Origin of the sequence: Burkholderia sp. MSMB1072, from assembly GCF_001524725.1 — a bacterium.
Classification (GTDB): Bacteria; Pseudomonadota; Gammaproteobacteria; order Burkholderiales; family Burkholderiaceae; genus Burkholderia.
In genome coordinates this window covers 57,083-232,595 of sequence record NZ_LOYC01000047.1, presented here as the reverse complement: position 1 = coordinate 232,595, position 175,513 = coordinate 57,083, and the positions used below count along the sequence as shown (strand labels likewise).

Here is a 175,513-nt window from a genome sequence, read left to right as displayed (position 1 = left end):
GCCCTCAGGAAATTTGAACAATAACGCGTGGAAAACCCGAACACCAATCCCGATTGACAGCGGGAGTCATATCAGCCGTTCGGATATTCGCGATTGATCAGATCGAGCCGCAGCATCGCGAGCTGCATGCCGGCATTGCTCATCAGGTAAAGATCGCGCCGCCGCATCGCCGCCTGCTGCGCCGATGCGTCGTAGACGCCCGGCAGCGACAGTCCCGCCGGCACCGCCGCCTGCATCCCCGCCGCGTTCGATACGCGCACGGCAATCGACGCCTGATCGCGATGGGTGACCACGCCGACCTTGCCGAGCGCCGCGGCCGACCCGGCCCGCCTGACGATCGCGGCGGCCACGCCATCGGGCGTCGGTATCGGGCTGCCCGCGACCGCGGCGGGCGTCGCGATCGACGTCACGCCGGCCGTCAGTCCGTATTTCGACGCGAGCACGCTCGCGACTTCCTGCTGCGCGAAAATCGGCGCCGCGACTTTCTGCCGAAGCTGGAACACGGCATCGGCGATCGCCTCGTTCACGGGCCCCGGCACCGGCGCGGCGGCCGATGCCCCGGCGCGATTCCCGAAGGCGAACGCGACGATCGTGTCGATCGCGGCGGCGTCGACGGTCGGCGGCGTCCACGAGAAAAACGTGTCGAGCAGGTAACCGGTTTCGTCGGCGGCGGTCGCGCGATCGTTCAGTTCGTCGGTCAGCTTGCCGAGCATCTGGTGCTGCAGTTCCGCATCGGAAACAGGGGCGTCGCTCGCGAAAGCGGGTGCGGCGGCGGCACACGATGCGGCGAGCAATGAGGTAGAGGCCAGGAAATGGCGGCGGTTCGTCATGGTCACGGGTTCGAATGAAAAACAACGGGGAGCATCAGCCCTTCGGGAAAGCCTGCATCGTCGCGGTCATCGCGTGCGTCAGCATCTGCGCATACATGTCGTGTACGAGATAGAGGCTGCGGTTGCGCGTCCACGGCTGGCCCGACTGCGGGTCGTACGTCGTCGGCAGCGGCACCTCGGCAACCGCCGCCGCCTGCATGCCCGCCTGCTGCGAGGTCTGGATGCAGCGCTTCGCATGATCGCGATGGCCGACCACCGCGACCGTGCCCATCGCCGCCGCACCGCCCGCGCGCGATACGGCCACGGCCGCGACACCCGCGGTGCTCAGGTACACGATCGAACCGTCGCTCGCGATCACCGGCTCGATCGACGACAGCACGTCGGCGCCCAGCCCGTATTTCGATACGAGAAAGCGCGCGATTTCCCACTGCGCGTAGACCTTGACGGGTTTCAACTGGCGGATGCGGTACACGGCGTCCGCGAGCGCTTCGTTCACCGGCCCCGGATCGGGCAGCGCCGACTGGTTGCCGCCGGTGCTCGATGTATTGCCGCTCGCCGCGTTCGGACGATTGCCGAAGCTGTACGCGACGATCGCGCCGATCCGTGCGGCCGGCACCGTCGGCAGCGCCCACGTGAAGCCGACATCGGTGATCGCCGGCACGATCGCATCGACCGTCGCCGCATCGCCGAGCTGGGCGTTCAGTTTCGCCGACATCTGCGCGGCGAGTGCGCTATCGGTCACGGGTGCCGACGTGACGTCGTCGCCGCCGCATGCGCTCAGCAACGGAGCTGCCGCAACGGCGGGTGCGGCAGCAAGAAATTTTCTTCGTGAAGAAACCGACGCATTCAGATTCATAAGAGACAGGAAACGATGCGAACGACGCCGGCAGCAAGTCGCGGCGTTGCAAATCGCGGGTTCAGGGAAATGACCATCGGGCACGTCGCCCGGCTGGAAAACGGGCGACAGGATCGACGCGCGGAGCGGATCGCGGCACCCCGTCGATCGACGATGCTGGATCGTAGTGGGCGTTTATTAAATGGCGGTGAACCTGTCGATCGAAGGCTGACGATCGTCATGCCGTTTCATCGACGGACGCGTGCGTTTCATCCGTGGCGAGCGAACGCAGCCGCCGTTTCACCGGTGGCAAGCACGCGATGCGCGGGCATCGTCGCGCACGGCACGGCCCTCTCCGGATTTCGCGATACGACGGCGCAACGCACGTTCCCACGATCCGATCCGGAGCACACGACGATGGCGTTCGGGCTGAACGAATCGCTTGTTCGGCTCGACGAAGCACGCTGTTCACGACGCCGTTTCGGCATGGCACGCGCGACGTCGGGCGGTACGAGCCGCGCATCGAGGGCGAGCAGAAACCGCATGCGCGCGACGAGGTCGACGTGATCACCGCCGGCACGTCGCGCTTCGTCGTCGACGGACGCGCATGCGGCGTCGTGATCGGCGACGCGCTGTTCGTGCCCGCGCACGCCGAGCATCGCTTCACCGGCTTCTCCGACGATTTCTCGACATGGGTGTTGTTCTACGGCCCCGAAGACGGCGAACGCGGCGCGTGACGCACGACGCGCACGGCACTTTTCCGGCGATCTCCTAGACTGTCTATTCGCAGCGGGCGCCGCATGGCCGCCCCACCGTCAAGCAGCCGGCAGCATCCGGTGCAACGAACAGGAGAACAGCATGCGATACGAACTCTATTACTGGCCCGAGATCCAGGGACGCGGCGAATACGTGCGGCTCGCGCTCGAGGCGGCCGAAGCCGACTATGTCGACGTCGCGCGCGAATCGGGGCGCGGCATGGGCGTGTCGGCGATGATGCGCATGATGGACAGCACGAAAGCGGAATGCGTGCCGTTCGCGCCGCCGTTCCTGAAGGCGGGCGACGTGGTCGTCGGGCAGACCGCGAACATCCTGCTGTTTCTCGGCACGCGGCTCGGGCTCGCGCCCGACGACGAAGCCGGCCGGCTGTGGGTCCACCAGATCCAGCTGACCGCCGCCGATTTCATCACCGAGATCCACGACACGCACCATCCGATCGGCAGCGGCCTGTACTACGAGGACCAGAAAGCGGAAGCGGCCGAGCGCGCGGCCGATTTCCTCGAGAACCGGCTGCCGAAATTCCTCGGCTACTTCGATCGCGTGCTCGAACAGAATCCGCACAAGAACGGCTATATCGCGGGTAACGCGCTCAGCTATGCGGATCTGACGATGTTCCAGTTGATCGAGGGCCTGCGCTATGCGTTTCCGAAAGCGATGAAGCGCGCGGAGCGCAAGATCGCGGCGCTCGTCGCGCTGCACGATCGCGTCGCGCAGCACCCGCCCGTCGCGCGCTACCTGGAATCGGAGCGCCGCATTCCGTTCAACGACATGGGGATCTTCCGGCACTATCCCGAGCTCGACAAGTAACGGCCCCGCGGGCGCGCAGCTCGCCGTCTACGCGGCGACCGGCGTCTCGTGCAGGTGGCGCCATACGATCACGCCGTCCGCTTCGCGCCGGAACAACGCCGTCGAGCGGCGCACCGTGCGCCGCCCTTCCATGTCGGTCTGCGTCTCGCGATAGCCGATCACCGCGCCGTCGGACCACACCGCAAGGGCGCGCAATTCGTCGATGCCGATCACGAGCCCGGGCCGCGCACCGTGCCCGCGTGAAAACAGCGCATCGACGCCCGCGTAATCGAGCACCGTGCCGGACGTCGTGATCATCGAAAATCCCGGCGAAAAGCGCGCCATCAGCATCGCGAGCCGCCCGGGCTCCGCGCGGCCCGACAGCCAGCGTTCGATATCGACGTGCGTGTCGACGACCTCATTGAAAAACGGATTCGGCAGATTCATGGGGTTCTCAGGTTCTTGGGTTCTCGGGTTCTCAGGGGCGGGATGAAACAGCTTGCACGGCCGGCGTGCGATGCGCGGGAAGCCGCACGACGCAGCCGAGCGGCAGCAACGTCAGCAGCACCGCCAGCCCGAAGCACCAGCGGTACGGGGCCGGCGACGGCGGGCCTGCATCGAGCGCCAGCAACGCATTCAGCGCACTGCCGAGCACGGCCACACCGACACAAAAGCTCAATTGGCGGTTGATGTTCCAGAGCGCGCTCGCATCGCCCATCCGATCGGGCGACACATCGGCGAATGCCGCGCTTTGCGACGCGCTCGTGCACAGGCTGGCGCCGAATCCCATCGCGACGAACGCCGCGACGCGCATGGCTTCGACGCGCGCCCACGGCGTCGCGAGCAACGCGATGCCGACACAATCGATCGCGATTCCACACGCGAACAATGGCTTCGCGCCATGGCGCGGAAAACAGCGGCGTGTCGTCGCGATCGCGAAGAACGCCGCGATCGCCCACGGCAGCATCAGCGCGCCGACATGCGCGGCGCTCAATGCGAGGGCGTTCTGCAGATACAGCGACGCGACGAGATTGACGCCGGTAAAGACGCCCGGCACGCAGAGATAAACCACCACGCCGGTCCGCAACCACGGTTGCGCAAGCAGACGCAGGTCGAGCAGCGGGGAGGTCGCACGGCGCGCGTGTCGCACATAACCGATGCCGGCTGCCGCCGCGGCCGCCAGCATCGCGCACGGAAATGCCGTCCCGCCGGGCTGCCCCGCCGCGGTAAGCCCCAGCAGCAGCGCGACCAGCGCCGCCGCGCTCAGGCCGAGCCCGCGCCAGTCGAGCCGCGGAGGCCGCTCGCGTGCGCCGTCGCGCGGCAGCCATGCCAGCGCGAGCGCCCCGGTCGCAGCCGCAATCGGCACCATGGCGAAGAAGATCGCACGCCACGATCCGCGATCGACGATCGCGCCGCCGATCGCGGGCGACAATGCCGGCACGAGCAATGCGACCATCATCACGATCGACGTGAGGCGCGCGTGTGCGTGCGGTGGATACGCGCGATAGGCGATCGTCTGGCCGACCGGAATCAGCAGCCCGCCGCCCAGCCCCTGGACCAGCCGCCACACGAGCAGCGCGTCGATCGACGGCGCCGCACCGACGCCCGCGCAGCCGACCCCGACCAGCAGCAACGATGCGCCGAACACGCGCCGCTCGCCGCAGCGACGCGCCAGCCACGTGCCGAACGGAATCACGACGGTCAGCCCGAGCACGTACATGTTGCCGACCCACGCAAGCTGCGCGACCGATGCGTGCAGCTCGCGCTGCAGCGCCGGATATGCGGCGTTCAGCATGAACATGTTCGCGAGATCGATCGCGAATCCGAGCAGATAGACGGCGGCGATTCTGGAGCGGTCTGGCATGGCGGCGGCCGGGGCATCACGAAACGCCGCAGTGTAGAGGCCGGCGGCCGGGCCGGTAAGCGGCCGGATTCGACCGGTCCGGTCGAAAAATTTTGACAATCGGATCATGTGCGGCCACGCTGCAATGCTCGACGCATCGCACGCGACCGCACATTCGGGTACCCTTCGGGCGATTCCATGCACCGACAGGACCGTGCCCCGACCATGGTGAGCCTCGATCGTTTCGTCGTCTTCCGCGCCGTGGTCGAGGCGGGCTCGTTCACGGCCGCCGCGATCACGCTGAACCAGGCACGCGCGGCCGTCAGCTTCAACATCAAGCAGCTCGAAGCCGAGCTGGGCGTGACGCTGCTCACGCGCACCACGCGGCGCGTCGAGCTGACCGATGCCGGCGAGCGGTTCTACCGGCGCTGCCTGCGCGTGCTCGACGAAGCCGAAGGCGCGATCGACGAGGTGCGCGGCGAACATGGCGGGATGGAGGGCATCCTGCGCGTGACGTCGACGGTCGAATATGCGGCACGCATCCTCGCACCGGCGCTGCATACATTTACCGCGCGGCATCCGGCGTTGCGCGTCCGGCTCGAAACGCATACAACACAGGCGGACCTCGTGCGCGACCGCTTCGACGTCGCGATCCGGCTCGGCCGCCACGAGCACTTTCGCGAGCTGCCGTATCGCGGCGTCTGCCTCGGCACGTACGACGTGCTGCCCGTGATGGCGCCCGACCTGCCGGCACGCGCCGGCGTTCCGCAACCGGCGTCGCCGGACGCTTTGGCGCGCCTGCCGCAGCTCGGCCACAGCCGGCTCGAACGAATCGCGGAATGGACGCTCACCGATCGCGCGGGCAACGAACATGCGTTCCGGCCGCACGCGAAACCGCGCATCGTCGTCGACAACGCGTCGGTGCTGTGCGAACTGGCGCGCCAGGGCAGCGGCGTCGCGCTGCTGCCCGAATGGCTCGTGCGCGACGATCTCGCAAGCGGTGCGCTGGTCGACGCGCTGCCCGCATACCGCTTTCCGCGGCAAAACGTCTACGCGTTGTACGTCGCGGCGCGGCACGTGCCGCAGAAAGTGCGCGCGTGGGTGGATTTCATGAAGGCGCAGTTGCAGCAGACGCGCTGAACGCGCGGGGCGGCGCGACGCGTTTCAACGGCAGCCGGCCATCCGATTCGGCCGGCTCCATCGCCGCGCCGCGCAGCGGGCGATCAGTGCGGCTGCCCATGCTGCGCGGCCGTCGCGTCGACGGCCTCGACCGAGCGCGTGAGCCACGGCCCGATGTCCATCTCCTCGTAGCGCACGAGCCGGCTCTTGCGCGCGCGGCGATACGCCCACCAGATCGCGACGAACAGCGGAATCCACACATAGATCGACACCACCTCCATCCAGTCGATGCGCGCCGCGAAGAACGCCTGGTAATCCTGACCGAGCGAAATCACGATGCAGACCGCGATCGCGAACAGCGGCCCGAACGGAAACCACTTCGCGCGATATGGCAGTTGATCGAGCCGATAGCCCTGCTTCAGGAAGCCCTTGCGAAACCGGTAATGGCAGACCGCTATGCCGAGCCACGCGATGAAACCGGTGATGCCGACCGTATTCAGCAACCACAGATAGATGCGCTGGTTGTTGGTCAACGACGTGAGGAAACACAGCCCGCCGACGGCCATCGTCGCGTACAGCGCGTTGCGCGGCACGCCGCCCGGCGACAGCGTCGCGAACATGGCCGGCGCGCGCCCTTCCGATGCGAGGTTGTACAGCATCCGCGTCGCCGCGTAGGTGCCGGAATTGCCGGCCGACAGCACGGCCGTCAGGATCACCAGATTCATCGCGCCGGCGGCGAGCGGGAACCCCGCGTGGCTGAACACCAGCGTAAACGGGCTCACGCCGATGTCGGTCACGTCGCTCTTCAGCAGGTTCGGATCGGTGTACGGTACGAGCAGGCCGATCACGAAGATCGCGAGCACGTAGAACAGCATGATCCGCCAGAAGATCTGCTTCACCGCGCGCGGAATCGTCGTGCGCGGGTTTTCCGATTCGCCGGCCGTGATGCCGACCAGCTCGGTGCCGAGGAACGAAAAACCCGCGATCAGCGCGACGCTCATCATCGCGTGCACGCCGCCGACGAACGGCGCGTCGCCGGTCGTGAAGTTGCGCCAGCCGACCGGATGGCCGGCGCCGGTATGCCCGCTGCCGGTATGCCCGCTACCGAGCACGCCGGCCGCGATCGACAGCCCGGCCGCGATGAACGCGATCACGGTGACGACCTTGATCAGCGAGAACCAGTATTCCGATTCGCCGAAGCCGCGCACCGACAGCGTATTGAGCAGGAAGATCAGCACGAGGAACCCCGCACCCCACCACACGCCCGGCACCGCCGGAAACCAGTAGCGCATCACGATCTGCGCGGCGACCAGCTCGATCGCGATCGTCACCGCCCAGCTGTACCAGTAAGTCCAGCCGAGCGCGACGCCGAACCCTTCGTCGACGTACTTCTCGCCGTAGATCGCGAACGAGCCCGATACCGGCATCAGCGCGGCCATCTCGCCAAGCCCCGTGACGACGAAGTAGACCATGATCCCGATCGCGAGATACGCGGCGATCGCGCCGCCCGGCCCCGCCTGCGCGACGGACGCGCCCGATGCGACGAACAGCCCCGTGCCGATCGAGCCGCCGATCACGATCATCGCGATGTGGCGGCCCTGCAGACGGCGTTTCAGCGTCGCCCCGGACGGCTCGGCCGTCTCCGCTGCCGCTTGCATAGCATCCATAGTGTTCATCCTGATGGTGACCCGGCCAACCGATTTGATTTGGAATGCAAATTGATCGACTCGGTCATTCGCGTTGAAAACGGCCCTGCCGGGCCGGTCGCCTCACACGACGCTGCGCTTGATCGCCTGCAGTTCGGCCGTCGTCACGATCTTCTCGATCCGGAATCGCGAGCTTTCCAGCCACGCGTTCGCGATTCGCCGGTATTCGTCGAGATCCTCGCACGCGAGCCGCACGAGAAAATCGAACGTGCCGCTGACGAGCCAGCAATCGAGCACGGCCGGATTCGCGCGCATTTCCTCCTCGAACGGCGCCTGCGAACGTCCGTGGTCAGCCAGTACGATCTGCGCGATCACGACGATCGGCTTGGTCGCGCGCGGCGCGTTGATCACCGCGCGGTACCCTTCGATCACGCCGAGCGCCTCGAGCCGCTCCACGCGCGCCTGGCAGGGGCGCGGCGTGAGGTTCACGAGTTCCGACAGCTTGCGGTAGGAAATTCGCCCGTCGGTCCGCAGGATGTCGAGGATCCGGAGATCGATCTTGTCGAGCTGCATCTTCTTGTCGGTCATCCGCGTTGGCTCCGGTCGGGTCCTGGCTCATGCGCGGAACGTCTGCCGTTCCGCGCGGGGCCACATTATCCGGCCGAAGCGGTCGCGCGCCAATCGGCTAGAACCGCAGCGACAGGCAGGTCAGGCCGCCGTCCATCTTGCAGAACTCGCTCGTGTCGATCACGTGCAGCGGCATGCCGAGCGACGCGATCGCGTCATGCACGCGCGGATAACCGGCAGGCGTGATCAGCGTGCCGTTCACGCGCAGCGTGTTGCCGGCATATTCGTCCGCCGCGGAAATCGCGATACGCCGATAGCCGGCGAACGCCGGATGCGCGGCGAGCGCTTCCGTGACGAGCAGCGTGTCGTCGCCGAGCGCGTTGACGACCGATTTCAGGTGCAGGCCGGCGCCGACCGGCACCGCGACGACCGCGTAGCCATGGCGCGACACCAGCGTGTCGAACGCGGCGATGCCTTCCGCGTCGGTGCGGCTCGTCAGGCCGATGAAGAAGCGCTTGCCGACCAGCATCACGTCGCCGCCGTCGAGGCGGCCGGACTGCATCGGCAGCAGGTCGCGATGGGCGGCGAGCGCCGCTTCGATATGAACCGTCTCGCCGCGCCGGGCGGGCGCGCCGGGGCGCGTGATCACCGCGAATTCCGGCGTGACGACGGCGACGTCCTCGACGAAATGCGAATCGGGAAACGCATCCAGCGGCGGCAGTTCGGTCAGCTCGACGCCGAGCCCGCGCAGCGCGTCGCAGTATGCGTCGAACTGCATGAGCGTCTTGTCGTAGTCGGGCGCGCCGAGTGCGGCGGTGGTGAGACCCGCGCCGCAGGACGGCGCGGGACGGCGAACGATCGCTTGCGTGAATTGCATCGACTCCTCCATGGTCTGCACCGCATCCGTGCGGCGCACGGGCGGGCGGCGTGGTGTCCGGACCATTATCGGAAGCCAAATTGTGCAATTCGCGTCGATTTCGGCGGCACCGGCAGCCGATTGCGTCGAATTGCGCGCACCACGCAGCGGATTCGGCAGACGGGCCGCTCGCCGTGTCGGGCACGGCCGTTTCGCCTGCCGCACGCGCGTTACGCGCCGGGCTCGAATCCCATCTGCGCACGGCCGAGCGCCGTCAACTCGCCCTCCCCCGCGCGCCCGTCGAATTCGACCTCGAAATGATCGGCCGGGAAATCGGGCGGACTGTCGCCACGCAGGAACGCGGAGCGCTGGCGTTGCAGGTACGCATCGTTTTTCGCGCAGCCGGGCGCGGCGGCGATGTACATCACGTTGCTGTCGCCGCTGCCGCGATGCGCATCCTCGACCGCATGCACGACATCGCCGTGCCAGAACACCGCGTCGCCCGGCGCCATGTGCGGGATCGGCACCAGCGCGTCGAGCAGCAGCGCATGCCATTCGGGCCGAATCGACAGCGCGCGGCCGGGACGTGCGCCGCACAGGTCGTCGTCGGCGACGTCGTCCTGCAGCGCACGCAGCACGACATAGGCCATCGCGTTCGCGATCGGGATCAGCTGCAGCGTGCCGTCGCCGGGCCCCTGCGGCGTCAGCGCGGTCCAGCCCTGGAACGTGCGGAACATCGAGCACACGGCCGGCGACGGAATCTCCTCGACGTCGGGACGGAACGCCGCATCGAACGGATCGTAATCGCGCCAGCGGCCGGCCAGCACGTGGCGATAGACCTGGCGAAAATTCGCGCCGAGCCAGCGCTCGACGGAGCCGCCGTCGACATGCGGCGACAGCCCGAGCGACGTCGAGCCGGGCGGCCGGCGGCGAATCCGGTCCGCATAGGCGGGCACCTGGTCGGGATCGAAATGCGTACGTGCGCCGTCCGCATGCCGCCACAGGCGATTCAGGAACACTCGCGCCTGCGTGAGTGCCGGCGACTGGCGCGCGGCGATCTGCGGCTTCGACCAATAAACGCCGTAGATCTGCGGCTTGCCCGACGCGAGGTTGCCGAAATAGCGGTCTTCCGCGCGCGCGTGCAACCGGTCGGCGAAACGGTTCGCGTCCAGATACGCGCCGATTTCATCGTTCCAGTCGCGCGCCTGCCGGGCATCGAACACGCCGCGGATCACGACCGCGCCATGCGTGCGAATCGCGGCAATCGCCTGCGGATCCACCTTTCCGTCCGCGATATCCGCGAACGGCACGGCCGGAATCACGTCGCGGCCATGTGCGTGCGCGCGGCGGATCGCGTCGACCTGCCGTGCGATATCGCCCTCCAGCTCGCGGAACGTGGCCGCATAACCGGGCAAATCGGCGCGCAGCGCCCGTTTGGCCGCGCGGATCGCGGCCGGCAGATCGTCAATCGTCAGTTGCATCGTCGTCTCCTCGCTGAAGCGTGTCGTGATGTGCTGTCAGCGTACGGTCGGCGCAGGGTCGCCATCACCACTATCCGGCCAATGATCGATACAATCCTGACAATCGTGCGTCACTCGCGACGATGGCAGACCACGCAGAGCTTGTTGCCGTCCGGGTCGCGGAAATAGGCGCCGTAGTAGTCGCGGTGATAGTGCGGCCGCAGGCCCGGCGGCCCTTCGCAGACACCGCCCTGTCGCAGCGCGAGCGCGTGACAGCGATCGACGTGGGCACGGGTCGGCGCATCGAACGCGATCGTGTGGCCATTGCCCGGTTCGGGCGGCCGGCCATCGAGCGGCTTGCCGAAGAAGAACAGCGGCCGCTCGGCGTCGGCGGGCATCCAGCCCGACCAGCCGTCCGGTTCGCGGAATTTCAGGCGCAGGCCGAGTTCAGCGAACAGCGGCGCGTAGAAGTCGTAGGCGCGCGCCGTATCGCCGACGCCCACGCAAACATGTGAAAACATGGCATCGCTCCGTGGTGACGATCGCTCACGATCATGCCACGATGCGCTGCCTGCCCCTGCCGGAGGCCGCGATGAAACCGCAATACGAACACGTGACGTTCGCGCCCGGCTGTTCGATCCGCGTCTATCACCGTCAGCTCGCGCGCATTCCGTTCGAGTGGCATCGCCACCCCGAATACGAGCTGACGCTGACGCTCAACAGCCGCGGCCGGCGCTTCATCGGCGATCATGTCGCGCGCTACGCGGACGACGATCTCGTGCTCGTGCCGCCCAACCTGCCGCATACGTGGTCGTCGAACGCGCGCATCGATCGCGACGCGCCCGAGGTCGCGCTCGTCGTCTGGTTCGACGGCGACTGGGTGCGGCGGCTGGCCGACTGCTGCGCCGAATACGCGCCGCTGCGCTCGCTGCTGCGGCGCGCGGCGCCGGGCCTGCGCTTCGACGTGGAGACGGCCCGCGCGATGCGCGCGCGCCTGCCGCTGTTGCTCGATCCGTCGCCGCGCGCGAGGCTCGCGGCCACGCTCGACACGCTTGCCGATCTCGCGGAAGCCGGCGGCGAACCGCTCGCCACCGCGCACGCGTACGGCCAGCGCGACGGTGCGCCATCGCCGGCCGATCCGGCCGCGCCCGAAGCCGAACGCCTCGATCGCGTGCTCGACGCGATCGACCGGCATTTCCACGAACCGCTGCGCATCGACGCACTCGCCGCTGTCGCGCACCTGTCCGAACGCACGCTGCAACGGCTGTTCGTCCGGCACCTCGGCGAAAGTGTCGGCCGCTACGTGCAACGGCTGCGGCTCGCGCATGCCTGTCGCCATCTCGTCGGCACCGACTGGCCGATCGCGACGGTGGCCACGCGCTGCGGCATTCCGAACGCCGCGAACTTCAATCGCCAGTTCCTCGCCGCGCGCGGCACGACGCCCGGCGCGTACCGGCAGTTCTTCAAGCAGCACGGCCACGCACCCGACGACGATGCGCCCGCACTCGACACACGGCCGCCGTCGCTGGAGCGCCGCGCCGGATCGGGCCAACGTCGGCCGCGCAAATGAAAACACCCCGACGGGCTGACCCGTCGGGGTGTCGTGGCGTTGCGATTGCCCGACGCGAGCGGCCTGCCGGCCGTTCGCGTCGCACACGGTTTAACGTGCGTTGAGCGGCTTCGCTTCGCGCGGCGTGTCGCCGATGAACAACTGGCGCGGACGGCCGATCTTCTGTTCCGGATCGGCAATCATTTCGTTCCACTGTGCGATCCAGCCGACCGTGCGTGCCATCGCGAAGATACACGTGAACATCGACGTCGGGATACCCAGCGCGCGCTGGACGATGCCCGAGTAGAAGTCGACGTTCGGGTACAGCTTGCGCGACACGAAGTATTCGTCTTCCAGCGCGATCTTCTCGAGCTGCATCGCGAGCTTGAACAGCGGGTCGTCGTGCAGGCCCAGTTCGTTCAGCACTTCGTAGCACGTTTCGCGCATCAGCTTCGCACGCGGGTCGTAGTTCTTGTACACGCGGTGACCGAAGCCCATCAGCTTCACGCCCGAATTCTTGTCCTTCACCTGCTTGATGAATTCGGGGATGTTGTCCGGCGAACCGATCTGCTCGAGCATGTTCAGCGCGGCTTCGTTCGCACCGCCGTGCGCCGGGCCCCACAGACAGGCGATACCGGCCGCGATACACGCGAACGGGTTCGCGCCCGACGAACCGGCCAGGCGGACCGTCGACGTCGATGCGTTCTGCTCGTGATCGGCGTGCAGAATCAGGATACGGTCGAGCGCGCGGACCAGCACGTCGTTGACCTTGTACTCTTCGCACGGGTTCGAGAACATCATGTGCATGAAGTTCGCGCTGTACGACAGTTCGTTCTTCGGATAGACGAACGGCTGGCCGATGCTGAACTTGTACGCCATCGCGACGAGCGTCGGCAGCTTCGCGATCATGCGGATTGCCGACACTTCGCGGTGACGCGGATCGTTGATGTCGAGCGAGTCGTGATAGAACGCCGACAGCGCGCCGACGGCCGCCACCAGCACCGCCATCGGGTGCGCGTCGCGACGGAAGCCGCGGAAGAAGAAGTGCATCTGCTCGTGCACCATCGTGTGCTTCGTGACGGTGTCGACGAATTCCTTCTTCTGCGCGGCGTTCGGCAGTTCGCCCTTCAGCAGCAGGTAGCAGCTTTCGAGGAAGTCGGCGTTCTGCGCGAGGTTGTCGATCGGGTAGCCGCGGTACAGCAGTTCGCCCTTGTCGCCGTCGATGTACGTGATCGCCGAATTGCACGAAGCCGTCGACATGAAGCCCGGGTCGTACGTGAACTTGCCGGTCTGGCCGTACAGCTTGCGGATGTCGATCACGTCCGGGCCCATCGTGCCCTTGTAGATCGGCAGTTCGACGCTCGGCGAGTTGTCGCTGAACGATAGCGTGGCTTTAACATCAGACGGAGTCATGGCACATCCTCAATCGAAATAAAGAAACGGGATTCGATAACGGGCGGAACGTGATTACACGTTGCGCAGCATCTCCAACAGCCGGTGAACATCCGGGCTGTCTAGGTCGCCTTCTGGTTCCTTGCGCGCGAGGAGCAAGTCCATCAGGTCGTTGTCGCTCAGATCGAGCAGGCGCGACAACGCGCCTACGTCTGCATCGGTGAGGTCATGCTCGTATCTGCCGAAGAAACGCTCGAACACGATGTCGTTCTCCAGCAGACCCCGCCGCGCGCGCCAGCGAAGGCGCGCACGGCGGTGCGGGTCGGATTGATGCGAATCGTCGCTCATCTCAACCTTAAACCGCGCGGCGAACCATCAGTTCCTTGATCTTGCCGATCGCCTTCGTCGGGTTCAGGCCCTTCGGGCAGACGTCGACGCAGTTCATGATCGTGTGGCAACGGAACAGACGGTACGGGTCTTCCAGATTGTCGAGACGCTCGCCGGTGGCCGTGTCGCGGCTGTCCGCGATGAAGCGGTAAGCCTGCAGCAGGCCGGCCGGGCCGACGAACTTGTCCGGGTTCCACCAGAAGCTCGGGCACGACGTCGAGCAGCTCGCGCACAGAATGCACTCGTACACGCCGTCGAGCTCGTCGCGCTCTTCCGGCGACTGCAGGCGTTCCTTCTCCGGCGGCGGTGCGTCGTTGATCAGGTACGGCTTGATCGAGTGGTACTGGTTGAAGAAGTGCGTCATGTCGACGATCAGGTCGCGCACGACGGGCAGGCCCGGCAGCGGGCGCAGCACGATCTTCTGCGGCAGGTCGTTCAGGTTCGTCAGGCACGCGAGACCGTTCTTGCCGTTGATGTTCATCGCGTCCGAGCCGCACACGCCTTCGCGGCAGGAACGGCGGAACGACAGCGTCTCGTCCAGGGCCTTCAGCTTGACCAGTGCGTCGAGCAGCATGCGTTCATGCTGGATCTCGAGCTCGTACGTCTGCATGCGCGGCGCCGCGTCCTTGTCCGGATCGTAGCGGTAGACTTCAAAAATGCGTTTTGCCATTTCGGATTCCTTTGACTCGGCTTAGAACGTGCGCGGCTTCGGCGGCACGGATTCGACCGTCAGCGGCTTCATTTGTACCGGCTTGTAGTCGAGGCGATCGCCTTCGCTGTACCACAGCGTGTGGCGCAGCCAGTTCTCGTCGTCGCGGTGTTCGTAGTCGCTGTGCGCGTGCGCGCCGCGGCTTTCCTTGCGCGCTTCCGCCGACACCATCGTCGCGCGGGCGACTTCGATCAGGTTCTCCAGCTCGAGCGCTTCGACGCGCGCGGTGTTGAACACCTTCGACTTGTCCTTCAGGTGGATGTTTTCCACGCGCGCCTTCAGGCCGGCCATCTGGTCGACGCCTTCCTTCAGCAGTTCCGACGTTCGGAACACGCCTGCGTGCTTCTGCATCGTCGAGCGGATATCGTTCGCGACGTCCTGCGTGTATTCGCCCGACGTCGACTTGTCGAGCTTCGCCAGGCGCGCCAGCGAGAATTCGCCTGCGTCGGCCGGCAGCGGCTTGTGTTCCTTCTGGTTCTTCACGTGCTCGACGATGTGGTTGCCGGCCGCACGGCCGAACACCACGAGGTCCAGCAGCGAGTTCGTGCCGAGGCGGTTCGCGCCGTGCACGGACACGCACGAGCATTCGCCCACTGCGTAGAAGCCGTTGACCGGTTCCTTGTGATCGCGCGACGTGCCGACGACCTGACCGTGGATGTTGGTCGGGATGCCGCCCATCTGGTAGTGGATCGTCGGGACGACCGGGATCGGTTCCTTGATGCAGTCGACGTTCGCGAACTTCAGCGCGATTTCGCGGATCGACGGCAGACGCTTCATGATCGTCTCGGCGCCGATGTGCGACAGGTCGAGCAGCACGTGATCCTTGTTCGGACCGACGCCGCGGCCTTCCTTGATTTCCTGGTCCATCGAACGCGACACGAAGTCACGCGGCGCCAGATCCTTCAGCGTCGGCGCATAGCGCTCCATGAAGCGCTCGCCGTTCGAGTTGCGCAGGATGCCGCCCTCGCCGCGCACGCCTTCGGTGATCAGCACGCCCGCGCCGGCCACGCCGGTCGGGTGGAACTGCCAGAACTCCATGTCCTGCAGCGCGATGCCCGAGCGCGCGGCCATGCCGAGGCCGTCGCCGGTGTTGATGAACGCGTTCGTCGATGCCGCGAAGATCCGGCCTGCGCCGCCCGTCGCGAACAGCGTCGTCTTGCCTTCCATGATGTAGACGTCGCCCGTCTCCATTTCGAGCGCCGTCACGCCGAGCACGTCGCCGTCCGCGTCGCGGATCAGGTCGAGTGCCATCCATTCGACGAAGAACTGCGTCTTCGCCTCGACGTTCTGCTGGTACAGCGTGTGCAGCAGCGCGTGACCGGTACGGTCGGCGGCCGCGCAAGCGCGCTGGACCGGCTTCTCGCCGTAGTTCGCGGTGTGGCCGCCGAACGGGCGCTGGTAGATCGTGCCGTCCGCGTTGCGGTCGAACGGCATGCCGAAGTGCTCGAGCTCGTACACGACGTTCGGCGCTTCACGGCACATGAATTCGATCGCGTCCTGGTCGCCGAGCCAGTCGGAGCCCTTGATCGTGTCGTAGAAGTGGAAGTGCCAGTTGTCTTCGCTCATGTTGCCGAGCGACGCACCGATGCCGCCTTGCGCGGCGACCGTGTGCGAACGCGTCGGGAACACCTTCGACAGCACGCCGACCGACAGGCCCGCGCGCGACAGTTGCAGCGCTGCGCGCAAGCCGGAGCCGCCTGCGCCGACGATCACGACGTCGAACTTGCGGCGCGGGAGGGAAGTTTTGATTGCAGCCATTCTTTACACTCTCCAGAGAATCTGCGCGGCATAGCCCGCACATGCGAGCAGCCAGACGATGGTCAGCGATTGCAGCAGCAGGCGCACACCGACGGGCTTCACGTAGTCCATCCAGATGTCGCGCACGCCGACCCATGCGTGGTAGAAGAGGGAGAGCAGCATCACGAAGGTCGCGAGCTTCATCCATTGCGCGGCGAAGATCGATGCCCAGCCTTCGTACGAGAAATCGTGCGCGCCGAAGAAGAGGACGAGCAGAATGACCGTGTAGACCGCCATGATCGTGGCGGTGACGCGCTGCGCGAGCCAGTCGCGCAGGCCGTAGTGTGCGCCGACGACGAGGCGCTTCGAGCCGATTCGGTTATTGGCTGCCATTTTCTTAGAATGCTCCGAACAGTTTGAGTGCCATGGCGATCGTCAGCGCGATCGAGACGACAAAGACGACGACGGCCGTCCGCTTGCCGCCTTCCTTCGAGACGGCGTCGTGGTTGACGTCCATCAGCAGGTGGCGAATGCCGGCGCAGAAATGGTGGAAGAAGGCCCACGACAACGCGAGGACGATCAGCTTGACGACGATGTTGGAGAGGAAAGCCTTGAAGACTTCGAAGCTGAGCTCGGAGGTGAGGCTCTGGTCGAAGAGGAACAGCAGGAACGGCAGGAACAGGAACAGCAGCGCGCCGCTGATACGATGGAGAATCGACAATGTCGCCGCCAGCGGCATGCGATATTTCAACGTGATGTCGCCGATTCCGATGTTCCGGTATTCCGGCCTCGGCTTTCTTACTGCGTCAGTCATGCTAGACCCCTACTATGTTGTCACACTAATCCGCGATTTTAGCGCCTTTTTATATCGCGCTGCAGCGAAAGTCTGCTCTGGATAATTGCGCGAACAAGAACAAAGGCGGCCCGAAACGTGCTTCGCGAGCGTGGGAAACGCGAATGCACGCGGCTGAGCCGAACGTCGTCAGCTCAAGTCATTTTGATAGTAGTACCCGGTTGTGACATACCAGCCGCGACGCACCTCCACCGGCCGGTCCCCGTACGTATAGGACACGCGCTCGACCGACAGCAGCGGGAAGCCCGCCGGCACGTGCAGCAGGTCGGCCACCGCCGGATCCGCCGCCACCGCGCGGATCTTCTCCGTCGCGCGGATCATCCGCGTACCGAACTCCGTCTCGAACATCGCGTAGAGCGGCCCCTTGTACTCGCTCAACCGCTCGAACGTGAGCCCGCGGAACATCGCGCCCGGCAGCCAGATCTCGTCGAGCACCGTCACTTCGCCGTCGAATTCCAGCAGGCGGCGCACCTGTACGACCGGATCGGCAGGCTTCAGGTCGAGCTGCCGCGCGATCTCGGCCGGCGCGCGCAGGCGCCGGCATTCGAGCAGACGGCTCACGTGCGGGTGCTCGGCGCCGTCGTCGGCCAGCAGACGCAGGAAGCGGAATTGCGCGCGATCCTCGTTGTGCGTTGCAACAAAAGTGCCCTTGCCCTGCCGCCGGACCACGAGGTTCTCGGCGGCCAGCTCGTCGATCGCCTTGCGCACGGTGCCCTGGCTGACCTTGTAGCGGGCCGCGAGCTCCACTTCGCTGGGGATGATCTCACCGGGCTTCCATTCGCCGGATTCGAGACTTTGCGTGATCAGTGACTTGATCTGCTGGTATAACGGGCTGAACGTCGGCGACGCGGACGCCGCGGGCGAGGCTGCGGGATCGCCCGCGCCCGGCTGCCCTGGGCCGCCTGCGCCGGTCTGATTCGCGGTGTTCGCCTGGTTCGATGTCATGGCGCGCATTTCATCACAAACCGCACTTTTTCGTCCACTCAATTTCCGCAAAACATCTGTCTTATATAAGACATATGATACCGTTTGACTTTGCGCGTGACGGCTCCTACACTCCCGGTCGAGCAAGGGTTCGCGGGTGCAACAGCGCGTCCCCGGCTACGTGCCTCGGCCGTCTCCAGGTTCACCGCGTCCGCTATCGCGAGTCCTCCGCCCTGCTTCAATGCAACGCTACGCACAACGCGCATAGAATGGCGTTTTCGCTCGCGTCCAACGCTTCACCCGTCCTGGAGATTTTCAATGGCTAAGCCCGCAAAGCGCGTTGCCGTCACCGGCGCCGCAGGTCAAATCGCTTACTCCCTGCTGTTCCGCATCGCGAACGGCGACCTGCTCGGCAAGGATCAGCCGGTGATCCTGCAACTGCTCGACCTCCCGCAAGCCCAAGCCGCCGTCAAAGGCGTCGTGATGGAACTCGACGACTGCGCGTTCCCGCTGCTCGCGGGCGTCGTGATCACCGACGATCCGAAGGTGGCATTCAAGGATGCAGACGTCGCGCTGCTGGTCGGTGCGCGTCCGCGCTCGAAGGGCATGGAGCGCAAGGACCTGCTGTCGGCGAACGCCGAGATCTTCACGGTTCAGGGCGCTGCGCTGAACGAAGTCGCCAGCCGCGACGTGAAGGTGCTGGTCGTCGGCAACCCGGCGAACACGAACGCGTACATCGCGATGAAGTCGGCGCCGGATCTGCCGAAGAAGAACTTCACGGCCATGCTGCGCCTCGACCACAACCGCGCGCTGTCGCAGCTCGCCGCCAAGTCGGGCAAGCCGGTCGCGTCGATCGAGAAGCTCGCCGTGTGGGGCAACCACTCGCCGACGATGTACCCCGACTTCCGCTTCGCGACCGCCGAAGGCGAATCGCTGCTGAAGCTGATCAACGACGACGTGTGGAACCGCGACACGTTCATCCCGACCGTCGGCAAGCGCGGCGCGGCGATCATCGAAGCGCGCGGCCTGTCGTCGGCCGCGTCGGCAGCCAACGCGGCGATCGACCACGTCCGTGACTGGGTGCTCGGCACGAACGGCAAGTGGGTCACGATGGGCATCCCGTCGGACGGCTCGTACGGCATCCCCGAAGACATCATCTACGGCGTGCCGGTCACCTGCGAAAACGGCGAGTACAAGCGTGTCGAAGGCCTGGAAATCGACGCGTTCTCGCGCGAGAAGATGGACGGCACGCTGGCCGAGCTGCTCGAAGAGCGCGACGGCGTCGCCCACCTGCTGAAGAACTAAGCCTCACGCATCGCGCCGGGCGGCCTTCGGGGCGCCCGGCTTCGGCACGGGCCGGCGCGCCGCCGGCCCTGCCGATCGATCCGATCCGCGCACGTTTTGCCGCCCGCGCCCGCCGCGCGCCGGCCCAGAACCTGCCCGAATCCGATTTTCTCCACGTTGACCCGCTTCCCTGACGTAGACGAGATGGCCGCGCTCACTCCTGCACAAGTGCTGTACGACGGGGCGTCACCGCCCGCGATCCTGCCCTGCTGCGATCACTACGCGGGCAGCGAGAAGCTGATGCGCAAGTCGCTCGCACTACAGGCCGAACTGGGCCCCGTGTTCGACGTCACGTTCGACTGCGAGGATGGCGCGGCCGTCGGCCAGGAAGCCGCGCACGCGGCGCTCGTCGCCGATCTGCTCGGCAGCGCCGAGAACCGCTTCGGCCGCGTCGGCGTCCGCATCCACGACTTTTCCCACCCGCACTGGCGCGACGACGTGCGCATCGTGCTGCGCGCATCCCGCGTACCCGCCTACATCACGCTGCCGAAGGTCGCGAACGCCGCCGACGCGGCCGAAATGACCGCGTTCATCGAAGGCACGCGCCGCGAGCTCGGCATCGCGCAGCCGATCGCGGTCGACGTGCTGGTCGAGACGCACGGCGCGCTCGCGCAGGCGGCCGCCCTCGCCGCGCTGCCGACGGTCGGCACGCTGAGCTTCGGGCTGATGGATTTCGTCTCCGCGCACCACGGCGCGATCCCCGACTCCGCGATGCGCTCGCCCGGCCAGTTCGACCATCCGCTCGTACGCCGCGCGAAGCTGGAAATCGCCTCGGCCTGTCACGCGCACGGCAAGACGCCGTCGCACAACGTGACGACCGAGGTGCGCGACATGGGCGTCGTCGCCGGCGACGCACGCCGCGCGCGCGACGAATTCGCATTCACGCGGATGTGGAGCATCCACCCCGCGCAGATCCGCCCGATCGTCGACGCGTTCGCACCGCGCACCGACGAAGTCACGCTGGCCGCCGAGATCCTGCTGGCCGCGCAGGCCGCCGACTGGGGCCCGACGCGCCACGGTGATACGCTGCACGATCGCGCGAGTTATCGTTATTACTGGTCGGTGCTGCGCCGCGCGCGGGCCACCGGCCAGCCCGTACCGGACGAGGCCGCGCCGCTGTTCGGGCCGGCCGCCGCAGGCGCCGCGCGTTGAGTGTGCGCCGCCGGCCGATACACGAGTTTCATGCATTCGCGGTTTCGCGAACCGGATAGACGTTTGCGAAACGACAAAAAACGTAACGGAGCCCGAAAACCTGATGTATGCGCGGCCAAATAGGTGAAAATAGCGGCCGCTGCGCGCTTTCGGGGCGCGTGCAGTTTCAAACCGGCCGGCGGTTTCGATTGCCGGCCCTTGTCAACTGATTATCGAAAGGTTCTGACTCCATGAAGAAACTCCTGATCGCTACCGCCATCGGCGCCTTGTCCGCCACGATGCTGGTGTCGGCTCCGAGCGCGTTTGCCCAGGGTACGGCCACCACGACCGCGAAGAAGGCCACGGCCAAGCGCCCGGCGCCGGCCAAGCGCATCATCCCGCGCAGCAAGAAGGCGCAGGCACGCGCGGCCGCCAAGGTCGATCCGGTACCGGACGGCGCGGTCAAGTGGTCCTGCAAGGAAGGTCTGTCGTTCGACCTCGCCGGCGACATGAAGCGCGACCAGGTCGTCACGGTTCACTGGGCGAAGAAGAACTACAAGCTGCCGCGTCAGGCCACGACGACGGGCGCCGATACGTTCTACGATCCGGCAGCCGGCTTCAAGCTGGTCGTGATCCCGAGCAAGGCGATGCTGTTCTCCGACGCAAATGGCGGCGAGCGCCTCGCTGACGAATGCGTCACGCCGGAAATGGCACAAGGCGGCGCAGCGCCGACGCAGGCGAACGAACTGAAGCCGGCAACGAACTAAGTACGTTCCTCCCGGCCCCTCGATGTCCGCCCCGGTCTCCAACGCCCGCCCTGCTCCGGATACGGTACTCGTCGACATCGTCGACTACGTGCTGAACCCCGGCATCGACAGCGCGCTCGCGCTGGAGACGGCGCGTCATTGCCTGATCGACACGCTCGGATGCGGACTCGAGGCGCTGTCCTACCCTGCCTGCACCAAGCTGCTCGGCCCGGTCGTGCCCGGCACGATCGTACCGAACGGCGCGAAGGTGCCCGGCACGTCCTTCCAGCTCGATCCCGTCCAGGCCGCGTTCGGCATCGGCGCGATGATCCGCTGGCTGGACTTCAACGACACCTGGCTCGCCGCCGAATGGGGTCATCCGTCCGACAACCTCGGCGGGATCCTGGCGACGGCCGACTGGCTCTCCCGCACGGCCCGCGCGGCCGGCCGGAAGCCGCTCACGATGCGCGACGTGCTGGTCGCAATGATCCAGGCCCACGAGATCCAGGGCTGCCTCGCGCTCGAGAACGCGTTCAACGCGGTCGGGCTCGACCACGTGCTGCTCGTGAAGGTCGCGTCGACGGCCGTCGTCGGCCGGCTGCTCGGGCTCACGCGCGACGAGCTGATCAACGCGGTCTCCCATGCGTTCGTCGACGGGCACGCGCTGCGTACCTACCGCCATGCGCCGAACACCGGTTCGCGCAAATCCTGGGCGGCCGGCGACGCCACGTCCCGCGCGGTGCGCCTCGCGCTGATCGCGAAAACGGGTGAAATGGGCTATCCGTCGGCGCTCACCGCCAAGACCTGGGGCTTCTACGACGTGCTGTTCGACGGCAAGCCGTTCCGCTTCCAGCGCCCGTACGGCACGTACGTGATGGAAAACGTGCTGTTCAAGATTGCGTTCCCCGCCGAATTCCATGCGCAGACGGCCGCCGAGGCCGCGCTGCAACTGCACGCGCAGCTCGCCGCGGCGGGCCGCACGACCGAGGACATCGCGCGGATCACGATCCGCACGCATGCGGCCGCCATCCGCATCATCGACAAGCAGGGCCCGCTCGCCAATCCGGCCGACCGCGACCACTGCATCCAGTACATGGTCGCCGTGCCGCTGCTGTTCGGCCGGCTGACCGCGGCCGACTACGAAGACGCGGCCGCGGCCGACCCGCGCATCGATGCGCTGCGTGCGAAGACCGTGTGCGTCGAGGATCCGCAGTTCACGAAGGATTATCACGATCCGGACAAGCGATCGATCGCGAATGCGCTGACGATCGAGTTCACGGACGGATCGAAGCTTGCCGAAGTGGCGGTCGAGTACCCGCTCGGCCATCGGCGGCGCCGTGCGGACGGCATCCCGCTGCTGGTCGACAAATTCCGCACCAACCTCGCCCGCCGCTTCCCGGCCAAGCAGCAACAAGCGATTCTCGACGTGTCGCTGGACCAGGCAAAGCTCGACGCGATGCCGGTCGATGAGTACGTCGACTTGTATGTGATATAGCCCCCACAGGACACGTTGTTTCCTAGCCTCAAACCCAGGAAAATCACCATGGCCCACAATCTCCACAAGACCCTCAAGGAATTCGACAGCGGTTCCGGCAAAGGCAAGTTCTACTCGCTGCCGCAACTCGGCAAGGAACTGAAGACGAAGATCGAGCGCCTGCCGGTGTCGATCCGCATCGTGCTCGAGTCCGTGCTGCGCAACTACGACGGCAAGAAGATCACCGAAGAGCACATCGAGCAGCTCGCGAACTGGAAGCCGACCGCGAAACGCGTCGACGAGATTCCGTTCGTCGTGTCGCGCGTCGTGCTGCAGGACTTCACGGGCGTGCCGCTGCTGGCCGACATCGCGGCCATGCGCGGCGTCGCCGAGCGCACGGGCAAGAACCCGAAGAAGATCGAGCCGCTGGTGCCGGTCGATCTCGTCGTCGATCACTCGGTCCAGATCGACTACTTCCGCCAGAAGGACGCGCTCGACCTGAACATGAAGCTGGAATTCCAGCGCAACAACGAGCGCTACCAGTTCATGAAGTGGGGCATGCAGGCGTTCGACACGTTCAAGGTCGTGCCGCCGGGCGTCGGCATCGTGCACCAGGTGAACCTCGAATATCTCGCGCGCGGCGTCCACAAGAAGACCGACGGCGCCGATACCGTGTACTACCCGGACACCCTCGTCGGCACGGACAGCCACACGACGATGATCAACGGCATCGGCGTGGTCGGCTGGGGCGTGGGCGGCATCGAGGCGGAAGCCGGCATGCTCGGCCAGCCGGTGTATTTCCTGACGCCGGACGTGGTCGGCGTCGAGCTCAAGGGCAGGCTGCGCGAAGGCGTGACGGCCACCGACCTGGTGCTGACGATCACCGAAATGCTGCGCAAGGAGAAGGTCGTCGGCAAGTTCGTCGAATTCTTCGGCGAAGGCACGCAGTCGCTGTCGCTGCCGGACCGCGCGACGATCGGCAACATGGCGCCGGAATACGGCGCGACGATGGGCTTCTTCCCGGTCGACGAAAAGACGATCGAGTACTTCGAAGGCACGGGCCGCACGAAGGCCGAGATCGCCGCGTTCGAAAACTACTTCAAGGCGCAGAACCTGTTCGGCATCCCGAAGGCCGGCGACATCGACTACACGAAGACGGTGACGCTCGACCTGGCGACGGTCGCCCCGTCGCTGGCCGGCCCGAAGCGCCCGCAGGACCGCATCGAGATCGGCAACGTCAAGTCGACGTTCACCGACCTGTTCTCGAAGCCGGTCGCGGAGAACGGCTTCGCGAAGAAGGCGGAAGACCTGAACACGCAGTACACGACGAGCAACGGCGTCGACGTGAAGAACGGCGACGTGCTGATCGCCGCGATCACGTCGTGCACGAACACGTCGAACCCGAGCGTGCTGCTGGCTGCCGGCCTGCTCGCGAAAAAGGCGGTCGAGGCCGGCCTCACGGTCGATCCGAAGATCAAGACCTCGCTCGCGCCGGGATCGCGCATCGTCACCGAATACCTGACGAAGACGGGCCTGCTGCCCTACCTGTCGAAGCTCGGCTTCGAAGTCGCGGCCTATGGCTGCACGACCTGTATCGGCAACGCGGGCGACCTGACGCCGGAACTGAACGAAGCGATCACGAAGAACGACATCGTCGCGGCGGCCGTGCTGTCGGGCAACCGTAACTTCGAAGCGCGCATTCACCCGAACATCCGCGCGAACTTCCTCGCGTCGCCGCCGCTCGTCGTCGCGTACGCGATCGCCGGCAACATCACGCGCGACCTGATGACCGAGCCGGTCGGCAAGGGCAAGGGCGGCCGCGACATCTACCTCGGCGACATCTGGCCGACGAGCGATGAAATCCACGCGCTGCTCAAGTTCGCGCTCGATCCGAAGAAGTTCGAGGACAACTACTCGAAGCTGACCAAGAAGGGCGACCTCTGGAGCAAGATCGAGGGCGAATCGGGCGAAGTCTACGACTGGCCGAAGTCGACCTACATCGCCGAGCCGCCGTTCTTCGGCAACGACTTCTCGATGGAGCCGGCTGCGTCGATCCCGACGGTCAAGGGCGCGCGTGCGCTCGGCATCTTCGGCGACTCGGTCACGACCGACCACATCAGCCCGGCAGGCTCGATCAAGGAAGATTCGCCGGCCGGCAAGTGGCTGAAGGAAAACGGCGTGCAGAAGGCCGACTTCAACAGCTACGGCTCGCGCCGCGGCAACCACGACGTAATGATGCGCGGCACGTTCGCGAACGTCCGGATCAAGAACCTGATGATCCCGGCGAAGGCCGACGGCACGCGCGTCGAGGGCGGCCTGACGATCCACCAGCCGAGCGGCGAACAGCTGTCGATCTACGACGCAGCGATGAAGTACGTCGACGCCGGCACGCCGACCGTCGTGTTCGCGGGCGAGGAGTACGGCACGGGTTCGTCGCGCGACTGGGCCGCGAAGGGCACGCAGTTGCTCGGCGTGAAGGCCGTGATCGCGCGCAGCTTCGAGCGCATCCACCGCTCGAACCTGGTCGGCATGGGCGTGCTGCCGCTGCAGTTCAAGGGTGCGGACAGCGTCCAGTCGCTCGGCATCACCGGCGAAGAGACGTACGACATCGAAGGCCTCGGCGACGACTTCAAGCCGCAGCAGGACGTCACGCTCGTGATCCATCGCAAGAACGGCGAAACCCAGCGCGTGCCGGTGCTGCTGCGCATCGATACGCCGATCGAAGTCGACTACTACAAGCACGGCGGGATCCTGCCGTTCGTGCTGCGCTCGCTGCTCGCAGCGTAAGCGCGCAGCCGTTGCAGGCGCCGCAGCCGCCTCGCGGGCGATTGCGGCCGATTTGGATGCCCGACCTCGTGTCGGGCTTTTTTTCGCCCGTGCTTTACGTGGCTGTACGCGGCTTTACGCGCCCTTAAGTGCCTTAAGCCGCCTTGTCTGCGCGCGCCTTCGCGCCCGAGCGTCGCGCGTTCTTCTTCAGGTGCGTACGGTTGTATTCGATCGCCGCGCGCACGAGATTCTTCAACGCCCGCTTGTCGAGCTTGTCGCCTTCGAACAGATCGATCGCGCGTCGCGCATTGCCGTCGAGGCCGTCGTTGAACAGCTTGTCCGGATCGGGGAGCTGCGCGCCGTGCATGAACGTCACTTTCACCTTGCCCTTGTGCGCGTTCGCGACCGCGATCGTCCCGTCGCACGACCAGACGGGGCTGCCCATCCATTTCCATTCCTCGACGATGCCCGCTTGCGCCGCGAGGATCGTCTGGCGCACGTCGGCCAAGGTCTTGCCGCGCCAGTCGGCGATGCCCGCGATCAGCGCATCGATGCGCGCCGACGGTGTGAGCTCCGGTGCACTCATGCGCGGGCCTCCGTGCCTTCGTCGGGACGCGACAGCACCTGTGCGAGCGAGTCGAAGAACCGTACCCAGCCGTACTGCGCGCCGCGGTACGCCTGCTCCTGGTCGGGGCGGAAGCCAACCTGTTCCATGCGCAGGTGCGTGCCGGCCGGCGTCGGCGTGAGCGTCCACGTCACGATGCTGTCGAGCCCGTGCGCCGCCCACGTATAGGACAGCGTGCGATGCGGCTCGATCGTGAGGACCGTGCAGTCGACCGAGCCCCAGTCCGCGCGGAAATGGAAGGCATGGCCCGCGACGGGCGCGAAGTCGCTCTTCATGAGCCACACCTCGATCAGGTGCGGTTGCGTGAGCGCGCGCCAGATTTTCTCCGGCGGATGGGGCAGCTCCCGGTCGACGACGACGGAGCGCGTTTCGGTAGTGGCTTGGTTCATTACTGGTCCATCCTTTTGAGCAGATCTTCGAGGGCATCGAACCGGCTCTGCCAGAAGCCTGCCATCTGGCTCGTCCAGTCGATCAACGGGGCCAGCGCTTTCGGCTGCGCGCTGTAGTGCGTCTGCCGGCCTTCGTGACGGTCGTTCACGAGCCCGGCCTGCTTCAGTACGCCAAGGTGTTTCGACACGGCCGGCTGCGAGACGCCCGCATGGGCCGTCAGCGCGGCAACCGTCAGTTCCCCCTCCGCGCACAGCCGCTCGAAAAGCGCGCGGCGCGTGGGATCGGCAAGCGTTCTGAAAAGCGTGTCCTGAGCAGTTTGCATGTCGTCCTTCGATTCATAACCGATCGGTTATGAATCGAAGGATATCCGCTGATCGGCGTACGTCAAGGCGCAATTTCGCGCACCACGCGGATCGATCTCTGCACGACCGCCACGTGCGCCGCATCGGCTCGCGCCGACGCCCGATTCGAGTCTTTCCTCTAATTCACGATTACGACGTGCGATCCGAAAGCCGCCTGCAAGACTGGCCGATGCGCCGTTCCACAGTTCGGGAAACGTTCGGGGTCGGCCGGCTCCGTTCACATCCCTGCGCGAATCGGTTCCTGACGAGTCGCTTCCAATGACCACATAGTGCGATCCGACGTGCAGCCATTGACACGCAAACGCCATGCATCCGCGCGGCGCGCCCGTCCGCGACCGCGCACATTCCGATGCTGCAACGAGCGACGCGTGCGCGGGAGCGACGCGCGTTGCCACGCCTTCGCACCGCGAACCGGTTCCGCTCACCGGCGCCGCCACTCCCGGCGCGCACGGCGCCGCGCATGCACTCATGCGCCCCCGTTGTCAGAACTGACAGCTATGGAAACTGGCAGCTACCCGAACGGCACCGACGCCCTACGCTCGTCACCGCTCGCGGCCCCACAAGGGCCGGGGGTTCCAGTAACGTCGCCTCTCCTAAAAAAGGACTCCCGATGAAAAGGAACGCCTGGTTTGCCCTTCCCCTTCCGTCGCCCCGCCGCCTTGCGTGCGTGGCACCGCTCGTGTTCGCCGCCGCGGCGGCGCACGCGGCGACGGATTGGGTCGATACCCATACGAAGGCCTTTCTGACCGGCCCGCAGTTGATGGCGCGCAGTGCGGCGCCGTCGCTCGAACTCGCGGCCGGCGAGACGACCGACATCGTCGTCAGCCTGAAGCTGCGCAACGCCGCCCAGCTCAAGCAACTGGCGCGCGACGTGAACCGGCCCGGCAGCGCGCATTACCGCCAGTACCTGACGCACGAGCAGTTCCTCGCGAACTACGCGCCGACCGACGCGCAGGTGAAGTCGGTCGTCGACTATCTGCACAAGAGCGGCTTCGTGAACGTCGAAGTCGCGCCGAACCGGCTGCTGGTTTCCGCGCACGGTACGGCTGGCACGGTGAAGACCGCGTTCAACACGTCGCTCGTGCACTTCCAGTACGCGGGCCGCTCGGGCTTCGCCAACACGTCGACCGCGCAGGTGCCGCGTGCACTCGGCGACGTCGTCGGCTCGGTGCTCGGGCTGCAAAGTGTCGCGCGTGCGCGGCCGATGCTGCGCGTCGGCAACGTGGCGAAGCCGCAGGCGCTCGCGGCCGGCACGGCGACGGGCCACTACCCGAAGGAATTCCCGGGCCTCTACAACGCGACCGGCGTGCCGACCGCGGCCGGCGTGACCGTCGGCATCATCACGATCGGCGGCGTATCGCAGACGCTGCAGGACCTGAAGCAGTTCACGTCGAGCAACGGCTACGGCACGGTCGCGACACAGACCGTCAAGACCAACGGCACGGGCGGCAGCTACACCGACGACCAGGACGGCCAGGGCGAATGGGATCTCGACAGCCAGTCGATCGTCGGCTCGGCCGGCGGCCAGGTCGGCAAGCTGGTGTTCTACATGGCGGACCTCAACGCCGCCGGCAACACGGGCCTCACGCAGGCGTTCAACCGCGCGGTGTCGGACAACACCGCGAAGGTGATCAACGTCTCGCTCGGCTGGTGCGAAACCGATGCGAACGCGGACGGCACGCTCGACGCCGAGGAACAGATCTTCACGACGGCGGCCGCGCAGGGCCAGACGTTCTCGGTATCGTCCGGCGACGAAGGCGTGTACGAGTGCAACAACCGCGGCTACCCGGACGGCGCGAACTACACGGTGTCGTGGCCGGCTTCGTCGCCGCACGTGCTCGCGATCGGCGGCACGACGCTCTACACGACGTCGGCCGGCGCGTTCTCGAAGGAGACGGTGTGGAACGAAGGGCTCGATTCGAACGGCAAGCTGTGGGCGACGGGCGGGGGCGTCAGCACGATCCTGCCGGCGCCGGCGTGGCAGTCGGGCAGCAACCGTCAACTGCCGGACGTGTCGTTCGACGCCGCGCAGAGCACGGGCGCGTACATCTACAACTACGGCCAGTTGCAGCAGATCGGCGGCACGAGCCTCGCCGCGCCGATCTTCACGGGCTTCTGGGCGCGGCTGCTCGCGGCGAACGGCACGGGCCTCGGCTTCCCTGCCGGCAACTTCTACGCGGACATTCCGGCGAACCCGTCGCTCGTGCGCTATGACGTCGTGTCGGGAAACAACGGCTATCAGGGGTACGGCTACAACGCAGGCACCGGCTGGGATCCGACGACCGGCTTCGGCAGCCTGAACATCGCGAACCTCAACCAGCTGATCAAGTCCGGCGGGTTCTGAGCGATGCATGAAGACCGGCGCGCGGCGATGGTTGCCGTGCGCCGGCTTGGATCGTGCCGTGCCCTACTCCGTCGCCGGTTCCTTTACGCGCTCCGACACGACCGGTGCGCCGGCCCGATGCGACGGCGCGAACAGCCGCAGCCCGCTCGCGACGCTCGCCGCGCCCGCAAAGCCCGCCCCGAGCATCAACGCAAGCGTCGGCCCGTGGCGCCCCGCGATCCCGAACGACAGTGCAACCAGCGCCGCGCCCGTCGCCTGCCCGATCAGCCGCGCGGTCGCGATGATCCCGCTCGCGCCGCCGCTGCGCTCGGGCGGCGCGCTCGACATCAGCGCTTTCAGGTTCGGCGACTGGAAGAAGCCGAAGCCCGCGCCGCACAGCATCATCCGCCAGCCGATATCGACGACGCCCGGCGACACCGGCAGCGCGGCGAGCGACACCATGCCCGCACTCAGCAACGCCAGGCCGATCGCACCGAGCAGCCCGGGCGGATAACGATCCGACAGCCGCCCCGCGACCGGTGCGGCAAGCGCGACGATCGCCGACCACGGCGTCATCAGGAACCCCGTTTCGACCGCGTTGCGATGCAGGACGGTTTCGAAATAGAACGGCAGCGACACGAATGCGAGCCCCTGCGCGGCGAACGCGCACACGGCGGTCAGCGCGGACAGCGTGAACACGGGCCGACGGAACAGGTCGACCGGCAGCATCGGCGCCGGATGCCCGGCCTGGCGGCGGATCAGCAGCCAGCCGAACGAGAAGGCTATTGCAGCCGCCGCGAACACGACCGTCAGCGGCCCGCGCTGCGCGAATTCGCCGAGCGCGAAGATCAGCGACGCGAACGTGATCACGTTGAACAGCGCCGCAACCGGATCGAACGCATGCTTGCCGCGCGCCGTCTGCGGCAGCGACGGAATCGCCACGGCGAGCGCGCACACGCCGAGCGGCACGTTCACCGCGAACAGCCATGGCCACGCGGCCACCGACAGGATCAGCGACGCGATCGTCGGCCCCACCGCGAACGACACGCCGACGACGAGCGCGTTGAAACCGACGCCGCGCCCGAGCCGGTGCGCGGGAAACAGGCCGCGGATCAGCGCGACGTTGACGCTCATGATCGCGCTCGCGCCGAAGCCCTGCACGATGCGCGCGGCCGTCAGCGTCGGCAGCGTCGACGCGAGCGAACACCCGAGCGACGCCAGCGTGAACACCGCCAGCCCGGCGACATACACGCGCTTGTGGCCGACGATGTCGCCGAGCGACGCGAACGGCAGCAGCGTCGCGACCATCGCGAGCTGGTAGGCGTTGATGATCCACACGGACGCGGCCGGCGACGCATGCAGGTCGGCCGCGATGGCGGGCAGCGCGGTGTTCGCGATCGCGGTGTCGAGCGTCGCGAGCGCGACGGCCAGCAGCACGGCGGACATCGCGCGCCAGTTGACGGCCGGCTCGTGCGCGCCGGCGGGGGAAGCGAATTCGGACAAGATGGGCTCGGCTGACGAGCGACGCGCAGCGTCGCGGATTGAGCGGCGCGGCACCGCATCCTCCGTGCAACGGCAACGGAGCGCGCGGCGCCGCGAGCCGTATTGTTGCAGAGCCGCATCGAACGTGCAGGCGGCCGCCTCGTCAGTCGGCAAAATGAAAGCTTCGCCACGCCGCGCCGGGTGCGCGGCATCGTCGAAGACGCAACGATCGGCGGCCTTACGGCCCGCCGAACGGGGCGGCCGGCGCCGCTATTTACGACACCGCACGCCGCGCATTGCGGCCGCGCAGCCATTCGAGCGCGAGCAGCAGGCTCGTCGAGAAGACGATCAGGATCGTCGCGAGCGCGGCGATCGTCGGGCTGATGTTCTCGCGAATGCCCGTAAACATCTGGCGCGGCAGCGTCGTCTGGTCCGCGCCCGCGAGGAACAGCGTGACGACCACTTCGTCGAACGACGTCGCGAATGCGAACAGCGCGCCCGACATCACGCCCGGCGCGATCACCGGCAGCGTCACGCGGAAGAACGTCGTGACCGGATTCGCGCCGAGCGACAGGCTCGCGCGCACGAGATTCTGGTTGAAGCCCTGCAGCGTCGCGGCCACCGTCGTCACGACGAACGGCACGCCGAGCGCCGCGTGCGCGGCGATCAGCCCCGTGTACGTATTCGCGAGCCCGAGCGGCGCGAAGAACAGGTACATGCCGACACCGACCACGACGACCGGCACGATCATCGGCGACAGCAGCACGGCCATCAGCAGCCCCTTGCCGCGGAAGTCGGCCTTCGTCAGGCCGATGGCCGCGAGCGTGCCGAGCACGGTCGCGACGACGGTCGCCGACGGCGCGACGATGAAGCTGTTCTTCGCGGCCATCCGCCACTCGTCCGATGCGATCAGGTTCTCGTACCAGCGTGTGGAGAAACCCGGAATCGGATAGACGAGGAACGTGCTCGACGAGAACGACAGCGGCACGATCGCGAGCACCGGCAGGATCAGGTACAGCAGCGTCAGCACGACGAGCACGCGCAACGCGACGTACCACGCGCGCTCGACGAACGACATGTGCGGCGCGAACAGCGGCCTGGCGAGTTTCATGGTGGGCATCCCCTTCCCGTTTCCCTGTGCCCGGCGCTCAGCCGAGGCTCACGTTGGTGCGCGTGAAGCGCCCGTACACCGCGTACAGCACGAGCGTCGCCGCGAGCAGCAGCCCGCCGAGCGCGCACGCCATGCCCCAATTGATCGTCACGTTGGTGAAGTACGCGACGTAGTAGCTGACCATCTGGTCGTTCGGCCCGCCGAGCAGCGCGGGCGTGATGTAGTAGCCGATCGCGAGGATGAAGACGAGCAGCGCGCCCGCGCCGACGCCCGGATAGGTCTGCGGCACGTACACGCGCCAGAACGCGGCAAACGGGTGGCTGCCGAGCGACACGGCCGCGCGCTGGTAGGTCGGCGGAATCGACTTCATCACGCTGTAGAGCGGCAGGATCATGAACGGCAGCAGGATGTGCGTCATCGAGATGTACACGCCGACGCGGTTGAACAGCAGCGTCAGCGGATGCGAGATCAGCCCGCTGCCGAGCAGCGCCTTGTTGACGAGCCCTTCGCTCTGCAGCAGCACGATCCATGCGGCGACGCGCACGAGCACCGAGGTCCAGAACGGAATCAGCACGAGAATCATCGCGAGGTTCGCGCGCCGCTCCGACAGCGTCGAGATCCAGTATGCGAGCGGATAGCCGAGCAGCAGCGCGAACAGCGTGACGGCGATGCCGATCACGAACGTGCGGCCGAAGATCGCGAGGTAGATCGACTGGTCGGGATCGGCCTGCACGATGCGGCCGAAGCCATCCTGCTTGTGATCGAGCGCCGCGAGCAGGTAGAACGGCGACACCTGGCTGCCGTTCTTCGCGATCGCCTGCCAGTACGCAAGCTCGCCCCAGCGCGCATCGAGGTCGATCAGCTTGGCGCGCGTCTGCACAGGCGTCGACGCCGCGTCGCCGTCGCCCTTCAGCGGCATCGCACGCGCCGTCTTCGCGACGAGCGAGCGATAGCCGGGAATCTCGGTGTTCAGCCGCCGTGCGAGCGCGCCCATCGCCTCGCTGTCGGCCACCTTGGTCATGTCGGCCGCGAGCGCGACATACGCGGCGTCCGCCGGCGGCGTCTTGCGGTCCCAGCCCGACAACGCGGCGACCGTGTTCGGCAAGGCGGTCGCGATCTCCGGGTTCTGCACCGCGCGCGTGAGCAGCGTGCCGATCGGCACGACGAAAATCAGCAGCAGGAAAATCGCGAGCGGCGCCACCAGCAGCAGCGCCATCGTGCGCTTGCGGGCCTCGGCGGCCTTCAGCTCGCGCTTGAGCGCGGCGGTCGACGGCGAGGAAGGCGCGATCGTCATCGTATTCAACGGTTCTCTCCGGCCGGGCACGTTCCGGCGGAATGCCGCGCGACGCGATCGACGCGTCGCGCGGCCGGTTGCATCACGACACCCGTGAGGATGCCTGACCGGTTACTTCGTTGCCCACGCGGCGAAGCGCTGTTCGAGCTCGTCGCTGTGGTCGGTCCAGAAGCCGATGTCCTCCAGCACCGCGTTCTTGCCGTTGGCCGGCGAGTTCGGCAGGTTCGCGAGCGTCTTCGCGTCGAGCGACTTGATCGCGGCGATGTTCGCCGGGCCGTACGCGATGTGCTGCGCATACGCCTGCTGCGGCTTCGGCGTCAGCGTGTACGCGATGTACTGCTCGGCGAGCGCCTTGTTCGGCGAGCCCTTCGGAATCGCCCAGTAGTCGAGGTCGTAGATGCTGCCGTTCCACACGACCTTCAGGTTCTTGCCTTCCTTCTGCGCGGCGTCGATGCGGCCGTTGTACGCGGTCGACATCACGACGTCGCCGGCGACGAGGAACTGCGGCGGCTGCGCACCCGCTTCCCACCACTGGATGTACGGCTTCAGCTCGTCGAGCTTCTTGAACGCGCGATCCTGGCCGGCCTTCGTGCCGAGCACCTTGTAGACGTCCTTCGTCGCGACGCCGTCGGCCATCAGCGCGAATTCGAGGTTGTAGCGCGCGCCCTTGCGCATCCCGCGCTTGCCGGGGAATTTCTTCACGTTCCAGAAATCGGCCCAGCCGGTCGGCGCCGACTTCAGCTTGTCCGCGTTGTACGACAGCGCCGTCGACCACACGAAGAAGCCGACGCCGCACACCTGCGGCGATTCCGGGATCAGGTCGGATTTCTTCGCGATCTTCGACCAGTCGAGCTTCTCGTACAGCCCTTCGTCGCAGCCGCGGTTCAGGTCGCCCGATTCGACTTCGACCACGTCCCAGTTGACGTGCTTCGCCTCGACCATCGCCTTCACCTTCGCCTGCTCGCCGTTGTATTCGACGGCCGTGACCTTGTTGCCGGTCGCCTTCTCGAACGGCTGGTTGAATGCGACCTTCTGCGCGTCGCCGTTCGCGCCGCCGAAGTTGACGACCGTGAGCTCGGCAGCCGTGGCCGATGCGCCGAACGCGGCCAGTGCCAGCGCGAGCGCCGTGCGGCGCGCGGTGAAGCTTGCTCGTTTCATGATGGTTCCTCTCCTCTCGTGGTGGAAGTGGGCTTTGTTGTTGACGACGTGCTGCGGAAAACTAGGTAAACCGTGCTCACGCGAATACGCGCAAATGTTCGGGCGAGAACGCAAGCGAGACGGGCGCGCCGGGCGAAAACGCGTCGAGCGCGCCGGTGCCGAGCGGCACCTTCACGAAACATTCGTCCTGGCCGGGCAGCGCGCAGCGCATGCGCACGTGATCGCCGAAATAGATGAGGCTGCGCGCCTCGCCGCTCACGCAATTGGCGGTGCCGTTCGCACCATTCGCGCCGTGCGCCGCGAGGCTCATGCGCTCGGGGCGGATGCACGCGACGGCCGCTGCGCCCTCGGCGGCTCCGCCGATATGGCGGCCGACGAGCTTCGTGCCGTCGTCGAGCCGGAATTCGCAGAATTCGCCGTCGACGCGCGCGATGGTGCCGCGCAGCCGGTTGCTGTCGCCGATGAAGTTCGCGACGAATTCGTTGCACGGCGATTCGTACAGGCGGTCGACGGTGTCGAGCTGCTGCACGATGCCCTTGTCGAACACGGCAACGCGGTCGGACATCGTCAACGCCTCGCCCTGGTCGTGCGTCACGTACACGAAGGTCACGCCGAGCTTTTCGTGCAGCGCCTTCAGTTCGTACTGCATGTGTTCGCGCAACTGCTTGTCGAGCGCGCCGAGCGGCTCGTCCATCAGCACCAGCTTCGGCTCGAACACGAGCGCGCGCGCCAGCGCGATGCGCTGCTGCTGGCCGCCCGACAGTTGCGCCGGATAGCGTTTCGCGAAGCGCTCCATCTGCACCATCCTCAGCGCATGCGCGACGCGCTCCGCGCGCTCGGCGGCAGGCAGCTTGCGTACCGTCAACGGATACGCGACGTTCTGCTCGACCGTCAGGTGCGGAAACAGCGCGTAGTTCTGGAACACCATGCCGATGTTGCGCTTGTGCGGCGGCACGTTGTTCAGCAGCTCGCCGTCGAGGCGGATCTCGCCGCCCGTCGGGAATTCGAAGCCGGCGAGCATCATCAGGCAGGTCGTCTTGCCCGAGCCGGAGGGCCCGAGCAGCGTCAGGAATTCCCCGCGGCGGATGTCGAGGTCGAGCGATTTGACGACGAGCGTCTCGCCGTCGTAGGTCTTCCGCACGCCGCGAAAGCTGACGATCACATCATCGGACTTCATCGTGCTGTCCCCCTGGCTCCGCGCAATTGATTTTGAGATGCGAGTCACTATACGGCGCGCACGGTTCTACAATAGGGAACCATTTCAATATTCCAAGTAGGACCACTTTGGATACCGTGATCGTCGCCGACTGGCTCTCCGCCCGCATCGACCGCAGCTCGCCCGAACCGATGTACCGGCAACTGCTGCAACTGATGCAGCAGGCCATCCTGACCGGAGAATTGGGGCCGGGAACAAAGCTGCCGAGTTCTCGCACGCTCGCGGGCGACCTGTCGATCGCGCGCAATACGGTCCTGCACGTGTACGACCAGTTGACGGCCGAAGGCTATGTGCTGACGACGACCGGCAGCGGCACCTACGTGGCCGACACGCGGCCGGACGCCGCCGCGATCCGCGTGCCGGGCGCCGCGCCGTCGTCGGTCGCGGACGAACCGCCGCCGCCCGATGCGCAGGGCAGCCTGTCGATGCGCGGGCGGCAACTGATCGAGCATGCAGGCGTCTCGCGGCGCCAGTGGGGCGCGTTCATGCCAGGGGTGCCGGACGTGTCGGAATTCCCGAGCCGCACGTGGAGCCGCCTGCAGGCGCGGCTGTGGAAGGAGGCCAATCCGGAGCTGCTGACCTATGCGCCGGGCGGCGGCTACCGGCCGCTGCGACGCGCGCTCGCCGATTACCTGCGCGTCGCGCGCTCGGTCAAATGCTCGCCGGACCAGGTGATCATCACGACGGGCATCCATCAATCGATCGATCTCGCGGTGCGGCTGCTGTCCGACATCGGCGATCGCGCGTGGGTCGAGGAACCCTGCTACTGGGGCGTGCGCAGCGTCCTGCAGGCGGCCGGCCTCACGCTCGCGCCGGTGCCGGTCGACCAGGAAGGGCTCGACCCGCGCGCGAGCGACATGCAGCGTCCGCCGCGGCTCGTGCTCGTCACGCCGTCGCATCAGTACCCGCTCGGGATGGTGATGAGTCTCGCGCGGCGCCGCATGCTGCTCGAATATGCGCGCCAGCACCGCTGCTGGATCATCGAGGACGACTACGACAGCGAATTCCGCTACGGCAGCCGCCCGCTCGCGTCGCTGCAGGGGCTCGACGATGGCGGCCGCGTGATCTACGTCGGCAGTCTCGGCAAGATGCTGTTCCCGGGGCTGCGGATGGGCTACATGGTCGTGCCCGAGTATCTGGTCGACACCTTCCGCACCGGGCTGTCGGAGCTGTATCGCGAAGGCCAGTTGATGCAGCAGGCCGTGCTCGCCGAATTCATCATGGACGGCCATCTCACTTCGCACGTCAGACGAATGCGCGCGCTGTACGGCGAGCGCCGGCAACTGATGATCGACGCGATCCGCGCGCGCTTCGGCGACGCGCTGCCGGTGATGGGCGACGAAGCCGGCCTGCATCTGGTGCTCGGCCTGCCCGACGCGTGCGACGATCGCGCCGTCACGCAGAGCGCATTCGACGCGGGCGTGATCGTGCGCCCGCTCACCAGCTACTACAGCAACCTCGACACCGCGCGACAGGGCCTGCTGCTCGGCTATGCATGCGTCGCGCACGAAGGCATCCGCCCCGCGTTCGACACGCTCGCCGATACCATCGAGCACCATCTGCCGCGGGACATCACGCGCGCGGCATGAAGCCCGCCGCATACGGCGACACCCGATTCGTCAATGCGCGCTGCCCGCTCCACGATCGAGCGATGCCGCGCGCACGGCTTCGCCGGGCTTCGTGAACACGCGCTGCCGCAGCGCGGCAATCTGCGCGTCGCGATCCTGCGGCGACAGACCGGCCGATTCGATCTGCGCACGCTGCGCCGCATAATCCGCGTAACGGCTCTGCCACGACGCATCGTCCTGCTGCATCTGCGCGACGCGTGCCGCCGCCTCGGGGCCGAGCGTCTGCGTCAGTTGCGCGCGCATCGCATCGGGCGTCGCGCCGCTCTTCTGCAATTGCGCGATCTGGTCGATCGCGGCGCGCTGCCGGTCCACCCGCTGCTGCGCCGCGCGTTCGTCGGCCGGCATCTGCTGTTCGAGCGCCGCGAGCCGCTCGGCCTTCTGCGCATCCGTCAGTGAGCGGTCCTGAACGATCTTCAACCGTGCCAGGTCGTAGCGCTGCCGCCACTGCTCCGCACCGAAGAACGGCTGGCTCCAGTCGCCGAGCGTGCGGTACGCGATCGACGCGCGCTGATCCAGCGCAAGCTGCAACGCGCCCAGGTCCGACTTGTCGGCCGCTCCGGCATCGCGCAACGTCGCGAGTGCATCGAGATACGCGCGATACCGGTGCCATACGTCGAGCGCCTCGGCCTGCGCGACCGTGCCGTCGAGCTGCGCGGCGATCTCGCGTACGACGAACGCATCGAGCGCGGACGTGCTCAGGTCGCTCTGCGCGCTCAGGCAATAGTCGAAGAAATCGCGCACCGCGCGCGACTTCGCGAGATGCCCGCCCGCATCGAGCGGCAACCGTGGTGCGCTGGAACCGGCGAGCGACGGCGGCAGGCCCGCATTCGACTGCACGGCGGGCGGCGGTGCGGCAGCCGCCCCGCCGCCCACCGCTGCCGCCTCCGGCGCATCGCCCGCGGCGCCCGTGCCGCGATGCGATCCCGCACCGCTCCACATCGCGACGCCGGCAACCGCCGCCAGCCCCGCGACACCATAGATCGCCACGCGCCGCGCCAGCGGCGCGCGCCCTTCACGTGCCGCCATCGATCACACGCCCGCGAGCTTCAACCGGTTCGCATGCGTGCGGATCACCGCGACCGGATCTTCCGCATACGCGCCGCGCACGCCGAGCAACTGGTTGATCTCGTCGAGATGGTTCCACTTGTAGCTCGTGCTCAGCACCTTGCCGTACAGCGCGCTGCACTTCGACACGAGCCCGTCGTTCTGGCCCGAGCCGCGATTGATCATCACCGCGCCCGTGCCATACAGCGCGAGCGTCGACAGGTCGAGCGCGTTCGCCGGATCGACGACCGGAAGGGTGCTCGTGTCCGTCGCCCCCGTCACGCCGAGCACGGAAAGCGTCGGCTGGATCGCCGTGCCGGCCCACGAATACAGCAGATGCGTGTTGCCGCCGACGGTTTCCGTCGACGCACCGGTCTGGCAGCTTCCGGGCGCGCCGAGGCCCGCGCTCGGATAGTTCTGGTTGTAGGTGGCGGCTTGCGCGGTGGTCAGCGTCTTCAACGACGCGAGCGCGTCCTGGTTCGTGTTGTGATTGCTGCTCGTCAGAATGCCGAACACATTGACGAATGCAGCGATCACCGTGGACGACAACCCGGTCGGATCGTACGCGAGCACGCCCTGCACGAAATCGGCAAACTCGGAGCCGCGATGCGGCGTGCCGATCGTCGTCACCGACGCGACGAGATCGGGCGCGACGGCCGCGACATAGCGCGACGTCAACCCGCCCTGGCTGTGACCGACGAGATTGACCTTGGTCGCGCCGGTCGCGGCGAGCACCGTCTTCACGTACGCCAGCAACTGTTCGCCGCGCCCGTTCGGGCCGTCGTCGCTCTGGAAGCCCGACAGGTTCGCGACGTAGACGGTCGCGCCATGCTGCTGCAGGTCTTCCTGGATGCCGTACCAGTACTCGAGTACGCCCGCATACTTGTCGGTGCCGGTCAGCCCGTGCACGAGAATGATCGGATAGCGCGTCGTCGCATAGTCGTCGACGGGCGCGGTTGCCGCCATCGCCGTGCGCGTCGTCGCGAGCGTCATCAGCGCGGCCGTCCCCGCGAACGGCGCGACGCTCATCGCGCATGCCACTGCCCCTGCCATTACCCTGGAACGCATCGATCTGGCCATGCATGTTCTCCTGATTATTGTGCTGCCGGTGCGAATGACACCGGATCGACACGCATGCCGCATCGCGCGCACCGTGTGTGTCGACTGCGGGAGTGAAGCACGACTCGCGAACGTTTGCGCCCCGACTAGATACGGTTCTCTAATCGGTTGACGCGCACCGCCCGTTCGGGCGGTGCGGCGTTCCGGCAGACGCATGCTGCGATGCACATGCGCGATGCGCGCTAGAGCTTCGCGCTCACGCGCACCCACGCGGTACGCCCCGGCTCCATCACCGGCGCGTTCGCCGGGTAGCCGAAGCCCGCGTTGCCGGCGAGGTTCAGATGCTCGGTGTAGGCCTTGTCGAGCACGTTGTCGACGCCCACCGAGATCTGCACGGTCTTGCTCACGTTGTACTGCGTATGCAGCGACAGCACGCCGAATCCGGCGCTCGGGCCGAAGTCCTTGCCGACCACGTTGCCCTCGTTCGGCGCGTAGCGATGCTGCGGCGCAACGATGCGCCACAGGCCGCCCGCCGACCATGCGCCGCGCGTGTATTCGACCCCGATGCGCGCCTCGAGCGGCGGCATCTGCGGCAGCGGATCGCCGCTCGCCACGTTGCGCCCCCATGCATACGCAAGCGACGTCTCGACGCGCAGCGGCGCGACGGGTCGCCACGACACGCCGGCTTCGCCGCCCATGATCTGCGCGTTGACGTTGGTTGCCTGCGTGGTCGGCCCCATCATGCCGGCCGCATAGTTGAACAGGATGAAGTCCTGTACGTAGCCCGCGTACGCCGACACCCATGCATCGAACCGGTCGCTCCTGTATTGCGCGCCGATATCGAGCTGGGTGGTCTTCTCCGGCTGCACCGCCGAGAACGCGTTGACCGAGCCGGCCGGCCCGCGCGTCGCGGAGAACAGTTCCCAGTAGTCCGGATAACGCTCCGCGTGGCCGATCCCCGCGTACCACGTGACGGGCAGCGACGCGAGATCGCGCTCGTAACGCACGAAGCCGCTCGGCAGCACCTTCGTCCGATCGTCGTCGAAGGTCGGGTTCGGCTTGCTCGTCATCATGCCGCGCTGCATCGCACGCTTGTCGCGTGCGCTCGCATAGTCGACGCGCGCGCCGCCGATCACGCGCGATACGTCGCTCGCATACCACGTCAACTCGCCGAACACGCCCGCGTTCCACATCGTCGCCTGCGCACCCCACGGCTGGTCGCGGTAGTTCTGCTGCCCCATCGACGCGCGAGAATCGAGCCGGTTCGATTGCGCATCGGCGCCCGTTTCGAGCTTGAAGTCGTCGCCGAAGCGAAACGTCGCGGCCGCACGCGCGCCGACCGTGCGGCGTCGCACTTCCGAGGCCATTCGCATCGGCATGCTGCTCGTCGGGTCGGGTTGCCGCAACGTATAGTTGTCCATCACGTGATCGGCTTCGTTGTAATACACGCGCGCCTCGATCCGGTCGAGCACGTCGCCGAGATGCCGCTTGTCGAACGACAGGCCGAACGTCTCGCGGCGGAAATGCGCGCCGTCCATCCCGCGGCCTGCATAGCGCGCATAGCCGTCGCCGGTGCCGGCGGTCAGCTCGACGCGCGTATGGTCGTCGGGGGTCCAGCCGAGCGCCGCATCGGCGTTCCACTTGTCCCACTGCGACGGCACGGTATTGCCGTTGCCGTCCTCGTAGTCCTGCGAATGGGCGTGGTTCGCGGTCACGCGGCCATAGACGTCCGGCGTGCCGGCGCTCAGGTCGAGATTCTGGTCGTTGCGGCCGAACGACCCGCCGACGAGACTGCCGTCGAAGCGCATGCCGGGGCGCTCGAAACGCGGCGTCACGCGCTCGAACAGCACGGTGCCGGCCGACGCGCCCGGACCGTACAACACGGTCTGCGGCCCCTTCACGACGGTGACCTTGTCGTAGCTTTCCGGCGCGATATACGACGTCGGCGCGTCCATCCGGTTCGGGCACGCGCCGAGCGTCGGCATCCCGTTCGCCAGGATGTTCAGCCGCGACCCGAACATCCCGCGCAGCACGGGGTCGCCGTTCGTGCCGCCGCTGCGGATCGACGTGAAGCCGGGAATCGTCTTCAGGTAATCGGCGCCGTCGCTCGCGGGCAGCGGCTGGCGCGGCGCCTTCGGATCCGTGACGACGACGAGCGGCGTCGACAGCGGCGACGCGACGACTTCGACGGGCGGCAACAGCACGGCGGCGGCGTCCGCCGTCGCGCCGGCCGCATGCGGGGTGTCGGCCGCGGCGGCGCTCGCGGCCAGCGCACTGGCGGCCAGCGCGGGAACGGTAAGTTTCAGCATGCGCGGCAGCGGTCGCACACCGGCATTGCGTGACGCACACGGCGCACGCAACTGGAAATTGGTCATGATCGAAAGCCCGAGTGACGCCCTCCACGCGGCCTCGACGGGCCGCACGGATATCGGCGGAAGTAGGAACGGCGGGAAACGCGTCAGGCGCGCTCGGGCGGTGCGCGTGGATAGGCGCGCGGATAGCGGTCGCTGCGCGCCGCGACGGCAGGCGACGCGACGGCGGAAGCGGAAACGACGGGAATGGAGTCGACCGATGCGGCGGCAGGCGCGCCGATGGCCGGGCTATGCGCGAAGAAGCCGCAGTAGCCGCACGCGTCGAGATGCAGTGCATGACCGTGCATGCCGCCCGTATCGGACGAACGATGCGCACCATGCTCGGTACTGCAGACGATCGCATCGGGGGTAGCCGCCTGCGCGATACGCCACTGCGACACCAGCGGCGCCGCGATCGCGATCCAGATCGCGAGCAGGCCAAGCCAGGCAGTCAGGTGACGATGTCGGTGCAGCATGCGCGGCGACGAGTAAGCGGAATGTAAAGGCAGCCGAGATGTTACAGAATGTTCAACGCGGTGAACAGTGCTGGCGAAAGTAAACGAACCGGGGGCGCATGGTTGTCAACGCAACCATGCGCCCCCGTGTGCTGCATGCTCCGGAAACGGGACGATCAGGGCGCCATGCGCCGCAGCACGTCGTCGCGCCGGATGAAGTGATGGTAGAGCGCGGCCAGCGCATGCAGGCCGATCACGAAATAGAACGCGTTGCCGATCAGCTCGTGCGCTTCCTTGATCGTCGGCCGCAGCGCCTTGTCGGGGCCGAACAGCGTGAACGACACGCCGAGCCAGTCGAGCGACACCGGCTTGCCGCCCATGTTGACCGTCATGATGCCGAGCAGCGGCTGCGCGATGATGAACACGTAGAGCGCGACATGCGCGAGCTTCGACAGCCAGCGCAGCAGCGCCGCCTGCGGGATCGCTTCCGGCACGCGGCTGACGACTCGCCACAGCACGCGCAGCACCGACAGCACGAGGACCAACGTACCGGCCGTCAGATGCACGTTCATCCAGAACGCACGGCTGTCGCTGCCTTTCGGTCCGCGAATCTCGATGGCCAGGTAGGCCAGCGCGACCAGCACGAAGATGGCCCAGTGGAAGAAGATCGCGGGCGAGCTGTAGCGCGTCTGTTTCGCGAGGATGTTTTTCATGCTTCGTCTCGTGTTGTATTCGGGGAGGGCGCCAGCTGCAACCGGCCGACGCCTGGCAACGCTGTGGCGATTGTAGCCGCATGGGCGTCCGGTTTTGCACGGCGCGATCAAATATCCGACGAATCGTCGACGCGCGCCGCGCAAGGCCGCCCTATGGAAAATCCGCATCGCGCACGCAGGCGGCTGTGGCACGATGAAGCTTTGGTGCGACGGCGCGCGGGCATCATGAGCAAAGCGTTCTTCGTTGCGGCCTACCGGCTGATCGCCGCGTTGCTCGCGGTGTCCACCACGCTGCACAGCGTCGCCGACTACTGGCGCCTGCCGAATTTCCATCTCGGCAACTATCTCAGCTACTTCACGCAATTGAGCAGCCTCTACGCGGCCGCGATGCTGGCCGCGGGGCTGTGGCGCATCGCGCGCCCCGGCTCGGCCCGCTACGAATCGATGCGCGGCGCGGCGGTGCTGTACGTGCTGATCACCGCGATCGTCTACGAGCTCCTGCTCGCACGGCTCGATGCGCTGCGCCACGTCACGCCGGCGTTCAACAACTGGGTACTGCACCGGATCGTGCCGCTCGTGATGCTGTGCGACTGGCTGTATGTCGAACCGCGCTCGCCGATTCCGCGCCGCAGCGCATTCGCATGGCTCGGCTTCCCGGTCGTCTATCTCGGCTATACGCTCGTGCGCGGCGCGGTGGAGAACTGGTATCCCTACCCGTTCGTCGATCCGCGGCCGCACGGCTACCTGCCCGTCGCGATCCAGTGTTCGCTGATCGCGTTCGGCGCGGCGGCGCTCGCATTGGGCATTTGCTGGCTCGGCAATCGTGCGACACAGTCTGCCAGCGCGACGCTCGAGGAAGGATGAAGGGGAACGGGTGAAAGAGGTAGGAACGTGTGCGCCACCCGGCGCACACGTGGCGATGCCGGCGATCAGCCGCCGTTGCGCGGCAGGAAGCTCATCGGATCGACGACCTTGCCGTTCTGACGGACCTCGAACTCGAACGTCGAACGACCGCTCGCGTCGGTGCCCATTTCGGCGACCGGCTGCCCCTGGCGCACCGCGTCGCCTTCGTTGACGAGCAGCTTGCCGTTGTGCCCGTAAGCCGTGATGAGCCCGTTGTCGTGCTTCAGGATCACGAGCGGACCGTACGCCTTGACGCCGGAGCCGGCGTACACCACGCGCCCGTTTGCCGCGGCCCGCACCGAATGGTCGGGCCCGGATGCGGCGATCACGACGCCGCGCGTCTTGCCGGCCGAGAACGGCGTCGCGACGATGCCCGTGGCCGGCCATGCGAGCGAGCCCGGCTGGGCGGCCGCCGCGGGAGGCTGCCCGTACGAGGCCGCGGCCGGCGGCGGCGCGACCCGCAGCACCTGGCCCGGCGACACGGCGTCGGTGGGCGCCATGTGGTTCCAGCTGGCCACGTCCTGCACGCGCTGCCCGTAGGCGTTCGCGATGCCCGCCAGCGTATCGCCCGGGTTCACGCGGTAATAGCCGGCAATCACGCCCGGCGTCGCAGCCGACGTGGGCGCCGGTTGACGCGTGGGTTGCCAACTGTCGGTCCACGGCGTCATCGTGCAGCCCGCAAGCGCGATGGCCGCGGCAACGAGCGCCGCCTGCGGCAGCCAGCGCGTGAGCGCGTCGTGGATGGGAATAGTTTCTCTCAAGGGTCCTCCCGGATTTGCCGTCGTTGCGCCGCCCACCGCCCCCCGGCACGCGACGCACGATGTCCGGCCGAACGGCCGGATCAACCAGTATCCGACCGCTGTCGCGGCCGTCAGTTTCCACAGCGGGACGTCGGCGCGAATGAGCTCACCGGCCCCTTTTTCGCGCGTCCCGATCGGCAAAGATACCATTTGTCGCGGTCGAGGCCCCGACAGTTGGCGGATCCGGAAACAATCTTGCGGCGTCGCGCGGGCGCGCCGGCGGGCCGCGAGCCGTGCCAGGCGGGCCGCTCGGCCGGGGCTTCGAAGGTTTCCCTGCGGGGTGCCGTCATCCTCGCCGACCGTATCGGCCCCGTCATATTCTCCGCTTCGATCGCCGCCTATACTCGACGATGCGCAGCGCGATCCAACGACAACGAGGAGCATGACAATGAATAACGCGACGTTTCTCTCCGTGCAGCTCGACGCCGACGATTTCGCCGGTTCCAGCGGTCTGGTCGAATTGCTCAATCGGCACCTGCTGTTCGCGACCGACGTCGCCGAAGCGGCCGACGCGCTCGTCCAGCTGGCGAGCGTCACGCACCTGACGGGCGCCACGCGCCACAGCGTCGAGTTGCCGGTCCTCGCGATCGAACGGCTGCGCGACGCACTCGATACGCTGAGCGGTTACGACGAAACGTGGCTGCAGGTACTGGAACCCGCCGAAGCGCTGTTTCGCGATATCGGGCGCGGCAGACGCCGGCTGCACTGAACGGCGGCGCATCGCGCGCCGCCAATGAAAACGGCCCGTCGTACCGCTATGCGGTACGTCGGGCCGTTGTACTACAGGGGGTCGGATGCGGTCGCCAGCGCGGCCGTACCATTAACGACCCTTGTAGACCGGTGCGCCGTCCGAGATGCGCTTGACTTGCCAGCCGGTCTTGGCCGCAGCCGGTGCGCCCGACTCCTGGCCGGCGGCCGGTTGTGCACCGTAGCCGGTCGTGTCGGCCGCAGCGACGTTCTGTTGCGGGTTCACACGGGCTTCGGCAGCCTGGATGCCTTCCGGATAGTTGGTCCGGTCGCTGCCCAGCTTGTAGCCGGCCTGTTGCAGCTGGACCAGCTCGGCCTTCACCTGTGCACGGGTGACGGGCGCGTTCTGTTGGGCGAACGAGACGGCGGGGACGGCGAGGACAGCAGCAGCAGCGAACGTTGCGATCAGCGATTTCATGATTACCTCCGGGATTTTTTTGCTCCGCCGCACACACCATGTCTGCAGCGATGGAACAGAGTTTAGTCCCGTCAGCACCTAGGGAAAACCATGAAAGAGCGAAAACACTGTTTCCCCGGAGCCAACAATGTCGGCATCCGGGATAGAAAAACCCTATTCAAAGAATAGATTTTCGCAACAATGCCGCCGCCGCACGCCGGTTACGACCAGTTCGCGTGGAAGCTGCCCGGCTTGTCGGTGCGCTCGAACGTATGCGCGCCGAAGAAGTCTCGCTGCGCCTGCACAAGGTTCGCCGGCAGCCGCTCGGAACGGTAGCTGTCGAAGTACGCGACCGCCGACGCGAACGCCGGGACCGGCACGCCGGCCTTCACCGCGGCCACCACGACGTCGCGCAGCGACGCCTGGTAGTTCGCGGCGATGTCCTTGAAGTACGGGTCGAGCAGCAGGTTCGCGAGCGCCGGATCCTTCGCGTACGCGTCGGTGATCTTCTGCAGGAAGCGCGCGCGGATGATGCAGCCCGCGCGGAAGATCTTCGCGATCGTCCCGAGATCGAGGTTCCAGCCGTACTCTTCCGACGCCGTGCGCAGTTGCGCGAAGCCCTGCGCGTACGAGATCACCTTGCTCAGGTACAGCGCGCGGCGCACCGCTTCGACGAACGCGGCACGATCGCCGTCGAACGGCGCGGCAGCCGGGCCCGACAGGATCTTGCTGGCCGCGACGCGCTCGGTCTTCAGCGACGACAGCACGCGCGCGAACACCGACTCCGTGATGAGCGGCAGCGGCACGCCGAGATCCAGCGCATTCTGGCTCGTCCACTTGCCGGTGCCCTTCTGCGCGGCGCGATCGAGGATCACGTCGACGAGATGCTTGCCGGTCTCCTCGTCCTTCTTGCCGAAGATCTTCGACGTGATCTCGATCAGGTAGCTGTCGAGCTCGCCCTGGTTCCATTCGGTGTACACCGCGCCGAGTTCGTCGTTGGTCAGGCCCGCGACGTCCTTCAGCACCGAGTAGCTTTCGGCGATCAGCTGCATGTCGCCGTATTCGATGCCGTTGTGAACCATCTTCACGTAGTGGCCCGCGCCGTCCGGGCCCATGTACGCGACGCACGGCTCGCCGTCCGACGGCGCCTTCGCGGCGATCTGCTTGAGGATCGGCTCGACGAGGTCGTACGCGTCGCGCTGGCCGCCGGGCATGATCGACGGGCCGCGCAGCGCGCCCTCTTCGCCGCCCGACACGCCGGTGCCGATGAAATGCAGGCCCGACTGCGCGAGTTCCTGGTTGCGGCGGATCGTGTCGGTGAAGTGCGTGTTGCCGCCGTCGATCAGCACATCGCCCTTCTCGAGCAGCGGCTTGAGCGATGCGATCGTCGCATCGGTCGCTTCCCCGGCCTTCACCATCATCAGGATCCGGCGCGGCGTTTCGAGCGACGCGACGAACTCCTCGAGCGTATAGGTCGGCACCAGATTGCGGCCGGGGAATTCGGCGATCAGTTCGTCGGTTTTCTCGCGGCTGCGGTTGTACACCGACACCGCGTAACCGCGGCTCTCGATATTGAGTGCGAGATTGCGGCCCATCACCGCGAGCCCGATCACACCGATTGCTTGTTTGCCCATTAGTCAATTCTCCGGAAAAAACGGGGCGCGACCCGAGCCGGGCCGCGCGCACAGGCGAAAGGATAGTGGAAACCCGGCGGCGCTGCCCGCTTGCGTGTCATTGCTCCGCGTGCGGCAGGCGCCGGAACACGACGCTCAGGTTGTTCGCCGGCATCTCGACGACCTCGATGCAGTCGAGCCCGCGATCGAGGCCGAGCGCGACCACGGTCTCGAGATCGCGCACGCCCCACGACGGGTCGCGGCTGCGCAACTGCCGGTCGAAGGCTTCGTTCGACGGCGCCGTATGCCGGCCTTCGCGACGGTACGGACCGTACAGGAACAGCACGCCGCCCGGCCGCAGCACGCGCGACGCACCCGCGAACAGCGCGTCGGTGCAGGCCCACGGCGAGATATGGACCATGTTGATGCAGACGATCGCGTCGAGCGCCGCGACCGGCCACGGCGTGTCGCGTACGTCGAACGCCAGCGGCCCGGCGACGTTCTCGAGGGCCGCATGCGCGACCCACGCGGCGATCGAACGCCGCGCGTGCGCATCGGGATCGCTCGGCTGCCAGTGCAGGCCCGGCAACGCCTGCGCGAAGTGCACGACGTGCTGCCCCGTGCCGCTCGCGATTTCGAGCACGCTGCCGCTCGCGGGCAGCACACGGCGCAGCACGTCGAGGATCGGGCCGCGATTGCGTTCGGCCGCCGGCGCCGACAGCCGTGCGGACGGATCGGGCGAAGTAGCGGCGCCGGTCACGATGCATGCTCCTTCGTGTCGCTGTTGCGCCCGAGCCCCAGCCGCGCCACGAGTGCGTCGAGCGCGGGGGCGCAGCGCGCCTCGACCTTCAGCGTCAGCATCGGGTCGGCGCGCGTACGGCCGAGATTGAGTGCGGCGACCGGCTTGTGCTGCGCCTGCGCCCACACGCAGAAGCGGTAGCCGGAATACACCATCAGCGACGAGCCGACGACGAGCAACGCGTCGGCGGCCTCGAGCGCCTGCGACGCCAGCGCCACGCGCTCGCGCGGCACGTTCTCGCCGAAGAACACGACCGCCGGCTTCAGCAGGCCGCCGCACGCGGGGCACGCCGGGATGCGGAACGTATCGAGCGCGGCCCATTCGAGATGCGCGTCGCCGTCCGCGGCCGGCTCGGCCTGCGCGCCCAGCAGCTCGGGATTGTCGGCTTCGAGCACGGTCTGAATCGCGGCCCGCGCATGATGTGCGCCGCATTCGAGGCAGGTGACGCCGTCGATGCCGCCGTGCAGCTCGATCACGTCGCCGCTGCCCGCGCGCTGATGCAGGCCGTCGACGTTCTGCGTGACGAGGCGCTCGATCCGGCCCGCGCCGCCGAGCCGCGCCAGCGCGACATGCGACCCGTTCGGCCGCGCGCGGCCGACGACCGGCCAGCCGATCATGCTGCGCGCCCAGTAGCGGCGCCGCGCGGCGTCGGAGCCGAGGAATTCGTGAAGCTGAATCGGCGGCGAGCGCATCCATTGGCCATTGCGGTCGCGGTAACCGGGAATGCCGGAATCGGTGCTGATGCCCGCGCCGGTCAGCACGAGCAGGCGAGGATGACGCTCGACGAACGTCTGCAGCGCATCGAGCGCGGCCGGATCGGCGTCGACGATGGAAGAATCGGGCAAGGCGTTATCGTTCATGTTGGCAACGTGATCGGTCGCGCCGGCAGGCCGTGCGCCCGCACGGGCCGCCACGCACGCCAGCACATGATACAGAACGCCGTGCGATCGGGCTGGCCGCCGCCATGGCACGCGGGCACGCAAAAAGACGCCCGCCGCCGCTCGGCGACGGGCGCTTCAACAATTGATCCATCGGGGTAGTGGATCAACTGACAGCACAATGTTGCGACGTCCGTCATGCCGCATTCGACGGACGTTCCCCCTGACTCCGCGTGTTCCGCCCGGCCGCGCACGTCGGCGCGTCGCCGGCTTTCCCGACCCGATCCCGTTCCGTGCGCTCGTCGTGCCCGCGCAATGCGCGACGTGCAAACGCATGCGCCGCGCGACGACGTCGTTGCGCCAAGGTATGACGATTCCGGGATCCGGCCGGGACCATCCGCCTGCACGCGGTTCGCCGCCGACGGCCGACCGGCAACGGTCGGACTCGTGCGTCACGCCTGCACGCCATCGTTCGGAACGAAACCGATTACCCGGATGGAACGGAAAGCCGCTCGCTCACGTCGCCGCAATCAACGGCGAAGCGAATACCCTGGCAGGTCGGCGATTCATGTTTGCAACACGATGCGTTGCGTTTCGGTCTTTTTTCATTCTCTTGTCCCCGTGTTCGATATGTCCGACCCACTGAAGCGATTGCCGAGCCGACTGCACCCGCGATCGCACTCACGGCCCATACAACCATGCAAGGAGCGCACCATGCTTCATGCGGCAAGGCCTCGCGGGCCGCGGGCAGGCATCGCGCGCCGTCGGAAAGCGCGAACGTTTCGAAACTGAAACGCACCGCCGGCATCGTCGCGTCGTCGCCGTGCGGCGTGGCCGATCACCTTATGCCCCACATCCGACGTCGCGCCGCGATCGGACGCGACCGGCCGGCCTCACCCGTTCCCGCGATTCGCCACCGCCCGGCCGGAACCCGCACGCGCCGCATGTCCGACACGAAGCACCGGCTGGATATCGGCTCCCGCACGCCGGTCTATCGCACCGGTCGCGACCGCGCATCGCAGTGCATGGCGTCACGACCGGACTCGCGCCGCACGGCGCGACGCTGCGGGTCAGGCAGCGCGAGGCTTGGCCGTCCCGCTCGTGCATCGCGCAAACACGCTAGCATTCGGACACTGAACGCCGCGCGTTCCCGCTGCCTCGCCGCCAAGGATTCGCCATGACCATCCCCACTCCCACCCGCCCCGACGTCGCGCATCGTGTCTTCTCGGCGGGACGGCTGTCGATCGGCCTCACGCTTCCGCTGCTTCGCAGCGGCCGCATCGTCGCGGACTTCAACGAACAGCTCGAACTCGCGGCGCTGGCCGATTCGCTCGGCTTTCGCGCGCTGTGGATTCGCGACGTGCCGCTGAACAGCGCCGACTATCCCGACCCGGTCGGCCACCTCGACCCGTGGGTACTGCTCGGCGCGCTGGCGTCGCGCACCCGCGGGATCGCGCTCGCCAGCGGCGCGATCGTGCTGCCGCTGCGTCATCCGCTGCATATCGCGAAAGGCGCGCTGTCGGTCGCGACGCTGTCGGGTGGGCGCTTCATCCTCGGGCTCGGCTCGGGCGACCGGCCGTCCGAATATGCGGCGTTCGGCGTCGACGCGGAAACCCGGCGCGACCGCTATCGCGCGCACTGGGACGTCGTCGCGGCCGCGCTCGGCGTGCCGTCGCGCGTGCTGCCCGACCACGCGCCGCCCGATGCGCCCGAATTCACGCTGCTGCCGCGCGGCGGCGATGCGGTGCCGATGCTCGCGGTCGGCTCGGGCGGACAGAGCGTCGACTGGATCGCCCGGCATTCGATCGGCTGGATGACGTATCACCGCGATCCGGATACGCAGCGTGCCCGCTATTCGATGTGGCGCGCGGCGGTCGACCGGCTCGCGTCGCCGGAATTTCGTGCATTCGGCGTATCGATGCGGCTCGATCTCGCCACGCATCCCGATACGCCGGCCACCGCGCTGCCGCTCGGTTATGCAACCGGGCGGCGCGCGTTGGTCGACATCCTGCACGAGATGCGCGCGGCGGGCACGCACCACGTCACGCTGAACCCTGGATCGGACCGGCCCGTGCGCGACGTCATCGAAGAAATCGCCGAGCATGTCTTGCCGGTATTTCATGACGAGCGAGCGTGATTCGTCAGGAATCCCGATCCATACGATGCGGTGCAAGCGTCGGTCGTGGCCGGACGAACGCTCGCGCCGCGGCGCCTCGCCAATCGGCACCGGCGTACACGCGTTACAGACGCCTTACGACCAGGCAAGCAGGACGTTCCCGCCGATATCGGACGATCGGCAGCCTGCATCCGGCACACGGCTTGCGCGCATACCTCGCCAACGCCCGCGCCGCCTCGCTTACGCCCGATCGAACAGCCGGCGACGGAACTATTCGGTTCCGATCGCGATCATGTTAACTTCCGTCCATCATTCAGCCTCGCGGGCCGCGTGACGAGACGCACCCGCATGCCCACGCCATGCGACATATCCTCCTCGGCTGGCTGCTCGCCGCCGTCGTCTCGGCCGCCCACGCGGCCACGCCTGTGCCGGCCGCCGCGTCGGCCGCCTCCGACGCCGCGCCCGCGCTGACGCCGCAAGAGGCGCGACAGGCACTGAATGTGCTGGAAAACCCGCGCGAGCGCGCGCAGGTCGAAACGACGCTGCGCGCCATCGCGGCCGTCGGCGCGCTGAGCGCGCCCGCCGTGCCGGCAAGCGCGGCGTCTGCGGCCAGCGGCGCATCGGCTGCGGCGGCGCCGGCCGCGCTCACGTCGAACGGGCTCGCATCGATGCTCGTCCGCCAGGGATCGCGCTGGGCCGCCCAGATCGGCAACGCGCTGCAGGAATCGCTGCGCTCGCTGCTCGACATCGGTTCGGTGGGAAGCTGGTGGCACGACAAGCTCGCGCGCGCCGACCAGCGTGCGGATCTGACTCGCACGCTCGGGATCCTCCTCGCGGTGCTGCTGCCTGCGCTCATCGTCGAATGGCTCGCGAAGCGGCTGCTGCGACGCGCGCTGGCGACGGTGGCCGCGCGCCGCGCCGATGCATCGCGCAGCCCCGCGCCCGATTCCGACGCATCGGACGAGGATCACGCGCCGCCGCCCGACACGTCCACCCCGCCCGACACCGCAGCCGCCAATGCTGCGGACACCGCGCCCTCCCCAAGCCGAGGCCACGCGCGCCGGCACACCACGCTGCTGCACCGGATGCCGCGCGCGCTCGTCAGTCTCGCGCTGCGCGTGGTGCCGCTGCTCGTGTTCGTCGGTGTCGCGAGCCTGACGATGTCGTTGCTCGTCGAAGCAGGCACGCCGATCGAATCCGCGCTCGAAGCATTGATCGACACCTACGTGATTTGCCGGCTCGTCACGATCGTCAGCCGGCTGTTCTTCCAGCCCGACGCACGGCAATTGCGGCTGCTGCATATCAGCGATGCATGGGCCGAGTTCGCGCAACGCTCGATCGCGCGGATCGCGATCGTGGTCGGCGCGTGCACGGCGGCCGTCGAGATCGCCGCGAACTTCGGCCTGACCGAAGCAGGCCATGTCGCGCTGCTGAAGGCCGTCGCGCTCGTCGGGCACGTGATGATCTCGGTGCTGATCCTCCAGTGCCGCCGGCCGGTCGCGGCCCGGATCCGTGCCGCCGGCGCGGATCGTCCGACCTTCACGGTCGTCGGCAACGCACTCGCGGACGCGTGGGCGCCCGTCTCGGTCTTCATCGTGATGGCACTGTGGTTCGTGTGGGCGCTCGACGTCCACAACGGCTACCGCGTGCTGATCACGCTCGGCGGCCGCTCGATCGCCGCGATGATCGCGATGCGGATGGTGTCGATCGTCGTGTTCGGCGCGCTCGCGCGGCTGTTCCAGCGCCGCGAGGACGAGCGCACGCTCGTTCATCTGCACGCGTACCGCTACTACCCGCTGCTGCGCCGGATCGTGTCGGGCGCGCTCGGCGTCGTGACCGTCCTGTTGCTGCTGCAGATCTGGGGCGTGCCGATCTTCCGCGCGTTCGAGACGGGTACGATCGGCCACCGGCTCGCCTCCGCGCTGGTGACGATCGCGATCGCGGCGATCGTCGCACTCGTCGTGTGGGAAGCGGCCAACATCGCGATCGAGCGCCGCCTGCAACGCTGGACGCGCGAAGGCAACCTGGTGCGGGCCGCGCGGCTGCGCACGTTGCTGCCGATGCTGCGCTCGCTGCTGTTCGTGATGATCGCGCTCGTCGTCGTGCTGACGGGCCTCAGCGAACTCGGCGTGAACGTCGGTCCGCTGCTGGCCGGCGCCAGCATCTTCGGCGTCGCGCTCGGTTTCGGCTCGCAGAAGCTCGTGCAGGATTTCATCACCGGGATCTTCCTGCTGATGGAAAACGCGATGCAGGTCGGCGACTGGGTCACGCTCGCCGGCGTATCGGGGACGGTCGAATACCTGTCGATCCGCACCGTGCGGCTGCGCGCCGGCGACGGGTCGCTGTACACGATCCCGTTCAGCTCGGTGACGACCGTCAACAATACGAATCGAGGGCTCGGCAACGCGGCGGTCAAGGTCAGCATCGCGTACGACGAGGACATCGACCGCGCGATCGCGACGCTGAAGGAAATCGGCGCCGCGTTGCGCGACGACCCGAAGTACCACGACGGCATTCTGTCGGACTTCAGCTACTGGGGCATCGACCAGGTCGACGGCGCGGCGCTCGCGCTGGCCGGACAGATGCAATGCACGGACTCGGCGCGCTGGAGCGTGCAGCGCGAATTCAACCGGCGGATCGCGGAGACGTTCCGCGAACGCGGAATCCGGATCGCCAATCCGCAGCGCAGCGTCGTGGCCTATGCGGACGGATCGCGGCCGGTCGGCCACGATGAAAACGACCTGCGCGCCGACACGCGGAATGCCGCCGATACGGCAGCCCGGCCGCCGTCGCCCGACGCAGCGGAGCGCAAGCCGGGTTGATCGTCGGGAGCAAGTAATCCGTCGCGCTCAACGCGCGGCAGGCTTCTTCACGCGGGCCGTGCTTTTCGCGGCGGGAGGCGCCGCCACCGGCTTCGCCGCGCGTTTCGCCGCGGCACCCCGCCCGCGCTTCGGCGCGGATTCCCCCTCGGCGGCACCCGCATCGCGCTGCGCATGCCATTGCTCGAGCAGCACGCGCGTCTGGTCGGCGATCGTTTCGGTCACGAGCGCCGCGCGCGCGCCGTCGAACGCCTCCCATTCGAGCAACTGCAGCGCCGAACGCTGCGCGATGTGGAACACCGTGAGCTGCCCGAACAGGCTCAGCGCGCGCAACCGCGTGACGGAATCGTCGGCCGGCCGCCCCGTGATGCGGCCGATCAGCTCGGCGCACACGTCGTTCAGCGGCTTGCGCATGCGCGTCATCAGGATTTCGCTCGCGCTCGCCGGTTCCTGGCCGCCCTGCTCGCGCGCGAAGAACATCCGCTGGTTCATCGTCTTCGGCGCGGTGAACATCCGGTCCGACAACGCACGCAGCAGCCCGATGAACGCTTCGATCAGTTCGTCGACGCTCGCATGAGCGTCGAGCATCGCCCGCGCATGGCCGACCGCCGGCGCGAACACCTGCCAGCCGCTCTCGGCGATCGTCTCGACGCACGCGCGGTACACGCCTTCCTTGTTCTCGAAGTAGTACTGGAGCGCCGGCGCGTTCACGCCCGCCCTCGCGGCGATCTCGCGCGTCGACGCGCCCGCGAACCCGCGCTCGCCGAACAGTTCGATCGCCGCCTCGATGATCCGCTGGCGCGTTTCGTCGCCGCGCGCGTAGCCGCTCGCCGACGTGCGGCGCAGCTTCTTCGCTTCGTTCATGCCTTCCTCGTCATTCGATCGATCGACATTCTACTTGACACAATTTTATCAACTGGAATAATTCTTCCACTTGGAATAAATTGGATCCCGCATGTCGACGCCACAAGACCCGCCACAGAAAGCAGATCGTCAGGAAAACGGAACAACGCCGCGCAACGGCGGAACGAAGCGGCGCATCCTGCTCGCGGTCGCCGTGCTCGCGGCCGTCGGCGGCGCGGTATGGCTCGGCCGCTGGTGGACGATCGGCCGCTTCATCGAAAGCACCAACGATGCGTACCTGCAGGCCGACAGCATGACTGCCGCGCCGAAGGTCGCCGGCTACGTGACCGACGTCTACGTGCGCGACAACCAGCCCGTCAAGGCCGGCGATCCGCTCGTACGGCTCGACGTCCGGCAGTACCAGGTGGCGCTCGCGCAAGCGCTGGCGACCGTCGACGCCCGCCGCGCCGATATCGCGCGCGCCGAAGCCGACATCAGCCAGCAGCGCGCGAATCTCGAACAGGCCGACGCACAGGCGAAGGTGTCGCGGATCAACGCGCAACACGCGAGCGACGAGTACACGCGCTATGCGCCGCTCGCGGCGACCGGCGCCGAAACGCACGAACGCGTGGCCGACCTGAAAAGCACGCGCGACCAGGCGCGCGCGACGCTCGCCGCGAACAACGCGTCGATCGCCGCCGCCCGCACGCAGATCGCGTCGTTCACCGCGCAGCTCCAGCAGGCGCGCGCGCAGCTCGAGGCCGCGCAAGCCAGCGCCGCCCAGGCGCAGCTCGACCTCGACAACACGATCGTACGCAGCACGCTCGCGGGCCGCGTCGGCGACCGCACGGTGCGCGTCGGGCAATACGTGCAGCCCGGCACGCGCCTGCTGACCGTCGTGCCGGTCGACTCGATCTATCTCGTCGCGAACTTCAAGGAAACGCAGATCGGCAACATGCGCGTCGGCCAGCCCGTCGAGCTGCATGTCGACGCGCTGCCGGACGGCCCGCTGTCCGGCGTCGTCGACAGCTTCGCGCCCGGCACCGGCGCGCAGTTCGCGCTGCTGCCGCCCGAGAACGCGACCGGCAATTTCACGAAGATCGTCCAGCGCGTGCCCGTGCGCATCCGTCTCGCCGCGAATGCCCGCGCGCAACGCATGCTATTGCCCGGGCTGTCGGTGACGGTCGACGTCGATACGCGTTCGGCCCGCGACGAGCAGCATCATGGCTGATACGCCCGCCACGATACCCACGCCGCCGCACGAAGGCCGCGCGAGCGTGACCGACTGGATCGCGGTCGCGGCCGGTGCGCTCGGCGCGCTGATGGCGACGCTCGACATCTCGATCACGAACTCCGCGCTGCCGCAGATCCAGGGCGAAATCGGCGCGACCGGCACCGAAGGCACGTGGATCTCGACCGGCTACCTGATGTCGGAAATCGTGATGATCCCGCTCGCCGCATGGCTCACGCGCGTATTCGGGCTGCGCAATTTCCTGCTGACGAACTCCGCGCTGTTCATCGCGTTCTCGATGATGTGCGGGTGGTCGCATTCGCTGCCGATGATGATCGCCGGCCGGATCGGCCAGGGCTTCACCGGCGGCGCGCTGATCCCGACCGCGCAGACGATCATCCGCACGCGCCTGCCGCTGTCGCAGTTGCCGGTCGGGATGACGATGTTCGGCCTGATCGTGCTGCTCGGGCCGCTGTTCGGCCCCGTGCTCGGCGGCTGGCTCGCGGAGAACGTGGACTGGAGCTGGTGCTTCTTCCTGAACCTGCCCGTCTGCCTGCTGCTGATGGCGCTGCTGGTGTTCGGCCTGCCGTCGGACCGACCGCAATGGAGTGCGTTCTTCAACGCGGACTGGCTCGGCATCCTCGGCCTCGCGATCGGCCTGAGCTCGCTGACCGTCGTGCTCGAGGAAGGCCAGCGCGAACGCTGGTTCGAATCGCAGATGATCGTCACGCTGAGCATCGTGTCGTTGGTCGGGATGATCCTGATCGCGTTGTCGCAGCGCTTCGCGAAACGGCCGATCATGCGGCTGTCGCTGATGCGCAACCCGCGCTACGCGAGCGTGATCGTGATCGTGTCCGCCGTCGGCGCCGGGCTGTATGGCGTGTCCTACCTGTTGCCGCAGTTCCTCGCGATCGTCGCCGGCTACAACGCGGAACAGGCCGGCGCGATCATGCTGCTGTCCGGGCTGCCGGCTTTTCTCGTGATGCCGATCCTGCCGCGTCTGCTCGGCAAGGTCGATTTCCGCATTCTCGTGATCACGGGGCTGCTGCTGTTCTGCCTGAGCTGCATGCTCGACATCAGCCTGACCGCGCAGAGCGTCGGCCACGATTTCGTGTGGTCGCAACTGATCCGCGGCCTCGCGCAGATGCTCGCGATGATGCCGCTCAACCAGGCGTCGATGGCGGCCGTCGCGCGCGAAGACTCGGGCGATGCGGCCGGGCTCTACAACATGGCGCGCAACCTCGGCGGCTCGATCGGGCTCGCGATCATCGGCACCGTGATCGATCGGCGCACGACCTTCCATACGGCCGCGCTGCGCGAATCGGTGACAGCGAACTCGCCCATCGGTCAGGATCGACTGTCGGCCTATGCGGCCAACTGGTTCGCGCACACCGGCGATCTCGCGTATTCCAACATGCGCGCGCTCGGCCAACTGGCGCAGCAGATCCAGATCCAGGCCGTCGTGATGACCTATTCCGAAACCTTCTATCTGCTGGGCCTCGCACTGCTCGCCTGCGTGCCGCTCGCGCTGCTGCTGAGAACGCCGCGCGGGCCGCAACCGATGTCGTCCGGCCATTGACCCGTCATACGCGATGAAATCCTTCCCCCTGCTCCGCCGCCCCGCGCTCACCCTGTGCGCGGCCGCGTGCCTGCTCGCCGGCTGCACGGTCGGCCCCGACTACCGCGGCGCGCCCGCCGCACCCGATGCACCGATCTTCGTGCGTGCGCCGGCCACCGGCGTCGACACCACCGCACCCGCGCCGAGCGCGTGGTGGCACGCGCTGAACGATCGGCAGCTCGACGAGCTGATCACCGCGGCGCTCGTGTACAACCCCGATCTGCACGCCGCGCAGGCACGCCTGCGCGCGGCGCGCGCGCAGCTCTCGCAACAGCGCGCCGCGCAGATGCCGAAATCGTCGGCCACCGTCGCGGCCATCCGCATGCGCGAACCGGACGTCGGCGCGCTCGGTTCGCTGCTGCCGTCGAGCGGCTCGGGCCAGTCGGGCAGCACGTCGCCGTCGCTCGGCGGCTCGGGGCCGCTGCAACTCTATTCGGCGGGCTTCGACGCGACCTGGGAAATCGACCTGTTCGGCGGTACGCGCCGCGCGGTCGAAGCCGCTTCCGCGCAGGCCGAAGCCGTCGATGCCGATCTCGCCGACACGCAGGTGTCGATCGCGGCCGAAGTCGCGAATGCGTATGTCGACCTGCGCGACCAGCAGCAACGACTTGCGTTGTCGCGGCGCACCGCGCAATTGCAGCAGCAGATGCTCGAACTCGCGCAGCAGCGCCGCGCGCGCGGCGTCGCGGCCGATGCGGACATCGAGCGGCTGACGACGCAGGTCGAGAACACGCGCGCGTCGCTGATCCCGCTCGATGCGCAGGTAACCGAATCGCTCGACCGTCTCGCGATCCTGACGGGCCGCGCGCCGGGCGCGCTCGACGCCGTGCTGTCGGCCCCGGACGCAGCGTTGCCGACGCTGCCCGGCAGCGTCGCGATCGGCGACCCGGCCACGTTGCTGAAACAGCGCCCCGACATCCGCGCGGCCGAACGCCGGCTCGCGTCGAGTCATGCGCAGATCGGCGAGCATGTCGCCGACTATTTCCCGAAGGTGACGTTGCTCGGCGATCTCGGTTTCAGCGCGACCGACCCCGGCCACCTGTTCCGCAAGCAGAATTTCACGTGGATCGGTGCGCCGTACCTGCAATGGAACATTCTCGACTTCGGACGCACGCGCGGCGCGGTACGCGCGGCCGAAGCGTCGCGCGACGAAGCGGAAGCGAATTATCAGAAGGCCGTGCTCGGCGCATTACAGGATGCCAACACCGCGCTGCAGCGTTACGGGCATCAGCGCGAGCACGTCGTCGCGTTGACGAAGGTGCAGACGTCGGCCGTGCATTCGCGCGCGCTGATGGACCAGCGCTATCGCGCGGGCGTCGCGTCGATGATCGACCTGCTCGATACGCAACGCGAAGCGCTCTCCGCGCAGCAGAACGTGATCGCCGGGCAAGCCGAACTGATCAAGAACTACGTGTCGATACAAAAGAGCCTCGGGCTCGGATGGCAAACGAGCGCCGGTTGACGGCGCCGCCAGAAATCATGCACGACCGATGCATCATGCGCGCCGCAACGACTCCCTGCGCACGCAACGATACGGTTTCGTTTCGTGCGCAACGAAGGGTTCGCGCGGCATCGACCCCACGGCTATCGAAAACATATCGAATATCAATTAGCCAATCGTCTGACGATCTCTTCTAATTCAGTCGGCTTCCCCACCACCGATCGGATTCAAGGAGTTCCATCGTCATGTCCTCATCTTCCCATCGCGTGCTGCGGCACGCAGTCGCCGCGATCTGCGTGGCACTCTCCGCTGCTCCGCATGCCGCCGAACTCACGCGCGACACCGGCGCGCCCGTGGGCGACAACCAGAATTCGCAAACGGCCGGCCCCGCCGGCCCGGTGCTGCTGCAGGACTCCGCACTCATCGAGAAACTGCAGCGCTTCGATCGCGAGCGCATTCCGGAACGCGTCGTGCATGCACGCGGCACCGGCGCATTCGGCGAGTTCGTGCCGAGCGCCGACATCTCCGACCTGACGAAAGCGAAGGTCTTCACGCCCGGCACCCGCACGCCCGTGTTCGTGCGTTTCTCCACCGTGATGGGCTATCGCGGCTCGCCCGAGCAGGCGCGCGACCCGCGCGGCTTCGCGGTGAAGTTCTATACGCAGCAGGGCAACTGGGACATGGTCGGCATCAACTGGCCGGTGTTCTTCATCCGCGACGGCATCAAGTTCCCCGACTTCGTGCACGCGAACAAACCGAGCGCGGTGACTGGCGTGCAGGATCCGAACCTCGCGTTCGACTTCTTCGCGCACACGCCAGAAGCGACCCACATGCTGACGATGCTGTATACGGACGCCGGCATGCCCGATTCGTATCGCCGCATGGACGGCTTCGCGGTGCACGCGTTCAAGTTCGTCAATGCGCAGGGCGACGTGCACTACGTGAAGTTCCACTGGAAGAGCCAGCAAGGCGTGCACGGCCTGCGGCCGCAGGAGATCGCCGCATCGATCGGCCGCGACTGGAACATGATGACGAACGACCTGTACGGCGCGCTGAAACAGGGCGATTTCCCGAAGTGGGATCTGTACGTGCAGGTGCTCGCGCCGAAGGACCTGAACCGCTTCGACTTCGATGCGCTCGACGATACGAAGGTCTGGACCGGCGTGCCTGAACGCAAGATCGGCACGATGACGCTCAACCGCGTGCCCGATAACTATTTCCAGTCGACCGAGGAATCGGCCTTCGCGCCGTCGCGGCTCGTGCCGGGCATCGAACCGTCCGAAGACCGGATGCTGCAGGATCGCCTGTTCGCGTACGCCGACACGCAGATGTACCGGCTCGGCGCGAACTACATGGATCTGCCGATCAACCGCCCGGTCGTACCGGTCGTCAACAACAACCAGGACGGCAAGATGAATGCCGGCGACCGCAAGGGCGAGGTGAATTACGAACCGTCGACGCTGAACGAACTCGCGCAGGATCCGCAGTACAAGTCGGTCCGCATGGCACTCGGCGGCACGACGCAGCAGGAAGCGATCCGCAAGAAGCTGCCGTTCCGTCAGGCGGGCGAGTACTACCGCAGCCTGTCGCAGCAGGACAAGGACGACCTCGTCACCGCGCTGTCCGGCGATCTCGGTCAGGTGAAGAACGCGCACAACCAGTACGCGATGCTGTCGTACTTCTACAAGGCCGACGCCGATTACGGTACGCGCCTCGCGCAGGCCGTTCACGCGAACGTCCAGCAAGTGCAATCGCTCGCGGCGAAGCTGAGCGACAACTGATCCCGCGACGACGGTCGCTGCCGACGTGTGCGCTCGCCCCGCGCACGTCGGCCCGGCCACCTCATCAGGACATCCTCATGCGATCCGAACGCTTCACCCACGCGATCCGCGCGGCCGCGGCGTCGCTCGCGCTGGCCGCGCTCGCCGGTTGCGCGCACCTGCCCGACCGGCCTGCATACGGCAAGGCCGACCCTGCCGCGCTGCGCCGCTATGACGACGACTGGTTCGACGCCGCGCGCGTCGGCCGCGTCGATATCCTGCGCGCGTTGCACGACGCCGGCTATCCCATCGACGCCACCGACAGCCACGGCTATACGGCCGTGATCCTCGCGTCGTACGATGGGCAGCCTGCGGCGCTCGACTACCTGTTGTCGGCGGGCGCCAATGCGTGCATCGGCGATCGTCACGGCAATACGGCGCTGATGGGCGCCCTCTTCAAGAACGAACCCGACATCGCGCGGCGCCTGATCGACACGCACTGCCCGATCGACCAGACGAACGGCGCCGGCGAAACCGCGCTCGGGTTCGCGACGCTGTTCAACCGCTTCGAGCTGATTCCGCTGCTCGTCGCGCATGGCGCGAATCCGAACCATGTCGACCGGCGCGGCCAATCGCTGCTTCAACTCGCGCTGACGCACGACAACACGTATGCCGCGGACGCACTGCGGGATGCCGGCGCCAAACGGTAGTGCGACTACGGATCGACCGTCTGAACGATGCGGATGCGCCGTGCTATCGTGCCGTTGGTTTCATCGCACGGAGACGGGAAAATGCTGAATCGCTTCGCCATTGTTCTGGTTGCCGCCGGCGCGACAACCAGTCTCGCTGCCGCCGCCGCGAGCCCCCAACCGGACAGCGCCAATTCGTATCGTCAGTTGCGCACGCGGCTCTTTGCCGGCGCGACGGTCACCGCGATCTTTTCGCCGAACCAGTGCCAGCACGCGCAGCAGGCGGCTAACCAGGCAGCGGCGCCCACCGTGTCCGGCGGCTTCGCGATACGCGACTTCATGGAAGTCGGCGGCAATACGCTCGCGTTCGCCAACCAGCACCTCACCGTCCAGCCGAGCGGCGCGACCGTACTCGAGCTGATCCAGTACCGCGTGATGCAGGACGAAAGCGCGACGGTGACGGTACGCTCGCTTTCGCCCACCACGTACCAGCCCGTCGCACCCGCGCAGGTTTTCCAGTGCACGCTCGGCGACGGCCTTCGTTTCGCGTACGCGTGGCGGGATCGCGACTGACGCCGGAACTTCGTAGCGAATGCGGAAATTCGCACGGAAACAGCAGGAGTACTACGAAATTCGGCTGACGTACGGAACAGGAAAATCGATCCGTGCGTCGTCCGCGCCCACGTTCCGACTCGAAAATACTCGTCGAGCAGACGATAGAATGCGATCCGCTCCGGATCGGGATGGTCGATCCCGTACCGCATGAAGAAAGGCGCAGCCCATTCGCTGGCCGGGTCCGCTTCGATATCGCGCGATGCCCGCGCCGGATCCCGATAGCGATCGGCCAATGGCGCGCTCGTCGCCACGCACCGCTTTCGGCAGCATCCACGCGCGCCCCGCCGCCGACACGACGCCGGGCACCCGGCAGACCCGTCGTCCCCAGCCAGCGTGCCGCCAAGCGTCGTCCGCCCCCGCCGCCATCGTTTTTCGGTGCCCTTCGCCACCTCCATCGAATCTCCATCTTTCCGCATCAAAGACACCAACTACGCGCGTCAGACTCCGGTCCGTCAAAGCAGGCAGTGGGCTGCCTGCGCTTCCTGGAGTCGCTATGAAGAATCAGAAACGATGCTGCCACGGCGCCGTATGCGCGCTGGTGGCGGCAATGCTGGCGGGTTGCGGGCCGTCCGAACAGCAGGCCGCCGCGCCGGCCACACCGGTGGCGGCCATGACCGTGGCCGCCACGCGCGTCGACGTGACCGAAGACTTGCCCGGCCGCGTCGCGGCCGTGCGCGTGGCCGAGATCCGGCCGCAGGTGAGCGGCATCGTGCAACGCCGGCTGTTCGAACAGGGCACCGAAGTTCGTCCGGGCCAGCCGCTGTTCCAGATCAATCCGGCGCCGTTCAAGGCGGAGATGGACACAGCCGCCGCATCGCTGCAGCGCGCGCAGGCCGCACTCGAACGCGCGAAGGTGCAGGCCGCACGCTTCAAGCCGCTCGTCGAGGCCGATGCGATCAGCCGCCAGGTGTACGACGACGCCGTATCGCAACGCGACCAGGCCGCGGCCGACGTCGCGCAGGCCCGCGCGACGCTTGCGCGACGCCAGCTCGACCTGAAATTCGCAACCGTGGAAGCGCCGATCGCCGGCCGCATCGACCAGGCGCTCGTGACCGAAGGTGCACTGGTGTCGAGCAGCGACAGTCAGCCGATGGCGCGCATCCAGCAGATCGACCAGGTATACGTGGACGTGCGCCAGCCGGCCGCCTCGCTCGACGCGCTGCGCGGCGCGCTCGCGGCTCAACCGCAAGCGTCCGACGGCAACGGCCTGCCGGTCGACGTGCTGCGCGACGACGACACGCGCTACGACGTCAAGGGCCGCATGCTGTTTTCGGGCGTCAACGTCGATCCGGGCACCGGTGACGTGCTGCTGCGCGTGCTGGTCGACAACCCGAAGCGCCAGTTGCTGCCGGGCATGTACGTGCGCGCCCGCATTCCGCGCGCCCACTACGCAAACGCCGTGATGGTGCCGCAACAGGCCGTCGTGCGCGCCGGCGGCAAGCCGCAGGTATGGGTGCTCGACGCGAAGGGCAACGCGCATCTGAAGGCCGTCGAAGTCGGCGAGCTCACGAACCGCAGCTACCGCATCAAGTCGGGCCTGCAGGCCGGCCAGAAGATCGTCGTCGAAGGCATGGAACGCCTGACCGACGGCGCGCCGGCTGCCGCAACCGACTGGAAGTCGCCTGACGCGGCCGCCGCATCCGCGCACTGAGTCACGAGGAGCCTCCCGCCATGGCTGAATTCTTTATCCGCCGCCCGGTGTTTGCGTGGGTGATCGCCCTCTTCATCATCCTGATGGGGCTGATCGCGATCCCGCAGCTGCCGGTCGCACGCTACCCGTCGGTCGCACCGCCGTCCGTCACGATCACCGCGAACTATCCCGGCGCCACGCCCCAGACGATGAACGACGGCGTGCTGAGCCTCATCGAGCGCGAGCTGTCCGGCGTCAAGAACCTGCTCTACTTCGAATCGTCGGCCGACACGTCCGGCAGCGCGCAGATCACCGTCACGTTCAAGCCCGGCACCGATCCGGAGATGGCGCAGGTCGACGTGCAGAACAAGATCAAGTCGATCGAGCCGCGCCTGCCTGCCGCCGTGCGCCAGAACGGGCTGATCGTCGAATCCGCGTCGTCCGGCTTCCTGATGCTGATCGGCCTGCGCTCCGACAGCGGCCGCTTCGACGAAGGCGCGCTCGCCGACTACATGGCGCGCAGCGTGTCCGAGGAATTGCGGCGCATCGACGGTGTCGGGCGTGTGCTGCAGTTCGGCTCCGAGCGCGCGATGCGCATCTGGGTCGATCCGCAGAAGCTGATCAATTTCGGTTTGTCGATGAGCGATCTGACGATCGCGATCGGCCAGCAGAACGTGCAGATCGCGCCGGGCAGTCTCGGTGCGCTGCCCGCGCTGCCGGGCCAGCGCGTGACCGTGCCGCTCACCGCGCAGGGCCAGCTCACCACGCCGGAGGAATTCGCGAAGGTCGTGCTGCGCGCGAACGCGGACGGTTCGAAGGTCGTGCTCGGCGACGTCGCGCGCGTCGAACTCGGTTCGCAAAACTACATGTTCGTGAGCCGCGAGAACAACCGGCCGGCCACGCTCGCCGGCGTGCAGCTCGCACCGGGCGCCAATGCCGTGAAGACGGCGGACGCGATCCGCACGCGCATGGCCGAACTGAGCAAGTCGATGCCGTCGGGCATGACCTACTCGATCCCGCTCGACACGTCGCCGTTCGTCAAGATCTCGATCGAGAAAGTGCTGGCCACGCTGTTCGAGGCGATGGTGCTCGTGTTCCTCGTGATGTACCTGTTCCTGCAGAACGTGCGCTATACGCTGATCCCGGCCATCGTCGCGCCGGTCGCGATGCTCGGCACCTTCTCGGTGATGCTGCTGACCGGCTTCTCGATCAACGTGCTGACGATGTTCGGCATGGTGCTCGCGATCGGCATCATCGTCGACGATGCGATCGTCGTCGTCGAGAACGTCGAACGCCTGATGGCCGAGGAGGGACTGTCGCCGAAGGACGCGACGTCGAAGGCGATGAAGGAAATCACGGGCGCGATCGTCGGCATCACGCTGGTGCTGACCGCGGTGTTCCTGCCGATGGCGATGGCGAGCGGCTCGGTGGGCGTGATCTACAAGCAGTTCACGCTGTCGATGGCCGTGTCGATCCTGTTCTCCGCGCTGCTGGCGCTGACGCTCACGCCGGCCCTGTGCGCGACGATGCTCAAGCCGCTCGCGCCGGGCCACCACGAGAAGCGCGGCTTCTTCGGCTGGTTCAACCGCCGCTTCGACCGCCTGACGAAATGGTACGAGACGCGCGTCGGCCGCCTGGTCGGCCGCACGGGCCGCGTGATGCTGGTGTTCGTCGCGATTGCGGGCGCGCTGGTGTTCGGCTTCCGCAGCCTGCCGTCGTCGTTCCTGCCGGACGAGGATCAGGGCTACTTCATCACCAGCTTTCTGCTGCCCGCTGACGCTACCGCCGAGCGCACGCACGACGTGGTCAGGACGCTGGAGCGGCATCTTGCTTCGCGTCCGGCAATCCAGTCGAGCATTTCCGTGATCGGCTACGGCTTCTCGGGCCAGGGCCCGAACGCGGCGATCAACTGGTCCGTGATGAAGGACTGGAAGAATCGCGGCGGCGCGTCGACGCTCGAGGAAGGCATGCTCGCGCAGCAGGCGATGGCCGGCGTGACCGAAGGTACGGTGATGAGCCTGCTGCCGCCGGCCATCGACGAACTCGGCAACAGCTCGGGCTTCTCGATGCGCCTGGAAGATCGCGCCAACCAGGGCACGGCCGCGCTCAAGGCTGCGGAAGCCAGGCTGCTCGAACTCGCCGCGCAAAGCAAGGTCGTGACCGGCGTGTACCCGGACAGCCTGCCCGCCGGCACGAGCATCCGCCTCGAAATCGATCGCGCGAAGGCGCAGGCGCTCGGCGTGTCGTTCGCGACGCTCAGCGACACGCTGTCGACCGCGATGGGCTCCACCTACGTGAACGACTTCCCGAACGCCGGCCGCATGCAGCAGGTGATCATCCAGGCCGACGCGCCGGCGCGCATGCAGATCGACAACGTGATGAAGCTGTACGTGCGCAACGCGGCCGGCGGCATGGTGCCGCTGTCCGAAGTGGTGCGCCCGGTGTGGACCGAGACGCCGCTGCAGATGGTGCGCTTCAAGGGCTACCCGTCCGCGCGGATCTCCGGCATCGCCGCCCCCGGCCAGTCGAGCGGCGCGGCGATGGCCGAGATGGAACGTCTCGCCACGCAATTGCCGCCGGGCTTCGCGGTCGAGTGGACCGGCCAGTCGCTGCAGGAACGCCAGTCGGCGTCGCAGGCGCCGATGCTGATGGTGCTGTCGATGATCGTCGTGTTCCTGGTGCTCGCCGCGCTGTACGAAAGCTGGTCGATTCCGCTGTCGGTGATGCTGGTGGTGCCGCTCGGCCTGATCGGCGCGATCGGTGCGGTGCTGCTGCGCGGCTTGCCGAACGACGTGTTCTTCAAGGTCGGGATGATCACCGTGATCGGCCTGTCCGCGAAGAACGCGATCCTGATCGTCGAGTTCGCGAAGCAATTGCGCGAGGAAGGCAAGGGATTGATCGAGGCAGCCGTGCAGGCGTCGAAGCTGCGCCTGCGCCCGATCCTGATGACCTCGCTCGCATTCGGCCTCGGCGTCGTGCCGCTGATGATCGCGACCGGCGCCAGCGCCGAGACGCAGCACGCGATCGGCACCGGCGTGTTCGGCGGCATGGTGACCGCCACGGTGCTGGCCATTTTCTTCGTCCCCGTTTTCTTTGTGTTCGTGATGAGCATCCAGGAGCGCATCGGCGCATGGCGGGCTTCCCGCAAGCAGCCGGCGGCCCCGACTCACGGACAGGAAGGTTGATGCCATGCGACTGCTTATTCTTCCCCTCGTCCTCGCGCTGTCGGCCTGCTCGCTCACGCCGACGCTGGTCAAACCCTCGATGCCGGTGCCGACGGCCTACACGGCCGCCGCTGCCGCCGATCTCCACGCGAACGCCGCCGATCTCGGCTGGCGCACGATGTTCGGCGACCGTCGCCTGCAGCGCCTGATCGAGCTCGCGCTCGACAACAACCGCGACCTGCGCGTGGCGGCGCTGAACGTCGAGGCCGCCGAAGCGCAGTACGGCATCCAGCGCGCCGCGCGTCTGCCGTCGATCGGCGCCGGCGCGAACTTCACGCGCCAGCGCACGTCGGACGACACGCAGTCGAATCCACCGCTGTTCGGCACGACGCAAAACCAGTACGGCGTGAACGTCGGTATCAGCGCGTTCGAGATCGACCTGTTCGGCCGCGTGAAGTCGCAATCGGATGCCGCGTTCGCGCGCTATCTGGCAACCGATCACGGCCGCCGCGCGGTGCAGATCTCGCTCGTCGGCGGCGTGGCGGACGCGTACTTCGCCGAACGCCTCGCGCACGAGCAGCGTCAGTTGTCCGAGCGCACGCTCGCCGACTGGCGACAATCGCTCGATCTCGCGCGCCGCCTGAAGGAAGCGCATCAGGCGAGCGGCGTCGACATCGCGCAGGCCGAAGGCCAGGTCGCGAGCGCGACGGCCGACCTCGAAGCGCGCACGCGCGCCGTCGAGCAGGCGCGCAACGCGCTGCGCCTGCTGGTCGGCGCCGAGCTGCCCAAGGATCTGCCCGAGCCGATGCCGCTTCAGCAGCAACCGGTGATGACGCAATTGCCGGCCGGCCTGCCGTCCGAGCTGCTGTTCCGTCGCCCGGATATCCAGCAGGCCGAACAAAATCTCGTCGCCGCGAATGCGGACATCGGCGCCGCGCGCGCCGCGTTCTTTCCGCGCCTGTCGTTGACGTCGTCGATCGGTTTCCTCAGCCCCGCGATGGGCAGCCTGTTCGACGGCGGCCAGCGCGTGTGGAGCTTCGCGCCGCAGGTCACGGTGCCGATCTTCCAGGGTGGCCGGCTGCGTTCCGAGCTGCGTCTCGCGCAAGTGCGCAAGTCCAGCGCGATCGCCGAATACGAACGCGCGATCCAGGCCGCGTTCAGCGAAGTAGCCGACGGCATCGCCGGGCGCGAAACCTTCGGCCGCCAGATCGACGCGCAGACGCGCGTGGTCGCTTCGGCCGAACGCCGCACCGACCTGTCGAACCTGCGCTATCGCGCGGGTGTCGAGGGGCGGCTGGAGTTGCTCGATTCGCAGCGGCAGCTCTATGCGGCACGGCAGACGCTGCTCGACCTGCGCCGCGACGAGCTCGGCAATGCCGTTGCGCTGTACAAGGCGCTCGGCGGCGGTCTGACGGACCAGGACGTCGCACCGTCGAAGCGCCTAGCGCAGAACTGAACGAACGACGCCGTTGCGCCCCGTGCGGCAGCGTGGCGCAACGGCGTGCCCCGGCCCGGCCACGGGCCGCCCCGACTGTTCGACATCGCACGGTACATCCCATGACGAATTCCCTGATACTGATCGCGGAAGACGAGCCCGACATCTCGGACATCCTCGATGCATACCTGAAGCACGACGGCTTTCGCACCTACCGCGTCGCCGACGGGCAAGCGGCGCTCGACGTGCAGCCGCGCCTGAAGCCCGACCTGATTCTGCTCGACGTGAAGATGCCGCAGAAAAACGGCTGGGACGTGCTCGCCGAGTTGCGACGGCGCGACAATACGCCCGTTGTCGTCGTCACCGCGTTCGATCGCGACCTCGACCGGCTGCAGGCCCTGCACGCCGGCGCGGACGACTACATCGTCAAACCGTTCAACCCGGCCGAAGTCGTCGCGCGGTTGCGCGCGATCCTGCGCCGCTCCGCCGCGCCGCCGACCACGCGCATGCTGCGCGTCGGCGACCTCGAGGTCGACACCGACAGCTATCTGGCCCGCGTGCGCACGGCGGGCACCGAGGTGCCGATCACGCTGACGCTGACGGAGTTCCGGCTGCTCGCGCACCTGGCGAGATCGCCGAGCCGCGTATTCACGCGCGGCGAGTTGCTCGACGCGTGCATGGCCGACGTGAGCGCACTGGAGCGCACGGTCGACAGCCACATCTGCAGGCTGCGCAAGAAACTCGAACAGGCCGGCGCACCTGGCATGCCGGAAGTGATGCGCGGCGTCGGCTACCGGCTGCGAGGCGTGCGGTGACGTTGTCGGCACGGCCCGGCCGGCAGATCGGGCGGGCGTTCGGCCTCGCCGCGAGCGTCGTCGTGCTGCTCGCCTGCACCGTCGCGTTCTTCGTCCACGCACTGCATGCGCCGGCCGCGTTGCTGCGCGACGCGACGGCCGACGTCATGCTCCGCAGTGCGTCCACTTACCTGGTGCCGGCGACGGCACTGTTCGTCTGCCTGCTGGCCGCCGCGTTCGACCTGCTCAGGCTGATCCACCGTATGCTCGCGACGCTCGACGCCATGGCGGACACCGCTGCCCGGACCGTCGCCGGCGATCCGTCGGCGCGCACGGTTTCCCGTGCCGGCTGTCCGGCCGACCTGTCGCGCTTCATCGAGCATTTCAATGCGATGACTCATTCAATGAAACCTGCGAATTCATCCGATGCGACGGCCACCTTCGCCGGCAACAGTCGCGTCACGCGCACCCGGCTCGCCGAACTCGAAACTCGGCTCGACGCCATCAGGACGCTCGCCACCGATGCCGACGCGTCCTCGCGCGATGCGCTGCTTCGGCATGTCGACGCGCTGTTCCGGATCGTCGACGACCGTCAGGCCACCGAACGACAGGCCCCGCCGATTCGAGCATTTCCTCGATAACGACTGGCCATTGCAACACGCGTCGGAAAGGATCGGCGAGTCGCTTTCGGCATTACCTGCGTTGCCGGTTTCGAACATTACAAAATACCGCCGATCTTTTCAAAATCATTGCGCTTTATCAGCTTTAACTTTGTTTCATATAATCAAAAAAAGTTTGACATCATACTTTCGTTCTTGATACCGTCCGATGCAAGCAATCCGACGGATTGCCTGCCACGCAAACGATTCCGCTCCACGTTTTTTTCGCTTCCGCTGCACCGAAGTACGCGCCGCCGAATGATGCGTTCGCCCGCCGGCGCGTGCAGCATCCCGATGCATTTCACTGGACGGCTGCCATCCGGCAGCGGGCCGAAGGATCGAATCAAATGAGCAGGACAACGAAGCTGTTGCTCTAGCATTCCCGCCCGCGCCGAATTCGGCGCGACTGCGCCGCCTTGCGGCGCAGCCTTTCCGTTACCGCGTTTTTCGTATTTCGCCCCCGGAGAAAAAACCGCTTTCCGGATCGGGCGAAAGGCCCTGTCGCGTCCGTGCCACCCGCCCGCATGCGACAGAAAGCGGCGGTGCATGACCCGCACCGCTGTCGACCATCGTTGTTCGTGCCGTTCGTTGTTCAACCGGAGGGGTAATTCAAATGAATCAGGTTGCAAACAAGAAACAAAAGCACATTCGCACCGTCAATCTCGCACTCGCCGCCGCGGCCGCAGCCGCGTCGTTCGGCATGGCGACCGCCCATGCCGCGCCCGCGGCCGGCTGGACGGAAACGCGCACCAAGGGCTTCCTGCCGCTCGTGCAGCAGAACGAAGCCGGCACGGCCGGCGCGCCCGCGGCGAGCACGGCTGCCGCAGCCGCAGCCGCGATCGACATGGCGCCCGGCGAATCGGTGGACATCGTGCTCGGGCTGAACCTGCGCAACGAAGCACAGCTCGACCAGTACCTGCGCGACCTGCATACGCCCGGTTCGCCGCACTACCGGCAGTTCCTGACGCCTGCACAATTCGCCGCGCAATATGCGCCGACCGACCAGCAGGTCGCGTCCGTCGTCGCGCATCTGCGCAAGGCCGGCTTCGTGAATATCGTGGTCGCGCCGAACCGGCTGCTGGTCTCCGCGTCCGGCACCGCGGGAACCGTCCAGTCCGCGTTCCGCACGACCCTCAAGCGCTTCACGCGCAACGGCCGCAGCGTTTATGCAAATACCGACGCCGCGCAAGTGCCGAACGCGATCGGCAACATCGTCGGCGCGGTGCTCGGCCTGCAGAACGTCGAGCTCATGCATACGGGCGCGGGCGGCAAGCCGCAAGGCAACACCAGCAACCTGACGATCCCGGCCGGCGCGTCGGCGGTGCCGCACAACCCGACCGAATTCTCGTCGATCTACGGCGGCGACGGCACGCCGACGGCCTCGCAGACCACGGTCGGCATCATCTCCGAAGGCGATCTGTCGCAAACGGTGAGCGACCTCAATACGTTCGCCGCGAACAACGGCCTCGGCACGATCAGCAGCAGCATCGTGAAGACGGGCCCGGCCGGCAGTTCGTACACCGACACCGACGGCACCGTCGAATGGAACCTCGACAGCCAGTCGATCGTCGGCACGGCCGGCGGCAGCGTGAAGCAGGTCGTGTTCTATACCGCGCCGTCGATGACGCTCACCGCGATCACGGCCGCGTACAACAAGGCCGTGACCGACAACGTCGCGAAAGTGATCAACGTATCGCTCGGCGTATGCGAATCGTCCGCGTACAGCACCGGCTCGCAGGCCACCGACGACACCATCTTCAAGCAGGCGGTCGCGCAAGGGCAAACCTTCTCGGTTTCCGCCGGCGACCACGGCGCGTACGAATGCGCGAGCGGCACGCCGTCGCGTTCGACCTACACGGTGAGCGAGCCGGCCACGTCGCCGTACGTGATCGCGGTGGGCGGCACGACGCTGTTCACCAATACGTCGACCAATGCGTACAACAGCGAAATCGTCTGGAACGATCCGAGCTGGCAGCCGGGCACCGTATGGTCGACGGGCGGCGGCTACAGCAAGTACGAGGCCGCGCCGACGTGGCAGTCGTCGACCCTCACCGGCTCGACCAAGCGCGCGCTCCCCGACGTCGGCTTCGACGCCGACCTGCGCACGGGCGCGATTCTCGTCGTGAACGGCCAGACGTCCGACACGCTGTGGGGTTCGGGCTACCTGAACAACGAAGGCGGCACGAGCCTCGCCGCGCCGATCTTCACGGGCATCTGGGCGCGGCTGCAGTCGGCCAACAACAATACGCTCGGGTTCCCCGCGTCGAGCATCTACAAGTACTTCCCGAGCAACGCGGCGCTGCTGCACGACGTCACGTCCGGCAACAACGGCAGCGGCACTTACGGCTACAAGGCGAAGGCAGGCTGGGATGCGACGACGGGCTTCGGCAGCGTGAACATCTCGAAGCTGAACGCGTTCATCCAGAGCACGTCGGATTTCGCGCGCTGACGAGCCATTGACCGAACCGGATGCGCAAGCGCGACGTCTCGTACGCAACCGCATCCGACGGCCCGCGAAGGCTGCGCAACCTTCGCGGGTCCTCTGCGAGCCGTGCCGTCTCGCCTCTTCCGATGCGGCCTCGTCGCGCCGCTCAATCGGCCCAGTTCCGGACATAATCCGGCACCGGCACGTTACCGTCGGCATGCACCGGCGCGCCGCGCGTCGTCTTCAACGGCAAGATCCCGGCCCAGACCGCCAGCCCGAGATCCTCTTCCTTGTCGGACGGCAGCGAATCGCTGATTTTCACGGCCGCTTCCGCCATCGAAATCCGCAGCACGCCGGTCGCATTGATTTCCTTCGAATTGCCCGGCCGCGCTTCGTGCTTGCGGCCCGGCGCGATCTTGTCCATCAATGCATCCAGCGCGGCGAGTTTTTCCTCCCTGCCTTCCACCACGTCGAACTGCCCGTAGATCACCGCGGATCGATAATTCATCGAATGATTGAACGCGGACCTGGCCAGCACGAGGCCGTCCAGCAGCGTCATCGCGACGCAAGCCTGCGCGCCGGCCGACAGCGCCTTGATCATCCGGCTGCCGTTGGACCCGTGGATATAGAACTCGTCGCCCTTTCTCCAGTGCGCGGTTGGGATGCAGTGCGTGTTCTGCCCATCGCCGAACGCGATGTGACAGACGTACGCGTCGTCCACGATGCGGTAGAGCATCGTGCGATCGTGGCTCGCCAGCTCGGGCAGGCGGCGAACCGTCGTACGTGGCGTGGAAGAGAGAGGAGTCCGGTCGTTCATAGATCTGTAGTGCGAAATGAATGGTATCGGCATCGTGCCGTATCCGGGCGTGAGCGCGCGGTTGTCCGACCCATCGACAGTCGCTTGCCGAATCGAGCAAAATACGCGCGTATCGCAAAGCCGCGCCGATCGCCAAGAATGCGCGTGCACCGGCCTGCCCCGCGAGAACATGAACGATACGATGCGCGCGGCATCTTCGAAAGAACCAGCACAAGGAAAATTTCTGGAACCAGCCCATGGATCTCGCGCTGCTCATCTCATCGCTTTCCAGACAGGACGGCGCGACGACACATAGCCAGCAAGAAGCCCTCTACCGGAGCCTGCGCGACATGCTGCTGGACGGGCACCTGCCGCCCGGCACGCGGCTCGCGTCGACGCGCGTGCTCGCGGCCGAACTTGGCATCGCGCGCAATTCCGCGGTCTATGCGTACGAGCGCCTGGCCGAGGAAGGCTTCGTCGCGGCCACGCGCAACGGCACGATCACGTTATGGGACGGATGCAGCCAGCCGAGCGCCGTCCATGAGGACGGCCCTGCACCGGTTCACCTGTCGGCGCGCGTGCAGGGGCTGGAGAACGCCGACCCCGAGCCCGAACGCATGCTGCCGTTCGTTCCCGGCCTCCCTTCCCTCGACGAATTCCCGGTTGCCCAGTGGCGCCGGTGCATCGAGCGTGCATGGAAGACCATCACGCCCGCCCGGCTCGCGTACGGGCCGGTCGAAGGGCTACCCGAACTGCGGCGCGCGGTGGCCGCGCACATTCGCGTCTCGCGCGGCGTGCGCTGCGACACGGGCCAGGTATTCATCACCGACGGCACGCAGAGCAGCCTCGAACTCTGCGCGCGCATGCTCGCGAATCCCGGCGACTACGGCTGGCTCGAGAATCCTTGCTACAACGGCGCGAGGACCGCATTCCGGTCGACCGGCCTGAATCCCGTGCCGATCGAGGTCGATCGCGAAGGCATGGCGCCGACCGACGAGCAGTGGCGCACCCGCCCGCCGCGGCTGATCTACACGACACCGTCGCACCAGTACCCGCTCGGCGCGCTGATGAGCCCCCGGCGACGCGCGGCGCTCGTCGAGCGCGCCCGCGCATGCGGCGCGTGGATCATCGAGGACGACTACGACAGCGAATTCCGTCACGGCGGCCAGCCGCTGCCCGCGATCCAGGGCCTGCATGCCGATGCCCCGGTGTGCTATCTCGGCACGTTCAGCAAGACGATGTTTCCCGCTCTTCGGCTCGGTTTCATGGTGGTGCCGCAGGTGCTCGTCGAGCGCTTCACCGACACGCTGCGCGAACTCGTCCATCGCGGTCACTCGGCCGACCAACTGGCGATGGCCGAATTCATCGACAGCGGCCTGTTTGCGCGGCATCTCCGGAAGATGCGGGCGCTCTACGCCGCCCGGCGCAGCAGCCTCGAAGCGGCGCTCGCGCGCCATCTCGGCACGTCGCTGCGCGTGCGGGAAAGCCCGGGCGGCATGCATCTTTCCGCGGATCTCGCGGTGCCGCTGCGCGATACCGACGTCGCGCGTGCCGCAGCTGCCCACGGCTTGCTGCTGCAACCGTTGAGCCACTACTGCATCGGCGACGGCCACCGCGGCGACGGCCGCCGGTACAACGGCTTCGTCCTCGGCTATTCAGGGCTGAGCGACACGACGATCGAGACGGCGGCAATACAATTCGCCGACATCATCGACCGGCACCGCCGCGCGCGGCGCTGAACGTCGCTCACAGTTGCGATTCGATCGGAAACAGCCCGAGAAACCACACTTCCATGCGCCGCGGGATGGATACCTCCGGCTCGTGATCGATCTCGGTGATCTTCCCGTCCGCGTCCGTCTGAATCCACTTGAGCCGCCCTCTGCCGGCCGGATCGGTTCTCGCCTCGACACGCCATGCAATCTGGTCGAGCCGCGCCTCCAGATCGTTGGCGACCTGCGACGCAATCGCCGGGCTCTCGCAGTAAACGCCGATCTCCGTATTGAGGTTCAGCGAGCGCGGATCGAGATTCATCGACCCGATGAAGATGCTCGTGTGATCGAACACGTAGGTCTTGGCGTGCAGCGACGCGCGCGACGAGCCGACGATGACCTGCTTCGAAATGCTCTTGTCGCCCGATGGCCGGCGCTCGTAAAGCCGCACGCCCGCGTTCACCAGATCGCTTCGATAGCGCCGGTAGCCGGCATGCACGGCCGCCACGTCGGTCGACGCGAGCGAATTGGTCAGCACCGTCACGCGCACGCCGCTCGCCACGAGCGCGCGCAACCGCGCGACCACCTCCTTGCCCGGCACGAAATACGGCGACACGATCAGCAGGTCGTGCCGGGGCTGCAACGCAAGCGCGCGCAACTGCGGCATCAGGTGCCCGTCGCTGTCCTTCGGCGCGTGCGCGATCTTCGACGGATCGTCGTACAACACCGTCGCATGCCCCCACGACAACTCCGTGCCCTGCCCGTGGACGATCCGGTCGAGTCGCTGCCGGGCCTCGAGCACGTACGGATTGTCCTCCATGGCCCTCAGGTAGTCGCGCAACCGCTCGCGTTCGCGATCGAGCCCGCCCGGCGCCGCATCGTGCCCGACCAGCGTATCGATCGGATACGCATACGGCGAATTCCAGAACGTATCGAATTCCGTCGAGATGTCCTTCACGACCGGGCCGTGAACGACGACGTCGAGATCGCCGAACTCCAGCATCGACGATGCGCCGAAATATTCGTCGCCGATATTGCGGCCGCCGACGATCGCCGCCTGGTTGTCCGCGATCATCGCCTTGTTGTGCATGCGCCGGTTGACGCGCGAGAACTCGAACACGGTGCCGATCTTCTTGAACCGGCGCGTGGCCACCGGATTGAACAACCGGATCTCGATGTTCGGATGCGAGCTGATCTCGAGCAGCTTGCGGTCGTCCGCGTTGGTGCCGAGATCGTCGAGCAGCGCGCGCACGCGCACGCCGCGATCGGCCGCGCGAATGATCGCATCGGCCAGTTCGTGCCCGGTCAGGTCGTCGTGCCAGATGTAGTACTGCAGGTCGAGCGAGCGGTCGGCACGGTCGGCGAGCAACACGCGCGCATCCAGCGCATCGACCGGATCGGTCAGCAAATGGAACGCGTCCTGCCCCGGATGGGCAGCGGCCTGCTGCTGGAACGCAACGCCCAGCCGCGTATTGTCCGTATCGGTGAATGCATGCGTCGGCGCGCGATCGGCCTGCGACGGCAGGCTCGCGCACGCAACGAGCATCAGCAACGACAGAATCGCACCCCACGAACGCAGCATGATCATGTTGGCCGCCCCCAAGGTCGGGCGAAGTCGGATTGTGATTGTTCTGGCTTCCGGCTGCCGGACGAAGCGCGGCACGGGTCCACGGTACGCGCGCTGCGGACCAGCGTGCGACCGGATCGCGCTACAGCATACTTCGATTGATATCGGGGCGGCACGCTTTCGGTGTTTCCGCGGTGGCGAAGATGCGACATGCAGCGTCGGCACGAACGCGTTCAATACGTTCGACACATTCAGGCGGCGCACCAAAGAAAAACCCGCGACGCCGTGCGGCATCGCGGGTTTCGAGGCTTCCCCGGACAACCGTGGAAGCGAATCTGGTGGGCCCCCCGGGAGTCGAACCCGGCACCAACGAATTATGAGTTCGCTGCTCTAACCAAGCATGAGCTAGGGGCCCAGACGAGAAGCAAAGCGTGCTACACGCCACCCCGACAACGAGGCCGGGCCGGCATTGTAACAACAAAGACGACAAAGGGAACGAACGCCACCGGCATCATGCGGATACCGGCGGCGTTCGCGGCACGGAGGCTGGAAATCAGTTCCCTTCGAGGAACGACTTCAGCTTGTCGGAACGGCTCGGGTGACGCAGCTTTCGCAGCGCCTTGGCCTCGATCTGACGGATGCGCTCGCGCGTGACGTCGAACTGCTTGCCGACTTCCTCGAGCGTGTGATCGGTGCTCATCTCGATACCGAAACGCATCCGCAGCACCTTCGCCTCGCGCGGCGTCAGCGAATCGAGCACGTCCTTCACGACGTCGCGCATGCTGGCATGCAGCGCGGCATCCGCCGGCGCGACCGTGTTGGTGTCCTCGATGAAGTCGCCGAGATGGGAATCGTCGTCGTCACCGATCGGCGTTTCCATCGAGATCGGCTCCTTCGCGATCTTCATGATCTTGCGGATCTTGTCTTCCGGCATCTCCATCTTTTCGGCGAGCGTGGCCGGATCCGGCTCGAGGCCGGTTTCCTGCAGGATCTGCCGCGAGATGCGGTTCATCTTGTTGATCGTCTCGATCATGTGAACCGGAATACGGATCGTGCGCGCCTGGTCGGCGATCGAGCGCGTGATGGCCTGACGGATCCACCACGTCGCATAGGTCGAGAACTTGTAGCCGCGACGGTATTCGAACTTGTCCACCGCCTTCATCAGGCCGATGTTGCCTTCCTGGATCAGGTCGAGGAACTGCAGGCCGCGGTTCGTGTACTTCTTCGCGATCGAGATCACGAGACGCAGGTTGGCCTCGGTCATTTCGCGCTTCGCCTGACGCGCCTTCAGTTCGCCGGCCGCCATCTGGCGGTTGGTTTCCTTCAGGTCCTTCAGCGGCAGCACGACGCGCGCCTGCAGGTCGAGCAGACGCTGCTGCTGTTCGCGGATCGCCGGAACGTTACGCGACAGCACCGCGCTGTACGGATGGCCTTCCGCGGCGATCTTCTCGGCCCAGTCGAGATCCGTCTCGTTGCCCGGGAAGCGCGCGATGAATTCCGAGCGCGGCATGCCGCACTTGTCGACGACGATGTGCAGGATCTGACGCTCGACCTGGCGCACTTCGTCCACCTGCGCACGCAGCGTGTCGCACAGGCGTTCGACGGTGCGCGCGGTGAAGCGGATCGTCATCAGCTCGCTCTGGATCGTTTCCTGCGCCTTCAGGTAGGCCTTCGACTTGTAGCCTTCCTTCTCGAACGCGCGGCGCATCTTGTCGAACCACTCGCTGATCTGCGCGAACTTCTCGAGCGACGCGCGCTTGAGGGCTTCGAGCTGGGCGGCGTTGGCCGATGCCTGCGCGGCACCGTCGTCTTCCTCCTCTTCCTCTTCTTCCTCTTCCTCTTCGGCTTCCTCGTCCTCGTTCTCGATGGCTTCCGCTTCCTTCGCGGAGAAGCCGTCCGTATCGGTGGAGTCCGAAGCATTCGGATCGAGCAGGCCGTCGACGAGCTCGTCGACGCGGATCTCTTCGTTCGCGACGCGTTCGGCCATCGCGAGGATGTCGGCGATCGTGGTCGGGCACGCGGAGATGGCCATCACCATGTGGCGCAGGCCGTCCTCGATCCGCTTCGCGATCTCGATTTCGCCTTCGCGCGTGAGCAGCTCGACGGTGCCCATCTCGCGCATGTACATCCGGACCGGATCGGTCGTACGGCCGAATTCCGAATCGACGGTGGACAGCGCGACTTCCGCTTCCTCTTCGACTTCATCGTCCGACGACGCGGCGGGCGCGTTGTCGTTCAGGAGCAGCGTTTCCGCGTCCGGCGCCTGCTCGTATACCGCCACGCCCATGTCGTTGAACGTGCCGATGATGCCCTCGAGGGCTTCGGTCTCGGTGAAGTTGTCCGGCAGGTGGTCGTTGATTTCGGCGTACGTGAGGAAGCCGCGCTCCTTGCCGAGCTTGATCAGCGCGCGCAGCTTCACGCGGCGCTCTTCGAGCTCCTCGGCCGTGCCCGGCGTGCTCGTCGCGAACGCTTCCTTCAGCAGCGCCTTTTCCTTGGCGCGACGATCGCGCACCTTGGATTTGCCCGGTGCAGCCGCGGCTGCGGGCTGCTCGTCGCTCTGATTTGCGTCGTCTTCGACGGATACTTCGTTCAGCTTTTTGGTCATGGAGTTCGCCGTACCGGCTATATCGACTCGCGGCTGCTGGACGACAGCCGGTTGAACCGTGGGTGCATGAGTAGTACGTACTGCCGTTTCGTCCGCGTCGGCAGTCGTGTCCCTTGCGCTTTTCGCACTTGCCCGCTTCGCCGCCGGCTTGGCCGGCCCGGAGTCGGGTCTGGCGGCAGCCCGTGTTCTGGCTGCCGGCGCCGGCGCAGCCTGAGCAGTGCCGGCCGCGGTTTTCTTTCCCGCAGGAGCTGACGTGGCTGAAGACGTTGTCCTGGCGGAAGAAGCAGACTTGGCCGCTGTGACCTTCTTGGTCGGCTCCGTCGAGCCCTTGCCTGTTGCTTTCTTTCCGCCTGTCGTCTTTGCCATCGCGATTCTCGCCTCTGCTTGGAAAACAAACCGCTGGAAACCTTATATTATAGCACGCTGGGGAACCCTCTCTAAGCGCCCCGGCCGCCTACAGCCCGAGCCGACGCTTCATGTCGGTTCGCTGCTGGTTCAATTCCGTCAATTCGGCCAATTCCTCGGGGGTGAAGGTGGATTGCCGCGCCAGCCTGTCCAGCCGGTCGCAGCAGGCGTCATAGCGCATCTTGAGCACTGCCGCCTGCAGCTCCTCCCCCGCAATCCGCTCCTGCTCACGCTGCCGCTCGGGCACCGTCTCGTCTTCCGGATTCTGTAACAGCAAATCGCGGACGTTTTCATCATAGTCCAGAATTTCGCGGAAGATTTCCTCGTAAGTCGCCGCGTTCGAGGACGTCCTCAGGACATCCGACAGCAGCCGGAACTCCGCGCCGTCGCCCAGCGCACGCGCATGATCGACGACTTCCGCGAACAGCTCGCCGATGCGCGGCAGCGCACGCAGGGTCGCAATCTGTTCGTCGTCGAGCTGCGATGCGACGCGCGGATGCATCACCAGCGTGCGCAACGCGCGCTTTTCGCTGTCCGTCACGCGGCGCCGCTCGCTGCGTGCAGGCGCCTGGCGCGGCGCCGCCGCGATACGCGTATCGACGTCCGACAGCGCCGCGACCTCTTCGAACGGGATGTCGAGGCGATCGGCGAACATGTGCATGATCTGCGCGCGCAACGCGTTCGCAGGCAGCGCCTGCAACAGCGGCTTCGCATCGAACAGCGCCTTCGCGCGGCCTTCCGGCTGATCGAGCGCCTTGCCGGCGATTGCTTCGTTCAACAGAAATTGGGACAGCGGCATCGCGCGCTCGACCTGCTCGGAGAACGCGTCCGCGCCGAACTCGCGCACGTAGCTGTCCGGATCGTGCTCGGTCGGCAGGAAAAGGAACCGGATCGTGCGGTTGTCGCCTGCATGCGGCAGGCATGCTTCGAGCGCGCGCCGGGCCGCGCGCCGCCCGGCCGAATCGCCGTCGAAACTGAAAATGACGGTGTCGGTCTGACGCAGCAGCTTCTGCACGTGAATCGGCGTGCACGCGGTGCCGAGCGTCGCGACCGCGTTCGGAAACCCGAGCTGTGCGAGCGCGACGACGTCCATGTAGCCCTCGACGACCAGCACGTACTTGCGCTCGCGAATCGCGAGCCGCGCCTCGAACAGCCCGTACAGCTCGCTGCCCTTGTTGAACAGCGGCGTTTCCGGCGAGTTCAGGTACTTCGGTTCGCCGCTGCCGAGCACGCGGCCGCCGAAACCGATCACCTGCCCCTTCACGTTGCGGATCGGAAACATGATCCGCTCGCGGAACCGGTCGTAGCGGCGCGCAACGCCCTGCGCATCGGTTTTCTCGCTGACGATCACGAGCCCCGCCTCGACGAGCGACTCGTCGCGATAGTCGGGGAACGCGGCCTCGAGGTTCTGCCAGCCGTCCGGCGCATAGCCGAGACCGAAGCGTGCGGCGATCTCGCCGGTCAGCCCCCGGTTCTTCAGGTACTGGATCGCGACGGTCGCGCCGCGCAACTGCTTGCGGTAGTAGTCGCACGCGGCCGTCATCGCGTCGGACAGCGCGGTCGCCACCGATTTCGAAACGGGCGCCGGATAGTCGCCGCCCCCGCCTGCCCCCCCACCGCCGCCGCGCATCGACGGCTCGTGCGGCACGGTCAGGCCGACGGATTGCGCGAGCTCCTGCACGGCTTCCGGGAATGTGAGCCCCGCGTGTTCCATCAAGAAGCCGATCGCAGTGCCGTGCGCGCCGCAACCGAAGCAGTGATAGAACTGCTTGGTCGGGCTAACGGTAAACGACGGGCTCTTCTCGTTATGGAACGGGCACAGCCCCATGAAATTGGCGCCGCCCTTCTTGAGCTGCACGTACCGGCCCACCACGTCGACGATATCGACGCGGTTCAGCAAATCCTGCAGGAACGAATGCGGAATCACCGTGGGATCGAACGAAAAAAGAGGATACGGCGCCCGGCGCACGCATCGCTGGGCGCGCCGGGAACGGGTCTTACTTCGTGAGCGCGGCCTTGACCTGCGCGGAAACGGCCGTCATGTCGGCACGGCCGGCGAGCTTGCCCTTCAGCACGCCCATCACCTTGCCCATGTCCTGCGGGCCGGCAGCGCCGGTTTGCGCGACGGCCGCCTGGACTTCGGCCGCCACCTCGGCGTCGGACAGTTGCGCGGGCATGTAGCCGCCCAGCACGGTCAGTTCGGCCTGCTCCTTCGCGACGAGATCGTCGCGGCCGGCCGCCTGGAACTGGCTGATCGAATCCTTGCGCTGCTTGATCATCTTGTCGATCACGGCCGTGACGCCCGCGTCGTCGAGCGTGACCCGATCATCGACTTCGCGCTGCTTGATCGCGGCCATCAGCAGGCGAATCGTTGCCAGACGCTCGCTTTCCTTCGCGCGCATCGCGGCCTTCATGTCTTCGCTGATCTGCTCTTTCAAACTCATCTTTCACCCGGGATGGAAACGTGAATCCGACGCCCGCGAACGGACGTCAACACAAAAACCCGCTTGGGACAGTGTCTCAAGCGGGTTGCTCGAATCCGGCATCGGCGACTCGCCGCCTGATCGGCTGCGCGATCGCACCCGATCGCGCGGAGTCGCCGGTGCGCCGCTCAGCGAACCGCGCGGCGCCCAATCGTTCAGTACAGCTTCTTCGGCAGCGTCTGGCTGCGAATACGCTTGTAGTGACGCTTCACCGCCGCGGCCTTCTTGCGCTTGCGTTCCGCGGTCGGCTTCTCGTAAAACTCGCGCGCACGAAGCTCGGTCAGCAGACCGTTCTTCTCGATCGTGCGCTTGAAGCGACGCATTGCAACTTCGAACGGCTCGTTCTCTTTAACGCGAATGATCGTCATGATCCGACACGAATAAAGGTTTGCAGGGAAAGACTACCGAGTATAGCAGAGCGACTGCCCAAAGGCACGGAGCCACCCCCGGCGCAACGGCGCGGGCCGGTGCGTCAGGCGCCGCGCGCATACTCGGCCGCGGCCTGCCCGGCCGCCGTGCCGGACGCCCACGCCCACTGGAAGTTGTAGCCGCCGAGCCAGCCCGTCACGTCCACCGCCTCGCCGACGAAGAACAGCCCCGGCACGCGCGCGCTCATCATCGTCGCCGACGACAGCTCGCGCGTATCGACCCCGCCTTTCGTCACTTCGGCCTTCTTGTAGCCTTCGGTGCCGTTCGGCGTGAGCGTCCAGCCGGACAGCGCGTCGCCGATCTGGCGCAGCGTCTTGTCGGGCAGGTCCGCGAGCCGCGCGTCGGCCGCGACGCGATGCGTGTCGAGCCACGCGTGCGCGAGGCGCGACGGCACCCAGTCGGCGAGCAGCGAACCGATCTGGCGCTTCGACGTGCGTTTCGCGTCGAGCAGATCGGCCACCGTGTCGCGCTGCGGCAGCAGGTCGACGCGGATCGGGTCGCCGGGCTGCCAGTAGCTCGAGATCTGCAGGATGCCCGGCCCGGACAGCCCGCGATGGGTCAGCAGCAGATCCTCGACGAATTCGCCGCCGCGCTTTTTGTCGCCGGTCGATACGCGCACTTCGAGCGATACGCCCGACAGCGGCGCGAACGGCGCCCAGTCCTGCGGCGCGAACGTCAGCGGCACGAGGGCAGGCCGCGTATCGACGAGCTTGTGGCCGAACTGCTTCGCGAGCCGATAGCCGAAGTCGGTCGCACCGATCTTCGGGATGGACAGGCCGCCGGTTGCGACGATCAGCGCACGCGCACCGATCGGGCCGGCCTGCTGCGTATCGAGCGTGAAGCCGTCGGACGGCGTATGGCGCACCGCGTCGACGACGACGGGCCGGCGCCACGCGATGCCGCCCGCGTCGCACTCGTGCTTCAGCACGTCGATGATCGCGTCGCTGCCGTGGTCGCAAAAGAGCTGACCCTTGTGCTTTTCGTGCCAGGTCACGCGATGGCGCTTGAGCAGCCCGAGGAAGTCGCGCGGCGTATAGCGCGCCAGCGCCGAGCGCGCGAAATGCGGATTCGACGACAGATAGTTGTCGGGCCCGGCATACAGGTTCGTGAAGTTGCAGCGGCCGCCGCCCGAGATGCGGATTTTCTCGGCGAGCCGCGGCGCGTGATCGATCAGCACGACGCGGCGGCCGAGCTGCCCGGCGACCGCGGCGCTCATCATGCCGGCAGCGCCCGCGCCGATCACGGCGATGTCATAGGTTTCCATGGCGCGGATTGTACCTGCCCGGCATCGTGGCCGGGCCGCTGCCAGCGCCGGCCTGCCCTCGCCTGCTATACTTTCCGGTTACGTCGACCTATCTGCGGCGCGTCCGAAACGGCGCGCCCCGCCCGTACCCATGCTCGTTCTCGGCATCGAAAGCTCCTGCGACGAAACCGGCCTCGCGCTCTACGACACGCAGCGCGGCCTGCTCGCGCACGCGCTCCATTCGCAGATCGCGATGCACCGCGACTACGGCGGCGTCGTGCCCGAGCTCGCGTCGCGCGACCACATCCGCCGCGCGCTGCCGCTGCTCGAGGACGTGATGGCGCAAAGCGGCACGCGCCGCGAGGACATCGACGCGATCGCGTTCACGCAGGGCCCCGGCCTCGCCGGCGCGCTGCTGGTCGGCGCGAGCATTGCGAATGCGCTCGCGCTCGCCTGGAACAAGCCGACCGTCGGCATCCACCATCTCGAAGGCCATCTGCTGTCGCCGTTGCTGGTCGACGAGCCACCGCCGTTCCCGTTCGTCGCGCTGCTGGTTTCCGGCGGCCACACGCAACTGATGCGCGTGACCGACGTCGGCGTCTACGAGACGCTCGGCGAAACGCTCGACGACGCGGCCGGCGAAGCGTTCGACAAGACGGCGAAGCTGATCGGCCTCGGCTATCCGGGCGGCCCCGAAGTCTCGAAACTCGCGGAAACGGGCACGCCGGGCGCGGTCGTGCTGCCGCGCCCGATGCTGCATTCGGGCGATCTCGACTTCAGCTTCAGCGGCTTGAAGACCGCCGTGCTCACGCAGATGAAGAAATTCGAAGCGGCGCAGCTCGAGGGCGAAGCACTCGAACGGGCAAAGGCCGACCTCGCTCGCGGCTTCGTCGATGCGGCCGTCGACGTGCTCGTCGCGAAGTCGCTCGCCGCACTGAAGAAGACGAAGCTCAAGCGCCTCGTGGTCGCGGGCGGCGTCGGCGCGAACCGCCAGTTGCGCGCGGCCCTGTCGGCGGCCGCGGCCAAGCGCGGCTTCGACGTGCACTATCCCGATCTCGCGCTCTGCACCGACAACGGCGCGATGATCGCGCTCGCGGGCGCGCTGCGGCTCGGCCGCTGGCCCGAGCAGGCGAATGCCGACTACGCGTTCACGGTGAAGCCGCGCTGGGATCTCGCGTCGCTCGCACGCTGAATCGCGCAACACAACGCCGCAAGCCGGAAAACAGAAAGGCAGCTCGATTCCGAGCTGCCTTTCTCATTGGCGCGACGAAACGCCGCGGCGTTTATGCAGCGTGCCGCTTGTCGCGCTCGATCAGCGCATACGCGCTGTGATTGTGAATCGACTCGAAGTTCTCGGCTTCGAGCACGTAGGCGACCACGCGCTCGTCCGCATCGAGACGCTGCGCGACATCGCGCACGAGATCCTCGACGAACTTCGGGTTCTCGTACGCACGCTCGGTGACGAACTTCTCGTCCGGACGCTTCAGCAGCCCCCACAGTTCGCACGACGCCTCTTCCTCGGCGATGCGGATCAGCGCCTCGACCGGCAGATCGGCGGCCAGCTCCGCATCGATCGTCACATGCGAGCGCTGGTTGTGCGCGCCGTATTGCGAAATCTTCTTCGAGCACGGGCACAGGCTCGTCACCGGCACGAGCACCTTCAGGAACAGGCGCGTGTCGCCGTTGCGGCTTTCGCCCGCGAGCGTCACTTCATAGTCGAGCAGGCTCTGCACGCCCGACACCGGCGCCGTCTTGTTCACGAAATACGGGAACGTGACTTCGATGCGGCCGGCCTCGGCTTCGAGCTTCACGAGCATCGACGCGAGCATCGCGCGAAAGCGCTCGACCGTCAGCGGCGCGCGATTCTCTTCGAGCAGCGCGACGAAGCGCGACATGTGCGTGCCCTTCTGATCGGCCGGCAGACGGACGTCGAGGTTCCAGACGCCGACGGTCGGTTGCACGTCGCCGCTTTCGGTGCACACCGTCAACGGATGCCGGACCGCCTTCACGCCCACGCGCTGAATCGGGATCTGACGGGTATCCACCGTGCTCTGCACGTCGGGCATCACGAAGGCGGGGTTCATCTGGTTCATCTTGGTTCAATCCTTGTAAGCCGCGCGTCCGACGACGCGCACGCCGCGTCACGCGGCAGCCGGAAAAGCAACATGGGCCCGCAGGCCCATGTTTTCCGCATCAATGAAGACCGGTTACGCCAGTCGCATCGGCACCGCCCGCGGGCGGTGCCGGCTCATGCGACGCGCTTCGCCTGATCGGCGACATCGGCCGCCGGGCTCAGAAAGCGTTCGCGAATCGATTTCGCGATGCCCGCGCCGTCGAGGCCGCATTGCGACAGCAGCTTCGCGGGGTCGCCGTGATCGATGAACTGGTCAGGGAGGCCCAATTGTATTACGGGTCGGATAACCCCACTCTCCATCAGGGCTTCGACGCAGGCCGAGCCCGCGCCGCCCATCACGCAGCCTTCCTCGACCGTGACGAGGTAATCGTGCGTCTCGGCCAGTTCGCGCACGAGCGCCGCATCGACCGGCTTCACGAAGCGCATGTTCGCGACCGTTGCATCGAGCTCCTCGGCGGCGGCGAGCGACGGTGCGACCATCGTGCCGAACGCGAGGATCGCGACGCGCTTGCCTTCCGGCTGCGACGTCCGGCGACGCACTTCACCCTTGCCGAGCGGGATCTCGGTGAATTCCTTCACCGTCGCCACGCCCGTGCCCGCGCCGCGCGGATAGCGCACCGCGGTCGGGTTCGGTTGCTGCAGCGCCGTGTGCAGCATCTGGCGGCATTCGTTTTCGTCGGATGCGGCCATGATCGTCATGTTCGGGATGCAGCGCATGAACGCGAGATCGTACGCGCCCGCATGCGTCGCGCCGTCCGCGCCGACGAGGCCCGCGCGGTCGATCGCGAACACGACCGGCAGATTCTGCAGCGCGACGTCGTGGATCAACTGATCGTAAGCACGCTGCAGGAACGTCGAGTAGATCGCGACGACGGGCTTCAGCCCCTCGGTCGCGAGACCGCCCGCGAACGTCACCGCGTGCTGCTCGGCGATGCCGACGTCGTAGTAGCGATCCTTGAAACGCTTCTCGAATTCGACCATGCCCGAGCCTTCGCGCATCGCGGGCGTGATGCCGACCACGCGCGTATCGCGCTCGGCTTCGTCGCACAGCCACTCGCCGAACACCTGCGTGTAGGTCTTCTTCGCGGGCGTGGCCGACGGCTTGATGCCTTCGGCCGGATTGAACTTGCCGGGGCCGTGATAGAGCACCGGATCGGCTTCGGCGAGCTTGTAGCCCTGGCCTTTCTTCGTCACCACGTGCAGGAATTGCGGGCCGCGCAGTTCGCGGATGTTCTGCAGCGTCGGGATCAGCGAATCGAGATCGTGACCGTCGATCGGGCCGATGTAGTTGAAGCCGAATTCCTCGAACAGCGTGGCCGGCACGACCATGCCCTTCGCATGCTCCTCGAGCTTGCGCGCGAGTTCGAGCACCGGGGGCGCGACGCTCAGCACGCGCTCGACGCCTGCGCGCGCAGCCGCATAGAAGCGGCCCGACATCAGGCGGGCGAGATGGCGATTCAGCGCGCCGACCGGCGGCGAGATCGACATGTCGTTGTCGTTCAGGATCACGAGCAGCTTCGCATCTTCCGACACGCCCGCGTTGTTCATCGCCTCGAACGCCATGCCGGCCGTCATCGCGCCGTCGCCGATCACCGCGATCGAGAAGCGGTCGTCGCCGTTCAGCTGGCTGCCGATCGCCATGCCGAGCGCGGCCGAGATCGACGTGCTCGAGTGCGCGGTGCCGAACGTGTCGTATTCGGATTCGCTGCGGCGCGGGAAGCCCGAGATGCCGTCGTACTGACGCAGCGAATGCATCTGGTCGCGGCGGCCCGTCAGGATCTTGTGCGGGTAGGTCTGGTGACCCACGTCCCAGACGATGCGATCGTTCGGCGTGTTGAACACGTAGTGCAACGCGATCGTCAGCTCGACCGTCCCGAGGTTGGACGACAAGTGGCCGCCCGTCTTCGACACGCTGTCGAGCACGAACGCGCGCAGTTCATCCGCGAGCGGTTGCAGTTGGCGACGATCGAGGCGGCGCAAATCCGCCGGGTCGTCGATGGTTTTCAGCAAGTCGTACATCGTCGTTCCATTGTAGGAAATCAAACGCGCCCGCATTCTTTTGCGCGCACCGTGGCATGTGCGCGGCGGCGGGCTTTCGCGTCAGCTGACCCGGTTCACTACCAGGTCGGCAAGTTCGGCGAGACGCTGTGCGCGTGCGCCGAACGGTTTCAGCGCGTCATGCGCTTCGGCGCGCAGCTGCGCTGCCAGCTCGCGCGACGCCTCGAGACCGAGGATCGATACATAGGTCGGCTTGTCGTTCGCCGCGTCCTTGCCGGCCGTCTTGCCGAGCGTCGCCGAATCGGTCGTGACGTCGAGAATGTCGTCGACGACCTGGAAGGCCAGACCCACGGCCCCCGCGTACACATCCAGCGCGGCCATCGTTTCCGCCGACGGCGTCTCGCCGGCCAGCGCGCCCATCCGCACGGCCGCGCGCAGCAGTGCGCCCGTCTTCATCCGGTGCATCGTCTCGAGCTGCTCGCGCGTCAGCTTCAGGCCGACGCTCGCCAGATCGATCGCCTGCCCGCCGGCCATGCCGATCGAGCCGCTCGCGAGCGCCAGCTCGCGCACGAGCGCCGCCTGCTGCACCGGCGACAGCGCAGCGGCGTCGGTCAGCGCCACGAACGCCTGCGACTGCAGCGCGTCGCCGACCAGCAGCGCCGTCGGCTCGTCGTACTGCACGTGCACGGTCGGCTTGCCGCGACGCAGCGCGTCGTCGTCCATGCACGGCATGTCGTCGTGCACGAGCGAGTAGACGTGGATCATCTCCAGCGCCGCCGCCGCGGCGTTGCGCGCCGCCTCCGTCGCACCGGTCAGCTCGCCTGCTGCATGGCACAGCAGCGGGCGAACGCGTTTGCCGCCACCGAGGACCGCGTAGCGCATCGCCTCGTGAAGTTTCGCGGGCGTCGCGGTTCCAGCCGGCAGATAGTGGCCGAGTGCGTCCTCGACACGGTCAAGCACGGACCGCATCCATTGTTCGAATGTCATAGATCGTCGTCTTCGCCGTCCGTGGCGGCCGTTCCGGACGAAAGCGGCTTCAGCGTCGCGCCGTCGAGCACGCGAACCCGCTGCTCCACTTTCTCGAGCTGCTGTTGGCAAAACGCAACGAGGGTCGCACCGCGACGATACGCCGCCAGCGAATCCTCTAGGCTCAACGCGCCGCCTTCCATCCGGGCAACCAGCGTCTCGAGCTCCGCGAGCGCCATCTCGTAATTGTCCGGCAACGGTTCGGTGCCATTGCCGGGCGGCGTGGCGCCTGGGGATGCGGTTTTCGCCATGGACGAGGGTGTCAAATTTCAAAACAAGTCGGACATTCTACGGCAAAAGAGAATTTTCCGACCTGCCGTCGTGGGCGCCCGCGCACAATTCCGGCCCCATCTCCGACGCACAGTGTGCGCCTTTCGACGGTCGTCCGACAAAAAATTGACACAAATCAGGCACTTAATCCTAGCCTTGCGGGGCGAACCGGGTATAATTCTCCGTTTCCCTAAATCGATTTTTCGATGGTTGGGTTGTTCACTGCTTTCACGCTAACACCGGGAGTGGGAATGTCCAATCTGAGCGATGCGCTTCAGTTGAAGTCGGCTCACAGCCAGCTTCCAGTCACTGCATATTTCGATGAGGCGCTACTCGAGCGCGAGATCGAAACCCTCTTCAAGAAAGGACCTCGTTACGTCGGGCACGAGTTGATGGTGCCCGAGGCGGGAGACTATTTTGCGCTGCCGTCCGAGAAGGAAGGCCGCGTGCTGGTCCGTAACCAGACGAACCAGATCGAACTGCTGTCGAACGTGTGCCGCCACCGGCAGGCGATCATGCTCAACGGGCGCGGCCATGCGCAGAACATCGTGTGCCCGCTGCACCGCTGGACGTACGATCTGGAAGGCCAGTTGCTCGGCGCGCCGCACTTCCCCGACAAGCCGTGCCTGAACCTCGGCAAGAGCCCGCTGCAGAACTGGCAGGGGCTGCTGTTCGAGGCCGAGGGGCGCAACGTCGCGCGCGACCTCGCCCATCTCGGCACGAAGCATCACTTCGACTTCTCCGAATACCAGTTCGATCACGTCGAAGTGCACGAGTGCGATTACAACTGGAAGACGTTCATCGAGGTCTACCTCGAGGATTATCACGTCGTCCCGTTCCATCCGGGCCTCGGCAGCTTCGTGTCGTGCGACGATCTCAAATGGGAGTTCGGCGACTGGTACAGCGTGCAGACGGTCGGCGTGCACAACGCCCTCGCGAAACCGGGCAGCGCGACTTACCGGAAATGGCACGAGCAGGTGCTGAAGTTCCGCAACGGCGTGCCGCCGGAGTTCGGCGCGATCTGGATGGTCTACTACCCGGGCCTGATGATCGAGTGGTATCCGCACGTGCTGGTCGTGTCGTGGCTGATTCCGCGCGGGCCGCAGAAGACGACCAACATCGTCGAGTTCTATTACCCCGAGGAAATCGCGCTGTTCGAACGCGAATTCGTCGAGGCCGAGCGTGCCGCGTATATGGAAACGGCCGTCGAGGACGACGAGATCGCGATGCGGATGGATGCAGGCCGCCGCGCGCTGATGGCCCGCGGCGAGTCGCAGGTGGGCCCGTACCAGAGCCCGATGGAAGACGGCATGCAGCACTTCCACGAGTTCCTGCGGCGCCACCTCGGCGAGCTCTGACGCAGGTGCGGCGCGTTGGCGCCGCACGGCCGCCGGCAAACGAAAAGACGGGCTTCGGCCCGTCTTTTTTTGTTTAGACTTGGAGTGTCAGGCCATTTGCACTCCAGGGAGCCGTCATGCCACACACTCACTACACCACGCTCATTTCCGCCGCCAATCTCGCCGAGCGCCTGGCCGCGGCGCCCGGCAGCGTCGCGCTGTTCGACTGCCGTTTCGATCTCGCCGATCCCGGCGCCGGCGAAGCCGCCTACGCGGCGGGCCACCTCCCCGGCGCGCACTATCTTCATCTGGACCGCGACCTGTCGGGCCGCAAGACGGGCACCAATGGCCGCCATCCGCTGCCGACCCGCGACGCGCTCGCGACGCTGCTCGCCAGCCGCGGCCTCAAGCAGGGTCAGCAGGTCGTCGCGTACGACGCGCAAGGCGGCGCGTACGCGGCGCGCCTGTGGTGGCTGCTGCGCTGGCTCGGCCATGATTCGGTTGCCGTGCTCGACGGCGGCCTGCAGGCCTGGGAAGCGGCCGGCCAGCCGCTGACGACCGACGTGCCGCAACCGGCCGCCGGCGACTTCCGCTCAGCCACGCCGCTCGAATCGACGGTCGATGCAGCGGCCGTGCTCGCGAACGTGTCGTCGCCCTCGCGCGTCGTGATCGATGCCCGCGCACCGGATCGGTATCGCGGCGAAAATGAAACGATCGATCGGGTGGGTGGCCACATTCCGGGGGCGCGCAACCGCTTCTTCAAGGACAACCTGACCGCCGACGGCCGCTTCAAGACCGGCCATGAATTGCGCGAGGCATTCACGACCGTGCTGGCCGGCACCGAGCCGAACCGCGCGATCCTGCAATGCGGCTCCGGCGTCACCGCATGCCACAACGCGCTGGCGCTGGAAGTGGCGGGCCTGCACGGCGCGTCGCTGTACCCCGGCTCGTGGAGCGAGTGGAGCGCCGATCCGTCGCGACCGATCGCGACCGGCCCGAATCCTTGAGCCCCCGCGCTGCGCGACGAGGATGAAGCGGCGGCCGGTGCCGCGGCGGCAGTTGCCGCCGCTCGCCGCTTACATCACGCCGTACTTGTGGAACCACTCGATCGCGCGCTTCCAGCCGTCCTCGGCATCACTTTTCACGTAACTCGGCCGGTAGTCGGCGAAGAACGCGTGACCGGCATCCGGATACACGACGATCTCCGATTCGCGCGCGAGCTTCGAATCGCTCGCCTGGATCGCCTTGCGCATGTCCGCGAGCGACGCCTGCGTGATGTTCTGATCCTTCTCGCCGTACAGCCCGAGCACGGGCACCTTCAGCAACGACGCGTGGTCGACCGGGTTGAACGGCGTCATCTCGTCGGTCTTGCCTTCGACGAATCCGTACCACGCCACGGCCGCCCGCACGTGCGGATTGTGTTCCGCATACAGCCACGCCTGGCGGCCGCCCCAGCAGAACCCGGTCACGCCGAGACGCGTCAGGTCGCCGCCGTTCTTGCCGGCCCACGCGACGGTCGCATCGAGATCCTCGGTGACCTGCCGGTCCGGCACCTTGCTGATGATGTGGTCGTAAAGCTCCTTCATGGTCGGATACTTCGCCGCGTTGCCCTGCCGGGCGAACAGGTCGGGCGCGATCGCGAGATAGCCGAGCTTCGCGAAGCGCCGGCACACGTCGGCGATATGCGCGTGCACGCCGAAAATCTCGTGAATCACGATGACGACCGGCAGGTTCGTCTTGTCGACCGGCTGGGCGCGATAAGCCGGCACGCTCGCATCGCCCGAGCGGATCTCGATGGTGTCGACGTCCAGCCCTGCGCTGTCGGTCGTGACCGTCTGCGCCGACACGGGCAGCACGGCCGCCGCGAAGGTACCGCCCAACGCGGCCTGCATGAACTTGCGGCGCGAGAACGGGACATGGGGGACCAGGCTGTCGACTTCGGGTTTCAACATGAATGCACTCCTCGATTGGGCGCCGCCGTCACGATCGCGGATACGCCATGACGGGGCATCGCACCGGCGCACGGCGCGGATGTCGCGGCGGTTGGCACTCCGCCGCAAACGAAAACCCGGACAAGATGCCCAATAATCCGTTGTCGCGTCAACTGTCGGATGTGTAAGACTCGATTACGACGCGTGGCGGCGATCGAATCGACACCGCGTGGCAGCCTTCCAACGGCCTGCCGAATCACCGCGCGGTTGCGCCTATCGACGTGCATCGCGCGACCGAATCCTTGCGAATCGAAAAGAAAAACGGGCGGCGAACGCGCGCGACGTGCGCATTCTCCACCCGCTCCGCATGCGAGTACACGAGTACGCGCTCAGTGCAGCTTCACGCGCGGCAGCGTCGTGCGCCGCAGCCAGTGCGCGACCGTGTCGAGCATCATCCGCGGATAACCGTGCAGCGCCGCGACGTGCAGCCGGTACAGCGACATGTACATGAAGCGCGCGAACAGCCCTTCGATCAGCATGTTGCCGCCGATCAGCCCGCCCATCAGATTGCCGACCGCGCTGAAGTGACCGAGCGACACGAGCGAACCGAAATCGCGATACGTGAACTCGGGCAGCGGGCGCCCCTCGAGCCGGCAGCCGATCGCCTTCAGCAGGAAGCTCGCCTGCTGGTGCGCCGCCTGCGCGCGCGGCGGCACGTTGCGCTCGTTGCCGGGCCATGCGCAGGCCGCGCAATCGCCGAGTGCGAACACGTTGTCGTCGGTGAAGGTCTGCAACGTGCGGCGCACGTCGAGCTGCCCGAGCTTGTTGACCTGGAGGCCGTCGAGGTGCGACAGCACGGACGGCGCCTTGATGCCGGCCGCCCAGACCGTCAGGTCCGCGCGCACGACCTTGCCGCTCGCGGTATGCACGAACCCGGGCGCCACCTCGGTCACGCGCTCGCCGAGCATCAGCCGCACGCCGAGCTTCTCGAGCAGTTCGGCCGTCGCCGCCGACACGCGCTCCTGCAGTGCCGGCAGAATCCGCGGCCCCGATTCGATCAGCACGATGCCGACGTCGTTGCGCGGATCGAGCTTGTGCAGCCCGTACGCGGACAGCACCTGCGCGGTATTGCGCAGTTCCGCCGACAGCTCGACGCCCGTCGCGCCGCCGCCGACGATCACGACCTGGATGCGCGGCTCGGCCGCCCCGCCGGGCGCGGTCGGCACCGGCGCCTGGTGCTCGGCACGCATGCATGCCGCGATCAGCCGCTTGCGGAAGCGTTCGGCCTCCCCGACCGTATCGAGTGCGATCGCGTTTTCCGGTGCGCCCTGCACGCCGAAGAAGTGGGTCGTGCTGCCGATCGCGATCACGAGCGTGTCGTATTCCAGCTCGCGCGCCGGCAACAGTTCCGCGCCGTCGCTGTCGTTGAGGGGCGACAGCATGAGACGCTTCGCCGCGCGGTCGAGCCCGGACAGCTCGCCCTGCTGGAACTCGAAGCCGTGCCAGCGCGCCTGCGCCGCATATTCGAGCTCCTGCGTGAACGGGTCCATGCTGCCGGCCGCGACCTCGTGCAGCAGCGGTTTCCAGATGTGTGTCGGATTGCGGTCAACGAGCGTGACAAGCGCACGCGCGGGACGATTGCCGCGCGCGCCGTAACGATCGCCGAGCCGCGTCGCCAGTTCCAGGCCGCCCGCGCCTCCGCCTACGATGATGATCCGATGCATCCGATTCCCCCTTTGCGATTCGAAACTGCTGCCGCCGGATGAAGCAAACGCGATGCATTCGCGCCGTCCGGTGGATTAACCGGTTCGGACATCATCGATGTGCAGTTCGAAACACCTCGATGCGGCCGATCCGGAACGCGGGGCGCGCCGCCCCGCGTCAATGACATGACTGACATGCATTGTCCGGGAGCTTGCGCGTTGACCACAAGCAAACCATCTCGATATTTGGCATCCCTGCAACAATATGCCGCGGGAAACGGGGCGCGCTCGGGGGTGCGTCAGTGTGCCTCTTCCCAGTTCGCGCCGGCGCCCACTTCGGCAACCAGCGGCACCTTCAGCTTCGCGACGCCGCACATCATTTCCGGCAATTTCTCGCGCACCAGCGACAGCTCGCTTTCGGGCACCTCGAGCACCAGTTCATCGTGCACCTGCATGATCATCCGCGACGCAAGCCGGTCACGCGTGAGCCATTCGTCCACCGCGATCATCGACAGCTTGATCAGGTCGGCCGCCGTGCCCTGCATCGGTGCATTGATGGCCGCGCGCTCGGCCGCCTGGCGGCGCGGCCCGTTGCCGCCGTTGATCTCTGGCAGCCACAGGCGGCGACCGAAAACGGTTTCGACGTAGCCCTTCTCCTTCGCGGTCGCGCGCGTGTCTTCCATGTACTGCGCGACGCCCGGATAGCGGGTGAAATAGCGGTCGATATAGAGCTTCGCCGCGTCGCGCGTGATGCCGAGGTTCGACGCGAGCCCGAACGCGCTCATCCCGTAGATGAGCCCGAAGTTGATCACCTTCGCGATCCGGCGCTGGTCGGAATTGACCTCCAGCGGCGTCACGCCGAACACTTCGGCGGCCGTCGCGCGGTGGATGTCCTCGCCCTGCGAGAACGCGCGCAGCAGCGACGCGTCGCCCGAGATATGGGCCATGATCCGCAATTCGATCTGTGAATAGTCGGCCGACACGATCCGATGGCCCGGCGCGGCGATGAACGCCTCGCGGATGCGCCGGCCTTCGGCCGTGCGCACCGGAATGTTCTGAAGATTGGGGTCGTTCGACGCAAGGCGGCCCGTCACCGCAACCGCTTGCGCATAATTCGTGTGCACGCGGCCGGTGGCGGGGTTCACCATGCGCGGCAGCTTGTCGGTATAGGTCGACTTCAGCTTCGACAGCCCGCGATGCTCGAGCAGCAGCTTCGGCAGCGGGTAGTCCTCGGCCAGCTTCTGCAGCACTTCCTCGTCGGTCGACGGCGCGCCGCTCGGCGTTTTCTTCACGACCGGCAACTGCAGCTTCTCGAAGAAAATCTGCCCGATCTGCTTCGGCGAGCCGAGATTGAATTCGCCGCCCGCCAGTTCGTACGCCTGCCCTTCGAGCTCGATCAGACGCGTCGCAATTTCGGTGCTCTGCGCCTGCAGGCGCGCATCGTCGATCAGCACGCCCGTACGCTCCATCTTGCGCAGCACGAGCGACACCGGCATCTCGATCTCGCGATACACACGCTCGAGGCCCGGCTCGCGCGCGACCTGCGGATACAGCGCGTGATGAAGCTGCAGCGTGATGTCGGCGTCTTCGGCCGCGTATTCGGCGGCCTGCGCGAGCGCCACTTCGTCGAAACCGATCTGCTTCGCGCCCTTGCCGGCCACGTCCTCGTACTTGATCGTCTTGACGCCCAGATGACGCAGCGCGAGGCTATCCATGTCGTGCGTGCGATGCGATTCGACCACGTACGATTCGAGCAGCGTGTCGTGTTCGATGCCGTTCAGTTCGATGTCGTAGTTCGCGAGCACCTGTGCGTCGTACTTCAGGTGCTGGCCGACCTTCTTGCGATCGGCCGATTCGAGCCACGGCTTCAGGCGCGCGAGCACTTCGTCGAGCGGAAGCTGCTCGGGCATGTCGGGGCCGCGGTGCGCGACCGGAAGGTAGGCCGCCTTGCCCGGCTCGACCGAGAACGACAGGCCGACGAGCCGCGCAAGCATCGGGTCGAGCGCGGTGGTCTCGGTGTCGAACGCGGTCAGCGCGGCCGCATCGATCTTCGCGTACCACGCGTCGAACTGCTCCCACGTCTGGATCGTGTCGTATTCGCGCACGGCGTCGGTCGCGATCACCGGTGCCGGCTCGCCTTCCGGCGCATCGGCGCCGCCGCCTTCCGCGGGTGCGCTGTCGACTTCGCGCAGCCAGGTCTTGAAGCCATAGCGCGCGAAGATGTCGCGCAGCAGCTCGCGCGCCTCGCCGTCGCTCTTCAGCGATGCTTCGATCGATTCGAGATGCGGCGCGAGATCGCAGGCCGTCTCGACCGTCACGAGCTTGCGGCCGAGCGGCAGGAACTCGAGTGCGCGGCGCAGGTTGTCGCCGACCACGCCCTTGATCTCGGCCGCGTGTTCGATCACGCCGTCGAGGCTGTCGTATTGCGACAGCCATTTCACGGCCGTCTTCGGCCCGCATTTCTCGACGCCCGGCACGTTGTCGACGGTGTCGCCGATCAGCGCGAGGTAGTCGATGATCCGCTCGGGCGGCACGCCGAACTTCGCGATCACGCCGTCGCGGTCGAGCGTCTCGTTGGTCATCGTGTTGACGAGCGTGACGCGCTCGGTCACGAGCTGCGCGAGATCCTTGTCGCCGGTCGACACGATCACGTTCATTCCGTGCTGCTCCGCTTCGCGCGCGAGCGTGCCGATCACGTCGTCGGCCTCGACGCCTTCGACCATCAGCAGCGGCCAGCCGAGCGCGCGCACGGCGCCGTGGATCGGCTCGACCTGCAATGCGAGGTCGGGCGGCATCGACGGACGGTTTGCCTTATAGTCGGCATAAAGGTCGTCGCGAAACGTCTTGCCCTTTGCATCGAACACGCAAGCGCTATACTCTGCACTGACTTCCTTGCGCATACGGCGCAGCATGTTGATGATTCCGTAGAGCGCTCCGGTCGGCTCCCCGCCAGGGCCACGCAAATCAGGCATCGCATGGTAAGCCCGATACAGATAGCTCGAACCGTCAACCAATAGCAGGGTCTTACCTTCCAGATTTCGTTCTTCAGGCATTATGAACAAGAGAAAAGTGATTCCGAGTCTGCGTTCGCTCGCAGATCAAGAACGCGCGACGGCCAAGAAGGCGCGCGCATCGTGGCAGATGTTCACGATTATGGCAGAGTTTATCGAGGCGACCGAGTACCTGTCGGAGATCCGCCCGGCCGTCAGCATCTACGGTTCTGCCCGCCTCAAACCCGACACGCCGCACTACAAGCTCGCCGCGCAAATCGCGCGCAAGCTGTCGGACGCCGGCTTCGCCGTGATCTCCGGTGGCGGCCCCGGCATCATGGAAGCCGCGAACAAGGGTGCGCACGCCGGCAAGGCGCCGTCGGTCGGCCTGAACATCGAGCTGCCGCACGAGCAGGCGGGCAATCACTATCAGGACATCTCGCTGCGCTTCCGCCACTTCTTCACGCGCAAGGTCACGTTCGTGAAGAACTCGGATGCGGTGATCGTGATGCCGGGCGGCTTCGGCACGCTCGACGAGCTGTCCGAAGTGCTCACGCTGATCCAGACGAAGAAGTCGCGCCTCGTGCCGATCATCCTCGTCGGCAGCGAGTTCTGGCAGGGGCTGCTGCAATGGTTCCGCGATCAACTGATTCCGATGGGCCTGATCAATCCGGAAGACATGGATCTGATGCAGGTGATCGACGATCCCGACCAGGTGCTGGATGCCGTGCTCGCGTTCTACGAGGACAGCGGCGAGGAAGAAGGCTCGGATGACGAAGATCATCCGCCGCGCCCGGAAGAAGACCGGATGTTCTATTTGTAACCGGTCAATGACGACAGCCGGCCCGACGGCCGGTGTCGTGCTTTTCAACTATGGACCTCGCGATCCGGCGGCCCGCCGGGCGTGATTTTGTAACGCGAGGTTAATGCCCGTTCGCCGCCGCGCGCGGTCGAATGTCAAATCCCCGCAGTCGGCGCTGCGCCATGTCGCGGGATCGCCCATACCGGCGGCCCGTCACTGTCAAATGGATGACCGGTCGCGCGCCTGCGCACCGCCAATCCTCCGTAATAATCACGACTCGCCTTTTCCATCGCGCGCCAGCACACTTCATCGTGTCGGCGCGGCGATCCCCCGGTGGAACGGTCCCCCTCGCTTCCATCGCGTCGCGCCGGCCCATTCATCACCCCACCACGGAAAAGAACATGCAACGCTCGCTGATCGCCCTCGCCTTCGCCGGCCTCGGCCTTTCGCTGTCCGGCCTCGCTCACGCCGTCAACGTCGACGTCAACATCGGCACGCCCCCGCCGGTCGTCGTCGCGCCCGCACCCGTCGTGGTCGCACCGGCGCCGGCGGTCATCGTCGGCTGGCACGGCGACCGCTACTGGGATGGCCGCCGCTACTGGGAACGCCGCGAGTGGGAAGATCACGAGCGTCATCGCGGTCATGGCGGCTATCACTGCCCGCCGGGGCACGCGAAAAAGGGCGAGTGCTGAGCGCCCAAGTACGGGGCCATCCGGCCTTCGTATCGAAACGAAAAGAACGAGGCCGCACGCGAACCCGGGTTCGCGTGCGGCCTTTGTCGTGACGGACGCCGTTGCGCGGTGTCGTTACTGAAACGCCACTTCCGCGAAGCTTCTCAGCTTGCGGCTATGCAGCTTGTCGAGCCCGTTCGTGCGCAGGATCTCCATCGCCTTCACGCCGATCTGCAGATGCTGGTCGACCTGCCCGCGATAGAACGTGTCGGCCATGCCCGGCAGCTTCAGTTCACCGTGCAGCGGCTTGTCCGACACGCACAGCAGCGTGCCGTACGGCACCCGGAAGCGGAAGCCGTTCGCGGCGATCGTCGCGCTTTCCATGTCGAGCGCGATCGCGCGGCTCTGCGACAGCCGCTGCACGGGCTCGCGATGGTCGCGCAGCTCCCAGTTGCGGTTGTCGACGCTCGCGACCGTGCCGGTGCGCATCACGCGCTTCAGTTCCGCGCCTTCGAGCCGCGTGACCTCGGCCACGCCGCGCTCGAGCGCGAGCTGCACTTCGGCCAGCGCCGGAATCGGCACCCACAGCGGCAGGTCGGCGTCGAGCACGTGATCCTCCCGCACGTAACCGTGCGCGAGCACGTAGTCGCCGAGACGCTGCGTGTTGCGCAGCCCCGCGCAGTGACCGAGCATCACCCACGCGTGCGGACGCAGCACCGCGATGTGATCGGTGATCGTCTTCGCGTTCGACGGGCCGACGCCGATGTTGACCATCGTGATCCCGCTGCCGTCCGCGCGCTTCAGGTGATACGCGGGCATCTGCGGCAGGCGCGGCGGCGCTGTGCCCTCGGCCGGTTCGCCGCCGAGGTTCGCGTTGTACGTGACGACGTCGCCCGGCTCGACGAACGCGCTGTACTCGCTGCGGTACGCGCGCACCTCGGGGTCGTCGCTTTCCGTCATCAGCGTACGGCCGAGCTTCACGAACTCGTCGATGTAGAACTGGTAGTTCGTGTACAGCACGTAGTTCTGGAAGTGCGTGGGCGACGTCGCCGTGTAGTGGCGCAGCCGGTGCAGCGAGAAGTCGACGCGTGCGGCCGTGAACAGCGCGAGCGGATGCGGCTCGCCCGGGGCCGGTTCGAACGTGCCGTTGACGATGCGATCGTCGAGATACGACAGATCGGGCGTGTCGAAGATGTCGCGCATCGCGAGCAGGCGGTCGCGATCGAGTTCGCCCTCGAGATGAATGCCTTCCGGAAAGGCGAAATGGATCGGAATCGGCTGCGACGACACGCCGATCTCGATCTTCACATGGTGGTTCTTCGACAGCAGGCGCAGTTGCTCGCGGTAGTAGTTCGCGAAGAGATCGGGGCGCGTGACCGTCGTCTCGAATACGCCGGGGCCCGCGACGAAGCCGTACGAGCGGCGCGAATCGACGTGCGTGTTGACGTCGGTGCGGATCCGCACGAACGGATAGCACGCGCGCACGTGCTCGGTGATCGGTTCGTGGCGGCGATAGCGCGCAAACGCATCGCGCAGGAAGCCCGTATTCGTGTCGTAAATGGCGGACAGCCGCGCAACGGCGGCGATCGGATCGTCGAAAGCCTCGACCGACGGGCTTTCGGGCGACAGCACACGGTGCCGGCGGCTCAAATCGTTCTTCATTTTCATCACCTCGTCTGATCCGACGACATTACCACGGAACCCCGTCGCCTTTATGGCTGCCCCTGCGCGCGCCAGGGCCGGATGGCGCGCAGTATTTGCTAAAATCGGTGGGTTCACTGGAGACTCATCATGAAGCCGCTCATTTTCGTCGCCGCTGCCGTCGCGTTTGCCGCCGCCAGCGTCGCTCACGCCGCCGGCGGCACGCCTGACGCCGACGCGCAGGCCCGGGCCGAGGCCAACGAAGCCGCCGGCCTGCCCGATCTCCGCAAGATCAACCGGCCGGGCGCCGAAGTCACGTCGAAAGTCGACTTCGCCGACATCCGCCGCACGCCGAGCTTCCACGAAAAGAGCAAGAACGGCACCGAAGTCACCGAGTACCGCGACCGCGGCAAGCCGGTCGAGATCGACGTGAAGTCGAACTTCGGCACGCGCTACCAGATGAGCTCGACGCCCGACACGTCGCCGAAGCCGCACGACGCGGGCATCCCGATCACGCGCCTGCCGTCGCTGAACCTGCGCTACTGATTCCGTGGCGCCGCGCACCGATCGCGCCGCGCCGCCCCTTCACCTGCTGTCGCGATGCACGCCGCCCGCGTGCCGACACCCTGACCTGACGCATCCCGCATGGCCGTTTTCACCGCTGTTTCCGACTCCGATCTCGCGCAATGGATGCGCCACTACGAACTGGGCGACGTGCTTGCGTTCCGCGGCATTCCGTCCGGTATCGAAAACAGCAATTTCTTCCTGACGACGACGCGCGGCGAATACGTCCTCACGATCTTCGAAAAGCTCACGGCGCAGCAACTGCCGTTCTATCTCGACCTGATGCGCCATCTGGCCGCCCACGGCGTGCCGGTGCCGGACCCGGTCCCGCGTGACGACGGCGCGTTGTTCGGCGAACTGCACGGCAAGCCGGCCGCGATCGTCACGAAGCTCGACGGCGCGGCCGAACTCGCGCCGGGGGTCGAACACTGCATCGAGGTCGGGCAGATGCTCGCGCGTCTGCATCTGGCCGGGCGCGACTACCCGCGCAGCCAGCCGAACCTGCGCAGCCTGCCGTGGTGGCAGGAGAACGTGCCGGCCATCGTGCCGTTCATCACGGACGCGCAACGCACGCTGCTCGAAGGCGAACTCGCGCACCAGGCCGGCTTCTTCGCGTCGGACGACTATGCGGCGCTGCCGGGCGGGCCGTGCCATTGCGACCTGTTCCGCGACAACGTGCTGTTCGCCCATGCGGCGCCCGGCACGGGCCACGAGGTGCGCCTCGGCGGCTTCTTCGACTTCTACTTCGCGGGCTGCGACAAGTGGCTGTTCGACGTCGCGGTGACCGTCAACGACTGGTGCGTCGACCTCGCGAGCGGCGTGCTCGACGTCGCGCGCGCCGATGCGCTGCTGCGCGCATACCAGACGGTCCGGCCGTTCACGGCCGAGGAACGGCGCCACTGGAGCGACATGCTGCGCGCCGGCGCATACCGCTTCTGGGTGTCGCGCCTGTACGACTTCTACCTGCCGCGCGCGGCCGAGATGCTCAAGCCGCACGACCCCGGCCATTTCGAACGCATCCTGCGGGAGCGTATCGCGCATACGCCCGCGCTTCCCGAGATCCAAACCGCATGCAACTGATCGAAGTGCCCGCGAAAACGGGCTATGTCTGGTTCCGTCAAGGCATCTGGCTGTTCCGCCGGAATCCTCTCGCGTTCATCACGCTGTTCTTTACGTACCTGCTCGCCATTACGCTGGTGTCGAAGGTGCCCGTGATCGGCTCGGCGCTGCCGCTGGTGTTCATTCCCGGCATCGCGGTCGGTTTCATGGCCGCGTGCCGCGACACGGTGGCCGGCAAGACCGTGATGCCGACGATTCTCGTCGACGGCTTTCGCTCGTACGGCACCGTCGCGACCCAGCGGCTGCTCGCGCTCGGCGCGATCTACGTCGCGTCGATGGTGCTGGTGTTCGCCGCTTCGTCGTTCGTGGACGGCGGCGCGCTGTTCCACGTGATGATGGGCGCGGCCGACGAAGCGAACACGACGCCCGAGACGCTGGCCGCGCAAGGCACGCTCGGCGCGTTGTTCTTCGCGACGCTGCTCTATCTGCCGGTCTCGATGCTGTTCTGGTTCGCGCCGGTGCTGGTTGCGTGGCATGACGTCCCGCCCGCGAAGGCGCTGTTCTTCAGCGTCGTCAGTTGCTGGCGCAATCGCGGCGCGTTCGTCGTGTACGGCGCGCTGTGGTTCGGCGTCGCGCTCGGCACGTCGCTCGCGCTGTCGCTGCTGCTGCAGGCGCTCGGCGCCGGCGCGTATGCGCTGACGATCATGATGCCGGTGACGATCATCATCGTCACGATGCTGTACTGCTCGTTCTACGCGACCTATCGCGGCTGCTTCGGCGTGCAGGAACCGGGCGCGACCACGACGATGTCGGGCCGCTGACCCTTCCCCGGCCGGCGCATGTCGCCGGCCATCTCGCCGTTTCTCGCGCCGGCTCGTCGCCCGGCGCGCCTTGACCTCTCCCCTTTTTCCGCTATCGACCCGCATCCGGTCGCCCTGTTCAATCCGGTCTTTTGGGCGCAAAATAATTTGCGTACAAATCGTTCGCGCATCCGCCGCGTTTCCCCGAATCATGGATCGCCTGCCTCCGCTGCCCCAGACGCTCGACGAGCAACTGTGCTTCGCGCTTTACTCGACTTCGCACGCGATGACGAAGGCGTACAAGCCGCTGCTCGACAAGCTGTCGCTGACCTATCCCCAATATCTCGCGATGCTCGTGCTATGGGAACGCGACGACATGGCCGTGAAAGACATCGCCGCGCGGCTCGATCTCGATCCGGCCACGGTCACGCCGCTGCTCAAGCGGCTGGAAGCGCTCGGCTACGTGGAACGCGTGCGTAGCGCGGCCGACGAGCGCGTCGTCAACGTGCGCGTGACGCCGGAAGGCCGTGCGCTGAAGGATCGCGCGCGCTCGGTGCCCGCCGATCTCTTTTGCGCGATGCAGCAAACCCCCGAGTTCCTGATCAGGCTGCGCGCCGATCTCCAACAATTGCGCGACGCGTTGTCGGCAGCCAACGAACGCTGACGTTCGAGCGCCGAGCGACCTGAGCGGCGCCATCGGGTTTTTCTTTCAAATTTCATTTGCACACTAATGATTTGTGTTCTATATTTTTCTCGTGGCCGGCGACGCCCCGTCTTGCCGGACCGCTTTTCTCCCCTTTTCCCGACAGGAGCTGCACGATGAACATTCTGTACAAGACCGGCGCCACGAGCACGGGCGGCCGCGACGGCCGCGCGGTATCCGCCGACCACAAGCTGGAAGTGAAGCTCGCCGCGCCGCGCGAACTCGGCGGCACGGGTGCGGAAGGCACGAATCCGGAGCAACTGTTTGCCGCAGGTTACTCGGCCTGTTTCCTGAGCGCGATGAAATTCGTCGCGGGTCAGAACAAGCAGACGCTGCCGGCCGATACGCAGGTCACGGCAGAAGTGGGCATCGGGCCGAACGATGCCGGCGGCTTCGGGCTCGACATCGAACTGCGCGTATCGCTGCCGGGGCTCGACAAGGCCGACGCGCAGACGCTGGTCGACAAGGCGCACCACGTGTGCCCGTATTCGAACGCCACGCGCAACAACGTACCGGTGCGCCTGACGGTCGTCTGACGCGACGCAGGTTCAGCGGAATGCAAAAAGGGCGCGTGCAGCACCATGCCGCACGCGCCCTTTTGCGCGAATCGTCGAAATGGCGGGCCGGCAGGCCCGCGTGCGCCGCTTAGCGCGCGCCGAACGAATACGGGCGGTTCAGTGCCGCGTCGCGATCGATCTTGCGCATGCGGAATTCGAGATCGTAGATGTCGGTGGCTTCGGCCAGGTACGCGTCGGCGCGCTCTTTCGCGGCCTTTTCAGCATTCTTGGTCAGCATCAGGAAGAGGTGGCTCAGCAGGTACATGTTCGATCTCGCAAAGGTCTGGACTAGGGTTTTCCCTAATTATAGGGAAAACCCTAGTCTTTGGCCAGCGTCGATCAAACGGTGCGTCGTTCGGTCGCCACAGTGCGACGATTGGTTTCGAAAAAGGCCCAGATCATCGCGCTTGCGTCGGGGCCGACTGCCGCGTGAAACGGCACGGCTTCGTCGCCGCCGGCCCATGCGTGATCGAGCCCTTTCACGTGGCAAAGCCGCACGACCGGCTCGCCGTCGCGGCATACGTCGGTAATCCGCGCGCCCGTTTCGCGCGTCTCGACCCGCTCGCCGCCGCGCAATGCACCCCGGCTGTCGGCGAGCCCGTTCAGGCGCATGAACTGCACGGCCAGTTGGTCGGCATTCTTCGGCGCGACGACCCGATCGCCGTCGCCCTGGACGATCAAGGCCGGCATGCCCGGATACGCGCCGGCGTCGACCAGCGTATCGACCGCCGCAGCCGGGTTCTGCCGCAGGCCGCGCCGCATCACGTCCATCGCCGTGATGCCGGAATTCGCCTCGCCCAGCGCGGGGCCGGAGTGCAACGCGACCGCCGCGAAGCGGTCCGGATGGTGCAGCGCAAGAAGCGACGCGAGGCCCGCGCCAGCCGACAGCCCCGCGACATAGACGCGCGACGCGTCGAAGCCGTGCTCGTCGACCAGCGCGTCGACCAGCGACGCCACCGCGTCCGCCTCGCCCCGCCCCGCGCGGTCGGTGTCCTCATACCAGTGCCAGCAACCATGCGCGTGCGCACGCAGCGACTGCTCCGGATACAGCACCGCGAAACCGTGCTTGTCGGCCAACAGGTTCATCCGCGTGCCTTGCGCGAATTCGTCGACGGACTGCTTGCAGCCGTGCAGCATCACGACGAGCGGCATCGCGTCACGCCGGCGGCCGGGCGGCACATAGAGCCCGTACGCGAGGTTCTGGACGAGGCGGCCGAGCGCCGGCGCCATCGGATGTTCGCCGCGCGTCCATTCCCCCGCCGCCCAGGCGGCCGCGCGCGGCCGCACGCGCGATTCGCGCGGCTGGGACGGATCGAGCACGGCAGGAGAGGCCACGGCCTCGAGTGCATCGCGGGTGATGCGCTGCGCATCGCGCGCCGCTCGCTTGGCGACCGGAGACAGCATGCGTTTCATGCCGCCCAGCCACACCTTGGTCAGACTTTTGGTCATCGATCGGGCTCGCAGTCAGGAAAAATAGGGGCGCCATCAGAGCACCGCAACGGATGCATCGTTCGACTTTGTGCAATGCACCATAGCATTGTTTCCAGGATTTTTCCTGCGCGTCGATCGTTCCCGATGGTGCAAAAAACGGGCCTCATGCGGACGCGGCGCTATACTGAGGCTTCGTCGCTTGTATCCGTTGTAGTCGTTCTTCCCGGCTCGCGCGTTGATTTAAGCATTGTCCCCGCCTTCGTCCGCCCCCTTCCCGATGTTCGACCTGCCCGCTCACCTGTGGATCATGATCACCGCGTTCGGCGGCGCCGGCCTGACCTTGCCGCTCGCGATCACGATCGCCGTCTGGCTCGCGCTCGGCTACTCGTGGCAGCGCGCGGCCGCATGGCTCGGCGTGCTCGCGGCCGCGATCGGCGTGGTGGCGCTCACGAAGATCGCGTTCCTCGGCTGGGGCATCGGCATCCGCGCGTGGGATTTCACCGGGTTCAGCGGGCATGCGATGCTGTCGACGTCGGTGTATCCGGTGGCGATTTTCCTCGCGCTGATCCGCACGCGCACGCCGGTGCGGATCGCCGGCATCGCGCTCGGGCTCGCGGCCGGCGTCGCGGTCGGCGTGTCGCGGGTCGCACTCGCCGCGCATTCGCCGTCCGAATCGATCACCGGCTGCATCGTCGGCGCGATCGCCGCGCTCGCGTTCATCGCCGGCTCGTGGCGCGCGGCGCCGCACCGCTGGTCGGTGCCGGCGGTCGTCGCGAGCCTCGCGCTCGTCACCGTGGCGCTGCACGGCCTCACGGTGCCGTCGCACCGCTGGGTCACCAAGGTCGCGCTGCAACTGTCGGGCCACGAGCGCCCGTTCGTCCGCGCGCGCTGGAAGGCCAATCCGAACTACCATCCTGCGTCGCAGCCGTCGTCGCTGCAGCGCACCCAATCGGCGCCGCATACGCTTCACGCGTGACGGGCGCCGCTTTCCACGTCTGACCGTTTCATGCGCACCTTCGCATGAGCAGTATGCCGAGCGTTATAACCCGCCCTATATTACGATTACGGTTTCCACCCATTCGAAACGAATCCCATGCGCTCAACCGTCCGTCCGCTTCGCCGCGCCCTGCTTCGCCTGCTGCCGATCGCCACGCTTGCCGCCGGGGTCGCGTTCAGCGCGCCCGCTTCCGCCGCCGACGAACTGGTCGTGTCGGCGGCCGCCAGCCTGACGAATGCATTCAAGGCCGTCGGCGACGCGTACGAGAAGCAGCATCCCGACACCAAGGTGCTGTTCAATTTCGGTGCATCGGACGTGCTGATGCAGCAGATCGCCAAGGGCGCCCCGGCCGACGTGTTCGCATCGGCCGACCAGAAGGCGATGGATCGCGCGGTAAACGAGAAGGTGATCGTGCCCGGCACGCGCCGCGATTTCGCCGCGAACTCGCTCGTGCTGATCGTGCCGGCGGATAGCCGCGCGGCCGCGCCGACGTCGCTGAACGACCTCGCCGCGCCCGGCGTGAAGCGCATCGCGTACGGCGACCCGGCCTCGGTGCCGGTCGGCCGCTACACCGAGGGCGCACTGCGCGCGGCCGGTGTGTGGGACGCCGTCAGCGCGAAGGGCGTGCTCGCCGCCAACGTGCGCCAGAGCCTCGACTACGTCGCGCGCGGCGAGGTCGACGCAGGCTTCGTGTTCGGCACCGATGCCGCGATCATGCCGGGCCGCGTGAAGGTCGCGCTGACGGTGCCGACCCAGACGGCCATCACCTATCCGATCGCCGTGGTCAAGGACAGCCGCCACGCCGCGCAGGCGCAGTCGTTCATCGATTTCGTCGCGTCGCCGCAGGGCCAGGCCGTGCTGTCGACGTTCGGCTTCAAGCCCGCCAAGTGAGCGTATCTCGATGCAAGACGCCTGGGTCCCGCTGCTGCTGTCGCTGAAGGTGGCCGGCTGGGCGACCGCGCTCGACATCGTGCTCGGCGTCGCGGCCGCGTTCGTGCTCGCGCGCTGGCGCTCGCCGCTGCGCGACGTCGTCGATTCCGTGCTGACGCTGCCGCTCGTGCTGCCGCCGACGGTGCTCGGCTATTACCTGCTCGTGCTGCTCGGCCGGCGCGGCGTGTTCGGCGCGTGGCTCGACACGCTCGGCATCGCGCTGGTGTTCACGTGGCAGGGTGCGGTGATCGCGTCGATGGTCGTCGCGTTTCCGCTGATCCTGAAATCGGCGCGCGCGGCGTTCGAGGGGGTCGATCCGCATCTGGAGCGCGCCGCGCGCACGCTCGGGCTCGGCGAAGGGGCGGTGTTCTTCCGTGTGACGCTGCCGCTCGCCGCGCGCGGGATCCTCGCGGGGGCGCTGCTCGCGTTCGCGCGTGCGCTCGGCGAATTCGGCGCGACGCTGATGATCGCCGGCAACCTGCCCGGCCGCACGCAGACGCTGTCGGTCGCAATCTACGCAGCCGTGCAGGCCGGCGACGACGCCACGGCCAACTTCCTCGTGCTGGTGACGTCGATCACCTGCGTGCTCGTGCTGCTCGCGACCGGCTGGCTCGTGCCGTCGCGCGCCCGGCGGAGCCAACTGACATGAAGCACCCGTCCCGTCCGTATCGCCGGCGCCCTCCGGCGGCGCGCCTGCCTCGGCGGAGGGTCGAATGAGCCTCGTCGTCGATATCCGCAAGACCTATGCGAACGCCGAGCGGCGCTTCACGCTCGACATGTCGTTCACGGCGGCGACGCAGCGCGTCGTGCTGTTCGGACCGTCGGGCGCGGGCAAGAGCATGACGCTGCAAGCGATCGCCGGACTGCTGACGCCCGACGAAGGCACGATCGTGCTGAACGGCGAACCGCTGTTCGACGCCGCGCGCCGCATCGACGTGCCGACCCGCGAACGCCGTGTCGCGTACCTGTTCCAGGACTACGCGCTGTTTCCGCATCTGAACGTGCGACAGAACATCGCGTTCGGGCTCACGTCCGGGCTGCGCAACCCGCGTGCGAAAACGGCGCCGCCGGAGGTCGCGTACTGGCTGCGCGCGTTCGACCTCGAATCGCTCGCGGGGCAGTACCCGTCGCAGTTGTCGGGCGGGCAGAAGCAGCGCGTGGCGCTCGCGCGCGCGCTGGTCGCGCAGCCGCGCATCCTGCTGCTCGACGAACCGTTCGCGGCGCTCGACGGCGCGATGCGCCAGCGCATGCGTCATGAGCTCGCCGAACTGCAGGCGCGGCTCGACATCCCGATGGTGCTGATCTCGCACGACCCCGACGACGTCGCCGCCTTCGGCGACCAGGTCGTGCAGTTGAGCGAAGGACGCGTGCAGGCGAGTGCGCCGCACGCCGAGTGGCCGACGCGCGTCACCTGAACGCGCGACGCCGTGGTCGTGACCGTGGCGCTGGCCGCCACGTTGAAGCCTGAGAGACGCCGCGCCCGCGGCACATGCTGAAAGCGGAAACGAAGCCGGTGCGATGCAGACGAATGCGGCACCGGCTTCGCCCCGCCCCTGCGGCGAGCCGCGCTGCCCGCCCGGTCAGCCCGTCACCGCCAGAATCACGCTCGACGCCTTGAACAGCGCGATCGCGCGCCGGCCGGCTTCGAGCTGCAACGCGTCGACGCTGTCGTTGGTCACGACGGCCGTCAGCGTCCCGCCGCCGTCGAGCGCGAGCGTCACCTCGCTGTTCACCGCGCCCGCCGCGACAGCTTCGACGCTGCCGCGCAGCCGGTTGCGCGCGGACACCTTCAGCTCGGCCCCGCCATCGTCGACCGCGAGCACGACCCACGACGCCTTCACCAGCGCGCACGCGCTCGCGCCTTCCCGCAGCCCGAGCGCCTCGGCGCTTTCGTGCGTGAGCACGGCGACGACGGATTGCCCGCCCGGCAGCGCAAGCGTCACCTCGTCGTTGACGGTGCCGCGCACGATCGACGCGACCTTGCCGAACCACTGGTTGCGCGCGCTCGTCTTCATCCCGATCCGGCCGATCAGCGCCCAGTCGACGTCGAAGCCGGCCACGGCCGCGCTCGCGGCCTCGATGAAGCGGCGATGCTCGCGCTCGATCGTGCGAAATGCGGCGATCAGCGACGTCGCGCGCGGCGTCAGCGTCGTGCCGCCGCCGCCCTTGCCGCCCGTCGAACGCGCGACGAGCGGCTCGCCGGCAAGATTGTTCATCGTGTCGACCGCGTCCCACGCGGCCTTGTAGCTGAGGCCGACGGCCTTCGCCGCGCGCGTGATCGAACCGGTGTCGCCGATCGCCGCGAGCAGCGCGATGCGCGTCGCGCCGCCGAGCGTCTGTTCGCCGGCGCGCAGCCACAGCTGGCCGCCCAGTTCGAGCGGCCCGGCGGACGAGGAAGAATGCGGTGCGTCGGTCATCATCGGCATGCGTGCGGGAAACGGGCGGCCATTATAGGGGCGACGCGCGGCGCTCAGCCCGGCTTGCCGCCGAGCTTCGGCGCCCGCAGGCTGGCCAGTAGCGCCTCGGCGTCGCGTGCCGCCCGCTGTTCGAGCGCGGCGCCGTAGCCGCGCACGAAACCGAGCTGGTACGGCGGCGCCGCGAGTTGCTCGAGATGATGCAGCGCGACCATCGCGTCGTTCGCCTCGCCGAGCACGCTCTGTACGCGCGCCAGCGTCTTGACCGTCTCGTTGCGCGTGCGGCGCGACGCGAGCGACGCGAAGAATTCGAGGGCATAGCGCAGCCGCTTCGCATCGATCCGCACCCGATGGCGTGCCGCGGTGTCGAGCGACGTGAGCGACGGCGATGCGTAGAGATGACCGAACAGCCGCCGCACACGCTTGGTCGCGTGACGCCGCAGCGACGGCGCGTCGTCGCCATCGGCCGCCGGCAGCGCGAGCGCGCTCAGCCATTCGAGCCAGCCGAGCGTCAGCCGCGCATAGCGGGCCGAATGCAGCGCCTGCCGCAGTTCGACCCGCGCGGCCATCGACTGCGCGCGGGCGGCGTCGAGCGTGCCGCCCCAGTCGCTGCCGCCGCCGTCGGCCGCGATCAGCGCGGGCAGGCTCTCGGTCGCGAACACGTCCCAGTCGCGCACCGTGCCGAGCAGCGCGGCGAGCCAGCGCAGGTCGACGCCGAGCGTGTCCTTCCATTGACGGTCGGTGAAGCGCGGGAAGAAGCGCATCAGCGTGCGCAGGCGGCGCAGCGCGACGCGCATCTGGTGCACGAATTCGGGATCGTCGCGATCGAGTACGCCGCATTCGTTGCCGAGCCACTGCGCGGTGATGTCGCCGGACAGCGCGAACAGCGCGGCTCGCTGGGTGCGGATGCCGGTCAGGTCGACGGATTGCGCCTTGACCAGCGCGGGAGCCAACGGGCCGCCCGCACAGGCGCGGTCGATCACGCTCGTCAGTTGCACGAAGGCGGGCCACGCGCCGCTCAGTTCGCGCGCCGCGGCAAACAACGCGCGCAGCGCGGCCGTGCGCGCGGCCACGGTTTCCCAGTCGGGCGCGGCCAGGCGCAACTCGACGTGGCGGCGCGGCGGCTCGCTGCCGCCGTGCAGCGTGATGTCGTCGAGCGTCATTTCGACCACGACGCCGCTGTCGTCGGCCCAGCGCCCGCGCCGCCGTTCGCTGACGAGGCGCAGCGCCGACGCCTGGGACCGCGCTTCGTCGGTGTCCGGTGCAACGCCGCCGACGGCGGCCGGTGCGTCGGCACCGGCTGCGGCACTCGGCGTGGGTATCGGCAGCGGCGTGGCGACCGCGATCCCCGCGTGCTCCGCGTCGAACAGTTCGCGCTGCGTGACGCCGGGGGCGAACGTCGCGGTGCGCGAGGCGACGACCCGCGTGCCATGCGCGTTCGATTCGACCCACGTCCACCAGTTCGCGCCGGGACTCCGCTCGGCCTCCTCGATCTGGCACGGTGCGATCGTCACGCGCTCGTGGCCGCGTCGCATCCGGACCTGCGGGCAGATCCGCCACGCACGCACGAGTTCGGCGCCGAAGTCGCGCTGCGCGCCCCGGGCGCGGCTTGCGCCCTTGACCGGCCAGCCTTCCAGCGACAACGACAACACGATTTCCAGCACACGCGACATGGAGGCTCCTGCACATGAAGGATCGCCGGCGCATCGACCGCGCCGGCGTCGCTCGTGAAGCAGCTTCCATAGTACACGGCCCAAAACGGCGCAGGTGACGATCCGGCCCTGTCTCCCTGCGGCCGGTCAAGCCGGCACGTCAGACGGCGTATTGCGCGATGCCGTTGCCGAACGACCAGTTCTCCTTCAGCACCTCGACGAGACTGATGAATACGTCTTCCCGCCGCACGCCGGGCTGCTGCGCGAGGTTCTCGACGATCGTCCGGTACAGCGCCCGCTTCTGCTCGAGCGTGCGTGTGTTGTTCGCGGTGATCTGGATCATCACGAGATCGTCGCTGCGCTCGATATCGTAGTAATGATGGCCGAACACGAAATTCTCGGCCGCATGCTCGGTCACGACCATGAAGATGTCGTCCTCGGGTACGTTGAACGTCTGCATCAGCGCGCGGTGCACGCCGTCGACGAGGGCCCTGCGGTAGGCGGCCGGTTTGCCTTCGCGTACGGCGATACGGGTGAATGGCATGGTCTTGCTCCTGTCGGTAAGTGACGTTGAAGAACGAAAACACGGCGTCAGGTTAGGCGCGCCAATCTATAATGAACAGTCATTGATGAATATTTCATTCATTTTCATTTGAAATGAAAGTACTCGATCTCGATGCCGTCCGCGCATTCGTGCTGGTCGCCGACCTCGCCAGCTTCACGCGCGCCGCCGATGCGCTCGGCACCACGCAATCGGCCGTCAGCCTGAAGCTGAAGCGGCTGGAAGCCCATCTCGGCAAGCCGCTGCTGGCGCGCACGCCGCGCGTCGTCAAGCTGGCCGCCGACGGCGAAAATTTCCTGCCGGCCGCCCGCGCGCTGCTCGACGCGCACGAGCATGCGCTCGGCGCGATCTCGACCGGCACGGTCCGCCTGTCGCTCGGCGTCAGCGAGCACGTCGCGGTGCCCGACCTGCCGGCCGTGCTCACGAGCCTGCACCGGCAGGATCCGGGGCTGTCGCTGGAAATGCATCTCGGCGCGTCGACGAGCCTGCTCCCGCAATACGACGAACGGCGGTTCGACGCGGTGATCGTCCGTCACGAGCCGGGCGAGGATCCGCCGCGCGACGACGGCACCCCGCTGTTCACCGAGCCGCTGGCCTGGCTCGCCGCGCCCGACTGGACGCCGCGCGCCGGCGACCCGCTGCCGCTCGCGGTGCTGGCCGGCCCCTGCGGCGTGCGGGCCGCCGCGCTGCGCGCGCTCGACCGCGCGGGGCTGCCATGGCGCGAGCGCTTCACGGGCGGCGGGGTCGCGGCGGTCACGGCGGCGGCCGCGGCGGGGCTTGCCGTCTGCCCGCTCGCGCGCCGCGTCGCCCCGCGCACGCTGGTCGACGTCGGCACGAAATTCGGGCTGCCGCCGCTGCCGCAATCGCAGGTCGTGCTGTATTCGCGCGTACGCGACGCCCGGGCCGCCGCCGCGCTGCGCAGGTTTGCCGACAGCCTTGCAATCTCGGCGTAAACTAGCAGGCTTCGCCGCCCCGCAATCTCCAGACGAATGCCGATGAAGCCCGACGCCCGCAAGCACCTCCGCGCCAATCTGCTGATGCTCGCCGCCGCCGCGATCTGGGGTTCCGCTTTCGTCGCGCAACGCCTGAGCCTCGACGTGATCGGGCCGTTCCTGTTCACCGGGCTGCGCTTCCTGCTCGGCGCGCTCGTGCTGGTGCCGCTGCTGACGGTGAATGCGGCGTCGCGCGCGCAGCTCGCGGCCATCCGGCGCGAACCGGCCCTGCTGCTGCCGGGCCTCGCGCTCGGCGGTCTGCTCGCCGTGTCGATCTCGCTGCAGCAGTTCGGCCTGCAATACACGCGGATCGCCAACGCCGGCTTCATCAGCTCGCTGTACGTCGTGATCGTGCCGCTGATGGGCGTGTTCGCGCGCCACCGGATCGGCGCGGGCACGTGGTTCGGCGCGTTGCTGGCCGCGATCGGCCTGTATTTCCTCAGCATCGACGAACACTTCGCGGTGCTCGACGGCGACTGGTTCCAGCTCGCGGGCGCCGTCATCATCGCCGCGCACGTGATGACGGTCGGCCATCTCGCGAAACGCCACGATCCGCTCGTGCTCGCGTTCCTGCAATTCGCCGTGTGCGGCATCGCGTGTCTCGCGGTCGGCCTGGCGGTCGAACCCGTCAGCGTCGCGATGCTGCGCGGCGCGCTGCCGACGCTGCTGTACGGCGGGCTGCTGTCGGTCGGGGTCGGCTATACGCTGCAGGTCGTCGCGCAACGCGACGCGGCGCCCGCACACGCGGCCGTGATCTTCAGCATGGAAGGCGTGTTCGCGGCGATCGCCGGCTGGGCCGCGCTCGGCGAAACGCTGACGCTGCGCGCACTCGTCGGCTGCGCGCTGATGCTGGCCGGCCTGCTCGCGTGCCAGTTGCTGCCGAACGGCGACGCACGGAAAAAGGACGAGGACGCGCTGCCGGCGTGACACCCACCGTCCCTATAATGGCGATTCGCGTGACTTCCACGCCAACCGCTTCCGACAGGCCTGCTCCGTGACGTCCACTTCCGCCGATCCCGCCGCCGACCTGCTGCGCGAACGCGCAGCGCACTACGCCGCCCAGGCGGCGCTGTTCCTGCGCGACCAGGCGCTCTCCATCGCGTCGCACGACCTGCGCAGCCCGCTGAATGCGATGCACAGCTGGGCCTACGTGCTCGAGCGCCAGCTCGCCAATGCCGATCCGAACCTGCAGCGCGCGCTCGCGGGCATCCGCACGGGCATCGACCAGCAGGTCGCGCTGATCGACGGCGTGCTCGACGCGCCGCGCGCGGAAACGCGCATGCTCACGCTCGCGCCGCGGCCGTTCGCGCTGCGCGCGCTGCTCGACGAGACGATCGCGCTCGTGCGGTTCGCGCTCGCCGACGCACGGCAGGTCGCGCTCGACACGACGCTGCCGGAGGGCGAACCGTCGCTCGCCGTCGATCGCGAACGCGTCGCGCAGGCGCTCTGGACCATGCTGACGACGGCCGTCGAGGCCAGTGCCGCGGGCAGCCGCGTCGCGTTCGCCTGCACGCGCGACGGCGCGCAATTCACCGCGCGCGCCACCTGCACCGTGGACGCCGGCGTGCTCGTCGATCCCGCGCAGCCGCACGCGTTCGAATCGTTCGCCCGGCGCGAGATGCTGCGCGAGCGCGATACAAAACGCAGCGCGTGGACGCTCGCGCTGTGCCAGCGCGTCGCACTCGCGCATGGCGGCACGTTCGCTCACGACGTGTTCGCCGATGGCGCCGCCGCCACCCTCACGTTCTCGATTCCCTGCGAGGCGCCGGTGTAAGCCAGCGGCCAGCCGAAACATTACAAATTCCTTTCCGGCTCTATACTGATGGGCCTGTCATAACCGGAGCGATTCTTTGTTACAGATCTTCGCGCTCATCGGCGCGTTGTTCCTGGTGGCCCTGAACGGGTTCTTCGTTGCGGCCGAATTCGGCCTCGTCAAACTCCGCGCGACGCGCGTCAAAACCCTCGCCCGCAAGCGCGGCCTGCGCGGGCGCATCCTCGGCATCGTGCATGGCCGGCTCGATGCGTATCTTTCCGCGTGCCAGCTCGGCATCACGCTCGCGTCGCTCGGCCTCGGCTGGGTCGGCGAACCGGCGTTCGCGCAACTGATCGGCCCGCTGCTCGACCTGATCGGCGTCCACTCCGAACGCGTCGTGCATCTGATCTCGCTCGTGTTCGCGTTCTCGCTGATCTCGTTCCTGCACATCGTCGTCGGCGAACTGGCGCCGAAATCGATGGCGATCCGCCAGTCGGAGAAGGTCGGCCTGTGGGTCGCGCTGCCGCTCTACGCGTTCTACTGGGCGATGTACCCGGCGATCTGGGTGCTCAATACCAGCGCCAACGCGGTACTGCGGCTTGCGGGGCTGTCGGCCGACCACGGCGGCGATGCGCACTATTCGACCGACGAGCTGAAGCTGATCCTGCGCAGCCGCCGCAGCGCGGCCGGCAATGCGGCCCAGCCGGCGCGCGGCACGTACAGCAACGACGAGTGGAACACGCTCGCGCACTCGCTCGATTTTTCGTCGATGACGGTGTCGGACCTGATGCGGCCGGCCCATGAAATGATCGGCCTGCGGCGCGACCTGCCGCTGCCCGACAACATGGAGATCGTCGCGCGGCACCGCTTCAGCCGCTATCCGCTGTTCGAGGATGCGTCGCGCGAGCAGGTGAGCGGGCTGATCCACCTGAAGGACCTGTTGCTCGCACGTCACGCGGGCGCCGCGCTCGAGGACCTGTCCGATTACGTGCGCCCGGTCCAGTACGTGAAGCCCGACACGCCGGCGCTCGAGCTGTTCCGCCGCTTCCGCAAGGGCGCCCCGCACTTCGCGCTGGTGGGCAACAAGGGCGAGAAGCCGATCGGCTTCCTGACGCTCGACAACCTGCTCGGCGCGCTGGTCGGCCAGATCCACGACGAGTTCCGCCAGGGCGATGCCGACTGGAGCCGCCTCGACGACGGCACGTTGATGGGCAAGGGCAGCCTGCCCGTCGTGTCGCTCGAACAGGCACTCGGCATCGACATCGACGAAGGCCGCGCGGAATCGGTCGGCGGCCTCGTGATCCAGGCGCTCAGCGACCTGCCGACCGAAGGGCAGCGCGTGTCGTTCGACCGCTTCGACGTCGTCGTGAAGAAGATGAACGGGCCGCGCATCGTGCTCGTGCGCGTCTATCCGAAGATCGCGAAAGAGGCCGACGAATGACGGCCGCGCGTCGCGTCGTCGCGCGATGAACGCGCCGCTGCCGCGCTGCTGCGTGATCACGCCGGAACCGGCGTCCGCGTCGGCGGCCGATCGGGCCGCGTTTCTCGACCGGCTGTCGGCCGTGCTCGCGCGCGGCGAAACGCTCGTGCAACTGCGCGTGAAATCGCTCGACGCGGCCGCGTTCGCCTCATTGGCCGCCGCGGCGCTCGCGCGCTGCGACGCAGCCGGCGCGTCTCTGATGCTGAACGGGCCGATCGATGCAGCCGGCGTGATGCGGCTCGACGGCGCCGGCTGGCATCTCGACGGCGCCGCCTTGCGCGCCGTCGCGCAACGGCCGCTGCCGGCCGGCCGCCGCGTGTCCGCCGCGTGCCACTCGCGCGACGATCTGCTGCTGGCCGCGCGCGCAGGCGCGGATTTCGTCACGCTGTCGCCGGTGCTGCCGACGCTCAGCCATCCCGGCGCGCCGACGCTCGGCTGGGCGCAATTCGACACGCTGGCCGCCGAGGCCACGATGCCCGTGTTCGCGCTCGGCGGCATGACGCGCGCGCATCTCGACGAGGCGCGCCGTCACGGCGCGTACGGCATCGCGGGCATCCGCGGGTTCTGGTAATTCTGCGCCTTCGGCAGCGCTGCCGGGCCGGACCGCGCCCGGCTCCGGCGCGTCACGCGTTCATCGCGTCATGCGTTCAGGTTCGGACGCATCCCGCGCCACGAACCGTCGTCGATGCGACGCACATCGTGCGTCAGCGCGTAGCGATTGACGTCGCCCGTCAGCCACGCGACGAGCGAATACGGCGGCAACTCCCCTTCATCGACCCGGTCGCGCGCACGCGCCGGCGTCTCGAACACCACCCGCCCTCGCGGTGCGTCGAACGGCACCGCCTCGGGCGACAGGTTCAACGCGATCGTCAACGTTTCGTCGTCGGCAAGCCGCCACGATGCGCACAGCGCGTCGGCATCGCCGTCGCCGTCCGCTTTCAGCGCACGTGCGTCCTGCGGCCGGCAATCGGACAGCCTTGGCGCGATCAGCTTCGCGCGCACCGCGAGCGCCGACTGCACGAAATGCGCGCGGTCGATGTCGCGCGCGGTTTCGTCGAAGATCAGCGGGATCTGCGGCGTGAGCAGCGACAGCGCCAGCCCGGCCAGACCGGCCGCCTGCCCGCGATCGCCCGGGGCGCCGTCGCGCCATGCGCCATCGGACAGGACGAGCGACGTCAGCGACAGGCCGCCGTCGGCGGCCATCCCGTCAGCCGGCGCGGCCGGCCGGTACGCCGCGCCGGCCGCGGTCAGCGCTCGGGCGAGCGTGTGAATCGACTGGTGCATGGAAATGCCTTCATGCGCCGACGTGTCGCGCCCCGTGAGCCGGTGCAGCGCGCGTTCGCCGCAGCCGTTCCACTGTGCGTCGAAATGGGTATCGGCGAGATGGGCCGGATGCCGCTCGCTGCCGAGCACGAGATGGATCAGCCGGTCGGCCGGCACGGCGGCGCGCACGCGATCCGCGATCTCGCGCAGCCACGACACGCCGATCCGGTCGGCTTCGCGCAGGCGCAGCCCGTCGCAGCGGTATTCGTCGATCCAGTACAGCGCGTTGTCGCAGAAGAAATCGCAGACTTCCGGATGGTCGAGCGCGAGCGGCGCGGCCTGCAGCGGATCGTCGCGCGTGTGGAAGAACGGCCCCGCGTAGTGGCGCAGCGCATCGGTGCCGCTGCCGAAGCGCGCGTAGTCGAGCTCCAGCAGCACCGCGAGACCGTGGCCGTGCGCGTCGTCGATCAGCGCCTTCAGCGCGTCGGGGCCGCCTTCGGCCGCGAGCGGCGCGAACGGCAGGCTGTCGTGCGGCGACGCGAGCAACTCCAGCGCGGTCACGCCGAGGCGCGCGAGCTGCGGCAGGCGGCGGCGCACGCCGTCGAAGCCGCCCACCGCGTGCGGGCGGATCGCATAGAGCGCGATGTCTTCCCACGCGCGCCCGTGCCAGAACGTATTGCGCCATTTGAACGCACGCGGATCGACGACCTCGCTCGGGCCGTTGAGCCCCTCGGGTTGCGAGCGTGACGCGGGATCGGGAATCGACACCGTATCGTCGAGACGATAGCGGTAACGTGCACCCGCGCCGCAGTCGACGAAGACTTCGAACCAGTTCGGGCCGGCGCTCGTCATCGGGACGAGCGTCGGGCCGTAGCCGGTATCGAGTTCGAGCTGGACGTGGGTGCTGCCGGGCGCCCACACGCGGAAATGCGTGCGCGGCGTCGTGCTGAGCGCGCCGCAAGGCTGCGCGCCAAACGGCAAACAATGGATGTAGTGCTGCGCGTACGGATCGTGCGGACAATCGGACATCATGCGCTCCTCGTGCGTACCGAGCGGCATGGCCGCGCCGATGGCGCAGCGCATCGGGCCCGGCATGCGACGACCAGGCGGGAGAGAGAAACGAGTATGCGCCGGATTCGCCATCGCGATGCATCGTGATCAGACATTTTTAAATGCGAATCGACCCCGGGAAACCGGCCGGCGCGGGCAGACGAGTCGGGTAGTCGGCATACCGGAATGATCGCTCGCCTTGTTGCGCCGGCCGCGCGCCCCTACGCTCTGCGTCATGCCCGCGGACACGTCGTCCGCTTCCGACCCGAGGAACTCCGCCATGTCGCTTCCCGCCAGCGCCGCGAAATTCGATCCGTCGCGCGCGCACGAATACGCCGAGCAATCGCGCATCGCGCTCGCCGGCTACGATGCCTGCCACGAACTCGCCGCATGCATGCTCGCGTCGGCGATCGGCGTGCCCGATGCACGGATGCTCGTCGCAGGCGCGGGCGGCACGGGACAGGAAATCTGCGTCGCGGCCGCGCTCGAACCGGGCTGGCAGTTAACGGCCGTCGACCCGTCCGCACCGATGCTCGCGCTCGCGCGCTCGAACGTCGAAGCCGCGGGTTTCGGCGCGCGTACGACGTTCGTCGAGGCCGGCGTCGACGCGTTGCCCGACGCGCCCGCGTTCGACGGCGCGACGCTGATCGGCGTGCTGCATCACGTGCCGGGCGACGACGCGAAAGCCGCGCTGCTGCACGCGATCGCACGACGCCTGAAGCCCGGCGCGCCGCTCGTGCTCGCCGGCAACCATCGACGCTACGCGGACCACCCGCGCCTGCTCGATGCCTGGCAGCAGCGCTGGCGCATGAAAGGCGCCCCGCCGGACGCCGTGCGCGCGCAGCTCGCGAAGATCCTGCAGGGCGCCGATCCGCCCGCGTCCGAGGACGCCGTGTTCGCGCTGCTGCGCGAAGCGGGCTTCGATGCGCCGCTGCGTTTTTTCGCGAGCCTGTTCTGGGGGGCGTGGATCGCGGTGCGGCGCGCATGACGGTTCGATGCGGCGCGCAACGGCACGCGCCGTGCGATTCGCGAACGCGCCGCATGCGCTCGGTATGATGTCGTTCCCGCTCCCTTCTCGGCCTCGACATGCTCACCGTCCATCATCTGAACAACTCGCGTTCGCAGCGCGTGCTCTGGCTGCTCGAAGAACTGGATGTGCCGTACGAGATCGTGCGCTACGAACGCGATCCGAAGACGATGCTCGCGCCGGCCGAATTGCGCGCGATCCATCCGCTCGGCAAGTCGCCCGTCGTGACCGACGACGGCCGCACGTTCGCCGAATCGGGCGCGATCGTCGAATACCTGGTCGAACGCTACGCCGACGGGCGCCTCGCGCCGCCGCCCGGCTCGCCCGAGCGGCACGACTACACGTACTGGCTTCACTATGCGGAAGGGTCCGCGATGCCGCCGCTGCTGCTCAAGCTCGTCGCGCAGCGAATCGCGCAAGCGCCGATGCCGTTCTTCGCGCGGCCGATCGCACGCAAGATCGCCGCGACGCTGCAGTCGGGCTTCGTCGATCCGCAGATCGCGCTGCATCTCGGCCATGTCGACGGCGCGCTGGCACGCACCGGCTGGTTCGTCGGCGACGGCTTCAGCGCGGCCGACATCCAGATGAGCTTTCCGCTCGAAGCCGCGACCGCGCGCGGCGGCGGCAGCCGGTATCCCGCGATCGCGCGCTTTCTCGACACGATCCATGCCCGGCCGGCCTACCGGCGGGCGCTGGAACGCGGCGGCCGGTACGACCTGCTCAAGTAACCGGCGTCAGTTCAGCAACCCCGCCGCGACGTTGATCGACAAGCCGAGCACGGCCATGTTGAAGTAGAACGACAGGACCGACTGCGCGAGCACCGAGCGCCGCGCGGAGCGGTTCGCGAGCGACACGTCGGCCGTCTGCGACGCGACCGCGAGCGTGAACGCGAAATACAGGAAATCCCAGTAATCGGGCTCCGGGTTCCGGTCCGGGAAACGGAGCGCGCGATCGCTGCTCGGCGAGCCGTAGTAGAGCCGCGCATAGTGCAGCGTGAAGATCGTCGGAATCAGGAACCACGCGCCGAACAGCGTCGCGCCCGTGATCGCGTAGTGGCTGAGTCCCGCGCTGAAGCCGACGCTCTTCGCGGTCGCGAGTTCGATCGCGATCGCGGCCACGCTCGCGACGGTCGCGAGGCACACGACGGTCAGCACGGTCGTCGCGTTTTCATCCTCGCGGATCGCGACTTCGCGCACCTTGTGATGATGCGCGGTGACCATGCGCACCCACATCAGCACCAGATACAGCCAGACCGCACAATCCCAGCCGATCAGCGCCCGCGCGGTCGGGCGCAGCGGAAACGGCAGCAGCACCGCGCACAGCACGCCGGCGACGAACGCCGCGACCATGCGCGGCCGGTTGCGTAATACCTGCGGATAAAACGTCATCGTGTGATTCCGAAAGCAGATGGAAAGGGTTCGGCCGGTGCACCGCATCGGCGGGCAACGCGCCCCGATTATCGCCATTCCGTCGCGGCGTGGCGATGGGCGGGAGCGCCTAAGATAAGGGGATGACCGCCACCGCCCTGCTCTGCCGCCATCCCGCGAATACGACCGGCCGCGACTTCGTCGTCGGCGACCTGCACGGCTGTGTCGACGTCCTGCGCGCGCTGCTGCACGACGTCCGCTTCGATCCGGCCCGCGACCGGCTGTTCTCGGTCGGCGACCTCGTCGATCGCGGCCCGGCCTCCGACATCGCGCTCGACCTGCTCGACCGGCCGTGGTGCCACGTCGTGCGCGGCAATCACGAGGAAGTGCTGAGCCTCGTCGCGCGCGGCAAGCTGCCGCCCGACGCGTGGCGCGGCATCGGCGGCGACTGGGGCGCCGACCTGCCGCCGGAACGACTGCGCGCGTATGCGGCGCGCGTCGACGCACTGCCGCTCGTGCGCGTGATCGGCGACGGTGCGGCGCGCTTCAACGTGCTGCATGCGGAATTCTTCGGCTCGGACGCGGATCTCGATACGGGCAGTTATTCGCACGACGTACGCGAGCGGCTGATGTGGGGCCGCGACCTCGTCCAGGGGCTCGCGGATCCGGCGCGGCAGGCCGGATTGTCGCTGACCTGCACCGGACACACGCCGGTGCGTGCGCCGCAACGGATCGGCGCGCAATGGTTCATCGATACGGGTGCGTTCGCGCCCGCCGGCCGGCTCACGCTCGCCGAGCCGCGCACCGGCCGCACGTGGTCGATGACGCAGGCCGAAGCGCGCGAACGCCACGCGGGCGACTGGCCGCTGCCCTGACGCGCCGGCCGCCAGCACCGCATCGCGCGACGCAACCGCCCGCCGCGCCGGCCAGGCGAACGCTAGCCGACCTGGTTCAGTTCGAACACCGCATCGACGGCCGAACCGTTCCAGTTGTACTCGAGATAGGCCGCATGCTGGCAGTCGCGCAGCAGCGTCGTGCGGAACGCAGCGAGACATTCGCCGTGCGGGTCGCGGACCGACGGATAGACGATCCCCGCGCCACCTGCACGGCGCACCGCGCGGCCGAATGCCTGTCCCGCGCTGTAGTCGACCGGGTCCAGCAACGCGGGATCGCGCTGCGGCCACGTACGGACGTCGGCGACGTCGCCGTGCGCGAACACGGTATAGAGCCGCATCTGCTGACGCATCGGCGGCTCCTTCGTCGCGGCGAGGAATAGCCCGCTGTGATAGCGCGTTTCGGCGATCGCCGTGTCGCGCGCGCGCGTGCAGTAGAACACGCCGTAGCTGCCGTCCGAAAAGCGGCTGCCCAGCGGATTCAGATGCGTGAACGCCGCCATGATCGGCCCCCAGCCCTGCCCGTAGCGGCGCTCGGCGGGCGGCACGAGATCGAGGGTGCCGACTTCGTTGCGAATGCGGTCGTTGGTCAGCGATTCGAGCGCGTAGAGCGCGTCGAAGTCGTCCGCCGACGCGACGCGGTCGAACAGGTTGATGGCCGGAAAACGGGTGGGAATCACGCGATAGGCGGGCGCCCAATCGACGGTGGTCATGGGCCACCGGCCGACTTCGATCGGTGTCGTCACGCCCAGCCACCTCGCATCGCGTCGAGATATTGCCGGACCGCCACCAGATCGCCGACGTTGCCGGCCAGCATCCGGTCGAGTGCGCGCTTGCCGCCGAACGGCGCCGCATCGTTCGGCCGCTTGACCCACGCATCGGCCGCGGCGGGTTGGGGCAGCAGGATCTGCAACCCCTTGTAGATGCCGAGTAGCAGCGACAGCCGCTCGAGCGTATCGCGCGGCAGGCGCGCCGATTCGGGCGCGGCCTTCCACTTGAAGAACGTCGAGCGGCCCGGCGACCCGAGCAGCACGATCTGCTCGTCGATCGTCAGTTCCCAATCGCGCGCGATGTTGAAAAACGCGCGCAGGCCGGCCGCCGACATCTGCGCGACCGAAGCGTGCGGCACGGCGGAATGCGAATGGTACGCGGGCTGTGACATGATCGTTAGTCTCGAAACGAATTCACTAACAAGATTAGTCCATTCTCGTATTTTTGCAAGGGTCGCACCCATCGATCGCGTACATGCATCCGGCAAATCGATATTTTTTGTCCATTCTGGACTCGTATTTTATTTTCTGCGTTAATGGCCGTGCGGACACCGCGTCACGGCGCGGATCGTGTCCGTGGAGACCGTGCCGCACAGAAACCGGATGCACCACGCCAAGGAACGCACCATGAAGAGACTGATTGCCGCCGTTTCGATCGCCCTGCTCGCGGTATCCGCAGGCCCCGCCGTCGCGAAGGACTGGACCACGATCCGCTTCGGCACCGACGCCAGCTATGCGCCGTTCGAGTCGAAGGCGCCCGACGGCAAGCTCGTCGGCTTCGACATCGACCTCGGCAACGAGATCTGCGCGCGCCTGAAGGCGAAATGCGTGTGGCTCGAGAACGACTTCGACGGGATGATTCCGGCGCTGAAGGCGAAGAAGTTCGATGCGGTGCTGTCGTCGATGTCGATCACCCCGCAGCGCGCGCAGCAGATCGGCTTCACGACGAAGATCTACAACCAGCCGACGCGGCTCGTCGTGAAGAAAGGCTCGTCGCTGCTGCCGACCGCCGAATCGCTGAAGGGCAAATCGATCGGCGTCGAACAGGGCACGACGCAGGAGACGTATGCGAAGGCCTACTGGGGCAAGCAAGGCGCGAACGTCGTGTCGTACCAGAACCAGGACGGCGTGTATGCCGACCTGATCGCCGGTCGCCTCGACGCGGCGCTCCAGGATGAAGTGCAGGCCGCGATCGGATTCCTGAAATCGCCGCGCGGCGCGAACTATACGTTCGTCGGGCCCGAACTCGTCGACGAAAAGGTGCTCGGCATCGGCGCCGGCATCGGCTTGCGCCAGGAGGACACCGACCTGAAGGCGAAGATCGACCGCGCGATCGTCGACATGGTCAAGGACGGCACCTACAAACGGCTCGCATCGAAGTACTTCGACTTCGACATCTACGGCGGCTGAAAAACGGCGTCGCGCGCGTACGGATGACCGCTTCCGTCGCGCGCGTCCGACCGCCCCTCCCCTTCAACCGGATGGCAACGGCGTCGAGCGGTGCGCCGTTGCATCGAATGCGCGTCATGTTGCGTCGTTTGTCGTGTTCGTCTTACGCGGCCCGCGGCACGACGCTTCGTCGATCGTTCGAGTTCCCGATCAATCGCGTGAGGCAACAACGGGCAACGCGAGCGGACGCCGTACCGTTCGAATCAACAGGCGAAGACCGGGCGTCGCGGTACCGGTGCGCGTGTACACATGCCCATGCGGATCGGGTTCGCGTGCAGGAAAGTACCGACCCGGCGCGGATGACCGGCAACCAGCCGGATCCGCCTCGCGCCGGGCGCGGAGAGATGGCCTGTCGAGGCATGCCTGTCGGCCGCAAGCGCGACGTTCGAGCGGCGATGTCCCGAATCACGGCGATCGCGGCCTGCGGGCCGCGGCGTGTGACGATCGATCATTTTTCTACCCCGTTTGCTGTCTGATGTTTGTTCCGGCAACCGGACGATGCCGATGCCCCGGCGATCAGACGACGACGCGCCGTGCTCGCCGCGACGCGGCCGCTGCACCGCGCGCGGCCGCCGCATCCCCGCGGACTGCGTCCTGGCCGGTACTGGAAGCTTTGGTTGCCTGACCGGACGGACCTCGCGTCGTCGACTCTCGCACGCCCTTCTTCGCAAGGACCGGGCCAGCGCTGCGCGAGCCCGGCCGGACAAGGGGGCGACCAGGCCGGCTCGCGGCCGCAGCGGGCGTGACGTACCGGAAGTTACGAAACTGAAACATCGGGGTCGCGGCACGCGTCGGCCGTGTCACGGCAGGGCCTTGCGGAATAAGGCTGAACAATGGAGCACGGAATTTTTACCGGCGACGGACCGGCCGGTCGGCCCGATTCGCCGCGGAAATCCGCCTGGCGGCCGACGCGAAACGTTTCATGCGCTTTACATGCCGCCGGCGGCGAGCCGCACCGCACGTCGCGGCTGGACGCCGGACGCGGCGGCCGATCGCATGGCCATACTGCGGCACCGCTTCACGCGCCCTCACGCTGCCCGCGCGACCCGCCCACGACGATCGGCCCAGCGCGCCGGGCCGATCCGCTTCGGCGTGCCGGCCCAGGGCTCGCCAGCGCGTGGAGCGTCGTCGCGGTCGTGCCGTGCGTGCCGCCCGTCACGTTCGAGCCGCACCGTCTGTGAACGCTCGCCGAGCCGATTCGCACGCCGCTCAGCCGACCCGCTGATGCCCGGCGTCGTCCGACGGCGCGCCGTCGCTGCCGCCGTTGTCGCCGCTGTGGTCGCGATCGTTCAGCCCGTGCTCGATCATCATCCGATAGAGCGTCACGCGTGAAATGCCGAGTTCGGCGGCTGCCTTGTTGATCCGGTGGTCGTTGCGCAGCAGCGCGTTCTCGATTGCGGTGCGCTCGGCCAGCGCCCGCGCCTGTTCGAGCGTCACCGGTTCGGTTTCGCCGGGCGTGTCGAGCCCGAGATCGTGCGGCGTCAGCAACCGGCTCTCGGCCATCACGATCGCGCGCCGCACGCGGTTGATCAGTTCCCGCACGTTGCCGGGCCACTCGTAGCGCCGCATCGCGTCGAGCGCGGCCGACGTGAAGCCGCTGATCTTGCGGCCGCTGTCGGCCTTGAATTTCTGCAGCACGTAGTGCGCGAGGATCTCGATGTCCTTGCCGCGTGCGCGCAGCGGCGGCTCGTGGATGCGCAGCACGCACAGCCGGTGATAGAGATCCGCGCGGAAGCGCCCGGCCTCGACCGCGCCGTCGAGGTCGACGTGCGTGGCCGAGATGATCCGCACGTCGACCGCGATCGATTCGTGCCCGCCGAGCCGCTCGATCTTGCCTTCCTGCAGGAAGCGCAGCAGGCTTGCCTGGCTTTCGACCGGCATGTCGCCGATCTCGTCGAGAAACAGCGTGCCGCCGTTCGCCGATTCGATCCGGCCCGCGCGCCGCTGGTTCGCGCCGGTGAACGCGCCGCGTTCATAGCCGAACAGCTCGGACTGCAGCAGGTGATGCGGAATCGCTCCGCAATTGATCGCGACGAACGGCCCCTTGCCGCGGCTGGAGCGCTCGTGAATCGCGAGCGCGGTCAGCTCCTTGCCGGTGCCCGACTCGCCCGAGATGAACACGCTCGCGTCGGTCTTCGCGACCTTGCGGATCGTGCTGAACAGTTGCTGCATCGCCTCGCAGTTGCCGATCATCCCGTGTTCGCCGATCGACGCCGCATAGGCGGCGCCGTCGACGCGATCGAGCGCTGCCATCCCGCGCGCATGGCCCAATACGTGCGAAATCCATTCGGACGGCAGCGGCAGCGTCACGTAATCGAAACAATAGCTGCGGATCAGTTCGCGCACGGCGGGGCCGATCATGATGCCGGCCTGCGCGATGGAAATCCAGCCGATCGCCGGCTGGCTCAGACACATCTTCAGCGCGGGATAGTCGCGCGACGTGAATCCGGTGAAATCGACCAGCCCGGCGGCCACGCTCACGCCGGAGGTCATGTTCTGCGCGGCGCCAGCCGTCTTCGCGACCGCGATCTCCCAGCCGAGCCCGCGCAGTTGCGCCAGCAACGGCTCGTCGGGCGTGCGCATGATCACGAACAGCTTGCGGCCGGCCTCGGGAGCGGTGACGGACACGTCCGTCATCTCGGGCGCCGCGTGCCCGTTTGCGTCGGGTGACCTTGCAACCATCGTTGTTCCCCGCTTGGCGTTGGTATCGCGCGCCGGCTCACGGCCGCGTACGACGGACACGATCGAATCGACATATTGGGCGTATTTCCGTCCGAATAAAATCCCCCTGCGCATGAATCGCGCCGGCGTCGACGTCGTCATGAACGGTATATCGATGCGGCCGGCCTCCGGCTAGATGGGTGTTATCCCTGTGGCGGGCGCCGCACGCGGCCGGAAAGGACCGGCGCCGCGCGCGCAAAGCCGCGCCGGTGCTGGCGCGAGGCATGGGTGTGGGACGGGCGCACGCCCGATCGGCGCACTGGCGCATGCGCGTGCAACCGGTGTGCCGGGCATGCGAACGCGAAGCAACCGGTTCCGGTTGATTTTCGTCAATCGTCGGAACAAGCCGGCCGATGCACGAACGCAACATGCGCGGCGCCCCGCCGCGCGACGAGCGACGAGCGCGGGCGGCCGGCGGGCGACGGACGGCCCGGATCAGCGACCCGACACGAGCGGCGCCGGCGCGTTCGCACGGCCGCGGCCGGCCGGCGTGCCGCCGTGTTCGCCGTAGGTGGCGGCCAGTGCGTCGACCCGCGCGAGATGGTGGCGATTGTCGTGATCCCACGGGTGGAAGCCCGGCCGGAAAAAACTCAGCCATTCGCCGGCGATGCGCGGGAACAGCCCTCGGCGCGGCCCATACAGGAACGCGATCGTCCGCAGCAGGCCGCGCACGTGATGGCCGGCGCCGCGATCGCGCCACAGCAGCGTCGCATGCATCAGGAACACGGTCGGCCAGAACGTCAGCGTCGTCAGCAGATACACGCCGATGCGGATCAGGTAGCGGCGCAGCCCCGGCTTCATCGCGGCGTTCCACACGTCGAACGACACGGCCTTGTGCTCGGTTTCCTCCAGCGCGTGCCAGATCCACATCTGCCGGTAGCCTTCGACCGAGCCGTCGAGGCGCGTCGGGTCGCGCAGCAGCCAGTCGGCGAGCATCGCCGTGTAGTGCTCGGCCGCCACCGTGTGCGCGAGCTGCACCGAATGCGGCAGCGTGCGCTTCATGTAGCCGAGCACGGCCCACACGCGTCGGTCGAGCTTGCGCGCGGGCAGCCGGTTCGCCTGCATCAGCTCGTTGTATTCGACGTGCTCGCGCGTGTGCATCGCCTCCTGGCCGATGAAGCCCAGCACCTGCTGCTTCAGCACGGGATCGTCGATCCGGTCGCGGTAGTTGCGCACCGAATCCATGAAGAAGCGCTCGCCGGCCGGAAACAGCAGCGACAGCGCGTTGAAGAAATGGGTCACGTGCGCCCCCAGGCCATGCCAGTCCTTCGCGCGTTCGACCGGCAGGTCGAAGCGCAGGTCGCGGCGCACCGGCATGATCCCGGCTGCGGTGACGGAAGCGGCTGACTTCATGTGCATCGTTCTCCTGTTGCAGAGCGGCCCGGCGCATCGTCGGACGCGGCCGGCGCAAGCCCGGGCGACGCGTCGCGCGCCGCCAAAATCCTGACATCGACAGATGTAACGATAGGCCGCGCGCGCCGGCGCACGCAAGCCGCGCGGTAGATGCGCGCTTCCAAACAGGGCACGGTCGGAAAGGAGGAAAAAACGGCGCTCGAACGACGCTCGGCCGGGTGGCGATTCGAACGCGCCGGCACGCGAACGGGCGAGGTGGCGGGTGCGGCGCAGCGCCCCGCCATCGGCCCGACAGCCCCGTGCGCCGGGCATCTCGCCGCGTCCGGCAACGGTCGCCCGGCATGCGGCAACACGTGCCGGGAGCGTCGATTCATACGCGTGGCGCACTGCCGTGGTGCAACCTCGGCCCCGCAGCTCGCGGAAAATTCAAACGCGCGTTCCAATTGCAGATCGGTTGATCGCGCGCGCGGCGCCCGCCGCGCTCGCCGACACGCGTACAACGGCACGAAATCCATGCGCGCCGGGCCGCTGCGCGCTCGCCTACAATAGCGGTTTCACGCAACGCTCTTTCAGGAGAAATCATGTCCGTCATCACGACCGAATCGGGCCTCAAGTACGAAGACCTGACCGAAGGCACCGGCGCGCAAGCGCAAGCCGGCAAGACCGTCAGCGTCCATTACACCGGCTGGCTGACCGACGGTCAGAAATTCGATTCGAGCAAGGATCGCAACGACCCGTTCGCGTTCGTGCTCGGCGGCGGCATGGTCATCAAGGGCTGGGACGAAGGCGTTCAGGGCATGAAGGTCGGCGGCGTGCGTCGCCTGACGATCCCGCCGCAACTCGGCTACGGCCCGCGCGGCGCAGGCGGCGTGATTCCGCCGAATGCGACGCTCGTGTTCGAAGTCGAACTGCTCGACGTCTGACCCCGCCTCCGGCCGTTTCCCTCCCGATGGAACGCATCGCCTCGCCTGCCATCGCGCTGCGCCGCTACGCCACGTGCGAAGCGTCGGACGTGCACGACTTCCACCAGGTCGTGCTCGGCGTCGATGGCGCGATGGTGATGGCGGTGGACGGCATCGGCCGGCGCATCGACCGGCACGCGGCCTGGCTGATTCCGGCCGGCGCGCGCCACGACTACGCGGGCCTCGGCGAGAATCGCCAGCTCGTGATCGACCTGCCCGCCGCGTCGCTCGCGGTACCGCAGCGGCTGTTCGACCATGCGCGCGCCGTGTCGATCGACCCCGCGCTCACGTCGCTCGTCGCGCAGATCGCGGCGGCCGCCGTACAGCACGATGCTCCGGCCGGCGACGCACGGCAGGCCGCCGCGCACCGCTTTCAATGGCAGGCCGCCGCGCGCCTGTGCGACGCGCTGCTCGACGATGCGGGCATCGCCGCGCCGGCGTCGGGCCTCGATTTCGCGCGCATCGACCGCTGGCTGCGCGCGCGGCTCGCCGAACCGCTGCGCATCGCCGATCTCGCCGCGCACTGCGGCTACGGGATGCGCCGGTTTCATCAACTGTTCGTCGACGCGTTCGGCGAAACGCCGCATCGCTACCTGCAGCGGCTGCGGCTCGACGCCGCGGTCGTGCTGCTCGCCGACGGCCGGCATTCGCTCGTCGACATCGCGGGCAGCGTGGGCTTCGCGGATCAAAGCACGTTCACGCATGCGTTCACGAAGCGCTTCGGCGTGGCGCCCGGACGCTGGCGCGGCGAACGGCATTGAGCGCAGTGGCGCGCTGAATACGCATCGACGCACGTAGCCGGCGGCACGCGCGGCATCCGTATCGACGCTTCACGTCCCGCTGAAACGTCGCCTGTCCGTCGCCGCCTACGATGGGCGCATGGATACGACCGCACCATCCCCCGCTTTCCCGCCCGCGCTGGCGCGCGTCGTCGCCGCCGTCAACATCGTTGCGGATCGAAACCGCCGTGTCGGTCATGCTGCTGCTCGCGGCCGCGCTGCTCGCGACCCGTGTGCGGGCCGCTGCGCGTCGCGGCGCGTCCCCGGCAACTCGTGCGACGCCGCCGGCCGATCGCGCGCGTGCGGTCATGCGTCGCCGGGGCGAGGTCGGATCGGGTAACGCCAACGAAAGAAGATCTTCGTGAATCGACTCGCGTAGCCGGCCGGACCGCGCTCGTGCTTCCACGCCGAATGCCATCCGACGGCGCAATCGGCGCGCATGACGCTCACCGACGCGCCGTGCCCGCTTCGTCACCGATCTTCTTCACGACGGTCTCGGCCGCCTTCAAAGGCCGGCCGTCGTCGTGCCGCAGCGCGAGCTTGCGAATCGCGCGCCCGGTGCCGCGGTCGATCAGCACCGAATGCGGCTCGCCGCGCGCGAACAGGTTGGCCTCGCCCCACTGCCGCAGCATCACGATGACCGGAAACAGCCCTTCGCCTTTCCTGGTCAGCACGTACTCCTGATACGCGGTGCCGTCGGAGGCCGGCACCACGTCGAATACGCCCGCGTCCACCAGCATCTTCAGCCGGTCGGACAGGATGTTGCTCGCGACGCCGAGGCTCGCGCGGAAATCGCCGAAGCGGCGCACGCCGTCGAACGCGTCGCGCACGATCAGCAACGCCCAGCGATCGCCGACGATATCGGTCGCGCGCGCCACCGGGCACGGCGAATCCGCAAGACTTTTCTGCCTGGCCATGTTCCTCTCCGCAACCGCGCCGGGCCGCCTTCGCGGGCCGGCGGACCATCCGTGCACGGGCCCCACGCCCGCCGTCAAACAGGTTGCATTTTAAAACTACTTTCCCTACACTCCAAACCAGTTTCAAATTGCAACTACATTGCATGAGGAAACCCATGGAATCGTCCTGCCATTCCGGCACCGTTGCATCGAACGCGCCAACCGGTGCGATCCCTCCGGCCGCGAGCGGCCGCCTGTCGTCGGCGCGCGTCGCGCTCCTGGCCGTCTGCTGCGCGGCGAGCGTTGCGAACGTCTACTACGCGCAGCCGCTGCTCGATTCGATCGCGCGGGATTTCGGCGTGTCGCAAGCCGCGGTCGGCGGCGTCATCACCGCGACGCAGCTCGGCTGCGCGCTCGCGCTGCTGTTCGTCGTGCCGCTCGGCGACCTGCTGAACCGCAAGCGTCTGATCGCCGTGCAGCTTGTACTGCTGAGCGCCGCCTGCATCGGCGTGGCCGTGGCGTCGACACGCGTCGCGCTGCTGGCCGGGATGGTCGCGGTCGGGTTGCTCGGCACCGCGATGACGCAAGGGCTGATCGCCTGCTCGGCCACCCTCGCCGGCGCAGGCGAACGCGGGCGCGTCGTGGGCGCCGCGCAGGGCGGCGTCGTGGTCGGGCTCCTGGCCGCGCGCTCGCTGGCGGGCGTCGTCACCGACATCGCGGGATGGCGGGCGGTCTATCTCGTGTCGGGCGGGCTCGCGATCGCGATGCTGGTCGTGCTGTCGCGGCTGCTGCCGGACCGGCACGAACCGCGCGCACGCATCGGTTATGCGGCGCTGCTGCGCTCGATGGTGTCGCTGCTGCGCGACGAACGCGTGCTGCGCGTGCGCGGCGCGATCGCGCTGCTGATGTTCGCCGCGTTCAGCATCTTCTGGAGCGCGCTCGTGCTGCCGCTGAGCGAGCCGCCGCACGCGATGTCGCACACGCAGATCGGCGCATTCGGCCTCGTCGGCGCACTGGGTGCGGCGGCCGCCGCCCGCGCGGGCCGGCTCGCGGATCGCGGGCGCGGCGAAGCGACGACCGGCGCCGCACTCGCGCTGCTCGCCTGCTCATGGCTGCCGCTCGCGTTCGGCAATACGTCGATTGCGCTGCTGATCGTCGGCATCGTGCTGCTCGACGTCGGCGGACAGGCCGTGCACGTCGTCAATCAGAGCATGATTCTCGGTGCGCGGCCCGACGCGCATGCGCGGCTCGTCGGCTGCTACATGCTGTTCTATTCGGCCGGCAGCGGGCTCGGTGCGATTGCGGCGACGATGATGTATGCGCGCGCCGGATGGACGGGCGTCTGCGGGCTCGGCGCGGCGGTGAGCGTGGCCGCGCTCGGCGTATGGGCCGCGACGCTGCGGCGCGCGTGATGCGCGCGGGCCATGCGGATCGAACGGGAAAGGCCGGCGCGCCCTCGGCGGGCGTCCGGCACGCGAACCGGCCGCGCACGCGCGCCCGTCGGGCTTGCGGTTCGGCGCGCGCGGGGCGCGCCGCAGACGTTCAGCCCGCCGCCCGGATCGCCTCTTCGTAGACGCCGGCCACGCGCCGCGCGATCACCGCGTTGTCGAAATGATCGCGCGCATAGCGCTTGCACGCGGCCTCGTCGGGCAGCGCGATCGCACCCGACAGCGCACCGCCGAGCCCTTCGGCGATCGCATCCGCGCCCGTCGACGGCAGCACGAGATCGTTCGACAGCCCGGCGACCGCCTCCGGCAGCCCGCCGACCGGCGTAACCAGCACCGGCGTGCCGGATGCCAGCGATTCGACGGTGATCAAGCCGAAGCCCTCCAGCGCGACCGTCGGCACGACGCTGACCGTCGCCGCGCGGTACAGCGCCGCGAGATGGTGGTCGGGCACGAAGCCGAGCAGCTTCACGTTGTCCTGCAACCCGGCTGCGTCGATGCGCTGCTGCAGTTCCTCGCCGATCTTGCCCTTGCCGGCGATCAGCAGCAGGATGTCCGGGTGACGGCGCTTGACGAGGCCGATCGCGTCGATCAGGTCCTCCAGTCCCATGCGCCGCACGAGCCGGCGCACGGCCAGCATGATCGGCCGGTCCTGCGGCAGTTGCAGCTTGTGCCGCGCCTCGGCCGGCGTGAGCGGCGTGTCGAACTGCGCGGTATCGACGCAGCCGGGAATCACGCGCACGCGCGACGGATCGATCCCGTAGCGGTTCGTCAGGATCTGGCCGAACGCCTGCGACAGCACGATCAGCCGCGACGAGCGCGTATAGACGGCCTGTTCGAGATAGCGCTTCGCGCGCTGCCCGAGCGACGCGGCGCCCTCGACCTGGCTTTCGTCGGCCCACGGCCCCTGGAAGTGCGAGACCTGCGGAATCCCGCGCGTCACGTCGAGGCCCGGAAACGTGTACAGCGCGAAGTGCGACGAAATCACGTCCGGCCGCTCGCTGCGGATCTCGTCGCGCAGCGCACGCCGCGCGGCGAGCATCCGCCGCGCGAGCGGCTGCGACGCAGGCCCGAAGCCCTGGATCGCCCCGCCCGTGTCGTCGGCGACCTTCGGCGAGCCGGCGACGAGCCCGCGCACCTCGACGCCCGCGCCGGGCAGCGCGCCGACGAGCGAGTAGTACATCCGGTCGAGGCCGCCCGCGCGTTCGGGGAACCAGTGCATGCCGATCTGCAACGATTTGATCGGCCGGGAAGATTGGGACATCACGGTTGCTCCTGCGTGATCGCATGCTCGGCCCGCTCGAAGGCGGACGGCTGCGTGGGTTGGCCGATGCGCCGGTAAAGCGCGACGTACTGGGCGCCCATGTGCGCCCAGCCGAAACGGGTCATCAGTTCGCGGGCCGCATCGCCCATCGCGCGACAGGTGTCGCGCGACGCCGCGAGCGAGCCGATCGCCTGCGCGAGCGCGGCCGGATCGTCCGGATCCTCCAGCACGATTCCGCATTCGCGCGTGATGATTTCCGCGCCGCCCGCCGTGCGCGCGGTGACGACCGGCAGCCCGGCCGCCATCGCCTCCAGCAGCGACAGGCTCATCGCTTCGTAGCGCGACGGAAAGACATATGCGTCGACCGAGCGCATCAGCGTCGGCATGTTCTTCACGAGACCGAGGAAATGCACGCGCGAATCGATGCCGAGCGCGCGCGCTTCGTCGGGATACGGGCTGCCGGGCAAGTAGCCGGCCACCGCGAGATGAACGTTGGGCGGCAGCTTCGTCAGCGCCTTCAGCACCGTGCCGAGGTTCTTGCGCGGCGTGCGCAGGTCGCCGACGAACAGCAGCAGGAACGCGTCGTCCGGCAGCTTGAACGCCGCGCGGTCGGCCTGCGCGCCGGCGAATGCGCTGCCGTCGACGCCGTTGTAGATCACGCTGATCTTGCGGCTGTCGATGCCGAGCCCGGCGATTTCGTCGGCCACCTTCTGCGACACGGCCGTGATCGCGCGCGAGCGCCGGTAGGCCCAGCGCTCGAGCGCGGTGTTCACGCGCGTATAGACGTACTGGTAGGCCGACCACATCCCCTTCGTCAGCCCGAACGGATAGTACGGACTCTTGAACCAGCCGCCGTGCACGAAGTGCGCGGTATTCACGTCGGCCTTGATCCATGAAATGAAGCCGTTCACGTGCAGCACGTCGTATTCGCCGCGGTGCGCGCGCAGCCATGCCGCGCTTTTCAGCGCGAACACCTGCTGCTTGACGAGATTCGACGGCCAGAAGCCGCCGACCTTCACCGGCACCCAGCGCACGCGCGGGTCGGCCAGCAGCTCGGGCGCGACATGCGACGCGACCAGCGTGACCTCGTAGTTTTCGGCCAGCGCCGCGCGCGCGATTTCGTAATTGACGCGGCCCTGCCCGTCGTTATGTCGCACGACGTGCGTGACGATCGCGATTCTCAATGGTCGCCTCCCCGTGAACGCGCGGCGGCCAGCAGGCGTTGCGCCTTCTGCCAGTGCGCCGCGGCAAGTATCGAAAAAATGGCCGTGAACATCAGCAGGCCGCCGGTGCCGATCAGCGAGTTCGTGAACACGAGCATCGCGAAGGTCGACAGGCACAGGCTCAGGCACGCGCCGACGAACTTGTCCTTGCGCAGCTTGAACGCCGCGCGCAGCGTGCGGCCGAACAGCATCACGACGCCCGCGAGATACAGCAGCGTGCCGGGCCAGCCGAGCACGAACGGCACGTTCATCACGCCGCTGTCGAAGCTGCCGTACTTGCCGAGCTCGCCGCTGTCGCTCGACAGCTTCGTGGACGCACCGGTCGCGCCCATCCCTTCGCCGGCGACGTCGGTGAATGCCGTCTGCGCGAAGGTCGCGTAGAACTTGTTGCGGTCGTCGTAGCTGCGGTCGTCCTTCAGGTTCGCGATCGACTGCAGGCGCTGGCCGAGCCGGTCGGCCACCGGCCCGACGGTCAGGAGCGGCACGCACAGCCCGACCAGCACGACGCCGCTGATCAGGATCCGCATCCGCACGCGGTTGCTCGATTGCACGAGCTGGATCGCGAGCGCGATCACCCAGCCGCCCCAGGTCGAGCGCACGAGACACAGCGCGAACGACACGAAGCCCGCCGCGCCCGCGAACCAGCGGATCTTCTGCGGCGCGACCAGCACGAACACCAGCGCGCCCATCATCGCGAACGCGAATGGCCCGGACGAATTCATCGTGCTGAACACGCGCACGCCGTACGGCACCGGCTCGCCCTGCGAACCCATCTGCGAGCCGACCATCCACAGCACGTCCCACTGCGGCATCACGAAATACTGCACGACGCCGTACACGCCCATCACGAGCATGCCCCACATGAAGGTGGAGAGCAGCACGTCGCGGTACTCCGGATAGTTGCGCGCGTTCACCATGATGTGAAAGCCGATCAGGATCGGGTACAGCCAGTTCGCGAGGTCGTAGGTCGCGGCCATCACGCCGCTCGACACGATCCCGACGAGATACGCATACACGAGCCCGAACAGGATCAGCAGCACCGGAATCCCACGTCGCTGCGCGAGCACGCGGTAATGCCTGAGCAGCCCGAAGCCGGCGATCATCGTCACCGCGAGCGGCGCGACCTGGATCAGGCTCGTCGGCGTGAACGCGCCCTTCGACCAGTCGGCCAGACGCCGCACTTCCGGGCTCAGGAACCACACCCACCACATGAAGCCGACATAGCGCGCCGGGCTCTTGAAATACAGCCAGACGCCCACCCCGATGGCCAGCACCGGGAACGCGAGCGTCAGCACCTTGCCCTGGTGGACGGCGATCAGCGCGGCGGTGAACGTCCACAGCCCGGCCTGCCCGGCCCAGTGCTTCGGCTCGGCGAACCGGCTGCGGGTGCGCGACGGCGCGCGTTCGGCGGCAATCGTACTCATCGATGCGCGCTCACTGCGACGAAGGACGCGAATCGGCGAGCGGCATCGCCACGCCAGCCGCCGCGGGTGTGCGGCGCCGGCGCAGCATGTCGCGCGTGATCCGCACGTGCTGCTCGGCGAACGCCTGCGTGGTCAGGTCGCGTTCGCGCAGGCACGCGGCGGCCGCACGCGCGCAGTCGAGCGCCGCCACCGGATCGGCGACGAAGCGATCGGCGGCCTGGCGCATCGCCTGCGCGTCGAACGCCGGCACATAGGCGGCCGTATCGTGCGGAAAGTAGTCGCTCAGGCCGCCCACGTCGGACACGATCATCGGCTTGCCGACGGCCGCCGCCTCGAGCATCACCGTGATGCCCGACGCGTGGAAATTCGGCCGCAGCGGCACGACGATCACGTCGGCCCACGCGTACAGTTCGTGCTGCTTCGCGAGCCCCGCCGCCGGGCCAATCTTCACGTTCGGCGCGTGCCACTCGCGCGGCACGCGGCGGCGCGTCGCGAGCCGCACGTCGTAGCGCGCGTCGCCGCCGAACGCGGCGAGGAACGTGCGCCAGTCGCGGTCGCGGTCGTTGCCGATCGCCGCGATCCGCAGCGGCCGGTTCGGTTTCCATTGCTGCGGCTCGACCGGCGGGAAATCCTGCGTGTTCAGCCCGTAATAGACGAACTCGGCTTCGCGCCCGAGATAGCGGCGGCACAGGTCGGCGTTGTCGCGAGCCAGCGTGGTCAGCACGTCGGCGCGCGCGAGCAGCTTGCGGTAGAGCCAGCGGCGCGGGCCGCCGAAGCTGTTCCATTTGTCGAACAGCCACACGCTCTGCGCGAGCAGCAGCGGGCGCTTGCCCTGCGCGCCGGCGAGCTTCAGGATCAGCGCGGCGGCCAGATGCTCCTGCTCGGTGTGGGTCCAGATCACGTCGGTATCGAGCAGCGCCGCGCGGTTGCGCCACGCATGCACGACGTCGAAGCCGAGCGCCGCCTTCAGCGCACGGCGCGCGACGCTCACGACGCGGTTCTCGCCGCCGTCCTGCGAATAGGTCAGCCGGAATTCGTCGGATTCGGCGTGGTGATAGCCGTACAGGCAGCCGATGTTGTCGCCTTTCCGATAGGTACGCGGATCGGCGCCATAGAACAAATGGACGTGAACTTTCGTTGCATCCTTCGTGGTCATGCGAGCCCTCCGGGCGTGGCCGCGCGCATTGTGCGCAGGCCGTTCAAGACGTCACCGGCGGCATCGCCGCACGATGGGGGGCGAGATTCGTGCGGCGCGCATCGCGTGCGCCGCGGCGCACCGCGCGCCAGTGCGCGAGCACGCGGGCACGCCGCGCGGTGGGCAGCGACAGCAGCACGTGCGCGAAGCCCGGATAGACGCGCGTGCCGATCAGCGTCCACCACCACCACGCGATCTCGCGCCGTACCGGCGGCAGATGCTCGCGCAGCGTCAGCTGCAGGTTGTACGCGCCGTTGCTGATCGCGTTCAGCGAGGCCGCATCGCGACGGTCGTCGTCGAAGCGCTCGGCCGGAAAATGATCGACGGCGATCGCCGGGTCGTACAGCAGCGTCCAGCCCGCGCGCTGCACTTCCATGCTGAACGCCATGTCGTTGTGCACCTGCGCGCCGGCGCCGCGCAGCCGCGTGTCGAAGCGCAGCCGTTCGATCGCCGCGCGGCGGTAGCTCATGTTCGCGCCTTTCAGCATGTCGACCGTGCGCGCGCCGCCGACGCCGAGGTGATGATTGCCGATGATCTTGCCCGACAGCGTGAGCCGGCCGACCTGCTCTCGCGATTCGTCGAGCAGGCGGCCCTTCTCGTGCACCCAGTCGCGGCCGCCGACCGCGCCCACGCGCGGGTCGGACAGGAACGCGGCTTCGATGCGTGCGAGCCAGTCGGGGTGCGGCGCCGCATCGTCGTCGGTGATCGCGACGATGTCGCCGGTCGACGCGTCGAGCCCCTTGTTCAGCGCGGCCACCTGCCCCGCCACGTCGACCGGCACGATGCGCAGCGGCAGCGCGCCGCCGACCGCCGGATCGGCGAGCCGTTCGTGCGTGGCGTCGTCCTCCGGGCGCGCGACGACGATCACCTCGTCGGGCAGCCGCTGCTGCCGCTGCAGCGCCAGCAGGCAGCGCGCGAGGTCGGCGGGACGCCGGTAGGTCGGAACGAGCACGGAAATTTTCATCGAGGGTTCTCCATTCGGCCAGGCCGTTGCGGCGCGCGCCGGCCCGGTGTCGTGCAATGCGATCAAGCGCTCAGGTATTCGTGCACGGCCGCATAGCCGCGGCCGTAGCCGCGCGCCTTCGGCGGCACGCCATTGAAGATCCCGCCTTCCAGATCGACGCCCGCGGTACGCAAGCGCTTGATCGCGTCGGCGATCTCGCCTTCCGTATGCATGCCCGAGCGCAGCACCAGGAAGGTGGCGCCGGCCATGCGGCCGATGATGGTCGCGTCGGTCACCGCGAGCACCGGCGGCGAATCGATCAGCACGACGTCGTAGCGCTTGCCGAGGCCTTCGAGGTATTGCGGCAGGCGCGTCGACATCAGCAGCTCCGACGGGTTCGGCGGGCGCGTGCCGGCCGCGATGAACGACAGGCCCTGCACCGGCGTCTCGCGGATCGCGTCCTCGAGCGAGGACTGGTCGCTCAGCAGCTCCGACAACCCCGGCTGCGAGGTGAGGCCGAAATAGCGGTCGAGCATCCCGCGGCGCATGTCGGCGTCGATCAGCAGCACACGCTTACCCGAATGCGCGAGCAGCACCGCGAGGTTGACCGTCAGGAAGCTCTTGCCGATGCCCGGCGTCGGGCCGGTCAGCACGATCACGCGGTTCTTCGCGTCCATCATCGCGAACTGCAACGCGGTGCGCAGGCTGCGCATGCTTTCGACGCTCAGATCCTTCGGACGCAGGCTCGCGAGGATCGGCCGGGCGCGACCGCCGCCCTTCTCGGCCGCGGCATCGAGCTTCACCTGCTCGGCGCTCTGCGGGACGAGCCCGTACAGCGGCAGGTTGAACGTACGCTCGACGCGGTCCGGATCCTCGATGCCCTGGAACAGGTTGCGGCGCAGGAACACGACGCCGGTGCCGAGGATCAGCCCCAGGAACACGGCGGCCGACAGGATCAGCGCCTTCTTCGGCTTGATCGGATCGCCCGGGCGCAGCGCCGAATCGACGAGGTGGATGTTGCCGCCCGTGCCGGCCTTCTGCACCGACAGCTCCTGCACGCGGTTCAGCAGCAGCACGTAGATGTCCTCGGCGACCTTCGCGTCGCGCTGGAGCTGGACCGCCTTCACCTCGGTCGCCGGCAGGCTGCGGAAGCGGTTGCTGAACTTGTCCTTCTCGCCCTGCAGCTCCGCGAGCTGCTGCTTCGCGGCGATCACCATCGGGTGCGAATCGGTGAAGCGCTGCGCGAGCGACGCGAGCTGCAGGCGCTGCGCGGCGATCTGCTGTTCGTACTGCACGCTGCCTTCGAGGTAGACCTTCGCCTCGTCGCTCGCGTTGATCGACCCCGAGGTGCGCTGGTACTGCGTCAACGCGGCTTCCGCACGTTCGAGATCGGCCTTCAGGCGCGGCTCCTCGCCCTTCAGGAAGTCGAGCATCTTGGTCGCTTCCGCCTGCTTCGCGATCACGTGCTGGTTCAGGTACGACTGCGCGAGCGCGTTCGCGATCGCGGCGGTCTGGTCCGGGTCCTTGCCTTCGAGCGAGATCTGCACGACGCCCGTCTGCTTGCCCTGCTCGGTCACCTGGATGCCCGACTGGAAACCGGTGATCGCGTCGAGATCGTTGTAGCGGACCACCGTGAACTGCGTGCCGGGACGCGCGACGAGCTTCTGCACGAGCAGCGTCACGCCGCCGCCCTGCGCCGATTCCCCGACGCGGCCCGCCAGCAGCCGCGTGCCGTTCGCGTCGACCAGCGAATACGTGCCGTTCGGGCCGGCCGTCAGCGTCAGCTTCTTGCCTTCGAGCGCCGGCACGACGCTGATCGAGTCGACGTCGGCGAGCTCGCCGCCCCACGCATACGACTTCAGGCCGAGCCACGGCCGCGACGGCTGGCCCGGCGTCGCGAGGCGCGCGGCGAGGCTGCCGAGCACCGGCAGCGTCTTCGGCGCGACCGAGAAGTTCAGCTTGAACTGCTCGACGACCGGCGTGACGACGCCGCGGCTCTTGATGATCTCGATTTCCGCATCGGTCGGCGCCTGCTGCGGGCCGCTGTTGATCGACGCGCCCGTCTGCGTCTGCGTGAGCGCCTGCGACGTGTTGTCGTTGCCCTCGACCCGCACGTGCACGTCCGCCTGGTAGACCGGCTTCGCGATGAAGCAATAGAGGCCGGCGAGCGCGACGACCGTCACCGCGATACCGAGCAGCAGCCAGATGTCGTCCATGATGACCTGGAGCAACTGGCCGAGAACGACGTCCTCTTCCTCGGTTTTCGCGGTCAGGTCCGCGTAGGAGTGTTTCGCTTGCGTGTTCACCATTCGTTCCCGCTTGAGTGGTGCCGGGGGGCGGACGCCGCCCCGGCGGGCTATCAGCGCGTGATTTGCCGCATGTAGAAGATCGTCTGGATCGTCGGCAGCACCTGCTGCAGCACACGGTTGAACTGCACCGAGCCGGCCGTGCTGACGTAGACGACGTCGAGCGGTTGAAGCGGGAAGCGGCTCGACAGCATCAGCGCATCGGGCTGCGTCATGTCGAGACGGAACACTTCGGGCTTCGTCGGGTTGTCGCGCATCCCGCGCATCACGTAGATCTTGCGCGGGTTCGCGTCGGTGTCGAGAATCCCGCCGCCGGCCGTCAGCGCGTCGGCGATGGTCAGCTTGCCCTTGAGCATCGGCACCGTGACCGGCGTCTTGACCTCGCCCATGATGAACACGCGGCTGTCGCTGCGGTCCGGCACGTTGACGATGTCGCCCGGCTGCAGCATCACGTTCTGCTTCACCTCGCCGCGATCGAGCACGCCATTCGCATCGAGCGTGTACAGCTTGCCGTCGCGCGTGAGCCGCACGCGCTGCAGGTCGGCCTCGGCGGTCGAGCCGCCCGAGCGCGAGATCGCGTCGACCAACGTGAGCGGCACGTCGCTCACCGCGAGCGGGCCCGGCTGCTTCACCTCGCCCGTCACCTGCACCTTCTGGCTGCGGAACGACAGCACGCGCACGTCGAGCTGCGGGTTCTTCACGTAGCGCGACAGGCTGGACGCCATCTCGTCGCGAATCTGCGCGACCGTCTTGCCCGCCACGCGAATGCGGCCGACGAACGGGAAGAAGATCGTGCCGTCGGCCGCCACGGTCTGGCCGTACGGATCGGCCTGACCCGGCAGCGCGGTCGTATACGGCTGCTGCAGCGCGCCCGCGACCGATTGCGTCGTGTTGCCGCCGCTCGAGAACGACTGGCCCTGCGGCGTCGTCAGCTCCGGGTGGTCCCACACGGTGACGCCGAGAATGTCCTGCGGGCCGACGCGATACGTGTACTGCGACGGATCGGTAAAGCGCCCGGGCGGCAGCGGATGGTCGACCTGCGCTTTCTGCAGCTGATCCATCACCACTTTGGCGTCGATGTAATGAACCGGATAGGTCTCGGCCGCTTCCTGCCGGCCGTCGTCCTTCAGGTTCGACGAGTCGAGGTAGTTGCCGGGCGCGGTCGCACACGCCGACAGGAATGTCGTCAGCGCGACGGCGAGCGCCAGCGGGCGCATGGGACGTTTCAGCATAGTTTTTGCAGCCATCCTTGAACCAGACGTTCGATCAATGAGTAGCTCTCGCGATAGTCGGCCTCGGGGCCGCCATGCGGATCCGCGATCTCGGCGTCCTCCCACTTGCCCAGCAGGTGGACCTTGCCGCGCGCGAACGGATCGACCGATTCGACGGCCTTGATCTGATCGCGCTCGCTGACGAGAATCAGGTCGGCGTCGCGCACGATCCGGCGCGACAGCCGCCGCGAGCGATGGGTCGTCGCATCGACGCCCCGCTCGGCCAGCAGTTGCCGCATCACCGGATCGATGCCGTCGCCGTCGTTCGCGTGCACGCCGGCCGAATGGAACGTCGGGCGCGGGCCGCCGCGCGACGCGGCGTGCGACTTGAACAGCATTTCCGCCGCCGGGCTGCGGCAGACGTTCGCGTGGCAGACGATCAGGATGTTCCGGAACATGGCGTCTCGTAACGAGTGACGGAAAACGGGTTACGCGCCGGCGCGCGCGGCGCCCGGCACGCGGGCGGCGACGGCCTGGCGCGAGCCCGGCCGGCCGATCGGGTGGTACTCGATGCCCTGCTCGCTCATCGTCTCCGGCTCGTACAGGTTGCGGCCGTCGAAGATCACGGGCGTCTTCCACAGGCGGCCGAGCGCGACGAAGTCGGGGCTCTTGAACGCCTTCCATTCGGTGACGATCACGAGCGCGTCGGCGTCTCGCGCGGCCTGCGCCTCGTCGTCGACGAAGGTCAGGCGCTCGAGCCAGCTCGGGTGATCGGCGAGATCGAGCGCGATCACGCGGCGCGCTTCCTGCTGCGCGACCGGGTCGTAGGCGGCGACGCGCGCGCCGCGCGAGAGCAGCTCGGCGATCAACTCGCGGCTCGGCGCCTCGCGCATGTCGTCGGTGTTCGGCTTGAACGCGAGGCCCCACAGCGCGAACGTGCGGCCGCTCAGGTCCTCGCCGAAGCGCGCGACGATCTTGTCGGCGAGCACGCGCTTTTGCGTCGCGTTGACCGACGACACCGCCTTCAGGATCTGCAGCGACTGGCCGTGCTCGTCGGCCGTGCGGATCAGCGCCTCGACGTCCTTCGGGAAGCACGAGCCGCCGTAGCCGCAGCCGGCATACAGGAAGTGATAGCCGATGCGCGGATCGGAGCCGATCCCGCGGCGCACGGCCTCGATGTCCGCGCCGAAGCGGTCGGCGAGGTTCGCCAGTTCGTTCATGAACGAGATGCGCGTCGCGAGCATCGCGTTCGCCGCGTATTTCGTGAACTCGGCCGAACGCACGTCCATGTACAGCGTGCGCTCGTGATTGCGGTTGAACGGCGCGTAGAGCTTCTTCATCAGCTCGCGGGCGCGCTCGCCCGGCACGTCGTCGTCGCAGCCGATCACGATACGGTCCGGCCGCGTGAAATCGTCGACGGCCGCGCCTTCCTTCAGGAATTCAGGATTCGACACGACCGAGAACATCTGGTCGCCGCCGCGCTTCGCGAGCTCCTCGGCGACCGCCGCGCGCACGCGCTCGGCCGTGCCGACCGGCACCGTCGACTTGTCGACGATCACCTTGAAGCCGGTCATGTAGCGGCCGATGTTGCGCGCCGCCGCGAGCACGTATTGCAGGTCGGCCGAACCGTCCTCGTCGGGCGGCGTGCCGACCGCGATGAACTGCACGTCGCCGTGCGCGACCGCGGCCTCGATGTCGGTCGAGAAGCGCAGGCGGCCGGCCGAGCGGTTGCGCGCGATGACTTCCTTCAGGCCCGGCTCGTGAATCGGCACGCCGCCGCCGTTCAGGATGTCGATCTTCGCCTGGTCGACGTCGAGACAGAACACGTCGTGCCCGATGTCGGCGAGACAGGCGCCGGTGACAAGCCCTACGTAACCGCTGCCGATGATAGTCAGATTCATGATGTGTCGGACCCCTTGACCAATGATTCGAAATTCGGAAAACCGGAATGCCTGCGTGACGCAGCGCGTCGGTGTCAGTACGCGTTGCTGCCGGTGAAGCCTTTCCACAGCGTCAGCACGACGATCTTGATGTCGAGCCAGAACGACCAGTTCTGCATGTAGTACAGGTCGAGCTTCACGCGGCCCATCATCTTCTCGATCTGGTCGGTCTCGCCGCGAAAGCCGTTGATCTGCGCCCACCCGGTGATGCCCGGCTTGATCCGGTAGCGGAACATGTAGCCCTTGACCAGATCCTTGTAGATGTCGTCGTGCGCGAGCGCATGCGGGCGCGGGCCCACCACCGACATCTCGCCCTTCAGCACGTTGATGAACTGCGGCAGCTCGTCGAGGCTCGTGCGCCGCAGGAACCGGCCGACCGGCGTCACGCGCGAGTCGTTCTTCGTTGCCTGCGTGACCTGCCCGGCCACTTCCTGATGCACCTTCATCGAGCGAAACTTGTAGATCTCGAATTCGTGCCCGTCGATGCCCTTGCGCTTCTGCCGAAAGAACACCGGCCCGCGCGAGGTCAGCTTGATCAGAACCGCGATCAGCACCATCACCGGCGCGAGCGCCGTGAGCGCCGCCAGCGCGAACAGCCGGTCGAACACGAACTTCGGCAGGATCCGCACGTCGGTGATCGGCGACGCCGCGAGGTTGATCGCCGGCACGCCGAGCACCTCGACCACCTCCTGGTTGAAGAACGACAGCGTGCGCACGTCCGGAATGAAGCGGATGTTCACGAAGTCGTGCCGGAACACCGTCACGATCTCGTGAATCCGACGCTCCTCCGTGATCGGCAGCGTGAGCCACAGCTCGCTGATCGCGCGGCTGCGCACCAGCCACACCAGCGATTCGAACTGCCGCTCGATACGCACGTCGTCGAGCGCGACTTCGCCCGGCGCCTCGCTTTCGTCGTACACGCACACCGGGTTGAAGCCGGCTTCCGGCCGCGCCCGCATCTGCGCGATCAGCCGCCGTGCCGCCGGCGTGCCGCCGACGATCGCGACCGCCTTCAGGTTGTAGCCGCCGCGGCGCAATTGCCGCAGCACCACGTGCACGCAGGCTTTCGAGCATGCGAGCAGCGCCATCGTCGCGAGCGCCCAGTAGCCCAGCCACAGCCGCGACAGGTCGCCCGACTGGTGAAAGCTGAAACTCAGCAGGATGCCCGCGAGCTCCACGGCGAGCCACGCGAACGCAACGCGGACCACCAGCCCGACGAGACGCTTGCCGCGCCACGACTGGTAGATGCCGACGGCCGGAAAGAACACGACGACCAGCAGGCAGTCGAACAGCACCGTCGTGCGCTGCAGGTCGCTGAGCCCGATGCTGCCGTCGTGCAACGCGGCCGCGATCAGCGCACCCGTCACGACCATCGCGATATCGATGACTCTCGCCAGCACGCTCAACATGTCTGTTTCCTCTTCTTTGAACAGGCGTTTGCCGAACAGCGCCTTGCGCAGCCCATGCCGCACATTCGATTCAAACGTTGCATGACGCTATTGAAGCGACAAGAAAATTCCTCCTCAAGCGCACAAGTATTTCGAAAAATAATCGGAAATTCTTGCCGCGATCTTTTTTAATTAAATCGGCAGGTTTTCCCGAATCGGTCGGGAACGGGGATTTTTTCGGAATCGTTACGCTTCCCGGTCACCCTTTGCGGGCAGTCGTGTCCGGCCGGCACCCGGAATTATTTTTTATTTTTTTATTGCCGGCCGGTGCTATCGCGGAAAATTCTCCCGGACGAATGCGCGGCGGATATCCGGCATTGGGTCCGGTTTTATTGTCGATTTACTTCATGCTACAACGACAGGCACTGACTTCAACCGTGGAGAGTGTCATCATGAATGCTCCGGCAGTGGTCGCCGAAACGCGCCCTTCTACTTCCGCCGCACCCGCCGCACCCGCTGCCGGCACGCGTCTCGCCGTGCAGCCCGTGATTCTCGCCGGCGGTTCCGGCACGCGCCTGTGGCCGATGTCGCGCGAGCGTTTTCCGAAACAGCTGATCGGCCTGCTCGGCGATCACTCGCTGCTGCAGTCCACCGCGCTGCGCCTCGACGGCCTGACGGCCGATCATCCGCTCAACGACGACGTGCTGATCGTCTGCGGGGAGGATCACCGCTTCACGACCGCCGAGCAACTGCGCCTGACGGCCAAGCACGCGACGATCATGCTCGAACCGCTCGGTCGCGACACCGCACCGGCGCTGACGCTCGCCGCGCTGCGGCTCGTCGCCGGCGGCAACGACGCGGTGATGACCGTGATGCCGGCCGACCATGCGGTCGCGGACGTGCCGCGCTTTCACGCGGCCGTCGCGGCCGGCGTGCACTGCGCCGCGCAAGGCAAGATCGCGACGATGGGCATCGTGCCGAAGCACGCGGAAACCGGCTACGGCTACATCCGCGTCGGCGCGCCGCTCGGCGACGCCGGAACCGGCCCCCTCGACGTGCGCCGCCTCGACCGTTTCGTCGAGAAGCCGCACCTCGAACTCGCGCAGCAGTACGTCGCTTCGGGCGAATACTGGTGGAACAGCGGGATCTTCATCGTGCGCGCGTCGGTCTGGCTGAAGGCGATCCGGCAGCTCGAACCCGCGATCTACGCGGCCTGCGAACGGGCCGTCGCGCAGGGCAAGGAGGACGGCGACTTCTTCCGCGTCGATCGCGACGCATTCGCCGCATCGCCGTCGAACTCGATCGACTACGCGGTGATGGAACCGCTCGCGAGCCTGCCTCAACTGTGCGAGAGCGTCGTCGTGCCGCTCGACGCGGGCTGGTCGGACGTCGGCTCGTGGGATGCGATCTGGCAGATCTCGCCGAAGGACGAAACCGGCAACGTCGGCCGCGGCCACGTGCTGTTCGAAGGCGCCGAATCGACGTTCGCGCATTCGGAAAGCCGGCTCGTCGCCTGCGTCGGCACGCAGAATCTGGTCGTCGTCGAAACGCCCGACGCCGTGCTCGTCGCGGACAAATCGCGCGTGCAGGACGTGAAGAAGATCGTCGGGCACATCAAGGCGCGACAAGGCTCCGAAGCGACCGACCACCGCAAGGTGCATCGTCCGTGGGGCCACTACGACTCGGTCGACATGGGCGAGCGCTTCCAGGTGAAGCGCATCGTCGTGAAGCCGGGCGCGCAACTGTCGCTGCAGATGCACCACCACCGCGCCGAGCACTGGATCGTCGTGCGCGGCACCGCGCGCATCACGCGCGGCGACGAAACGTTCCTGCTGTCCGAAAACGAATCGACGTACATTCCGCTCGGCGTATCGCACCGCCTGGAGAACCCGGGCAAGATGCCGCTCGAGCTGATCGAAGTGCAGTCGGGTGCGTATCTCGGCGAGGACGACATCGTCCGCTTCGACGATACCTACGGCAGACAGTAACGCGTCGCCGCCATGCACGAAAGGGCGCCGCCTCGACGGCGGCGCCCGGGCAAGGCAGACATGGAGACACCGAAGGAGACACCGGACTTGCGCGCGGGCGTCGTGGCGCACGACGGCCCGCGCGTTGCACGGCAACGGCGATCAGCCCACGCGGTACTCGTATTCGCGACGCTCCGACTGCACGGGATCGTTGCGGCTTTCCGACAACGCGCCCGCGCGACGCTCGGCGATGAAGCGCTTGATGTCCGACTCCGCGCGCGCCAGCGCCGACAAGCCGGCCAGCACTTCGCCCTGCGGCTCGCGCGCCGGCGCGTCGCTCGCACCGTGGCGATCGATCCACTGGCGCGCCCAGTCGAGCGCGTACTGCTCGGCTTCCTCGGCGTCGGTGAAGCGCGGGCCGATCAGGCCCGAGCGCTCGACGCGCCGGTCGTCCTGCGAGATCTCGGCCCATGCGCGATACATCAGGTTCTGCACGGGCTGCGCGATCCCGCTGATCGTGTAGCCACGATATTCGTCGACCTGCGGCTCGGCCGCGGCGAAGCTCGCCGCCGACGCCCGCACATGGCGCAACTCCGTGGCCGGCGCGCCGGGCACCGTGAACGACACGTCGGAGCGGCCGTCCACCTGGTCGTCCCGCATCGTGCTCAGCGACGCACCCTCGCCCGGCCAAACGTTTGCCTGCGCAACCGGCAATTGCCACGACTCGGGGTTCTGCCAGAACACGCCGCGCAGACGGTCGTTGTCGGGCATGGGCTCCGCGCGGCGGGCCGGCGCGACCGCGACGGGCGGCGGCGGAATATACGCGAACGTGCGCCCGCTGAACTGGGTCAGCACGTCGATCATCTTCAGCAGCGTGCCGTTCGCGAGCCACTCTTCGTAGCGGCGGCGGCACGTCGGCCCGGATGGATAGCGACCAGGCAGCTTTGACCAGGCTTCCCCGGTCGTCAGGATCCAGAGCACCGCGTTGGCGACGACGCGCGGTTCGGCGCGCGGACGCCCGCGACGGTTCAGCCGGATGGGTTCATCGGCGATCAGCGCTGAAAGGCGAAACCACTCTTCATCGTTAAGCTCATCGAAGAACATAGTCGATCTCTCCACGCAGCCAGGCCGGGGCTGCGATTGGCGGCGCCGTCGCGACACATCGCGTCGCGGGGCGGCCAGGTTGCACATTATGGTTATCCGGCGTTGTGCATACCGGGCGACACCGCACTTTCACGGTGCCGCGATTCCCGGCAATGGCGCACAAATCGCGGTCTCACTCCAATGTGGGAATTTTTGTGCACGAAGCATACCATCCTCAGGGTTTATCTCAATATGACAATGACTTAATGTTACGCACTGAAACAACCTGCCATGGGCGAGCAATCCATTTACGCTTGAATTTTTTTGCGAGATCTTTATGCCGGCGGCTGCAAAGGCCCGTCTGGCGGGGCTCCGCAGCGTCTGAAGAATACCGTGAAACGGGCCGTTGCGGCCTGCTCCGACCCCACCCGCGACACTCCGCGAAATGGCTCCCCGAGATCGGTAAATCAGGGAAAAATCCGTAACAAGATATTCACGAATCGGTAAATCATTCGATTTTCGGAGAATCGAATTATCTCCATGCACAATCTTTTTATTGTTTCTCTGCGAGTAATGAAAATACGCTGACGCAGCGCGCCCACTGTGTCTCCGCATGCAAATCCGTCACCGTTGTTACATTTTCGGGGAAACAGGCGAGCAGCCGCGCCTCAGCGTGCGGCGCGCCGGTTTCGGGTCGGAACGGAAAAGCGGGAGCCGGCAGGCGCGGCAGGCGCCCCCTCAGCGCAGATCGCCGGCCAGCGCTGCGGCCACGTCCGCGTCGATACGCTGCGGCGGCATCGTATAGGCCGGATGATCGCAGCCGATCGACAGCGCCGCCCCGCCCTTGAGCGCAGCGCGCATCGGCGCATCGAACTCGAAGCGGACGAAGTGCACGGCCGACGTTTTCTCGGCGTTGTCGCGCTCGAGATCCTCGTCGGCGATCGCGTAGACGCTCGCGTGCCCGTCGACCCGCAGGTACACGCGATCCTCGACCCCGATCAGCCGAGCGAGCGCCGCGCGCCGTTCGACCTCGTGCTCGTACTCGATCTGCATCGTCGCCTTCAGGTTGGTGCCGTCGGGCACCAGCGGCAGATACGCGTCGAGCTCCGCTGCGATGCCGGCTTCGTCGAAGATCTTCTCGATGTGCAGCATCTCGTGGATCTGGTAGCGGATCGTCGTCTCGTCCTCGAACAGGAAACGCAGGTGATTGCCGAGCGCCACCGCGCGGCGACGCTTGTACGCGACGAGCCGCGCGTGTTCGGCCTTGCGGATCTTCGCGTACGCTTCGAGCGTCAGCAGGGAGTCGCGGGTCAGCGTCATGGATGTCCTCGTGGGTGGCCGGCGGCTCAGATGCCGTACGCGCGGCGCAGCAACGTCAACGGATGCGCGAGCGGCGCTTGCGGCAGCCCCTTCTCGTCGATGCCCTGCACGATGTGATGGCCGGCGAGCGCGCAGTCGGACGACACGACGTCCGGCTGCGGCTCGGCCATCGCCTTGAACACGGGCGCGCCGATCCGCATCGCATCCGCATGGAACGCCTTCTTCACGCCGAACGTGCCCGCGTGGCCGGAGCAGCGCTCGACGACGTTCACGCGCGTATCGGGCACGAGCGACAGCGCATCGGCCGTCTTGCGGCCGATGTTCTGCACGCGCGCATGGCACGGCACGTGATACGACACGGTGCCGAGGCCGGTCTTGAAATCGGTCTTCAGCAGCCCGTCGCGATGCCGTGCGATCACGTATTCGAACGGATCCCAGAACGCATCGGCCACCGCGCGCACGGCTGCGTCGGCGGGGAACATCAGCGGCAGCTCGCTCTTGTACATCAGCACGCAGCTCGGGATCGCGCCGATCAGCGCATAGCCTTCACGCGCGTAGCGTTCGAGCACGGGGATGTTGACCGCCTGCTTCGCGGCGACGCCCTCGAGATTGCCCTGCTCGAGCAACGGCATCCCGCAGCACGCTTCGTGCGTGACGAGCTCGTACGGGATCTCGTTGTGCGCGAGAATCGCGAGCAGGTCGTGGCCGATCCCCGGCTCGTTGAAATTCACGTAGCACGTCGCGTAGATCGCGACCTTGCCGGGCGTGCGTTCGCCGTCCCGCACGGGCGGCGTGTCCGAGCGCCTGGCGGCGCGCCGGAACGTGCGCGGCGCGAATTCCGGCAGCCACGCATGGCGATCGACGCCGAGCACCGCTTCGAGCGCGTGGCGCGCGGGCGGCGTGCGGTTCACCGCATTGACCGTCTGCGTGACGACCGGAATGCCCGCGAAACGGCCGAGGGCATCGGTATTCGACAGCACCTTGTCGCGCAGCGGCGCTTCGCCGCGCTTGTAACGCGCAGCCTTGCCGCGCAGCATCAGGTGCGGGAAATCGACGTTCCATGCGTGCGGCGGCACGTACGGGCATTTCGTCATGTAGCAGAGGTCGCACAGATAGCACTGGTCGACGACCTTGCCGAATGCGGCCTTCGGCACTTCGTCGATGTCGCCCGTCGGCGTGTCGTCGACCAGGTCGAACAGCGCCGGAAACGCGCCGCACAGCGACACGCAGCGCCGGCATCCGGCGCAGATGTCGAATACGCGCGTCATTTCCGCATCGATCTCGGCCTGGTCGTAGAACGCTTCGGACTGCCAGTCGAGCGGATGCCGGGTCGGGGCTTCGAGACTGCCTTCCTTGTGGGGCATGGGACGCTCCCGCGTGGCGCGCATGGGCGCAGGCGCACCGCCCGCGCGGTGCGGGCGGCGATGAACGAACCGCCGGCCGCGCGGCGTTGCCGTGCGACCTGCGGCGGCCCGTCAGTCGACGAGACCGTCCAGCGCCTTCGTGTAGCGGTTCGCGTGACTGCGTTCGGCCTTCGCGAGCGTCTCGAACCAGTTCGCGATTTCGTCGAACCCTTCGTCGCGCGCGGTCTTCGCCATGCCCGGATACATGTCGGTGTATTCGTGCGTTTCGCCGGCGATCGCCGATTCGAGATTCAGCCGCGACGAACCGAACGGCAAACCCGTGGCCGGATCGCCGACGGCTTCCAGGTATTCGAGATGGCCGTGTGCATGGCCGGTTTCGCCTTCGGCGGTCGAGCGGAACAGCGCGGCCACGTCGTTCTGCCCCTCGACGTCGGCCTTCGAAGCGAAATACAGATAGCGCCGATTCGCCTGCGATTCGCCCGCGAATGCGGCCTTCAGGTTCTCTTCGGTTTTGCTGCCCTTGAGTTGAGCCATTTGCGCCTCCGTTCGAGTCGGCGCGGCCGCGTGCGACGCCGGGCCGATCAGATATGTGGGGAACGATGCGTACGCCGGGCGCGCATCGTGCTCTTCAATCTAGGCGCTCGCGTTCGCATCCCCCAATAGGCTTTTTCAATGCGGGCGATAGTGTCGGGTGCGAACGCGGCAAATGGCCGGGAAGACGGGCGCGGCGCGCTGCCGCGCTCGTCGTGCGCCAAGCGTCACGCGTCCATCGCGCGCTTGAGCAGCAATTCGCGCTCACGCTCGTTGCGCGTCAGTTCCGCCGCACGGCGGAACTCCAGCTTGGCCTCGTCCGCGCGGCCGAGCTTCGCGAGCAGATCGCCGCGCACGCTCGGCAGCCAGTGATAGCGCGCCAGCGCCGGATCGTCGCGCAGCACGTCGACGAGTTCGAGCGCCGCGGCCGGCCCGAACGCCATCCCCACCGCGACCGCGCGATTCAGCTCGACGACCGGCGACGGCGCGACTTCGGCGAGCGCGTCATACAGCGCGACGATCTGCGCCCAGTCCGTGTCCGAAGCCTGCCGCGCCCGCGCATGGCACGCGGCGAGCGCCGCCTGCAGCGCATACGGCCCGCGCACGCCGCCGAGCTTCGTCGCCCGCTCCAGCGCCGCGAGGCCGCGCCGGATCAGCAACGGATCCCAGCGGCTGCGGTCCTGGTCGAGCAGCAGCACGGGCCGGCCCTGCGCGTCGACGCGTGCATGCATGCGCGACGCCTGCAGCTCCATCAGCGCGACGAGCCCGAGCACTTCGCTTTCGTCCGGCGCGAGCCCGGCGAGCACGCGGCCGAGCCGCAACGCCTCGTCGCATAGCGCCGGACGCATCCAGTCGTCGCCCGCCGTCGCCGCATGGCCTTCGTTGAACACGAGATAGATCACTTCGAGCACCGATGCGAGCCGCGCGGGCCGCGCATCGGCGGCCGGCACCTCGAACGGCACGTGCGCCGCCGCGAGCGTGCGCTTCGCGCGCACGATCCGCTGCGCGATCGTCGGCTCGGGCGTCAGGAACGCACGCGCGATCTCGCCAGTCGTCAGCCCGCCGAGCAGCCGCAGCGTCAGCGCGACGCGCGCGTCGGTCGACAGCACCGGGTGGCACGACGTGAAGATCAGCCGGAGGAGGTCGTCGCCGATGTCGTCGTCGCGCGCGTCGGCGAGTGCGTCCGCGATATCGGGGACGACATGCGCTTCGAGCGCGTCCATCTCGTGACCAAGCTGGTCGCGCTTCGCCGCATGAAGCGACTCCTGCCGGACCCGGTCGAGCGCGCGACGCTTCACGGCCGTCATCAGCCACGCGGCCGGGTTGTCGGGCACGCCGTCGACGGGCCAATGCTCGAGCGCCGCGACGAGCGTGTCCTGCGCCAGCTCCTCGGCCACGCCGACGTCGCGCACCACGCGCGCGGCGCGCGCGATGATCTTCGGCGCCTCGATTCGCCAGACCGCTTCGATCGCACGATGAGTCGCCTCATGCGTCACGACGCCTGCCCCTGGGCGGACGCATCCAGCGGCATGGCCATCAGTTCCCACGTGTGACCGTCCGGATCGGTGAACCCGTGGCCGTACATGTTCGGGTACTCGCGCGGCGCCTGCGGCGCGGCCCCGCCCGCTGCCAGCGCCTTCGCGACGATCGCGTCGACTTCGGCACGGCTGTCGCACGACAGGCACGACAGCACCTGGATGTGCGTCGCCGGATCGATGATGGTCTTGTCGGTGAAGGTCTGGAAGAACGGCCGCACGAGCAGCATCGCGAAGATCGCGTCGCTGATCCGGATGCAGGCGGCCTGATCGTTGGTATAGGCCGGCACGACCTCGAAGCCGAGCGCCTGGTAGAACGTCTTCGCGCGCGGCAAGTCGGCTACCGGCAGATTGATGAAAACCATCTTGTGCATGACGGGTGCTCCCGGTGAGGTTGGATTCAGGCGTGGCTACGGCCGACGTGGAGATCGCGGAACCGCTCGACCGCGTCGCTCGGCGTCAGGTCGTCGAGCTCGAACAGCGGCCGCACCTCGATCTCGCAATCGAGCTCGGCGCCGAACGGCGCGGGGAACCGGCGCGTCCATTCGAGCGCTTCGTCGCGCGAACGCACCTGGATCAGCGTATAGCCGGCGATCAGTTCCTTCGTTTCGGCGAACGGGCCGTCGATCACCGTGCCCTTGCCGCCCGTGTAGCGCACGCGCCAGCCATGGGCGCTCGGCCTCAGGCCGTTGGCGTCGAGCAGCACGCCGGCCTTCGCCAGTTCCTCGTGATAGACCGTCATGGCCTCGACCAGCCGGTTGTCCGGCAACGCGTCGGATTCGCTGACGGCGTTCGCCCGGATCATGATCATGAATCGCATCGTTCACTCCTTGTCGTCGGTGGAAGGCGGCGCCCGTTCCGCGGCGCCTTATCCGGACGACGGGCGGAAGACGGCCGGATCGACACGCGCCACGACAAATCAGGGTAAATACCGAGTCGCGACGCTCAGAGGAAGCACGGGCCGACCGCGCGCACCTCGACCGTGCACCATTGCGCGGCCGGGCACTGGCGCGCGATCTCGATCGCTTCCTCGCGCGTGTCGACGTCGACGAGGAAGAAGCCTCCGATCATCTCCTTCGCCTCCGCGAACGGGCCGTCGAGCAGGCGCGTCTCGCCGTCGCGCACCTGCACGCGCGTGCCGCGCTCGGACCGCTCCAGCGACTCGACGCCGCGCAGCACGCCGCGCGCCTTCAGCGACTCGGCGAAATCGACCATTCGCGCATAAAGCGCCTGACCTTCGTCGAGCGTGCGCTCGGCGCGCTGTTCGGTCGGTTCGACAATCAACAGCATGTAAGACATGGATTTCTCCTGTGGGGGACGGGGCGCCGCGGCATGCGCCGGGCGAGCGGCATGCGACGGCCGATGCGAAAGCGTAACAGCCGCGGGACGGCTTGCCGCATCGTTGGCCAACCGGCACTGGCCGGACGGCCATTTCGGTCGCAGCCTGACAGTTTGCCTTCAGGATGCGGTCCCGAACTGTCGGATTTTCATCCTGTGGACCGTCTCATGTCACGCCCGCTCCTCCTGTTCGCCGTTGTGCTGTTCGCGGCGTTGTCCGTCGTGCCCTGCGCGCCCCTCTTCGCCCGGCCGGCCGTCGCCGCGCTGCCGGTCAGCAGCGGCTGCGGCGGTGCGGTCACGGCGATTGCCGAGATCCGCCGCGCCGGCCGCCCGTCGCCGTTCGCCGGGCAAACGACGTCGATCGAAGCGGTCGTCACCGCGGCGTTCGGCGGCCCCGACGGCCTGGGCGGCTTCTTCGTCCAGCAGGCCGACGCGCAGCGGCAGCGCCGGCCGGGCGTTCCGGAAGGCCTGTTCGTCCATGCACCGAACGCGCGCGCCGAACCCGGCGATCTCGTGCATCTGACCGGCAAGGTCGACGAAAAATACGGCCGGACGCAGTTCACCCTGTCGGGCCGCGTGACCGTCTGCGCGCGCGGCCAGACGGTCACGCCGGCAACGCTCGTGCTGCCGGTCGCGTCGCCCGCCGTGCTGGCCGCGTACGAAGCCATGCGCGTACGCCTGCCGCAAACGCTGACGGTCAGCGATACCTACGAACTCGGCCGCTACGGCAGCCTCGTGCTGAGCCACGGCCGGCTGCGCGTACCGACCCAGGTCGCATTGCCGGCCGACGCTGCCGCACTGACGGCAGCCAACGCACTGAACCGCATCGTGCTCGACGACGGTTCAAGCCGCCGCGACCCGGCGGCCGTCCGCTATCCGCCGCCCGCGCTGAGCGCGGCCAACACGCTGCGCGCGGGCTACACGGTACGCGGCGTCGAAGGCGTGCTCGAGTGGCGCTACGGCGCATGGCGGCTGCAACCGGTGGCTGGCACGGCACCGGCGTTCGATGCCGCCGCGAACCCGCGCACCGCGGCACCGGCCCGGCATCCCGAGGCCGACGTGCGCGTCGTATCGTTCAACGTCTTCAACTATTTCAACGGCGACGGCCGTGGCGGCGGATTCGACGCGCCGGCCGACCGCGGCGCGAAAACGCCCGCCGCGTTCGCGCGGCAGGAAGCGAAGATCGTCGCGGCGTTGCGCGCGCTGCGCGCCGACGTGATCGGGCTGATGGAAATCGCGAACAACGGCCACGGCGACGCGAGCGCCGTGACGCGTCTCGCCGCGCAACTCGGCGCGGGCTGGCGCGCGGTCGATCCAGGCACCGCGCGGCTGGGCCGCGACGCGATCGCGGTCGCGCTGCTGTACGACAGCCGCACGGTCGAGCCGGTCGGGCGCGCCGCCACCGTCGCACTCGGCGGCCGGCACCGCCCGCCGCTCGCGCAGACGTTCCGGCGCATCGGCGGCACGCGCGCGTTCACGGTCGCGGTCAATCACCTGAAGTCGAAGAACTGCCCGCACGCGAGCGGCGCCGATCTCGATCAGTCCGACGGCCAGGGCTGCTGGAATGCGGCGCGCACCCGGGCGGCCGCGCGCGTCGCCGACTGGCTCGCCACCGCGCCGACGGGCGTCGCGGCCGACGGCGTGCTGCTGATCGGCGATCTGAACAGTTATGCGAAGGAAGACCCGGTTCGCACGCTCGAAGCGCGCGGCTATGCGAACCTGGTCGCGCGCTTCGTCGGCAATGCTGCGTACAGCTACGTATTTCGCGGCGAAGCCGGCAATCTCGACCACGCACTTGCCACGCCGCCGCTCGCCGTGCGCGTGAAGGCCGTGCAGTTCTGGCACATCAACGCGGACGAACCGCTCGTCCTGCAACCCGTGCCCGATTACAAAACGTCCGCGCGACGGTCGGCTTATTACGCGCCCGACGCGTACCGCTCGTCGGACCACGATCCCGTCGTCATCGACGTCGCGCTGGACGGCAGCGGTGGGCGACCGGCTCCGGGCACGAATCATGCGCGTCGATCTGTCGTCGATTAGTGCAATTGCATCAGTACGCGACCTGCAACGGCACTATTTACCCGATGGCCCGGCAACGCCATATTTACCGGGCTTTCACTGCGATCCGCTGCTCGACATGCTGCGTCGGCCGAGACGCGAAATTTTTTCAACCGCCGCCCCGCCCCGCGTGACGGGGCTTTCGGGCGATCCCGCCGACGAATTGAAAATTTGTCTCGAAACTCAAGCGGATCAGGTGAATCACACTAGTTGCTGGGATTCGTCTTATCTTCAAATTAGCCCTGGAATCGAAGGAGGATAAACACCATGGCGCTTACCGACTCGATCGAACACAAGCTGGATCGCGGCCTGTCCGACATCCGCCGCACCGGCCGACGCGTTGGCCGTACGACCCGCTCCGCCGCCCGCGACCTGCACGCCGACGTGAGCGACGATCTGCGCGGGCTGGTCGACGAACTGGAAGATTTGCTGAAAAACGACGGCGATGGCGATATCGCCGCCCTGCGCAAACGCATCCAGTCCCGGATCGACGAAGCACGCGGCGCGCTCGACTACGCGTCGGGCAGCGCGGCCGCCCGGCTGCGCGATTCGGCCGAACGCGTGTCGCAGGTCGTGCACGACAATCCGTGGCAGACCGCCGGCGTCGTCGCGGGTCTCGCATTCGTCGCGGGGCTGCTCCTTTCCCGCCGTTGAACGGGGCCACCCGCACCCCCGCCCGCCCCGTTCGCTCTCAATCAGACAACGAAGGAGAAACCGCCATGCAGAAATCCCTCGCCATGAAAGCCGCCGCTGCCGTGATGCTCGGCAGCCTCGCCCTCGCCGGCTGCACGACCACCTCCGACAAACCCGATAGCGCGGCAGCCAGCGCGTCGAAACGCCAGTCGATCGACGCCAGCGTGAATGCCACGCTGTCGCGCCTGTATTCGACGGTGCCGGGCTCGCGCGATCTGGTCTCGAAAGCACGCGGCGTCCTCGTGTTCCCGAACGTGCTGCAAGCCGGCTTCATCGTCGGCGCCCAGTCCGGCAACGGCGCGCTGCGCGTCGGCGGCAGTACCGTCGGCTACTACAACACGTCGTCGCTGTCGGTCGGGCTGCAGGCCGGCGCGCAGTCGAAGGCGGTCGTGTTCCTGTTCATGACGCAGGATGCGCTCGACTCGTTCCGCAAGTCGGACGGCTGGTCGGCCGGCGCCGACGCGTCGGTCGCGGTCGTGAAGGTCGGCGCGAACGGCGCGGTCGACACCACCACGGCCACCGCCCCGGTGGAAGTGCTGGTCCTGACCAACGCGGGCCTGATGGGCGACCTGTCGGTGAACGGCACGAAGGTCACCAAGCTCCACATCTGACGACGCGGCACGCGGCCTCGCACCGCGTTCGCTTCCCGGCAGCGCCGCGGCCCCGGCCGCGGCGTTTTCGCATGTCTCTCACGCAGCGGCTATGATGGCGGCATCTTTGCGGGCATACTCCGCGTGGGCCGCCCCGCAACGCGTTTCGCCGCGAACCGCGACGTTCGCGAATCGATCGCGCACAGGGCAACGAAATTCAATCAAACCACGCATCAATCTGCGCGAATGTCACCCATGGATAGCGGACAAGATCACCAAAAATTCTTCTATTTCCTGCTGTTCGCGGTCACCGTCGGACTCTGCTGGATCCTCGCGCCGTTCTTCGGCGCCGTGTTCTGGGGCACCATTCTCGCGATCCTGTTCCAGCCCGTGCAGCGCTGGCTGGCCGCGCGCTTCGGCAAGCGGCGCAACCTGGCCGCGCTCGTCACGTTGTCGTTGATCATCCTGATCGTGATCCTGCCGCTCGTGTTCGTGGCGGGCACGCTCGTGCAGGAAATCGCGTACGTGTACCAGGAAATCAAGACCGCGCAGCCGAATTATTCGCAGTACTTCCAGGACATCGTTCACGCACTGCCGTCGTCGATCCAGCATCTGCTGCAGAAATACGGGCTGACCAACATTCCGGGCATCCAGAAGAAGCTCACCGATGGCGCCGCGCAGATCAGCCAGTTCGCGGCGACCCAGGCGCTCAGCATCGGCCAGAACACGTTCCAGTTCATCGTGAGCTTCGGCGTGATGCTGTACATGGTGTTCTTCCTGCTGCGCGACGGCGGCGAGATCGGCCGCCGCGTGCGCCGCGCGCTGCCGCTCGACGACGAGCACAAGAACCTGCTGCTCGCGAAATTCACGACGGTCGTGCGTGCGACCGTGAAGGGCAACATCGCGGTCGCGCTCGTGCAAGGCGCGCTCGGCGGCCTGATCTTCTGGATCCTCGGGATCGAGGGCGTCGTGCTGTGGGGCGCGCTGATGGCGTTCCTGTCGCTGCTGCCCGCGATCGGCGCAGGCCTCGTGTGGGTGCCGGCCGCACTCTACCTGCTGATGATCGGCTCGGTCTGGAAGTGCGTGATCCTCGTCGTGTTCTGCGTCGGCGTGATCGGCCTCGTCGACAACCTGCTGCGCCCGATCCTCGTCGGCAAGGACACGAAGATGCCCGACTGGGTCGTGCTGATCTCGACGCTCGGCGGGATGGCGTTGTTCGGCATCAACGGCTTCGTGATCGGGCCGCTCGTCGCCGCGCTGTTCATGGCGAGCTGGGACATCTACGCGCGCGCCGAACAGGGCGAATGACGCGCGTGCGGCCGCCGGCGCGCCGCACGCGTGCGGAAACCGCCGGTCACGGATGACGGATATGGATCAAGACGGGCGCCGCGGCGCCCGTTGCTTCATCCGCCGCGACCGTCATCACGCCGCCATACGGGCCGACGCGATGAACCCGGCCCGGCGCCAGCGGCACGCTTCGTTCGTCGCGCGCATCGCGCCACGTCACCCGCACCGCCGCGCCGCCGTCCGACGCGAACGGCGCGCCGTCGGGCCCGATCAGCGCCACCTGCGCACCGGCCAGGCGCCGGCCATGCGCATCGAACCGGAGCGTGGCCGTTGCCGCGCCGCCGGCCGCGTCCCGCGCGTCGACCTGCACGGCCGCCGGGACATCGAGCGTCACGTCGTAGAGATCGACGAGCGACCCGACGAACCGCACGACGCCATCCGACGCGGGCTGTCCGGCCGCCATCGCGTTCGGCATTGCATTCGACGTCGCGAGTACGACACCGAGCGCGAACACCATCGTTCGCACGACGCCGGCGCCCGCTGCCGCCGCCGATGCCGATCGCTTCGTGTTGTTGCGCATGTTCCCTCTCCTCTGCCGCGTTACCGGAAAAACGGGCGGCGTGACGCGTCGGTCACGCCGCCCGTGTGCTGGCATTCACTGTAAGGAGAGCGGCCCGGACAATATATGGGACAAGTCCTAAACTGCAGCCGGATTGATCGAACTCAGCGTAGTCGACACGGCCCAGCAGCCCGATGCGACCGGTGTCGTGCGCCCGTCACGCGTCCGGATCGACGCGCAGCACGAGCTTGCCGCGATGGTCGCCGTCGAACAGGCGGTTCAGCACGTCGGGCGCATTTTCGAGACCGTCGGCCACGGTTTCCTCGGCCTTGAGCCGGCCGTCGCGCAGCCAGCCCGCGAGCGTCTGCACGGCTTCGCGGCTCTTGCGGTAATCGAGGATCAGGAAGCCGCGCATCGTCAGCCGCTTCGAGATCAGCACGCCGACGTCGTCGGCCGCGCGGCCGCTGTTGTAGTTCGAGATCACGCCGCACAACGCGACGCGCCCGCCGATCACCATCCGCGACAGCACTGCGCGCATCACCTCGCCGCCGACGTTCTCGAAGTTCACGTGCACGCCGTCCGGCGTCGCCGCCTTCAGTTGCTGGCGGAAATCGTCGGCCTTGTAGTCGACGGCCGCGTCGAAGCCGAGCGTCTCGGTCAGGTAGCGGCACTTGTCCGCGCCGCCCGCGATGCCGACCACCCGTGCGCCGTGAATCTTGCCGATCTGCCCGGCGATCGAGCCGACCGAACCGGCCGCCGCCGACACGACGAGCGTTTCGCCCGGCTGCACCGGCGCGATGTCGGTCAACCCGTAGTACGCGGTCAGCCCGCTCATCCCGCACGCGCCGAGCAGCGTCGGCAGCGGCAGGCCCGACTGCGCGGGCAGCTTCACGAGCTGCGCGGCCTGCTCGGCCGGCACGACCGCATAGTCCTGCCAGCCGACGAGCCCCTGCACGAGCTCGCCTTCCGCGAACCCCGCATGGCGCGACGCGACCACGCGGCCGATACCGAGCGCGCGCATCACCTCGCCGATCGCGACGGGCGGCAGGTACTGCGGCACGTCGCTCATCCACACGCGGTTGGTCGGGTCCATCGACAGATACAGCACGCGCACGAGCACCTCGCCGTCGGCGAGCGCCGGCACCGGCGTCTCGACGAGCGAGAAGTGTTCGCGGCCGACCCGCCCTTCCGGGCGCGTCTTCAGCAGCAGTTGGCGATTCACGGGTGTCGACATGATGTTCTCCTCCAATCGTCGTGGTTCGGGATGCGCGTCAGACCGCGCACATGCCGCCGTCGATCACGAGTTCGGCGGCCGTCATGAAGCGGCTCTCGTCGGATGCGAGATACACGGCCGCGTGCGCGACGTCGTCCGGCTCGCCGAGCCGGCGCAGCGGAATGCCGCGCGCGAGCTTGCGCGTCGCGTCGCGTTCGCCGAGCGACTGGAACAGCGGCTCGACGATCCCTGTGCGGATGAACGCCGGGTGAATCGAATTGCAGCGCACGTCGATCTCGCGGCGCGCGCAATCGATCGCGACCGACTTCGTCAGCGACGCGACCGCCGCCTTCGACGCGTTGTATGCGGTGAAGTCCGGCTCGACCTTGAACGCCGCGACCGACGAGATGTTGATGATCGACGCGGGATGGCTCTCGGCCAGGTACGACAGCGCATGCTTGCAGCCGAGCACGATGCTCTCGACGTTGATCGCCATCACGCGCCGCCATTCGTCCAGCTCGATTTGCGCGGGCGAGCCGATCGAGCCGACGCCCGCATTGTTGACGAGCACCGACAGCCCGCCCATCGCATCGGTCGCCTGCGCGAGCAGCGCCTGCCAGCGCGCTTCGTCGCGCACGTCCTGGGTCGCGGCGAACGCGACCGGCGCCGCACGGCCCGCATTGAGTTCCTGCGCGAACGCATCGAGCACCGCCGCTTCCGCGATGTCGGTCAGGAACACGCGCGCGCCCTGCTCGACCATCCGGCGCGCGATCGCACGGCCGAGGCCGCCCGCGGCGCCCGTGATGTATGCGCACTTGCCGGCGAGGCGCGGAGCAACGATTGTCATGTGACCTCCTCCTGTCGTGAATCGTCGTCGCGGAACGCTGCCGCGACGGGGTTTCCGTGCATGATCCATGCCGACCTGTGCCGGTCGCCGGTGCGCCGACACGGCGACGCAACGCACGGTTTTCCCGCGAGTATATCGAGATGGCCGCGACGCACGCCGGACCGGCCGCGCAGCTTGCCTGCGATGAAACGACAGCCAGCGTACGCGAATGCTGCCGATCGATGAAATGAATATTCGTTATACCCGGTCATAGGCATGGCTCATGACTTGCACGTACCGGCGCCCCTGCGCAAGCAGCCCGGCGCAGCCGCCCGGATGGATTGCGTCGGCAGTCGATCATCGGGAGAACGGGCGTTGCGTTCCGCACGGACGAGAACGCAATCGGGAAGACGATCCGGCGTGGCATCGTGCAATCCGCCGGAAAACGCCGGACGAACGCCGGCGACAAGAAGGCGTCAAGCAGGCGGCGCCGGAGCGCCCGCCATCGGCGACCGTCAGAATCCGTCGCCCGACGGCGCGCGCACGAACGCGCAGAGCTGCGGCGAGTGCGTGTCGATCATCCGCTGGAACGGTGCACGGTGCCCGTACGCGATACCCGACACGAGCAGCAGGCAAACCGCCGCGACGCGCGGCGAAAACGCGCGCTGCCGCGCGCCGTCGTAGCCGCGCAGGAACACCAGCGCGACCAGCGCGCCGAGCATCCAGCCGACGACGACTTCCGGCACGGTGTGCGAATGATCGAACACGCGCGCGACGGCCGTGACCGCGCCGATGGCCAGCCCGGCGGCGATACCGGGCGCCTTGCCCGGCCGGAACGCCTGCCACAGCATCGACAGCGCGACCGTCCACACGGACGTCGACAGCATCGTATGGCCGCTGATCACGCGGAAGTCGAATTGCGGCAGCTCGATGCCGCATCCAGCATAGAGGATTTTCGTGGCGCCGACGACGCCCATGCCGGCGGCCAGCAGCACACCCCAGCGGGCGGCGAGGCGCCAGTCGGTCAGCGCGAGCCATGCCGCGCAGGTCAGCGCGATCGGCAAGGTCAGCGCGGCATCGCCGATGTTGCTGATTTCACTCCACATAACGGACTTCGGGGACGATCGAAAGGCCGCAGTTTACCGCAAGCGCGCAGCGCACCTGTGTCAGCCTGTGACAGGCTGTATCAGCCCGCGACACCGGTAAGCAACAGCAGGTTCGTGCAGGTGATCACGACGAACAGCGCCCATGCGGCCACCTGCATCCCGCGGCCGATCGCATGTTCGCCCATCGTGTCGCGGTCGCTGACCGAGCGGATCAGCGGCCACATCGCGAACGGCAACTGCAGGCTCAGCAGCACCTGGCTCCATACGAGCAGTTGCCCGACCGAGCCGTCGCCGAGCCACAGCACGCCGATCAGCGCCGGCACGAGCGCGAGCCCGCGCGTGATCAGCCGGCGCTGGTAGCACGGAATCTTCGTATGCAGGAAACCGTCCATGATGACCTGGCCGGCGATCGTGCCGGTCAGCGTCGAGCTCTGCCCCGACGCGAGCAGCGCGATGCCGAACAACAGCGCGGCCGCGCCGCCCGCGATCGGCGTGATCAGCCGGTACGCCTGCTCGATGTCGGTCACGTTGTGCTGGCCGGTCGCGTGAAATGCCGCACCCGCGACGACGAGGATCGCCGCATTGACGAGCATCGCGACGAACAGCGACACGCAGGTATCGATGCGCACGAGTGCGAGCGTGTCGCGGATCACGCCGCGCGCGCCGCCGACGACGTGCCGCGTCTGCACGACCGACGAATGCAGGTACAGGTTGTGCGGCATGATCGTCGCGCCGACGATGCCGAGCGCGAGCACGATCGCGTCCTTGCGGTCGTGGCCGGGATCGCCCGGCACGAGCCCGCCGACCACCGCATGCCAGTCGGGCGGCGTGATCGCCACCTGCGCGACGAAGCAGAACGCCATCGTCGCGATCAGCCCGAGCACGATCGCCTCGATCTGCCGGAACCCCTTGCCCTGCAGGCCGAGCACGATCACCGTGTCGAGCGCGGTCAGCACGACGCCCCACGCGAGCGGCACGCCGAGCAGCAGCTTGAACGCGAGCGCGCAGCCGAGCACTTCCGCGATGTCGCACGCGACGATCGACACTTCGGCGGTGATCCACTGCACGACGCGGCCGAAGCGCCCGTAGCGGTCGTAGCTGGCTTGCGCGAGATCCTTGCCCGCGACGAGGCCGAGCCGCGCCGCGAGCATCTGCAGGAAGATCGCCGCGAGGCTCGAGAACGCGACGACCCACAGCAACGAATAGCCGAACTGCGAGCCGGCCTGGATATCGGTCGCCCAGTTGCCGGGATCCATGTAGCCGATCGCGACCAGCAGGCCGGGGCCGAAAAAGCGCCTGAGCTTGCGCCAGCGCGGCGCGGCGGCGTCGATCGTGATGCTGCCCTTTACTTCCGACGGGCAGAAAGGGGCGGTGGCGGTAGTGGGGAGGAAGGGCATGGAAACCGGGAATCGAGATCGCGACACGACGATTCTACGGGTATCCGGCCCGTTTTCCCGCGCTCGGCCGCGCACGCGTCGCAACCCGGCCCGTCGCCGTCGCAACATGCGGCGGCGGCCCCGTCGTCCGACCCGGGCGACGCCGTGCCGTGGGCGAGGATTTTTTCCCGCCCGGCGACGCGGAATTCGGTCGGCGACATCAACAGGCGCTGGCGAAACAGCTTCGCGAGCCGCTCGCCGCTGCCGAACCCGGTGCGCCGCGCGACCTTGTCGGCCGGCAGCGTCGTATGGATCAGCATGTGGCACGCACGTTCGAGCCGCACGTGCTGGACGAACTCGGTCGGCGTCACGCCGATTTCCTTCTTGAAGCGCCGCAGGAAATTGCGCTCGCTCATCGCGGCCGCCTGCGCGGCGTTCGCGATCGAGACGCGGTTCACGCTCTGCGCGCGCAGCCGCTGCGCGGACATCCGGATCGACGGGCTCGCGCTGAGTTCGCGGAACGCCCACATCGACTGCACATAGCGCTGCTCGACCGGCCGCATCATGTTGCTGGCGATCTCCTGCGCGGCGCTGTCGCCGAGGTCGGCGCGGAACATGTCGAGCGCGGCGGCAAACACGTCGGTTTCGCCGGCCCGCGATTCGATCGTCGTGGGAGCCCGGCGCCCCGCCCGGCCCGGCCGCACGTCGATCGACGACTGCCGCCGCGTGGCGGCGAGCGCGGGCAGATCCATCGCGTCGACGATCCAGCGCGCATGCCGGCGAATGTCGGTCAGGCGCCGTTGCAATGCGTCGTCCCAGTTGACGGCCACCAGGTCGCCATGAAGATGAAAGAACGCGAGCGCACGGCGGCTATGTTCGTCGCCGAGCGGCTCGGCCGCGATTCTCACGCCGGACGACGACTGCAACAGTCCCCCGCTTTCGGATACGTACTTGAGCTGATAATCCGCGCCGTACCCATGCAGGCGATTCGCCAGGTTGAAGGCTTCGCCGAGACGCGCGGCCTGGGCCAACGAAAACCCCGTACTCAAATAGATAACGACCCACCGCTGATCTGCTGCATTCACTGGCCAAGCCCCCGACTTGTTCGACTTCTTCTAATACCGTCGAACTGTCAGGCTTATATTTGGTTTGAATGCGTGCGACAGGACGGCTATCCCGAAATATGAAGCGACGGCATCTTAGCCGAACGGGTAGTGCCTTTGGCGCCAAATGGCCGACGGGGACAGCATGATGGCGGATTACTACAGGCTGCCGTGCGCCGCCGGTATGCCGGCATGGAATTGCGTATGCGATGCGGCCGACCATTGCGGCCGTCATGCGTCATGACGTGCGTGTTCGATGGCGTTGCGCAGCGGTCGAGCGGACGCTCGCGTATCGGCGCGAACGGCGTCGACACGCATCGAACGCGTGCGATCGGCGCGTATGCCAACCCGCGCATCGGTTGTCTGCGCATCCTTTAGATTTAGAATCGATCCGTCCTTCACCACGCCGCCCGCGCTCCGTGCCCACCGATCACCGTCTCGACCTGAACCTGTTTCGCGTGCTCGACGCCGTCTACGTGCATGGCGGCATTGGCGCGGCCGCCCGCGCGCTGCATCTGACGCAACCGGCCGTCACGCATGCGCTCAACCGGCTGCGCGCGCATTTCGACGATCCGCTGTTCGTGCGCCAGGGCAATCGCGTCGTGCCGACCGAGCGCACGCGGTCGATCATCGCGGACGTGCAGCGGCACCTGAAGGGCCTGCAAGGCACCGCGCGCGATCCGTCCGCCTTCGATCCCGCGACGCTCGACCTGAGCATCGCGGTCGGCATTCGCGACGTGCTCGAATCCATCGCATTGCCGCGCATCGTCGCCGCGTTCGCCGACGAAGCGCCGGGCTTGCGGCTCGTCAGCCGCCGCATCGCGGTGCCCGACATCGAACGCGAACTGGCGTCGGGCAACCTCGATCTCGTCGTCGATCGCCGCGTGCCGACCGGCCCGCGCATCGCCACCGAACACCTGCTCGACGATTCGCTCGTCGTCGCGATGAGCCGCGATCATCCGCTGGCGCGCGACCCGCTGCGACGCGGCGACTATTTCGCGGCGCAGCATATCGCCGTGTCGTCGCTCGGCGCGCCGCAATCGCTCGACGTCCTGCTCGGCAACGACGGGCGCTTGCGCGACATCCGGCTCACCTGCCAGCACTATTTCGCCGCCTGCCAGATCGCCGCGGCCGGCCATCTGCTCGTCACGCTGCCGCACACCTATGCGCGGCGCATGGCCGCGCTGCTGCCGATCGCCGTGCGGCCGCTGCCGCTGCGGCTCAAGCCGTTTCCGCTGCTCGCGTACTGGCACGAGTCGCGCGACACCGACCGCGCACATCGGTGGGTGCGCGAACGCATCGCCGCGCTCGTGCGCAGCAGCGCCGACACGTAGCGGCGCAGCACGCAAGCGCGCGATCGCGACGGTATGCTGGCGGCTGCGCGCCGCCACACGGCGCCCTCTTCCCTCATCCGCTACCGGAGACTTGCCATGTCCCTCATCCACGCCGCCGCCGTCCTCGATGCCGACGCGCCCGACTACGTCGTCCGGTTGCAGGCCGGCACGCATGCGCTGACCGGCGACGAAGCGCCGCGCGAAGGCGGCCAGGATCGCGGGCCGGCGCCGTACGAGTTCGTGCTGGCCGGGCTTGCGCAATGCACGGCCGCGACGCTGCGCATGTACATGCAGCGCAAGGCGTGGCCGGCCGTGCGCATCACGGTGCGCACCGAGCTGCATGCCGATCGCGAAGGCGTGCAGTACGTGCGCCGCGTCGTGACGCTCGACGGCCCGCTCGACGACGCGCAACGCCAGCGTCTCGCGGAAATCTGCGAGAAGACGCCGGTGACGCAATTCATCAAGCGCGGCACGCGGATCGACACGACGTTGAACTGACGCACGCGGCAGGCCGCACGGTCTGCCGCATGAAACGGAACGGGCGGGCCGCGCATCCGGCGCGACCCGCCCGTTCGCCGATCCCGCCCGGCGCTTACAGTCCGAGCGCGGACAAGTCCAGCTTGCCGTCCTTCATCGGCGGGCACCAGAAATACGCGCCCGTCAGCGGCCGCGTGAAGCGGAACAGGCCGTCGACGATCCCGTCTTCCGCGCCGCTCATCCGGCGCATCTGCACGTCGAACGCGCGGAACGAGCAGCCGAACGCGACGAAATAGAGGCCCGCGCGGCGCGTGTCCGACCACGGCGACGAACGGCGCAGCATGAACGCCTCGGGCGCGAAGCTCTCTTGCGCGGTGCGCTTCACGTGCGCGAATTCGGGCGCGTCGTCGAGTTCCTCGTTGTCCGAACGGCGACGCCCGATGATGTGATCCATCTCACCCGACGGAATGCGCTCCATCCGGTCGAAATCGTGCACCCACTGCTGCACCGCGACGAAGCTCGAACCGTCGAGCCCCGCGCCCTGCCCCGTCACAATCGCCGCGGCGATCGCGTCGTCGCCTTCCGGGTTCTCGGTGCCGTCCTCGTAGCCCGACAGGTCGCGATCGTTCGAATAGCGGAAGCCGTCGACGGCCTCCTGCAGCGCGAACGCCGGCGCGAGTGCGCGTTCGATCGCCCGCGCGCGCAGCACGATCTCGCCGCGGTCGTCCGAGCGCAACCAGACCCACACGTCGGCCGGCGTGGCCGGCAGCGTGCGGTCGTTCACCGCGAACGCCGGATAGTCGGTCAGGCCCGGCACCGGATGTCCGAGATAGGCAGCCAGCGTGTGCCCGAAGCCCACGACCGTGTCGCGTCCGTCGACGATCTCGCGCAGCGCGGCCAGCGCCGCGGCGATATTGCCGCCATTCGACATCGTGAAAGTGAGGTATCGCGCTGCCGTATCGATCGGAGCCAGGATGCCTTGCTGAACGTCGCTCATCGTTTCCTCGGGAATGGTTCGGAATGGATCCGGGTAGGCGCGCCTCGTCGCGCGCCGCGGACGCCGAAGTGTAATCGATGCGTCCGCCGCAACCCGTGCCCGCCATCGCGAAACGTACGCGAAAAGGGGCCAAAACCCTGAATACTAACCGTATCGACGCTGCAACGCCGCATTCGTCAGACGTTGCGGCGCGCGCGACACTCCTGATAAAATCGCCACACGTCTTTTCGGCGTCCTTTCAACCGTTCACTTCAGGGAGGTGCAGATGTTCCGAATGCCAGCAACCTTCCCGAACGTGGTCTCACGGCGCAGTTGATCCAGCCCGCCGTCCGCGCCGGCTCCCGAGTTTTCCGCTGACCCGTCAGCCGCGCTTTTCCCGACAGCCCGTTTCGTTCCGCCCGCGTGTTTCGCGCGGCCCGGCTGTTGCGTTTTCGACGTTCTCCGAACCGGAAAGTCCCGTCGCGCGACGCGCCGGGCAACGATACATGACCAGAAAAACCTCCCATCTGGGCGGCCATGCATTCCAGGCCGTCTTCGGCTTCACCCTCCGTTACTGGCGCAAGCAGCCGGTGCGCATCGCCGCGGTCGCCAGCCTCGCGCTGCTCGCCGCGCTCGCCGACGTCCTCACGCCGCTGTTCGCCGGCCGCCTCGTCGACGCGCTGTCGAGCGGCCTGACCGACCGTGCCGCCGCGTGGCATTCGGCCCTCGTCGCGTTCGGCACGCTCGCCGCGCTCGGCATCGGCGCGACGGTGCTGCGCCAGGGCGTCTACCTGAACATCATCACGCTCACGCTGAAGATGATGAGCGAGATCGCCGCCGCGTCGTTCCACCGCGTGCAGCGCTTCTCGACCGACTGGCACGCGAACAGCTTCGCGGGCTCGACCGTGCGCAAGATCACGCGCGGAATCTGGGCGCTCGACCTGCTCAACGACACCGTGCTGATCGCGCTGCTGCCGTCGGTCGCGATGCTGGTCGGCGCGACCGTGCTGCTCGGCACGCACTGGCCCGTGATGGGGCTCGTCGTCGGCGCGGGGTCGCTGCTGTACATCGCGGTGACGGTCGCGGTGTCGCTCGGCATCGTCGCGCCGGCCGCCCGGCTCGGCAACCTGTGGGACACGCGCATGGGCGGCGCGCTCGCCGATGCGGTGAGCTGCAACGCGGTGGTGAAGGCGTTCGGCGCGGAAGCGCGCGAGGAAGCGCGGCTCGCGCGCGTGATCGGCAAGTGGCGGCAGCGCACGCGCCGCACGTGGGTGCGCGGCACGTTCAACGGCGGGTTGCAGGGCGCGATGCTCGTCGCGATGCAGGCCGCGATGATCGGCGTCGCTCTGCGGCTGTGGATGAACGACGAGGCGAGCGTCGGCGACATCGCGTTCGCGCTGACGATGTTCTTCATGCTGCAGGGTTACCTGCGCGACGTCGGCATGCATATCCGTAACCTGCAGCGCTCGGTAAACGACATGGAAGAACTCGTCGCGCTCGAACGCCAGCCGCTCGGCATCGACGATCGGCCCGGCGCACCGGCCATCCGGATCGGGCAAGGCGAGATCCGCTTCGAGCACGTGACGTTCCGCTACGGCAACCATCCGGTGCCGCTGTACGACGATTTCTCGATGCGGATCGCGCCCGGCGAACGCGTGGGCCTCGTCGGTCATTCGGGGTCGGGCAAGACGACGTTCATCAAGCTGATCCAGCGCCTGTACGACGTATCGGGCGGGCGCATCACGATCGACGGCCAGGACATCGCGCAGGTGCGGCAGGATTCGCTGCGCAGCCAGATCGCGATCGTCCAGCAGGAGCCCGTGCTGTTCCACCGCACGCTCGCGGAGAACATCGCGTATGCGCGCCCCGACGCGAGCCGCGCCGAGATCGAGCGCGCCGCGCGCCTGGCCAGCGCGCACGACTTCATCGCCGCGCTGCCGGACGGCTATGACACGCTCGTCGGCGAACGCGGGATCAAGCTGTCGGGCGGCGAACGCCAGCGCGTCGCGATCGCGCGCGCGTTCCTCGCGGATGCGCCGATCCTGATCCTCGACGAAGCGACGTCGAGCCTCGACAGCGAAAGCGAGCTGCTGATCCAGCAGGCGATGGAGCGGCTGATGGTCGGCCGCACGACGCTCGTCGTCGCGCACCGGCTGTCGACCGTGCGCGCGCTCGACCGGCTGCTGGTGCTCGATCGCGGCAAGGTGATCGAGGAAGGCAACCACGACGCGCTGATCCGCATAGACGGCGGCATCTATCGCCGGCTGTTCGAGCGGCAGGCGCTGGAGCTGGCGAAGGGGCTCGCCGATTCGCCGCGACGCACGGCGGATCGCGATGCCGGGCCGCTGGGAGAGCCGGCGGAGGTCTGATGCAGGCAGATCGTCACGTGGCCCGGCGACATGGCCTCAATCGCTGGGCCATGTCGGCGATCCGATTGGCGTGGTCGACGCACGACGAGGAAATGATGCTGCAACCGGACGAAACCCGTATCGAATCGAATCGCCTTTCGCTCGCACCGTTCTCGGCGAACGACGCGGATGCGACGCTTGCATGCATTACGCCGTCGCTGACTCGCTATATGGGCTGGGACCCTCCGGCCAACCGGGAAAGTTTCGATCGCATCTGGCAGACGTGGCTGCACGCACAAACCAGCGGCACAGACTACGTGTTCGTGATTCGACAACGCGACGATGGAACCTTTCTCGGCCTGGTGGGGGTTCATCACGTCAAGCAGGCCATCCCGGAATTGGGCGTCTGGATCCGCGAAGATCGGCATCGCGAAGGGATCGGACGAGAGGCGGTCAGGCTCGTCGTGGAATGGGCATGCGTGACGCTCAACGTTCAGCGCTTCAACTATCCGGTTGCCGAGGAGAATCATCCGAGCCGACGTATCGCCGAGTCCCTCGGCGGCACTGTAACGGGCCATGACGAGACCCCGAAATTCGTGTCGGCCATTTATCAGATACCAGCCCCGGTGACATGCGAAAGCCCGGGGCAGGCATAGGCGGCCGACTCGCGACGATCGATCTTGTTCGCAATGGTCCTGCCCACGGCCGGGGCTTCCACGAAAGCGGCCGCCGCCAGACCGCCGCCGTCACGCGCCCCTCCCGCGGATCACTTATCATGTCGGCCAGGCAATTCGCGACGAAAGGCAGACCATGTTTACAGGCATTGTTCAGGGCGTCGGCACCATCGACGCCATCAAGGATCACGGCGAGCTGAGGACCTTCAGCATCGCATTCCCCGAGCGGTTCACCGACGATATCGAGATCGGCGCGAGCGTGTCGGTCGATGGCGTGTGCCTGACGGTGACGACCATCCATTCGCCGGAGCTGATCGACTTCGACGTGATGTTGCCGAGCCTGCGGATCACGACGCTGGCCGACCTCTCGACCGGCGCGCGCGTCAACGTCGAGCGGGCCGCGAAGGACGGCGCGGAAATCGGCGGCCATCCGCTGTCCGGTCATGTCGATTTCACGGGGACCATCGCGCACATCGCGTCTTCCGAGCACAACCGGATGATCCGCATCGGCGTGCCGGCCGAATTCAAGCGCTATGTGTTCGCGAAGGGCTACATCGCGATCAACGGCTGCAGCCTCACCGTGTCGGACGTCAATCGCGACGAAGGCTGGTTCGACGTCTGGCTGATTCCCGAAACGCGCCGCGCGACCACGTTCGATGCGAAGGGCGTCAACGACAAGGTCAACATCGAGATCGAGCGCAGCACCCAGGTCGTCGTGGATACGATCCGGGAATCGGTCAAGGAAACGCTCGGCGAATTGAACGGCGTCGTCACCGCGCTGCTGGCGGAAAAAGGCATCGATATCGAGGAACTGCTGGCGCGCAATGTCGCGCGGCTGCCGAAGCAGTAAAGGTCGATGACCTGCGTGCCACGGTATGTCGCGTGGGAACGCAGGCTTATTCGTCCGTGGCGCTCCGACCGGTCAAGGCTTGCCGTTCTTGAAGGCCGCAACCAGAAATTCGACGAGCACCCGGACCCGCATCGGAAGGCGTCGGCCTGCGGGGTACACGAGATGGATGGGGAAGCGTTCAGGCTGCAACTGCGGCAGCAGGACGCGAACCTTGCCGGATCGAATGTCTTCCTCGAACAACCAGGACGGCGCTTGCGCAATGCCAAGGTCGCATAGAACGGACGCCCGGATGTGTTCGGCGTCGCCCGTCATCAGCGAGCCGTGCGGCACGTAGGAGACGGTTTCCTTTTTGACCTTGAACGCCCACGGTTTCGGCTCGCGATCTTTCGAAAATACCACGCACGCGTGCCGATCGAGGTCGGAAAGTCGCTGTGGCTCGCCACGTGCGGCAACGTAGTCCGAACTGGCGACGAGCAGGAAATCCGCGTCGGTCAGTTTTTTGGCGGTGAGTGACGAATCCATCAACTGCCCGTGCCGGATGCCAAGATCGACGCCATCGCCAACCAGATCGACCAGCCGCTCGGAAACCGATAATTCGACGCTTACGTCCGGGTAGCGCTTGAAGAATTCCGGCAACAACGGGGTAATGCACAGCCGTCCGTGTGCCGGCGCCGTGTTGACCCTGACGACGCCCTTGGGGGCGCGCTGACGGTCGCCCACTGACGCTTCGAGCACGTCAAAATCGTCAATGAGTTGCTTGGCTGACTCGTAGAACGCGAGCCCCGCATCGGTGACGATGACCTTGCGCGACGTGCGCATCAGAAGCTGCGCGCCAAGGTGAGTTTCGAGCGCACCGATTTTCTTGCTGACGGCAGGCTGTCCTATTCCATGTTCGCGCCCCACGGCCGAGAAATTGCCGCATTCGACAAGGCGGACAAACAGCCGAATTGCGTCCAGACGATCCATCAGCGGGCTTCCCGGCGATTCCAAAATGGAATTGATGGTATGTCGGAACACGCCGTTTCGGCAATATCGAAATCGCCGTAGATTCACGGTTGTTCAGCCAACCGACACGACCGACCATGAAAGCACTCAGTGTGACGCCCGACCGCGAACTCGAACTGCGCGACATTCCCACGCCACTCGACGCCGCACCCGAGCATGTGTTGATCGACATGGATGCGTCAGCCATCAACCACGGCGACAAGACGTTCCTCACAAGGCCGGCAGCGGCGGGTCTTGCGTTGCCGTTGAGCGAACACGCTGTCTGGGGCGCATCCGGTGCCGGAAGAGTCGTCTCCGTCGGCGACGGTGTGCCGCAAAAATACCTCGGCAAACAGGTGGCGATTTATCGCTCGCTGGCTCGAAGCCCACGCAGCGTCGGCTTGTGGTCCGAGCGCGCACACGTGCCCTACAGCACGTGCCTGATTTTGCCCGAGCACGTTTGTGCGCGAGATTATTGCGGCTCGCTCGTGAACGCGATGACGGCTTACGCATTTCTCGACGAAGCCGAAAGGGACGGGCACAAGGGTGGCATCGTGACGGCTGGCAATTCGGCAACAGGCCGTGGGATCGCGGCGCTCGTGCGCGACAGACAACTGCAAGCGATCTTTCTGGTTCGTGGCGACGCCGCGCGCGACACGTTGCGCGCGTCCGGCGTTGAGCACGTGATCGTCACGCGAGAAGGATTCGAGCGCGAGCTTGCTTCGCTCGCGGCGGAACTGAACGCGACAGCCGTTTTTGACGGCGTCGGCGGCGAATTACTCAGTCACGTGTTGCCGGTGCTGCCGCCGAACCCGACGGTCTACGTGTACGGCTTTCTGGGCGCTGCGTCGCCGGTCGTGATTCCTTCCGTCCTATTCATGTCAAAAAATCTGACGATGAAGCGGTTCAGCAATTTCGACAGCCGCACGGTGAAGGAACCCGACAACCTTGTCCGCGCGCTCGGCAACCTGGAACAGGTGATTGACGATCCGTTGTTCAGAACGAAAATCGGCGACATGTTTCGCCTCGATCAAATCGAAGAGGCGATGCGGTACGAATCGGCCGAGGGCGCCAAGGCGGTGTTGGTGCACGGTGATCGCAGCGACACGTGAGCTAGGTGATCCGCTGGATCACCGAATACCTGCTTCCATCGGAAAACACCTCGACCCACGGTTCCGATTCCTCGAACGTCCAGAGAACGAGTTCGAGGTCGATCAGTTCATTCCAGTCATCGTCGGGCCACGGCATGTTCCATCCGCCCGCGACGGCCACCACGCCGCCTGTATAGAGCGGGCATTGCGCCATCCATTCGCGCTCGTAGTCGTGCGCGGCCGCGCCCTTGAAGTTACCGTTGAATCCCCAGTCGCGCTGCCAGCCGTGTGCGTCGAGGTACGCGCCGATCGCGGCGGAGCCGAAGCGGAACACCGCGTCGACCGATGGAAGCGACATCGCGTCGGATCGGCACAGCGGGCGGGCGGAGCGGACAGGTTGCGTGGAAGTCTCCACGCGGCCTGACGTGCCGCCATCGTCGAGATATACGTTCAGCCAGACGCCATCGCGCTCGACGGAAATGCACAACGCGCCGGCATCAACTCCATGCCAGTAGCCGGTGACGGGTTCGCCGTCGTCCGCGAAGCGGTACTGACGGCACGGCCTCGCAAGCCGCTTCGCTTCGTTCAGAAAATCGTCCGACGTCATTGGATGCCTCTCTTTTCAGCGTCCCGGGTATCGCATCGCACCGCCGCGATCGAACGACATCGACCGCGGCCCCCGCCTCACTCGGCCCCCACCCGCGCCCCCTTCCTCACCGCCACGCGCTGCGAGCGATAAATCCCCGCAGGTCCGGAGAACAGATACGCGACGACACAGGCGACGATCGCATACACGCCGATATCCGCGCCGAACAATTCGATCGCCATGATCGTCGACGCGATCGGCGTGTTCGCCGCGCCCGCGAACACCGCGACGAAGCCGAGCCCCGCGAGCACCGGCACCGGCAGCGCCAGCACCTGGCCGAGCGCATTGCCGAGCGTCGCGCCGATGTAGAACAGCGGCGTCACTTCGCCGCCCTTGAATCCCGACGCGAGCGTGACGACGGTGAACGCGAACTTGCCCGCGAAATCGTAAAGCGGCAGCGGGCCGTGAAACGCGGCCTCGATCGTCGGGATGCCGAGGCCGAGATACTGCGGCACGTTCAGCACGGTCGCAGCCACGGCGACCAGCAGGCCGCCGAGCACCGGCTGCAACGGCGCATGGCGGATCGCGCGGCGAAACCACGCGGTCAGCGCATGCGTCGCAAACGCGAACAGCCTCCCGACCACGCCGAACGCGATGCCCGCGACGACCGTCGCGGCCAGCCCCGTCGCCGATACGGTCGGCACGAACGGAATCGCATAGGCGGTGTGATGGATGCCCCACGCACGGCACACGGCGTCCGCGACGATCGCCGACGCAACGCAGGCCAGCAGCGCGTCGTATCGCACGCGCCCGATCGCGAGCACCTCGAGCCCGAACACGGCGCCCGCGAGCGGCGTGCCGAATACCGACGCGAAGCCGGCCGCGATGCCGCCCATCAGCAGCACGCGGCGATGCTCGCGATCGAGACGAAACAGGTGCGTGATGCGATCGGCGAGCGCGCCGCCCATCTGCACGGCCGTGCCCTCGCGGCCGGCCGACCCGCCGAACAGGTGCGTAACGACGGTCGCGACGAGCACGAGCGGCGCCATCCGCTTCGGCACGAGCGCCTTCGGGTCGTGAATCTCGTCGATCAGCAGGTTGTTGCCGCGCGCGACCGACTGGCCGAAGCGATGGTAGATCCAGCCGGTGGCGAAACCGGCGGCCGGCAGCCCCCACAGCAGCCACGGATGCGCGACCCGCGTGCCGGTCGCCCAGTCGAGCGCGATCAGGAACACGGCGGATGCCGTACCGGCCAGCGCGCCGAGCAGCGCTGAAAGCGCGAGCCAGCGGCACACATAGCGCAGGGTCGCGAAAAGATCGGCAGAAGTGGTGAAAAACATGATTTCCAGATTCGACGGAACATCAAACCTGGGCGGCAGAATGCCGGATGGACGGCCTGCGACCTCCTGACGACCCAGGAACA

General features: G+C 67.4%; 158 protein-coding genes, 1 tRNA gene and 1 riboswitch (1 of these 160 only partly in view). Of the genes, 67 read left to right on the top strand and 92 right to left on the bottom strand.

Annotated features, from left to right (window positions below):
* Positions 1–71: 71 nt before the first annotated feature.
* Together WS89_RS24120 and WS89_RS24115 are read right to left on the bottom strand one after the other, a co-directional pair.
* Positions 72–830, bottom strand: coding sequence for a hypothetical protein (locus WS89_RS24120; protein ID WP_059793952.1), 759 nt, complete (start codon positions 828–830; stop codon positions 72–74).
* A 34-nt stretch (positions 831–864) separates the two neighbouring features.
* Positions 865–1,686 carry a hypothetical protein gene (locus WS89_RS24115; protein ID WP_059793950.1) on the bottom strand — a complete coding sequence of 274 codons (822 nt, stop codon included), beginning with the start codon at positions 1,684–1,686 and terminating at the stop codon, positions 865–867.
* 69 nt (positions 1,687–1,755) lie between these two features.
* On the opposite strand from WS89_RS24115, the gene WS89_RS34725 reads away from it, so the two are divergent.
* The 3 genes from WS89_RS34725 (at position 1,756) to WS89_RS24105 (ending at position 3,249) form a co-directional block, all read left to right on the top strand.
* Positions 1,756–2,232 (top strand): hypothetical protein, encoded by a 477-nt coding sequence (locus tag WS89_RS34725; protein WP_257128219.1) that lies wholly within the window; start codon positions 1,756–1,758, stop codon positions 2,230–2,232.
* The gene (locus WS89_RS34720) at positions 2,229–2,402 is read left to right on the top strand and encodes a hypothetical protein (protein ID WP_257128218.1); all 174 of its coding nucleotides are present in this window, start codon (positions 2,229–2,231) and stop codon (positions 2,400–2,402) included. Before WS89_RS34725 ends, WS89_RS34720 begins: the two co-directional genes overlap by 4 nt.
* Positions 2,403–2,523: 121 nt before the next feature.
* Positions 2,524–3,249, top strand: a complete 726-nt coding sequence (locus WS89_RS24105) for a glutathione S-transferase (RefSeq protein ID WP_059501154.1) — start codon at positions 2,524–2,526, stop codon at positions 3,247–3,249.
* Positions 3,250–3,276: 27 nt separating this feature from the next.
* Here WS89_RS24105 and WS89_RS24100 read toward each other — a convergent pair whose 3' ends face one another.
* Positions 3,277–3,675 (bottom strand): hypothetical protein, encoded by a 399-nt coding sequence (locus WS89_RS24100; RefSeq protein WP_059783990.1) that lies wholly within the window; start codon positions 3,673–3,675, stop codon positions 3,277–3,279.
* Positions 3,676–3,706: 31 nt separating this feature from the next.
* Positions 3,707–5,092, bottom strand: coding sequence for an MFS transporter (locus WS89_RS24095; RefSeq protein ID WP_059793947.1), 1,386 nt, complete (start codon positions 5,090–5,092; stop codon positions 3,707–3,709).
* 204 nt (positions 5,093–5,296) lie between these two features.
* On the opposite strand from WS89_RS24095, the gene WS89_RS24090 reads away from it, so the two are divergent.
* Positions 5,297–6,211, top strand: a complete 915-nt coding sequence (locus tag WS89_RS24090; protein ID WP_059793945.1) for a LysR family transcriptional regulator — start codon at positions 5,297–5,299, stop codon at positions 6,209–6,211.
* Between the two features lie 83 nt (positions 6,212–6,294).
* Here the strand turns inward: WS89_RS24090 and WS89_RS24085 are convergent, their stop codons facing one another.
* From WS89_RS24085 to WS89_RS24065, 5 genes are all read right to left on the bottom strand, one after another.
* Positions 6,295–7,857, bottom strand: a complete 1,563-nt coding sequence (locus WS89_RS24085) for an amino acid permease (protein ID WP_059793944.1) — start codon at positions 7,855–7,857, stop codon at positions 6,295–6,297.
* Positions 7,858–7,959: 102 nt separating this feature from the next.
* Positions 7,960–8,424, bottom strand: a complete 465-nt coding sequence (locus tag WS89_RS24080; RefSeq protein WP_059793942.1) for an Lrp/AsnC family transcriptional regulator — start codon at positions 8,422–8,424, stop codon at positions 7,960–7,962.
* A gap of 97 nt (positions 8,425–8,521) precedes the next feature.
* The gene (locus WS89_RS24075) at positions 8,522–9,280 is read right to left on the bottom strand and encodes a dimethylarginine dimethylaminohydrolase family protein (RefSeq protein ID WP_059793976.1); all 759 of its coding nucleotides are present in this window, start codon (positions 9,278–9,280) and stop codon (positions 8,522–8,524) included.
* 209 nt (positions 9,281–9,489) lie between these two features.
* Positions 9,490–10,740, bottom strand: coding sequence for a DUF1479 domain-containing protein (locus WS89_RS24070; RefSeq protein WP_059793940.1), 1,251 nt, complete (start codon positions 10,738–10,740; stop codon positions 9,490–9,492).
* 110 nt (positions 10,741–10,850) lie between these two features.
* Positions 10,851–11,240 (bottom strand): VOC family protein, encoded by a 390-nt coding sequence (locus WS89_RS24065; protein WP_059501161.1) that lies wholly within the window; start codon positions 11,238–11,240, stop codon positions 10,851–10,853.
* 71 nt (positions 11,241–11,311) lie between these two features.
* On the opposite strand from WS89_RS24065, the gene WS89_RS24060 reads away from it, so the two are divergent.
* Positions 11,312–12,289, top strand: a complete 978-nt coding sequence (locus WS89_RS24060; protein ID WP_059793974.1) for a helix-turn-helix domain-containing protein — start codon at positions 11,312–11,314, stop codon at positions 12,287–12,289.
* A gap of 90 nt (positions 12,290–12,379) precedes the next feature.
* Here the strand turns inward: WS89_RS24060 and gltA are convergent, their stop codons facing one another.
* From gltA to WS89_RS24025, 7 genes are all read right to left on the bottom strand, one after another.
* Entirely contained in the window at positions 12,380–13,681 is a 1,302-nt protein-coding gene (gltA, locus tag WS89_RS24055; RefSeq protein WP_034205185.1) for a citrate synthase, read from the bottom strand.
* A gap of 54 nt (positions 13,682–13,735) precedes the next feature.
* The gene (locus tag WS89_RS24050; protein ID WP_034205186.1) at positions 13,736–14,008 is read right to left on the bottom strand and encodes an FAD assembly factor SdhE; all 273 of its coding nucleotides are present in this window, start codon (positions 14,006–14,008) and stop codon (positions 13,736–13,738) included.
* Between the two features lie 7 nt (positions 14,009–14,015).
* Positions 14,016–14,717, bottom strand: a complete 702-nt coding sequence (locus WS89_RS24045) for a succinate dehydrogenase iron-sulfur subunit (protein ID WP_006479352.1) — start codon at positions 14,715–14,717, stop codon at positions 14,016–14,018.
* Between the two features lie 21 nt (positions 14,718–14,738).
* Positions 14,739–16,514 (bottom strand): succinate dehydrogenase flavoprotein subunit, encoded by a 1,776-nt coding sequence (gene sdhA / locus WS89_RS24040; RefSeq protein ID WP_034205187.1) that lies wholly within the window; start codon positions 16,512–16,514, stop codon positions 14,739–14,741.
* Positions 16,515–16,517: 3 nt separating this feature from the next.
* On the bottom strand, positions 16,518–16,886 hold the full coding sequence (gene sdhD, locus WS89_RS24035) for a succinate dehydrogenase, hydrophobic membrane anchor protein (protein WP_006487767.1): 369 nt from the start codon (positions 16,884–16,886) through the stop codon (positions 16,518–16,520).
* Positions 16,887–16,890: 4 nt separating this feature from the next.
* Positions 16,891–17,307: a succinate dehydrogenase, cytochrome b556 subunit gene (gene sdhC / locus WS89_RS24030; RefSeq protein ID WP_034205188.1), complete on the bottom strand. Its 417-nt coding sequence runs from the start codon at positions 17,305–17,307 to the stop codon at positions 16,891–16,893.
* Positions 17,308–17,475: 168 nt separating this feature from the next.
* Entirely contained in the window at positions 17,476–18,300 is an 825-nt protein-coding gene (locus tag WS89_RS24025; protein WP_082741959.1) for a GntR family transcriptional regulator, read from the bottom strand.
* Between the two features lie 288 nt (positions 18,301–18,588).
* Between WS89_RS24025 and WS89_RS24020 the strand changes: the two genes are divergently transcribed.
* The 5 genes from WS89_RS24020 to acnA all read left to right on the top strand — a co-directional run bounded on the left by WS89_RS24020 (position 18,589) and on the right by acnA (position 25,752).
* Positions 18,589–19,575, top strand: a complete 987-nt coding sequence (locus tag WS89_RS24020) for a malate dehydrogenase (RefSeq protein ID WP_006487742.1) — start codon at positions 18,589–18,591, stop codon at positions 19,573–19,575.
* Positions 19,576–19,758: 183 nt separating this feature from the next.
* Positions 19,759–20,766 (top strand): HpcH/HpaI aldolase/citrate lyase family protein, encoded by a 1,008-nt coding sequence (locus WS89_RS24015; protein WP_059793938.1) that lies wholly within the window; start codon positions 19,759–19,761, stop codon positions 20,764–20,766.
* 230 nt (positions 20,767–20,996) lie between these two features.
* Positions 20,997–21,512: a hypothetical protein gene (locus tag WS89_RS24010; RefSeq protein ID WP_059501164.1), complete on the top strand. Its 516-nt coding sequence runs from the start codon at positions 20,997–20,999 to the stop codon at positions 21,510–21,512.
* 22 nt (positions 21,513–21,534) lie between these two features.
* Positions 21,535–22,986, top strand: a complete 1,452-nt coding sequence (locus WS89_RS24005) for a bifunctional 2-methylcitrate dehydratase/aconitate hydratase (RefSeq protein ID WP_059793936.1) — start codon at positions 21,535–21,537, stop codon at positions 22,984–22,986.
* A 48-nt stretch (positions 22,987–23,034) separates the two neighbouring features.
* The gene (gene acnA / locus WS89_RS24000) at positions 23,035–25,752 is read left to right on the top strand and encodes an aconitate hydratase AcnA (RefSeq protein ID WP_059501166.1); all 2,718 of its coding nucleotides are present in this window, start codon (positions 23,035–23,037) and stop codon (positions 25,750–25,752) included.
* A 133-nt stretch (positions 25,753–25,885) separates the two neighbouring features.
* Here the strand turns inward: acnA and WS89_RS23995 are convergent, their stop codons facing one another.
* The 3 genes from WS89_RS23995 to WS89_RS23985 are packed head-to-tail and all read right to left on the bottom strand — an operon-like array spanning position 25,886 to position 27,068.
* Complete coding sequence (locus WS89_RS23995) at positions 25,886–26,317, bottom strand: DUF1801 domain-containing protein (protein WP_059793934.1); 432 nt, start codon at positions 26,315–26,317, stop codon at positions 25,886–25,888.
* Complete coding sequence (locus WS89_RS23990; RefSeq protein ID WP_059501168.1) at positions 26,314–26,745, bottom strand: SRPBCC family protein; 432 nt, start codon at positions 26,743–26,745, stop codon at positions 26,314–26,316. Before WS89_RS23990 ends, WS89_RS23995 begins: the two co-directional genes overlap by 4 nt.
* Entirely contained in the window at positions 26,745–27,068 is a 324-nt protein-coding gene (locus WS89_RS23985; RefSeq protein ID WP_059501169.1) for an ArsR/SmtB family transcription factor, read from the bottom strand. Before WS89_RS23985 ends, WS89_RS23990 begins: the two co-directional genes overlap by 1 nt.
* A 650-nt stretch (positions 27,069–27,718) precedes the next feature.
* Between WS89_RS23985 and WS89_RS23980 the strand changes: the two genes are divergently transcribed.
* A complete protein-coding gene (locus WS89_RS23980) occupies positions 27,719–29,452 on the top strand; it encodes a S53 family peptidase (protein ID WP_059793932.1) in 1,734 nt (577 codons plus the stop codon).
* 63 nt (positions 29,453–29,515) lie between these two features.
* Here WS89_RS23980 and WS89_RS23975 read toward each other — a convergent pair whose 3' ends face one another.
* From WS89_RS23975 to WS89_RS23955, 5 genes are all read right to left on the bottom strand, one after another.
* Complete coding sequence (locus tag WS89_RS23975) at positions 29,516–30,934, bottom strand: MFS transporter (RefSeq protein ID WP_082741958.1); 1,419 nt, start codon at positions 30,932–30,934, stop codon at positions 29,516–29,518.
* Between the two features lie 253 nt (positions 30,935–31,187).
* Positions 31,188–32,024 carry an ABC transporter permease gene (locus tag WS89_RS23970; protein WP_027782591.1) on the bottom strand — a complete coding sequence of 279 codons (837 nt, stop codon included), beginning with the start codon at positions 32,022–32,024 and terminating at the stop codon, positions 31,188–31,190.
* Positions 32,025–32,061: 37 nt separating this feature from the next.
* A complete protein-coding gene (locus WS89_RS23965) occupies positions 32,062–33,318 on the bottom strand; it encodes an ABC transporter permease (RefSeq protein WP_059793971.1) in 1,257 nt (418 codons plus the stop codon).
* A gap of 111 nt (positions 33,319–33,429) precedes the next feature.
* Positions 33,430–34,476, bottom strand: a complete 1,047-nt coding sequence (locus WS89_RS23960) for an ABC transporter substrate-binding protein (RefSeq protein ID WP_059501171.1) — start codon at positions 34,474–34,476, stop codon at positions 33,430–33,432.
* A 76-nt stretch (positions 34,477–34,552) separates the two neighbouring features.
* Entirely contained in the window at positions 34,553–35,653 is a 1,101-nt protein-coding gene (locus WS89_RS23955) for an ABC transporter ATP-binding protein (protein ID WP_059793930.1), read from the bottom strand.
* A 107-nt stretch (positions 35,654–35,760) separates the two neighbouring features.
* Between WS89_RS23955 and pdxR (WS89_RS23950) the strand changes: the two genes are divergently transcribed.
* A complete protein-coding gene (gene pdxR / locus WS89_RS23950) occupies positions 35,761–37,281 on the top strand; it encodes a MocR-like pyridoxine biosynthesis transcription factor PdxR (RefSeq protein WP_059793928.1) in 1,521 nt (506 codons plus the stop codon).
* A gap of 30 nt (positions 37,282–37,311) precedes the next feature.
* On the opposite strand, the gene WS89_RS23945 is transcribed toward pdxR (WS89_RS23950), so the two are convergent.
* The 5 genes from WS89_RS23945 to WS89_RS23925 all read right to left on the bottom strand — a co-directional run bounded on the left by WS89_RS23945 (position 37,312) and on the right by WS89_RS23925 (position 42,942).
* Complete coding sequence (locus tag WS89_RS23945) at positions 37,312–38,346, bottom strand: lipase secretion chaperone (RefSeq protein ID WP_059793926.1); 1,035 nt, start codon at positions 38,344–38,346, stop codon at positions 37,312–37,314.
* Between the two features lie 3 nt (positions 38,347–38,349).
* Positions 38,350–39,444: a triacylglycerol lipase gene (locus WS89_RS23940; protein ID WP_059793924.1), complete on the bottom strand. Its 1,095-nt coding sequence runs from the start codon at positions 39,442–39,444 to the stop codon at positions 38,350–38,352.
* Positions 39,445–39,665: 221 nt separating this feature from the next.
* Positions 39,666–41,798, bottom strand: coding sequence for a TonB-dependent copper receptor (locus WS89_RS23935; protein ID WP_059793922.1), 2,133 nt, complete (start codon positions 41,796–41,798; stop codon positions 39,666–39,668).
* An 83-nt stretch (positions 41,799–41,881) separates the two neighbouring features.
* Positions 41,882–42,250, bottom strand: a complete 369-nt coding sequence (locus WS89_RS23930) for a DUF2946 domain-containing protein (RefSeq protein ID WP_059793920.1) — start codon at positions 42,248–42,250, stop codon at positions 41,882–41,884.
* Between the two features lie 155 nt (positions 42,251–42,405).
* Positions 42,406–42,942, bottom strand: coding sequence for a cytochrome b (locus WS89_RS23925; protein WP_059793918.1), 537 nt, complete (start codon positions 42,940–42,942; stop codon positions 42,406–42,408).
* 225 nt (positions 42,943–43,167) lie between these two features.
* Between WS89_RS23925 and WS89_RS23920 the strand changes: the two genes are divergently transcribed.
* Positions 43,168–43,806: a Pr6Pr family membrane protein gene (locus WS89_RS23920; RefSeq protein WP_059793970.1), complete on the top strand. Its 639-nt coding sequence runs from the start codon at positions 43,168–43,170 to the stop codon at positions 43,804–43,806.
* Between the two features lie 65 nt (positions 43,807–43,871).
* On the opposite strand, the gene WS89_RS23915 is transcribed toward WS89_RS23920, so the two are convergent.
* Entirely contained in the window at positions 43,872–44,606 is a 735-nt protein-coding gene (locus WS89_RS23915; RefSeq protein ID WP_059793916.1) for a peptidoglycan DD-metalloendopeptidase family protein, read from the bottom strand.
* 427 nt (positions 44,607–45,033) lie between these two features.
* On the opposite strand from WS89_RS23915, the gene WS89_RS23910 reads away from it, so the two are divergent.
* A complete protein-coding gene (locus WS89_RS23910) occupies positions 45,034–45,354 on the top strand; it encodes a hypothetical protein (protein ID WP_059793914.1) in 321 nt (106 codons plus the stop codon).
* A gap of 111 nt (positions 45,355–45,465) precedes the next feature.
* Here WS89_RS23910 and WS89_RS23905 read toward each other — a convergent pair whose 3' ends face one another.
* From WS89_RS23905 to WS89_RS23890, 4 genes are all read right to left on the bottom strand, one after another.
* A complete protein-coding gene (locus WS89_RS23905; protein WP_034205207.1) occupies positions 45,466–45,810 on the bottom strand; it encodes a DUF4148 domain-containing protein in 345 nt (114 codons plus the stop codon).
* Positions 45,811–46,010: 200 nt separating this feature from the next.
* A complete protein-coding gene (gene gndA, locus WS89_RS23900) occupies positions 46,011–47,423 on the bottom strand; it encodes an NADP-dependent phosphogluconate dehydrogenase (protein ID WP_021160879.1) in 1,413 nt (470 codons plus the stop codon).
* 97 nt (positions 47,424–47,520) lie between these two features.
* Positions 47,521–48,162, bottom strand: a complete 642-nt coding sequence (locus tag WS89_RS23895) for a DUF938 domain-containing protein (protein WP_059501180.1) — start codon at positions 48,160–48,162, stop codon at positions 47,521–47,523.
* Positions 48,159–49,061, bottom strand: a complete 903-nt coding sequence (locus tag WS89_RS23890) for an NAD-dependent protein deacetylase (RefSeq protein ID WP_059793967.1) — start codon at positions 49,059–49,061, stop codon at positions 48,159–48,161. The genes WS89_RS23895 and WS89_RS23890 overlap by 4 nt, the downstream gene beginning before the upstream one ends.
* Positions 49,062–50,256: 1,195 nt before the next feature.
* Here WS89_RS23890 and WS89_RS23885 point away from each other — a divergent pair.
* On the top strand, positions 50,257–51,216 hold the full coding sequence (locus WS89_RS23885; RefSeq protein ID WP_059793912.1) for an LLM class oxidoreductase: 960 nt from the start codon (positions 50,257–50,259) through the stop codon (positions 51,214–51,216).
* Positions 51,217–51,554: 338 nt separating this feature from the next.
* On the top strand, positions 51,555–54,017 hold the full coding sequence (locus WS89_RS23880; protein ID WP_059793910.1) for a mechanosensitive ion channel family protein: 2,463 nt from the start codon (positions 51,555–51,557) through the stop codon (positions 54,015–54,017).
* A gap of 27 nt (positions 54,018–54,044) precedes the next feature.
* Here the strand turns inward: WS89_RS23880 and WS89_RS23875 are convergent, their stop codons facing one another.
* A complete protein-coding gene (locus WS89_RS23875; protein WP_059793908.1) occupies positions 54,045–54,878 on the bottom strand; it encodes a CerR family C-terminal domain-containing protein in 834 nt (277 codons plus the stop codon).
* A gap of 91 nt (positions 54,879–54,969) precedes the next feature.
* Here WS89_RS23875 and WS89_RS23870 point away from each other — a divergent pair, with 91 nt between their 5' ends.
* The 11 genes from WS89_RS23870 (at position 54,970) to WS89_RS23820 (ending at position 69,875) form a co-directional block, all read left to right on the top strand.
* Positions 54,970–56,088, top strand: coding sequence for an HlyD family secretion protein (locus tag WS89_RS23870; protein WP_059793906.1), 1,119 nt, complete (start codon positions 54,970–54,972; stop codon positions 56,086–56,088).
* Positions 56,081–57,667 carry an MDR family MFS transporter gene (locus tag WS89_RS23865; RefSeq protein WP_059793904.1) on the top strand — a complete coding sequence of 529 codons (1,587 nt, stop codon included), beginning with the start codon at positions 56,081–56,083 and terminating at the stop codon, positions 57,665–57,667. Before WS89_RS23870 ends, WS89_RS23865 begins: the two co-directional genes overlap by 8 nt.
* Before the next feature lie 13 nt (positions 57,668–57,680).
* The gene (locus tag WS89_RS23860) at positions 57,681–59,168 is read left to right on the top strand and encodes an efflux transporter outer membrane subunit (RefSeq protein ID WP_059793902.1); all 1,488 of its coding nucleotides are present in this window, start codon (positions 57,681–57,683) and stop codon (positions 59,166–59,168) included.
* Positions 59,169–59,392: 224 nt separating this feature from the next.
* Positions 59,393–60,928 carry a catalase gene (locus WS89_RS23855; RefSeq protein ID WP_059501187.1) on the top strand — a complete coding sequence of 512 codons (1,536 nt, stop codon included), beginning with the start codon at positions 59,393–59,395 and terminating at the stop codon, positions 60,926–60,928.
* A 77-nt stretch (positions 60,929–61,005) separates the two neighbouring features.
* Complete coding sequence (locus WS89_RS23850; protein ID WP_059793900.1) at positions 61,006–61,617, top strand: ankyrin repeat domain-containing protein; 612 nt, start codon at positions 61,006–61,008, stop codon at positions 61,615–61,617.
* A gap of 81 nt (positions 61,618–61,698) precedes the next feature.
* Positions 61,699–62,169, top strand: coding sequence for a VirK family protein (locus WS89_RS23845; protein ID WP_059793899.1), 471 nt, complete (start codon positions 61,699–61,701; stop codon positions 62,167–62,169).
* Between the two features lie 535 nt (positions 62,170–62,704).
* Positions 62,705–63,862, top strand: a complete 1,158-nt coding sequence (locus WS89_RS23840; protein ID WP_034205219.1) for an efflux RND transporter periplasmic adaptor subunit — start codon at positions 62,705–62,707, stop codon at positions 63,860–63,862.
* A 20-nt stretch (positions 63,863–63,882) separates the two neighbouring features.
* Positions 63,883–67,026 (top strand): efflux RND transporter permease subunit, encoded by a 3,144-nt coding sequence (locus WS89_RS23835; protein WP_059793897.1) that lies wholly within the window; start codon positions 63,883–63,885, stop codon positions 67,024–67,026.
* Positions 67,027–67,030: 4 nt separating this feature from the next.
* Positions 67,031–68,461 (top strand): efflux transporter outer membrane subunit, encoded by a 1,431-nt coding sequence (locus WS89_RS23830; protein WP_059793895.1) that lies wholly within the window; start codon positions 67,031–67,033, stop codon positions 68,459–68,461.
* A 101-nt stretch (positions 68,462–68,562) separates the two neighbouring features.
* Positions 68,563–69,255 carry a response regulator gene (locus WS89_RS23825; RefSeq protein ID WP_059501193.1) on the top strand — a complete coding sequence of 231 codons (693 nt, stop codon included), beginning with the start codon at positions 68,563–68,565 and terminating at the stop codon, positions 69,253–69,255.
* A 62-nt stretch (positions 69,256–69,317) separates the two neighbouring features.
* A complete protein-coding gene (locus WS89_RS23820) occupies positions 69,318–69,875 on the top strand; it encodes a histidine kinase (RefSeq protein WP_257128216.1) in 558 nt (185 codons plus the stop codon).
* A 143-nt stretch (positions 69,876–70,018) separates the two neighbouring features.
* On the opposite strand, the gene WS89_RS33975 is transcribed toward WS89_RS23820, so the two are convergent.
* Positions 70,019–70,441: a hypothetical protein gene (locus WS89_RS33975; RefSeq protein WP_156440606.1), complete on the bottom strand. Its 423-nt coding sequence runs from the start codon at positions 70,439–70,441 to the stop codon at positions 70,019–70,021.
* 65 nt (positions 70,442–70,506) lie between these two features.
* Here WS89_RS33975 and WS89_RS23815 point away from each other — a divergent pair, with 65 nt between their 5' ends.
* Complete coding sequence (locus tag WS89_RS23815) at positions 70,507–72,342, top strand: S53 family peptidase (RefSeq protein WP_059793892.1); 1,836 nt, start codon at positions 70,507–70,509, stop codon at positions 72,340–72,342.
* A gap of 142 nt (positions 72,343–72,484) precedes the next feature.
* Here WS89_RS23815 and WS89_RS23810 read toward each other — a convergent pair whose 3' ends face one another.
* Positions 72,485–73,135, bottom strand: a complete 651-nt coding sequence (locus WS89_RS23810) for a pyridoxamine 5'-phosphate oxidase family protein (protein WP_059793890.1) — start codon at positions 73,133–73,135, stop codon at positions 72,485–72,487.
* 236 nt (positions 73,136–73,371) lie between these two features.
* Here WS89_RS23810 and pdxR (WS89_RS23805) point away from each other — a divergent pair, with 236 nt between their 5' ends.
* A complete protein-coding gene (pdxR, locus tag WS89_RS23805; RefSeq protein ID WP_059793888.1) occupies positions 73,372–74,853 on the top strand; it encodes a MocR-like pyridoxine biosynthesis transcription factor PdxR in 1,482 nt (493 codons plus the stop codon).
* 7 nt (positions 74,854–74,860) lie between these two features.
* Here the strand turns inward: pdxR (WS89_RS23805) and WS89_RS23800 are convergent, their stop codons facing one another.
* The 7 genes from WS89_RS23800 to WS89_RS23770 form a co-directional block, all read right to left on the bottom strand.
* On the bottom strand, positions 74,861–76,411 hold the full coding sequence (locus WS89_RS23800) for a phospholipase D family protein (RefSeq protein WP_059793887.1): 1,551 nt from the start codon (positions 76,409–76,411) through the stop codon (positions 74,861–74,863).
* A 315-nt stretch (positions 76,412–76,726) separates the two neighbouring features.
* Positions 76,727–76,805, bottom strand: a tRNA-Ile gene (locus WS89_RS23795).
* A 138-nt stretch (positions 76,806–76,943) separates the two neighbouring features.
* Positions 76,944–79,361, bottom strand: a complete 2,418-nt coding sequence (gene rpoD / locus WS89_RS23790) for an RNA polymerase sigma factor RpoD (RefSeq protein WP_080747667.1) — start codon at positions 79,359–79,361, stop codon at positions 76,944–76,946.
* 88 nt (positions 79,362–79,449) lie between these two features.
* Positions 79,450–81,327, bottom strand: coding sequence for a DNA primase (dnaG, locus tag WS89_RS23785; protein WP_059793965.1), 1,878 nt, complete (start codon positions 81,325–81,327; stop codon positions 79,450–79,452).
* Between the two features lie 70 nt (positions 81,328–81,397).
* A complete protein-coding gene (locus WS89_RS23780; protein WP_059501201.1) occupies positions 81,398–81,844 on the bottom strand; it encodes a GatB/YqeY domain-containing protein in 447 nt (148 codons plus the stop codon).
* 194 nt (positions 81,845–82,038) lie between these two features.
* Entirely contained in the window at positions 82,039–82,251 is a 213-nt protein-coding gene (gene rpsU, locus WS89_RS23775; protein ID WP_006479415.1) for a 30S ribosomal protein S21, read from the bottom strand.
* 104 nt (positions 82,252–82,355) lie between these two features.
* Positions 82,356–83,585, bottom strand: coding sequence for an NAD(P)/FAD-dependent oxidoreductase (locus WS89_RS23770; RefSeq protein WP_257127272.1), 1,230 nt, complete (start codon positions 83,583–83,585; stop codon positions 82,356–82,358).
* A 121-nt stretch (positions 83,586–83,706) separates the two neighbouring features.
* Between WS89_RS23770 and tsaD the strand changes: the two genes are divergently transcribed.
* The gene (gene tsaD / locus WS89_RS23765; RefSeq protein ID WP_059501203.1) at positions 83,707–84,747 is read left to right on the top strand and encodes a tRNA (adenosine(37)-N6)-threonylcarbamoyltransferase complex transferase subunit TsaD; all 1,041 of its coding nucleotides are present in this window, start codon (positions 83,707–83,709) and stop codon (positions 84,745–84,747) included.
* Between the two features lie 91 nt (positions 84,748–84,838).
* Here tsaD and folE2 read toward each other — a convergent pair whose 3' ends face one another.
* From folE2 to WS89_RS23745, 4 genes are all read right to left on the bottom strand, one after another.
* Positions 84,839–85,648, bottom strand: coding sequence for a GTP cyclohydrolase FolE2 (gene folE2 / locus WS89_RS23760; RefSeq protein ID WP_006479422.1), 810 nt, complete (start codon positions 85,646–85,648; stop codon positions 84,839–84,841).
* A 155-nt stretch (positions 85,649–85,803) separates the two neighbouring features.
* Positions 85,804–87,708, bottom strand: coding sequence for a 1-deoxy-D-xylulose-5-phosphate synthase (gene dxs, locus WS89_RS23755; protein WP_059501204.1), 1,905 nt, complete (start codon positions 87,706–87,708; stop codon positions 85,804–85,806).
* An 81-nt stretch (positions 87,709–87,789) separates the two neighbouring features.
* Entirely contained in the window at positions 87,790–88,674 is an 885-nt protein-coding gene (locus tag WS89_RS23750) for a polyprenyl synthetase family protein (protein WP_059793885.1), read from the bottom strand.
* Positions 88,671–88,964, bottom strand: a complete 294-nt coding sequence (locus WS89_RS23745; protein WP_059793884.1) for an exodeoxyribonuclease VII small subunit — start codon at positions 88,962–88,964, stop codon at positions 88,671–88,673. Before WS89_RS23745 ends, WS89_RS23750 begins: the two co-directional genes overlap by 4 nt.
* A gap of 270 nt (positions 88,965–89,234) precedes the next feature.
* Between WS89_RS23745 and WS89_RS23740 the strand changes: the two genes are divergently transcribed.
* Positions 89,235–90,341: an aromatic ring-hydroxylating oxygenase subunit alpha gene (locus WS89_RS23740; RefSeq protein ID WP_059501206.1), complete on the top strand. Its 1,107-nt coding sequence runs from the start codon at positions 89,235–89,237 to the stop codon at positions 90,339–90,341.
* Positions 90,342–90,457: 116 nt separating this feature from the next.
* Positions 90,458–91,327, top strand: a complete 870-nt coding sequence (locus WS89_RS23735; protein WP_059501207.1) for a sulfurtransferase — start codon at positions 90,458–90,460, stop codon at positions 91,325–91,327.
* Positions 91,328–91,396: 69 nt separating this feature from the next.
* On the opposite strand, the gene WS89_RS23730 is transcribed toward WS89_RS23735, so the two are convergent.
* From WS89_RS23730 to polA, 3 genes are all read right to left on the bottom strand, one after another.
* Positions 91,397–92,272 (bottom strand): dienelactone hydrolase family protein, encoded by an 876-nt coding sequence (locus tag WS89_RS23730; protein WP_059501208.1) that lies wholly within the window; start codon positions 92,270–92,272, stop codon positions 91,397–91,399.
* Positions 92,273–92,640: 368 nt separating this feature from the next.
* The gene (locus WS89_RS23725; RefSeq protein ID WP_059501209.1) at positions 92,641–93,975 is read right to left on the bottom strand and encodes an NAD(P)/FAD-dependent oxidoreductase; all 1,335 of its coding nucleotides are present in this window, start codon (positions 93,973–93,975) and stop codon (positions 92,641–92,643) included.
* Positions 93,976–94,253: 278 nt separating this feature from the next.
* Positions 94,254–97,007, bottom strand: coding sequence for a DNA polymerase I (polA, locus tag WS89_RS23720; RefSeq protein WP_059793882.1), 2,754 nt, complete (start codon positions 97,005–97,007; stop codon positions 94,254–94,256).
* A 1-nt stretch (position 97,008) separates the two neighbouring features.
* On the opposite strand from polA, the gene WS89_RS23715 reads away from it, so the two are divergent.
* Both WS89_RS23715 and WS89_RS23710 read left to right on the top strand, forming a co-directional pair.
* Positions 97,009–97,767 carry a TIGR00730 family Rossman fold protein gene (locus tag WS89_RS23715; RefSeq protein WP_059501211.1) on the top strand — a complete coding sequence of 253 codons (759 nt, stop codon included), beginning with the start codon at positions 97,009–97,011 and terminating at the stop codon, positions 97,765–97,767.
* Between the two features lie 380 nt (positions 97,768–98,147).
* The gene (locus tag WS89_RS23710; protein WP_059501212.1) at positions 98,148–98,438 is read left to right on the top strand and encodes a hypothetical protein; all 291 of its coding nucleotides are present in this window, start codon (positions 98,148–98,150) and stop codon (positions 98,436–98,438) included.
* Positions 98,439–98,552: 114 nt separating this feature from the next.
* Here WS89_RS23710 and WS89_RS23705 read toward each other — a convergent pair whose 3' ends face one another.
* The gene (locus tag WS89_RS23705) at positions 98,553–100,079 is read right to left on the bottom strand and encodes an AMP nucleosidase (RefSeq protein WP_034205241.1); all 1,527 of its coding nucleotides are present in this window, start codon (positions 100,077–100,079) and stop codon (positions 98,553–98,555) included.
* A gap of 129 nt (positions 100,080–100,208) precedes the next feature.
* On the opposite strand from WS89_RS23705, the gene WS89_RS23700 reads away from it, so the two are divergent.
* From WS89_RS23700 to WS89_RS23680, 5 genes are all read left to right on the top strand, one after another.
* Complete coding sequence (locus tag WS89_RS23700; RefSeq protein WP_006479446.1) at positions 100,209–100,604, top strand: hypothetical protein; 396 nt, start codon at positions 100,209–100,211, stop codon at positions 100,602–100,604.
* A 99-nt stretch (positions 100,605–100,703) separates the two neighbouring features.
* Complete coding sequence (locus WS89_RS23695; RefSeq protein ID WP_059501214.1) at positions 100,704–101,702, top strand: homoserine kinase; 999 nt, start codon at positions 100,704–100,706, stop codon at positions 101,700–101,702.
* Complete coding sequence (locus WS89_RS23690; protein ID WP_059501215.1) at positions 101,693–102,502, top strand: BPSS1780 family membrane protein; 810 nt, start codon at positions 101,693–101,695, stop codon at positions 102,500–102,502. Before WS89_RS23695 ends, WS89_RS23690 begins: the two co-directional genes overlap by 10 nt.
* A gap of 190 nt (positions 102,503–102,692) precedes the next feature.
* Positions 102,693–103,145, top strand: coding sequence for a MarR family winged helix-turn-helix transcriptional regulator (locus tag WS89_RS23685; RefSeq protein ID WP_059501216.1), 453 nt, complete (start codon positions 102,693–102,695; stop codon positions 103,143–103,145).
* A 155-nt stretch (positions 103,146–103,300) separates the two neighbouring features.
* Complete coding sequence (locus tag WS89_RS23680; RefSeq protein WP_059793880.1) at positions 103,301–103,720, top strand: organic hydroperoxide resistance protein; 420 nt, start codon at positions 103,301–103,303, stop codon at positions 103,718–103,720.
* Positions 103,721–103,829: 109 nt separating this feature from the next.
* Here WS89_RS23680 and WS89_RS33095 read toward each other — a convergent pair whose 3' ends face one another.
* Both WS89_RS33095 and WS89_RS23675 read right to left on the bottom strand, forming a co-directional pair.
* Positions 103,830–104,006, bottom strand: a complete 177-nt coding sequence (locus WS89_RS33095) for a DUF3563 family protein (protein WP_080747669.1) — start codon at positions 104,004–104,006, stop codon at positions 103,830–103,832.
* 74 nt (positions 104,007–104,080) lie between these two features.
* Positions 104,081–105,190 carry an extracellular catalytic domain type 1 short-chain-length polyhydroxyalkanoate depolymerase gene (locus tag WS89_RS23675; RefSeq protein ID WP_059793879.1) on the bottom strand — a complete coding sequence of 370 codons (1,110 nt, stop codon included), beginning with the start codon at positions 105,188–105,190 and terminating at the stop codon, positions 104,081–104,083.
* Positions 105,191–105,449: 259 nt separating this feature from the next.
* Here WS89_RS23675 and WS89_RS23670 point away from each other — a divergent pair, with 259 nt between their 5' ends.
* The 4 genes from WS89_RS23670 to WS89_RS23655 all read left to right on the top strand — a co-directional run bounded on the left by WS89_RS23670 (position 105,450) and on the right by WS89_RS23655 (position 108,514).
* Positions 105,450–106,148 carry a phosphatase PAP2 family protein gene (locus WS89_RS23670; RefSeq protein ID WP_059501218.1) on the top strand — a complete coding sequence of 233 codons (699 nt, stop codon included), beginning with the start codon at positions 105,450–105,452 and terminating at the stop codon, positions 106,146–106,148.
* Positions 106,149–106,265: 117 nt separating this feature from the next.
* Complete coding sequence (gene modA / locus WS89_RS23665) at positions 106,266–107,060, top strand: molybdate ABC transporter substrate-binding protein (protein WP_059793877.1); 795 nt, start codon at positions 106,266–106,268, stop codon at positions 107,058–107,060.
* Between the two features lie 10 nt (positions 107,061–107,070).
* The gene (gene modB / locus WS89_RS23660; RefSeq protein ID WP_059501220.1) at positions 107,071–107,748 is read left to right on the top strand and encodes a molybdate ABC transporter permease subunit; all 678 of its coding nucleotides are present in this window, start codon (positions 107,071–107,073) and stop codon (positions 107,746–107,748) included.
* Positions 107,749–107,812: 64 nt separating this feature from the next.
* A complete protein-coding gene (locus WS89_RS23655) occupies positions 107,813–108,514 on the top strand; it encodes a sulfate/molybdate ABC transporter ATP-binding protein (protein WP_059501221.1) in 702 nt (233 codons plus the stop codon).
* 165 nt (positions 108,515–108,679) lie between these two features.
* Here the strand turns inward: WS89_RS23655 and WS89_RS23650 are convergent, their stop codons facing one another.
* The 3 genes from WS89_RS23650 to WS89_RS23640 form a co-directional block, all read right to left on the bottom strand.
* Entirely contained in the window at positions 108,680–109,516 is an 837-nt protein-coding gene (locus WS89_RS23650) for a TOBE domain-containing protein (RefSeq protein ID WP_059793964.1), read from the bottom strand.
* A 53-nt stretch (positions 109,517–109,569) separates the two neighbouring features.
* Positions 109,570–111,186 (bottom strand): CHAD domain-containing protein, encoded by a 1,617-nt coding sequence (locus WS89_RS23645; RefSeq protein WP_059793875.1) that lies wholly within the window; start codon positions 111,184–111,186, stop codon positions 109,570–109,572.
* Positions 111,187–111,325: 139 nt separating this feature from the next.
* Positions 111,326–111,709, bottom strand: a complete 384-nt coding sequence (locus tag WS89_RS23640; RefSeq protein WP_059793873.1) for a tautomerase family protein — start codon at positions 111,707–111,709, stop codon at positions 111,326–111,328.
* A gap of 113 nt (positions 111,710–111,822) precedes the next feature.
* On the opposite strand from WS89_RS23640, the gene WS89_RS23635 reads away from it, so the two are divergent.
* The 5 genes from WS89_RS23635 (at position 111,823) to WS89_RS23615 (ending at position 116,523) form a co-directional block, all read left to right on the top strand.
* Complete coding sequence (locus WS89_RS23635) at positions 111,823–112,680, top strand: LysR family transcriptional regulator (protein WP_059793871.1); 858 nt, start codon at positions 111,823–111,825, stop codon at positions 112,678–112,680.
* A 42-nt stretch (positions 112,681–112,722) separates the two neighbouring features.
* The gene (locus WS89_RS23630; protein WP_059793961.1) at positions 112,723–113,646 is read left to right on the top strand and encodes a DMT family transporter; all 924 of its coding nucleotides are present in this window, start codon (positions 112,723–112,725) and stop codon (positions 113,644–113,646) included.
* A 67-nt stretch (positions 113,647–113,713) separates the two neighbouring features.
* Positions 113,714–114,493: a sensor histidine kinase gene (locus tag WS89_RS23625; protein WP_059793869.1), complete on the top strand. Its 780-nt coding sequence runs from the start codon at positions 113,714–113,716 to the stop codon at positions 114,491–114,493.
* A 76-nt stretch (positions 114,494–114,569) separates the two neighbouring features.
* A complete protein-coding gene (locus WS89_RS23620; RefSeq protein ID WP_059501225.1) occupies positions 114,570–115,913 on the top strand; it encodes a hemolysin family protein in 1,344 nt (447 codons plus the stop codon).
* A gap of 25 nt (positions 115,914–115,938) precedes the next feature.
* A complete protein-coding gene (locus WS89_RS23615; protein WP_059501226.1) occupies positions 115,939–116,523 on the top strand; it encodes a thiamine phosphate synthase in 585 nt (194 codons plus the stop codon).
* Positions 116,524–116,591: 68 nt separating this feature from the next.
* Here the strand turns inward: WS89_RS23615 and WS89_RS23610 are convergent, their stop codons facing one another.
* On the bottom strand, positions 116,592–118,244 hold the full coding sequence (locus WS89_RS23610; protein ID WP_059501387.1) for a DUF3459 domain-containing protein: 1,653 nt from the start codon (positions 118,242–118,244) through the stop codon (positions 116,592–116,594).
* Between the two features lie 301 nt (positions 118,245–118,545).
* Between WS89_RS23610 and WS89_RS23605 the strand changes: the two genes are divergently transcribed.
* Both WS89_RS23605 and WS89_RS23600 read left to right on the top strand, forming a co-directional pair.
* A complete protein-coding gene (locus tag WS89_RS23605) occupies positions 118,546–119,253 on the top strand; it encodes a class I SAM-dependent methyltransferase (protein ID WP_059793867.1) in 708 nt (235 codons plus the stop codon).
* A gap of 98 nt (positions 119,254–119,351) precedes the next feature.
* The gene (locus WS89_RS23600) at positions 119,352–120,020 is read left to right on the top strand and encodes a glutathione S-transferase (protein ID WP_059501228.1); all 669 of its coding nucleotides are present in this window, start codon (positions 119,352–119,354) and stop codon (positions 120,018–120,020) included.
* A 6-nt stretch (positions 120,021–120,026) separates the two neighbouring features.
* On the opposite strand, the gene WS89_RS23595 is transcribed toward WS89_RS23600, so the two are convergent.
* A complete protein-coding gene (locus tag WS89_RS23595) occupies positions 120,027–120,680 on the bottom strand; it encodes a DUF1345 domain-containing protein (protein WP_059501229.1) in 654 nt (217 codons plus the stop codon).
* 122 nt (positions 120,681–120,802) lie between these two features.
* On the opposite strand from WS89_RS23595, the gene WS89_RS23590 reads away from it, so the two are divergent.
* Positions 120,803–121,534: a metallophosphoesterase gene (locus WS89_RS23590; RefSeq protein ID WP_059793865.1), complete on the top strand. Its 732-nt coding sequence runs from the start codon at positions 120,803–120,805 to the stop codon at positions 121,532–121,534.
* A gap of 62 nt (positions 121,535–121,596) precedes the next feature.
* On the opposite strand, the gene WS89_RS23585 is transcribed toward WS89_RS23590, so the two are convergent.
* Both WS89_RS23585 and WS89_RS23580 read right to left on the bottom strand, forming a co-directional pair.
* On the bottom strand, positions 121,597–122,265 hold the full coding sequence (locus tag WS89_RS23585) for an RES family NAD+ phosphorylase (protein WP_156440605.1): 669 nt from the start codon (positions 122,263–122,265) through the stop codon (positions 121,597–121,599).
* Between the two features lie 29 nt (positions 122,266–122,294).
* Positions 122,295–122,714: an MbcA/ParS/Xre antitoxin family protein gene (locus WS89_RS23580; RefSeq protein WP_059793861.1), complete on the bottom strand. Its 420-nt coding sequence runs from the start codon at positions 122,712–122,714 to the stop codon at positions 122,295–122,297.
* A 235-nt stretch (positions 122,715–122,949) separates the two neighbouring features.
* On the opposite strand from WS89_RS23580, the gene WS89_RS23575 reads away from it, so the two are divergent.
* A complete protein-coding gene (locus WS89_RS23575) occupies positions 122,950–123,732 on the top strand; it encodes an ABC transporter substrate-binding protein (protein WP_059501389.1) in 783 nt (260 codons plus the stop codon).
* A 1,248-nt stretch (positions 123,733–124,980) separates the two neighbouring features.
* Here the strand turns inward: WS89_RS23575 and WS89_RS23570 are convergent.
* Positions 124,981–126,453 (bottom strand): sigma-54 dependent transcriptional regulator, encoded by a 1,473-nt coding sequence (locus tag WS89_RS23570; RefSeq protein WP_059793859.1) that lies wholly within the window; start codon positions 126,451–126,453, stop codon positions 124,981–124,983.
* Between the two features lie 474 nt (positions 126,454–126,927).
* On the bottom strand, positions 126,928–127,845 hold the full coding sequence (locus WS89_RS23565; protein WP_059793857.1) for a metal-dependent hydrolase: 918 nt from the start codon (positions 127,843–127,845) through the stop codon (positions 126,928–126,930).
* A 581-nt stretch (positions 127,846–128,426) separates the two neighbouring features.
* Between WS89_RS23565 and WS89_RS23560 the strand changes: the two genes are divergently transcribed.
* Together WS89_RS23560 and WS89_RS23555 are read left to right on the top strand one after the other, a co-directional pair.
* Complete coding sequence (locus WS89_RS23560) at positions 128,427–128,768, top strand: FKBP-type peptidyl-prolyl cis-trans isomerase (protein ID WP_059501234.1); 342 nt, start codon at positions 128,427–128,429, stop codon at positions 128,766–128,768.
* A gap of 26 nt (positions 128,769–128,794) precedes the next feature.
* Positions 128,795–129,568 carry an AraC family transcriptional regulator gene (locus tag WS89_RS23555; RefSeq protein ID WP_059501235.1) on the top strand — a complete coding sequence of 258 codons (774 nt, stop codon included), beginning with the start codon at positions 128,795–128,797 and terminating at the stop codon, positions 129,566–129,568.
* 464 nt (positions 129,569–130,032) lie between these two features.
* On the opposite strand, the gene WS89_RS23550 is transcribed toward WS89_RS23555, so the two are convergent.
* Positions 130,033–130,503, bottom strand: a complete 471-nt coding sequence (locus WS89_RS23550; RefSeq protein ID WP_059501236.1) for a winged helix-turn-helix transcriptional regulator — start codon at positions 130,501–130,503, stop codon at positions 130,033–130,035.
* A gap of 155 nt (positions 130,504–130,658) precedes the next feature.
* Between WS89_RS23550 and WS89_RS23545 the strand changes: the two genes are divergently transcribed.
* Positions 130,659–131,894 (top strand): MFS transporter, encoded by a 1,236-nt coding sequence (locus WS89_RS23545; protein ID WP_059793855.1) that lies wholly within the window; start codon positions 130,659–130,661, stop codon positions 131,892–131,894.
* A gap of 130 nt (positions 131,895–132,024) precedes the next feature.
* On the opposite strand, the gene WS89_RS23540 is transcribed toward WS89_RS23545, so the two are convergent.
* The 10 genes from WS89_RS23540 to WS89_RS23495 form a co-directional block, all read right to left on the bottom strand.
* Positions 132,025–133,191, bottom strand: coding sequence for a glycosyltransferase family 4 protein (locus tag WS89_RS23540; RefSeq protein WP_059793853.1), 1,167 nt, complete (start codon positions 133,189–133,191; stop codon positions 132,025–132,027).
* Positions 133,191–134,375, bottom strand: coding sequence for a glycosyltransferase family 4 protein (locus tag WS89_RS23535; protein ID WP_059793851.1), 1,185 nt, complete (start codon positions 134,373–134,375; stop codon positions 133,191–133,193). The genes WS89_RS23540 and WS89_RS23535 overlap by 1 nt, the downstream gene beginning before the upstream one ends.
* Positions 134,372–135,838 carry an O-antigen ligase family protein gene (locus WS89_RS23530; protein WP_059501239.1) on the bottom strand — a complete coding sequence of 489 codons (1,467 nt, stop codon included), beginning with the start codon at positions 135,836–135,838 and terminating at the stop codon, positions 134,372–134,374. Before WS89_RS23530 ends, WS89_RS23535 begins: the two co-directional genes overlap by 4 nt.
* A gap of 10 nt (positions 135,839–135,848) precedes the next feature.
* Positions 135,849–136,994 carry a glycosyltransferase family 4 protein gene (locus tag WS89_RS23525; protein WP_059793849.1) on the bottom strand — a complete coding sequence of 382 codons (1,146 nt, stop codon included), beginning with the start codon at positions 136,992–136,994 and terminating at the stop codon, positions 135,849–135,851.
* 43 nt (positions 136,995–137,037) lie between these two features.
* Positions 137,038–137,997, bottom strand: a complete 960-nt coding sequence (locus WS89_RS23520) for a glycosyltransferase family 2 protein (protein WP_059793847.1) — start codon at positions 137,995–137,997, stop codon at positions 137,038–137,040.
* A gap of 62 nt (positions 137,998–138,059) precedes the next feature.
* The gene (locus WS89_RS23515) at positions 138,060–140,285 is read right to left on the bottom strand and encodes a polysaccharide biosynthesis tyrosine autokinase (RefSeq protein WP_059793845.1); all 2,226 of its coding nucleotides are present in this window, start codon (positions 140,283–140,285) and stop codon (positions 138,060–138,062) included.
* 50 nt (positions 140,286–140,335) lie between these two features.
* Positions 140,336–141,514, bottom strand: coding sequence for a polysaccharide biosynthesis/export family protein (locus WS89_RS23510; protein WP_059501244.1), 1,179 nt, complete (start codon positions 141,512–141,514; stop codon positions 140,336–140,338).
* The gene (locus WS89_RS23505) at positions 141,508–141,951 is read right to left on the bottom strand and encodes a low molecular weight protein-tyrosine-phosphatase (RefSeq protein WP_059501246.1); all 444 of its coding nucleotides are present in this window, start codon (positions 141,949–141,951) and stop codon (positions 141,508–141,510) included. Before WS89_RS23505 ends, WS89_RS23510 begins: the two co-directional genes overlap by 7 nt.
* A gap of 30 nt (positions 141,952–141,981) precedes the next feature.
* A complete protein-coding gene (locus tag WS89_RS23500) occupies positions 141,982–143,394 on the bottom strand; it encodes a UDP-glucose dehydrogenase family protein (protein ID WP_059501249.1) in 1,413 nt (470 codons plus the stop codon).
* Between the two features lie 74 nt (positions 143,395–143,468).
* Positions 143,469–144,842 (bottom strand): undecaprenyl-phosphate glucose phosphotransferase, encoded by a 1,374-nt coding sequence (locus tag WS89_RS23495; RefSeq protein WP_059793960.1) that lies wholly within the window; start codon positions 144,840–144,842, stop codon positions 143,469–143,471.
* Between the two features lie 431 nt (positions 144,843–145,273).
* Here WS89_RS23495 and WS89_RS23490 point away from each other — a divergent pair, with 431 nt between their 5' ends.
* Positions 145,274–146,809 carry a mannose-1-phosphate guanylyltransferase/mannose-6-phosphate isomerase gene (locus WS89_RS23490; RefSeq protein WP_059793843.1) on the top strand — a complete coding sequence of 512 codons (1,536 nt, stop codon included), beginning with the start codon at positions 145,274–145,276 and terminating at the stop codon, positions 146,807–146,809.
* A 141-nt stretch (positions 146,810–146,950) separates the two neighbouring features.
* On the opposite strand, the gene WS89_RS23485 is transcribed toward WS89_RS23490, so the two are convergent.
* From WS89_RS23485 to WS89_RS23450, 8 genes are all read right to left on the bottom strand, one after another.
* On the bottom strand, positions 146,951–147,892 hold the full coding sequence (locus WS89_RS23485; RefSeq protein ID WP_059793841.1) for a transposase: 942 nt from the start codon (positions 147,890–147,892) through the stop codon (positions 146,951–146,953).
* Positions 147,893–148,609: 717 nt separating this feature from the next.
* Entirely contained in the window at positions 148,610–149,191 is a 582-nt protein-coding gene (locus WS89_RS23480; protein ID WP_059501255.1) for a DUF3501 family protein, read from the bottom strand.
* A gap of 26 nt (positions 149,192–149,217) precedes the next feature.
* Entirely contained in the window at positions 149,218–150,555 is a 1,338-nt protein-coding gene (locus tag WS89_RS23475) for a heterodisulfide reductase-related iron-sulfur binding cluster (protein ID WP_059793839.1), read from the bottom strand.
* Between the two features lie 111 nt (positions 150,556–150,666).
* Positions 150,667–151,089, bottom strand: coding sequence for a rubrerythrin family protein (locus WS89_RS23470; protein ID WP_059793837.1), 423 nt, complete (start codon positions 151,087–151,089; stop codon positions 150,667–150,669).
* A gap of 224 nt (positions 151,090–151,313) precedes the next feature.
* Positions 151,314–152,582: an RNA polymerase sigma factor gene (locus tag WS89_RS23465; RefSeq protein ID WP_059793835.1), complete on the bottom strand. Its 1,269-nt coding sequence runs from the start codon at positions 152,580–152,582 to the stop codon at positions 151,314–151,316.
* On the bottom strand, positions 152,579–152,995 hold the full coding sequence (locus tag WS89_RS23460) for a VOC family protein (protein WP_034205286.1): 417 nt from the start codon (positions 152,993–152,995) through the stop codon (positions 152,579–152,581). The genes WS89_RS23465 and WS89_RS23460 overlap by 4 nt, the downstream gene beginning before the upstream one ends.
* Positions 152,996–153,021: 26 nt before the next feature.
* Positions 153,022–153,441, bottom strand: coding sequence for a YciI family protein (locus WS89_RS23455; RefSeq protein WP_011548204.1), 420 nt, complete (start codon positions 153,439–153,441; stop codon positions 153,022–153,024).
* A 125-nt stretch (positions 153,442–153,566) separates the two neighbouring features.
* Positions 153,567–153,920, bottom strand: a complete 354-nt coding sequence (locus tag WS89_RS23450; protein WP_027782496.1) for a YciI family protein — start codon at positions 153,918–153,920, stop codon at positions 153,567–153,569.
* 207 nt (positions 153,921–154,127) lie between these two features.
* Here WS89_RS23450 and WS89_RS23445 point away from each other — a divergent pair, with 207 nt between their 5' ends.
* The 5 genes from WS89_RS23445 to WS89_RS23430 all read left to right on the top strand — a co-directional run bounded on the left by WS89_RS23445 (position 154,128) and on the right by WS89_RS23430 (position 158,608).
* Positions 154,128–155,999, top strand: a complete 1,872-nt coding sequence (locus WS89_RS23445) for an ExeM/NucH family extracellular endonuclease (protein WP_059793833.1) — start codon at positions 154,128–154,130, stop codon at positions 155,997–155,999.
* Positions 155,974–156,279: a hypothetical protein gene (locus WS89_RS33970; protein ID WP_156440604.1), complete on the top strand. Its 306-nt coding sequence runs from the start codon at positions 155,974–155,976 to the stop codon at positions 156,277–156,279. The genes WS89_RS23445 and WS89_RS33970 overlap by 26 nt, the downstream gene beginning before the upstream one ends.
* A 5-nt stretch (positions 156,280–156,284) precedes the next feature.
* Positions 156,285–156,671, top strand: coding sequence for a DUF883 family protein (locus WS89_RS23440; RefSeq protein ID WP_059793831.1), 387 nt, complete (start codon positions 156,285–156,287; stop codon positions 156,669–156,671).
* A gap of 65 nt (positions 156,672–156,736) precedes the next feature.
* Positions 156,737–157,321, top strand: coding sequence for a BPSL1445 family SYLF domain-containing lipoprotein (locus WS89_RS23435; protein WP_059501268.1), 585 nt, complete (start codon positions 156,737–156,739; stop codon positions 157,319–157,321).
* A 234-nt stretch (positions 157,322–157,555) separates the two neighbouring features.
* Positions 157,556–158,608, top strand: a complete 1,053-nt coding sequence (locus tag WS89_RS23430; RefSeq protein WP_034205290.1) for an AI-2E family transporter — start codon at positions 157,556–157,558, stop codon at positions 158,606–158,608.
* A gap of 46 nt (positions 158,609–158,654) precedes the next feature.
* Here WS89_RS23430 and WS89_RS23425 read toward each other — a convergent pair whose 3' ends face one another.
* The 6 genes from WS89_RS23425 to WS89_RS23400 all read right to left on the bottom strand — a co-directional run bounded on the left by WS89_RS23425 (position 158,655) and on the right by WS89_RS23400 (position 164,698).
* Complete coding sequence (locus WS89_RS23425) at positions 158,655–159,167, bottom strand: hypothetical protein (RefSeq protein ID WP_059793829.1); 513 nt, start codon at positions 159,165–159,167, stop codon at positions 158,655–158,657.
* 196 nt (positions 159,168–159,363) lie between these two features.
* Positions 159,364–160,380: an NADP-dependent oxidoreductase gene (locus WS89_RS23420; protein WP_059793958.1), complete on the bottom strand. Its 1,017-nt coding sequence runs from the start codon at positions 160,378–160,380 to the stop codon at positions 159,364–159,366.
* 37 nt (positions 160,381–160,417) lie between these two features.
* Positions 160,418–161,206: an SDR family oxidoreductase gene (locus tag WS89_RS23415; protein ID WP_059793826.1), complete on the bottom strand. Its 789-nt coding sequence runs from the start codon at positions 161,204–161,206 to the stop codon at positions 160,418–160,420.
* 494 nt (positions 161,207–161,700) lie between these two features.
* Positions 161,701–162,291: a phosphatase PAP2 family protein gene (locus WS89_RS23410; RefSeq protein ID WP_059793824.1), complete on the bottom strand. Its 591-nt coding sequence runs from the start codon at positions 162,289–162,291 to the stop codon at positions 161,701–161,703.
* Between the two features lie 80 nt (positions 162,292–162,371).
* The gene (locus WS89_RS23405; RefSeq protein WP_059793822.1) at positions 162,372–163,688 is read right to left on the bottom strand and encodes an Nramp family divalent metal transporter; all 1,317 of its coding nucleotides are present in this window, start codon (positions 163,686–163,688) and stop codon (positions 162,372–162,374) included.
* Positions 163,637–164,698 (bottom strand): helix-turn-helix domain-containing protein, encoded by a 1,062-nt coding sequence (locus tag WS89_RS23400; protein ID WP_059793819.1) that lies wholly within the window; start codon positions 164,696–164,698, stop codon positions 163,637–163,639. The genes WS89_RS23405 and WS89_RS23400 overlap by 52 nt, the downstream gene beginning before the upstream one ends.
* Before the next feature lie 491 nt (positions 164,699–165,189).
* Between WS89_RS23400 and WS89_RS23395 the strand changes: the two genes are divergently transcribed.
* Both WS89_RS23395 and WS89_RS23390 read left to right on the top strand, forming a co-directional pair.
* Positions 165,190–166,104: a LysR family transcriptional regulator gene (locus WS89_RS23395; RefSeq protein ID WP_059793817.1), complete on the top strand. Its 915-nt coding sequence runs from the start codon at positions 165,190–165,192 to the stop codon at positions 166,102–166,104.
* Between the two features lie 96 nt (positions 166,105–166,200).
* The gene (locus WS89_RS23390) at positions 166,201–166,602 is read left to right on the top strand and encodes an OsmC family protein (RefSeq protein WP_059501281.1); all 402 of its coding nucleotides are present in this window, start codon (positions 166,201–166,203) and stop codon (positions 166,600–166,602) included.
* A gap of 94 nt (positions 166,603–166,696) precedes the next feature.
* On the opposite strand, the gene WS89_RS23385 is transcribed toward WS89_RS23390, so the two are convergent.
* Positions 166,697–167,578, bottom strand: coding sequence for a Dyp-type peroxidase (locus tag WS89_RS23385; RefSeq protein ID WP_059793815.1), 882 nt, complete (start codon positions 167,576–167,578; stop codon positions 166,697–166,699).
* A gap of 485 nt (positions 167,579–168,063) precedes the next feature.
* On the opposite strand from WS89_RS23385, the gene WS89_RS23380 reads away from it, so the two are divergent.
* The 3 genes from WS89_RS23380 (at position 168,064) to WS89_RS23370 (ending at position 171,429) form a co-directional block, all read left to right on the top strand.
* The gene (locus WS89_RS23380) at positions 168,064–169,926 is read left to right on the top strand and encodes an ABC transporter ATP-binding protein (RefSeq protein ID WP_059501285.1); all 1,863 of its coding nucleotides are present in this window, start codon (positions 168,064–168,066) and stop codon (positions 169,924–169,926) included.
* Positions 169,926–170,561, top strand: coding sequence for a GNAT family N-acetyltransferase (locus tag WS89_RS23375; protein WP_306454018.1), 636 nt, complete (start codon positions 169,926–169,928; stop codon positions 170,559–170,561). The genes WS89_RS23380 and WS89_RS23375 overlap by 1 nt, the downstream gene beginning before the upstream one ends.
* Before the next feature lie 154 nt (positions 170,562–170,715).
* Positions 170,716–171,429: a riboflavin synthase gene (locus WS89_RS23370; protein WP_034205300.1), complete on the top strand. Its 714-nt coding sequence runs from the start codon at positions 170,716–170,718 to the stop codon at positions 171,427–171,429.
* Positions 171,430–171,501: 72 nt separating this feature from the next.
* Here the strand turns inward: WS89_RS23370 and WS89_RS23365 are convergent, their stop codons facing one another.
* On the bottom strand, positions 171,502–172,395 hold the full coding sequence (locus tag WS89_RS23365) for a LysR family transcriptional regulator (protein WP_059793813.1): 894 nt from the start codon (positions 172,393–172,395) through the stop codon (positions 171,502–171,504).
* Positions 172,396–172,511: 116 nt separating this feature from the next.
* Between WS89_RS23365 and WS89_RS23360 the strand changes: the two genes are divergently transcribed.
* Positions 172,512–173,525 (top strand): alcohol dehydrogenase catalytic domain-containing protein, encoded by a 1,014-nt coding sequence (locus WS89_RS23360; RefSeq protein WP_059793812.1) that lies wholly within the window; start codon positions 172,512–172,514, stop codon positions 173,523–173,525.
* 1 nt (position 173,526) lies between these two features.
* On the opposite strand, the gene WS89_RS23355 is transcribed toward WS89_RS23360, so the two are convergent.
* Entirely contained in the window at positions 173,527–174,111 is a 585-nt protein-coding gene (locus WS89_RS23355) for a hypothetical protein (RefSeq protein WP_034205303.1), read from the bottom strand.
* Positions 174,112–174,188: 77 nt separating this feature from the next.
* Complete coding sequence (locus WS89_RS23350; protein ID WP_059793810.1) at positions 174,189–175,430, bottom strand: voltage-gated chloride channel family protein; 1,242 nt, start codon at positions 175,428–175,430, stop codon at positions 174,189–174,191.
* Between the two features lie 78 nt (positions 175,431–175,508).
* Positions 175,509–175,513, bottom strand: a riboswitch (Fluoride riboswitch) (it continues 101 nt past the right edge of the window).

Excerpts from the sequence above, each read along its gene's own strand:
- sdhC (WP_034205188.1), bottom strand. The coding sequence starts at position 17,307 with ATGACTGACGCAGTAAGAAAGCCGAGGCCGGAATACCGGAACATCGGA.
- WS89_RS23935 (WP_059793922.1), bottom strand. The coding sequence starts at position 41,798 with ATGACCAATTTCCAGTTGCGTGCGCCGTGTGCGTCACGCAATGCCGGT.
- WS89_RS23870 (WP_059793906.1), top strand. The coding sequence starts at position 54,970 with ATGTCGACGCCACAAGACCCGCCACAGAAAGCAGATCGTCAGGAAAAC.
- WS89_RS24080 (WP_059793942.1), bottom strand. The coding sequence starts at position 8,424 with ATGACCGACAAGAAGATGCAGCTCGACAAGATCGATCTCCGGATCCTC.
- WS89_RS23600 (WP_059501228.1), top strand. The coding sequence starts at position 119,352 with ATGCTCACCGTCCATCATCTGAACAACTCGCGTTCGCAGCGCGTGCTC.
- WS89_RS33975 (WP_156440606.1), bottom strand. The coding sequence starts at position 70,441 with ATGCACCGCCGCTTTCTGTCGCATGCGGGCGGGTGGCACGGACGCGAC.
- WS89_RS23640 (WP_059793873.1), bottom strand. The coding sequence starts at position 111,709 with ATGCCATTCACCCGTATCGCCGTACGCGAAGGCAAACCGGCCGCCTAC.
- rpsU (WP_006479415.1), bottom strand. The coding sequence starts at position 82,251 with ATGACGATCATTCGCGTTAAAGAGAACGAGCCGTTCGAAGTTGCAATG.
- WS89_RS23485 (WP_059793841.1), bottom strand. The coding sequence starts at position 147,892 with ATGTTCTTCGATGAGCTTAACGATGAAGAGTGGTTTCGCCTTTCAGCG.
- WS89_RS23940 (WP_059793924.1), bottom strand. The coding sequence starts at position 39,444 with ATGGCCAGATCGATGCGTTCCAGGGTAATGGCAGGGGCAGTGGCATGC.
- WS89_RS23520 (WP_059793847.1), bottom strand. The coding sequence starts at position 137,997 with ATGAAAATTTCCGTGCTCGTTCCGACCTACCGGCGTCCCGCCGACCTC.
- WS89_RS23540 (WP_059793853.1), bottom strand. The coding sequence starts at position 133,191 with ATGTCCCAATCTTCCCGGCCGATCAAATCGTTGCAGATCGGCATGCAC.
- WS89_RS24060 (WP_059793974.1), top strand. The coding sequence starts at position 11,312 with ATGAAACCGCAATACGAACACGTGACGTTCGCGCCCGGCTGTTCGATC.
- gndA (WP_021160879.1), bottom strand. The coding sequence starts at position 47,423 with ATGGGCAAACAAGCAATCGGTGTGATCGGGCTCGCGGTGATGGGCCGC.
- WS89_RS23415 (WP_059793826.1), bottom strand. The coding sequence starts at position 161,206 with ATGACAATCGTTGCTCCGCGCCTCGCCGGCAAGTGCGCATACATCACG.
- rpoD (WP_080747667.1), bottom strand. The coding sequence starts at position 79,361 with ATGGCAAAGACGACAGGCGGAAAGAAAGCAACAGGCAAGGGCTCGACG.
- WS89_RS23825 (WP_059501193.1), top strand. The coding sequence starts at position 68,563 with ATGACGAATTCCCTGATACTGATCGCGGAAGACGAGCCCGACATCTCG.
- WS89_RS23445 (WP_059793833.1), top strand. The coding sequence starts at position 154,128 with ATGTCACGCCCGCTCCTCCTGTTCGCCGTTGTGCTGTTCGCGGCGTTG.
- WS89_RS23430 (WP_034205290.1), top strand. The coding sequence starts at position 157,556 with ATGGATAGCGGACAAGATCACCAAAAATTCTTCTATTTCCTGCTGTTC.
- WS89_RS23845 (WP_059793899.1), top strand. The coding sequence starts at position 61,699 with ATGCTGAATCGCTTCGCCATTGTTCTGGTTGCCGCCGGCGCGACAACC.
- WS89_RS23855 (WP_059501187.1), top strand. The coding sequence starts at position 59,393 with ATGTCCTCATCTTCCCATCGCGTGCTGCGGCACGCAGTCGCCGCGATC.
- WS89_RS23615 (WP_059501226.1), top strand. The coding sequence starts at position 115,939 with ATGAACGCGCCGCTGCCGCGCTGCTGCGTGATCACGCCGGAACCGGCG.
- WS89_RS23960 (WP_059501171.1), bottom strand. The coding sequence starts at position 34,476 with ATGAAACGAGCAAGCTTCACCGCGCGCCGCACGGCGCTCGCGCTGGCA.
- gltA (WP_034205185.1), bottom strand. The coding sequence starts at position 13,681 with ATGACTCCGTCTGATGTTAAAGCCACGCTATCGTTCAGCGACAACTCG.
- WS89_RS23555 (WP_059501235.1), top strand. The coding sequence starts at position 128,795 with ATGGAACGCATCGCCTCGCCTGCCATCGCGCTGCGCCGCTACGCCACG.
- folE2 (WP_006479422.1), bottom strand. The coding sequence starts at position 85,648 with ATGAACCAGATGAACCCCGCCTTCGTGATGCCCGACGTGCAGAGCACG.
- WS89_RS23925 (WP_059793918.1), bottom strand. The coding sequence starts at position 42,942 with ATGAAAAACATCCTCGCGAAACAGACGCGCTACAGCTCGCCCGCGATC.
- WS89_RS33970 (WP_156440604.1), top strand. The coding sequence starts at position 155,974 with ATGCGCGTCGATCTGTCGTCGATTAGTGCAATTGCATCAGTACGCGAC.
- WS89_RS23910 (WP_059793914.1), top strand. The coding sequence starts at position 45,034 with ATGAATAACGCGACGTTTCTCTCCGTGCAGCTCGACGCCGACGATTTC.
- WS89_RS23990 (WP_059501168.1), bottom strand. The coding sequence starts at position 26,745 with ATGAACCAAGCCACTACCGAAACGCGCTCCGTCGTCGTCGACCGGGAG.
- dxs (WP_059501204.1), bottom strand. The coding sequence starts at position 87,708 with ATGTACGACTTGCTGAAAACCATCGACGACCCGGCGGATTTGCGCCGC.
- WS89_RS23715 (WP_059501211.1), top strand. The coding sequence starts at position 97,009 with ATGAACAAGAGAAAAGTGATTCCGAGTCTGCGTTCGCTCGCAGATCAA.
- pdxR (WP_059793888.1), top strand. The coding sequence starts at position 73,372 with ATGGATCTCGCGCTGCTCATCTCATCGCTTTCCAGACAGGACGGCGCG.
- WS89_RS23475 (WP_059793839.1), bottom strand. The coding sequence starts at position 150,555 with ATGCCCCACAAGGAAGGCAGTCTCGAAGCCCCGACCCGGCATCCGCTC.
- WS89_RS23725 (WP_059501209.1), bottom strand. The coding sequence starts at position 93,975 with ATGCATCGGATCATCATCGTAGGCGGAGGCGCGGGCGGCCTGGAACTG.
- WS89_RS23355 (WP_034205303.1), bottom strand. The coding sequence starts at position 174,111 with ATGACGTCGGACGATTTTCTGAACGAAGCGAAGCGGCTTGCGAGGCCG.
- WS89_RS23750 (WP_059793885.1), bottom strand. The coding sequence starts at position 88,674 with ATGACATTCGAACAATGGATGCGGTCCGTGCTTGACCGTGTCGAGGAC.
- WS89_RS23525 (WP_059793849.1), bottom strand. The coding sequence starts at position 136,994 with ATGACCACGAAGGATGCAACGAAAGTTCACGTCCATTTGTTCTATGGC.
- WS89_RS23545 (WP_059793855.1), top strand. The coding sequence starts at position 130,659 with ATGGAATCGTCCTGCCATTCCGGCACCGTTGCATCGAACGCGCCAACC.
- WS89_RS23570 (WP_059793859.1), bottom strand. The coding sequence starts at position 126,453 with ATGGTTGCAAGGTCACCCGACGCAAACGGGCACGCGGCGCCCGAGATG.
- WS89_RS24120 (WP_059793952.1), bottom strand. The coding sequence starts at position 830 with ATGACGAACCGCCGCCATTTCCTGGCCTCTACCTCATTGCTCGCCGCA.
- WS89_RS23410 (WP_059793824.1), bottom strand. The coding sequence starts at position 162,291 with ATGTGGAGTGAAATCAGCAACATCGGCGATGCCGCGCTGACCTTGCCG.
- WS89_RS23685 (WP_059501216.1), top strand. The coding sequence starts at position 102,693 with ATGGATCGCCTGCCTCCGCTGCCCCAGACGCTCGACGAGCAACTGTGC.
- WS89_RS24025 (WP_082741959.1), bottom strand. The coding sequence starts at position 18,300 with ATGCGCGCCATGACATCGAACCAGGCGAACACCGCGAATCAGACCGGC.
- WS89_RS23645 (WP_059793875.1), bottom strand. The coding sequence starts at position 111,186 with ATGTCGCGTGTGCTGGAAATCGTGTTGTCGTTGTCGCTGGAAGGCTGG.
- WS89_RS23585 (WP_156440605.1), bottom strand. The coding sequence starts at position 122,265 with ATGACCACCGTCGATTGGGCGCCCGCCTATCGCGTGATTCCCACCCGT.
- WS89_RS23500 (WP_059501249.1), bottom strand. The coding sequence starts at position 143,394 with ATGAATCTGACTATCATCGGCAGCGGTTACGTAGGGCTTGTCACCGGC.
- WS89_RS23580 (WP_059793861.1), bottom strand. The coding sequence starts at position 122,714 with ATGTCACAGCCCGCGTACCATTCGCATTCCGCCGTGCCGCACGCTTCG.
- WS89_RS23780 (WP_059501201.1), bottom strand. The coding sequence starts at position 81,844 with ATGAGTTTGAAAGAGCAGATCAGCGAAGACATGAAGGCCGCGATGCGC.
- WS89_RS23710 (WP_059501212.1), top strand. The coding sequence starts at position 98,148 with ATGCAACGCTCGCTGATCGCCCTCGCCTTCGCCGGCCTCGGCCTTTCG.
- WS89_RS23800 (WP_059793887.1), bottom strand. The coding sequence starts at position 76,411 with ATGATCATGCTGCGTTCGTGGGGTGCGATTCTGTCGTTGCTGATGCTC.
- WS89_RS23860 (WP_059793902.1), top strand. The coding sequence starts at position 57,681 with ATGAAATCCTTCCCCCTGCTCCGCCGCCCCGCGCTCACCCTGTGCGCG.
- WS89_RS23980 (WP_059793932.1), top strand. The coding sequence starts at position 27,719 with ATGAAAAGGAACGCCTGGTTTGCCCTTCCCCTTCCGTCGCCCCGCCGC.
- sdhD (WP_006487767.1), bottom strand. The coding sequence starts at position 16,886 with ATGGCAGCCAATAACCGAATCGGCTCGAAGCGCCTCGTCGTCGGCGCA.
- WS89_RS24105 (WP_059501154.1), top strand. The coding sequence starts at position 2,524 with ATGCGATACGAACTCTATTACTGGCCCGAGATCCAGGGACGCGGCGAA.
- WS89_RS23350 (WP_059793810.1), bottom strand. The coding sequence starts at position 175,430 with ATGTTTTTCACCACTTCTGCCGATCTTTTCGCGACCCTGCGCTATGTG.
- WS89_RS23450 (WP_027782496.1), bottom strand. The coding sequence starts at position 153,920 with ATGTCTTACATGCTGTTGATTGTCGAACCGACCGAACAGCGCGCCGAG.
- WS89_RS23440 (WP_059793831.1), top strand. The coding sequence starts at position 156,285 with ATGGCGCTTACCGACTCGATCGAACACAAGCTGGATCGCGGCCTGTCC.
- WS89_RS23605 (WP_059793867.1), top strand. The coding sequence starts at position 118,546 with ATGTCGCTTCCCGCCAGCGCCGCGAAATTCGATCCGTCGCGCGCGCAC.
- WS89_RS23365 (WP_059793813.1), bottom strand. The coding sequence starts at position 172,395 with ATGGATCGTCTGGACGCAATTCGGCTGTTTGTCCGCCTTGTCGAATGC.
- WS89_RS23390 (WP_059501281.1), top strand. The coding sequence starts at position 166,201 with ATGTCCCTCATCCACGCCGCCGCCGTCCTCGATGCCGACGCGCCCGAC.
- WS89_RS23670 (WP_059501218.1), top strand. The coding sequence starts at position 105,450 with ATGTTCGACCTGCCCGCTCACCTGTGGATCATGATCACCGCGTTCGGC.
- WS89_RS23905 (WP_034205207.1), bottom strand. The coding sequence starts at position 45,810 with ATGAAATCGCTGATCGCAACGTTCGCTGCTGCTGCTGTCCTCGCCGTC.
- WS89_RS23380 (WP_059501285.1), top strand. The coding sequence starts at position 168,064 with ATGACCAGAAAAACCTCCCATCTGGGCGGCCATGCATTCCAGGCCGTC.
- WS89_RS24115 (WP_059793950.1), bottom strand. The coding sequence starts at position 1,686 with ATGAATCTGAATGCGTCGGTTTCTTCACGAAGAAAATTTCTTGCTGCC.
- WS89_RS23480 (WP_059501255.1), bottom strand. The coding sequence starts at position 149,191 with ATGACGCTGACCCGCGACTCCCTGCTGACGCTCGAAGCGTACGCGAAG.
- acnA (WP_059501166.1), top strand. The coding sequence starts at position 23,035 with ATGGCCCACAATCTCCACAAGACCCTCAAGGAATTCGACAGCGGTTCC.
- WS89_RS23630 (WP_059793961.1), top strand. The coding sequence starts at position 112,723 with ATGAAGCCCGACGCCCGCAAGCACCTCCGCGCCAATCTGCTGATGCTC.
- WS89_RS24095 (WP_059793947.1), bottom strand. The coding sequence starts at position 5,092 with ATGCCAGACCGCTCCAGAATCGCCGCCGTCTATCTGCTCGGATTCGCG.
- WS89_RS23590 (WP_059793865.1), top strand. The coding sequence starts at position 120,803 with ATGACCGCCACCGCCCTGCTCTGCCGCCATCCCGCGAATACGACCGGC.
- WS89_RS23495 (WP_059793960.1), bottom strand. The coding sequence starts at position 144,842 with ATGTTGAGCGTGCTGGCGAGAGTCATCGATATCGCGATGGTCGTGACG.
- WS89_RS23635 (WP_059793871.1), top strand. The coding sequence starts at position 111,823 with ATGAAAGTACTCGATCTCGATGCCGTCCGCGCATTCGTGCTGGTCGCC.
- WS89_RS23810 (WP_059793890.1), bottom strand. The coding sequence starts at position 73,135 with ATGAACGACCGGACTCCTCTCTCTTCCACGCCACGTACGACGGTTCGC.
- WS89_RS23700 (WP_006479446.1), top strand. The coding sequence starts at position 100,209 with ATGAAGCCGCTCATTTTCGTCGCCGCTGCCGTCGCGTTTGCCGCCGCC.
- WS89_RS24085 (WP_059793944.1), bottom strand. The coding sequence starts at position 7,857 with ATGGATGCTATGCAAGCGGCAGCGGAGACGGCCGAGCCGTCCGGGGCG.
- WS89_RS23575 (WP_059501389.1), top strand. The coding sequence starts at position 122,950 with ATGAAGAGACTGATTGCCGCCGTTTCGATCGCCCTGCTCGCGGTATCC.
- WS89_RS24050 (WP_034205186.1), bottom strand. The coding sequence starts at position 14,008 with ATGAGCGACGATTCGCATCAATCCGACCCGCACCGCCGTGCGCGCCTT.
- WS89_RS23515 (WP_059793845.1), bottom strand. The coding sequence starts at position 140,285 with ATGGTGAACACGCAAGCGAAACACTCCTACGCGGACCTGACCGCGAAA.
- WS89_RS23830 (WP_059793895.1), top strand. The coding sequence starts at position 67,031 with ATGCGACTGCTTATTCTTCCCCTCGTCCTCGCGCTGTCGGCCTGCTCG.
- WS89_RS24100 (WP_059783990.1), bottom strand. The coding sequence starts at position 3,675 with ATGAATCTGCCGAATCCGTTTTTCAATGAGGTCGTCGACACGCACGTC.
- WS89_RS23875 (WP_059793908.1), bottom strand. The coding sequence starts at position 54,878 with ATGAACGAAGCGAAGAAGCTGCGCCGCACGTCGGCGAGCGGCTACGCG.
- WS89_RS23740 (WP_059501206.1), top strand. The coding sequence starts at position 89,235 with ATGTCCAATCTGAGCGATGCGCTTCAGTTGAAGTCGGCTCACAGCCAG.
- WS89_RS23680 (WP_059793880.1), top strand. The coding sequence starts at position 103,301 with ATGAACATTCTGTACAAGACCGGCGCCACGAGCACGGGCGGCCGCGAC.
- WS89_RS23425 (WP_059793829.1), bottom strand. The coding sequence starts at position 159,167 with ATGCGCAACAACACGAAGCGATCGGCATCGGCGGCGGCAGCGGGCGCC.
- WS89_RS24045 (WP_006479352.1), bottom strand. The coding sequence starts at position 14,717 with ATGGCAAAACGCATTTTTGAAGTCTACCGCTACGATCCGGACAAGGAC.
- WS89_RS23840 (WP_034205219.1), top strand. The coding sequence starts at position 62,705 with ATGAAGAATCAGAAACGATGCTGCCACGGCGCCGTATGCGCGCTGGTG.
- WS89_RS23675 (WP_059793879.1), bottom strand. The coding sequence starts at position 105,190 with ATGACCAAAAGTCTGACCAAGGTGTGGCTGGGCGGCATGAAACGCATG.
- WS89_RS23385 (WP_059793815.1), bottom strand. The coding sequence starts at position 167,578 with ATGAGCGACGTTCAGCAAGGCATCCTGGCTCCGATCGATACGGCAGCG.
- WS89_RS23435 (WP_059501268.1), top strand. The coding sequence starts at position 156,737 with ATGCAGAAATCCCTCGCCATGAAAGCCGCCGCTGCCGTGATGCTCGGC.
- tsaD (WP_059501203.1), top strand. The coding sequence starts at position 83,707 with ATGCTCGTTCTCGGCATCGAAAGCTCCTGCGACGAAACCGGCCTCGCG.
- WS89_RS24010 (WP_059501164.1), top strand. The coding sequence starts at position 20,997 with ATGAAGAAACTCCTGATCGCTACCGCCATCGGCGCCTTGTCCGCCACG.
- WS89_RS23375 (WP_306454018.1), top strand. The coding sequence starts at position 169,926 with ATGCAGGCAGATCGTCACGTGGCCCGGCGACATGGCCTCAATCGCTGG.
- WS89_RS23885 (WP_059793912.1), top strand. The coding sequence starts at position 50,257 with ATGACCATCCCCACTCCCACCCGCCCCGACGTCGCGCATCGTGTCTTC.
- WS89_RS23595 (WP_059501229.1), bottom strand. The coding sequence starts at position 120,680 with ATGACGTTTTATCCGCAGGTATTACGCAACCGGCCGCGCATGGTCGCG.
- WS89_RS23490 (WP_059793843.1), top strand. The coding sequence starts at position 145,274 with ATGAATGCTCCGGCAGTGGTCGCCGAAACGCGCCCTTCTACTTCCGCC.
- WS89_RS23970 (WP_027782591.1), bottom strand. The coding sequence starts at position 32,024 with ATGAAACTCGCCAGGCCGCTGTTCGCGCCGCACATGTCGTTCGTCGAG.
- WS89_RS24005 (WP_059793936.1), top strand. The coding sequence starts at position 21,535 with ATGTCCGCCCCGGTCTCCAACGCCCGCCCTGCTCCGGATACGGTACTC.
- WS89_RS23560 (WP_059501234.1), top strand. The coding sequence starts at position 128,427 with ATGTCCGTCATCACGACCGAATCGGGCCTCAAGTACGAAGACCTGACC.
- WS89_RS23965 (WP_059793971.1), bottom strand. The coding sequence starts at position 33,318 with ATGACGATCGCGCCTTCCTCGCCGTCGACCGCCGCGCTCAAGCGCGAG.
- sdhA (WP_034205187.1), bottom strand. The coding sequence starts at position 16,514 with ATGGCTGCAATCAAAACTTCCCTCCCGCGCCGCAAGTTCGACGTCGTG.
- WS89_RS23730 (WP_059501208.1), bottom strand. The coding sequence starts at position 92,272 with ATGTTGAAACCCGAAGTCGACAGCCTGGTCCCCCATGTCCCGTTCTCG.
- WS89_RS23920 (WP_059793970.1), top strand. The coding sequence starts at position 43,168 with ATGAGCAAAGCGTTCTTCGTTGCGGCCTACCGGCTGATCGCCGCGTTG.
- WS89_RS23510 (WP_059501244.1), bottom strand. The coding sequence starts at position 141,514 with ATGCTGAAACGTCCCATGCGCCCGCTGGCGCTCGCCGTCGCGCTGACG.
- WS89_RS23745 (WP_059793884.1), bottom strand. The coding sequence starts at position 88,964 with ATGGCGAAAACCGCATCCCCAGGCGCCACGCCGCCCGGCAATGGCACC.
- polA (WP_059793882.1), bottom strand. The coding sequence starts at position 97,007 with ATGCCTGAAGAACGAAATCTGGAAGGTAAGACCCTGCTATTGGTTGAC.
- WS89_RS23655 (WP_059501221.1), top strand. The coding sequence starts at position 107,813 with ATGAGCCTCGTCGTCGATATCCGCAAGACCTATGCGAACGCCGAGCGG.
- WS89_RS24090 (WP_059793945.1), top strand. The coding sequence starts at position 5,297 with ATGGTGAGCCTCGATCGTTTCGTCGTCTTCCGCGCCGTGGTCGAGGCG.
- WS89_RS24020 (WP_006487742.1), top strand. The coding sequence starts at position 18,589 with ATGGCTAAGCCCGCAAAGCGCGTTGCCGTCACCGGCGCCGCAGGTCAA.
- WS89_RS23370 (WP_034205300.1), top strand. The coding sequence starts at position 170,716 with ATGTTTACAGGCATTGTTCAGGGCGTCGGCACCATCGACGCCATCAAG.
- WS89_RS23890 (WP_059793967.1), bottom strand. The coding sequence starts at position 49,061 with ATGAACGATAACGCCTTGCCCGATTCTTCCATCGTCGACGCCGATCCG.
- WS89_RS23470 (WP_059793837.1), bottom strand. The coding sequence starts at position 151,089 with ATGGCTCAACTCAAGGGCAGCAAAACCGAAGAGAACCTGAAGGCCGCA.
- WS89_RS23530 (WP_059501239.1), bottom strand. The coding sequence starts at position 135,838 with ATGAGTACGATTGCCGCCGAACGCGCGCCGTCGCGCACCCGCAGCCGG.
- WS89_RS23850 (WP_059793900.1), top strand. The coding sequence starts at position 61,006 with ATGCGATCCGAACGCTTCACCCACGCGATCCGCGCGGCCGCGGCGTCG.
- WS89_RS23995 (WP_059793934.1), bottom strand. The coding sequence starts at position 26,317 with ATGAGTGCACCGGAGCTCACACCGTCGGCGCGCATCGATGCGCTGATC.
- WS89_RS24065 (WP_059501161.1), bottom strand. The coding sequence starts at position 11,240 with ATGTTTTCACATGTTTGCGTGGGCGTCGGCGATACGGCGCGCGCCTAC.
- WS89_RS23405 (WP_059793822.1), bottom strand. The coding sequence starts at position 163,688 with ATGCCCTTCCTCCCCACTACCGCCACCGCCCCTTTCTGCCCGTCGGAA.
- WS89_RS23930 (WP_059793920.1), bottom strand. The coding sequence starts at position 42,250 with ATGCTGCACCGACATCGTCACCTGACTGCCTGGCTTGGCCTGCTCGCG.
- WS89_RS33095 (WP_080747669.1), bottom strand. The coding sequence starts at position 104,006 with ATGTACCTGCTGAGCCACCTCTTCCTGATGCTGACCAAGAATGCTGAA.
- WS89_RS24015 (WP_059793938.1), top strand. The coding sequence starts at position 19,759 with ATGGCCGCGCTCACTCCTGCACAAGTGCTGTACGACGGGGCGTCACCG.
- WS89_RS23735 (WP_059501207.1), top strand. The coding sequence starts at position 90,458 with ATGCCACACACTCACTACACCACGCTCATTTCCGCCGCCAATCTCGCC.
- WS89_RS24075 (WP_059793976.1), bottom strand. The coding sequence starts at position 9,280 with ATGCAATTCACGCAAGCGATCGTTCGCCGTCCCGCGCCGTCCTGCGGC.
- WS89_RS23705 (WP_034205241.1), bottom strand. The coding sequence starts at position 100,079 with ATGAAGAACGATTTGAGCCGCCGGCACCGTGTGCTGTCGCCCGAAAGC.
- WS89_RS23690 (WP_059501215.1), top strand. The coding sequence starts at position 101,693 with ATGCAACTGATCGAAGTGCCCGCGAAAACGGGCTATGTCTGGTTCCGT.
- modB (WP_059501220.1), top strand. The coding sequence starts at position 107,071 with ATGCAAGACGCCTGGGTCCCGCTGCTGCTGTCGCTGAAGGTGGCCGGC.
- WS89_RS34725 (WP_257128219.1), top strand. The coding sequence starts at position 1,756 with ATGACCATCGGGCACGTCGCCCGGCTGGAAAACGGGCGACAGGATCGA.
- WS89_RS23985 (WP_059501169.1), bottom strand. The coding sequence starts at position 27,068 with ATGCAAACTGCTCAGGACACGCTTTTCAGAACGCTTGCCGATCCCACG.
- WS89_RS24070 (WP_059793940.1), bottom strand. The coding sequence starts at position 10,740 with ATGCAACTGACGATTGACGATCTGCCGGCCGCGATCCGCGCGGCCAAA.
- WS89_RS23695 (WP_059501214.1), top strand. The coding sequence starts at position 100,704 with ATGGCCGTTTTCACCGCTGTTTCCGACTCCGATCTCGCGCAATGGATG.
- WS89_RS23565 (WP_059793857.1), bottom strand. The coding sequence starts at position 127,845 with ATGAAGTCAGCCGCTTCCGTCACCGCAGCCGGGATCATGCCGGTGCGC.
- WS89_RS23835 (WP_059793897.1), top strand. The coding sequence starts at position 63,883 with ATGGCTGAATTCTTTATCCGCCGCCCGGTGTTTGCGTGGGTGATCGCC.
- WS89_RS23610 (WP_059501387.1), bottom strand. The coding sequence starts at position 118,244 with ATGTCCGATTGTCCGCACGATCCGTACGCGCAGCACTACATCCATTGT.
- WS89_RS23865 (WP_059793904.1), top strand. The coding sequence starts at position 56,081 with ATGGCTGATACGCCCGCCACGATACCCACGCCGCCGCACGAAGGCCGC.
- WS89_RS23945 (WP_059793926.1), bottom strand. The coding sequence starts at position 38,346 with ATGGCGGCACGTGAAGGGCGCGCGCCGCTGGCGCGGCGCGTGGCGATC.
- WS89_RS23420 (WP_059793958.1), bottom strand. The coding sequence starts at position 160,380 with ATGTCGACACCCGTGAATCGCCAACTGCTGCTGAAGACGCGCCCGGAA.
- modA (WP_059793877.1), top strand. The coding sequence starts at position 106,266 with ATGCGCTCAACCGTCCGTCCGCTTCGCCGCGCCCTGCTTCGCCTGCTG.
- WS89_RS23880 (WP_059793910.1), top strand. The coding sequence starts at position 51,555 with ATGCGACATATCCTCCTCGGCTGGCTGCTCGCCGCCGTCGTCTCGGCC.
- WS89_RS23815 (WP_059793892.1), top strand. The coding sequence starts at position 70,507 with ATGAATCAGGTTGCAAACAAGAAACAAAAGCACATTCGCACCGTCAAT.
- WS89_RS23460 (WP_034205286.1), bottom strand. The coding sequence starts at position 152,995 with ATGCACAAGATGGTTTTCATCAATCTGCCGGTAGCCGACTTGCCGCGC.
- WS89_RS23955 (WP_059793930.1), bottom strand. The coding sequence starts at position 35,653 with ATGAAGTCCGATGATGTGATCGTCAGCTTTCGCGGCGTGCGGAAGACC.
- WS89_RS23505 (WP_059501246.1), bottom strand. The coding sequence starts at position 141,951 with ATGTTCCGGAACATCCTGATCGTCTGCCACGCGAACGTCTGCCGCAGC.
- WS89_RS23360 (WP_059793812.1), top strand. The coding sequence starts at position 172,512 with ATGAAAGCACTCAGTGTGACGCCCGACCGCGAACTCGAACTGCGCGAC.
- WS89_RS23650 (WP_059793964.1), bottom strand. The coding sequence starts at position 109,516 with ATGACCGACGCACCGCATTCTTCCTCGTCCGCCGGGCCGCTCGAACTG.
- WS89_RS23455 (WP_011548204.1), bottom strand. The coding sequence starts at position 153,441 with ATGCGATTCATGATCATGATCCGGGCGAACGCCGTCAGCGAATCCGAC.
- WS89_RS23550 (WP_059501236.1), bottom strand. The coding sequence starts at position 130,503 with ATGGCCAGGCAGAAAAGTCTTGCGGATTCGCCGTGCCCGGTGGCGCGC.